A 223836-nucleotide genomic window follows, 5' to 3' on the forward strand; every position below is an offset into this window, starting at 1 on the left:
CCCCGATGAGCTACACCAGCGGTTACACCGGCGGCGATCCCGCGGCAGCTGCGGGTGCCGGCAGCGCGGCGGCGACCGCCGCGAATACCGGCGTGCCCACCGCCGGCGTCGCCGGTTTCGGCATGATGCCGATGGCGCTGGCCGGTCTGGCGCGGGCGGGTCTGCTCGGCGACAGCCCGTCCATCATGAACACCACCAAGCCCGCGCCCAAGGCCGAGGAACACGAGGCCGTCGCGCCGCCTACCGAGGCCGAGGTTGCCGAAGCGACGGAAGTTTCGGAAGCTCCGGAAGCGCAGGTGCCGGCGATGAGCGTGCTGCCCACCGTGGCGCCCGAAGTCGCTGTTGCGGCCGCCCCGGGCGAGGCGATGCCGGCCACGCAGACGTCCGTCTCGGGAATACCGGTGACGGGTCTGCGAGCCCAGGCCAAGGAAACTTCCGAGGCGGACGAAGCGGAGGAAACCGTGGTCTCGCTTCGGCCCAAGATCGCCCCCGGGGAGTTCCGCCCTCAGGAGGAGGCTCAGGAAGAGAGCCCGCAACTGCAAGTGCGGGGCGGCTGAGCTGCTTCCTAGTGCGCGGGTGCGCGCAACAGGTTGAGCACGGTTCGGCCCAGCACGATGGGGTCGAGCGGATGCGGCACGGCGGCCTCGGCGCGTGACCAGCTGGCCAGCCACGCATCGTCGGGACGCCCGGTCAGCACCAGGATCGGCGGGCACGCCGACAGCTCATCCTTCAACTGCTTGGCGATGCCCATGCCGCCGGTCGGCGTCGCCTCCCCGTCGAGGATGGCCAGGTCGATGCCGCCCTCGTCCATGGTGCGCACCACCATCGGCCCGGTAGCTACCTCGACGTAGCTCAGCTCGGGAAGATCCGGGTGCAGCCGCTTGCCCAGGGCCTGCATGACCCGTTCGCGGGTTTGGACGTTGTCGCTGTAGACGAGGATCTTCAGTGGGTTGCTCGACTCGGGCACGGTGCAGATGTTAATTCACGCCGTACGAGTCGATTGCACGAAGACGGTCTCCGCCGACACCGTCACTGTGTCCGACATCACACCGAGTTTGTTCCAGTCCAGGTTGAACCGGGATCGGTTGATCTGGGTTGTCCCCGAGATCCGCACCGAGCCGTCGGCGAGCTCGGTGATCGTCACCGGCATCCGCACCGCTTCGGTGATGCCCTTGATCGTGAAGCCGGTTTGTAGTTCGGCCTCCCGGCCGGTGCCGGGCTGCAGGCCGCTGACGGCGACGGCAATCTGGGGAAAGCGCTCGACGTCGAAGAAGTCCGGAGACCGCAGGTGTTCGTCCCGCTTCTTGATACCGGTGTTCAGCGACGCGGCGTCGATGTCGATCCGGCCCGACACCGCGCCCTTGTCGCCCAGCTTGCCTTCCCCGCTGAATTTGGTGAACCTGCCTTTGACGGGCAACACGCCCCACATGTTCTTGATCTTGAATTCGATCTTGGAGCTGTCGGGTACCAGCGTCCAGGGACCCGTGGTCTCGGGATCGGTGAGCAAAGTTTCCAGCGTCGTCATCGGGTCTCGCCTATTCGGTCGTCGGGGAGTCGAGTAGCGGGGCCAGCTCGGCAGGGTCGAAGTATTCGTCAATCCGGCTGATAAGACCTTCATTGTCCAACTTGATCACGATGCAAACCCGCATCGAGATCGATTGACCCGCGTGGCCGGTGGCGTGCAGGACGTGCTGCTGGACGAATCCGGTCCCGAATTCCTGGCGGTCGAGGATTTCGTAGCTTCGCTCGGTCGTGGTCGAGATGAACCATTCGATGACGCGCAGCGCGCGGGCCTTGTCGTTATCGCGGCGGGCACCAACCCGCCACACCGTGATGTTTGGGCTCCACATCCGATCGACGGCGGTCCGGTCGCCATTCTCGATCGCGGCGAACAGTCGGTCGGCCACGTCGACGACGGTGGGGGACATGGGTGCTCCTAGGGGTTGTCGTATCCGGGGTGAGCGGCCGCCAGCCGATGGCCCACCAGGGTCCGCAGGCAGGCGATGACGTCATCGGCGCGCTCGTCCAATGCGCCGTCGCGGATGGCGGCCGCCAGCGCGGCTTCGTCCGCGAAGCCAAGGTTGGCCAACGCCGCCCGGACGTCGGATTCACCGGGGTTGCGCAGTTCGCGTTCGACCATCCGCAGGGCGTTGGCCGCTACCCGGGAGTGGAAGTTGACCTGGCCGGAAGTCGCTTCGCGCACATCGGTTTCCAGGAATTCGGCGACGGCGGCGACCAGTTCCGCCGCGGTGGGCCGGCCGTGTATCCCCGTCACGACGGACTCCCGGCAATCAGGTCGAGCAGGTCCCATTCGTTCTCGCACACCCGTCGGCCGATCGTCGCCAGTTCCACCGACCGGGTCTGCCCGCTGAGGTGACGCTCCGCCTGATACCGGCAGATCACCCCCCAGCGCAGGGTCGCCAGCACCAGCCACCAGTGAAACGTCACCGGGTCGACGGTAGTCGCGCTGGCCTCCTCGTAAGCGCGTAGGAAGCTCTCAATACTGCCCAGGCCGCCCGCGCGCTGACTGGGCGGTGCCCCGAACCGCCAGGCACGCACGCAGAACCAGGCCAGGTCTTCGTAGGCCTCACCCACGTGCACCAGCTCCCAGTCCAGCACCGCGGCGAGCCCGGAGCCGTCGACGATCAGATTGCCCATCCGAAAGTCGCCGTGCACCAACACTTTCGGCGACGGTGGCGGCATGCGGGCGGCCAGCCAGCGGAAGGCCCACTCGAAGGTTGCGGTGGTGTCGCCCATGTCGTCGAGTCGGTCCCGCCATTGCCCGATGGGGTCCTCGCGGGTCAGTCCCGAGTCGCCGGCGTCGGCGCGGTGGATGGCGGCGATCGCCTGTGCACACTGGCGCAACAGCCGATCCCGCGCCGCCCCGGAATCGCCAAGCTGCCGGTAGATGCGCCGAACAATGGTCTCGCCCTTGATCTCCTCACAGATCAGAAACGGGTTGCCGAGTGTGGCCACCGAGTCGTCGGCGATGAGGACATGCGGGACCGGCGCGCCGGCGGCGGCGGCCGCCGCCTGGACCCGTGCCTCCAATTCCATCCCGGCATGGACGTCGTCCGGTGGTCCGGTGCGCAGGATCAGCGACCGGCGCGCGCCGTCCGTCACCGCGTCGAACGCCCAGGTGGTTCGGCTGGCGCCGCCGGTAAGAGCACGCAGATTTTCGATGTTCACCCGCTCATTGAGGACCGAGCCCAGCAGCGCGCCGAGGTCCGCTGCCAGGGTCATCTCTTGCCGAACTTGAAGAGTCGCTGGGCAACTCGGCGGATCTGAATCTCCTCAGCGCCCTCGGTGATTCGGTAGCGCCGGTGGTGGCGGTAGATGTGTTCGAGCTGCTCGTGACGGCTGTAACCGATGCCGCCGAGCACCTGCATCGCCCGGTCGGCGGCCTCGCATACCAGCCGGTTGGCGCGGTAGTTGGCCATCGAAACCTTGTCGGAGACTTCCATGTGATGGTTGGCGTCCAACTGGGTGGCGGCGTAGTACACCAGCAGCCGCACCATCTGCGCCTCGGTCTGCAATTCCACCAGCGGCCACTGCACCGCCTGGTTCACCGCCAGCGGTTTGCCGAATACCACGCGCTCCCCGGCATAGGCCACCGCACGGTCGATACAGTACTGGGCGGCCCCCAGACTGCTGGCCGCCTGGCGAATTCTGTTCTCGTGCAAGAAGGTTTGGCCCACTTCCAGACCGTGGTCGACTTCGCCGAGCACCGCGTCGTCGGGCACGCGCACATCCTTGAGTTCCACCTCGCCGTGGTCGGTCGGCATGTTGAACGTCCACCAGTAGTACGGCACGGTGAAGCCGGGTGCGTCGGTCGGCACGAGGAACGCGGTGATGCCACGCGCCTGTCCTGGTTCACCCGATGTGCGGGCGAACACCAGATCGTGGGTGGCCCGGTGGACGCCGGTGTTGAATCGCTTGGCGCCGTTGATCACCCACCCGTCACCGTCGCGGACCGCGGAGGTCTCCAGCCAGGTGGCGTCAGACCCGTGGTTGGGTTCGGTCAGTCCGAACGCCATCGACCGCTCGCCGGTGATCAGCGCCTCGGTCCATTCCTGCTTCTGCGTCTCGGTCCCGAACCGGTCCATCATGATGACTTGCGGGAAGTTACCGACTATCGACGACTCGTCCTGCAGGTCGTTGTGTAATCCGAGTCCCTTGTGCGCCAGGTATTCCCGGATGACGGCCATGTCGATATTGCTGCCGTCGCGGCCGCCGAATTGGGCCGGGAGCCCGTACCGCAACCAGCCCGCCTTGTCGGCGCGCTTGCGCATCTCACCGAGCAGGTCTTCCCACTCCCGTCGCGGGATGCCGCCGTTGTCCCAGTCGGTGCGGGCGTTCTCCCGCCGGTGATCGAAGTACTGGATATTCTCGCGTTCGAGGGGTTTGATCTCCCGCTCGATGAACTCGTCCATCTCGGCGAGTAGACCCGGAAGGTGTTCGGGGAGACTGAAATCCACGTTGATCGCTCCTAATTGTCAAGCTCCGTACAAGGTCTTCTGCCAAATTTTGGAAAGTACAGCAATGGCGTCCTCGTCGGTCATCGTCACGCCGAGGTTCGGCCTGCCGACGAACACGGTGGTGAAATTCTCGAACAGCAGCGAGATGGCGGCCGCGGTGTGCTCGGGGTTGAGGTCGGTTCCGTAGCCCTGCTCCTGGGCCCGGCGGACGGAGGCGGCCACGATGTTCATGCCGAAGCGGCGGAATTCGTTCTGGACGACGGCGAAGCGCTCCTGGGTGGCGGCCAATTGGGCCACCGCGATCATGATGCCGATGTTCTGCTTGAACATGCCCCAGTAGCCGGTGACCACGGAGACGAAGAACGCGTCGTCGGCCGGGGAGTCGGGCAGGTGGACACTGAGGCCGGACGGTTCGACGACGTCATGCAGGAATGACTCCGCCAGGGCGGCCAGCAGGTCCTCCTTGTCGGTGAAGTAGCGGTAGAACACCGCCGAGGACTTGCCGGCCGCCGAAGTGATGTCGGCCAGCGTGGTTCCGTGAAAGCCCCGCTCGGCGAACAGTTTTCGCGCGGCCAGTTCGATGGCTTGGCGGGTCTGCCGGCCTTTGGCACTGACCAGTTCGGCGGGCATCAGGTACGGATCCGGTCACCCGCGCGCAGCAGCGCGCTCGGCAAGTCGTGTCCGACAGCTTCCTTCGCGACCTGCGCCGCGGCGATCGCTGCTGGCAACTCCACGTCGACGTCGAATCCGCTGTCGGAAAGCAGATACACCAGATCCTCGGTCGCAATGTTGCCGGTAGCGCCCGGCGCGAACGGGCAGCCGCCAAGCCCGCCGACCGAGGCGTCCAACCGGGTGACGCCCGCCAAGACCGCCGCGTAGGCGCAGGCCAGTCCGGACCCGCGGGTGTTGTGAAAGTGGCCGCCCAGCGGCAGGTCGCCGATGACCGGACGCAACTGGGCGATCAGCGAACTCACCCGGCCCGGGGTGGCGGTACCGATTGTGTCGGCGATAGAGAACCGGTCCACCCCTTGGTTACGGGCGGAAGCTGCGATGCTCAGTACCCGTTCCGGGGGCGTCGGTCCCTCGAACGGGGAGTCCCAGGCCGTGGCGACGATGACCTCGACGGTGGCGGCGTTGTCATGCGCGATGGCGACGATCTCACCGATCTGATTCGTCGCCTCGGCGCTGGTGCGCCCGACGTTCTTGCGGCTGAAGGTGTCGTCGGCCGCCACCACGTACTCGATCGACCGCAGCCCCGCGGCGATGGCCCGTTTGGCGCCGTTGGGGCTGGCCACCAGAGCGGAGAACTCGATGCCGGGGAAGTTGTGCAGTTCGGCGGCCAGTTCGGCCGCGTCGGCCATCGACGGCACTTTGGACGGCGACACGAACGCGGTGGCCTCCACCTCGCGCACCCCGGTGGCGGCGATCGCGGCCAGCATCTCCAGCTTGGCGGCCAACGGTACTGGCGTTTCGATCTGCAAGCCGTCGCGCAGCGCCACCTCACGGATGTCGACGTGCGTGCTCATAGCACCTCCTCGGCGACCAACCGGGCGACCTCGTCGGCGGTCTTGCCCAACAGCCCGGTGTAGACGTCCTCGTTGTGCTGACCCGGACGCGCGGGACCGGCGTAGCGGACGGTGCCGGGGGATTCCGAGAGCACCGGCACGATGCCCGGTCCCAGCACCTCGCGATCCACTCGCTCGTCGTAGTGCGGCACCAGCATGCCGCGGGCGCGCAGCTGCGCGTCGTTTACCACTTCGGCGACGGTGTTGATCGGTCCAGCGATAACGCCTGCGGCGGAGAGCGTTTCGATGATATCGACGGGCTGGCGCTGGGCCGCCCAGGCGCCGATGATCTCGTCCAGCTCGTCCTGATTGCGGCCCCGGGCGCCGTGCGTGGCGAACCGGTCGTCTGTGACCAGTTCCGGCTGGCCCATCGCCTTGCACAGCCGGGCGAACACGGTGTCCTGGTTGGCCGCGATCACCACCCAGGAGCCGTCGGCGCTGCGGTAGATGTTCGACGGCGCGATGCCCTCCAGCCGGGTGCCCGATGGCCCGCGCACGACACCGCCGACGTCATAGTCGGGAATGGTGGATTCCTGTACGGCCAAACATGATTCGGTGAGGGCGACATCGACGACCTGCCCGTGTCCGGTCACGCTGCGGCGGTATAACGCGGCAAGCGCGCCCTGCGCGCCGAACATTCCGGCCAGTGTGTCGCCCAGCGACAGCGCCAACCGCGGCGGCGGTCCGCCGGGGAAGCCATTGAGGTGCCGCAAACCGCTCGCTGCCTCGGCCACCGAGGCGTAGCCGGCCTTATGGGCATCCGGGCCGGTCTGGCCGTAGCCCGACACCCGGACCAGGATGATGCCCGAATTGCGTTTGCTGAGAACGTCGTAGCCCAGGTCCCACTTCTCCAGCGTGCCGGGTCGGAAGTTCTCCACCACGATGTCAGATTTCTCGACCAGTTCAAGGAACAGGTCGCGGCCCTCCGGCTTGCGCAGGTCCAGCGTGATGCCCCGCTTGTTGCGGGCGTGCACGGTCCAGAAGACGCGATGCCCGTTGAGTTCGGCCTGTCCCCAGGTGCGCAGCGGGTCCGGGGCACGGGGTGGTTCCACTTTGATGACGTCGGCGCCCATGTCGCCGAGCAGGCGACCGACGAACGGTCCGGCGATCAGGGTGCCCAGTTCCAGCACCCTGATGCCGTCCAGGGCTCCAACAATGCGCCGCTTCTCAGCATCACTGCGTTCTGCATCGTCGCCGGCGGCAGCAATGCGCCGCTGCTCAGCATCACTGCGTTCTGCGTCGTCGCCGGCGGGGGTCACCCGGTGCTCGCGAAGTCGTGCCTGATCAGCCAGTCGGTGACGATGTCGACAGCCTGGCGCAGCTTGTCGCGCTGGTCAGGTCCCGCGTAATAGTGTGTGGCGCCGGGGATTTCGTGCATCTCCTTGTCCGGGTGCCCGATCGCCTCGTAGAGCCGTCGGGTGTGGCTGGGTGTGCAAGCGTCATCGCCCAGATTACCGATCACCAGCGCCGGGATGGCAAGGTCCTTTCCGCATGCCACGCCGTCGCCGCGGGCGTCGTCGTAACTCCACTGCGACAGCCAGCCGCGCAGCGTCGAGTAGCGCGCCAGGCCGACCGGGCTCATGTTCACCACCTGTGGGTCACCCAGGTAGCAGGTGCCGGGGGTGCGCTCGTTGGGGTCGACCGTCGGATCCAGCCAGCGCGGGTCGGCCATGGTGCCGTGCACCACGAAGCAGAACTCGTCGTCGGGCCGGCCCGCCGCCTTCAGCTCGGCCAGCTTGTCGCGCACCCAGGCGGTGATGCGACGGTTGCGGTCGATCTGTGCCTGCCGGTAGCGCGCCAGAAACTCCTGGCTGTAAGGCGGCTGATTCGGGTTGTCCGGGTTGTAGAGGTCCAGTTCGGGATCGCGCTCGGTCGGGTCGGCCTCATCCAGGATCGACGCGTCCAGCCATTCGGTCAGGGTGCCATGCCGGCTGATGTGCGCCGCCAGCAACATGATGCCGTCGGCCGCCGGCAGGTCCAGCTGGGTCAGGTCGGGGCCGTCGCCCGACGGGCTGGCGGTGATGGTGGCGTGCTGGGCCTGCTGTTGATAGAACACCGACAACGAACCGCCGCCGCTCCATCCGGCCAGCACCACCTTGCGATAGCCGAGCCTGTTCTTGGCGTCCTTGATGCACTCGCCGAGATCCTCGACCACCTTTTCCATCAGCAGGGTCGAGTCGGTGCCGCGGAATCGGCTGTTGCAGTAGATGACGTGGTGGCCGGCCCTGGCCAGCGCATTGATCATCGGCAGATACGCGCCGCCGCCGATCGGATGCATGAACACCAGCACGGTGTCCGACGGGCGGTCTTTGGGCTTGAGCAGGTAGCTTTCCAGCACGGTGATCTCGGCCAGGCCGCCGTACACGTCGCGCACACCGGAATTGTTCTGGAAGGCAACGAGATACGGGATGCGTTCGTAGTCGTGTTTGACGGCTTGTGTCATGAGTGCTGTCCCAGGTCGTGTGCCAGTACTTCGGGTGATGGCGTCAGGCGGTGCCGGGTGTCGATCGCGATCACCTGCCAGTCCACCCGCTGATAGTCCTCGAATTTGCGGCGTGCCCGTTCGCGTGCCTTCTCCGGTGCGCCGTGGTGGATGCCCTGTGGCGCATGGGAGATCAGTCCCGGCGGCATCGGGATTCCGTACAGCGAACCGCCGTGGAAGAACGCGATTTCGTCGTAGTCGACGTTGCGGTGATACCACGGTGTGCGCTCGGTGCCGGCCACCCCCTCGGCGGGCTTCGGCAGAAAGTTCATCACGTAGACACCGGTCGCCTGCATGAACATGTGCACCGTCGGTGGCAGGTGCACGCTGTCGGAGGTCACGACGTTGTAGTCCTCGATGTTGAAGGTGAAGGCGAAGTTGTCCCCACGCCAGCCTTCGACGTCGATCGGATTGTGTTGGTAGTACAGGGTTGTCGGGCCGCCGTCCTGGACATCTCGGTGGACGAGCCGCACCTCGTACTCGTCGCGTCCGTCGTCCTCGATCGGGACCGGTTCGGGGATGGTGGCCTGCGCGGGGTCGAAGGGGAAGTGCCTGCCCAGTGTGCCCGGCGGGGGCACCCGGAACTCGTCAGTCGCCTCGATCATCAGCAGCGTGGTCTCGCTGTCGGGGAGCTGGCGCCAGGTGCAGGCTTTGGGAAGGTAGATCCAGTCGCCTTGCCGGTAGCGCAGCGGCCCGAACTCGGTCTCCAGCAGGCCGGCCCCCTGGTGGACGAAACAGAGCAGGTCGCCGTCGATGTGGCGGGTGTGGAACGGCATCTCCTCGTGCCGCCGGCTCAGCAACACCCGGCAGTCGGCGTTGCTGAACATCAGCAGTGGGCCGCCGGCCGCATCGGTAGCGTCGCCGGGCTTGAGCTGGTCCGCCAAGACGTCGATCGGGCGCAGCGGACCGACCGCGCGGAACGCGGTGGGGTCATGGCGGCGGTAGATGTTGGCCGTGCGCCCGGTGAAGCCGCCGCGCCCCAGTTCGTCGTCCTTGAGGCCGTCCAGGTCGGCGTGGACGCGCCGCGGCGTCCGGCCCTTGCGCAGGTGGATGAAGGATTCCATAACTGTCTCCGGGGGTCCGCCGCTACAAAACTAAAAGTAACATTACTTTTTCTTTTGCTCGGGCACAAGGCCGGCTGACCCGGACGGAGCCGCATCAGCGTACGCGCAGCACGACCTTGCCTTTGGCGCTGCGGTTCTCCAGCGACGCGACGGCGGCCGCCGCCTCGTCCAACGGGAAGACCTCCGGCTCGGGAGGGGCCAACTTGCCGGACGTGAACAACTCTTCGAGTGCCGCCCATTGCTCCTCGAGCGCACCGGGATGCCTGCCCGCCCAAGCGCCCCAGCCGACACCGACCACGTCAATGTTGTTGAGCAGCAACCGGTTTACCTTCACGGTCGGTATTTCGCCACCAGTGAAGCCGATCACCAGCAGCCGTCCGGCGGGGGCCAGGGAGCGCAGCGAATCGGTGAAGCGGTCACCGCCGACCGGGTCCACCACGATGTCGACGCCGCGCCCACTCGTCAACTCCTTGACCGCATCCTTGAACCCGTCGGCCAGCACCACATCGGTGGCGCCTGCCGCAGTGGCGATTTGGCCCTTCTCTTCGGAGCTGACCACCGCGATGACGCGGGATGCCCCCAACGCGGGCGCCAACCGCAGCGCCGACGTGCCGATGCCGCCGGCCGCGCCGTGCACCAACACCGTCTCGCCCTGCTGCAGTCGGCCGCGCATGGCCAGCGCGAAGTACACCGTCAGGTCGTTGAACAACACACCGGCGCCGGCCTCGAAGCTGACGTTGTCCGGCAGCTTGAACAACCGGTCGGGTGCGAGCACGGCGACCTCGGCCATGCCGCCGGTGAGCATGGTCAGGCCCAGCACCCGGTCGCCGGGCTGTACGTGGGCCCCGTCCGGAGCCGACCGCACCACGCCGGCGATCTCCGCGCCGAGCACGAACGGCGGGTCCGGCCGGTACTGATAGAGGCCGCGGGTGAGCAACGCGTCCGGGAAGGCCACGCCGGCGGCGTGCACATCGACAACCACACCGTCACCGGTGGGTTCGTCGATCTCGGCCAACTCGATCGAGTCCGGACCATCCAGCTGAATCACCCGTGCTGCGCGCATGGGCACACCCTACTTCCGGCTCAGAAGCCACCCGCAACCCGCACGACGGCCCGGCCGGTGAATGTTCCGGCGCGCAGTTGGTCGAGCACGCCGACCACGTCTTTGACGTCGACTTCGGTGGTGATCGCGTCCAGATGGCGGGGTCGCAACTGCTCACCCAGCCGCGCCCAGATCTCCCGTCGGGGACCGATCGGCAGCTGCACCGAATCCATGCCCAGCAGGGCCACGCCCCGCAGGATGAACGGCATCACGGTGGTGTTCAGCGCCGCGCCGCCGGTCAGTCCACTGGCCGCAACCGCACCGCGGTAGTCGACGGCGCTGAGCACGTCGGCCAGAGTGGCCCCGCCCACGCAATCCACGCCGCCGGCCCAGCGCGTCTTGGCCAGCGGCCGCGGCTTGGCATCCGGATCCGCCGGCAGCCGGCCGATAACTTCAGCGGCGCCAAGCGATTTCAGGAGCTCTTCGGCGTCGGGCTTGCCGCTCGAGGCCACCACCCGGTACCCGGCCGTCGCCAGCAGATCGACACTGACGGTGCCGACGCCGCCGGATGCGCCGGTGACGACGACCGGTCCGGCGTCGGGCCTGATACCCCAGTCGATCAGGGCCTGCACGCTCATGGCCGCCGTGAAGCCCGCCGTGCCGATCGCCGCCGCCTCGCGTGGACTCAACGGGCCCAGCGGCACGACCTGATCGGCGGGCAGCCGCGCGTATTCCGCGTAGCCGCCATGCTGACCGGTGCCAATCTGGTAACCGTGGGCGACGACGGCGTCTCCGACGGCGAATTCCGGCGAACTCGAGGCGACGACTTCACCGGCCAGGTCGATGCCGGGAACTACCGGATAACTGCGCACCACGCCGGCGCCGGGCGTTACCGCCAGCGCGTCCTTGAAGTTGACGCTCGAATACAACACCCGCACGGTGACCTCGCCGGGCGGCAGGTCGGATTCCTCGAGTGTCTCGATAGACGTGGTGATGTCGTCGCCGTCTTGCCGCGCCAGCAGCGCGTGGAAGGTTTGCATGGTTCGACGCTAATCTCACCTCATGAACCCATTCCCACTCGGTCGCTATTCGGTTGCCCGGATAGGCTTCGGCGCAATGCAACTGCCCGGCCCGAACGTGATGGGCCCGCCGCGTGACCATGACGAGGCGATCGCGGTGTTGCGGCGGGCGGTGGAACTCGGTGTCAACCACATCGATACCGCGCAGTTCTACGGGCCGAACGTGGCCAACGAGCTCATTCGCGAGGCGCTGTATCCGTACCCGGAGAACTTGGCTCTGGTGAGCAAGGTGGGTGGACGTCGCGACGACGAGGGCGCCTGGCTGCCGCTGTCCGACCCGGCCGATCTGCGCCGCGACCTGGAAGCCAACCTGCGCACGCTCGGAGTGGATCAGCTGGCCGCGGTAAACCTGCGGCTATTCGAAAGCAAGGCGCCGGACCAGCTTTTCGACGACCAGTTGGCGGCCCTGATCGCCGCTCGCGACGACGGGCTGATCGGGGGCATCGGGCTCAGCGAGATCACCGTCGAGCATCTCCGGCACGCCCTGGAAGGCACCGAAATAGTCTGTGTGCAAAACGCTTTCAACCTGGTACACCGGGCGTCGGCGCCGGTGCTGGACGAATGTGTAGCGCGCGGAATAGCTTTCGTGCCATTCTTCCCGCTGGGGGCGGCGTTCACCGGCCCGAACAATCCGGTGCTCGGCAACGAGTTCGTGCGCAGCACCGCCGAACGGCTCGGTCGCACTCCGGCGCAGGTCGCGCTGGCGTGGACACTCAGCGTGGCGCCCAACGTCTTGCTGATCCCGGGCACGTCGTCGGTGCGCCACCTGGAGGAAAACCTGGCCGTCGCGGATATCGATCTCGACGAACAGACCCGCCAACAGCTCGACGCCGTCGCCGGGTGAGGCTGGTCCGCGCGGGGGTCGCCGCCGATGCGGCCGCGTGTGCCCAGATCTACCGCCCGTATGTGCTGGACACCGCGATCACCTTCGAGACCGAAGTCCCGTCCGCCGAACAGATGGCGAACCGCATTGCCGCCGCCCGCGAGAATTTCGAGTGGCTCGTGCTCGAGGTCGACGGTTCGGTGGCGGGTTATGCCTATGCGCAGCATTTCAATCCGCGCGCAGCGTATCGATGGTCCATCGAGTCCAGTGTGTATCTCCACCCGGATCGATTACGCTCGGGCGGCGGACGGCTGCTGTATACGGAATTGCTGAGCCGTCTCGCGCGTCGCGGCTACCGGCGCGCGTTCGCCGGCATCACCCAGCCCAACGAAGCCAGCAACGCGTTACACGCAGCGTTCGGTTTTCAGCCGGCAGGTCTCTACCGGCGGGTCGGCTGGAAAGCGGGTGCATGGCACGACGTGCAGTGGTGGCAGCTGGATCTGCTTTCGCCCGACGAAGAGACAGATCCGCCCCCGGAGCTCAGCTGAACCGTGGGAACAATTCGAGCGCATTGCCGCGCTCGATGGCTCTGCGGGCGGCGTCGTCCAAAGCAGCATGGCTTGTCAGCCCGCCCGCGAACAACTTCGCCACCTCGATGGGGGCGAAGGGAAAGTCCGATCCGAAGGTCACATGCCCGGGCTTGGCGAAGGCGAGCAAGGTAGGAAGTGCGGCCGGGCTCGACGACAACGCGGTGTCGAAGTAAAAACCGGCGAATTCGTCGAGTACCTGGAACGGGTCACGGCCGGTGTCTGCCGTCACGCCCATCGCCAACCGGTAGCTGGCGTATGGCACGAAACCACCGGCATGGCCGAGGATAAACCTGATGTTCGGATAGCGCTGCCGTATCCCATTGCGCACCAGCAGGTATGCCGCACGGGTGGTGTCGAGAAGGAAGTCGGTAACGAAGGGCGCGATCCCGGGCACCGTCGGTCCCGGCAGCTCAGCCGGATGAATAAAGGCGGCCGCCGACCGCGCGTCGAGTGCTGCAAAGAGCTCGTCCTGGCCGTCTTCGCCCAGGTAGACGCCCGCATGGTTGGCTAGCAGGATCACGCCGTCGGCGTGCAGGTCGTCCAATGCCCGTACCGCTTCCGCGATGCTTTGCTCGACGTGCGGCATCGGCAAGGTCGCGAAGAACCCGAACTTGCCCGGATGAGCCACGACAACCTCAGCGGAATTGTCGTTGAGGTCACGCGCCAGCGCGGCGGCATCGCCGACCGAGGAGAGGAAGGTCGTTGCCGGGGCCGATACGGAGAGTATGGCGGTAACGATGTCCAGTTCCGCCATCGCCGCCAGTGACTCCTCCGGGCTCCAATCCGGCAGGGCCCGCCCTCCCGCAGCGTCGATTCCAGCCTCGCGCAACAATTTTGCGTAGCGCCGCGGGATCATGTGGTGGTGGGTATCGATGCGAGGCATCACTGGCTCCTTAACGAGTGACCCGCCGCGGCCGCGAATCGGCCTGAGCTGGTGCCGTGGTGGTCACCAACTTAGCCCGCGAAGAGACGCGAAGGCGCCCCAAAATGGCCATTTGGGGCGCCTTCGCGTCTGCTCGCGCGGGCTACTTGAGCTCGGCGGACGACAGGCCCAGCAGCCTTCGGGCGACCACCAGCTGCTGAATCTGCTGGGTGCCTTCGAAGATGTCCAGGATCTTGGAGTCCCGTCCCCACTTCTCCAGCAGCGTCTGCTCGGAATAGCCGGTGGTTCCGGCCAATTCGACCGCCTTCAGTGTGACGTCGCTGGCCATCCGCCCGGCCTTCGCCTTGCTCATCGACGCTTCTTTGGAGTTCGGAATGTTGTTGTCGGCCTGCCAGGCGGCTCGCAACGACAGCAGGTAGGCGGCCTCCCAGTCGGCTTCCATCCGCAGGAACTCAGCGGCCGCCGCGCTCTGCACCTGCGCGGGCCGGTCGTAGTTGATCTCGACTCCGGCCTCGGCAAGGATCTTGCGGATCTCCTCCAGTGCGGCCCGCCCGATGCCGACCGCCATCGCCGCCACGATCGGCCGCGTGTTGTCGAAGGTTTCCATCACGCCGGAAAAGCCTTTGCCGACTTCGATTTCGGGGTTGCCGAGCAGGTTGTCCTTCGGAATGCGGGCATTGTCGAATCGGATCACCGCGGTGTCGGATCCTTTGATGCCGAGCTTGTGCTCGAGACGTTCCACCGTGACGCCCGGGTGCTCGCGTGGCACGATGAACGACTTGATCGCCGCGCGGCCCTGTGACTTGTCCAGCGTTGCCCAGACCACAATGTGGGTGGCCCGCGAACCCGCTGTGACAAAGATCTTCTCGCCGTTGATCACGTACTCGTCGCCGTCCAGCTTGGCGGTGGTCGTCACCGCCGCCGAGTCGGAGCCGAATCCCGGTTCGGTGATGGCCATGGCGGCCCATACCTTGCCCAAACGCTCCAGTTGCTCCTCGGTGGCCACGGCGGAGATCGCCGCGTTGCCCAAGCCCTGGTAGGGGATGGACAGCATCATCGCGACGTCACCCCAGCTGGCCTCCAAGGTCTGCACCAGCGCAGCCATGTTGGCGCCGTTGTGATTGTCTTCCTTGTTCTCGGCACCGCGCAGCTCGCCGGCACCGGCGAAGCTGTAGGACTCCGACGCGCCCTCGAACAGGCTGATCAGGGTGTCGAGTTCGACCGGATAGGCGTGTTCGCGCAGGTCGTACTTGCGGGCGATGGGCCGCACCAGCTCCGCAACGCCTTGGTGTGTCTTGGTGACGACGGCTTGCAGTTTGCGGGGGAGCTCCAGATTGATTGCCATGACTGTTCTTTCCTTCGCTCGAAACCTAGATGACCACTACGCCCTCGGCGACGCCGATGGCCCGCAAATCGCGGTACCAGCGTTCGACCGGGTGCTCCTTGGTGAAACCGTGGCCGCCGAGCAGTTGCACACCGTCCAGGCCGATCTGCATGCCTTTGTCGGAACCGAGCCGCTTGGCCAGCGCCGCCTCGCGGGCGAACGGCAGGCCCTGCTCGGCGCGGGAGGCGCCGCGCCAGGTGATCAACCGCAGCCCGTCCAACTCGATGGCGATGTTGGCGCACATGAAGGCGACGGCCTGTCGCCGGGCGATCGGCTCGCCGAAGGCTTGGCGTTCTTTTACGTACGGGACGACGTAGTCGAGCACCGCGTGCGAGGTGCCGACCGCGAGCGCGGCCCAGCCCAGGCGCGAGAGCGCGATCGCTTCGGAGTAGTCGTCGTCGGTGGCCCCGTCCTCGCCTAACCGGGCGTGCAGTGGCACCGTTACGCCGTTCAGTTCGACCTGTCCCAGAGCCGCCGCGCGGATACCCATGCTGGGGTCGGGCTTGACGGTGAGGCCCTGGCTGGACGATTCCACGATGAACAGCGCGGGCTTGCCGTTGAGCTGTGCGCCGATGATGAAGAGCTCGGCGTCGGCCGCGGCCGGTACCAGCGACTTCACCCCGTCCAGCCGGTAGCCCGACGGGGTCCGCACCGCGGTGGTGCGCAGCCGCGTCGGATCGAAGAGGGGCTGGGGCTCGGCGATGGCGACACAGGCCTGCGGCACGTTCTCGCCGGCGAACTCTTTGAGGTAGGTGTCCTGCTGGTCGGCGCTGCCCCAGTGGACCAGCGCGGACGCGACGCCACCGGGCGCCAGGATCGGCAGCGCCTGCCCCATGTCGCCGTACGCAAGCGCCTCGGCCACCAGCACGTTGGTCACCGCCGAGCGGTGCTCGGCGATGCCCTCGAACTCCTCGGGAATGTTGATCGCGGTGATGCCGAGTTCGGCCGCCTTGGCGAGTAGGCCGGAGGGACCCGCGGGATAAGTGGCGGCTTCGTCGGCGTCGTGGGCGGCGGGCCGCAGGATCTCGGCGGCGAATTCCTCGACGGTCTCGACGATCATCTGCTGGTCGTCGTCGGGTGACAGATCGAAATAGTCCTTGCCGCTGGACTTGAGTCGGGTCGGCGCGCCGCGCAGGCTCTGCACCTTCTTGAACTGCCGACTGGCGGCTCCCATGGTGGAGAACAGCGTCTTGGTGCCGTATTGCAGGCTGCGGTTGAGCGGACCGCGCAGGTTGTATTTGTCCAGGAATTCCTGGCCGACGATTGGGGTGATCAGGGCGATGGCGACGTCGACGCCGGTTCGCTTGTGTGGCTGCATCCCGATCGCGGTCTGTTCGCCACGGCCTTTGCGGCGCTTGCGGGTGGGTTTTGGGGCGGTGTCGGTCATATCGGCAGCCTCGGTCGTTGGGGCGTTGCGTGTACAACCGTATCTTACTCCGGAGTAAGATAGATAGGGTCGTGTTGCCTAATTCACACCGAACCCAAGGCGCTCAATACCTGTTCATGCAGCAGGCCGTTCGTCGCCACGGCACTCCCGCCGTGCGGCCCGGGGGCGCCGTCGAGGGCGGTGAACTTCCCGCCCGCTTCGCGGACCAGGATGTCAAGGGCGGCGAGGTCCCACACCGATACCTCGGGTTCGGCGGCGATATCCACGGCACCCTCGGCTAGCAGGCAGTAGGACAGGAAGTCGCCGTACGCGCGCACCCGCCAGACCGTATCGGTCAGATCGATGAAGCGCTCGCGCAGACCGAGCTGAGCCCAGCCGGACAAGCTGGAAAACGATAAGCTCGCCGAATCAACCTGTGCCACAGCAGAAACCGACAGTGAACGGCCCGGCCCGCCATCGACCGATGCGTAGGCGCCCTGGCCGCTGGACGCCCACCACCGCCGGTGCAGCGCCGGGGCGCTCACCACGCCGACGGTTGGGACGCCGTCCTGCAGCAGCGCGATCAGGCTGGCCCACACCGGCACGCCTCGGACGAAGTTCTTGGTGCCGTCGATGGGATCGATGATCCACTGCCGCCCGGCGAATGTTGCGGTGCCGCCGAACTCCTCGCCGAGCACGCTGTCGCCGGGCCGCTCGGTGGCGATCGCGTCGCGCAATTCGGTCTCCACGGCGCGGTCAGCGTCGGTTACCGGGGTCAAGTCGGGCTTGGTCTCGACGCGCAGGTCGATCGCACCGAACCGGGCGCGAGTCAGCGCGTCCGCCCGGTCGGCCAGGGCCAGCGCAAAGCGCAAATCCGTCGAATCCGGGTGACTCATGCCAGCAGTCCTACCATGGACATGTGTGGGAATTCATGGTGCTGCTTCTCCTGGTCGCGGTACTCGTCGTCTTTCTGGCGCCGCGGTTCATCAAGCCCGGGCCGCGCGGCGCCCTGGCCAGCGGCACGCTCCTCGTGACGGGTGTCACCTCGGGTCCCCCAGACGCCTCCGGGCAGCAGTTCGTCACCATCTCGGGTGTGATCAATGGGCCCACCGTCAATGAGCACGCCGTGTACGGACGCTTGGTGGTCGGTGACGATGCGCCGCGGCCGGCCACCGGCCAGCAGTTGCCCGTCGTTTACTCACCGAAAAACCCGGACAATTGGCGATTCGCTCCGTCCGAGCCGCCGCCGGCGGCGCCGCAGCCGTTCGATGACTAGCGGCGCCATGGGGGTTCTTGGCCGCCCGCAGTCCGTATAGCGATCGAGGTTGCATCCGCACCCGACTCCGGAAGTGTTTGCAGATAACGCAACTGCTGCGAGGACGGACGCTTGGGCAGCGTCTAGGCGGTCTCACGCAGCTCCTCGCAGCCCTGCTGCGCGTGCGTTGATCATCTTCGCGCCTCGCTCGCGCTCGGCTTGGGCTTTGCGGGCCATCGTTCGTTGCATCGACTCGGAAATCTCGACGTCCCGCACCGGATGGGCCGCAACGTTATTCACAACACCATTTGTCACTGGGGACTTATGGCCCTGATTTCGGGACCATCGCCCCTGGGCGGCGGTTTGCCCGGCCCATAGCGTGGTGGTTGCAGCAGGGATCGAAAGAGGGAGGCCGAGATGAGCCACCGCGAGTCACGTCCAGCAATCGTCGTCGGCATCGACGGGTCGAAATCGGCCCTGGATGCAGCACTGTGGGCCATCGACGAGGCCGCCGAGCGCGAGGTCCCGTTGCGACTGGTCCATGTGATCGATGCGGCGCATATAGGCGAGGCCGGCGGCATCGAAGCTCGCCAGGCCGCCGCGCGCTCGGCCCTCTATGACGCCTACCGTGCGGTCGAGGCGGTGGGCCGGCACGTCCAGATCGAAACCGAGGTCCTGTGGGGCAAGCCGCTGGCCAAGCTGTTGCAGGAATCCAGATCCGCGCTGATGATCTGCGTCGGCTCGATGGGGCTCAACCACGCGCGCTGCGGCCAGGGCTCCGTCGCGGGCTCCTTGGCCGGATCGTCGCTGTGCCCCGTCGCGGTCATCCACCGCGCACCTGATGGCGCGGCCGAACCTCGGGTGCGTAGCGTCGTCGCGGAAGTGGACAATGGGGCGGTGCTGCGGCACGCATTCGACGAGGCCCGGCTGCGCAAGGTTCCGCTGCGCGCGATCTCCGTGCAAGGGCACGCTGGCGATCAAAGTGGCGGTGCGCAAGCACAATTGGATCGACGCCTGGCGCGGTGGACGCGGTTGTACCCGGACGTCCGAGTGGAGCCTGCCACCGTACGCGGGCAAGCCGTCCGATACATGGCCGATCAAGGGTCGCCGGGACAGCTGTTCGTCACCGACTCGTACGCGGCGCAGGTCTGCAGCGTCTACAACGCGGGATCGTCGGTACTTACCGTACGGTGCGCCAACTTGTAGGGTGCTGGTCAGGAGAGATGCCTTGGTTAAAGTCTTTTTGGTCGACGACCACGAGGTGGTGCGGCGCGGCCTGATCGATTTGCTCGGCGCCGACCCGGAACTCGACGTCGTCGGTGAGGCCGGCTCGGTAGCCGAAGCGATGTCCCGGATCCCGGCGGCGAACCCCGATGTGGCAGTCCTGGACGTTCGGCTGCCAGACGGCAACGGCATCGAATTGTGCCGAGATCTGCTGTCACGGATGCCCGAACTGCGCTGTTTGATCCTGACGTCCTACACCTCGGACGAAGCCATGCTCGATGCGATCCTCGCCGGTGCCAGCGGGTACGTCGTCAAGGACATCAAGGGGATGGAGCTGGCCCGTGCCGTCAAGGACGTGGGCGCCGGCCGGTCGTTGCTCGACAATCGCGCTGCGGCAGCCCTGATGTCGAAGCTGCGCGACACCACCGAGAAACCGGACCCGTTGTCGGGCCTCACCGAGCAAGAGCGCACCCTGCTCGGTTTACTCAGCGAGGGCCTGACCAACAAACAGATTGCCGATCGGATGTTCCTCGCGGAAAAGACCGTGAAGAACTACGTGTCCCGGCTGCTGGCGAAGCTGGGCATGGAGCGCCGGACTCAAGCAGCCGTATTCGCAACGGAGTTGAAGCGAACACGGCCTTCCGGTGAGTGGCGATGACAACAGACGACCCGGGCCTGGGACCGTTGCGCCACACGCTCTCGCAACTGCGGCTGCGCGAACTGCTGGTCGAGGTGCAGGACCGGGTGGAGCAGATCGTCGAGGGTCGCGACCGCCTGGACGGTCTGCTGGAAGCGATGCTTGTGGTCACGTCGGGACTCGAACTCGACGAAACACTGCGCACCATCGTGCATTCGGCCACGATCCTGGTCGACGCGCGCTACGGCGCCCTGGAGGTGCACGACCGCGACAACCGCGTGCTGCAATTCATCCACGAGGGCATCGATCAGGAAACCGTCGGCCGCATCGGGCATCTCCCCGAGGGTCTGGGCGTCATCGGAGTGGTGATCGACGAGCCCAAAGCGCTTCGCCTCAACGATATTTCGCTGCACCCGGCCTCGGTGGGCTTCCCGCCCCACCATCCGCCGATGCGCACGTTCCTCGGGGTGCCGGTTCGGGTCCGTGACGAAGCGTTCGGCACCCTGTACCTCACGGACAAGCTCAACGGGCAACCGTTCAGCGACGACGACGAAGTGTTGGTGCAGGCGTTGGCGGCGGCCGCGGGCATCGCCATCGCCAATGCCCGGCTGTACGAACAGGCCAGGGCGCGGCAATCCTGGATCGAGGCGACTCGCGACATCGCCACCGAACTGCTTTCCGGCACCGAGCCGACGACGGTGTTCCGGCTGGTCGGAGAGCAGGCGGTCAAACTGACCGCCGCCGACGCCGCCCTGGTGGCCGTTCCACTCGACCAGAGCACGCCGGCGGCCGAGGTGGCCGAGTTGCTGGTCATCGAAACCGTCGGTGCTGCAACGAAACCGGTTGCCGGCCAGATTATCCCGGTAACCGGGACCGCGCTGGGCGAAGTATTCGCCAACAGCATGCCGCGCCAGATCGATCAGTTGGATTTGCCCGGCATCGAGGGACCGGCTGACGGCGCGCCGGTGCTGGTGCTGCCGCTGCGGACCGCCGAGACCGTGGCCGGGGTCGTCGTGGTGCTGCGCGCCGGCAGTCCTGGAATGTTCACCGACGAACAACTCGAGATGATGGCCGGGTTCGCCGACCAGGCCGCGCTGGCCCTGCAGTTGGCGACCTCACAACGCCAGATGCGCGAACTCGACGTCATGACCGATCGCGACCGCATCGCGCGGGACCTGCATGACCATGTGATCCAGCGGTTGTTCGCGGTGGGTCTGTCGCTGCAGGGCGCGGTGGCCCGCGCCCGCGAACCAGAAGTGCAGCAACGGCTTTCAGAGGCGGTGGACGACCTTCAGGCGGTGATTCAGGAAATCCGGACCACCATCTTCGATCTGCACGGTGCTGCCCAAGGCATCACCCGGCTGCGGCAGCGCATCGACGCGGCAGTGGGCCAGTTCGCCGGATCCGGATTGCGGACCACCGTCCAGTACATCGGGCCGCTGTCGGTGGTCGACAGTGCCTTGGCCGACCACGCCGAGGCGGTGGTGCGGGAAGCGGTCAGCAATGCCGCCCGACACGCCCACGCGAGTACGTTGACGGTGCGGATTCGGGTCGAGGATGACCTGTGCATCGAGGTCAGCGACAACGGGTGCGGGATGCCGGAGGAATTCACCGGCAGCGGTCTGACGAATCTGCGGCGCCGCGCCGAAGAGGTGGGCGGTGAGTTTGCGATCGATAAGGCGGCCGGCGGTGGAACATTGCTGCGCTGGTCAGCGCCGCTTCTCCAATAGCGGTGCAGGCCATGCGACGACCTGATCCAGCGCTCGCCGGGGCGTCGCCGGCAGCGGATCGGCGTTGATCGGAGCCCAGCCCACCCGCAGCAGCATCTGCGGGAAGCCGCTGCCCCCGAACACATCCGCCCGTATAGCGTCACGCGTCGAGAGAATCTCGAGGGGCTCGGTGATCGGACAGCACGAAAGCCCCATCGCGGTGGCGGTCAGCAGGACGATGCTGGTTGCCTCGCCCGCGCGCAGCCGGGACAACCGGTCGTCCCGGTCGGTGCCCAGTGCCAGGATGGCGGCGCTGTCGTCGGCCGGGGAGATGCCGGACGGTTGGGCCAGGCCGGGTCCGGCGAACAACCGGCCGGGGATCGGGGCAGTCGGTTCTGACGATGGCGCGCTGCGCGCCGGAACGCCCGCCACCGCGCCATAACGCCCACTCCATGTGGTGAGTTCGCGCATGTAGGCCTCGTCGGAGGCATGGCTGAGGACGGCGCGCGCCACGATCTCTCGCATCCGGTCCACGGCTTCGACCTGACGCAGCATGACCCCGGCGCGGGCCGCTCGGGCCGCCATCTGGGCGACGTCACCCCCTGGCACCGGCCACGAGCTGTAGGCACGCCGGTCGGTGCGCCGGCGCGGGATGGCCGCGGCCAGGGCGATGTCGGCCGGATCCGGGTCTTGCGGCACGGTTTCGATGACGGCCAGGTGGCGCACGTCGGTCTCGTCGGGAAAGCGACTTATCTTGGCGTGCCAACCCATTGAGGCCAGCGCGACGACGCAATGGTGCAGCGCCACTCCACAGCTGATGATCAGGTCGCGGCCATCCGGGTCAGTGCTGTGCAGCTGCATGTCCGGTTCGGAGAACAGGTCCAGGCGCGCGGTGCCGACCCGCCAGCGCCAGGGTTGGGTGTTATGGATGGAGGGCGCGCGGGTGGCCAGTGTCAGGACCGTCCGCAGTGTGCCGGCATCCGGGAATTGGGCGCTCATCGGTGCCGGGCCCTTTCTGTCGATGACGGTGGTCATGACTTCCAGGATCGTTCAACTTCAGCCGCTACGGCAGGGCAGGAAGCCCTGGCAGCGTGGGACCTTTGGCCCTGCTCCGGCTCGCGCCGCCGGCGGATAGTGGCACTCATGGACCACCTGACCACGCTGGACGCCGGATTCCTCAAAGCCGAAGACGCCAATCCACGGGTCAGCCTTGCCATCGGCGGGCTCGCGGTCATCGAAGGGCCGGTGCCCGAGCAGAAGACGCTGATGTCCACCTTCGCCCAACGGATCCGCAGCTGCCCCCGATTGGCGCAGCGTTTGCGGCAGCACCCGTTGGACTTTGGTGCGCCGGACTGGGTGGACGACCCGGATTTCGATCTGCAACGGCACGTGCACCGCGTCGCCCTCCCGCAGCCCGGCGGCGATCGGGAACTGTTCGGGCTGATCGCAGATGTGATGGCACGCCGCCTGGACCGTGATCGACCGTTGTGGGAGGTGTGGGTCATCGAGGGGCTCGCCAACGACCGCTGGGCGATGCTGACCAAAGTGCACCACTGCATGGCCGATGGAATCGCGGCCGCCCACATGCTGATCGGGTTGTGTGACGACGGTGGGGCAAGTTTCACCGAGCACTTGCTAGCGGCCCATGAACCCAAAAAGCTTGCACCCGAGCGCACATCACTGCTCGGTGGGCTAATGAATGCGTCGGCCGCGGTGACGGCCGGAATCGTCCGGGCCGCCCAGGGTGCCGGCGAGCTCGCCGCCGGCCTACTCAGCCCGGCTCCATCTCCGCTGACTGGTCCGCTCAGTGACCTGCGCCGGTTCAGCGGCACGCGGGTCGCGATGGCCGATATCGACTTGGTCGCCAAGACCTTTCAGGTCACCGTCAATGACGTTGCGCTGGCGGCCATTACCGAGAGCTACCGCAATGTCATGATCGACCGTGGCCAGCAGCCGCTGGCGGATTCGCTGCGGACACTGGTGCCCGTTTCGGTGCGCTCCGCCGACGCATCCGACAAGACCGACAACCGCGTGTCGCTGATGCTGCCCAGCCTTCCGGTGGACGAGGAGAACCCGGTGCAGCGGTTGCGCACCGTGCATGCCCGGCTGCGGCGGGCGAAGTCCAGCGGCCAACGACAGGCGGGAAATGTGCTGCTTTCCCTAAGCAGTCGAATCCCATTCGTGCTGACGGCCTGGACGGTTGGCTTGCTCATGCGGTTGCCGCAGCGCAGCGTGGTGACGGTGGCGACCAATGTGCCCGGGCCACGGCGGCGGCTGCGGTTCATGAACAGGGAAGTGGTGTGGGTGTACCCGGTGCCGCCGCTGGCGTTGGATTTGCGGACCGGTGTGGCGATGATCAGCTATGCCGACCACTTGTATTTCGGCATTCTCGCCGACTACGAAGTGGCGGCCGATGTGAACCAACTGACCCGGGGAATCGAAAACGCGGTGGCCCGCCTGGTACGAATCAGCAAGCGACGCGGGAACCCGCCGACGCGGGGACCGCTGTCGCTGGTGGTGTGACGATGAGCGAGGCAACCGGAGCCGAGCTGGCCGACCGCGCCGACGTCGCGGCGCTGCTGGACCGCTTCTACGGCCGGGCGCTGCACGACGACGTCCTGTACGCGCCGTTCGAGCAGCTACGCGCAGCCGGACTCGACGATCACCTGCCCACCATGTGCGACTTCTGGGAGACCGTGCTGTTCCGCGCCGGCCGCTATCGGAGCAGCGCGCTGGCGGCACATCGAGACATCCACCACCGAACACCGTTGTCCGCCAGCCACTTCGTTCGCTGGTTGACCCTATGGCGGGCGACCGTTGACGAGATGTACACCGGCCCGGCCGCCGAACGGGCCAAGGTACAGGCCGGACGCATTGCCTGGGCGATGCATCGACGGCTCACCGGCACCGATGCTCGCGAACTCGACGTGTTTCTCACCGGGTGAACAATTTAAGAGACCGTCTCGTTGCGGTCCGGCTCGGGGCCGAATACGAAGCGGCGGCCGGTGATTTCGGTCGGGGTGACGCGCACGTAGTTGGATTTGTGCGTCGACGTCCACGGGTAGAGACCGGCGCGGTCTGCTTCCTCGATCTCGGCGTCGATTTTCAGCAATCGCGCGCGGCCGCGCACAATCACGCTCCAGCCTTCGGCGACATTGTGGTCGTCGGCCTCGAAGAGCACGGTATGGTTACTCACCGCTGAGAACAACTTGGTGCCCTCGGCGGTCCGGAACAGGATGGTGCGGTTCTGGGCAACGTAGTTGACCGGGAAGATTTCCGGTTCGCCGGCGAAGGTGGTCACCAGCCGGCCGAGCGCGGCGGTGCCAAGCAGATCCCAACTCTCGCTCTCGGATAGGACGGTGATCGGCTCGTCGGTCATCGGGTCACCTTTCTCGGGACGGTTCGCGGAATTTCAGGACGGTGTCCAGGGGTCGGCGTGGCGTCGGCGGCTCGACCGTTTCCATCACCGGCGTGATTCCCACGCGGATCAGTACTTGGGGTTCGCCCCGCCCGCCGATCAGGTCACGCACGATATTGCGGCTTGCACTCGCTTCGATCAGGTGAGTCAAGGTGCAGGTTGCCATTCCGGCCATCGTGCATTCCAGCAACACCTCGGAAAGCGTTTCGCCGCATCTCAGGATGTCGGGCCGAGTGTCTTCCGGCGTCGACAGCACCAGGATCTTCGACCAGTCCGTCGCTACCTCGGGGCGTCGGTCCTGGTGACCGCGGACCGGAAACTCTCGGGCCACATCCACCCGCAACCGCTCGGTGTCCGACACCAGCGCGGACGGCGGCATGCCGTCCGACAACACGAACGGCGAAGTCCACCAGTCGAGTTCGGCATGATAGGACACGTCGTCGCGACGCAGCGCCTCGCTGAGCTGTGACGCCTCGACCAGGCGCGGTCGTTTCTCGTCGTCGAGGACGTCCAGCGTGACGGCGTCATTGTCCAGCGTGCTGCGCAGCACCGTTTCGAATTGGTTCCAATAGACGGGTCGGTCGAACGGCAACCGATCGGTGCGGCGCTGCAGGATGGCGCCCGCGCGATCACGCTGGGCGGCCGTGACTTGGTCGGTCGCGCTGAATTCGAGCGTGGCGAGATGATCGCGATTGTTGGGGTTGGGGAAGCGGACGGTGTCGGCGCCCCAGCCCGCGGCGGTCATGGCGACGCGGAGGTGATCCAGCGCCGCGCCGCAACTGACCAGCGCTTCGCGGCCGGAACCGTCTGTGGCGGGCACGGTTCGGTTGCGGTCGACGAACAAATGGACGGCGTTGCCCTCGGCCACCCACCGCCACGGCTGGCTGTTGTGCACCGACGGTGCCCGGCAAGCCAACAGCACCGCGTTTCGCAGCACGTCTTTGTCCACGACTACGACGTTACGGAGGTCCGTCGCGGACCGATAGGGACTTCGGTCCTCACCGACCGCGAGATGCTCGGTCAATTCCGACGGGCCTGGCGGAAGGGAATGTCGCGGTCGGCTTCGGGCTCCTTGGGCAGCCCAAGAACCCGTTCCCCGATGATGTTGCGCTGGATCTGGTCGGTGCCGCCACCGATCGAGGTGAAAAACGCGTTCAAGGCAAGAAAATTGACGTCGTCGGACTCCGGGTTGTCCCGGCCGGCCAGCAGCGTCGCGGCGCCGATCAGCTCGGACTTCAGCCGCGCCTCGGCGTGCAGGATCCGTGACATCGCCAGCTTGCCCAACGACATGATCGAACTGGACGTCCCCTGCTCGGTGCTGGCCTTGGCCCGGGCGTTGTTGAGCGCGTTGAGTTCTCGCAGCGCCAGCACCTCGGCCAGCGAACGCCGCACCGCGGCATCATCGAGCCGGCCGTGCGCACGCGCCAGTGCGATCAGGTCGTCCGCCCGTGATCGATTGCGCGAGGCGCGGCCAGTGTCACCCATGATGGATCGTTCATAGGCCAGGGCGGTCTGCAGTGCGCGCCAGCCGTCGCCCTCGGCTCCGAGCAGATGGTCGTCGGGCACGAGCGCATCGGTGATGAACACCTCGTTGAAGTGTGACTCGCCGGTGATCTGCACCAGCGGCCGGACGTCGATGCCGGGCTGCTTCATCGGCAGCAGGAAAAAGCTGAGCCCCTTGTGTTTTGGTGCGTCCCAGTCGGTGCGGGCGATCAGCAGCGCATAGTCCGCGGTCTGCGCGCCGGACGTCCATACCTTCTGCCCGTTGACCACCCAGTGGTCGCCATCGCGCACCGCGGTGGTGCGCACACCCGCAAGATCGGAACCCGCACCGGGCTCGCTGTACAACAGACAGGTGCGAACCCGCTCGGTCAGGAAATCCCGCAGCAGTTGGTGTTTCAACGTGGCTGAGCCAAGCTTCAAAATGGTGTTGGCCGCAATGTTGTATTTGTCCTGCCCGGCCCCGGGCGCTTTGACGGCGGTGAACTCCCGCCGGATATGGGTGGCGAGATCGTTGGGGTACCCGCGGCCGAACCATTCAGCGGGATAGGCGGGTACCGCGTATCCCGCGTCCAGGACCCGCTCCAGCCAGGCGATGCGTTCCGGTGAACTGCTCCACGGGTCGTCATGTTTGGGTAGTCCCGTCCAGTTCTGCTGCAGCCAATTTCGGACTTCCGAACGCAGTTCGTCGACAGTAGGCAAAGACATGTCAGGCGCCTTTCGAAACGAGGTAGCGTTCCCGGTACGCCGCTGCGGGACCGAACAATTGCATGCCGGTGCGGGCGCGGCGCAGAAACAGGTGCGCCGGGTGTTCCCAGGTGAAGCCGATGCCGCCGTGCATCTGGATGGCCTGCATGGCGGTCAACTCGTAGGTTTCGGCGCACACGAATCCGGCCAATGCCAGCGCACCTTCGGCTTGGTCGCTCCGCGCCGCCATCATCGCGGCCGCATGGTGAGCGGCCGACATCGCCGACTCGTTTTCCAGCAGCAGGTCAGCGGCCATGTGTTTGAGCGCTTGGAAGCTGCCGATCGCTCGGCCGAATTGGATGCGCGTCTTGAGGTATTCGACGGTGATATCAAAGATCCGGCGGGATCCGCCGACCTGTTCACCAGCGAGCGCAAGCACCGCCAAGTCCAGCGCTTCCTGGACGGCCTCCCATCCCGCGGTGCCCAGCCGTCGCGCGGGAGTGTTTTCGAAGATGAACGTCGACAGTCGCACGGTCGGATCGAAAACCGTTTCAGGGCAATGGTTTAATCCCACCGCATCCGGAGTCACTTCGAATACCCCGATGCCGTCGCCCGTGTCGGCTGCCACCAGCATGACATCGGCGACGTGCCCCCAGGTGACGTAGTGGGCGCTGCCCGTCAGCGCGCCGGCGGTATCGGCATGAACGGCAACGTCATTCGCGGTCCAGGTGCCACGCGGACCGGTGATGGCGACCGTCCCGATCTTCGTGCCGTCCGCCAGGCTGGGGAGCAGCCGGCGCTTGTCGTCCTCGGAGCCGGCCGCCTGAATCAGTGCGACGGTCAGCACCGAACTGGACAGCCACGGCGAGGGAAGCAGCGCCGCGCCGATCTCCTCGGCGATCGCTTCGACCTCGAGTGGGCCCAAGCCGACGCCTCCGGACGCGCTGTCGACCAGTACGCCGGTGACGCCTTGGCCGGCGAGCAGTCCCCATAATTCGCGATCGAATCCCTCGTCGGTGCCCATCATCCGCCGCACGTCGGCCTCCGTGCAGCGGTCGTGCAACAGACTTCGAACCGCCGTCTGGAGCTCGGCGCGCTCGTCGGTAGTGATGGTCATTTGGTGCCACCCCTCTCGGCTTGTCACATTCATCCTCGCCGATCGGCTTGACCGGCTTGCATTGTGCCGCTCACCTGGCATTCTGAACGAATGGCAGGCAAGGAAATCGACCCGATCCGGGCCAAGAGCGCGCTGGCAGTGATCAGGCAGAACCCGGGAATAGCGCTTTTCGCGGCGTCCCCATTTCTGGCCCTGATCGCCGTCACATGGATATTCGCCGGTGCCGGCTGGGGCATCATGCTGGCGCTGGCGCTGCTGGTCGCCTTCGGGGCCTTCGTCGTTCTCAAGCGCTGACTCACCGGCATGCGTTCGTGGTGGGGGTGGGGCACGCTGGAACAGGCCCTCACGCAGCAGGAGACAAACGAGCTGGTGAACCGCGTGGCGGCGATGCTGCCCGGCCACGATCTCACCGACCACCGGCCTCCGGATCCCGCTGCGCTGGGGCTGCCCGGCCCGCGAATCACGCCGCCCGCGGCATTGGCGGCGTTGTGCTCCAGCCAGGTCATCGATAGGGCGGGTCACGCGCGCGGCAAAGCATTTCGAGATGTCGCCCGCAATCTGCAGGGCAAACTCGACCATGTTCCCGACCTGATCGTGCGGCCGCGCCGTGAACAGGATGTCGTCGATGTGCTGGATTGGTGTACCCGCGAACGGATTTCGGTCATTCCGTACGGCGGGGGCAGCTCCGTAGTGGGCGGGGTGGAACCCCGCTTCGAGGCGCCGGCGATCACGCTGGACGTCAGCGCCATGAGCGCGGTGATCGAGGTCGACCAGGTCAGCCGGGCGGCCCGGATCCAGGCCGGGGCGCTGGGGCCATGGATCGAGGATCAACTGCGCCGGCACAACCTGACGCTGCGGCACTTCCCGCAGTCCTTCGCCTTCTCCAGCCTCGGCGGTTGGCTCGCCACCCGCGCCGGCGGGCACTTCGCCACCCTCTACACCCATATCGACGACCTGACCGAATCGGTGCGGGTGGTCACTCCCACCGGAGTCAGCGAATCCCGTCGACTGCCGGGTTCGGGTGCCGGGCCGTCCCCGGACCGGCTCTTCGTCGGCTCCGAGGGCACTCTGGGCGTCATCACCGAAGCCTGGATGCGGCTGCAGAACCGTCCCCGCTGGCAGGTGACCGCGTCAGTGGCGTTTCAGGACTGGACTGCCGCAGTCACCGCCACCCGCATCATCGCCCAAGCCGGGCTGTTCCCGGCGAACTGCCGACTGCTCGATCCCGCCGAGGCTTTCCTCAACGCGGGCACCGCGGTCGGCGGCGGATTATTGGTGCTCGCATTCGAATCCGCGGACCACCCGATAGATCCGTGGCTCAACCGGGCCATCGAGATCGCCGCCGAACACGGCGGCACCGTCATCGCCCGTCGTAGCCGCGACTCCCACGGCGCCGAACCGGGTTCCGCCGACGCTTCGGAGAGCTGGCGTTCGGCGTTCCTCCGGATGCCCTATCAAAGGGACGCCCTGGCGCGTCGCGGCGTCATCGCCGAGACCTTCGAAACCGCTTGTACCTGGAACGGATTCGAGACCTTGCATGCCGCGGTGACCGGCGCCGCCCGGGCTGCGATCGAGCGGGTCTGCGGCGCCGGTGTGGTGACCTGCCGGTTCACCCATGTCTATCCCGATGGCCCAGCCCCGTACTACGGAATCTATGCCGCCGGACGGTGGGGATCGCTGGACGCACAGTGGGACGAGATGAAAGCCGCTGTCTCTGAAGCGATCAGCGCAACCGGTGGGACCATCACTCACCACCATGCGGTCGGTCGCGACCACCGGCCCTGGTACGACCGGCAACGTCCCGGTCCGTTTGCCGCGGCGCTGCGCGCGGTGAAGCACACGCTGGACCCGGCCGGAATCCTGAACCCCGGTGTGTTGTTCGACCCGTGATCAGCCGTGTCCGACGTGCAGCAGCTTGGCAAGGTTGGGCAGCTTGACACGGGGCCGCCCGTGCGGCTCGCCGGCCGCCCGCTCGAACTGGTCGATGGCCTCCCAGTGCGCCGACGTGACCACTTTGGGCTGCCGTTCGACTAGCCAGTCGGCGAGCCGGTCGGCGTGGTCGGCAGGGAAGTCCGACAGCGTGGCATCGGCGAGGTCCGCGAGCAACGTGTCAACGGTGTCCTGCGAGTCCTTCTTGTTGGTGCCGATCACCCCAGTGGGGCCGCGCTTGATCCAGCCGACGACGTATTCGTTGCGGCTGCCGTCCACGCGGCCGTCCGTGTTCGGGATGGTGCCTCGCTTCTCGTCGAACGGCAGGCCCGCGGTGGGCACGCCGCGGTACCCGACGGATCGGACGACGAGCTGCACCGGTAGTTCCTCGCGTTCGCCGGTGTCCTTGGCCGACACCCATCCGCTCTCGTCGGTGACCAGCTCGTTGCGGCCCAGCACGATGCTTTCGACCTGATCCTCACCCTTGATCTCGATCGGGGAGGTCAAGAACCGGAACACAATTCGGCGGTGGTTGGGGCGCGGCGCACGTTCGGCGTAGCCCCGCAGCACCTTGATGTTCTGTTTGGTGGTTTTGCCGGCCGCCTCGGCGTCCTCGTCGGTGATGTTCGCCAGCTGGGCCGGGTCGACGATCACGTCGACACCCTCGAGCTCCCCGAGTTCACGCAACTCCAGCGTGGTGAACGCCGTTTGCAGCGGACCGCGGCGGCCGATGATCACCACCTCGTCGACCCCGCACGGCCGCAGCGACTCCAGCGCATGGTCGGCGATGTCGGTGAGTGCCAGAACGTCGGGATCGGTGACCAGAATGCGGGCGACGTCGATGGCGACGTTGCCGTTGCCGACCACGACCGCGCGGGCGCCGGACAGATTCGGTGTCTTGTCCTCGAAATGGGGGTGCGCGTTGTACCAGCCGACGAAGTCGACCGCGGAGATGCTGCCGGGCAGGTCCTCACCGGGAATGTTGAGCGTTTTGTCCGACTGCGCGCCGACGGCGTAGATCACCGCGTCGTACCGCTCGGCGAGTTCGGCGGCCTCGATGTGTTCACCGACGACGACGTTGCCGAAAAAGCGGAACCGCGAGTCCGCGGCGGTTTTCTCGAATTGTTTGCTGATCGACTTGATCTTGGGGTGGTCGGGCGCCACGCCGGAACGCACCAACCCCCACGGGGTGGGCAGCATTTCGAGCATGTCGACGGCCACGTCCAGCTCGTCGGCCGCGTCGGCGGCCTTGAGCAGGGAAGCGGCGGCGAAGAACCCCGACGGACCGGAGCCGACGATGGCGACGTGGTAAGGACGCATACCGACCTTCTGTTCGTGCCGGATGCGACGCGCTGGGCTGGGCGTCGTAGCCGGGGGCGAGACTGATGGTTTCTGATGCTAGACGGTGCTGACGGTAACGTGGTCGCCTGTGGAACTTGACCGTCAAGCAGATATCGCCGCCCTTGACGCGACCCTGACCACGGTGGAACGGGTATTGGACGTCGACGGTCTGAAGAGTCGAATCGAAAAGCTCGAACAGGAAGCCTCGGACCCCAAGCTGTGGGACGACCAGAACCGCGCCCAGCGGGTCACCAGCGAACTGTCCCATGCGCAAGGGGAGTTGCGCCGCATCGAGGAATTGCGCCGCCGTCTCGATGACCTGCCGGTGCTCTACGAGCTGGCCGACGAGGAAGAGGGCGCCGCCGGCGACGACGCGCTGGCCGAAGCCGACGCCGAACTGAAGTTACTGCGGGCCGACATCGAGGCCACCGAAGTGCGTACTTTGCTGTCCGGCGAGTACGACGAACGTGAGGCGTTGCTCACAATCCGCTCCGGTGCGGGCGGTGTGGACGCCGCCGACTGGGCCGAGATGCTGATGCGGATGTACATCCGGTGGGCTGAACAGCACAAGTACCCGGTCGAGGTGTTCGACACGTCGTATGCGGAAGAGGCGGGGATCAAGAGCGCCACTTTCGCCGTGCATGCGCCGTTCGCCTACGGCACGCTGTCGGTGGAACAGGGCACCCACCGGCTGGTGCGGATCAGCCCGTTCGACAACCAAAGCCGACGTCAGACCTCCTTTGCGGAGGTCGAGGTGCTGCCGGTGGTGGAGACCACCGACCACATCGACATCCCGGAAGGCGACATCCGCGTCGACGTCTACCGATCGAGTGGGCCGGGCGGCCAGTCGGTCAACACCACCGACTCGGCGGTTCGACTCACCCACATCCCAACCGGTATCGTCGTCACTTGCCAGAACGAGAAGTCGCAATTGCAGAATAAGGTTTCGGCGTTGCGGGTACTTCAGGCAAAGTTGTTGGAGCGTAAGCGTTCTGAAGAACGCGCCGAGCTCGACGCCTTGAAGGGCGACGGCGGCAGCTCCTGGGGAAACCAGATGCGGTCATACGTGCTGCACCCCTACCAGATGGTCAAGGATTTGCGGACCGAGTACGAGGTGGGCAATCCTGCGGCCGTCCTGGATGGAGACATCGACGGGTTCCTGGAAGCGGGGATCCGGTGGCGCAACAGGAAAGATGACGACTAACACTGTGCTTTTATCAGGCCCTGCCTTAAGTTTCGCCTCTGCGGCGCAGCGGTGGCATGACTTCTGGCGTGGCCAGATCGGCGAGTGGATCATCACTCGGGGTCTGCGGATCGCGATGCTGGTGATCGCCGCGGTGCTGGCCGCCAGGTTCGTCAACTGGGTGGCCCAGCGGGTGACCCGCTCACTCGACGAGGGCTTCACCGAGAGCGACGCGCTGGTGCGCTCGGAGGCCACCAAGCACCGCCAGGCGGTGGCGTCGGTGATCTCGTGGGTGTCCATCGTGCTGATCTCGATCGTGGTGATCATGCAGATCAGCAACGTGCTGCAGTTCTCGGTGGGCGGGCTCGTCGCGCCGGCGACCGTCGTGGGCGCCGCCCTGGGTTTTGGTGCTCAGCAGCTGGTCAAGGATCTGCTGTCGGGGTTCTTCATCATCGTCGAGCGGCAGTACGGCTTTGGTGATCTGGTGTCGCTGACGGTCTCGGGGATCGCGGCCGAGGCGCGCGGCACCGTGGAGAACGTGACGCTGCGGGTCACCCGACTGCGATCGTCGGACGGTGAGCTGTACACGATTCCGAACGGCTCGATCGTCAAGACCATCAATCTCTCGAAGGACTGGGCGCGCGCGGTGGTCGACATCCCGGTCTCGACCAGCGCCGACCTGAACCGCGTCAATGAGGTTCTGCACCAAGAGTGTGAGCGCGCCATGGACAACGCGGTGCTGGGCGAGTTGCTGCTTGATGCGCCCACCGTGATGGGTGTGGAGAGCATCGAACTCAACACCGTCACCCTGCGTCTGGTGGCGCGCACGCTACCGGGCAAGCAGTTCGAGGCCGGGCGACAGTTGCGGGTGTTGGTCATTCGTGCTCTGGCCCGCGCCGGCATCGTCACCGCGGCCGATGCGACGGTCGGCGTCGTCGATGACGGCGGCGTTCCCGACGCCGAGCGCAGTGAGGAGACGGGTGCGGACAAGGGTTCGGTGGCGCAGCGATGAAGTTGGACCTGAACCTGCTGCACAAGCGCCGCAGCAAAGAAGAGCGGCGCGCCCCGAGCCACCTGTTCGGCGGCCGTGTCCGCACGTCAACCCTGGTGCTGATCATCGCGTTCCTTGCGCTGTGGTGGACCTATGAGACCTATAGCCCGCGCGAGGAGCCACGCAGCAATACGCCGCCGTCTCAGGTGGTGCCGCCCGGCTTCGTGCCCGACCCCAACTACACCTGGGTGCCGCGCACCCGGGTGCAACAGCCCAACAACGTGACGCCCACGCCCACGCCGACCCCCACCACGACGCCACCTCCGCCGACGACCACGACGACGACGACAACCACGCCGTTGATCCAGTTGCCCTGCATCCCGCCGTTCTGCACGCCGACGTCAACGCCCAGTCCGAACCCGCCACCGCCGCCGCCGCTGCCCGGTTTGCCGGCTCCCGGCCGCTGACTTTCGCGGCTGCGCGAAACACCCCGCTACACTGGCGTGCCGTGATGATCACCCTGGAACATGTCACCAAGCAGTACAAATCGTCGGCCCGTCCGGCCTTGGATGACATCAACGTCAAGATCGACAAGGGTGAGTTCGTTTTCCTCATCGGTCCGTCGGGTTCGGGCAAGTCGACATTCATGCGGCTGCTGCTGGCTGCGGACACACCGACATCCGGCGACATCCGGGTGTCGAAGTTCCACGTCAACAAGCTGCGCGGGCGCAACGTGCCGAAGCTGCGTCAGGTGATCGGGTGCGTCTTCCAGGACTTCCGGCTGCTGCAGCAGAAGACGGTGTACGACAACGTTGCCTTCGCGCTGGAGGTCATCGGGCGGCGCACCGACGCGATCAACCGGGTGGTGCCCGAAGTGCTTGAGACGGTCGGTCTGTCCGGCAAAGCGAACCGGCTGCCGCACGAACTCTCCGGTGGCGAGCAACAGCGGGTGGCAATCGCCCGCGCGTACGTCAACCGGCCCCTGGTGCTGCTGGCCGACGAGCCCACCGGCAACCTCGACCCGGATACCAGTAAGGACATCATGGATCTGTTGGAGCGGATCAACCGCACCGGGACCACCGTGCTGATGGCGACGCACGACCATCACATTGTGGACGCGATGCGTCAGCGTGTGGTCGAGTTGTCACTGGGCAGGCTGGTTCGCGACGAACAGCGTGGCGTCTACGGGATGGATCGCTAAGTGCGCTTCGGATTCCTACTCAACGAGGTCCTGACTGGATTTCGTCGCAACGTCACCATGACGATCGCGATGATCCTGACGACGGCGATCTCAATCGGTCTGTTCGGCGGTGGGTTGCTGGTGGTGCGGCTGGCCGAGAACTCGCGGGCCATTTACCTCGACCGGGTCGAGACGCAGGTGTTCCTCACCGACGATGTCTCCGCCAACGACCCGACATGCAGCGACAATCCGTGCAAGGCGCTGCGGGAGAGGATCGAGAAGCGACAAGACGTCAAGTCAGTGCGGTTCCTCAACCGTCAGCAGGCTTACGACGACGCGATCCGCAAGTTCCCGCAGTACAAGGACGTGGCGGGCAAGGACTCCTTCCCGGCGTCGTTCATCGTCAAGCTCAACAACCCCGAGCAGCACAAGGACTTCGACGCCGAGATGATGGGGCCGCCGCCCCAGCCCGGTGTGCAGTCGGTGCTGAACCAGAAGGAGCTGATCGACCGGCTGTTCGCCGTGCTGAACGGGCTGAGCAACGCGGCATTCGCCGTCGCTCTGGTCCAGGCCGTCGGCGCAATCTTGTTGATCGCCAACATGGTTCAAGTCGCGGCCTACACCCGTCGCACCGAGATCGGCATCATGCGGCTGGTCGGCGCGAGTCGCTGGTACACCCAGCTGCCGTTCCTGGTGGAGGCGACGCTCGCGGCAACCATAGGTGTTGGCATCGCAATCGCCGGCCTGATCCTGGTACGTGCACTGTTCTTGGACGATGCGCTGAACGAGTTCTATCAAGCCAACCTGATCGCCAGGGTCGACTATGCAGACATCCTCTATATCTCGCCGATCCTGCTGCTGCTCGGCGTGGCGATGTCGGGGTTGACTGCGTACGCGACGCTGCGTATCTACATACGGCGGTAGCGATGGCGACCAAGTCGCGCGGCGACGGCCGGAAAATCATCGCCAGCAACCGCAAGGCGCGGCACAACTACTCGATACTCGAGGTCTTCGAGGCCGGTGTTGCGTTGCAGGGCACCGAGGTCAAGAGCCTGCGCGAGGGCCATGCCTCGTTGGTCGACGCGTTCGCCACCGTCGACGACGGCGAAATCTGGTTGCGCAATGTGCACATTCCGGAGTACCGGCACGGCAGCTGGACGAACCACGAACCGCGACGTAACCGCAAGCTGCTGTTACACCGGCGCCAGATCGACACGCTGATCGGCAAGATCCGCGAGGGCAACTACGCGCTGGTGCCGTTGTCGATGTACTTCTACGACGGCAAGGTCAAGGTAGAGCTGGCCTTGGCCCGCGGTAAGCAAGCGCACGACAAACGCCAGGACCTGGCCCGCCGCGATGCCCAACGTGAAGTGATTCGGGAACTCGGGCGCCGAGCCAAGGGTATGGGCTGATCCCGGCTAATCCAGGGCCTAGTATCCGAGCATGGCTGAGCGTCCGGTAACGCTGCTCGATAAGTCTGAAGTCCTGACGGGCCTGTTCACGGTGTGGGATGACCTCGATGAGCTGCTCGGCGGGTTGTCCGAGGCCGACTGGCGGGCACCCAGCGCGCTGGCCGGGTGGGACGTGCAAGCAGTCGTGTCGCACATCATCGGTACCGAGTCCTTCCTGCAGGGCATCGGCCCGCCCGCACCCGATATCGACGTGTCGGCGCTTGAGCATGTGCGTAACGACATCGGCGTGATGAACGAGTGCTGGGTACGGCATCTCAGCAACGAGCCCGGTGCTGCCGTGCTCGAACGTTTCCGCGACGTCACCGGGACGCGGCGCAAAGTGCTTGAAGAGATGTCCCTCGACGAGTGGAACGCGGTGGGCGTCACTCCAGCGGGCCCCGACAGCTACGGGCGGTTCATGCGGATCCGGGTGTTCGATTGCTGGATGCACGAACAGGACATCCGCATCGGCCTGCAGCGGCCGTCGGCCGACGAGGATCTGATCGGACCGGCGGCGCGCCTGTCCCTCGCGGAGATCGCGACATCCATGGGGTTCGTCGTGGGCAAACGCGCGGGCGCCCCGGACGGGTCGCGGGTCCTCATCGACCTGACCGGACCGTTGGCCCAGCAGATGCGTGTGGCTGTAGATGGGCGCGCGCAGGTGGTGGAGGACTTCGGCGGACAGGAGCCGACCACAACGATTCGGGTCGATGCGCTGCAGTTCACCAGGCTTGCCGGCGGGCGGCCATTGTGCCCGCAGCGCAGCCAAGACATCGCGTTCGAAGGTGATCAGGACGTGGCCGATCGAATAGTTAAACACCTGAATTTCGTGATCTGACGGCCTAATTCGTTTGCTCGCAACCCGCAAAGCGATCTAGGTCACAAGATTGCGGCAGATGTTGATGTGGCCATGGGGATGGGTAGCCGACGTAGTACAGGCGCGTCGCGCGCCACTACCGACGGAAGCCTTAGGAGGCCAAACAATAATGACTGCACCGGATACGACCAGATTGCTCGCGCAGCTTCGCACTCTGCTCGATCTGACCAACACCGAAATTCAGATCGCCGAAACCCGTGTGGCTCAGGCTCGCACCGAGGCGGTGCGCCGGGAGCTCACGCAGAACGCTGAAAATGGCCGCGAGCGAGCCGAAGCCATCCAGTCGGCGATTCGGGAGCTGGGCGGCTACCCGGACGTGATCGGTCCGTTCCTGGGTCGCGCCGCAGCTGCGGTCAAGGCGCTGACCGAACAGGCCGAGCCGTTCGACGAGGCGTTGCTGGGTGACCTGGCGCTCGAGGACCAGCTGCTGGACCGCGCCCGCTACACCAAGGCGCTGGCCGTTGCCGCGAAGAACAAGGACGTCGAGGCGTTGGCGACCCGGCTGATCACCGCGCACTCGGCGACGGTCGACTGGTTGACCACCGTGCTGGCTGAGGACGCGCTGGGTGGTCCGGCCGCCCTGCGTCGCACCCCGGTACAGATGGCTGCCGGCACCGCGGTGAAGCTGGTGAACCTGCCGGTCACCTGGTCGGCTCGCGGAATCGACCGTGCGGTCGAGACACTGCGCAATGCGGGTCCGGCGTTCAAGGACCTGGTCGAGCGTGGCGGCAACGCCGGCGAGATCGCGGCGAAGGCCGTCTCTGCGTCGCAGAACGCCGCTTTGCGTGCCGCGGAGCGCGTCACCCGCAACGAGGGCGCCGACAAGGCAGCCGACGCGCTGCACTCGGGTCGCGAGTCGGTGGGTGTCCTGGACGCCAGCGAACTGCCGATCAAGAACTACGACGACCTCAACGTCAACGACGCCGTGGCCGCGATCAAGGATCTGGACACGCCGCATGACGTCCGCGTCATCATCGCCTACGAGGAGGCGCATAAGGAGCGGCAGCGCATTATCTCCGCCGCGCAGACCCGCGTCGCCGCGATTGCCAAGGAGGCCGTCGGCATCAGCTAGCCTGCGGCTCGCCGAGCGTGCGGCTTAGGTAGAGAAATCGCCCTCGATGCCGCCACCAGGCCCACGCTCGACGGCTTGTTGAATGCCCCCGGTCACCAGGCCGGGGGCATTCGGCTTAGCTGGATACATGCTGGAACATTAATGCGTTGCCCGGCGTTAGCAAGGGCGTACCATGGGTTGTCCTGCCGAGAAGTTCGGCGGGGATGCGAGGGGCTGAACGGTTTCGACTTCGCGCATCGAATCAAGGGAAGCGTGCCGGTGCAGGCAAGAGACCACCGTAAGCGTCGTTGCAACCAATTAAGCGCCGAGAACACTCAGCGCGACTTCGCTCTCGCTGCCTAAGCGACAGCAAGTCCGTCAGACCGGGAAAGCCCTCGACCCGGACCCTGGCGTCATCTAGAGGGATCCACCGATGAGTTCGGTCGCGGAACTCATCGGGACACCAACAGCGACTGGGATCGTCATCCTGGCTTGTTCGCGTGACCAGGAGATCCGAGCAGAGGCATAGCGAACTGCGCACGGAGAAGCCTTGAGGGAATGCCGTAGGACCCGGGTTCGATTCCCGGCAGCTCCACCAGAGTAAAGCGGTTCGGGAGGACCGCCGGCAGCGCCACCGGCGAGCATCTGCCAATGTGGTGAGCATGACTGCACAGAAACCCGAGATCGATTTCCCCGGCGGGGAGCCGCCCACCGACCTGGTCATCACCGACGTGGTCGAGGGCGACGGCGCGGAGGCCACCTCCGGTAACACGGTGGTTGTGCACTACGTCGGGGTGGCCCACTCCACCGGCGAGGAGTTCGACGCTTCCTACAACCGCGGTGAGCCGTTGACGTTCCGACTCGGCGTCGGCCAGGTCATTCAGGGCTGGGACCAGGGCGTGCAGGGCATGAAGGTTGGAGGTCGCCGTCAGCTGCTCATCCCCGCCCAGCTCGCCTACGGTGAGCGTGGTGCCGGTGGCGTCATCAAGCCCGGCGAGTCCCTGATCTTCGTGGTGGACTTGCTTGAGGTCAGGTAGCCACGACCAGGGCCGGGCCCCTGACTCTGTCAAATTGACGGCCGACAAGCGCGCATGTGCAGCGTTGTCAAACGCGGAATCCCCCGCCACTCGATAGGAGTCCTGGCGGCGGGCAATTGCTTCGACCTGTTTAAATCAGCCCGGGTATCAACGCTTTTCGCTCGGGTGGATAATCGGGAAACTTGTCTTGATACCACTTGTGAGTGGCGAACGCCCGCGGCACCAAGTTGCCTGCCGTGATCAGCAAAATGATTACCCCGGCGAGTGACCAGGTCAGCAGGGCGAACCCTGCCCACGCGATCAGCTCGCCCAGATATGCCGGGCTGGTGACGAAGCGGAACCCCGCGCCGTATGGGATCTTGTACTCGGTTGCGCCGGGGTTCGCCTTTTCGCGCAAGTTGCGCACGATCGACTCCGACCGGACCAGGAGGATGAATCCGCCGAGGTACACGACCAGCCCGGCAAGAAACCGTGGATCGGTCAACCACCCGACGGTGTACTGACGTTTGTAGTCATGGCTGAAGAACGCGCCGTTGAGGTAGCCGTGCATCGTGGTGATCACCATCCCGAAGGCGAGCACGACGATATTGAAGCTGCCGCGTTTGCCTGGAACCTGTCTGATCGACAACGGAAAGAACCAGCCTCGGTTGCCGTAATGCATCAGCCAGATGGCCGCGAGCACCAGCGGCGTGGCGTCGAATCGGCACGGCCCAATGAGGTAGAAAATGCCGAACACCACGGTTGCGGGTATTTCCATGAGCCACCAGCCGAGCTTCGGATTGAGATTCACTCCGCGCGCCGTGGCCCCGAATCGGCCGTAGGGACTCTGCCGGAACAAGCCGCCGATGATCACCAAGGCCGCGATAGCCAGACCTATCGTCACAATCGTGTCGTAAGTGGCGTTGCCGGTGTACCAGTTCATCGAGCTCCCTTCGAGAGCTGACATCGTCGAGCGTGTCGGGCGATCATGCTCGCCGCAGTAGAACAACTTTTATCAGTACGCGATCGGCAGGGCAGGGAGGCGTCGGCGGGCGGAGTCTCCCAAAAAGACCTCACGCAGACCAGGCGCATATCTTGGTCGTAAAGTCGCACGACATCCGAAGGAGCCATCGGTGGCTGTGAAGTTCCGTTGAACACGGACCGACCCAACTGGGGCTGGGGGGAGAAGGAGCCCGTGCCGATGTTCACCGAGGCCGAGATCCGCTCGGCCTGCGGAGAGTTCGGGCTCCCCGATAGCGACGCCGACAGCGTCATTGGGCAACTCCTGGAGAATCGTCGGAGCGAGCGAGCTGCCGGGCGAGATCCGGGCGAAGGTGGTTCATCCGAACGAGACGCCGGGACATAGCGGCTCTGCAGGATGGGGCGGCCTAGATCGCAGGCACGGCAGGCGCTCGCGACGGGCTCACCGCGTTCCATCGCGTCGAAGCTCGTGTACCGCTGACCAAAGATGAATCGTCGCGTTTGCGCATCGCTCGCCTCCGCGGTGGGTAACTGCTTATTACACAGCGGTCCACTAGACGAAGGCGAGTACGCGATGAGCAGAGCTACTGTCAGTGCACAAAGCCGTGCGGGCGACGTCAGATCCAAAGTGGCGCGGGTCGGTCTGATAGGCAAGGGAGCGCTGTACGTGCTCCTGGGTTTCCTTGCGATCAAGGTAGCTATCGGCGATGGCTCCTCGGAGGGCGCTAGTAAGGCTGGGGCGATCCAAACGGTCGCGCAGGCGCCCTTCGGCAAGTTCCTGCTGATCGCCTTGACGGTGGCTCTGATCGCATTGGTGGTGTGGAAATTCAGCCAGGCCGTCTCGGGTGATCCGATCGAAGGGTCGGACGGCAGCGATCGGGCCAAGTACGCGGGCAAGGGCGTTCTTTATAGCGGTGCGGCGCTGGCGTCGCTGTCTGTTCTCATCGGGAACTGGGGCGGCGATGCCGGCGCGGTCCCCAGTGGTGGCGGTGGTGGCGACGGCCAGCAGCATGCCGCAGGGGTGGTCATGGGCCTGCCCGGCGGACGGTGGATCGTGCTGATCGTCGGCCTCGCCGCAATCGGCTTCGGTGGTTATGAAATCTACAAGCACGCCATCAACCGCGGCTTCATGAAGCGCACCGGAGCGCTGAGTCAGGACAAGCGAAAGGTCATCGAAGCGCTGGGGCGGGCCGGGTACGTGGGCAGTGGACTGGTGGCCATCGGTGTCGGGTTCTTCTTCGTCATCGCCGCCCTGACTTTCGACCCGACGAACGCCAAGGGATTGTCCGGGCTGTTGGCCGAACTCGCCGGCCACGGCTGGGGGCAGGTGGTCCTTTGGCTGATCGCCGTCGGATTGTTCGCCTACGGTTTGTTCTCGTTCGCCGAGGCGCGCTACCGCCCCGCCACCTAGTGCTGAGTGCAGACAAACACCGCGTTACACGGGCTTTCAGAGTCGGTGCCAGTCACGGGTTACCCCGTAATCAGGTACGCAATTCATCCGCTCAGCGCCCCCCGGGCCGGCGCCGGACCACACCGTCATCAAGCATCTGCTGGAAGTGTTCGTTGACCGTCTGCTCGATGGGCCGATACGTCAGTCCCAGCTCGTCGCGGCTGCGGCTGTTGTCGAACTTCAGCGGGTAGCCCACGTTGCGGTCGATGAACTTCCGCGTTAGCCCGACGAGCGGTGCCACGGCCTTCACCATCACCTTGGGAGTCGTAGTCCTCGGGAACGGGTAAAGGGGCCCGTACTGGCGGCGCAGGATCTTGCCGATCTGCAACAGCGTCACCGAATCCGCGTTGACGATGTAGCGCCCGTGCGCCTCGGGGGTGAAGCCGGCACGCAGGTGAGCATCGGCCACATCGCGGACGTCCACCACGCCCATGGTCAGTGCGGGAGCTCCGGTGAGCAGGGTGCCGTCGGTGAATTGCTTCATCGTGCTCAGGCTGGCCGAGTCGCTGGCACTGGTCAGGGCGGGACCAAGCACCATGCCGGGGTGGATGGTGACCATGTCCCAGCGGTCCTGCTCCTGGACGTAGCGCCACGCCTCCCGCTCGGCGACCGTCTTGGAATACGGATACGGCTGGTGGTCAACGCTGCTGGTGGTGTTCCAGTGTTCGGGGGTGAAGACGCCGCCGGGAACATCGCGTGACTCACAGGCGTCGCCGTAGATCGCCACCACGCTGCTGGTCAGCACTACGCGCTTGACCGATTGCGTGCGGTTGACCGAGTCCAGCACGTTGCGGGTGCCCTCCAGCGCCGGGCGCACCAGCGCCTCCTGCGCATCCTTGTACCCGGAGAGCAGGAAAGGCGATGCGGTGTGCATGACGAGTTCGCAGCCGGCCATGGCCTCGTCGAAGCTGCCGGCATCGAGCAGGTCCGCCTTGAACAGTTGGAGCCGGCCGGGATGATCATCCGAGAGCTTGTGCAGATGCTCCAAACCCGACGGCTTCTGCGGGTTGCGCACCGTGCCGTGCACTGTGCGTCCCGCTTCGAGAAGCAATCGGACGATCCAGCTGCCGATGTAGCCGCTGGCACCGGTGACGAGGACCGGCGCGTCTGGGTCGATCGACGTCGATGCTGCGCTCATTTGGTGTTCCTCTCTGGCGGGTCCGGCGACTACCTTCTACGTGCCGCCCCATAGCGTATGACCCGCTGAGGTTCTCATGTTGACCTCTGGCTACCCCGCCCTGTCTCCTGACTCCAGCCCCGGCGGCTTAGCAATGGGTACTGCAGCCTGAAATCCATTGCTTACCAACAGAAGTCGCACGAATCCTGTTTAACAGGCGGCGGATTGTCGCCGTCCCACACATCGCTCGGCAGCTCACCCTTGTATGGAACGTTGCCGGCCGAGTTCTGCACCCAGTACCACGTGTGGCAGATGTTCATGTCCCATTGGTAGGCAACACCTGGTCCCGACGACAGGTCGTAGCGGGAATACACCATGGAATTGCCTGGGCACCAGGTGTGCGGCGGTAGGGGGCCGGCCTGAGCGGGAGCCGCCAGGCCCACACCACAGCCAGCCAGGGCAGCGGATGCCAACGCTGCGATTCGTCCGTTCATGGTTCTGATCTCTCTAGTGGTCGGTAACCACAGCGTGCGCCTGATGGCTTGCGCAACTCTTGCGTCGGTGCGTCGCCGCTGCCGCGATAGATTGCTACCCGTGAGCGAAGACAGAGTCCGGGTGCGGATTGCCGACAACGGCGTGGCGACGGTGACGATGGTGCGAGCCGACAAGCACAATGCGCTCGACCAAGCGATGTTCGAAGGCTTGGTGGATGCCGCAGCGCAGCTGGCTGGTGATCCATCGATCCGCGCGGTCGTGCTGCACGGCGAGGGCAAGAGCTTCTGCTCTGGCTTGGACGTGGCAAGTTTCATGGGCGGCGAACGCGGCACGGGCGTCCTGCTGTCCCGAGATGGGGACCACCCGGCCAACCTCGCTCAGCGCGTGAGCTATGACTGGTCGTTGGTCCCGGCGCCGGTCATCGCCGCGATCCACGGCAACTGCTTCGGCGGCGGGCTACAGATCGCGCTCGGCGCAGACATCCGGATCGCCGCGCCAGAGGCGAAGCTGAGCATCCTGGAGATCAAGTGGGGACTGGTCCCCGACATGGGCATCACCCAGACGCTGCCGAGGCTGCTGCCGATCGACGTCGCGAAAGAGTTGACGTTCACTGGCCGCATCGTTTCCGGCAGCGAGGGTTCCGAACTCGGCTTGGTGACCCGGACGGCCGCGGACCCACTGTCGGCGGCACTCGAGCTCGCGGGCGAGATCGCATCGAAGTCACCGGATGCAATCCGCGCCGCCAAGCGCCTCTACGACGAGACCTGGACGGGTAACGACGCCGCGGCCGCGCTGAAGCTCGAATCAGTTCTGCAGACCGGGCTGATCGGCGCACCTAACCAGATCGCCGCCGTAGTCGCTGGAATGTCCGGGGAGCAACCGGTTTTCACCGATCCCGCCTAGCGGGAGCCGGCGGCGCTGGTTGGGATCGGTAGCCGACACCGCACTCTATGAAGTGTTGGAGACACCAAGCCAACACAAGCAGAGAGGACGACGGCAGCTATGTCGTTTGTCAACGTCGTGCCCGGCATCATCGCCAGCGCGGTCGAAGGATTGGATCACCTTGGCTCGTCAATCAGCGCGGCCAACGCCGCGGTGGCTAGCGCGACGGTCGGCATGGCGGCCCCGGCCGCTGACGAGGTATCGGCGGCGATCGCTTCCTTCCTGAACGCGCAAGCGCAGGAATATCAATCCGTCAGTGCGCGGGTGGCGGCGTATCACAGCCAGTTCGTCAACTTGCTGAACATCGGCGCGAATTCGTATCTGGGCACCGAGATGGTCAATACGCATGCCGCCGCCTCCAGCGAAATCACTCAGTTCTACGGCGACGGCTTGCTGGGCACGCTGCTCGGCGCCGAAGCGGAGTTCATCGAGCTTCCCCTCGATGCCATCGGCCCGCTGATCACGTCAGCGGGTGCGCTCGGACAAAGCGGGACAACACTTTTCAATGCGGTGCTGGCGGGGAACTCGGACGCGGCCGTTTCCGCGCTCCGCGACGTCGGCCCTAACCTCGGGAGCGCGTTCCTCTATGGCCAGAACCTTGTTTCCGTACCCCTGCCGTCGAATATCCCAGGGGTGTCGCTGGCGCTGAACATCCCATTCGGCGGTGTGTTGGCCCCGATCCAACCCATGACTGCAACGGTGACTTTCGGCGGGGAATTCGCGGGCCAGGCACCGGTGACCGTTCCGATGCCATTCGAGGTCGGCGGCCTACTTACCGAGGTGCAGGCCGATGCAGGGTCGGTGGCTCTTGCACTGCTCCTTTCCCCCTTGTTCTTCTTGTAGGTCTCAAGGTTGATTGCGCAGAGGGGACGGCCATGGGGGTTGGGCGACCAGCTGCGCAAAGACTGCTGGGCGCAGATCGACGCGTTGGTTCGAGAGTTCCTCACCGAAGCCGTCGCGCGTGGGATCAAGCCCTTGGCCTAACCTGCACGGGCACACGGACTCTCGACGGACACCGTTACCACGGCGAGTTTGACGAGATGGAGCACCAGCTAACACCGGGCGCCCTGCTGGAGGTGCGGGCAAGCAATGTCCGTGCCTATGCGACGCCATACCCGCCGTCGTCATGGGATGGACGCCCGCCTTCATCGCGGCGGGGCCTGATTGCCATTACCGTCGTCTTGTTCGTCATCTCGGAAGCGCGGATCCGGGCTGACGAACGCTCAACCGGCCGCGCCGAAGATTCGCGCTGAACGTCCACGATTGCAGACCAAGCGGTCGCGCCGAAACCTATGCTGCCCCACATGAGCGAGTTTCACGTGTCCGCGCCGCCGGATCTGCCCGGCATCCCGTCGGCGGAAGGGCCCCTGCCCGACCCCGACAAATTGGTCGGTCGCCCCCGCGCGCTGGCCGTGGACCTGCTCGGTGAATTACATGGTCCGCTGTTCTACGCGGACTTCAACGGCGGCATCAGAAAGCTCTACGCCTGCTCGCTGGACCTCGTCACCGAACTGTGCGACGAAAACCGCTTCGCCAAGAACCTCACGGCAACTCTCGCCCGGGTCAGGCCTTTGGCCGGTGACGGCCTATTCACGGCCTACCATGGCGAACCCAATTGGCAACGGGCCCATGATGTCCTGCTACCGGGTTTCAGCTACGCGGGCTTGCGCGCATATCACGGCGCGATGCTGGACATCAACTGCAAACTGATCGACCGGTGGGACGCGTGCGCCGGAGCCGTACCAGTGGATGTGTCGAACGACCTGCAGAAGTTGGCCATGGATACCGTGGCGCTCGCGGGATTCGGCTCGCAATTCGACTCCTTCGACTGCCCAGGCCTGGCGCCGATCCCGCAGAGCTTCACAAGGGCGCTGGGAGAACTAGCATTCGAAGCGCCGACGCCGGTGTTCAACGAAGAAATGGCCACGCTGCACGAGTTCATAGACCGGCTGATAACCGAGCACAGATTCGGTGTTAATGAGTCGCAGGACCTGCTGGCGCTGATGCTGCAACAGGATCCCGACGGCAATCCCGTGCTCGAAACCGACAACATCCGCAATCAGATTTTGACCTTCCTGATCGCCGGTCAGCTCACCACGTCGGAATTGATGCCGAACGCGCTCTACAACATCGTCAACGATCCGGCCGTGCTGCACCGGGTGCAGGCCGAGGTGGACACCGTGTTCGGACGCGAAGACGAGTACCTGCCCACCTACGACGACATTGGCAAGCTGACCTACCTCCGGCAAATAATCGAGGAAACCCTGCGGCTGTCTCCGCCGGTGCTGAACTTCGATCGAATGGCGCTCGAAGACACCGTGATCGGTGGCAAGTACCCGATCAAGCGCGGTGAGGCGGTCACGGTACTCACCGGCGCACTGCACCGCCAGCCGCAGTGGGGCGACAATGTCGAGCTGTTCGATCCCGACCGCTTCACTCCCGAACGCTCGGCCGCCAGGCCGAGCGCATTGTTCAAACCCTTCGGAACCGGAGCAAGATCATGCATCGGAAGGCAATTCGCGCTGCACGAGGCGGCCATGGCGCTGGCCCGGGTCGTCCATCGTTACCGCCTCATCGATGCCTATCACTATGTGCCGCAGTGGGAGACTCCGAACAGCCGCCGACCGGTCGGGTTCCGGCTCGATGTCCTGCGGCGCACCCCACAGGACCGTAGGACCGGCACACCTGGCGTGGCGGCGGAAAGTACGCAGACCACAGGTCAACAACCAACGGCGATCACCGCCGGCACCAGGCTTGCCATTTTTCACGGCTCCAACCTCGGCACCTGCCGCGCCCTGGCCCGTCAATTCGACGGCGATGCAACGGCATTGGGATGCAGCGTCACGGTGGCACCCCTCGACGACGCTGTCGGTGGCTTCCCGGACGCCGAGGCCATCCTGATCATCGCGTCGTCCTACAACGGGCAGCCGACCGACGATGCGCGGGCCTTCCTCACCTGGCTGCTCGACGCCGATACCGCGCTGAACCCGACACCCAACGTCGCGGTTCTCGGTGTGGGTGACCACAACTGGGCGGACACTTACCAGGCGGTTCCGCGGCGTATCGACGAGCGGCTCGGGGAGCTGCATGCCCACCGACTGGTTCCGCTCGCTGCGGCCGATACCTCGGGGGACATGGTCGGCGCCATCGAAGAGTTCGCCGCCGCGCTGTGGTCGGCGTTGGCCGAACGTTTTGGTGACCCCGACGCCGCGCCGGTCACGGACGCGGCCGAACCGCTCTACGAGTTGCGCCGGATCGTCGGACCGGTCACGGCGGCGATGGACGCGCGGTCGGCGGTGATCCCGATGACCGTCGTGGAGCGAACCGAACTGGTCAGCCCCGGGCTGGGTCAAGCCAAAACCAATGTCCGCGTGGAACTTCCGGACGGCATCGACTACCAGACGGGTGACCACCTCACGGTGATGGCCGACAACCCACCCGAGGTGGTCGACACGGTTCTGACCCAACTCGGCCTCGACCCCGGGCTGCGGCTGGCGATCAATCCTCGGCGCAGCTCGAGACGACTCATTGCGCTGGACCGAGAGGTCAGCGTCCGCGAACTGCTCACCCACTTCGTCGAATTGCAGAAGCCGGCGACCAGCAGTCAATTGCACAAACTCGCGGCGGCCAACAGCAATCCTGCGGAGCGCCAGCGGCTCACCGAGCTTGCGGGAGCGCCCGAGGGCTGTCCGCTCAGCGTGCTGGAATGCCTCGTGGATTGCCCGGACTGCGATCTCACGGGTGCTCAACTTCTCGAACTGCTCGACCCCATGGTGCCGAGGCACTATTCGATCGCATCGTCATCGCTGCTGTCACCGCGTACGGTCGGACTGGTCGTCAGCGTGCTCGACGCGCCGGCCCGTTCCGGGCGCGGCTCGTTCAAAGGGGTCGCGTCCAACTACCTCGCAACAGTCCAACCCGGACAAACGATCCGGGCGCGCGTCGACCCTGCCCGCCAGGCGTTTCGCGCCGGCGCGGATCCGGCCAAGAACGTCATCCTGGTCAGTGCCGGCACCGGCGTCGCACCGTTTCTCGGTTTTCTCGGTGACCGGCTCGCCGCACAGCGCGCCGGAGCCCCGGTGGCGCCCGCGCTGTGCTTCTTCGGGGTGCGTGACCCGGAGGTCGATTACATCTTCCGTGACCGGTTCGAGCAGGCCGAAGAAATCGGCATTGTGCAGATGCGCCCGGCGTTCTCCCGGGCGCCGCAGGACGGGGTTCGCTACGTGCAGGACCGGATCGCGGCGGACGCCGATGACGTATGGAACCTGTTGGGCGACCCGGCCAAGGACGCCCACGTCTATGTCTGCGGTGATGGCGCGCGGATGGCGCCGGCCGTGCGCGGTGCGTTCCTCGACATCTATCGAGCGCGGACGGGCGCTGACGAGGGTCAGGCTCGCGCCTGGCTGAACGGCCTCATCGAATCCGACCACTATGTCGAGGACGTGTGGGCCGGGTGAAAGCCGTTCGGCCCTTTACCAGTTCCACTAGAGTTGATTCATGGCCGGTGAGTTTGTCGAGATCCGGATCACCTACCCTCGGGCATATATCGAGCCGACACCCGAGGCCATCCGCCCGCGGTTGCTGGATTGGCAGGTTGATGCCAAGGGCAGGCACATCGCTTGGCGCTACCGGATAACCCGCTACGAGCAGGACGGCCAACCGAGATGGTGGTTGGACGGGACGGGCCAGCACCCGTGGACCAGTGACGATGTCGAGTACCTGAAGGACGTGGCCGAACACCACGCCGGTCGGCTGATGCATAGACAGCGATGGCGGCCCAACAGCATGTACAACGACCAGGAACCGCCGCTGTGGCTCGGTGGCCGAGGGTGGTCCTGAAGACTGCTGGGAATTGTCACCCCGCCGGAAATTTCGAATAAGGCACCGCAACGGGTGGCGCGGCTTCGTAGAGTCAGCAGTGCAGACGAACATCTCGTTCGGGCCGCGTCAGGAGGTGCACCGATGACGACCGATGCGGTCCACCAACTCAAAGCTGACCTCGCTCGCTTCGGCTACCTCGCAGACGACGGTCTGGCCACTGCCATCCATCTCGCCGTGCGGCTACGTCGTCCATTGCTGCTCGAGGGTGAGGCTGGGGCGGGAAAGACCGAGGTTGCCAAGACCCTGGCGCGCTTGTCCGGTGCAAAGCTGTTGCGCCTGCAGTGTTACGAAGGCATCGACGTGTCACAGGCGGTCTATGAGTGGGATTATGCCCGCCAGCTGCTGCATCTGAAGGCCGCGGAAACCGGCGGTGCACAGGCCGTCGCCGCCGCTGAGGATGAACTCTTCTCCGAGCGATTCCTCGTTCGGCGACCACTCTTGCAAGCCCTCGACGACGGCGACGGCCCCCCGCCGGTGCTGCTCATCGACGAGATCGACCGTGCCGATGACGAGTTCGAGGCGTTCCTGTTGGAGATCCTGTCTGATTTCGCGGTGACGGTGCCGGAGCTCGGTACATTCGCGGCAGAGGCGCCGCCGACGGTGATACTGACTTCCAATCGCACGCGAGACCTGCACGACGCCCTCAAGCGACGCTGCCTCTATCACTGGGTCGACCATCCCAGCATCGAACGGGAAGTGGCCATCGTGCGGCTGCGCGTGCCCGAGGCGAGCGAACGGCTGGCGCGGCGAGTCGCGGCAGCCGTCGAGGAGCTACGGGGCCTCGACCTCTACAAGCCCCCGGGAGTGGCTGAAACGATCGACTGGGCGCGAGCGCTGGCTGCGCTCGGTGAGCCGGAACTGGCGCGCGCCGAAGTCGGGCACACCCTCGGTTGGGTGTTGAAATACCGCGAAGACATCGAAAAGGCAAGGGCGGCAGGGCTCGACGCCTTGGCGCGGATCGCCGACGGCGATGTATGACAGTGCGGACCGGCTTGCGGTGATCTTTGCGCGCCGGTTGCGCGCCGAGGGATTGCCCGTTCCCACCGGCTCGGTCACGTTGTTCGTATCGGCGCTGAGCGAGATCGACCCGACCGATCGCGACGGTCTGTACTGGGCGGGGTGTGCCGTCCTGGTCAAGCGGGCCGAGGACATCGATGTGTTCGACCGGGTATTCCGTTCGTTCTGGCTCGACCAAGCGCCGGTTGCCCACGACGACCTCGACTCGGCGACCACCGACGAGCAGGCGACCCCGCCGCCCACCACGGAAGTTCGCTATAGCCCGGTAGAGATATTGCGCAGCAGGGACTTTGGCGAATACACCGCGGAAGACTTTGCCGATGCGCAGCGGTTGATGGCCGATTTTCGCGCGACGGCCGCGATGCGACGCAGCCGGCGGCGCCGGCCCGGCAAGCGGCGGCGGCATTCGCAGCCCGACATCCGCGCCACGGTGCGCCTTGCGTTGCGCACCGGTGGGGAACCGATCCGCCGAGCCTGGAACGCACCGACCCGGCAACCGCGCAGGCTTGTATTGCTATGTGACATCAGCGGTTCGATGGACCCCTACTCGCGGGCGCTGTTGCGGTTCATGCACGCCGCGGTCACCGGCCGCCGTCGCGTGGAGGCGTTCGCGTTGGGTACACGCCTGACCCGGCTGACGCGGGAGTTGTTGACCCGCGACCCGGATCAGGCGCTGCGTCGCGCGGGCGCGGCAGTGCCCGACTGGTCTGGTGGCACTCGACTTGGGGACACGCTGCGCGACTACAACCATGGTTGGGGGATGCCGGGCATGTCCCGTGGCGCCGTGGTGGTCATCCTCTCCGACGGCTGGGAGCGGGGCGACCCGACCGTGATCGGCGAACAGATGGCCTGGCTGTCGCGCGTGGCGTACAAGGTGGTGTGGGTCAACCCGCTGAAGGCGTCGCCGGGTTATGCGCCCCTGGCGCGCGGTATGGCCGCAGCACTGCCGCACATCGATGAATTCATCGACGGTCACAACCTGAATGCACTCGAGGAGCTGATTACGATCATCGGCTAGTCCGTACGTTCAGCGATGACGCCCGCGAGCTCGAGAATCCTGGTCGGCGGCAGGTGCTGTTCGGTGATCCGGACACCGAGGTCGGCCAAGGCATCCTCCACCGCGTTGGTTATCGCCGCCGGCGCGCCAATCATCCCCCCTTCACCGACGCCTCGGTAGTTGTAGGCGATGTCCGACGGCGTCTCGATGTGGTGGATCTCGATCTCCGGGATCTCCATCGTGGTTGGGATCAGGTAATCCATGAACGTCCCTGAACGCGGCTGGCCGTCCTCACCGTACGTGGTCTTCTCGTAGAACACGGCGCCCACGCCCTGGGCGACACCACCGCGGATCTGGCCTTCGACGATGGCCGGGTTGATCATTTCACCGCAGTCCTCCACGACCGCGTAGCGCGGAATCCGCACCTGGCCGGTTTCGAGGTCGACCTCGACCCAGCACACGTGGGTGGACTGCGCCCAGCCGCCTTCACCGCCGTTGTAGTCCCGGTGCACCCGGATGGCCTCATTACGGCCCAGTCGGTCGGTGTTGCCAACTGTTCCGCCCTTTGAGGCACGCCGCATCGCCTCGTCGGCGACCTCGCGGAAGGTGCGCGACATCGCCGGCACGCCCGCGACGTGAATTCCTCCGTCTTCGATGACGATGTCTGCCGGCGATGCCTCCAACAGGTCCGCGGCGATGTCCACAATGTGCTCACGCAACGTATGCGCAGCCACGCCGACCGCGCCTCCCGCCATCGCAGCTGACCGGCTTCCGCCGGTGCCCATGATCCCGAACGGCGTGAAATTCGTGTCGCCGTATCGAACGCGGACACAGTCCACCGGAACGCCGAGCTCGTCGGCGGCCACCTGCGCGAGCGTCGTCTCGTGGCCTTGGCCATGGGGTATCTGCCGGGTGTGGACCGTGACGTTGCCGTCGGCTTCCAGGACCGCCTGAATCGGCTCGCCTCCGGCAAACATCGAGAAGCCCGGCATGATGAATTCCATGTACCCGGGCGGGCCCGGGGCCGCTTCTATGTAGGTTGCGATCCCGAGGCCGAGGCGCCGACCCTGCGCCCGAGCCGCGGCCTGTTGCTCCGCCCAGTGTTCGAAATCAGCGATTTCCAAGGCCTTTTCGAGGGTGGCCCTGGCCGACATGCGCACATCGAGGGTTGGGCCGGTGACCATCGTGGTTGGCAGCAGGTCGGGTCCGACTATGTTGCGCAGCCGGACCTCGGCGCGGCTGAGGCCCAGCTCGCGGGCTATCACGTCGAATAGCCGTTCGCGGACCCAGGTTTCGACCGCCCACGGGCCCCGGTAGGCGACGTATGTCGGTTTGTTGGACGAGACGAGTTCGATATCGAACTGCATTGCGTCGAACCGGTACGGGCCGGGGAGCATCGTTTGGATGATGCGGCAGAACATCGGTGCGCCGAAGGGGAATCCCGGATAGGCACCCCCGTCCATCGTGAGTTTGGCCCGTAGGCCCCGCACCGTCCCGTCGTTGAGCACCGCAGCCTCTACGCAGACTTGCTCGTCACGAGCCTGGGCGCCGAGCACGAGGTGCTCGTTGCGGTCCTCGATCCACTTGATCGATCGGCCGAGCCGCAAAGCGGCAGCGCCCAAGGCGATGTCCTCGCGCAACACCGTTGTCTTCGCCCCGAAAGCGCCGCCTATGTCGCCAGTCACGACGCGGGGGAGCCGTTCCTTGGGCATTGCCATCAATCCGAGGAATGCCCGGCTGAGGTGGATCGCCCGCATCGGATCCTTGGCGACCTGGCGGAGCATGACCGGCATCGTCTGCCGCATGTCCTGCATCGCTGTCGGGTTGGCGCGAATGAATTCGCGAACCCCGGCGAAGATCGCCTTCGTCTGTTCGCGTTGCCGGAACATGTCACGGACCGACATCCACACCGGCTGGCGCGCCAGACACAGCGCCATGGCCCACTTGAACGCGTGCGCAGCCTGATGGGCCGCGTGCAACGTAAGGTTGCCGTCGGGGTCGATTTCGGCCACCGTCCCCCTGGTCTCCATCGGTTGGTTGGCGTGCCGGTGCTGGCGGAAGGTCTCGGTGATCACTCGATCCGCCCCTACGAACGCGGCTTCGACGTCGCCGAAGGACTGCGACTCCGCGTAGACGACGTTGCCGTTGGCCTTCGGCCAGATCGCCGGCCGGCTGGGATCGTGAGCATGTGCCAACGTCGCGATCGGTTGCAGCTCTTCGTATTCCACGTCGACCAGCTCCACGGCGTCCTCGGCCACCGCGCGGGACATCGCTACCACAATGGCAACCGGATCCCCGACCAGACGAACGCGGTCGACGGCCAGGGCCCAGTGCCAGGGGTCGTAGAGACCCGGGAAGGCGAACATGCCCAGCAGCGGGTTGGTGATCGCGGCGATGTCGGGACCGGTGAGGACCGCGTACACCCCGGGCAGGGCTGCGGCGCGCGTGGTGTCGATGCTGCGGATCAGGGCGTGGGGCCACGGGCTCCGGACAAATGCCGCGTGCGCCATGTCCGGGACGACGACATCGTCGACATACCTTCCGCGCCCGCGCAGCAGGCGGAGATCCTCAACCCTGCGGACCCGGGCGCCGACGAATCGCCCCATGGTTTGTTCACGCATCGTTTGCACCTTCCGGGCTGGAAGTCAATTTGGCCAGCTTGTCCACGGCTTCGGCCACACCGTCGAGGATCGACGCGTATCCCGTGCAACGACAGAGGTTTCCGGAGAGCTCCTGCTTGATCTGCGCCATCGTCGGCGACGGATTGTCGGCCAGCAGGCACCGCACTGTCATGAGGAATCCCGGTGCGCAGAACGCGCACTGGAAAGCGTGCCGCTCCCGCATAGCCTGCTGGATAAGCCCTAAATCGTCTCCGTCGCTAAGCGATTCGACCGTCTCGACGGTCGCTCCCTCGGCTTGAATGGCCAGCATCAGACAGGAACGGACCGGCTGACCGTCGACCGCGACCGTGCACGCCCCGCAGACTCCGTGCTCGCACGCGAGATGCGTGCCGGTGAGCCCGAGGTTGTCGCGAAGCAATCCGGCCAGGGTCGTGCGACCCTCGACCACCGCGCGCTCGTCCCGACCGTTGACCCGCAGGGTGATCTCCCGCATCAGACACCCGCCCCTTCCGTGGCTCGCGCCGTGGCCCGGGCCACGGCCTCGGCGATCCCGCGCCGGGTGAGCACCCCAGCAACGTGCGCCCGGTACTCGGACGACGCGTGGTCGTCGGCGCGTGGTTCCAATCCGGCCGACACCACGTGCGCCGCCTCCGCATACAGCGCCGGGCTGGGGGTGTTGCCGTCGAGCAACCGCTCGGCCTCGGCGACGCGTACCGGCGTGCCGGCTATCCCGAAGAAAGACAACGCCGGTCGCCGCACCAATCCGGCTTCATCGGTCTCGAGCGTCGTCACCAGCCCCACCAACGCGAAATCACCGTGCCGCCTGCTGATTTCCAGCACCGACCATCCCGCGCGTGGTGCCCATGCGGGGAAGCGCACGCCGATGAGCAGCTCATCCTCGGCTAGCGCGGACGACAGATATCCCTCAAAGAAGTCACTCGCATCGACCGTCCGCGCTCCCGCGGGGCCTCGCACGATCATCTGCGCGCCGACCGCCAGGGCAACAGCCGGCAGTTCGGCCGACGGATCGGCATGGGCCAGACTCCCGCACACCGTCCCCCGACTCCGGATCGCCCGATGACCGATGTACGGCATGGCCCCAACTACCGCCGGCGCCGCCGCGGTCATGGCATCGGATCTCTCGACGCATGCATGGGTGACTGTCGCGCCGACCGAGACAGTGCCGCCGTCGTCGATTTCGATCGACTGCAGGCCCTGCACCCTGCCGATGTCGATGAGATGGTCCAGGCGGGTCAACCGCAGGGCGAGGATCGGGAGAAGGCTCTGCCCACCGGCGAGCACTTTGCCGTCCCCACTGTAGGTTTCGAGCAGTGCGACCGCCTCGTCGACCGTGTCCGGTCGGTGGTAATCGAATGGCGACATCTTCACGGCAGGTCTCCCTCCGGCGGACCTGGATTTTACCGCGATTTGAACGGCAAGTCTCTTGTGTAGCAAATTGCGCGGCGCCGCCTCGAGAAGACGAGTGACAGTCCGGGCCGCAACCGATAGATTCGATCACCAAGACATTGCCTTGATCAGCCGCGTTGTCTAGTGGATCAGTGCTACCGGAGAGCGTTAAGTGAAGAAACTCAAATTTTCCTTGATCGCCGTTGCAGCAATCCTGCTGATCGCGTTCGTTGTGTGGCCGGTAAAGAGGCAATGTCCTAACGGTCCCTGTACGACAGCCCCGGACGCCCAGGGTCTGGTCCGCACCTATTACGAGGTGCAACCTCTCGGCGCCGTCGTATTAGAGGATGTCACTGGTCAACACGTCGCGGTGGCATACAGCTCGGGGTACGACAACAAGAAGTATCGGGGTTAGCATTCGGCGGTTTTCCTACTGCCGGACAGCCATCACAGCCAAGTAAGGTCACGGGGTGCCAGAGACGACGCCCGAGGGCCACTACATCGTCGTCGATGGCCGTAGGTGGCGTGCCACCGATCCGATGATCCCCGAGGAGCGACGGACGGAGCTGGTCAGGATTCTGATGGCGTGGCGTCGAGAAGTGCGCCGCACCAACGGAACACCGGAGGAACCGACGGCCCGGGCGGGCGTGCATGCAGCAAAGGTCGCCTTGGGTGAACGCGGTGAACCCCCATGGTGGGAGCAGACCGAAGAGGAGCGCCGTAACCGGTGGCTTACTGAGGTGCCCGAGCCGAGCTAGGGTCTGCGCTTGGCCGGGGCCCATTGGCGATCCCACTGAGTTCTGTTAGCGCGTTTTGATATTGGCCGGTACGGGGATAACCACTGTGGGTTTGAATTTCGTAGAGATAGCCGACTTTGACCACCCGCTCGGCCACTTGATCGATTGGGTTCTCCTCTTCGGCGTAGCTCCAGACGGGGAAGCCGAGGTAATCGGTGCGGCGCCAGAGGCTGCGCCACCGCGGCCCAGGCCCCAAGCTCCCGTAGACCGAACGACGATGCGGCACCGGCGCGGGCTCGCGCTCCGCGGACCGTTCCCTGGCCCACGGGTCGCGTGTTCGCAAGTCGGCAGCAAGGCAAGGCGGGCAGCCAAGTACCTTCGGCCCCAAGAGTTCTGGGAAAATCCGGCCGAAGTATGTGCGGAGTTGGCTGCCGTATGACAGGAAGGCCACGCGATCGCGGTGACCGTCCAGTCGCGGCGACAGGATCACCGCGACCGCGAGCACAGAGCCCAGGCTATGCGCGGAAAGGACTGCTCTCTCACCCCGCTCCTTCGTGAACCAGTCCGCACAGCGGGCGGCAAGTTCGGGGACAACTCGTTCCGCGTAGCAGGGGGGCGCGAGGGGATGCCCTGTGCGGGGCAGAAAGCAAATCAAGTCCCAGACGAGGCCCAGCGGTCGGCCGCCCACCGCGGTACCACCGACGGCAAGACCGATCACCAAGACGCCCGTCCCCGCGAGTGCCCACATGCCGATCGATAGCAACCGGTCAAGGACCACGGCCAACCATGACGATCCCAAGCCCCTAGGAGTGAACGCCCGAACCGACGCGACAAGAGTCACTGTCATCGCGATCGCACTCAGAACGGCCAGGGCTGCGACGAACTTCTCCGCGCGCTGCGCGAACGCCGCAAACCCCGCCGCGTTGGCGGTCATCGGTTGCCTGTCCTCGAGCGCTTTGCGCCCCCGCCATGATTTGGCGAATGCGTATGTGCCGACGGCGAACATCCCAACAATCACCGGTATCACCGATGCGCCCGCCCACACGTAGGGCAGGGGCACCTGAAGGTCAGGGGCCGAACCCGACACACCGTCCGCCAAGCGGCTCGCGGAATTCTTGCCGTTGAGCCAGTCGCCGGTGGCCGTCACCACCGCGCTCGACAACAGCATCGCGAAGGCCGCTGCCGTCAACAGCAGCACGCCCGGCCCGCCGCCGTTCCATGCCTCATGCTTGCATTTCTGGGCCACCATGCGTCGCACCGCCAGCAGGACACCTAGCGCGACAGCGGCCGCCCCGAGCCACACCGGGAACCACCATCGAATGCCGTTGGCATATCCCGAGATCACAACCAGGGCGACGAAGCAGAGTCCCAAACCTGAGGGCAGCCCGTGCCAGGCCGCCTTGACGCTCGGACGCCAAAGCAGAGCAGCCAGAGCCAAACCCAGCAGGGCAGCGAGCAATAAAGTCGGAGTGAACGCGACGCCCAGCAGCTGCCGCGGCTTGGGGTCGGGCTGGTCACGCCATAGCAATGCCGCCTGCACGACGAACAAGACGGCGCCCGCCACGACAGGGCCCCAGTCCAGCAGCAAGCGTCGCGATGATTGCCTCGGAACATCCACCGCGTAATCGGATCTGAAGCCGACGCTGGTAAACGTGAACACCAGGATCGCGATGCCTATCGCTACGACCACAAGTTCGGCGATGACGGTGCCGTCGCCGTGCAGAACTTCTTGTCGGCAGGCGGCACTAAAGAACCTGTCTCGGCTGCCGCATGACTCACCACGACCGAAGGCGACGTGAAAAGCCGTGCCCGTGGCGATCAAGGTGGCCGTCGCGGCGACATGCATCCGCGACGTTACCTTGGTGCTCTCCCGGTGCGCCCAGAAACCTTGCGTGGAGAGGATGGGCCATTGCGGCTCCGTAACTTCCGACGCCTCGGGTTTCTTGAGCGAATCTTCCGGTGTTGAGGGGTCAGGCTGTTCGTAGCGCACCCGCGTGACCGTCGAGAGCATCGCCAACCCGAGGATCAATAAGACCGGCACCATGCTCAACACCGCCAGGCGGCGGCTCTGTGTCAGGTCGCCCAGGAAGTCGAGTTGCGACGGCAGGTTCGTGCACAGCCTGGTGGAGTTGCCGTCGTAGCACTGCACTCCGATGAGGTCGAGTGCGATGGTTGTTGCCGACACCGCCAGCAGCAGTGTCAGCATCAGTCCGGCTATGCGCAGTGAGGCTGCGCCGCGGCCGTGCCGCCAGCCGTCGCGCCCCGGACGTTGGTCGGGCTCGGGTCCGTCGTCGAATTTCCTCGACCAGTACGCGACATTCACTAGGCCGAACGGGATGAGCAGGGCCCAACCAATTCTCGCGATTGCTCCCACAATCCGGCCGATCCCCATGGCCCCACCGACCGAACTGCGAGCCATACCGCCCCAGCTGTAGGCCTCCAGTTGCGTCGGTGGGTTCGCCTCAGGTGATTTCGGGCGCCAGAAGCTGCCTAGTGCGTCGCCGGCGAACTTCTCGACGTCTTCGCCGGGCAGGTCGAGCATGCTCTCGGGAGTGGTGTTGTTTATGCCGTGTATGCGGAGTTCGAGTACCGCACGATCTGCCATCGGACCCCCAGCGCATTGGGTTGATCTGTGCCGATGCTAATCGCTATCGCTTTAGACGATAAGGAGCAGCGCCGAAGTCACGAGCATTACGGCCGCGGTTGACCCGTGAACTGTCCAGGCGACCGCTTTTGAACCACCGTGGCTTAGCACGATGGCCGTGTCGGCAACCGGAATGACGGTGGCTGCCAATATGATCCAGCCGAGCAACTGGGTCGCGCCGGCAACTAGCAGGATGACGACGAAGAGCCCCGATGCGATGTCACGGACCCCCTTGACGCTCAGATAGGCGCGGACGCCGGGTTGGTCGAGGTCCGGTAGGACTCCGTAGCCGGCGGCGGCGACACGCGGCGCGACGATGAATCGGGCGCCGATGAAGACGATTGCCGTCGCTATCACGCCGGCGAGCGTGTAGGCGGTGATGGTCATGGCGTGCACTCCTGATGTCGTCAGCGGATCGGTGCGGAGAATGTCGGGTCGAGCGGACCGGACTGGACATCAGCGATCTGGTCGGGATCGAAACCGGCCATCGCCGTAGCGAATTCGGGGTTGCTGCTTATGTACTTGCGCGTTACTTGCTCAGCTGGTCAGTGCCATGCAGAGAGCAGCTAGTGCCAGGCCTTGCAGCGTTGCGCGGGCACCGATGATGCGGTCCCACTTCGCTTGCAGCGCACGACCATTCGCCAGCTGTTGGCCGTTGTCGGCGGCGGCCGTGAGTTCTCGATTGATCGGTGCGCTCACCCGCATGTAGAGCACAAGCCAAGCCAGCAGGAGGAGCAACGCGGCGCCGGCCGCGATCGCCGGTGCCCATTGTGCAGAGACGATGGCCAGCACGACGGTAGTGGCGGCACCGAGGATTCCGAGCACTCCGGGCACCGGCATCCGCCGGTCTCCGTATCGGTGCACGCTGCCCATGACCCTGACGAGGGCGCCGTCGTCGACCGCCGCCAGGGCGGGTCGCAACACGATCGCGCAGAACACGTCTGTTCCGTAGACCACGGCGGTGCCGAGTGCCGCGGCAAGCGCGGCGGCTTGTGTGACTTCTAGGTTCATCGCTCCATTCCTCTCCATCGACTGCTAGCAACGCTAACCCCCAGGATGGTCGCCGTCCATAGCGATGCTATTTTTCCTATCGGTGCTAAAGTTCAGCCATGGCCATCAGTGATCGCGTCGAGCGGGAGCGGGCCGCCCGTCGACAGCTCATCGTCTCGACGGCCCGCAAACTGGCCGAAGCCGAAGGCTGGGACGCGGTGACCACGCGTCGACTGTCAACCGAGATCGAGTACAGCCAGCCGGTGCTGTACAAGCACTTTGCGGGCATGGAGAAGATTGCTGAGGCCGTCGCCGTCGACGGGTTTGGCGAGCTCGCCGACGCGATGCGGGCCGCTCGCCCCGACGCCGGCGCCGGCCCCGACGTCCTGACCCGCGTCGCGCATGCCTATCTCGATTTCGCCCGGGAAAACCCGGCGGTCTACGACGCGATGTTCACCCGCGCGACCGCTTTACGCTTCGGCGCCGAGGACACACCTGACCAGCTGACGGCGGCCTTCGTCGAGTTACGCGACGCGGTCGCCCTGGTCGCCGACGAGAAAGATGCCGACACGCTCACCGAGGTGTTGTGGGCCGCGCTGCATGGACTGGTCACCCTTGGCCGCTCTGGCCGACTACGGCCAGATCACTTTCGTGAACGACTCGAAATACTCATCGATCAATTCAGCCCCAAAAGGCGTTGAGCAATTCGTTGAAGCTGCCACGCGACACCTTTTCGTCGGCATATGCTCCGGTACCGGCGATCGGTTAACCGGGCAGTGCGAATTGCCCTGAGTTCGGGAGCGGTTCGTTGTCATATGTTCTTGCGTTGCCTGAAGTAATGTCCACAGCGGCTACGGACGTAGCCTCGATTGGTTCGGCAATAGCCACCGCGAACCAGGGTGTTGCGAGTGCCACCACCGAGATATTGGCCGCGGCCGAGGACGAGGTGTCGGCGGCGATCGCCTCATTGTTCTCCGGTCACGGCCGGGGTTACCAGGCTCTCAGCGCGCAAGCGGCGGCCTTCAACGAGCGGTTTGCGCAGGCATTGACCACCGCGACCAGCGCGTATGCCTCCGCCGAGGCGGCCAGTGCCGCGCCGTTGGCGGCTTTGGAGAACTTGGTCTTCGGGGTTCAGCAGCTGCCCAGGACACTGGCCACCGGATTCGAATCGCTGCTGTCCTCGCCACAGTCTCCGTTCTTGGCGCTGGTTGCCAGTGACATTCCACCGCTGTCGTGGCTCGCCGGCAACTCGCCGCCGCCGTTGTTGAATCTGCTTCTCGGACAGACGGTTCAGTACACGACGTACGACGGGATGAGCGTCGTTCGGATCATTCCCGCGAATCCCACCGGCGAACACGTGGTCGCCATCCACGGCGGCGCATTCATATTCCCGCCGTCGATCTTCCACTGGCTCAATTACTCCGTGACGTCCTACATGACCGGCGCGACATTCGAAGTGCCCATCTACCCGCTGCTGCAGGAAGGCGGCACCGCTCCGACTGTTGTTCCGAAGATCGCCGGGCTTATCTCGCAGCAGATCGCGCAATACGGATCTGCCAACGTCAGCGTGACCGGGGACTCGGCGGGCGGCAACCTCGCTTTGGCGGCGGTGCAGCACATGCTGCAGCTGAATCCCGCCGCTACCGTCCCGTCCTCCATCGTGTTGATTTCCCCGTGGCTGGACGTCGGGACCCGGGGGATCGGCAGCGTTTGGGCGGGTGGTCTTCCGATAACCAACTATCAGGTCAGTCCGCTGTATGGATCGTTGACCGGACTGCCGCCGACATATGTCTACTCCGGGTCGTTCGATCCCCTCGCGGCTCAGGCCGCGATCCTGCAGCAGGCAGCGGCCGTGACCACCGACGCCAAGTTCAACTTCGTCCTGTTCCCCGGCGGGATTCACGACTGGGTGCTGCTGACTCCGTTCGGGCTACCGTACTGGCCGCAGATCAACCGGGAACTCGGCATCGCTGCCTGATCATGGAGCCGAACAGCTGCACTGCCCAGTAGGCCGCAGTGCGTGGGCCCATATACGAAGGTCCCAAACCCGGCGTGACCGGCCGGCTTATCCAGCCGCCTGCACCGTGATATCCGAGATTTTCGTGCGGCTTTCACCATTGGTGGTGCCCAGCTTCGAAATCCACACCAGCACATTGGACGTCTTGGTCCGGTCGCTTATCGTGATGCGGTTCTTACCCGCCTCCAAGGAAGCGGTCGGAGCCAACTCGGTGGTGTCGGACAATTTTGCTGGGTTATCCGTGGACGACGAGCGGATCTGCACCTCAGTGCCGGTGCTGGACACGTTGAGCGTCACCACGCTCAGCGCGGTTGGTTCGGGCAGGTGCAGTAGCAGGCCCATGCCCTGGATGAATCTGGGGAAGGGCTCGGCGTCGCGGTAGGTGACGGTGGACCACCCGGAGCCGGGGTCGCCGTCGATGGCCAACTTGGCGTCCTGCGGATTGTCGGGGGCGCCGTCCGGGGAAAACACGGTCGCGCTTACCGGCTTGACGATCGGTCCGGGGCGTGTCGGGTTGCCCGCGCCTTTGGTGAAGTACAGGACCGCGGCGGCGGTCAGCACGATCACCGCTATGACCGCGGCGGCCACCGCGGCGATGCGCGCGGCCCTGCGTTTCGGTGCGGGTGCAGGTGCAGGTGCAGGTGCGGGTGCAGGTGCGGCGGCCGGTGCGGGTGCAGGTACAGGCGCGGGTGCAGGCGCCACGGCTGGCGGCGGTTCTGCTGGGGCCGGTGCGCGGCGCTGCTTCGGACGAGCACCGAGTGACAGATTGACTACCTTGTCGGCATCGAGGGTGTCACCGTCCCAGAATCCGCTGACCTCGACCTCATCGCCGTCCTCGAGCTGACCGGTGACGAGGTCAGTCTGAATCTGGACCGGGACATGCGCGGGCCGGTTGTCCAATTCGTCATACGGAACCAGGTGGAAGGACAGCGTTCCGACCTGCTGATCGGCGGTGATCGCGTCGCGCTGGACGCCGCGCGCGCTTCCATGGATTACCACCCGCTCGAGACGCTGCGTCGCGGGACGTTGCCCCGCGCCAGCGGCCGGCTTGGGGGCCTGTTGCGTCAAAGAGCGAGCGAAATCCGCGCAGGTCGGGTACCGCTGGCTGGGATCTTTTGCCAGCGCCTTGATCAGAACGGCGTCCAAATGGGCGAGCTCTGGTCGGCGCTCCGATATCCGTGGGGGCGGCGAATTCAGGTGGTGAGTGAGTACGACCGCGCGATTGGAATCCTGGAACGGCGGTGCGCCGGTGAGCAGGAAGTACGTGGTGGCGGCGAGCGCGTACTGGTCGGCTCGGCCATCCAGCGATTTGCCGAGAAGTTGCTCGGGCGCCACATAGCTGATGGTCCCGACGGCGACGTTGGCCTCAGTGAGGTTGCTGACATCGTCGATCTTGCGAGCGATGCCGAAATCGGTCAGCAATACCCGGCGCCGGTGGCCATCGGCCGCGGTCACCAGGATGTTTTCGGGCTTGACGTCTCGGTGCAGCAGCCGGCGATCATGACCGAAGTCGAGCGCGTCGGCCACGGCGGTCACGATCTCGAAGACATCTGGTTCCGCTAGGCCGCGTGGGTGCCGCTCGCGCACCAGCCGCCCCGCGTCGGCGCCGTCCACGTATTCCATCGAGATCCACAGCCGGCCGTTGAACTCGCCACGGTCGAGAACGCCGACGATATGGGGATGCCACAGCGTCGCAGCCAGCTCGGCTTCGCGAATGAACCGTGCGCGAAACTCCTGATCCTCCGCCGAGGCCAGGGAAAGTATCTTCAACGCGTCCTGGCGAGGCAGACGCGGATGCTCGGCGAGATAGACCTCGCTCATACCGCCAGTGCCGAGTAAGCGCTGAATCACGTAGCCAGCGAAGACCTCACCGTTGTTCAACGGCATGCCCGAAAGCCTACAAACCGGCAGGGCCTGGTAGCGAATCCGCCGGTGAGGGGGAGGACGGCCGCGGTTTCTGTAATTCCGCTCACGGCTGAACGGGCACAGCGATAGATTTCGTTAGGGTCTGCGACCTCGGCATCCGCTGGGGACGGCATACGGGGAAACGTGATTGAGGGGAGATTTCCTATGTCGTTGATGGTGGTGCCGGAATGGGTTAGCGCGGTGGCCGCTGACGCGGCGGACGTCGCTGCGGCGATCGGTGCCGCCAACTCCGCGGCGGCGGCCCCTACGACCGGCTTGCTCGCTGCAGCCGAAGACGAGGTGTCCGCTGCCATCGCGGCGCTGTTCTCCGCCCACGGCGAGGGCTACCAGGCGCTGAGCGCGCAGGTCGCGTCTTTCAATCAGCGCTTCGTCCAGGCTCTGACCAATGCGAGCGGGGCATATGCCGCCGCCGAGGCGGCCAGCGCGGCGCCGCTGCAGACCTTCGAGGAGACCGTCGCCCTCTTCGAACAAGAGCTTGCGCAGGTTCCCAGTGAATTGGCCACCGGCTTCAACCGGATCGCCAACGAGATCTTCACCACCATCTTCGGCGCACCGGCCGCACCGCCCATTCCGGCGGGCCAGCCGGGGACTTTCACCGGCACGCCGTCGCTGATCACACGGTTCGAAGAGGCTTTGCTCTACCCGGTCAAGCCGCTGTTGAGTCTGTCGGGACTAGACACCTACATCGCGACTCCGGGTAACCCGCTTTTGCAACTACTGGCCAGTGACATTCCGCCGCTGTCCTGGTTTATCGGCAATTCCCCGCCGCCGTTATTGAATCTGCTTCTTGGCGAGACCGTTTCCTACAGCACATACAGCAGTCCCACCGGCGGAACGATGAGCGTTGTGCACATCACGCCGATGAATGCCACCGGTGAGCAGGTTGTTGCCATACACGGCGGCGCCTTCATCTTCCCGCCGTCCTTCCTGCACTGGATTCACTATTCGGTGATGGCCTACCAAACCGGCGCAACGATCCAGGTACCGATTTATCCGTTGCTGCAACAGGGGGGCACGGCCGGGCTGGTGGTGCCCATGATGTCGGAATTCATCGCCTCGCAGACCGCGCTGTACGGGACACCGAATGTCAGCGTGATCGGTGACTCTGCGGGGGGTAATTTGGCGCTGGCCGCCGTTCAGCAGATGGTGATCGACGGTGCGCAAATGCCATCGCGCATGGTCCTGCTGTCGCCGTGGCTCGACTTGTCCATGACCAACCCGAATATCGCGTTCGTGCAGGATCCGTTGCTGCCCGTTGGGCTGGCGAAAGTATTCGGTCAACAGTGGGCGGGCGGCTTGGCCATCAACAACCCCTGGGTAAGCCCGATAAATGGATCGCTCGACGGAATGCCGCCGACAACGGTCTACACCGGAAACCTGGACATACTCTCGCCCGACGCCATACGCCTCAAGGAACTGGCCGTAGGCGCGACAACCCCGTTCAGCTTCGTATTGGCCAACGGCCAGATCCACGACTGGCTCATCCTCACCTTGGACGGTCCCGCATATTGGCACCAGATCAACCAGGAACTAGGTATCGCGGCCTGATCGCGCCGAGACTGCAATTCTGCAGCGGAAGTGCGAGTAGGGGCCTGCAGGATTTCAGTCTCGGCGAACGGCTCGTGAAACCATGGGTGCGGTGATTCTCTCCATCGACCTCGGGAAGAGCGCGTGTCGCGTTGCGGCCGGCGACCGCAGGGCCCAGGGTCCCGGAGCGCCGGGTCTCGCGACGCCGGGTGGAGTCCGGGCAGCACAAGCGGCAATCTTGGCTGCAGCCAACGACTTTGGTCCAGTGGAGGAGGTGATCGTGGGGGCGGCCGGAGCCTTGGCCGCACCGGACGCGGCGCGCGCACTGGGCGAGGCGCTGCTCGGGTCACTGCGGGCGCAGCGCGCCACCGTGACCAGTGACGCCGTCATCGCGCACGCCGGCGCGCTGGACGGGAAACAGGGTGCCGTGTTGATCGTGGGCACCGGTGTCGTCGCGCTCGCGATCGACGCGGACGGCGCCCTGCGTACCGCCGACGGTTGGGGGCCCTGGCTGGGCGACGACGGCGGCGGCTCGTGGATCGGCGCGGCCGGGCTGCGCGCGGCGCTACGAGCCCATGACGGTCGCGGACCGTCCACCGCGTTACTCGATGCGGCGTGCGCCCGGTTCGGCCCGCCGCAGACCTGGCCGGGCCAGTTCGCCGACGCGGCCGACCTCGCCTCATTCGCGCCGGATGTGCTTGCCGCGCAGGATGATTCCGTGGCTTCGGAGATTGTCCGCACCGCCGCGGAGTCCCTCGGTGCGACCGCCCGCGCGGTCGGCGATGGCCCCGTGGCGTTGCTCGGCGGACTCGCCGGCGCGCCGGCGTTGCGCGCGCACATCGATGCCATGGCGCCCGTCGGCGATGCGCTCGAGGGCACCCTGCGGCTGGGGGTGATCCACGAGCCCCACCTCATCCGGTTACAGGCGACGGTTACCGGGCACCGCCTTGACGCACTGCCCACCGAGGCCGTGCGGCCAGGACTGCACGACCTCGACACCCGCCCGATCGGCGAAGTGGTCGCGTTACTCGTCGCGGCCGAGGGGGAGGCGCATGGCGCGGTGCTGGCGGCACTGCCCCGGATCACGGCGGCGGCTGAGGCGATCGCCGCGCGGCTGAAGCGAGGCGGCCGCCTGATCTATGCCGGCGCCGGCACACCCGGCCGGCTTGGCGTGCTCGACGCGGCCGAATGCGGGCCGACGTTCAACACCGACATCGTGCGCGGCGTCATCGCCGGTGGGCCCTCGGCGCTGACCCAGGCAATCGACGGTGCCGAAGACGTGTTCGATCCCGCCGATCTGGCCGACCTGACCGAAGCCGACGCGCTGGTCGGTATTACCGCGTCCGGACGCACACCGTACGTGCTGGGGGCACTCGACCACGCGCGCGCGGCGGGTGCGCTGACCGTCGCGATCGTGAACAACCCGGGTAGCGAGGCGGCGGCCGACGTGGTGATCGAGCTGCTGACCGGGCCGGAGGTGCTGGCCGGGTCCACCCGGTTGACCGCGGGAACCGTGCAAAAGATTGTGCTCAACGCGATCTCGACAAGCGTCATGGTCGCCCTAGGCAAGGTCTACGGCCCGCGGATGGTCGACGTGCGCGCGACCAACGTCAAGCTGCGCCGCCGTACGATGCGGATTGTCCGCGATGCGGCCGACGTCGATGAGCAGACCGCGGCCGCCGCGCTCGCCGCCGCGGACGGTCACGCCAAGACCGCGATCGTCGCGCTGCTCGCCGGTATCGACGCCGAGCAGGCCGCGCTACGGCTGGACGAGACCAACGGTCGGGTTCGCGAAGCCGTCATGGAGCGTTCGTGATGATGCGAAAGGGCGCTGCCGTTGTGACGGTGCTGCTCACCTTGGTTTCGGCCTGCGGCCACGGCGATCAAGCACCGCCGCCGGTGAGTCAGACGACCCAGCCGCCGCCCGCCGTAACCCCCAGCACCGCAACGATTTCCAAGCTGCCGGAAGCGCCGACCCCACCCGCATTCGCGCCGGTCGGCAAACTGATCACCGATGCGATCGCGGCGAACAAGCTGCCGGGTGCCGTGCTGCTGGTCGGGCACGGCGGCGAGATCGCGTTCCACCACGCCTATGGCGTGCGCAGGCTGGCCAGTGAACCGGGATTGGACGGTTCGCCTGCGCCGGCAGACCCGATGACCGAAGACACCATCTTCGACATGGCTTCCCTGACAAAGATTCTCGGCACCGCGACCGCCGTCATGCAGCTTTACGAACAGGGCATGGTGCAGTTCGACGAATCGGTGCAGCAGTATCTCCCCGACTTCAACCCGGCCAACGATCCGCGTCGAGCCAAGGTCACGGTTCGCATGCTGCTCACCCACACCTCCGGTGAGACGGGCGACGTCGAACTGAAGGATCCGTGGGGCCTGGAGCGGCCCGACAAGGCCGAAGGCATTCACCGGGCGCTCACCACGCCGTTGGAGTCGGGCCCGGGCGAGGTTTTCCGATACTCCGACATCAATTTCATCCTGCTGGGCGCGCTGGTCGAGAAGCTCACCGGCGTGGCCGAAGACGTCTACGTCGCCGAACACGTCTTTGCGCCGCTCGGCATGACCGAGACCCGATATCTTCCCGTGGCGAAAGCGTGTGGGCCGCACACGGTTAGAGGAGCCGCGGTCGGGTGGGCGCCGGCATCGAACGGCGGCTCACCATCCGCTTGTCCCGCCGGCAGCTGGAACACCGACCTGTTGCCGCGCATCGCCCCGACGGCACGTGACGAAGAGGGCAGAGCCGATCCGGACAAGAACCCCGACCTCGATCATCTGCTGTGGGGCACCGTCCATGACACGACGGCGCGACGGATGGGCGGCGTGGCCGGGCATGCGGGCGTGTTCTCGACGGCACAGGATGTTGGCATCTTCGCGCAAGCGCTGCTCGATCGGCTGGCCGGACGTCCGAGCCAATTCCCCTTGCTGCAAACGACGTTGGAACTGATGACCACCCCGCAGCAGCCGGGACACACTGCCACCCAGGTTGAGGCGGCGAACAACGCGACCAGGGAAGCCGTCGCGAAGAGACCGAACACCAGGGATCCGCTACTCGCTCCGCGCTATCCGGCGATCCCCGGCCAGAACCTGCGCGGCTTCGGCTGGGACATCGACACTCCGCTCTCGGGGCTACGAGGTGCGGTCTTTCCCGTCGGCGGTTTCGGTCACACCGGCTTCACCGGAACCTCGATCTGGATCGACCCGGCCTCGGATACCTATATCGTCTTGTTGGCCAACTCGATTCACACACGCGGCAGCCCGCCTATGTCGGATCTGCGGGGCGAGGTGGCAACCGCGACGGCGCGGGCCCTGGGGCTCTAGCAGGCTCACATCCGCTCGAAATGCTGGTAATCCGGGGTCTTCCAGTCCCCACCCCATTGCCAGCTCCGGTCGGAGAAGGCGCGCTGAATCGGGTCGCCACTGTGGATGAGCCCGGGATCCGTGCGGCTGCGGTCGAGGTAGGCCTCGGCGTTACGCGGCTCGAAATATCCGGTGACGTACAGGCACGGATTGATCAAGGGGTTGATATCGATCGCGCGGCCGTAAGCGTGTGGTGACCACTCGGTGGTTCCGGGAATCTGTCGACAGTTGAACGCCGAAGTGTTGTCGTCCTCCATGGACAACTCGTCGTCCGCGCCCGAGTAGTGGTCGACCGTCTGCATCTTGTCAACGGGATAGCCGAGCCGATGTAGTTGCTCGAAGATCGCGATGACGTCCGCGACCAGGTCCTGGTGCACGACCAGTTGGCCGCGATGCGTCTGGCCGTCGAAGCCGACGTAATCGATCTCCACACGCCGCAGCTGATCGGGTTCGACGGGGCAGCCCGGTTGCCAGGTCGTTCCGAGCTCGGCGGCGGTGACGGGTTGCACGGTTGCCGGCGGCGGCGTCGCGGTGGTCGACGAGGGCGGCTTCGGCGACGGAGCCGTGCTCGACGACGGAGTTTTGCTCGACGACGACGGCGGCAGCGAGCTCACCGCGTGCGGCGGTGTCGCGGGCGAGCACTGCACCAGGACGACGGCCAGTGCCAGCCCGACCGCCAACTTGGCACCACGCCACCTCACAAGCGTCCAACGTACCGTCAGGGTGCCCCGTCGTGCCCGCGTCCTAGCGACAAGCCTGACCTGGGCCGTAACCGGCGATTGTCGCTTAGCCGGTAACGAAGACCGTGCGCCTGACCTGCGGCAACGACAGTGTCGCTACGAAGCGGGCACCGCACTACCCGACCCGGCGCGCACGGCGAGCCTGGCCAGGTTGCGCAGCGAGTTATCCAGATGCTCGCGCTCAAAGGGCGGGAACTCGATGTCGCGGTATTCCGGCGGCACTGCCGACCAGTCATAGGTCAACAGAACCTCGGTCACGGACGGCCCGACCGGCCGCAGGTCGTAGCGCCAGATCCAGCCTCCGAACGTGAGGCGCGAGCCGCTTGCCGACTTCAACAATGTTCCGGGCGTGGCGGCGTCTTGTCCCGGCTCCCAGGCGATGGCGCTGGGCGGATCGAAGACGACAATCCTGTTGACCATCTCGTAGTGCTTGTCCGGGTGGTCGTCGTGGTACATCGCCATCCGGAAGATCTGCCCGGGCGCCGTCAAGAGCTGCGCATCGAGGGGCTCGCGTACCCAGCCGGTGCCGTCGATCGCGGCGTGGGTGCCGGGGTCCGCGAGCACACCGAAGATCACCTCGGACGGGGCGTTGATGTTGGTCGTTGCGGCAATTCGTTCTTCAGTCATGGCTTTACTGACCGTCCGGGTGGACCTAACTCATCGGTGCTGACACGCGGGCTCGATCAGCAGGGTCGGTACGCCACACGTCCCATTCTTGACACTGAGCACGCGCGTGCCGGGCTTGCGCCCGGGCCGAACCTCGGAGACCTCGAGTCCGGCGGCGACGAGCCGGGTGCGGGCGGCGTCGGCGTCCGAAACGCGCCACGACAACCCCCAGAGCAGATCGGTGTGCGTGGCAAGGCCGGGGTTGGCTAGGGGCTGGGCAAGCTCGACGGTCACGCGGCCAACCCGCAGGAAGACCAGTCGCATGCCCCAGTCCGGAAAGCTCCGGTCGAGCGCGAGACGCAGGCCGAGCCCGTCGCGGTACAGGGCGATCGCGGCATCAGCATCGGCGGTCTGTACGACCGCGTGGTCGATGCCGGTGACGCCCGCATCCGCCGGTCCGACAGGCTTGGCATCGGGCAGGGCCTCCGGGTCCTCATGCTGGATGGCGATGATCAGCACGCCGCGGGTGTGCGTGTCCGGCAGCAGCACGCTGCGCCACCGCCGCTCCTGCCCGGTATCCGCGTCGCGGCCCAAACCAGACGAGACCGGAGGTGGCGCAAGGCCATTGGCCTGAAGATGTGCGTGCGCCGAATCGAGGTCTGACGTGGCGAACGCCAGCCCGATCAGGCCCTCGCCGCGCTCGTCCAATCGCTCCGCGACCGTGCGACCGAGCGGTCCGTCGCCGTGTGGGCTGATCAGCTCGAGGTAGGTGTTGGACAGCCGGAACAAAGTATTCGCCGTGCCCCAGCCCGGATGCGCGCCGCGCCACGAAGGGTTGCGGGACAACAGCATGCTGTAGCGGTGTGTGGCGTCCTCAAGATCACCCACGGCGAGAATGACGTGGTCGAGCGCATCGAATACGGAATCAGCCACGCTAATGGTCGGTGTCGAGCAACCGCAGCGGATGCAGTCCGTCGACCGCACCGACAAACGGCGGATGAATGCTGTAGCCGAGCATGCGGCGAATGTCGTCGGAAACCGATCGGGCGATGTCACGTGACACCGACAGGCTGAAGGCCTCCATCGGGCGCAGCCACGGCTCGCAGTATTGCGCTGTGACGGCCAAACGATCACTCACCGAAGTGTTCGCCCCGCCGCCATGCCACAGGGTGCCCACGAAGAAGACACATGATCCGGCGGGCATCACCACGGGCACCGCCTCGTCGTCTGGTCCCGGTCGGCGCTTGCCCCAGCGGTGACTGCCCGGATACAGGACCGTCGCGCCGTTATCGCCGGTGAAGTCGTCAATGGCCCAGATCGTGGCCGCCGCCAGGGGTTCCCGCGGTCGCGGCACCGGGTAGAACCCGTCGTCGTGGTGCGGCAGCTGGGCGGTCTCGCCGGGCTGAATGTTGATCGCTTGCAATGCCGAGAGGAGGTAGTTGGGCATCAGCAAGCGATCCAGCACCGCCAGCACCCGGGGATTGTCGACCAGCCGGTCGCACACCCTGGTTCTGCTGAGCACACTGTAGATGCGCTGGGTGCGCCGGCCCTCGAACGAGTTCCGTCCGGTATGCCCCAGCCACGGCCGGACCTCGTCGCGGATTTGCCGGCACTGCTCGGTGCTGAGCAGGTTCTCCCAGATGACGTATCCGTCGCGGTCGAGCGCCGCCATGTCAGCCTCGACGACCGCGCTGTCGACCGAACTACCGCTGGTCGGCGTCCACCGGTAGCGCTGCGCAAGGTCACCCCGAAGGTCCTCGAGCGTGGTGACGGACTCGTCGTCGATGGTCATGGGTCAGTCCTACGTTGAGCGCGGGTTCGTCTTAGCGACCACACTAAGCCCGTAGCCTGAATCCATGGCTGACAATTCGTGGAGCGTCCAGATCGGCGAGGCGGAAGACCCCACCAATCCAGGCATCCCTCCGGTGCCCACTACTGTCTACGAGGGCGACGAGGAAGGTGCGCGCGCCGCTTATGCGCGGTCGACGGCGAAGGCGACCGAGCAGGACTACCGCTACGTGATGCTTCGTCACCTCGGTGAGGTCGTCGAAACGTGGGGAACCCCGCCGGCCGTCGGATAGCCACGAAAGGATCGAGATGAAGTTCGGGATCGCCACATTCGTCAACGACGACAGCATCGACACGGTATCGCTGGCCCGTGCGATCGAGGAACGGGGCTTTGCCTCACTGGTCGTCGCCGAACACACCCACATCCCGGCGAGTCGGGAATCCGCATACCCAGCAGGTGGCGAGCTCCCGTCCATCTACTATCGGACCCTCGATCCCTTCGTCACGCTGGCGGCGGCCGCGGCGGTGACTTCCTCCATCGAATTGTTCACCGGGATCGCGCTACTGATTCAACGCGATCCGATCATCACCGCCAAGGAAGCCGCCAGCATCGACCTGATCTCCAACGGACGATTCGTCTTCGGCGTCGGCGCCGGCTGGAACATCGAAGAGTTGCGTCACCATGGCACCGACCCGAAGACGCGCGGCAAACTGCTCGACGAACGCATCGAGGCCATCAAGGCGCTGTGGACCACCGAACCTGCCGAGTATCACGGCAAGTACGTGAACTTCGACGCCTCCTACAGTCGTCCCAAGCCGGTGCAACAGCCACACCCGCCAATCTTCATCGGGGGCGACTCTGACGCCACCGTCAAGCGGGTGGTCCGGCACGACGCCGGCTGGATCTCCAACCCGTTGCCCACCGAGCGGCTGCGCCAACGTGTCGACCAACTGCGCCAGACCAGCGGACGCGATGTCCCGCTGGCGATGTTCGGCACACCGGCGAAACCCCACTATTGGGATGCGGCAAAGGAGTTGGGATTCGGCCAGTTGGCGCTGCGACTTTCCACCGAACCGCGCGACGAATCGCTACGAATACTCGACGAGTTGGCCGCCCAGGTCGAGGCCTACCAGGGCAGGTGATCAATCGAAGGCGATGACACCACGGATGTTGTTGCCCGCGCGGAGATCACCCATCGCCTCGTTGATGTCGTCGAGCTTGTATGTCTGCGTGACGAGTTCGTCGAGTTTGAGCAGCCCGGCTTCATACATCGAAAGCAGCTTCGGCATGGCCTCGCGAGGGTTCATCTCGCCGTAGAGCGCGCCCTTGAAGGTTTTGCACGAGCTGACCATGTCGCTGAGGACCATCGGCACCATCAAGTCGGTGATTTTGGGCATCCCGGTCAACACGCAGGTGCCCCCTTTGCGCAGCATCATCATGGCAATCATCACCATGTCCACGGGTACGACACCCGGGGTGAGGACGACCCGGTCGGCCATCACGCCCCAGGTGATCTCTTTGACCAGTTCCAGAGCGACGCCGGTGTCGACAGCGGTGTGCGTGGCGCCGAAGGTGGGTGCCATCTGGCGTTTGAATTCGCTGGGATCGACCGCGACGATGTGTTTAGCGCCAGCGATTTTCGCGCCTTGGACGGCGTTCATGCCGATGCCTCCGACGCCGATCACCACCACGGTGTCGCCCGCCTCGGTGCCGGCCGCGATCGAACCCGAGCCGAATCCTGTCGTCACGCCGCAGGACACCAGGGAAGCGGCCTCCAACGGAATCCAGTCGTGGACCCGGACGAGTGAGCGTTCGGAGGCCACCACGTATTCGGAGAAGGTGCCGACCTGCATCATCGCCATCAGGTCTTCACCGTCGAGGTGGCGCCGCCGAGTACCGTCCGTCGTCATCGCCTTGTCGTAGATGTCGGCGCCGACATCGCACAAATAGGTGTGGCCGGTTGTACACCACCGGCAGTTGCCGCAGGCGGGAAAGAACGAGACAGCAACGTGGTCACCGGGTTTCAAGGTCTTCACCTCAGGCCCGACGGACTCGACGATGCCGGAGCCTTCGTGGCCACCCAGCATCGGGAACCACTCGGGCACCGAAACGCCGGCGGCCCGCATCATCTGCTCCATGTCCGGCGTCGGCACACTGTCGCCGCTGTGAAAGTGCTCGTCGGAATGGCAGATTCCCGCGTAAGCCATCTTCACCAGGACCTCGCCGGCATGCGGCGGATCGAGATCGATCTCGGTTACCTCCCAGTCGACACCGACTCCCCGCAGCACCGCTGCCCTCGACTTCATCACCGACTCCTTTGGCGGATGGGACTCACCAGTTCCGTAGTTCCTTCACTGCGCTGGAGGCCCGCGGAACGAATGTCAGGTAGGGAATGAAGCCACTATTCCCGCAACGGATCACGTTATGGACCACGTCGGTCAGATGTTCGGCGTCGATCAGCCCGCCGAGCATGTACTTGTGCTCCATCCAGAACCTGATGGCCTTTTCCAAGACATCCGGATCCCAGTTCTTGTTGAACTCGGTCTGCGAGTCACCGGCTCCGCCGAGACTGTCGCCCACGGCGAGCCGGGTAAAGCCGATCTCCGGGTGCTCGATACGCCACGCCTCGACGAGCTTGTCCAACGCACCCTTGGTAACCGCGTATGACCCCAGCATCGGCCAGGGTGTCGTATACGAGGCGCTCAGCGACGACAGATACACGGCCGAGCCACTCGCTGCGGCCAACTGCGGCGCTGCAGCGGCGGTGATCAGCGAGGCGCCAATGACGTTGGTGGCGAACAATGTTGACCATTGCTCGGCCGTCACCTCCGCCAGTGGTGCCAGCACCCCCATGCCGGTCGTGTATACCAGGGCGTCCAAGCCGCCCAGCGCATCAACCACCTCATCCATTGCCTGCCGGCAGGTATCGGCAACGGTGACGTCACAGGCGACGGCGACCGCGCCGTTACCCGCTTCTTTCGCGGCCTCGACCAGTCGTTCGTAGCGACGGGCTAACAGCGCGACGTGTGCACCCCGCTTGGCCAAGCCGGTGCCGATGCAGCGGCCCAGGCCGGCCGAAGCGCCGACGACCGCGACCCGCAACCGTCGTTCCTCGTCAGGCATTGGTTCTCGTAGACATGGGCCTCCTAGTGCTGAAGTCGAGGCGGAGCTGATTCCGGAGGATCTGTAGGTGATTTATGGAAATTAGCATTTCCGCCGGGACGAGGGAAATGTTGCGACTCGAACACCAGATCACCGACGCAGTACTTTTCGCGGCTCGACCGCAAAGCTCAGTAGCAGGCGGTCGAGGATCTTGGCGGCTCTACGACGGGCCTGGGCGGGGTTGGCGGCATGCGCTACCAACCTGGAAGCCTCCTCGAGAGCCGCGACGATCATGTGCGTGAGCTCCCCGACCGGTTGGTCGTCGATGATCCCCTCTGCGATCGCCTCGCGGACCTTCTCATTGATGAGTGCGATGCTGTTGTCTTCCTGGATGGCACGCAGCGTTTGCCAGCCCAGGACCACCGGCCCGTCGACCAGCATCACGCGCTGTACTTCGGGTTCGAGTGCAGCTTCGAGGAATCCGTGCATACCTCGGGTAAGGCGCTCCCACGGGTCCGCACCGCGGGGCGGCGCGGCCAGGGACCGCAGCGTGAGATCGTTCTCCACCTCCTCGAAGACGGCCCGGAACAGCTCGGCTTTGTCCTTGAAGTGGTGGTAGAAGGCACCGCGCGTGCCTACGCCCGATTTCATCACCAGGTCACCGACGCTGGTGTTGAAGTATCCCCGCTCCACGAACAGTTTCCGCCCGGCATCCACGAGGTCGCGGCGGGTTCGGTCGCCACGGGCGCGGCGATCGTCGGTGGACCCGCCCCGCTGCGCCATGACGACGATCCTAGCAACATTCGTACTGTAGGTTGCCGTTATGGCAGACGACGAGGTGCGGGCATACGGCTCGGTTGCACCGCTGAAGGTGGGATTGCTGAACGACTATCCGACGAGTGGCGACACCGACACCGACACCGTTGCCGCACTGCGGTTGGTGCTGGAGGAGGCGCATGTCTCGGGGCTGATCGATCGGCCGGTCGAGCTGATTCAACGCAATGTCGTCGGCCTGCCGAACGGGACCTACCAGGCGGTGGAGCGGGCCTTCGATGAGCTGGTCGACGCGGGATGTTTGGCCATCTTCGGGCCGTGGGTCTCTGACAACGTGGCGCCGCTGCGTCCGCATGTCGATGCGACGGCCAAGGTCCCGATCATTACGCTGTCGGGATCCGAAGGCGCACTGGGAGAATGGTGTTTCGCGCTGAACAACGGCTCGATGGCCGAAGAGCCGGTGATGCTCGCCGCGGTGCTGATCGGCGACGGCCGATCGAGGATCGCTATTGCCTACGAAGCGTCACTGATCGGTAAGGAGTATCTCTCCTTTGCCGAAAAGGCTTACGCCACAGCAGGTTTGAATGTTGTGGCCACAGTCGCCATCCCCCAGGTCGAAGCCGACAAGGCTATAGCGGTGGCGGCGCTGCGCGCCGGCGACCCTGATGCCCTCGTCCACGTCGGGTTCGGCCATGGATTGTGGGGCTTCACCGACGCGCTGCGGGCCGCCGGCTGGGACCCGCCTCGGTACACCACGACCGCGTTCGAGATGGCCCATATCAACGCCGAGTGGATGCGTCACCTTTCGGGGTGGATCGGCTTGGACAGCTACGACGAGCGAAACGAGGTGGGGCAGGCGTTCCTGGATCGATTCGAAAGGCGCCACAGCCGTCGTCCGGGACACTCGATGCCGGGCTTGGCGCACGACGCCGCAACCGTCATCGCTCGGGGGCTGGCGTTGGCGCGTCCGCTGACCGGTGCAGGGGTCAAGCGCGGCATCGAACAGGTCAAGCTGATCCCCGCGGCGAGCGGAGCGCCGGGCACGTTCATGAGATTTGGGCGATACATTCGGCAAGGCTGGTTGGGTTCGGATTATCTGATAGCTCGCCGGGTGCTGCCGGACGGCTCCGCCCACGTCTTCCACGCCGCGCCGAGTGAGAACATCTCACGGGCGGTCGGCGTGTCCGGTTAACTGAATCGCGCCGAACACCGGCGCTGTCACGACTCCCGGCGGTTGGGCCAGGACGTAGGGAATGGCGCGGATCGCACCCATCGCGATCATCAGGTGCCCCGGCATGGCGTGTTGCCCAGTTGGTAGTTGCCCGTCCCAGCCGACGTCCAGCTGTAGCTCGAAGCTCGGCACACCCTTGATTACCGCGCGAATCAGCGGTGCTTTCTCCCCGGGCCGCAGTGGTGTAAGGCCCCATTGGGGTAGGTCGCGGGTCAGTACCCATTCCTCGTGGATGGCCAGCAGGGGACGGTCCGACCAGTGGCCGACCCAGGAGAATCGCTGTCCCACAACAGTTCCTGCCGCTATCCGGCCAGCGGTGACCTCGATGTCGTGGGGCAGTGTGGTGGCGTCCACCATGATGTCGATATGCGACAGGGTGATCCCCAGAACGTCGGCGGTGGCGTTGAGCGCCTGACGGTAGGCCATGTCGAGCTTCTTGATGATCGGTGAATCGACGCTGACGTCTCCAGGTGGCCGTCCCATGCCCATCAGGTCGACCAGCATCGGCCGGCTGGGAACGGCCGAGACGTCGGTTGCCTCGTAGAGGTCGATCCGGTCGATCGTCTTGCTCAACCCGGTCACGGTCGCGACGAGCCGCTCGAACATGAAGCCGGGATTCTCACCGGCGGCGTGGAATCGCGAACCGCCCTGCTGACACGCCTGCACGAACGCCGTCTCGGTATCGGCGCCGTAGGTGGGCAGGTGGTTGTACGACGTGGTTGTAACGACATTAGTGCCTGCGGCGAGCAGTCGGCAGATGTCTTCGGCGTTGGTCTCGACGGCGTGGGCCTTGCTCGCCGCGTGCACGACGACGTCCGCTCCCAAAGCGACGATTTCGTCTTTGTCAGTCGTGGCCAGCACCCCGGTGGTAGGGGGCAAACCGCACAGTGCTCCTGCATCGATGCCCGCCTTGGCGGGGTCGTACACCAATACACCGGCCAGTTGGAAATCCGGATTCTCGATCAGCTCCTGCAGCGCAGCGCGGCCGACCGCGCCGGTTGCCCACTGCACGGCTCGGATTGCCAATCGAACACTCCAGGTTGCTGTTTCGAATGTCGGCTAGCTCTGGTTGGTCCAACATACATCATGTAGGTTTGCAACCGACGGGCTGTAGGTTGAACCTCGGGTGGGAGGCATGACGTGGTGGAACCGGCGGTCACCGACGACATCGATCAACGCATCCGCGAGGCGCAGGAAAAGTTCAACGCCGGCATGGGAGCCGATGGAGACGCCACGCCCTACCCGTTGCTGCGTGAATTGCGCACAAAGGGGGCGGTTCACCCAGGGTGGCCGGAAATGGGGGTCCCCGAGGATCTGGGAAACGGAAAAAAGACTTACACCGCGTACTCCTTCGATGCCGTCAAGGCGGTATTCACTGACAACATCACCTTCAGCACCCGTTGCTACGAAGACGTGGTGCGGCCGTTACAGGGGCCGACGATCCTGGAAATGCAGGAGCCTGAGCACGCAATCTATCGCAGGCTGCACGAGTTCGCCTTCGCGCGTTCATCAATGAAACGTTGGGACGCCGAGCTCGTTGGTCCACTGGTGGAACGCACCATCGCGAAGTTGCGCGGCAACAAGCGCGCCGATCTGGTGGACACCGTGTTCATGCCGATTCCGGTGCGGGTGATCGCCGCCCTTCTCGGGTTACCCCAAGCCGATATCGGTGAATTCCACCGGTTGGCAATCGACCTGCTGGGATTCCGCGGCGATATGGCGAGGGCGATGAAGGCCTCCGCCGAGATGAAGGAGTACTTCATCGGAGTGCTTGCGGACCGGCGCAAGTCGCCCAAGGACGACATGGTGACGATCCTGTCCCAGGCCGAGATTGACGGCGTCAAGATGTCGGACGAGCAGATCTACGGATTTATGCGTAACCTGTTGCCCGCCGGAGCGGAAACCACGTCACGGTCTACGGCGAGCCTGGCGATGGCGCTGCTGACGCACCCGGACCAACTCGATGCCGTTCGCAATGACCGAAGCCTGCTCCCGCAGGCCATTGAAGAAGGCATCAGGTGGGAGACTCCGCTGCTGAACTTCATGCGCGAAGTGACCAGCGACGTCGAGTTCTACGGGGTACGCATCCCCAAGGGCGCTACGATGATGTTGAGCCTCGGCAGCGCTAACCACGATGAAACCCGCTGGAAAGACGCCGAATTGTTCGACATCTTCCGGGACCGTAAGCCGCACATCGGTTTTGGTCACGGTGCGCATGTGTGTCTCGGCATGCATTTGGCCAGGTTGGAAAGCAGCAAGATCTTCAACGCTTTATTTGACGAACTGCCCGGCCTGCGGCTCGATCCCGATGCGCCGCCCCCGTATGTCACCGGCACGATGTTCCGTTCGCCGCCGCGCCTCGACGTGCTGTGGTCATGACGCGCGCAATACGTGTCATTCAGTGGGCAACCGGCGTTACCGGGATGATGTCGCTGAGACACGTGCTGAGCCGGCCGGACCTGGAGCTGGTCGCTGTGCGGGTGTACGACGTCGACAAGGCGGGCGTTGATGTCGGCACCCTGTGTGGGCTTCCCGAAGTCGGAATCCTCGCCACCACGGATCGGGACGCCATCATCGGTACCGAGGCCGACGTCGTGCTCTACATGGGCAAGGTCGAGACCGACACGCCTGGGTGCTTTGCCGACGTGGGTGACCTGTTGGCGTCGGGCAAGAACGTCGTGGCTACCGGGAGCCGGTTCATTCACCCCGGCTCGCTGCATGCTTCTTTGGCGGACGGTATCGAAAAGGCATGCCGCGCAGGTGGATCGTCGTTCCTGGGCTTGGGGCTTTATCCCGGCTTCGTGGGGGAATCGCTGGTGCCCATCTTGTCGCGGCTTACCCAGCGGACGGGACACATCAATATCCGCGAGGTGCTGAACTACTCCACCTACGCCAGCCACGACTTGATCTTCAACGCGATGGGCTTTGGGCACGCACCCGACGACACCACACCGTTGTTGACGAACACGGAGTACGCCGCCAGCGCCTGGATCGGTAGCGCCACGGTGGTTGCGCAGGCACTGGGGCTGGAAATTCGAGGTGTGCAGGGATATCGTCACGTCGCGCTGACCCCACGGGCGCTCTCGGTGGCCGCTGGTGAAATTCCTGCGGGCACGGTGGGTGCCATGCGCTTCGGCGTCGTAGTCGATTGTGGCGAAACCACCTTGACCGTTGAACATCTCACCAGGATGGCTGACGACCTGGCTCCCGACTGGCCCACCGAGATCGGTTATTCGGTGACTTTCGAGGGTGAACCCAACATGCGGATTCATCTCGTGATCGGCTCGCACGACCAGGATCATGCGGAGCAGGGCTGTCTGGCCACCGCTATGCATGCCATCAACGCGATCCCCACGGTGGTGGCGGCGGAACCGGGGCCCTACGACCTATCGACGATCGCGTTGACATGACGAAAATCTCCTTCAAGAACCGCGTCGTACTTGTTACCGGTGGCGGCAGAGGCCTCGGTGAGGCGTACTGTCACGAATTTGCTCGCCGTGGTGGTTCGGTTGTGGTGCACGACAACGGCGCGGGCGTCGACGGGCGTGATCCGGATCGTGCCGTCGCCAATCAAGTAGCGGAAGCGATCGTCACGGCAGGGGGACAGGCTGTCGCGTGTACTACCGACGCCAGCACGGAGGACGGGGGTCGAAGCGCAGTCGACCTGGCTTTGAACCGATTCGGCAGGCTAGACGCCATAGTGGCTAATGCGGGGATCATCCACAGCGATCCTATCGACGAGTGGCCGACAGACCGCTTCGAGGCCCTACTGCGCCATCATCTTCTCGCGGCGTTTCACGTTGTGCGCCCGGGTATCTCGGTAATGAAGCAGGCGGGTTACGGCAGGCTTGTCTTCGTATCGTCAGCAGCAGGCGTCTTTGGACAGCCCGGGTTGACGGGCTACGCCGTGGCCAAGACCGGCATGCTCGGATTGATGAACGTTGCGGCACTGGAAGGTTCGGCGTCAGGTATCACGGCGAATGCGATCATGCCCATGGGTGACACCCGCATGGCTGACACGCTACTGGGTGAGGCCGGCCGCACCCCCGACCGCGCGGGCATTCCTTCAGACGCTGCGACTCGACCAGGTAGCGCCCGTCGTCGCCTATCTCGCCAGTGAGCAATGTAGGCAATCTCGTCTGGTGCTCAGCGCCTTTCGCGGACGAGTGGCTGCGCTGCAAATTGGTGTCACGCGTGGTTGGTGCAGCCCGGGCGGGGCTTTCAGCGCCGAGGACGTGGGAAGCAATTTGAATGAGATTTTGGATTCGGCGGGATTATTGTTGCCGGGCAGCATTTTCGACGAAATAGCCCACGCTGTCGGTTAGTCGCTCACTTACTGCGCCGGTCGCCGAATCCGGTGTAGCTGCGGATCAACGGAAGATCCGCCATGGTCGCGAATCCGGGCGGCGCAGCGCACACGGCAGCAATAGCGTTGACGACCTGCAGTGCCACGGCGATCAACCCGGCGCGAACGTGCTCCTCGATAGATGCCGGCCGTGAATAACTGGCCAAGCAAAAGTAGTGCACACGCATGGATGGATCGCCTTCGAGCGTGAGGGTCCAACCGTCCTGTGGCTTCGGCCAATGTTCTGGATACTCACCGCCCACCGTCCACAGCGTCTCGAACTCGATCACTGCGTCGCCGTTGCGGTGTCCGACGAATTGCCAGCGTTGCCCTGCTGTGGTGCCGGCTTGAACCGCATGATCGAAGATCTGAAAGTCTTTGCTTGCCGGAACCGCATCGACGGTGACCCTGACGTCGTCAATCGCGGCGTGCAGGGTGTCAGCGATAAACCAGGTCTGCTGGGTGAACAGGGCGGTGTTGAACGTCAGGAAGTCATTGGCTGTCGGGGTGATGTCTTCGATGGGACGTCCGAACCACATTCCGTCGAAGGTGATGTCCGTGCTCTCCCATAACGACCAATCCGCGCGTTCCTGAAGCGTGAACCGATCGATGGTACGGCTCATGCCGGAGAGCGCGAGCGGCAACACACCCGACAGGTTGCCGGGATTCAACCCGCTCGCGTGGATGGTGCTATTGCCTTTCTGACAAGCGGCCAAAAGTCGCGCACGGTCGGCATCGGGAAGGCGATTCGGGTGAAAGAGGAACGAGACGGCGGCGACGTTCTTCCCGCTCGCCAGCAGCGCGCAGACGTCGTCGAGGTTGCTGAACGACGGCGCGTAGAGCACTAGGTCGGCGTCTAGTGCAAGTATTTGCCCAACATCTGTCGTCGCGGTCACGCCGATCGGCTCGCGGCCTACCAAGGTTCCGATGTCAACGCCGCATTTATCGTTGGAATAGACCCGCGCACCGACCAATTCGATGTCGGGACGATGGTCGAGGATCGTGGTGACCATCTCGGTTCCCACCGCGCCAGTTGCCCACTGGATCACTCGAAGCCGGGGTTCGGTATCCATCCCGATAACGTTAGTTCTCGCGGTGGACAATCGCTACGGTTCAGTGTCGAGGCGCAAGGTGGACGATGTCGCTCACGACGGTGGGGTTGGCACGGGAGATCGCGATCAAAGAAAGCAATGTGTTGGCTACATCCTCGAGCGCAGACATACGGGAGGGAATCTGGCCTTCCTGTACCCAGGCCCGATAGAGATCCGCCAAGAGGTCACGGTCGGCACCACGCAGGATTTCGGTGTCTTCGGTGGGGCCCACGCTGACGCGAATGATCGCGAGATCTGGGTGCTCGGCTCGCCAGGAGCGCAGAATCTCATCGAGTGCGGCCTTGCTCGCGTGGTAAGCCGCCACACCGGCGCGCGGGCGTCCCACATCGTGGCTTGATGCGACGAGCGCGACCGCATTCTCGGACAGGTGCGGCAGCGCGGCCCGCAGCACGTGTGAGGCGCCGACGGCGTTGACGGCGTAGGTGTGCATCCAGGTCGCTACGTCAGTGTCCTCGATCAAGGAGAACGGCACTGCGGCACTGGTGAACACGACCGCGTCGAGTTCACCGAATGCTGTGGCCACTTCCCGGACGACGGATTCGATTGCGCGCGGGTCGGATACATCGAGCTCGTGTGCGGACCCGTCGAGTCGGTCGGCCACTGTCGACAGCAGGTCCACTCGCCGAGCGGCGAGGGCGACGGTGGCACCCCTGGCGTGTGCTGCCTCGGCCAATGCCCGCCCAATGCCGGAGGATGCCCCGACGACGAGCATCTTTGTGCCTGCAATGTCCGAATGCCGATCCGTCATAGTCTGGCTTTCCTGTCTGTCGCAGTCGTCGATTGCACGGTATCGCGCCGAAGTCCAGTCGCGGCATTGTGACCGTGATTCTGTCCTGTGAGAACATCTATTCTCGGAGGGCAGGAGGCAATGTGATCCACTTCAGCGCGGATTCCGAACTCACCACAACCGCGAGCCGGGCTGGATCGCCGTGGCCGGCCAGAGTGGGATGGGGAATTTTCGCCGCCGCCTACCTGCTCTTCGCGGTCGTTACCGTCGCGACAATCGAATCCGGCAATCATGGCGATGTCCGCACCGCCAACCCAAATCCAGGCCCGGCGCCGTACCCGCCGTTTCTTGGCTTCGACAACTGGCCGCTGGTCATCGCATTCAGTTCCATCCCAATGGCGATCGGTTTGGTCGCCGCATTGGTGTGGCTTTCGGTACGCCAGCGCAAGGTCCATTGGGCGGTCGTGATCGCTTTCGCCGGCCTGATCACCGGCGCGCTTGATCCGCTCGCCAACTGGGCGACGTTCGCGATCTTCGATCCGCGGATGTTGCACTTCCCGTTTTCCTGGCCGTATGTGAATATTTCGCCGAATCTCGAGCCGGCGTTGGCATTCCTCGGTGGTTACGCGGCCTACTATCTGCTCAACGGCTTGGGCATGCTTCATCTGCACGAAAAGTTGACCGCCCCGCTTTTCAATCGGTCGAATTGGCTTGTGCGGCACCCACTTGTCGCCGCCTTCATCGGCGCGTTCCTCATCGCCATACCGCTCAACGGGTTGGTTCAGTTCACCTGGATGCGGTTCGGCATCTTCTTCTACACCGAGGCCGTCGGGCCTGTGTTGCGGGTCGGGCACATCTATTTCCCGCTCATCATGGCGGTCTACGACTCGTTGATTTTTGCGATGGTCGCGGTGATGTGTGTCCGCGATGAAGACGGTGATCTGGTGCTGATCAACCGGATTGCTCACCGCCTTCCGGCTCGGCCAGGCCGCAACAAGGTGACGCTGATCCGCCAACTTCTGATCTCAGTTTCGGTGGGTCTGGTTTCTTTCGCTGCGCCGTTGGCGGTGCTGGCGGGGCTGCGCGCCGGCGGGTTGTCGCAGCCGGCCTACGATCAAAATCCCTATCCCGGCGTCAAGGTGTACGACCCGTATGGTCATCTCGAGCAGGCTGGTAAGCCGGGGCCGTTCTACCGGTGAGTGAGCTCATGACGCCATGTTGCCGATCGACCGCTGGCCGGACACGCCGTCGACCTACATCGTCATGCGCGGCGACCGAGCGGTAGGGGGAACGTGGGCCCCGCGCCAGGCCGCCAGGGTGGGCGCGGAAGTGGTCGAAATCGACGGCGGCCACTCGCCCTTCTGCTCGCGACCGGACCAGTTGGCCACGGCGTTAGTCGCCGCCTACTAAGCCTGCGATACCCCCACATCCACCGAAATCGCGGTTGCGGTGACATATTTCGATTGGTCAGACGCCAACCACGCGACCGCGTCCGCGACGTCTTCTGGCATGGTGACCACATCGGGAAGTAGCTGCTTCCCGAACCCGAATTGGAGGTGCGGATAGGAAGCTGCGGCCTGCTGCATTGCGTCAATCATCCGGCCGCTCCCCATCGGGGTCGCCACCGAACCTGGGTGCAGGCTGTTGACGCGGATGTGGTAGCGGCCCAGCTCGGCGGCGAACGAGCGGGTGAGCCCGGTTATCGCGTGCTTGCTCGCGGTGTACGCCACCATGAAGGGTTCCCATTTCACGCCCGCCGCCGAGCCGATGAGAATGATCGACCCGCCGCGTTCACCCGCGATGATGTGCTTGGCGCCGGCCATGATCGTGTTCCACGTGCCGACCAGGTTTATGTCGATAGTGTCCTGAAAAGCGCGGTGCGAGACCTGGTCCCAGGGCGCCGGGCAACAGATGCCAGCGTTCGCGACGATCACGTCCAGCCGCCCCAACTCGGCCACCCCGCTGTCGACGGCTGCGCAGAGACCGTCGTGGTCGCGCGTGTCGACGATCGCCGTGACGGCACGCCGGTCGTTCGCGATGACTAGATCCGCAGTCTCTGCCAGATCTTCGGGAGTGGCCGAATCATAGGGAACACTGGGCGGCAACGGACCGGCGATATCGACGAGGATGGTGTCGGCGCCGTCGGCGCTCAATCTTGCGGCGTGCGCGCGGCCTTGGCCGCGGGCGGCCCCCGTTATGAGTGCAACCTTGCCGGTCAGATCTGACACATGCGTACGCTACATGATCTAACAGCGGTTGAGAATGTAACTTTCCTTTATAAGAGAACTAGGGTTTCTCCGGTGGTAGCGTCTTTGCGCATGGGCGTTCTTGACGGGCAAACCGCGTTCATCCTGGGAGCATCGGCCGGTATTGCTCAGGCGAGCGCACGGCTGTTGGCGGCCGACGGCGCTTCGCTCTACCTGCTCGGCCGATCAATGCAGCGACTCGAGGCGACGCGCGATGGAATCCTGGCTGTCGCTCCGGATGCCGAAATCGTCCTTCAGAAGGGCGATCCGGAGGACGAAGCGACCGTCGCGAGTGCTGCGGAAGCGGCTTATGACGTCAACCAGCGGCTCAACATTGTCGTGGGCACTGTCGCCGCCGGAGGCACCGGCCCACTAATCCAACAGGACCTCGCGACATTCACCGATTTCGTCATGGGAAATCTGCGATCGAATTTTCTGGCCCTGCGCTACTCGGCGCCGCTGATGAAAGACGGAGGCGCAATCGTATTCATCTCGTCGACCTCCTCGAAGATTCCGATGGAGGGCTTGGGGCATTACTCAGCAGGCAAGGCGGCGCTCGAGATGTTCATCCGTGTGGCGGCGTCTGAACTCGGCTCGCGCGGCATCCGCGTCAACGCGGTCCGCCCGGGTCTCACCGCAGCGGCGACCACGCAGGGCTACATTCACCTGGAGGAACTGACAAGTAGCTTCTTGGAGCGGGTGCCACTAGGGCGGCTCGGCGTGCCGGACGACATCGCTCCCGGAGTGCGGTATCTGGCCGGCCCAGAATCAAGCTGGGTCACCGGGCAAAGCTTCGCGATCGACGGGGGCAACGAGGTCCGGGGTGCTCCCCGTGGGCCGATGTTCACCGTTTAGTCGAACGCAATGGCGTTGCGGGGCGCGGTAATCGGCAAGTCCAGCGATGTGGCGATGCCTGGCGCCGCATCTACCACGTAAGGGATGGCGTTCACCACCCTCATCGCCGTCGCCTCCATCGCGTTGTCATTGGCCGACGCTGCGGTGTCATCGGTACCGAGGCGCAGGTCGCACGCAATATGCGGCGTTCCCTCAATGACGATGCGATAGGTCCCGTTCGGTGCCGACGCCCACTGCGGCGCCAAGTCGGGAGCCATGCGATTGATGTGTTCGATGGTGATCACCGGGTGGCCGTTGACCACTCCCGTCGTTTCGGCGCGCACCGCTCCGCAAGTACCCGCCGGGATCAGTCCACAAGCGACGTGCAGGTCGCGCGGGGTGACCATGCGTTCATAGCTTTCGGTGACCTTCTCCAGCTCGACGCCGAGTGCGCGGGCAACGAGTCCGATGGGTGGACCCCATGCGAACTGTTGCGCACCTTCTAATTCCAGCAGCGGTGTGAAATCGAGGGGACGGCCGAAGCCCATCGCGTCGAACATCAGGTACTCATTCGGATACGCCGAGTAGTCGAAGATCTCCTGAGCGCGGACCGAGCGAATGGTGTTGGACAACGTGGACAGCAGCACGGCGAACTGGTCACCGGCGAAGCCCGGCTCGATGCCCGAGGTGTAAATGGTGACGTCGCCACCCAATGCCGCGGCGCGCACCTGGTCAGCCAGCGGGGGTATCCACCTGTCGGGGAACATCATTCCCGGCGTGTTGGTGGTGACGACGTTGATACCGGCTTCCAGCAGGCGGACATAGTCGCGGACCGCGGCGGCATCCATCTCCTCACTTGCCGCGGCGTACACCACGCAGTCGGGCCTGAGCGTGATGATGTCGTTCAGATCGGCGGTGGTCGTTACACCAACGTGGCCGAGCCCCACGATCTCACCAACGTCCCGGCCCGTCTTCTCGGCACTGTGCACCCACACCCCGACGAGCTTTAGGTGCCGACGTCGGACTATGGCACGCAGCGCGAGGCTACCCACACCGCCGGTGGAAATCACCGCCACTCGCAGTACTCTGCCTCCCATCGTGTTTTCTCCTAACGTTGTGCCAGCAATCGACTCAGCTGTTGTGCCAGTTCTGACTTCTTGACCTTCCCGCTCGCCGTGAACGGAAGATCTTGCTTTGCCGTGACCCAGATGAATTTCGGCACCTTGTACGCGGACAGGCGAGCGCGCAATTGCGATCGCAGCGCTTCCCCGTCGAGCGAAGCGTCGCCCCGGGGCACCACCGCCGCGGCAACCACCGTTCCGTTGGCGGCGTCCTCGGTGCCGACGACGTATGCCTCCAACACGCCGGCGCAGTCGGCCAATGCGAGTTCGACTTCGCCGGGTGTGACGTTGGCGCCGCCCCCGGTCTTGATCAGATCCCCTAGCCGGCCGGTGAAGGTTATCCAGCCATCGTCATGGCGCACACCGCAATCGCCCGTGCGGTAATAACCGTCAGGAGTGAAAACTTCTTCACGTTCTCGCTTATGCAGGCGCTGCATCAACGAAAAGCCCCGGACCCAGATCTCGCCTGGCGTGCCGTTAGGCACCTGCTGCCCGGTAACGGGATCAACGAGAATGTGGCTGAGCCCTTCGACGGAAAACCCGCCGGTCTCCGACCGGCCGGGCGGCTGCGGCGGGTACGAATCCACACCAATGTGGTTGCCGCACAGCTCACTCATGCCCAGCGCGTTGGGTCCCTGCGGGCGTCGCTCCGGGGGAACCATTGCCGGCATGCTGGTCCGGCGTACCGATGTCAGGTCGCGCCGGGCGAACTCGGGGTGCTCGGCGAGTGTCTTCCCTTGTTGTGGCCAACCCAGCGTGATGCTGGCGCGATAGCGCTCGATCAGTTGCAGTGCCTCGGCTGCGTCAAATGCCGGTTGGGTAACCAGGGTCGCTCCGTGGTGAATCACCGCATGCAGTCCGGTAATCAAGCCGCCCACCCAAAAGAACGGCATGGCGGTGAACATCACGTCGTCGCGGGTGACATCGTAAGTGAAAGTGAGGTTGTAGGTATGGCGGACCAATGTTCCATGGGTGTGGACCGGACCCTTCGGATCCCCGGTACTGCCTGAGGTGTAGATGATCGCCACCTCATCCGCCGGTGTCACACAGGACTCGACGTCGACAATGAAGCTCGCTTCGCTATCCGACAGTGTGCCGTCTGTCGCCAGTGTCGTCGTCCATGCCCGGTCGGACGGTCCGCACACCGCGACGGTGCGCAGGAAAGGCGCTGCCGACACCGCGATACGGCCCGGATGGTGCTGTCCGGCCAAACCCGGCAGCGCCTCTTCGAGCCTGGACAGGAAGTCGTGGTTGCGAAACTTCGACCACGCCAGGACGGCTCGCAGGTCGGCATGCCGGACCGTCCAGGCCAACTCGGGCGCTTGGTGAAAGGTGTTGAGCGGCACGGCGACCGCTCCGATGCGGGTGGTGGCAAACCAGGCCAGCGCCCAGTCGACGCTGTTGGGCATCAGGATCCCGACATGGTCGCCTTTACCGATGCCCTCGTTCAGCAGTGCGGTCGCCAATCGGGCGGACCGCCGGTCCAGATCGGTGTAGGTCAACTCCTGCCCGCCCGCGATGAGGAAGAGCCGGTCCCCGAAGCTTGCCGCGCAGGACCTCACCAACGCGGGAACGGTGGGCATAATCTGCGGGAAGGGCATATGCGCAGGATAGTAGCATTATCCAATTACGAGAACTACGGTTCTCCCGTTGCGTCGTCGGGCTACACTGACCCCGGTGTCGACCGAATCAGGGAATCCCGCGGCCGTCGACCGTATCGACCGGGTGGAGTCAAGCCTGGCTATCAGTCAGCTGCCCAGCCGATACGCGATGGCTTTGGACGCCCGTGATCTGGATGCCTTGGTGGCATTGTTCGTCGATGATGTCAAGGCGGGCGCGGAAGGACGTGGCAGGGATGCGCTGAAACGCTGGTACGACGGCGTGCTGAGGCGCTTCTATCGCAGCATCCACCTGGTCTGCGGCCATCAATTCGATTTCGACGGTGCCGATCGCGCAACCGGCTCGGTCTACTGCCGGGCCGAACACGAGGACGGTGACGGATGGTATGTCATCACGATGCGCTACGACGATGTCTACGAACGGCGCAACGACCAGTGGTGTTTCGTTAAGCGGCGGGAGCATCCCTGGTATTCGGTCGACGTCACCGAGCGCCCTGGGCCGGAGTTCATCCGCTGGCCGGCCGATGTTCAGCTACGCGCAGCCATGCCCGGCTGGATGCCAACCTGGCGCGCTTTCTGGGCCGCCGGAGACCCCACCCAGCCGCAGCGACTATCACGGCGGCCCTAGCGGGACACCCGCTACGATTAGCTAGAATCATCATTCTCATAATTGGAGGTCTACATTTCCGGCGACAAAGTACTCAGTGGAGTCCGGGTCTTGGAAGTTGCCGCTTGGACATTCGTGCCCTCGGCCGGTGCGGTGCTGGCGGAATGGGGCGCCGAGGTCATCAAGGTAGAGCCGCGCGTCGGCGGTGATCCGCAGCGTGGTCTGGTGACCATGGGCATCGTCGACGAGGGCGGCGGCACCGTCAACTACATGATCGAGATACCGAACCGAGGCAAGAAATCCATCGGGGTCGATCTGGGTACGCCTGGTGGCCAAGAAGTCATTCGGAAACTGGTCGCGAGTTGCGACGTGTTTCTGACCAGCTATCTGCCCGGCCGTCGCAAGAAGTTGGGCATCGATATCGACGACATTCGGTCTGCCAACCCCAATATCGTCTACGTGCGGGGCTCCGGCCACGGTCCAAAGGGGCCCGATGCCAATAAGCCCGGCTATGACGGCGTCTCGTACTGGGCGCGCGGCGGCATTGCGACTGTTCTCACCGAAGACGCCGAGGAGCTGGTGCGTTCGCGGCCTGCGTTTGGCGATCTGTTGGGCGGAATGGCCATCGCCGGTGGAATTGCCGCTGCGTTGTACAAGAGGGCTACTACCGGAGAAGGTTCGATCGTCGACGTCTCGCTGTTAGGGCTGGCAGCCTGGAACCTGAGCCCCGACGTTGCGGTGAGCCAAATACATGGTGGCAGCGTGATTCCGAAGTACGGGCATGCGGACGCGCCGAACCCGTTGGTGGGGACCTACCGCACGAAGGATGACCGTTACGTACAGCTGATGATGTTGCAACTGGACAAATTCTATCCCGAAGCGATGAACGCTATCGGCCTGCCCGAGTTAGTCAACGACGACCGCTTCGCGAGCCCCGCAGCACGTTTCGAGAACCGCACTGAGCTGATTTCGCTGATGGATCGCGCGTTCTCGCAACGCACCCTGGCGCAGTGGCGTGAACAGTTGGCCGGCCTGTCCGGGGCTTGGGGGATCGTGCAGACCCCGGGGGAGCTGTGCCAGGACCCGGCGGTGACTGCCAACGGCTACGTCGCACGGACCACCACGATGAACGGTGCACCGTTCGCGCTCCCCACCAATCCGGTCCAGTTCGACGAACAGCCCGTGGTACCACCTGGAGCGCCCGAACATGGCCAGCACACCGAGGAGGTGCTGATGGACGCGGGCCTGGATTGGGACACCATCATGGCATATAAGGAGACTGGAGCAATCTTGTGAGTGTGGCGGTCCTCGAGTTTGATCCATTCTCAGAAGACTTCTTCAACGGAGCGTTCGAAACCTACCGCCGCCTCCGGGACGAGGCGCCCGTCTACTACAACGAAAAGTGGGATTTCTGGGCCCTGACGCGGTACGACGACGTGGCACCGGCCACCAAGGATCACGGAACCTTTTCCTCGGCCAAGGGCGCCACGCTGGACATGGTGAAGGCGCACGACAGTGCAATCCCGGTGCCCAAGGTGATCATCTCGATGGATCCGCCTGAGCATCAGAAGATGCGCCGGTTGGTCAGCAACGTATTCACCCCACGTGCCATCGCGTCGCTGGAAGATATGGTGCGCGAGAAGATCTACGAACGCATCGATGCGCTCGATCCTCGGTCCTTCGACGTGGTTGCGGACTTTTCGGCACTGTTTCCGAACGAGGTCATCACGACCATGCTGGGGGTGCCGAAACCGGACCGCGAGCAGATCCGGCTCTGGCTTGATCTCCTTCTGGAACGGCATCCTGGTGAAATTGCCACGACTGCAGCAGGTTACGAGGCATCGGTGAATACCGGGATCTATTACTACAAACTGGTCCAGCAGCGCCGTGCTGAACCGCAAGACGACATGATCAGTCGGCTCATCGAGACAGAGATAGAACGCGATGGTCAGGTTGAGAAGCTCACCGATGTGGACATCACCGGATTCGCCACCATGTTGGGCGGAGCCGGGGCCGAAACGGTGACGAAACTGGTCGGCAACGCCATGGTCGCGTTCGCCGACTTTCCCGATCAGTGGCAGAAGTTGCGCGACGACCGTAGCAAGATCCCTGCAGCGATCGAAGAGTTGCTACGCTACGAGGCGCCGTCCCAGTACCAGATCCGCACTGCCACGCGCGATGTGACCTTGCACGGGATCACGATCCCCGAAGGGAGCGCGGTCCTCCTGGTGACCGGCTCAGCCACCCGCGACGAGCGGATGTTTCCCGATCCCGACCGGTTGGACATCGACCGAGAGCGGAAAATGGGTTTCAATCTCGCTTTCGGGTACGGCGTGCACAGCTGTCTGGGTGCCGCCCTCGCGCGAATGGAGAGCCGCATCGCGCTGAATGCGTTATTGGACCTCATCCCCGAATACGAAGTCGATCGCAGCGGTTTGCGACGCGTGGCGATGTCCAATGTCTGTGGTTGGTCCAACGTCCCGGTGCGAAAGGTCAGCGGCTAACGCCGTCGGGTGCGATAGTCATCGGCAAAACCACGGACCACATAGGGACGGACGAATTCGGCCACCGTCTTGTCGTCGCGCAGATCCAGCAACGGTGATGGAGTCGTGAAGAGCGAGAACAACATGCGGGCGAACCACTCTGCGGCCCAATGAATGTCGAGGTCGCTGCGGACCTCGCCGGTCAGCTTCGCCGCGGAGACATATGGCGCGAAAAAGTCGCTGCACTCCTGGAGGAGGGTGGCAGCGTTCTTGGTCAGCATGAGGTCGACCATTTCCTGGTCGAAGTACGACTCCGTTTCAACGACCCGACGCGCCTGCGAAACGAAAACGCTGGCGCGGACCAGCTTGTCCTCCAGCGTGCCGCCGCCGTCGCGGTCGATCGCCGCGGCCAGCTTGCGATAGAACCTCTGAGACGCTACTTCGGCGCACGCTTCGACGATCCTGGCCTTGTCCCGAAAGTATTCGTAGACGGTGCTCCGGGACACCTCGGCCGCACGCGCGATGTCGACCATTGTCGTCCTGCGCAGGCCCTGGCTGCGAAAGCACGCGAAAGCGGCGGAGATGATGGCATCCCGCGTGTCGAGCACCGCCGCGTAGGTCACCGCCGCACGCTCTCAGTTGTCGGGCGCGAGAATGAGACCGCTCGTCGGGACCCCCGTGCCGGAGGTGACCAGCACATGTTCGACGTTCTCCACCTGGTTGTGAGAGGTACCGCGGACCTGACGGACGCCCTCGGTGATTCCGTTCATGCCGTGGATGTATGCCTCGCCGAGTAGTCCGCCATTGGTGTTGATCGGCATCCGGCCGCCGAGTGACAAATCGTCGACTGAGACGAAATCCTTGGCCTCGCCGCGACCGCAGAACCCCAATTCCTCGAGCTGGGTGAAGACGAACGGCGTGAAATGGTCGTAGAGAAACGCTGTCGAGATGTCTTGCGGTTTCAGCCCGGAATCGCGCCACAGTTTGCTGCCGACGACACCCATCTCCGGCAGTCCGGTGATGTCATCCCGGTAGTAACTCGTCATGACCTCGCCGTCGTAAGCTGCGCCTTGGGCTGCCGCGGTGATGACGGCGGGTGGCTTGGCCAGGTCTCGTGCCCGTTCGAGGCTGGTGACGACCATGGCGACCCCGCCGTCACTTTCCTGGCAGCAGTCCAGCAGTCTGAGCACCGGATCGATGATCCAGCGCGAATCTTGGTGTTGTTCAATGGTTATCGGTTTGCCGTAGAACCACGCATCGGGGTTGTTGGCCGCGTGCTTGCGGTCGATGACAGCGATCTTGCCGAAATCCGCGTTGGTCACACCGTAGGCCGTCATATAGCGCTGTGCGTGCAGGGCAACCCAAGCGGCGGGCGTCATAAACCCGAATGGCGCATAAGGTGCCATCCACAGCGGTGTCACGCCCGGTTGGCGACCCGCGCCGCCGAACCGGAACCCGGAACGCTCGTTGAACGCCCGGTAGCAGACCACCGCCTCGGCGACTCCCGTGGCGACTGCCATCGCGGCCTGCATGACCGTGCCCGCGGCAGCCCCGCCGCCGTGTGGGACTCGCGTGAAGAACGTCAGGTCCTGAATGCCGACATTGCGGGCGACTTCGATTTCCTCGTTGTCATCGACGGAAAAGGTGACCATGCCGTCAATGTCGGCAGGCCGCAATCCAGCGTCGTCGATGGCGGCCTTGACCGCTTCACAGGCTAGCTGCATCTCGCTGCGGCCCGACTCCTTGGAGAACTCCGTCTGACCGATCCCGGCGAGGGCGGCCTTCCCGCCGATCCCATCACTCATGCGTCGTTCCCTCGGCCACACCCTCGAGCAGGCTGAGCACTGCGGTGCCGGTGGCGTGATCCCCGAGGCTGTTGGCGGCCTTGAAGGTAACCTCAATCAGCCCTTCACCCTCACCCGTCCACTTCTCGCTGACACTTCCGGTGAAGCGCAGTGGATCGTTCGGATAGGCAGGGACGCCGAGACGAATGGAGAGCTTCTTGATCATGGCCTCCGGCCCGGCCCAGTCGTGCAGGAACTTCACGCACAGCCCGTTGGTGGTCAGGATGTTCAGGAAGATATCTTTGGAGCCTTGTGATTTGGCGAAGTCGCGGTCGTGGTGGACCGGCATGTAATCGCGCGACGCAATGGCGCCCGCGACGATCAGCGTCGTTGTGACAGGGACTTCTAGCGGAGTGACTTCATCGCCCACATTGATTGAGTTCCAAGCGAGCGTAGTGGTGCGGTCAATGGTGGAGGTCATTTGCTTCCTTCCGGGTATCCGGCGCCAAGGCGGGCGAGCTGTTGTGAGGCAGATCCGAGTGCGAGCTCAATCTGTTTGGCCCACAGGAAATATCGATGCAAGGGGTAGGTGACATCGATACCCATGCCGCCGTGTACCTGCTGCGCCGAGGCTACGACGCGTGCGCCGGCCTCAGCGGACCAGAACTTTGCGATGGCGGCTTCGCGCGCCGCGGGTCTGCCCTCGGCGATCAGCCAGGCGGCATGCCATGCGGTCCAACGGATCGACTCGACATCGATGAATGCGTCGGCCAGCCTCTGTTGAACGGCCTGGAACGAGCCGATCGGTCGGCCGAACTGCTCGCGTTCGCTGGTGTAGGACGCGGCGAGCTTGAGCGCTCGTTCGACCACGCCGATCTGAATGGTGCAGAGCCCGACAAGGGCCCTGGTATACAGCGATTCGATGGCCTCGGAGCCGCGAGGTGTTCCGAGGCGCTGTCCTAACGCTCCGGTGAATTCCAGGTCGGCGTACGGTTCGCCGTTGGTGGTGCGCACCGGGGTGACGTTCACGCCCTCGGTTGCGGTGTCAACGATGAACAGGCCTGGACCGTCGTCGGCCTGAGCCGAGACGACGACCGCGGTCGCGAGCTGTGCCGCGGGTACCAGCTCCTTGGTGCCCTCAATTCGCCAGCGGCCGGCCTCGGCGTGGGCCGATGTTCGGGGTGCGGTCGGATTGGAACTGCCCGGTTCGATGAGCGCGCCGGTCAAGATGGTGCTGCCGTCGGCCACCCCGGGCAGATATCGCTGCTGCAGCGCTGAGTCGCCATGCCGCGCAATCGTGTCCGCGCCTAAGACCAATGTCGGGTAGAGGGGGACAGGGGCGACACTCCAGCCGACCTCGGCGAGCAGTACGCCGAGTTCGAGAAAGCTGCCACCGCTGCCGCCAACAGACTCGGGCAGGGCGATCCCCAACAGGTCCGAGGATGCTAGCTCGGCCCACAGTGCCGGGTCGTACCGAACCTGGCCGGCTTCCAGGCCGGACAGGTGCTCCGGGGTGGCGCGATGCTCGAACAACTGGCGTGCGACCTTGCCAACTGTCTCTTGTTCTTCGGTGAAGGAGAAGTCCATGTCTTCCTCAGTGGGCGGGCCGGAACTGATGCAGCACGAGTTTGTCGCCGCTCGGGATGGCGTCGAAGGTCTGGTAGAAGACCTCGACGGGCATGCCGACCTCGATCGCTTCGGGTTCGATGTCGCACAGGTTCGACACGATGCGCACTCCCTCGTCGAGTTCGATCAGTGCGACGACATAGGGGTATTCGAGGAAGGGCAGCGGCGGATACTTCGGCATCACGAAGCTGTAGACCGTGCCACGGCCGGTCGATTCGATGGAATCCCATTTCAGCGATTGACAATTGCCGCACATCGGGCGCGGCGGCACGCGCAGGGTGCTGCAGTCCGCGCACCGCTGGATGAGCAGCTTGTGTTCGGTGAGACCCGACCAGAAGAACTCGGTGTCCGGGCTGATCGAGGGGGCGAGTCTGGTGGCCATCAATTTCCCGTCTTGAATCGCAGGGTGCGAAATCGTTGGCGACCGATGACGTCACCGTTCTGATCGCGGTAGGTGGTAATCCAGGTGACGAAGAAGCCGTTGCCCATGGCCGTCTTCTTTTCATCCGAGATCGTCTCGAACACGGTTTCCGCGGTGATCTCGTCGCCGACGCTCGGGTACCGCTCGATCTCGAACTCCGAGTTGGTCGCGACGGTGCCCGTGTATCCGGCGTCCGCGAGAAATTGGAGCGGATTGTTCTTGATTTCCACCGGAACTCCGCCGCGCTCGTGGATACCCGCGAGCTTGGGTGGCGCCATCGTCCAGGACTGCAGCATCACCGGCGACGAGACCAGGCCACCGTAGCGGGACGAAGCGGCGAACTCCGGGTCCAGGTATGCGGGGTTCATGTCATCGAGTGCGTACGCCCAGTGCCGAATCATCGCCGGATTCACTGGATCTGGCGCCTTGGCGGGCTGTCCAGAACTGATCGGCTTTCCGATCAACGCGTCGAGGCGCTGCCGCAGTTCATCTTTGGTTGCTTCGGTCACCGTTCGGTCTTCCCTTCTGAAGTTTTCTACGATGCGCTGGCCCGCATGTCCCGGGGTGCGCGCGGCATCCCGAGGCCGGCCATGGCGATGATGTCGCGTTGCAGTTCGTTGGCGCCCCCGCCGAAAGTGTTGATCACGGCGAGGCGGTAGGCGCTCTCCAGCTCACCTTTGAGGGGAGCTGTCACGTCTTTGCGAACACCGGCCTGGCCCACCACGTCGAGCAATTCGCGCGCCACCTGCTGTGTAAGTTCGGTGCCGAAAACCTTTGCGGCAGAGGCCTGCCCCATGCCCAGCGCACCGGAGCTCATGGTGGCGTTCACCCGCAGGTTCAGCAGCCGGTATGCGGCGACCTGAGCCTCGACGCGGGCAAGGGCATGTTGCACCCACGGCTGATCGATGACCATGCCGTCATCGAGCGACGTGGTTTGGGCCCATTTGAGGGTTTTGCGGAACAAGGGTTCCAAGGCGCCGAGGTTGCCCAGTGCCGCCCGCTCCAAGTTGAGCTGGTTCGTCACCAGCTTCCATCCCTCGTTTTCACCCAGCACGATGGCGCTCTCGGGGACCCGGACGTCGTCGTAAAACGTGTAGTACGTCGAGACGCCCGGCATGGTGTGCAGCGGCTTCCAGGAAAACCCGGGAGAATCGGTGGGGACGATGAACAGGGTGATGCCCTTGTGTTTCTTGGCATTTGGATCGGTGCGGGCGGCCAGCCAGATGTAGTCGGCGAACTCGGCGCCGCTGGTGAACATCTTTGACCCATTGATGACCCATCCCGCCTCTGGCTCGTTGCCGTCGCGCACCGCGCTGGTGCGCAGCGAAGCAAGGTCGCTGCCAGCACCGGGTTCGGAATAGCCGATCGCGAACTCGACGGTGCCTTTCAGGATCGCGGGCAAGAACTTGTTCTTTTGCTCCTCGGTGCCGAACTGGATGAGGGTGGGTCCCACCGTGTTGAGGGTGATCATCGGCAATGGCGCGTTCACTCGTCGTGCTTCTTCGGCGAAGATGTATTGCTCGAGTGCGGTCAAGCCGCCACCACCGTATTCGACGGGCCACGCGACACCGAGCAGCCCGGCCTCGCCGAGTGCTCGCCGGCACTCGGTTATGGCTGCGCCTCCCTCCATCAGGCCAGCCACGGCGGCTCGTCGCTCAGGGGTCATGACGGCTTCGAGTCGTTCCCGATAGTCTTTGCGGAGCTGTTCCTGTTCGGGCGTGTAATCGAAATCCATCAGCGGTTGCCTCCCAATCGGACAGGCATGCGCTTTACACCGGGAACCATGGTGGCGCGAAGCCGCGTCACGTCCCCGGTCAGCTCGATGGATGGATAGGCGCCCAGTAGCACTTCGAACATCACCCGCGCCTCGAGCCGTGCGAGCTGTGCCCCTAGACAAGCGTGTTCCCCGGCGCCGAAGGCGATGTGCGGGTTCGGGTTACGCGTGATATCGAACTCTTCGCTGGTGGGGCCGAAAATCTCTTCGTCGCGGTTGGCTGCTCCGTAAAGCATCACGACGGTGTCACCCGCCTTGATCTGTTGGCCTCGTATCTCAACGTCCTCGGTTGCGCAGCGCGCCATGTGGGTGACCGGGCTGGTGAACCGCAGCATCTCCTCGACCGCACAGGGCAGCAACGACGGGTCCGAACGCAGCAGGGCGAACTGGTCGGGGTGATCGATCAGGGCCAGGGTGCCGAGGGCAATCAGGTTGCGGGTGGTCTCGTTACCCGCCACCAGCAACAGAAAGGAGAAATTGAGGAGATCCTCGTCGGACAGGCGCTCACCGTCGACCTGCGCCGCCGCCAAGATGCTCAGTAAGTCGTCCTGTCCGCTGACCTCCCCGGAACGTCGCGCGGCGATCAGCTGGGTGAAGTATTCGTAGAGCTGGCCCAGCGCCACCAGGTGATCCAGCTCGATGTCGGGGTCGGCGGTGCCGACGGCAGCATCCGACCAGGTCCGAAACTGTTCCCAATCCTCTGGTGGAGCGCCGAGCATCTCGGCGATCATCCGCGTCGGAAGAGGGGCGGCGATCTCCTCGGCGAACTCATAGTCTCGCGACGGGTCAATACCATCAAGGATGCCCTTCACGATCTCGCGCACTTTGGGTTCCAGCAGCGTCACCTGGCGGCGGGTGAAGCCGGAATTGATGAGTTTCCGCAATTGCCGATGGCGTGGCGGATCGGTGAAGATCAGATTGCCTTCTTGAACCGGCGAGGGCTGAGCCGGATCTGGGATCGATATGCCCTTGGTCGAGGTAAACGTCAAGGGATGACCCGAAACGAAGCGCACATCCTCGTATTTCAACAGCGCCCAGAAGTTGGTGACGTCGTTCCATACCACCGGGGTGGTGTTACGAAGCTCTCGGTAGGTCGGGTACGGATCGCCGGCGTAGAAGTCCGGCGAATGCAGAGGGGCTGTTGTCGTGGGCACCGCACGCCTTCCTGGAGGGCCTTCCGTAAGGTTTGTGCTGTTCGGACAGATGGAACGAAAATGTCCGTTTGCAAGTTGTCTACCCGACATTCGGGAGCGCTGTCAATCGTGGGATATGACGCCCCCTCGTAGTGCCGTTATCGTTGACGATGGCCTCGTTGCAGGTGTACATACAGTTTGGATATGTCTGTTCTCAGCATTCGGAAGGCGGGCGTGTGATGCCTGGCGTGCGTGCCATGGTCGAGACGTATGGCCACTACATCGACGGACAGTGGATCGATGGGGACAGTGGCCGCTACGACGTCGTCAATCCCGCGACGGAACAGGTGGTATCCACCGCGCCGGACGCGAGCGTGGCGCAGGTCGAGCGAGCGATTGCCGCCGCCCGGGCGGCTTTCGACCATGGCCCGTGGCGCTTCGCCGAGCCGGCGCAGCGGGCCCGCTGCCTGCAACAGCTCAGCGATGCCTTGATGGCCAACGGCGAGGAGACTTATGCCCTGGCGCAAGCTGAGTGGGGTTGTTCGGCCAATGAACGGCTGATTCACGTCGAAGGTCCGGCCTTCATGGTCGGACATGCCGCCGAGCTGGCGATGGAGCCGGCTGAGGCGCCGATGGACGCATGGGGGGCGGCGGGGACCACGCTGTTGCGCTACGAACCGCTCGGTGTGGTCGCTGCCATGACGCCGTGGAACTTTCCGCACACCCTCAATGTGATGAAGTTGGGGGCTGCGCTGGCGGCCGGCAACACCCTCGTGCTCAAGCCGTCACCGTTGACTCCGCTGGCTGGGCTTGCCTTGGCGCGCCTCATCCATGAAAACACTGATATACCAGCGGGGGTCGTGAATGTGGTCACCCCGACGAGTGTCGAGGCCAGCAGGATCTTGACCCTTGACCCGCGGGTCGACATGGTCAGCTTCACCGGTAGCTCTACCGTGGGCCGCGATGTCATGGCTGGTGCGGCCAGCACGATGAAGCGCGTCCTGCTCGAGTGCGGCGGCAAGTCGGCGACGATCCTGCTACCCGACGTGGACGTCACCGACGAGCTGTTGGCTCGGTTGTTGTTCGAGGGCTGCACCATGCATGCCGGCCAGGCGTGCATCCTGAACAGTCGGCTATTGCTGCCCGACTCGCTTCACGACGATGTGGTCGCTCGACTGTCCGAACTGGCCCGGGCTGTGGTGATCGGCGACCCAGCCGATCCCGCGGTCACCATGGGTCCGCTGATCAGCCGTGAACACCTGGACCGGGTGGAGGGTTTCGTCCGGCGGGCGGAAGCAGACGGGGCCACCGTGGTGGCCGGCGGAGCACGTCCGAAAGACCTGAGCAGCGGCTTCTACTTCGAGCCGACCATACTGACCGATGTGTCGGCCGATTCGTACATCGCTCAGGAGGAGGTGTTCGGCCCGGTGTTGACCGTGTTGCGCTACCGCGACGACGACGATGCGGTGGCAATTGCCAACAATTCGGCATATGGGCTGGGCGGTGCGGTGTGGGGCGCTGACGTTGAGCGCGCGTTGGCGGTTGCACGCCGGATCCGCACCGGCCAGGTGTCAATCAACGGGACCATTCCGGGAGATGCCCCCTTTGGGGGCTTCAAGCAGAGCGGTATCGGCCGCGAGGGCGGCGTGCTTGGGCTGCGGGCGTACATGGAGCCCAAGGCAATTGGAGTGCCCGCGTGAATCGGCCGCTGGCAGGCCTGCGCGTAGTCGAGCTGGCGACCGAGATCGCCGGGCCGTACTGCACGAAGTTGCTGGTCGATCTCGGCGCTGATGTGTGCAAGGTCGAAACTCAAAGTGGTGATCCGCTGCGGGGCTGGGGGCCGTTTCCGGCTGACCGGCCAGATCCGGAGCGCAGTGGATTGTTCGAGTACCTCAACGCCGGGAAACGCGGCACGACAATGGACCTGGCGCTGCCTGACAACCTTTCGAGCTTGCACGAACTCATCGCCGCTGCCGACATCCTGGTGGAAAGCCTGCCTGCTGGGGCGCCCGAACGTGCAGAGTACGGACTGGATCGAGAAGCGCTGTCGCGGCTCAATCCCGGCCTGGTCGTAGTCCGGGTCTCAAGCTTCGGCCAGGACGGACCGCTTCGAGACCAGGTGACGACGTCGCTGACCTTGCAGGCGGCGTCGGGTTGGGTCAACCTGCGCGAGCCGGGTCGCCCGCCGGTACAGGCCGGTGCCCGCATCCCCGAGTACGTTGCCGGCGCCTACGCGGCGCTCGGGGGCCTGACGGCGCTGCGTTGCGCAGCCGCGGCTAACCAGGTCATCGAGGTGGACGTCTCGATGTTCGAATCGCTCCTGTCGACCCTGCCTTATCCGATGCTGATGGCTGAACGGCTGAAAAGCCTTGGCTTGCCCACCAATTCCAAGGCGGCACCGATGCTGGGTATCGTCCGCGCCGCTGACGGCTGGATCGGGATCAACTGCCTCACCGGCCAGCACTGGCTCGACGTCTGTGCCATGGTCGGGTTGCCGGAGTTCGGCGAGTTGCAACTGGCGATCATGCTCGGCGGCCCCGAGCGCGACGAGTTCTTTGCCAAGGCTCAGCCGTTTTTCGATGCGATGACGGTCGCGGAGCTGGTGGAGCTCAGCCAGGCGATGCGGATCCCCGCGGCGCCGGTGTGTGCTGGGGACACCATCATGGATTGTCCGCAGTATGACGACCGCGGATTCTTCATCGAGGCCGGCGGTGATGAATGGCGATTCACCCGGCCCGGACCGCCGTTTCGTCTGTCGAAAACGCCTGTTGCACCATCGCTTCCGGCGCCCGCCCGGACCTCCGGCAAGCCGCAAGGCTGGCCGCAGCGGGATGGCTGGCCGGAGGTCGCCGTCGACGCCGACGAATCGGGGCCGTTTCCGGGTCTGAAAGTCTTCGACCTGAGCACGTTCTGGGCTGGCGCATACCTGACGTGCTACCTGGGCGCATTCGGGGCAGATGTCATCAAGGTCGAGTCCATACAGCGTCCCGACGGGCACCGCTTCTCGGGCGCGTTACTACGGCAAGGGGATGACTGGTACGAACGGGGGCCACTCTGGCAGGGCACCAACCTCAATAAGCGTGATATCACCCTGGACCTCGGCTCGGCCACCGGTCGCGAATTAGCGTTGCGCCTGGCGGCCGAAGCCGATGTGGTGGTGGAGAACTTCTCGCCGCGCGTGGTGGAGCAGTTCGGGCTGGACTACGCCTCGCTCACGCAGGTCAATCCAAACGTCATCATGGTGCGCATGCCCGGATTCGGACTGGCCGGGCCGTGGCGCGATTACGTGGGCTGGGCGCTCAACATCGAACAGGTCTCAGGCATGTCGGCCGCGACCGGGTATCCAGACGGTCCGCCATGCAACCTACAGGGCCCCGCCGATCCCATCGCAGGCGTGCATGCCGCAATCGCGTTGCTCGCCGCACTAGCGCACCGGAGACGCACCGGCGAGGGTCAGCTCATCGAGGTCGCACAGGTGGAAACCGGTGCGGCGGTGACCGCCGAGCCCGTCATCGAGTACTCGCTGACTGGGAAAGTGCGCCCGCGTGAGGGAAATCGGCACCGGAGCTACGCACAAGGTGTCTATCCGACCAGCGTCGAGGACGAGTGGGTCGCCCTGTCGGTACGCGACGACACCGATTGGTTCGCAGTCCTGGATGCCATGGGGCAAGGTGCACTGCGGGATGACTCGCGCTTCACCACCCCAGCAGCCCGGCTGCTCAACCATGACGCGTTTGACGAGACGCTGGCGGAGTGGACTGGCACCCAGCCCCCCGACGCGTTGGTGGCGGCGCTGTCGCGGCGCGGTGTGCCGGCGGCGCGACTGCTGACCTCCGACCGGATGTACGACGTAGACCAGCTCGATGCGCGTGGTTATTACCAGGAGCTGGAGCATTCGATCACCGGGCGACATCGATTCCCAGGCTGGCCATTCCGGATTTCACCCGGCACCGGCCGGCATCACCGGTCGGCGGCGCCCACCCTCGGCCAGCACAACGGGCAGGTACTGGCGGCGCTGGGGCTTTCCGCTGAGGAAATCGCGGTGTTGTACCAGCAACAGGTAATCGGTGAGCGGGTTTTGAATGCCTAGGCGATCATTGCGGCGATGGTGTCGACGACGCACGCCGGACGGTCGGAACCTTCTACTTCGACGGTGACCCGGACGGTGGCCCGTCCACCTCTGTCGTTGCGCTCTATCCGGAGGAGTTCGGCTCCTGCCCTGATCCTGGAGTCCACCGGGACCGGGGCAGGGAAGCGTAGTTTGTCGGATCCATAGTTCACCTGCATCGACAGTCCCGTGACCCGATAGATCTGTTGCACCAGAATCGGCACCAACGACAAGGTCAGGTAGCCGTGGGCGATTGTCTTGCCGTACGGGCCGGTTGCCGCCTTCTCCGGATCGACATGGATCCACTGATGGTCACCCGTCGCTTCGGCGAACAGGTCGATTTCCTGCTGAGTCACGCGACGCCAGTCGCTGTAGCCCAGGTGCTGGCCGACCTGCGCTTCGAAGGCGTCGATCCCGTCGTAAACCTTGGCGACGGCGGCTGTCATACCGCGACCTTCAGACCCAACTGCTCGATTGCGTTGCCTCCCATGATCTTCGCCTTGACGGCATCGGGAACACCGGCAAGCCTGTCCACGAAGCTCAGCGGGTCACCGATGCCCTCCGGATGAGGGAAGTCCGAACCGAACATCACGTGATCCTCACCCATGATGTCGATGATTCCGTTGATGTCGTCTTCCAGGAACGGGTGAATGTAGATGTTGCGCTTGAATACTTCGACGGGATGCTCGTCGAACTCTTTGGGCATGATCCGGTAAGCGGTGTTGAGCTGTTCGAGCAGATTGCGCACCCAGCCACTACCGTTCTCGACGCACAGGATCTTCAGATCCGGGAAACGTGAGAGCGCACCGTGACAGATCATCGCAGCCAAAGTGTCCTCAATCGCGCGGTGCCCCATCACCACTTCGCGCAGTGCGCTGGGCTTGAACGACAGGTACTCGTCGCCGCCCTCCCATTCCATGAGGTGCTTCTGGTAGCCGCTGTCGGAGGCGTGCATGGTCACCGGCATGCCTGCCTTGACGACCTCCTCCCAGAACGGATCGAATTCGGGCAAACCCATCGAACGCGAGCCACCGAAGCGACTCGGTACCGGTGCGGGACGGACCAGGAACGTCTTCATGCCCCGTTCTAGACACCAGTGGAATTCCCGGATGGCTTCGTCTACCAGGGGTAGGCAGATGACCGGGGTTGCGAAGATTCGGTTCTGATAGTTGAACGTCCAGTGCTCATGCATCCACTCGTTGAGCGCGTGGATGATGGCGTGGGTGAGGATGACGTCGTCGGTGGTGCGCTCTTCGATGAGACTGGCGAGCGTGGGATACATCACACACTGGTCGATGCCCAGCTCGTCCATCAACTCGAGCCGGGGAGCCGGGAACTGGTATGCGGGAATGACATCCATTGCTTCACCGATGAATTCACGGAATGTGAGGCCTTCGGGATTGTTACCCAGGAAGTAATCTTCGGCGCTGCCCGGCCTGGCGACGCGTGCGAAGGTTGGGTTGGGGATCATGTGGCTGATGTGGTCCTTCACGACCAGCTTCGGCCGACCGTTCACCTCGACATAGCCGACCTTGCCGCGGTGCTCCCTCGGCAGATATTTGGTCAGCGCGTCCGTCGTCTCGTACATGTGGTTGTCGATGTCGAAAACCGGGTACGGCAGGGAACGGGCAGGCATGTCACTTCCTCCTGAGCAGCGGATATGGCCATTTACGCTCGGTGAAAATGACGTTATCATCTTCGGATCCAAGCGTCGACCACGGCATCGGCAGTGGTGACCGTGGCCAGCAACGCGAGACTGTTGTCGATGATCGACTGCGCGTATTCGCGTGGATACCCGCTGACCGCGTCGCGCGGCAACACGAACTGATATCCGCGGTTGACGGCATCCATCACCAGATTGGGGATGGCAATATTGACTGAAACGCCAACGCCCACAATGGTCTTGATATTCAGGTTGCGCAGCACCGAATCAAGGTCGGTGCCGCACATGGGTCCGACGCCGTGGGTGCGGGTAAGGACCAGGTCGCTGGGCTCCGGACCCAACTCCGGTAGCAACGACGCGCCCGCGCTGCCCGGGGTGAGGTCGACGGCGAACGATTTGCCGGCAGCGAACAGTCGGGCATTGGTGTTGGAACCTCGCCCGTCGGCGCGCCGCTGGACGAGGCAGTGCACCACCGCTACCTCGGCCGACCTCGCGGCGGAAACCAGCTTGGCGATATTCGGAATAGCCTCGCGGCGAGCTTCTTCCGCGAGCAGGGGCAGACCGGCCTGGGGGCCGATGACACCGCCCTGGCATTCCTGGGTCACCAGCGCGGTGGTGGCGGGATCCAGTAGTTCGTGCAGGCTCGGCTGAGGCATGAGAACAGAGGTTATCGTGTAGCGATAAAACTCTTTGGCGAAGGCCTGCGCTCGTTCGATGACCTCCGCGCGGTCGGATCCCGGCGGCGCGATGGTCAGCCAGGTGACCCCAGCCCGGGTCAGTTTGTCGATGGTGTCGTGACGTTCGTCATTCGACCTGGTGTCGTCCAACAGATTTCCTGCCGAGAAGCAGATGTCGAGCGCAGCGGTGCGGCCGATCTGGACCGCGTATTGCCGCGCCCAGCCGATTGCGGCTTCCAGCTCCTCGATGGTCGAGATCTCCGCGGTCCGGGACGCCGTGGCGTAGCCGAATGTGTTGAACGGGGCCCACCCTTGCGCACGTGAGACGGCGCGCCGGATGGCCGGCTTGCTGTTACCGCCCACCCATACCGGTGGAAGGGTTTGTGGCAGTGGGCGCAAGCGGACACCTCGGGAGGTGAACGACGTGCCCTGGTAGGCGATGTCCTCGCCGGTGAGAACTTTCGACAGCACGTCCAGTGCCTCGTCGAGCAGAGCGCCGCGATTGTCGAAATCGACGCCCAACGCTCGGAACTCCGGCTTCAGGTAGCCCGCGGCGGTTCCGAGGATGAGCCGCCCGTTCGACAGCACCGCAAGGCTTTGAATCGATTTCGCGCCGAGGAAGGGGTTGCGATAGGCCGCGATGTAGACGTTGGTCAGTAGTTTGACATTGGTGGTGGCCGCGGCGGCGAATGCCAGCGCGACGAAAGGGTCCAGGGCGTGGTGGCCCCCGTGGTCGAGCCACTTGGCGTCCGGTGCCGGATGGTCGGTGACGTGTACTGCGGCGAATCCGCTTGCCTCCGCCGCCTTTGCGATGTCGCTGATCGCTTCCGCGGAGACGAACTCCCCAACCGCCTCGACTCGCTGGGTGGGCAATTCGAGGGAGTATGAAATGGTCACTGCTGTCCTTTCATCAACAAGAGCGTGGCCAGGCGCTCCGCGTGGTAATCCGGTGTCCCGAAGATCAACTGGCTGGCCTTAGCCCGGCGAACGTAGAGATGGGCATCGTGTTCCCAGGTGAAGCCGATGCCGCCGTGAATTCGCATGTTGTCCAGGCTCAGCTGTAGGAACGCCTCGGAACACACCATCTTCGCGACCGACGCGGCGATCGCCAGTTCGTCGGCCTCTGCCACCTCAGCGGCGTGCATCGCGGCCGAACGGGCCCCCTCGACCAACACCAGCATGTCCGCGCAGCGGTGCTTGACGGCTTGGAAGCTGCCAATCGCCCGGCCGAACTGAATTCGGCGTTTGGCGTAGTCGACGGCCATGTCGAGGCAGCGTTGCGCCGCGCCGACCTGTTCTGCGGCCAGCGCGACGACGGCTTCATCCGCGGTGCGACCCAGATATGCCGCGGCATCACCGTCGGTTCCGATCAGTTCGGCCGGGACGCCGTCGAACTCCACGCGAGCGACCTTGCGGGTGCGGTCAAGTGTGGTCAGTTCGGTACGGCGCAAGCCCTCCGACCGACCCTGGGCTGCGAACAGCGAGATGCCGGCCCCGGTTCGCGCGGCCACCAGCACGACATCGGCCGTGTGGCCGTCGAGGACGAGCGGTGCCTGTCCATGAATCCGGTGAACTGCGCCATCCGGCTCCGCTCTGATTGTGACGGCGGCCGGATCCCATGCGTCGAGTCGGCCATCGAGGATCAGCGTGCCAGTGCTTGACCCGTCCAGGAATTGCGGGATGAACCGCTCTATCGCGGACCGATCACCACTGGCCACGATCGCCTGTGTGGCCAGCACGACGGTGGCGAAATACGGGGAGCACAGCAGCGCGGCACCCATCTCTTCTAAAACCACCGCGAGTTCGGCCATGCCGGCGCCGGCCCCGCCCCACTTCTCGGGCACGGCGATGCCGGTCAGGCCGAGCTCGCGGGCGATTTGCCGCCAAGCTGTCGCGTCGAAACCGCTGTCGGTCACCATCAGCCGGCGCACGGTCTCGCTGGACGACGTCTCGGACAAGTAGTCGCGAACGACGCGGCGGAGGTCGTCGACCTCGGTTGCCGGCACAGGTGACCTCCTGCCCACCGATCACGTTGTCTTCCAGCGGGGTTGCCGAAGCACGTGTTCCGGGGCATTGCGTTAGGACAGGCCCGGGATAAGCGTTGCCGCATCAGGATAGTATGTTTTCTGAAATTAGAGAATATTCATTCTCGTAAGAAGGGGACACGCGGTGAGGAAACTCGACTACGGGATCTTTGATTGCGACACGCACTGCTACGAGACGCGCGACGCGTTCACCCGCTACCTGCCCAAAGCATTTCACGACCGCGCCATCGCACCCGTCGTCACCGCCGACGGAAAGGAAGTCATCCTCGCCGGACATCGCGTCGCGACCTTCAATAGTGAAGCCGGCTTGGGTTTCGACCTGGCCTACCGGCCCGGCTCGCTCAAGGAGATGCTCAAACAGATGGGCTCAGGGAACCCGGACGAGACCTACGAGCCGCAGCCGATGCAGCCCGAATACCTCGAGCGCCAGCCGAGGCTCAACGTGATGGCCCAGCAGAACGTCGAACGCGCAGTGATCTTCCCGGCGGGCATGGCGCTGGCCGCCGAGCACTACGTCGACGACACCGAAGCCCTGTATGCCAACCTGCGGTCGTTCAACCGGTGGTTCAACGAGACTTGGGGCTTCAACTATCAGGACCGCCTCTATGCGACCGCATTGCTTTCGCTACGTGACCTCGAGTCAGCGATCAAAGAGACCGAAGCGATCATCGAGCAGGGCGCCCGACTGGTGCTGTTGCCGACGGGGCCCGCCTACGGGCGCTCCCCGGGCGACCCGTATTTCGACCCGGTCTACGCCCGGCTGCAGGAAGCCGGATGCACTCTCGTCTTCCACATCCAGCCGTACTGGTACTTCGACACCATCTCGCCGGCCTGGGGACACAACCCCGATCCCGCTGCATGGCACATGTCCGCCTGGCAGTGGATGAACATCTACGGACAGCGCCCAATCGAGGACACTCTGTCCGCGCTCATCTTCGACAATCTGTTCGGGCGTTTTCCGGGCCTGAACGTTCTCGTCGCCGAACACGGCGCGGAGTGGGTGCCCCAGTTCGTCGTCCACATGGACAAGAGCCGGGGGATGGGACGCAACGGCCCATGGATTGGTGGAAAGCTCACCGAACGCCCGTCGCAGATCTTCCGTCGCCATGTGGGCGTGGTCCCATACCCCGAGGACGACATCCCGGCCATCGTCGAGCGCCTGGGCTACGACGAATGCCTGCTGATGGGTTCGGACTACCCACACGCCGAGGGCTTGGCCGAACCGGCCGACTTCATCAAACTGCTCGACCCGCTCGACGAATCCGCTAAAAAGCGGATCATGCGCGACAACGCCGACCAGCTGCTCAGTCGGAGCTGACAGCGGAATGGGCCACGAGGACTCGGCCGACATCGACCTCGAATTACTGCGGGCGTCGGCACGGGGCTTCCTTGCCGAACGTGGAGAAAAAGACTCCATCGACGACCTCGCGGCGATGGACTGGACCGGGCTGCTTGTCGAGGAAACGATGGGCGGTGCGGGCTGGCGGCCGATCGAGTCGTGCGTCGTTGCCGAGGAGCTCGGTCGAGCTCAGGACCGGTCCGCGTGGTTGGGGACCGTCGTGGCCGCCGCGGCGGTCGCCTCGGCGCCCGACGAGATCAGGCAGCGCTGGCTACCCGACCTGCTGAGCGGCGCCGCCGCGGCGGGGCTGGTCGCCGATGAGTCCGCGCTGGTCGTTCGTCCGGACGTGTTGAACGTGCTGGTTACTTTGAGCCGCAAAGGAATTCATCTGATCGACGGTTCGGCGGTACGCAATTCTCCCGACCCCGATCTGCTTGACGTCAGCCGCCCGGTTGGGCGAGTCGACATCGCCGGGGTACCGACGGTGCCGATCGGATCACCCGAGCGGGCCGAGGAGTTGACGGCCGTCGCGCGACTGCTCGTCGCAGCCGACTCCATCGGTGCAATGTCCATGACGCTCGCCAGGCTGATCTCCTATCTCAAGGATCGACAGGCCTTCGGCGCACCGATCGCGAGCTTTCAGGCGATCCAACACCGACTGGTGGAATTGTTCGTATTCGAGGTCAAAGGTCGCGCGGTCGTCATGAAGGCGGCACGCGCTCTTGCCGCCGGTGACGATCGTGGGTCCGTGTTGGCGACCGTGGCACACGCATTTGTTACCGCCGGAGCCACCGCGGCAGTGGACGAGTGCATGCAACTATCCGGTGGGATCGGCTTCACGTGGGAGTATCCGCTGCACCATGAGCTGCGTCGGGTCTTCACCAATGGCCAACTGATCGGCACGGCGAGGTCAAGCCGTGCCCGGCTCGCCGAGGTATCCGGCTGGTGAGTGATTTCGGTGGCAGGCCGAGCGCAGAAGAACTGGCGGCCTTCAGGAATCGGGTCAGGCGACACATCGCGGCGCACGCGCCGCCCAGCGAAGCACGGGAAGGGCATCGGGCGCCGGAGACCGCCGAGCAGGAGGCCCGGCTGCGCGCCTGGTTCGCCGCGCTGTTCGACGCCGGCTTCGTCGGCGCGGACTGGCCCGCCGAGCACGGCGGTCGCCCCGACCACCATCCGCTTCATGACCGCATCGTCAGCGAGGAGATCCTGCGGGCCCGGGCGCCACGCCCGGTCGAGCAGGTCAATCTAGCCGCTCATGTACTACTGCACTTCGGCTCCGAGGAGCAGAAGCGCACGCTGCTGCCGCGGATCAGACGGGGCGAGCACGTGTGGTGTCAGTTGCTGAGCGAACCCGATGCCGGCAGCGACATCGCCGGAGTCCGCAGTCGCGGGGTCCGCCGGGATGACGGCAGCTGGGTCCTGGACGGACAGAAGACGTGGATCACCGATGGACATTGGGCCGACATGGGACTGGCGCTCATCCGAACGGATCCGACTTCGTCGCGTCACCACGGCCTGTCCGTATTCACCGTGCCGCTGTCCACGCCCGGCGTGGAGGTCCGGCCGATCCGCACCATCGGCGACGCGATCGAGGTCAACGAGGTCTTTCTGACCGGCGTGGTGCTTGACGCGGACAGCCTCATCGGTGAAGTCGGGCAGGGCTGGTCGATAATCATGGCCGGTCTGGATTTCGAGCGATTCGGCATTGGCGGCAACGTCATCCTGCTCGAACTGTTGATCGAGGACCTCGTGACGGTGGCGCGCAATTCGCAGATCGACGGTATCCCCGCGCTGCGGCACACCGATATCCAGCAAGCCGTCGCCGGACTGGTTGTCGAGGTCGAGGTGGCCAAGGCGTTCATCGACGACCATGTGGAACGGCTCATCGTGGGTGCGGATCAGCCCGGTGACGGCTCGATCGCCAAACTGAGCTTCGCCGAGACGTACCATCGGGTCGCGGCGTACGGTGCTGGACTGGCGGCCACGGCAAGGAATTCGGGCTCGAACGACGCGCATGTCCTTCGGGCCAAAGAGCGTCTGCGAGAATGCTGGCTGTGGTCACGGGCCTATACGATCTCCGGCGGAAGCTCGGAGATGATGCGTAATATCCTCGCGAAGCGTCGGCTGCTGTTACCGAGCCGGTGAACACGCCAGAAGCCGCCGCGACCTATTGGGGTCTCGTCGACGCGGTAGCCGAGACACACCCACACCAAGTGGTGCTCACCGACGACTACGGTCGCAGTCTCACCTGCGCCCAACTGCGCGACGAGGCGCTGCGGACCGCAGCGGGGCTGGCGCAGTGCGGGGTAAGGGCGGGCACCCTGGTCTCCTGGCAACTACCGACGACCCTGGAAACCATGGTGGTGATGGTGGCTCTCACCCGATTGGGTGCGGTGCAGAACCCCATCCTCCCGATCTGGCGTGAGAGCGAAGTCCGGTTCGTCACCGAACAACTCGCGACCGAGGTGTTGATCGTCCCAGGCCGCTGGCGCGGGTTCGACCACACTGCGCTCGCGGATGCCGTGGCGAGCGAACGCGGGATGTCGGTGGTGGTCATCGACCACGATGCACCGGTCACCGACCGGCTTCGGTTGCCTGCCGGTGACCCCGCCGCGCTCGGTGACCCTCCGTCCTCCGGGGAAGACCCACGCTGGATCTATTACTCCTCGGGTACTACGGCCGCGCCGAAAGGTGCTCGCCACTGCGATCGTTCGGTGATCGCCGGTTCTGCCGGGGTGGTCGGCATCGTGGGGGCCTCCAGCAGCGACGTCAACCCGATTCCCTTTCCCATTTCTCATATCGGCGGTGCCGCCATGCTGGCGGCCAGCCTGCGCACCGGAATGCGGTTGGTGCTGTTCGACTTCTTCGACCCCGCGACCACGCCGCGGGCCGTGGCTGCGCACCGCCCCACGCTGCTGGGTACGGCGACACCATTCTTCGTCGCCTTCATGGCGGCGCAACGGGCACACGGCAGCGAACCGCTCTATCCCGAGCTGCGCGGCTGCGTAGGCGGGGGCGCGCCGATCACCGCGGAACTGGGCAGGCAGGTGCGTGAAACGTTCTCCGTGAACGGCGTCGCCAACTCCTGGGGTCTGACCGAGTTCCCGGTCGCGACCTCGCAGACACCTGAGGCGTCCCCTGACCTGCTCGACCGGACGGTCGGGCGCCCCGTTGCCGGCGTTTCGGTACGGGTGGTCGACGACAACGAGAGCGAGGTCGCCGTTGGCGCAGAGGGTGAGCTGCGCCTGAAGGGACCCCAGTGTTTCCTCGGATATGTCGACGGCTCGCTGGACGCCGCGGCATTCGACGCCGACGGGTGGTTCCGCAGCGGAGACCGGGGATGTATCGACGCCGACGGCAATGTCATCATCACCGGCCGGATCAAGGACGCGATAATCCGCAATGCGGAGAACATTTCGGCCCTCGAGATCGAGGGTGTGTTGGCCGCGCATCCCGCGGTCGCCGACGTCGCGGTGGTCGGGGTACCGGATCCTCGTACCGGAGAACGGGTTTGTGCCGTCGTGGTCGCTTCGCCCGGAAGCGACGTCACGCTCGGCGCGCTGGTGCAACATTGTGCGGATCGAGGTTTGAGTCGCCACAAATTCCCGGAACGACTCGAGCTCGTGCCGGCGTTGCCGCGCAACCTCACCGGTAAGGTGCTGAAGAACGAATTGCGTTCGCGTTACTCCTAATCAGCGAGGCCCGTCAAACGCCGATCAATTCCTTCAGGTTGCCGCCCATGACCCGTGCGGTGATGTCGGGAGAAAGGTCGTCGAGTTCGGAAACAAACTCTGCCGGCTCGGCGAGGCCTTCGGGGTGGGGATAGTCGGACCCGAACATCACCCGCTGCGCGCCGAGTATGTCGATGAGGTGTGACATGTCCTCTTCGTGGAACGGGTTGACCCAGACATGCCTGCGAAAGACATCGCACGGATGCTCGCTGAAATCACGGGGTTTCTTGCGGTACACCCGATCGAAAACCTCCATCAGCCGCTGAGCCCAGGAACCCCCGTTCTCGACGACGCCGATACGCAATCCGGGAAAGCGCTCGAACACACCGTGCGCGATGAACGCAGCGAGCGTATCGAAGATGTGGCGGCTCTCTTCGTAGATGAAGCCGCGGAACTTGGTCAATTGAAAGCCTTGGAATTCGTCACCGCCTTCCCAGTCGTTGAGGTAACGGTCGTAACCGGCGTCGGAATTGTGCATCTGCACCGCGATGCCGGCGGACTCGACCAGACGCCAGAAGTCGTCGAATTCGGGCAGTGCGGGCGAGCGTGAGGTGCCGTCTTCACGGGGTACCGGCGCCGGCCTGATCAACACGGTCTTGGCGCCGTTGTCCAGACACCACTTGAGCTCCTCAACTCCCTTGGCCGGATCGTTGAGAGAGATTGCGGGAACGGCAAAGATGCGGTTCTGGTAGTTGAATGTCCAGTCATCGAGCAGCCAGCGGTTGAAGGCGTGGGTTATGGCGTGAGTGAGTTCGGTGTCCGACTTCGTCCGTTCCTCGAGCATGCCTGCGGTCGTTGGGAACATCACCGCACCGTCGACGCCCTGGCGGTCCATCAGCGCCAGACGGAGGTCAGGACGCCGGAACTCGTCGGGGCAACGGATCGGGTTGGCGAGTTCGCGCAACGTCTTGCCTTCCGGGTTGATCCCCCGGTAGTAGTCGGCCCATGCGCCCGGCGTGGGAATGACTTCGTAGGTCGGGTTCGGAATGCACTCGGTGACCACACCGAGGATTTGTAGCTTCGTGCGCCCATTGACCTCAACGAACTTCAGCGCTTCGGAGTACTTCTCCGGCAGGTAGCGGGTGTAGGCATCGATGGTCTCGTACATGTGGTTGTCGGCATCCCAGACCTCGAGTGCTTGTTCATCCGCCACGGTCGACTCCTCCGGTGAGTAACGCAACGGAGATAACTATATCCGAATACGAGAACCAGCATTTCCAGGCGTCCAGATGAGAGGCTTGTGTAGTGACCGCCGTCGACACTCAGGGTCTGACCAGTTATATACCGTGCTGCGGGGCCAACCAGAAAGGCGACCGCCGATCCGATGTCATGTTCCGGGTCCCCGATGCGCCCCAGCGGGATCCGGCGCGAAAGTCGTTCTTCCATGGCAGGTTCGGCTTTGATCGCCGCGGTCATCGCAGGCGAGTATGCCATCGGGGAGACAGCGTTCACGGTGATGAGGTGCGCAGCCCATTCCCGGGCGAGACTTTTTGCGAAGCCGCGCAGTGCACCCTTCATCGTGGCGTACAGCGGAAGCGTCGCGCTGCCCTCGACGCCCGCCGGCGAGGTCATGACCAGGAAGGTGCCGCCTTGCTTTCGGAGGGCCTCGAACGCGGCTGTGGCGCAATGCCGCGCGCCGCGGAGCGACACCGCGAAGTGCTGCTCCCAGAGTCCCCGGTCGACTGCTTGCAGTTCATGCGGCTGGCTGGACAAATTGCTCGTGGCGTTGTGCACCACTGCATCGAGGCGGCCGGTTGTTGTGACCGCGACGTCTACCGCATCCGCCACCGCCGCAGCATCGGTTACGTCGCAACAAGCCCACGTGGCAATGTGTCCACGGGACGTAATCTCCTCAACCGTTGCCAGTCCCGTCTGCGACCGGGTCGCGACGATCACGTGCGCCCCTTCCGAGGCCAAAGCCAGCGCGATGCCGCGGCCGACACCTGCGCCCGCTCCGGTCACCAGGGCCGTCAGACCGGAGAGCGTCACGGCAGCATCATCGATCCGCCATCGACGATGATTGTGTCGCCGACGAGGTGGCCGAGGTGTGGCTGCAGTAGGAATTTCACGGCCTCTACAACTGATCGCACAATTGACGGGTCGTCTGGGAGGGCGGGAGCGGACAAGTGGTTCGCGGCAGCCGCGAGTTGTGGAGCGAATAGTTGCAGGGGGGCCGCCACGGCGTTGACGACGACACCTTGTGAGGCCCATTGGCGCGAGGCCGATTTCGCCATCGCGCGGATGCCCTCGATGGCGGTGGTGTAAGCCACCAGTCCGGCGGCGCCGGCCATGCCGATCGTCGGCAGCACCAAGACGATCCGTCCCTGGGCATGCCGCACCGACAGCCGGGCGTGTTGCAGCGCAGTGAGCGTGTCCCACATAGTGGCATCGACGATCCGGTCCCAGTCATCGGTGTCGAGTGTGTTGAGCGGCTCAGCCGCGGGATCCACGCCGACGACTATGACGACTCCGTCGGCCTGGGGCAGCTCGGGTTCGGTGGGGTCTATGACGCCCGCGTCCAAGCCGGCGGCCAGCGCCGCCGACAGTTCTCCGGCCGGTGCTATGACGACCGTTGCGGTGGACATGTCAGCGACGAGGAACGGCTGACTGCCTGGCCACACGTTCGTCGTGGATTCTCACCAACTCCCGGAAGCCGATGCGCTGATACCGGGGTTTGGGCTGGATGCCCCATTCGTCTTGCGCCGTGCGTTGGCCGGCGGCTTCCGGTGGGCCGCCGAACGGGGGGCCGCCCATCGGATAGGGATGGTGGCATTCGAGTGAGTCATCGGAGAAGCGCACCTTCAGCAACTCACTGCATATCTCGGTCAGGGACAGCGTCGGCCAGCCGTACCAGACTGCCATCACCGGAACCGTCATCGAGCCTTCGATGACCAATCCGAAGAGACAGACATACAACCCTCGTTTGAGCCATCGGTGCATCCGTGCCCAGGTAGACGTCGTGCCGATCGGTAGTGCTGCGGCCGGAGCCGTTGCTTGCGAGCTGGTTTCAGACACCGCGACCCTTCCTTGTCAGTGCAGGCTAGTCGGAGAAGATTTCCCGGTTGACGGTGTGCAGGTAAGGGATGGCCAGAAAGGGTGTGATGTAGAAGATGTTGAACGCCCACCAGCCGAGTACCGGCAGCCCGACGCCGGCATATCTGACGTCCGCGTACATCGTCATGTTGAAGATGTAGCCGGTCCACACGACGATCCCGAACCAGCATGTGACGATGAGCCACTGATGCCCCCAGCGCTTCATCTGCAGGAAAGCGATGGCCGCGGCAATCCGCATCGGGAATGCGATCAGGACGCAGACCATGACCCAGGCCTTTTCGCCGGGCGCGCCGGCGCCGCCGATCCAAAGTTCGTTGTAGTGCCAGAAATAACCGGCGTCGATCAGGTTGCCCCAAGCGGTGAATACGGTGCGGGTGATCAGGGCGTGGTTGGCGAACAGGTCGAGCGCCCAACCGACGCTGTTGAGGGCGGCGTCCAGGATGACGACGTATCCGATGAGGGTGACCATCGTCGGACGGACGGAAAGTCCGTCGCGCTGCGCCTTCCTCAGCAAGTAGAGTCCACGGCAGAACACAACCAGGCCGACAATGCCCAGAACCAGGGTGCCCATCAGTGCGGTGCCCGCGATCAACCATCGGTCGGCCCGTCGCTGTGTCTGGTGAGTCTGATCCTCGTGTTGGTCGATGGCGCGTGACTGGCTCAGCGTCATAGTCGACTACCAGTCCCTGGTCAGGTACATCTGGAGCTGGATAGCGAACATCGCAATCAGCATGCCGTAGATGAAGATCTGGAAAGCGATGAGCCCGCGTCGGCGCCGTCGGTCTTGATCATCCATGTTCCTGGCCTCAGTGTCGGTGAAAGAGTCTGTGCCACAGATAAATCAAAACGTTCCTATGTTCGCCAGCATCCAGTAGAAGAATGCGACCAGGCCGCACATGACTGCCCATGTCACCGCCATGCGGACCAGTTCCTGCCACACGATCGACACCTCCCGCTCCGAAAGTCCTATCGTCCCGTGAGAGTAACATCACTCTCGATAATGAGAGTAATTGTTCTCAACCGACAGGGCGGGGTGGGTGAGTGGTGAAGGTTCTGGTAACCGGCGCGTTCGGTTTGGTGGGCACCCAGACGGTAGTCCAACTGCATCAGCGGGGTGCCGCAGTGGTGGCCACCGACCTGTGTACGCCGGGCAATCAGAAGGCCGCGCGTCGCCTGCCGGGGTCCGTCGACGTGCGCTGGGCGGATCTCACCGACCGCGCGCAGGTTGAGGGCCTGCTCGCAGCGGTAGCTCCGCAAGTGATCGTTCACCTTGCCGCCGTCATTCCCACCGCGAGCTATCTGAATTCCGCGCTGGCCCAGCGCGTCAACGTCGACGCCACCCGGTCAATGCTGGCGGCTGCCGAACACCTGCCCGACCGCCCGCGCTTCGTCTACGCATCAAGTGTCGCGGTCCATGGTTCGCGCAATCCGCACCGGAACGAATTGCTTCGCGCTGACTCGCCGCTTCAGCCGGTCGAGTCCTACGGAGGCCAGAAGCTGGAGGCGGAGCGTTTGGTGCGTGTCTCGCAATTGGACTGGGTGGTACTGCGGCTCGGCGCGGTGGTCAGTACCAGGCTGCGGTCCCTGCCTATCAGCGCCGACGTGCTGTTCCTGGAGTGGTCGGCGCCCTCGGACGGCCGTATCAATACGGTCGACGCGCGTGACGCCGGCAGCGCCTTCGCGGCTGCCGCAACCTCCGACATCAGCGGCGAGATTTTCATGATCGGTGGCGATGAAAGCCATCGCCAGTTGCAAGGCGAGATGGGGCCGGCAATGGCCGCGGCCATGGGACTGGTCGACTGCTATCCGGTGGGCCGGCTCGGTAATCCGAACGACGACAGCGCGTGGTTTGTCTGTGACTGGATGGACACCGCGCGGGCGCAGGAGGCACTCGGGTTTCAGAACCATTCCTGGCCGAGCGTGCTTGCCGAGATCCGCGCGCGCGTCGGCAGATGGCGGTTTCTATTGGCCGCGCTACGGCCGATTGTCCGGCTAATACTCAAGCGGCGGATGCCTTACCGGGGTCTGCCTGGTGTCTATGCCGACCCGTGGACGCTGGCCAGCCGGCGGTGGCCTGGCGTGCAACTCGAGATCACGACATGACTGATTCAGCAAGCGCCGCCAACTCGCGCTTGACAACCTTCCCAACATCGTTGCGCGGCAAGCGATCCAGAAAGACAAACCGCACTGGCACGCGATAGGGCGTCAATCGGTCGCGGCACCAGGACATCAGATCGGATTCGGTGAGTGCCGGGTCGGTACGTACCACGAATGCCCAGGGCACCTCGCCGAGCCGTTCATCAGGAACCCCGACCACCGCGGCTTCGCGCACCCCGTCGGCGCCGGCCAGCACATCCTCGACCGCGCCGGGAAACACTTTCAGCCCACCGCGATTGATCATGTCCGAGACCCGGCCGTCAAGCCACAGGAAGCCGTCGTCGTCGAACCAGCCGAGGTCTCCGGTGTGGAACCAACCGTCGTCGGTCAGCCTGTCGAGAAAAGCGGGATCGACCCTGCGTGCCGCGGTGGTCGGGGTGCGCACCAGCACCTCGTCGTCGGCAATGGTCACGTCGATGCCGGGCAGCGGACGCCCGGCGGAACCCAGCTTGATCTCGCCCCACTCGCGCGCGTCCGCTGCCGACCAACCGACCACTTCACCGCCCAGTTCGGTTTGGCCGTACGAGTTGAGCACGGCAACGCCGAATTTGGCCCGGAAGCGGCGAGCCTGTGCCGGTGACAGTGGGGCGGTGATCGACCGGACGATCTTCAGTGGCGACAGGTCGGTGACTTCGTCGTCATGAAGCACCATCGTCAATGCTGCCGGCGGTAACACGGTGGAGCGCAACTGATAGCGCTTGACCATCGCGGCGAAATCCGTTGCGGCGAAACGCTCCATCAGGACCACACCCGAACCCGCCCGGAATGCGAACAGCACCTGGTAGATGCCGGCCCACAGGGACAGCGATAGCGGAACCAGGTTCGGCATCGGCGGCCGGTTCCCCTGTCTCTCGGTAGATCTGGGGCCGCGAAGTTTCTCCAGCAGGCGGTCGATCAGGTCGAGCACGGTGCCGTGACGCAGCGGCACCGGCTTGGGCGCTCCGGTCGTCCCGGAGGTGAACTGCAGCAGAGCGACATCGGCGTCGTACCGGCGCGGATCGGTCGGTTGCCGGGTGCCGGAGTCCACCGACCAGTGCAGGTCCGTACCGGTGAGCAGGGTCAGTCCGAATCGTGAGAAGCGTTGCTTGAGTTCGGGAGTCGTGATGACGGCGTGCGGCCGTAGAGTGTGCAGCTGCGAGGCCAGTTCCTGATCGGCGGCCCGCGGGTTGAGTGGTGTGTAGACCCCGTCGGCTCGCCAGACGCCGAACAGTGCGGCAACGGTGATCGCATCGTTGGGCAGCATGGCGGCGACCACCTGGCCGGGTGACAAGCCGGACTCGGCGAGCAGCGTGCCAAGTTCGGTTGCGCTCGCGGCCAAGTTGGCACTGGAAAAGTCTTTGGTCAGCGTGTGCACGGCTATGTCAGGCAGGCCGTCCAGCAACTCCACCAGGCTCACGAATCACTCACCAGTGGTTGCCAGTTCGGCGGCCTCTTGTCCGCGAATGCCTGCGGGCCCTCGTTTTGGTCCGGGTGCCCCCACATCGACGTCAGATGCTTGGCGCCGGCTCGGCATGCATCCGTCAGTCCGTACTCCAGCGCACCCCACAACGCCCGCTTGGTGGCCCGCATCGCCGCCGGGGAATTCCGGGCGATCTTCTCGGCGAGCTCCTGCGCCACATCGCGTAACTTCTCGGGCGGATCGACCACCTCGCTGATCATGCCGAGTTGGTAGGCGCGCTGAGCGGTCAACCGTTCATGACTGCCGACCAGCGCCATCCGCAGCACGGCCTCGGCGGGCACCTTGCGCATCAGGGCAATCGTTTCCAGTGCGGAGACCTGGCCGATGGACACGTGTGGGTCGACGAATGTCGCATCCGATGCGGCGATCACTACATCGGCGTCGGCCACCCAATGCAGACCACCGCCCGCACAGACGCCGTTGACTGCGGTGATAACGGGTTTCCCGACGTCGCAGTGCCAGGCGGTGAGCTTGAGATCGAGGGTGCGCATGGTCTCCTGGAACTGCAGTACCGCCTCGCCGTCGAGCTCGTCGACGTCGGCGCCCACCTGGAAGGCACGACCGTTCCCGGTGTGGACGATGACGCGGACATCGGGGTCAGAGTCCAATTGCCGCCATGCTCTCGGGAATTCGTTTCGCATCGCGGCGTCGTACGCGTTGAGCCGGTCCGGTCGGTTGTTGATGATCCACCCGACGGGTCCGCGCCGCTCGACGATCAGCCGCTGAAATGTCATTGGACCTCCAGTGCGTCGGCGGGTGGTTGCCACTGCGGGATTCGTTTGGCGTGCCAGGCCCGGACGCCTTCGGCGTGATCGGGGTGGTTGCGCAACCGCCAAATCTCCTCCGCTGCTTCACTGCGGGCCTGGGTGAGTCCGACTTCCAGAGACCGCCACAGCGCCTTCTTGGTGGCACGCACCGCCGTGGGTGAGTTGAGGGCGATGGCCGCAGCCAGCCGGGCTGCCGCTTCCCGAAGCTGATCGCCGGGTACGACTTCGGAGACAATCCCCAACTCGTAGGCGCGTTGGGGCGAGATGCGCTCACCGTTGCCGCTGAGCGCCATTCGCGTAATTGCCTCCATCGGAGACTTCCGCAACAGGGTGATCGCCTCGTATGCCACCGCCTGACCCACCGATACATGGGGATCAACGAAAGATGCTGACCGAGCGGCGATCACGATATCGGCGTCAGCCACGAGATGTAGTCCGCCGCCCGCACACACGCCGTTGATCGCCGCGATCACCGGCTTCGACACCTGACAGTGCCACGACGAGATCTTCAGCGCGGCGTCTCTGGTCCGCCGCGAATGCCGGCGCATGGCTGCTTTGTCCCGTGCCACCTGTACGACGTCCATACCGGTGCAGAACGCCTTGCCGTTGGCGGTATTGACGATTACCCGCACCTCGGGATCGCCGTCGAGATCGGCCCATGCCGCCTCGAGCTCGTCAAGCATCAGTGCATCGAAGGCATTGCCTGCCTCCGGACGATTCAGAATGAGCCATCCAATGCCTTGTGACTTTTCCACGATCAGCCGCTGGTAGGTGCTCACGAGCGCGGAACATCCTTCCACGGCTTGCCCTTCCAGGGGTCGGGCTCCCTGGGTAGGCCGAGCACACGCTCACCGAGGATGTTCTTGTTGATGTCGGTCGTACCGCCCTCGGTTGCGTTGGCGAGGCTGCGCAGCATGCCGTGAACTTCGGGCGGCAATGCATCCGGATCATCGGTGGCCGGCCAGGCGACGGCCGCGGTCCCGAGCAAGTCGACCATCAAATCCTGAATCTGCTGGTTGAGACTGGCTTGGTGCACCTTGCCAATCGAGGACGCCGCACCGGGGGACTGCCCGGCCGAGAGTGCGGAACGCACGCGGGCGTTGGTCCACCCGCGGACCCGCTCTTGGGCCCACAGGCGCATGATCTTGCCCCGAATGACAGGGTCCGGCCACCGCCCCGTCTCCTGAGCCAGCGTGATCAGGCGTTCGGCGCTGAAGCCGCCGAGGCGTCCCATTCCGCCGGACCCCGAGCCCGACACCATCTGGCGCTCGCTGGAAAGCGTTGACGCACTGACCCGCCAGCCATCGTTGAGTTCACCCACGCGGTGCGCGTCCGGGACCCGGGCACCGTCCAGGAACACCTCGTTGAACTCGCATTCACCGGTGATCTGGCGCAACGGGCGCACCTGCACGCCGGCCTGGTGCATATCGAGCAGAAAGTAGGTGAGGCCCTTGTGCTTTGGCTGCTGCGGGTCGGTACGCGCGAGCAGCATCGCGAAGTCGGCCTCATCGGCCCAGGTGGTCCACACCTTTTGCCCGGTGATCACCCAATCATCCCCGTCCGGCACGGCTCGGGTGGCCAGCGAGGCGAGATCGGAGCCGGCGCCGGGTTCACTGAACAGCTGGCACCACTTCTCCTCGTTGTGCACTATCGGCGGCAGGAATCGAAGCCGCTGCTGCTCGGTGCCGTGGCTGAACAGCGCAGCAGCGGCGTTGTTGAGGCCCAATGGGTTGAGCCGGTTGAGGCGCAACGGTCGCAAGACCTCTTCGATTGCCCGAGCGGCAGCGTCGCTGATGCCCAGTCCACCGTATTCGGGCGGCCAGGTGGGCACGACCAATCCCGATCGGGCGAAAGCCGGGTACCAGTGCCGGTAGTCGGTAACGCTGCGGACCGCCCGTAGGGCACCGGGCCCTGCGGCGGCTGCTGTGCGCCAAGCCTGCGGTACCTCGGCGGCGACCCACTGCTCCACGGCCGCGACGACCTCGGCGACGCTGTCGCCGTCGGTGACCGATACCCGCATCATCGTCCTTGGAACTTTGCGTCGCGTTTGTCTCGGAAGGCGGCCATGCCCTCGCGGAAGTCCTCGCTGCGACTGGACAATTCGAGCGCCATCGCTTCGTTCTGCAGGTGGCGATCGAGGTCGAGTCCATTGCCGCTCTGCAAGAGCCACTTGGTCAATCCCAGTGCGACGGTCGGGGCCTCGCTCAGCCGGGCAACAAGTTCGTCGGCAGCGCATCCCAATTGGTCATCCGGGACCGCCTGGTGGATGATGCCCCAGTCGGTTGCGGTCTCGCCCGAGATCTCCTGCCCCAGCAAGAGCAGTTGGCGGGTGCGGACCATGCCGATCAGTCGTGGCAACAGCCAGGCTGCACCGCTGTCCGGCGTAAAGCCCCGCGCCATGAACGGTTCCCAAAAGCGGGCACCGCTGGCGGCGACGCAGAAGTCGGCGGCCAGGGCGATGTGGAATCCGAGGCCGGCGGCCCAGCCGCGGACCACAGCAACAATCGGTACCTGGGTTTCCAGCATGAGCGGAATCAGCCGGTTGGCTTTGTTGGGCAGTCGGCGCTGGGTGCTCCCGACCCGCGGTTTGCGGTCGGATTTGGCGTTGCGGGCGATCAGATCGGAGCCGGCGCAGAAGTCAGGACCCTCGGCATCGACGCGGATGACTCGTACCGACTCGTCGGTCCCGGCTCTGGCGATGTGGTCGATCATCGCGTCGAGCATCACGTCGTCGACCGCGTTCCGGCGATCGGCACGATCCAGTGTCAATCGCAGTTGCGGCCCATGCTGGGCGGCTTGTAGTCCCGGGACGCTCTGGTACCTCATGCGATCATCGCCTGGCGAATTGTGCTGATACCGCGGTCAACAGATCCGCCAAATCGCAGGCGCCGCCGGGTGGCTCGGGCAGCCGGACAGGTCCGTGCTGGCGACTCGGCAGCAGGATGGTGGCGTGTCCGGGCGCGGTGACCTGACCGCGCTGATTGGTCGCGGCGAGATCGACATCGACAGCGGGACGGTCACCTTCGGCGAGATATTTGCGCACGACCGTGCCGGTGATGCTGTGTACGTCTCCCACGTAGTTGAACAGGCGGAACTCACAATCGAGTTTCCATAGCCACGCGTCGTCGCCCATCCAATCGGTGCACAGGTGGATCAGCCAGGTCTCGCGCATGCGTCCGTAGTCAAAGGTGTTGGGATTGCCCGCGTTTCGTGCCGCTGTTGGATCCCAGTGCACTCGTTGCTGGACGTCGGGCACGCCGTGTTCGTCGAGGGTGTAGAAGCGGGGGATTCGCTGGCGGTTGAGCCATGCCAGGCGCAGTGGCCGAACGCCATACATGCCCATGCCCATGCCGACGTGCCAGCAGACCATATCGGTCACCGTGAGTGGACCCTTGGTCAGCGGGCCCACCCCGTCTCCCTCCGCAACGTCCTCCCACCAGCGCGGGTCGGCGCCGCGCACCGCCTCGCGCGCATACCGTTCATCGAGCTCGGCGATCTCTTCTGGGGTCCAGGTCTTGGGCTCGACGGCGTCATATTTCTTGCGACCGCGTGCTTTGCGACGTTCGGTGCGGATCATATTGCGGTATTGACCGCCCAAGATGATGCCCTCGTCGTCGCGGAACACCTGAGCCGACCACTCGTGGATGGCCCGGTCGGCGAAATCGCTGGTCTTGTCCAGGGCTGCTACCAACGCGTTGCGCCGAAACACCCGGCGGTTGGCGCGCAACGGGGCCCACCACTCCCGTGCCGATGACGCATAGAACGCGTGCACACCGCGCAAGGGGTCCCCTTTGGTCAGGGCGCGGTCTTCGTCGGACAGGGAAGTGACCTCGTCTTCCCCGATCAGCGTGTCGCCGCCGATCAGGGCAGGTGGCGCAACGGGCTCGCCCCACACGGATTTGGCTGCGTACTCCGGATCACCCCACAGCGGGTTGTCGTCGCCATAGCTTTCGGCGACATGGCGAAACGCGTCCTCGTTGGGACGAAAGTAGTGGGGCGGCTGCGGGTGTGGGACGGCGATACCGATGGTGGCCCGCAATCTGGCCAATCCCTCATCGGTGATCCGGCCGGTCTCGGCCATCGGATTGCCTCCTCTTGGCGGCCATGTATCAGCCGGACTCGCAACCAGACAGAGTGGAAATTAAGATACCCGAAAAACGGAAATGCCGTTAACGCAGGGGTTGAGGCAGATGGCTGAAGAAGGCTCCGGCATCGTAGTGACGATTGGTGACGATGCTGTCGCACGGGTCAAGATTGACCGCGCCGAGGTGGCAAACTCGTTGTCGCCGTTGGCACGCGATGCTCTCACCGATGCGTTCCTGCGAGCCAACAACGACCCGGCGGTGCGTGCCGTGTTGCTCACCGCCGCCGGTACCCGGCATTTCTGTGCCGGCGCGGGACTGGCGTCACCCGCTTCCCCGTCGCCCCCACCCGAGAAACGTCCCGGCGACGTGGCCCGGATGTTGAAAGGCGGCTGGCAACGCCTGGTTTCCTCGGTACTGGACTGTGACAAGCCGGTCGTTGCGGCGGTCAAGGGTACGGCGGCCGGCGCGGGCGCCAGCCTGCTGCTGGCCTGCGACCTGGTTGTCATGTCCACGGAAGCAACACTCGTCGCGGCATTCGTCCATCGCGGCATACTGCCGGATTCCGGAGCCGTACACCTGCTGACCAGAATAGTGGGTCTACGCAAGGCGACCGAACTGTTGATGCTGGGCGAGCCCGTGGACGCGGTGACCTGCGAGCGGCTCGGCCTGGTCAACCGCGTGGTCGACCTCAACCAAACCGATGCGGCCGCCGAAGAATTGGCGTTGCGCTTAGCGGCCGGCCCCACCGTGATGCTGGGCCTGACCAAGCGGCTGTTGGCCGTTTCATCGGAGTCGGGCCGCGACTGTGCCTTCGAGCAGGAGGCTTGGGCCCAGGAAGTGGTGTCCCACACCGCCGACCTGCAGGAGGGCCTCTCGTCGTTCGCCGAGCGCCGCAAGCCCCGGTTCAGCGGTCATTGAGCCGCGGGACGTCATCCCGCGGCGGGACCGCCGCGGATTGTGAAAACGGCGCTGTCGTCGATGTCGTCGATCGACGCTGCCACCTTTTCCGCGGATAGCGCGGTGTCCTCGATTCCCTTGGTCACGCCGATGAACACCCGCGACACTTTTCCCGCACCTACCGAGTAGATGTGTGCGGTACGGTCGCAACGTTGGTGTGACAGGTAGATGACCACCGGCGTGACAAGCTCGGGATCCATTACCTTGCCCGCCTCGCCCATGATGTTCTCCGTCATGCGGGTTCGTGCTATAGGCGCGATGGCATTGATCGCGATGCCGCTGCGGGCGCCCTCGATGGCGAGCACGTGCATCATGCCAACCAGGCCCATCTTGGCGGCACCGTAGTTCGCCTGTCCGAAATTCCCGAAAAGGCCGGTACCGGAGGTGGTTTGCACGATTCGGCCGTAGTTCTGCTCGCGCATGATCGGCCAGACCGCCCTGGTCACGTTGAAGGCTCCAATGAGGTGAACCGCGACCACGGCGTCGACCTGCTCGGCGGTCATGTTTTTGAAGGCCGCGTCGCGCAGGATCCCGGCGTTGTTCACCAGCACATCGACTCGGCCGAACGCATCCATCGCCGCTTCGACAATTGCGGCGCCGCCGTCCTCGGTAGCCACCGAGTCACCGTTGGCGATCGCGGTGCCACCGGCGGCGGTGATCTCGTCCACCACCGATTGTGCCGCCGAAGTCGACGCACCGGTGCCGTCCACCGCGCTGCCGAGGTCGTTGACCACGACGCGAGCGCCGCGGCGCGCCAGTTCCAGGGCGTGGCAACGACCCAGCCCACCCCCGGCGCCGGTGACGATGGCAACCTGATTATCGAAAGTCATTGACGGCATGGATGAGAGGTTACATTTACTCAATCGAGAACCGACATTTGCATCGGAGGGCCTTATGAGCGGCGCGGCGGAACTCCTGCGGCAGGCCCGTCGGCGTGCCGAGTCGCTGCGCTCCCGTTACCGGGCAGCGGGGTACTGGTCGGCGGAGCCCTTCGACCAAGTGCGTTGCGCCGCGGAGCGGGATCCCACCCGGATTGCCGTGACGATTCGCGGCGCCGATCTCACCTATGCCGAGCTCGACGCGCGTGTTGACGCGGCCGCCCAGGCGATGCTCGACGCGGGCGTCGTCCCGGACAGCCCGATCGTGCTGGTGGTCGGCAATGACGTGGAATCGGTCGTGGCGGTGCACGCGGCGTTGCGGATCGATGCGGTGGTACTGCTGGTGTCGCGCAGCGCGGGCCCGGCTCAACTTGCGGAAATCGTCTCGCACGACGACATTCGGTACGCCGTGGCGCCGAAGTGGGCGGCGAACACCGCGCAGGAGCTCCCCGGACGTTGCCGGTGGATCGAGGTAGACAATGGCGAACGCGTGCCCGGCGTGGCACGGTCGCGGCCGGCGCGCTCGGCTGACGAGCCGTGTTTCGTTTTGTACACCTCGGGCACGACCTCACGGCCCAAAGGGGTCGTTCACTCAATCAGCACATTGGCGAAGGCATCTGCCAACTATGTTGCGGCCGCCGGACTTACCAGCGAGGACCGAATCTTTCTGATCAGCCCGCTGGCTTCGGTCACCGGAGTCGTGCAGGCGCTGTTCATCGCGCCCATGCTCGCATTACCCGTCGTCCTGGAGGATCGCTGGAACCCGGGGGCGACGTGCGACCTACTCCTGGCTTCGGGGGCGACCTGGTACGGCGGACCGGACCGGCTACTGGACCGGGTGCTCGACGAAGTGGTGGCGCGCGGCGCCGCCGTACCACTACGTGCGGTCTACCTCGGCGGCACCATGCTGGACCGGCGAATCGTGAAACGCATCGAAGACAGCTTCGGCGTAGTGGTCATGCGCGCCTATGGCTCGTCTGAGGTGCCGGTGAGCACCTCTGGCCTGCGCGATGAGCCCAAAGAGGTGCGACATGCCGATGACGGGGTGCCGCTCGATGGTGTCGAGGTCCGTATCGGGTCGGCGGCCGAACCGACCGAGTGTTGTATCCGGGGCCCGCATGCTTTTCTGGGCTACACCGACGGCGACGACGATGCCCTGGGCCTGGACGGGGAGTGGTTCCGTACCGGCGACGTCGCCGAACTCGTCGCCGGTCGCGTGCGGATCGTCGGGCGGATCAAAGACATTGTGATCCGTAACGGGATGAAGATCCCCGCCGCCGAAGTGGAGGATGCGGTGTCGCGGATCGGCGGGGTGCGCCAGTGTGCCGCCTACTCGGTTGCCGATGCCACCACCGGTGAGCGACTGGCGGTGGCGGTAGTGTCCGAGCCTGACCTCGAGTTATCGCTGGCTGACGTTACCGCAGCACTGGTCTCACAAGGATTGCCGAAGTACAAACTGCCCGAGGAGTTGGTGCTCTGGGACGAGCCGCTGCCGGTCAACGCCAACGGCAAGGTCGAGCGCAACAAACTGCACGGGCTCTCGGGTGGCCGGATCCGGCTGGTGGCAGAGCGGGTGGCCGCTACGCCGTGACGGGATGAAAAACAGGCACGATGAATCCGTCATCGCCGGTACGGAACGCAACCGCCAGTGGCAGGTCGGCGCGCAGGTCTTCGACGCGACAATTCTCTACGACGCTCATCACGCGGGGCCCTTCCTCGAGGTCCACCATCGCCAGCACATAGGGCGTGCGCGCGTCGAACGGTGCCGCGTTCTGGTGGACCACACTCCAGGTGTAGAGCCGCGCGCGGCCGCTGGCCGGCGCCAGGTTGACCTCCTCACTCCAGCAATGCGGACAGAACGGCCGTGAGTACAGCGACGCCTGGCCGCAGGATCGGCAGGTGTTGACCATCAGCTCGCGGTCCTGCACCGCCGACCACCAAGCCTGGCTGTCGAGGTCGATGGTCGGGTGATCGGCCGCCGTCATCACTGTCTCCCAAGAATCATCGTGGCGCTGTGCGTGAAGAAACCACCCATCGCATGAACGCATGCCAGCCTGGCTCCTGGGACCTGGCGTGCCGCGCACTCGCCCCGCAACTGCCGGACCGCTTCCACCATCAGGAACATGCCCCGCATACCGGGGTGACAGCTTGCCAGACCTCCGCCGTCGGTGTTGGTGGGCAGCGACCCACCGGGGCGCAGTGCGCCTGAGGCGATGAAGGGTCCTCCCTCGCCCTTCGAGCAGAAGCCAAGGTCCTCCACGGTCAGCAGCACGGTGGAGGTGAATGAGTCGTAAAGCTGGCACACATCGATCTCGGCCGGGCTGACGCCGGCTTGCGCGAACGCTCGCGGCCCCGACCGCGCGGCCGGCGATGTGGTGAAGTCAGGCCATTGGCTCATGCTGACGTGCGACGTGGCATCGGCGGCGCCCAGGATCCAGATCGGTTCGCGGGCCGAGTCTTTCGCGACCCGCTCGCTGGCCAGCACCACCGCGCCGCCACCGTCGGTGCGTAGGCAGACATGTTTGGTGGTGAAGGGATCGGCCAGCATCGGTGCGGCCGCGACGTCGTCGACGGTGATGCGATCGCGGTCGAACGCGTCCGCATTCATCGCTGCCCACTCGTGAGCCGCGACGGCGACTTCGGCCAGTTGGTCCGTGGTGGTACCGAATTCGATCATGTGACGGCGGGCCGCCATCGCATACTTGGCGATCAGCGTCGCACCGTAAGGTGCCTCGTACTGCATGGCGCCGCCGGTGCCCAAGGTGGCCGCCGACGCGCGGACTTGACGCTTGACGTCAGAGCGTGCGGTCGACCCGTAGGTCAACAGGGCAGTATCGATCTCGCCGCTCGCGATCGCCGCTGCCGCGTGCCGCGCCATCACTTCCCATGAAGATCCGCCTACGTTGGTCGCGTCGACCCAGCTGGGCCGAAGTCCGAGATACTCGCTCACTTCCACCGGCGGCAGCAGTGTCCCGTGTGCGCCGAAACCATCGATCTCGTCCTTGCTGAGTCCTGCGTCGGCGACCGCCCGGCGAGCGGACTGGGCCATCAGGGCCATCGCGGTTTTGTCTGGCACCCGGCCGCAATCGGAAAGCCCGACACCCACAATGGCGACACGGTTGGACGACATAGCTAATGGTTATCACACCGGCGTCGGCCTGATAACGGACGTTAACCGGTTTCTGGAAGCGATATTCTCGGTGGACTACGGTGAGCCTATGACGGGAGCGTTGCGGGCCGCGCTGCGCGGCGAGGCGCTGGTGCTGTGTCTGGCTCTGCAGAACTCGCGCACACCCGACGTCCCTGCGGTCGCCGCGGCGTGCGGATACGACGCGGTCTACGTCGACCTCGAGCACACATCGACGTCCTTGGAGACCGCACAGTTGCTCTGTGTCAGCGCGCTGGGCGCAGGTATCTCCGGTCTGGTCCGGGTACCGTCGGCCGATGCCAGCCAAATTGCCCGTGCACTCGATATCGGTGCAGTGGGAGTCATTGTGCCCCACATTAATTCAAGTGACGAAGCGCAGGCCGTTGTGCACGCCGCACGATTCCCACCGCTCGGTCGTCGATCGATTTCGGGACCCAATGCGGTCAGCGGCTACACGTCGAGAACGGCTCCGCGCCTGGTCGAGGTGCTTGAAGAGCATACGGTCGTAGCCGTGATGATCGAGACGCCCGAGGGTGTGGCGGCTTGTGACTCGATCGCCGCAGTCGATGGCATCGACATGATCCTGATCGGACCCAGTGATCTGACCGCCGAGATGGGCATTCACGGGCAGTATGAGAATGAGCATTTCCACAGTGCAGTAGAATCGATCGCGGCGGCTTGTCGTAAGCACGGCGTGGCGCTCGGAGTGGCTGGAATCAAGTCCCTTGACCTGCTGGAACGCTTTGTAGGACTGGGGCTGCGCTTCATCTCGGCGGGGACCGATGTCGGGATGATGGCCGAAGCGGCCGCGGCCCGTGCGCTGGCGCTTCGCGCACTCGAGCGGCCGCGAGAGCCATGAACGTCAACAGGAGGACCGGATGCCGACAGCCATCTACACCGAACAAGTCACCGACCCGATGGCTTGGACCGGCGCCGACGTGAGCAAGGAGGACTTGACCTTTGACCTGTCGGCCCGCAATGTGGCTGCGCTGGAATCGATCCTGGCCAAGACGGCGGCAAAGGACCGCGATGACATCACTCCGGACGACGCACGGCATCCGGACCTCGACGACGACCTTGCCCGGCTGTACCGGGAATTGATGTTCGGCAGGGGTCTGGCTTGTGTTCGCGGCTTCCCCGTCGAACAACACTCGATCGAAGATCTCGAGCGAATCTATTGGGCGTTTTGTACGCATCTGGGATATCTGGTGTCCAACAACTCCTTCGGGCACCGCATGGTGCGGGTGCAGGAGGAGGTGCTGCCCGGCGGAGTGCAGCCGGCGCGTGGGACCAAGTCGCGCGCCGAACTGGCCATGCACAACGACGCCGCCGACATTTTGTCGCTGTTGTGTGTATATCCCGCCGCCGAGGGTGGGGAAAGCCAGTTCGCCAGTGGCCCGGCCGCGCACAATCGGATACTCGCGGAGCGTCCGGACCTGTTGGGGGTGCTCTACCAAGGCTTTCCGCATCACCGCCGCAGCGAACAACCCGACGATCAGCCAGACGTGACCCCCTATGACGTGCCCGTGTTTTCGCAGATCGACGGCAGGATCTGTATCAACTTCACCTACAGCAGCATCCTGCCGGCCATGAAGACGCTCGGTCGAGAATTCACCCCGGAACAAGCCGAGGCGGTGGACTTGCTGCGCAACGTCCTGGTCGAACAGCAGGTCGAGTTCCGACTCGAATCCGGTGAAGCGGCCGTGGCCAACAACTTCGCGATGTGCCATTCCAGGTCCGACTTCGTCAGCAGTACCGACCCGACGAAGACCCGGTGCTTCCTGCGCGCTTGGATGGAGGTGCCCCGCAAGGACCGCCGGCTGCCGATGGGTCGCGAGTACTTCCATATGGAGAACAAAGATCTGCGGCTGGGTTATGACGTGGTCGCGGGACGGGACGGCGCGATCGCGCGTAACGACTATAAGAACGTCGACGCTGCCCTGGCTGACATGTTCAAAGCCGCGCAGGCTAAACCCAACGTCAAGCGATGACCGTCCGTCCGCGACTGGTCTTCGAACGCTGGACCGATCCCGTCGCCGGCGACATTCTCGACCTGGCGGACATCGATCTCGTCGAGCTGGACCTTGCGGCCCCGGATGAGCAAGGCTGGGCCGCACTGGAATCCGCGCATGGATACCAGGTGGCCACCCGTTCCGACGTGACGCCCTACCCTCGGGGTACGCAGTGGATGGCAGGGCCGAAGCTGGTCGGCCGGTGCGCACAGCTGGTAGCGGTATGCTCTGCCGGCGCCGGTTACGACGTGATTGACGTCGAGGCGTGCACTCGCGCCGGGATCGCGGTGTGCAACAACTCCGGCCCGGGTGCGGAGGCGGTCGCGGAACATGCGCTGGGCTTCATGCTCGACTTGGCCAAGCGGATCACGGTTGCCGATCGCACGCTGCGTGCCGGCCCGCTCGTGAACCGGATGACTTTGCGGGGTACACAGCTCCTAGGTAAGACGCTCGGCGTGGTCGGCCTCGGTGCCATCGGCGGTCGCCTGGTGGAGCTGTGTGCGCCCTTCGGCATGGATGTTCTGGTGTTCGACCCGTACGTCGACGAAGTGACCGCCCGAAGTCGCGGGACGCGGCTTGTCGGCCTCACCGAATTGCTGACGCGGTCCGATTTCGTTCAAGTGACCTGCCCGCTGACCGCGGAGACGAGGGGACTGTTCGGTGCAGAGCAGTTTGCCGCGATGAAGCCAACGGCGTTCTTCATAACCACCGCGCGCGGTCCCGTGCATGACGAAGCGGCGCTGCTGCGAGCACTCACCGAGGGCGAGATCGCCGGGGCGGGTCTGGACGTGTTCCACGACGAGCCGCCCGCGCCGGACAACCCGCTGCTGCACCTCGACAACGTGATCGCAACACCGCATACCGCAGGTATCACCGTAGAGGCCGCCCGCGACCTGGCCGTGGCCACGGCTACGCAGTGGCAGACCATCTTCGGCGGTGGCGTCCCGCCGCGCCTGCTGAATCCCGATGTGTGGCCGCGGTACTGCGAGCGGTTCCAAGACATATTCGGTTTCCGTCCCGATGCCACAACGGCTTTGAAGAACAGGGGTCACGCCGGGTGACGCACTACGACACCATCGAGGTCGAGGTCAGGGGTCATACAGCTTGTGTGACCCTCAACCGTCCCGCCGTTCTCAATGCGATCAATGACGAAATGATCGCCGAGCTTACGGTGGCCTACGCGGAAATCGAACTTTCGCAGGATATCTGGACCATGATCATCACCGGTGCCGGCCGGGCATTGTGTGTGGGCGCCGACGTGAACAAGGCCGCCGACCACGACATGGAGAACGCACCGGGCATCGACAATCAGGGCGATGCGATCTTGAGCTCTATGCGGCAGTGGGATGCACCCCAGGAGGCGACGCCGCCATGGCTGCAGATGACCAAACCGATAATCTGCGCGGTGAACGGGATCGCTTGTGGGGCCGGCATGGATCTGGTGACGACGGCCGACATCACGGTTGCGTCCGAGCGTGCGACGTTGATGGACCCGCACGTCAGCATCGGCGTGACATCCGGGCGGGAAGGGGTCAGGCTCGCCAGGCTGTTGCCACTGCCCGTGGCGATGCGACTGATCTTGATGGGCCGTCACGAGCAACTCGACGCCCAGCGCGCATACGACCTGGGTGTCTTCACCGAGGTGGTGGCGCACGATCGGCTCATGGATCGCGCTTGGGAGATCGCTGATGTGGTCAATTCGAATGCCCCGCTGGCCGTGCGAGGATCGCGCATGGCGGTTCGTAAGGGCCTGACATTGCCCATCTACGAGGCGGAATTGCTGGCTGAGAACTATCGCATGAAGGTGGCCTTGACCAAGGACGCCATCGAGGGACCGCGTGCCTTCCTGGAGAAGCGCAAGCCGGACTGGCAGGCCCGCTAAGCGTTAACGCGGGTTACAGCAGGCCGAAGAAGCGCTTCGCGTTGGTGGACAACACCTTACGTTTGGTCTCTTCGTCCAGGCCTTCGGTCGCCTTGTTGGCGACTTCCATGCTTCTCGGCCAGTTGGTGTCGTTGTGTGGGTAATCGGTCTCGAACATCAGCTGGTCCGGTCCGACCAGGTCGAGGATCCGGAACGCAACCGGGTCGCCGAAAGTGGAGAAGTAGACGCGGCCTGGCACCTGGCTGCTCGGCGGCTCGGTGAGCAGGGGATGAATGCCACCCCAGGCCCGGCGGTCCTCCCAGACCTCGTCGACACGTTGCAGGTAGTAAGGGATCCAGCCCGCTTGCGCTTCGGCGAACGCGAGCTTGAGGTCGGGGAATTGCATGAGCTTGCCGGAAAACAGCCAATCGACGAGCGCGATGGTGCAGTTGACCGCCATCAGCGCGCTTGTGACAACGTGCGGCGAGTCGGGTGAGGATTTCGTGAGCGATGAACTCGAACCGATGTGCAGCATGATGCCGACCTGATTGCGTTCACAGGCGGCGAAGAACGGGTCCCAGTAACCACTGTGAATCGACGGCAGTTCGAGGCGCGACGGCAGCTCCGAGAAGCACACCGCATGCATGCCTTTGGCGGCCACCCGTTCCACCTCCCGGCTCGCCAGTTCGACATCCCAGAGCGGAATGATGCCGAGCGGGATCAACCGACCGTTCGAGCCAGCGGCCCACTCGTCGATCTGGAAGTCGTTGTAGGCCTCGACGCAAAGCTTCGCGAGTTCCTTGTCCTTACCGTAAAGAAAGCGTTGGCCGCAGAATCGGACCAAGGTGTTCGGGAAGCACGCCGAGGCCTCGATCCCCGCGACGTCCATGTCGGCAAGCCGGTCGGCTGGACGGAAGCAACCCGGACGCATCTCGTCGTAGGTGATCGGGTCGGTGGAGAGCTCGTCGAGGTCGTATCCGGCGGCCGCGCTGATCAACGGAATTGGGATTCTCTTGTCCTCGTAGTGCCAGATGTCCGCCGCCCGGCCCTGTTCATCCTCTACGAACGCGACATCGGAAGTGACACTTGGATCCATGCGTCCGCGAGTACGAACGATGCGCGGCCCGACGTCTCGATAGCGCTCGGGCAACCGGGAGGTCCACAAATCAGCCGGCTCCACCAAATGGTCGTCGGGCGAAACGATGAGGATGTCTGCGCTCAACGCCGCACTCCTTCATTTCCACAAAACGAGAATGATCGTTTTCACCGTACCGTATGAACCGGGGCGCGACGCCCGGAGTCAACATGCGCGTGCAGGTAGCGCGCGGTTGCGGGCGTCTTGTGGGTATTCTTAACTGCATCATGGCTGCAAAGAAGAGCGCCGGCGCTGATACCAAAGCCGGCATAGAAGTTGTCGATACCGACGTCGAACCAACCACCACGTGGCAAGAGCGCACCATCGAGCGGCGCCTCAGTTCGGCGAGAGCCCGTGCTCTCGCTCGCAGTTCGCGGTTCCTTGCGACCGCGCTGGAGTTGGTTGAAGAGTCGGGCAAGGCCGACTTCACGATCCAGACACTGATCGACCGGTCCAACCTCAGCCTGCGTGCGTTTTACCAGCACTTCGCCGGCAAGGAAGAATTGATGCTGGCGTTGTACGAGAACGTCACCAGCCAGTTCACCGAGAACATCCGGCAAGAGGTAGCGGCGGCGGACGGGCCGATGGAGCAGCTGGAAGCGTTTTGCCGCGGCGTCCTGTATCGGGCCGAGTCCTCGGAAGCGGTTGGCGGACGGGTCATGACGATCTACAACCTGAGCTTGGAGATCAACCGGCCGGCCGACTTCGCCAAGGTGTGGGAGCCGCATCTGAAGTTGCTTACCAAGATCATCACTTCGTGCGCACGAGCTGGGTTGGTGCGCAACGATCTCACGCCCCAGCAGCTGACCACGCTGCTGAACACGACGCTGACCGCACTGGCTCAGATCGGTGTATTCCATTTGGGCGGTAAGGGATCGAAGCTGACCGAGGATCAGCTGTGGGCCTGGTGCAAGCAGGCGGTCAGCCCACCCGCCCCGGATTCCGCCGCCAAGGTGCCGCGCAAGTCGACCGCGCGAGCAGCTGCGCCCCGCCGGGTGCGCAAGCTAACGGGGTAGACCGAGTCCGCGCTGGGCGATGATGCTGCGCTGGATCTCGCTGGTCCCCGCGTAGATCGTGGTGCCCAGGGCAAAGCGGAGCAGGTGCTCGAACCGGCCTTCTTGAGGTGCCGTGGGTTCGAAATAGCTGCGCAGTCCGTCGGGGCCGACCAGCTCGACGATGTCCTGGCTGGCCCGTTCGAGAGCCTCGGTGCTGAACAATTTCGACATCGACCCCTCAGCCACCGGTATCCGGCCCTGCTCGGTCATCCAGACGCAGCGACGTTGTAGCAGCATCGCGACTTCGTTCTCCATCGCCACCCTCGCAAGGCGGCGCCGGACGTCTGAATCATCGATCGGCGGCGAGCCGTCCTCGGCCGAGCAGCGGGCCCAATCCTCCGCGTGCTGCAGAAGCCGGGTCAGGTGCGGACCCCAGCCCGAAGCGTGCTCATCCTGCAGAGACAGGCCCATAACTCGCCAGCCATCGTCGACTTCGCCGATCCGCCACTCGTCACCGAGGCGGACATCAGAGTAAAAGGTGATGTTGGTCCGCTCGCCGGAAAGCGTCCAGACGGCTTGTACGTCAAAGCCTTTGCTCTCGCGGGGGACGAGGAACATGGTGAGCCCCTGGTGCTTGGGCCGTTGAGTATCGGTGCGGGTCAGCAGGAAGATGTAGTCGGCGATATGGCCGTTTGTGGTGAACATCTTGCTGCCGTTGATAATCCAGTCGTCACCGTCGCGTACCGCCCTCGTCGTCGCGGCCGCCACGTCCGATCCGCATTCGGGTTCGGTGAAGCCCAACGCGATCGTGATGTCACCCTTCATGGCGGCATCGAGCACGAGCTCCTTCATCGCGGGAGAGCCGACCGCGCGGATGATCGATGCCACCATCCGGGTCGTCTCGGCGAGGTACATGGGCGCGTCAAACCGCATCAGTTCCTCGTTGACCACCTGCGCGTCCCATGCGTTGCGGTTCTGGCCACCGAACTCGACGGGCCAGTCCGGAGCGAAATAGCCCTTTTCGACGAGTCCTTTCGTGAAGTCGTCATCGTGCGCAACGCCGCCTCGATAGATGCGTTCGGTAAATTCTGGCGTCAACATCGCACGAAGGTGGGCGCGTACCGCGTCGCGGTACGCCTCGGTATCGGGGTCGAGCTGGAAATGCATTGCAGCGAGCGTAGCAATGCCACGCCCGGGGCAAGCGAGGTGTCAACCGCTGCGAGAAGGGTTATTCTCGGAACGCTATGAAGCGGCTCAGTGGCGTGGATGCAATGTTGCTGTACAGCGAAACAGCCGAGATCCACATGCACACGATCAAGGTGGCCGTGGTCGATCTGTCCGCTCTGCCCGCCGGACTGCCTTTCCCCGAGCTGAAGAAAGCCGCCTATCGGGTGCTGCTCGGACTCGAGCCGCTTCGCTACCGGCTCGTAAGCACACCCGGTCACTATCACCATCCGATGTGGCAGGAGAACGTTCCGATTGACCCCGACTATCACATCAGGAGGGCTGTGGTCGCGCCGCCCGGCGGGCGCCGGGAACTGGATCGACTGATCGGTGCCCTTGCGGCTGTTCCACTGGAGCGGGACCGCCCGCTGTGGGAACTGCATATCGCCGAAGGGCTCGCCGACAACCGCATCGCCGTCATCCTCAAGCTCCACCACGCGCTCGCAGATGGGGTGGCTTCGGCCAACCTGATTGCGAAGGCACTACGCGAATACGAATCCCTGTTGCTTGCCGACACTGCAGACAGGCCAGAATCGATCCCGCCCGTTGGCCGACTCGTGGAAGGTGCCACTCGCGAGCACCTGCGCCAGCTGGCAAACCTGCCATCACTGATCTGGCGGACCGGGGCGGGTGTGGGACGTGTCTGGCGCCGATCGCGTCAGCGCAGGAGAAGTCATGCGCCAAGGCGCCCGGCCCTCCCACCGCCCAGCTTCGCCAACCATGTCGTCTCACCCGGGCGACGGTTCGCCACCGCTTCATTGCCGCTGAGCGAGGCGGTGATGGTCAGCAGGAAGTTGGGCGTGACCATCAACGACGTGGTCCTTGCGATAGCGGCCGGAGCGCTGCGAACCCTGCAGCTGCGTTACGGCGGCAGCGTTGACAAGCCACTGCTCGCCGGGGTGCCGGCGAGTTTCAACAAATCACCGACGCGTCTGAGCGGCAATGAGTTTGGCTACATGATCCCGCCGCTGCCGATTCACATTGCCGACCCCATCGAACGGGTGCGCCTCACCTCAGCCGCCGCCGTTGTCGCCAAAGAGAATTTCGCGCTGCGCGGTCCCACCCTGATGGCCGAATGGCTGGCTTACCTGCCGCCCCGGTTCTCCCCAGCGATGTTTCGCTGGCAATCACGACGACTGAGCTCGGGCTCGGTGATGAATTTGACGATCTCCAACGTTCCCGGGCCTCGGACCGCCCACACCCTCGGTGGCGCGCGGATCAGTGAGATCCACTCGGTGGGTCCGCTGGCCGCGGGCAGCGCGCTGAACATCACCGTCTGGAGTTACGTGGACCAGTTGAATGTCTCCGTGCTCACCGACGACCTCACGATGGACGACCCGCATGAAGCGACGCAGGCAATGACGGATTCGTTCAATGAGATTCGAACGGCCGTATTGGCGTCGGGTAACTCGCCAGGTGCGCACCTGTCACCGGCGGCCGGCGACTGAGCCGCTGAATGGGCTGTGGATAATGCTACTCTCATCTTTGAGAGTGAGCATATCCGCTCGAGGAATGGACACCGGTGGATCTGAGCCTGTCCGGCGAACAGCGGCAGTTGGTGGATTCCTTCGCCGCGCTCTTCGCGCGCGAGTCGACCTCCGATCGCGTGCGCGCGGTTGAGCCGCTGGGTTTCGATCCGGCCCTATGGAATGCATTGGTAGACACTGGTTCCGTCGAGATGGCCGTCGCGCAGGAGCGCGGCGGTTCGGGCGCATCGGTACTGGACCTGGCTCTCATCGCCGAGCAGTACGGTCGGGCGGTGGCGTCGGCTCCGCTTGTCGAAGCGCAGGTGGCGGCCCGATTGCTGGCCGATTGCGGGGGGGCCGGTGCCGAACTGCTCGGTCATGTGCTCGCCGGTGATTCGCTCGTCACGTTCACTCCGCGGGCCGGGCGGAATATGCGGCTGGAGCTGGTTCCGGCCGGTGCGGTTGCGGACTGGGTGATCGCAATGGTGGACGGGCGCCTGCTGGCGGTGCCGCTGGGGGACAACCGGACCGGCGTTCAGAATCTTGGCTCGCTGCCGCTGGCGGACATTGCGGTTGACGCTGACTTCGTCGTGCTGGCCGACGCCGTGACGGCGCTCGAGCTCTTCGATGTGGCGCTGGATCTGTGGTTGACCCTGACGGCGGTTGCGGTGACCGGTGCGGCCGACAGGGCCCTCGAGTTGGCGGTCGAGTACGCCAAGCAGCGTCAGGCATTCGGCGCCGCTATCGGCTCGTTCCAGGCGGTTTCACATCCACTGGCCGACAGTGCGACCGCCGTCGCGGGGTCCCGGCTCCTCGCGCTACGGGCGGCATGCGCCGCCACCGATGAGTCCGACCGCGTGCGTCAACTTGCGGCCATGGCGTTCGCGTTCGCCTACGAAACTGCGCGTGATGCCACCCGACGTAGCCTGCACATCCATGGCGGCTACGGATTCAGCATGGAATGCGATGTCCAGTTGTACTACCGCCGAGTCCGCGGCTGGGCACTGACTTACGGTGAACCGGCTGTCGCGCTGGATCGCGTCGCCGATGCCCGCTACGGAAAGGGCGTGTATGGCCGTCGGACATCGTAAACCGCGAGTGATTCTGTGGGGTCCCGGGCAGGTCGGGGTCGGGGCACTGCGCGCCCTCATCGCGCACCCAGGCCTAGAGCTTGCCGCTGTGGTCGTGCATTCCGAGGTCAAGGAAGGCAAGGACGCCGGCGAGTTGTGCGGACTGCCGACGACCGGTGTCGTCGCCACCCGTGATATCGGAGCCGTGCTGGCCGGTGACGCTGACGTCGTGGCCTACTTTGCGTCCGGTGACTATCGCTATCCCGAAGCGGCACAGGACATTGCACGCTGCCTGCGCGCCGGCAAGCACGTGGTGTGCACCTCGCTGGTGCCGATGTGTTACCCGCCCGCTGCCGACCGCGAAACCGTCGACCTGTTGGCAGCGGCGTGCCGGGAAGGCAACACCAGCTTCTTCAACAGCGGGGTGGACCCCGGTTGGGCAAACGATGTCATCGCGCTGACAATGAGCGGCTTCAGCAGCCGTGTCGACAAGATCACCATGCTGGAGATACTCGACTACGGCCCGATCGACCAGCCCGACATCATGTTCGACTTCATGGGATTCGCCCACCCACCTGACCATCCGGCGCCGCTCTTCGACACCGAGCGGCTCACCGCCCTATGGGGCCCGATTGTGCACCTGGTCGCCGACGGCCTCGGACTGGCGCTCGACCGCATCGAGACCACCATCGACAAATGGCTGTCCACAGAGCGTTACGAAGTCGCATCCGGCTGGATCGAGCCGGGAACGATGGGCGGGATGCGGTTCAAACTTGCGGGCGTCGTCGACGGCGAGGAGCGCGTTGTGCTCGAACACATCACTCGCATGGGCGAAAGGTCAGCTCCGCACTGGCCCCGGCATCCCTCCCCGCACGGGGGATACCGCGTCATTGTGGACGGCTTGCCCACCTACACGGTCGACATCGAAATGCATGGCCGCGGAAACAATATGCGCGGCCTGACCTACGCAACCGTCATGCGTGAACTGAACGCCATTCCCGCCGTCATCGCCGCGCCACCGGGACTGCTGTCCACACTGGACCTGCCACTGGTCACCGGCCCCATGCGGGGGGCGCAGTGGCGGGGCGTCGTGCCGGGAGTGCGACAAGCATGACGGCGTCGGGGCGGCGACCAGCTGTCGACCTGTGGGACATCATGCGCACCGCCTCTGCCGTCCGGCGGTATCGCGACGAGCCCGTTGCTGACGACGTGCTGGAGCGGTGTCTGCTGGCGGCAACCTGGGCTCCCTCCGGCGGCAACCAACAGCCGTGGAAGTTTGTCGTGCTCAAATCGGCGGCGGCCCGCGGGATCGTGACCGCGGGGGCAGCCCGGACGTGGCAGGCGATGACCGACTTCTACCACCTTTCGGTGCCCGAGGATGGGGCCGACGATCCGAGGTCACGCGCACTGCGCACCATGGCCGAGCACACCCGCACCGGTGGAGCGGCGCCCGCGCTGGTGCTGTTCTGCATCCGTCCCCAGCCGGGGGCCTCCCAACTCCAACAGGGAGGTTCGATCTTTCCGGCAGTGCAAAACTTCCTGCTCGCCGCCCGCGCGCAAGGACTGGGTGCGGCGATAACCCTGTGGCACTCCTCGTGCGAAAACGAATTGCGAACGGTCGCGGGCATTCCCGACGGTTGGCAGATCGCCGCGCTGCTCACCGCGGGCTGGCCGAAAGGCGGACACCGCCCGGTCCGGCGCAAGCCGGTGTCGGAGGTGGCGGTGACCGACCGGTGGGACAACCCCTGGCCCGGTAGTCCGTCCGGGGACGGATCAGCTTGAGGTCAGCAACAGTGCGGTGGCGGCAATGATTTCGACGAAGAAGTAGAACCAGTTGGGATAGAACGGGGTTCGGCCTTCGATGACGGCCGAAACCAGCCGACCGACGGCCATGCCACCCAAGGCCAGTCCGACGGTCAGCATAATCCCACTGCGTGAGCTTGAGTCGACGGCGGCAAAGGCAAGCGCACCCGCGATCGCGCAACCGAAGCCGCCGTAGACGGCTCGCACCTCGGAGCGCGACGTGGGTTCCGGCAGGGCGATGCCGAACACCCCGATCATCCGGGCCGGCGCGGCGAGCGCGTAGACGCCCATGCCGAGAAAAAACGCCGCGGCCACGACCAGCACGGTCAGCGTCACGACATCCTCCTACAGCACCACGATGGTGCCGGTCGTCGGGTCCACCTTCCCCTCGAGCAGCTCGAGGTAGGCCCGCTGGATCTCGGCTTGACTCGAGATCCGCTCCACCCGTAGCCATTTCGATGCCCAGTCGGCGAACGGGACCCAGGCGTCGGCAACCTGCTCGTCGAGTTTGGCGGTGCCCCAGTCGGCGCCGCGCTTCTTGATGCGATCGGGGGCGAAGAAGAACACGGGCTTGGGTCCCGCGAGCTCACCGCTGTCGTGGGCCATCTGCGTCCAGTGGGTCATGCCGACCGCGGAGCTGTGCGCAAGACGGTCGCCGTATTGGGAATGCACCGCGGTGCGGACCGCGCCGTCACCGGAGATGTCGATGTAGACGGCACGGTCACCCGGCAACGAAGAGATGTCGTCATAGCTGGCCACCGAGTCATAGATTTCGAGTCCCTCGACGAAACCACCGTTGCCCGCCGACGTCAGACCGACGACCTGGATACCCGGACGCTTGGCGAGCAGGTAAGCCGCGATGATCGCGGTTTTGGACGAAGCGCTGGAGATGACGATGGTGTCCGCCCCGAAAAAGCCTTCGTCCGAGACGAAGTCGTCGATGAGGAACGAGGTGAAAAAGAGCGGAAAGAACAAGATGTGCTCCGCCTCGCGGTCAGCCGAATAGACCGGATCGGTTCGGACGTCTCGGTAACCCTGATAGGCCGAGGGCAACGCGGCGCGATGCGGGGCGGCGTCGACGAAGCCCTTTTCGTTGATGCGGTCCGGGACCACCATCAGGTGGCTGGCACACGGCAGATAACCATAGACGCGCATGCCTTCGGCCAGCTCGGGATGCCGCGACTGCTCAACGTGGGCGTAACCCCAGACGTTGAGCTTGCCCCAATTTGGGTCCGAAGCGGGGAAGAAGTCCCAGTACCGCATCGCCTCGCCGAACACGGCGTAGGTGATGTTGTTGGCGGTCAGCCCGAAGGACTCCACGCGAAGCAGCGCCTGGCCGTCCTGCGGCGATGGCGTGGCGCCGGAAAGGAAGCGGGTCTGATGCAGATCGGTGCGGCTCAACTCGAAATCCATGGCCGTCAGCCTAGCCGCCGGCCCCCTTAATCATGTACCATCCGGTACATGATTACGAAGAGCAGCGTGGAGATCGACGCTCCCGCAACCTTGGTGTGGGACGTATTCACCGATGTCGAACGCTGGCCGGAGTGGACCGCCTCGGTCACCCGCCTGGTCGGCCTGGACGGACCTCAGCTCGCGGTAGGCAGACGTTTCGAGATCAAGCAGCCCCGGATGCCCAAACTCGTCTGGGAGGTAGGCGAATTGGTGCCGGGCATCTCGTGGACCTGGGTGCAGCGTTCCCCGGGCGGCACCACATCGGCAAGTCATACGGTGACACCGCTCGACGAGGGACGAACGCTGGTAAGTCAAGAGCTCGACCAGCGCGGGCCGGTGGGCGCCCTAATCGGCCGACTCATGCTGCGCACCACTCGGCGCTACCTGGAGCTGGAGGCTCAAGGCCTCAAGGCCCGCAGCGAGCGGTCCCGGCAATCCCTTGGCCCGCACTCCTGACCTCAAGCGGCGCCAGGAGCTGCTCGATGCGCTGGTCACGGACTTCGCCGCGGGCGGCATCGGGGACCGGTCGTTGCGCGATGTGGCGGCCGCCGTCGGCACCAGTCACCGCATGTTGCTGCACCACTTCAGCTCCCGTGACGATCTGCTGCTCGCGATCGTGGAGGAAGTCGAACGTCGACAGATGGCCATCCTGTCCGACCTACCGAGTGAGCCGGCCGACGCTTTCACCGCTATGTGGGCCGTCCTGTGCCGTCCTGAGTTGAGACCGTTCGAGCGGCTGTTTTTCGAGTGTTACTCCCGCGGCGCCCAGGGGGAGGAGCCTTTCGTCCGCATGGTGCCGGGTGCGGTGGATGCCTGGCTGGCCGAGGCGGAAACGGCGGCCGGCGGGACGGAGAACCCGGCGCTGGTGCGCCTGGGCCTGGCGGTCACGCGCGGCTTGCTGCTCGACCTGGTCGCCACCGACGACGACAGCGGGGTGGGCGCCGCGGCGCGAGTATTCGCCGATCTCCTGCGGCGACCGGGACGCAAATAGCCGCCTCCTTGCGTTGGATAGTTTCGCAGCCACACGTAAGGAGATGCGCGTGAAGATTCGATTCGGGATCGGACTGGGTGCGGACACCGCTCCGGGGCACCTCGCCGAGATCGTCGACCGGTTGGAATCCAGCGGTGTGGACTCGTTGTGGTTCTCCGAGCTTGTCTACTCCCCGGCGGTGGATCCCATGGTGGGTATGGCCTACGCGCTGGCGCGCACGACCCGCCTGAAAGTCGGCACCTCGGTCGCGGTGTTGCCGGGTCGCCATCCCGTGCTGGTCGCCAAAGGGCTGGCATCGTTGGCGGCGCTGGCGCCCAAGCGGGTGCTTCCGGCGTTCGGGTTGCGGTCGGCGATTCCGGCCGAACGTGAGGTGTTCGTGGTGCCGGCCGGCCAGCGGGCGGAGGTCTTCGACGAGTCACTGAAGGTGTTGCGCGCAGCGCTGATTGAGGATTCGGCCAGCTACGCCGGCAGGTTCTTCACGGTGCGGGGGGTGGCGGTCGCGCCGCGGCCGGTGCCGCCGCTGGATATTTGGCTGGGCGGGTCGTCGGCGGCAGCGTTCCGCCGCATCGGCACCTTGGCCGACGGTTGGCTGGGCAGCTTCCTCACCCCCGAAGAAGCGCGGCAGGGGCGTGCGGCGATCGAACGCGCCGCGGCGGACGCGGGCCGGTGCATCGACGCGGATCACTTCGGCATCTCGTTGGCGGTAGCCGACGGGGAGTTACCCGAGGAAGTGGCCGCGGCGGTGCGTCGGCGTCGCCCGGATGTGGAACCCGGGCAGCTGGTGGCGGCCGGGTGGGATGCGTTGCATCGGCAGCTCGACGCCTACCTCGATGCCGGATTGACGAAGTTCGTCATCCGGCCGGTCGGCAAGGCGCCGCTGGACGGGTTCATCGACCGGTTCGTCGAAGAGTTGGTCAGTCGACAGAATTGAGTAGCGCGAAGAACCGATAAGACGGGTCATTGTCATCGAGCGCACCCTTGAGCGTGTCCTTGGTGATCGGGTGGCTGGAGTCCATCGCGGATGGATCGCTCACCCGCGCCCAGTCCGTCACGATCGTCCGCTCGATGAATTTCCATGCGCCACCGCGCTTCTCGTACTTATCAAGGTAGCGGCCACCGATGATGAGATCGACGTCCCGGCTACGCCCGGCAAGGGTGTGCACCGCGAGTGAGTAGATCTCACCTTCGGCCCGGTGTCCGGCGAGCGCGAAGTTCATCGTGGTTACATGGTGCTGCATCATCCGGATGTGGGGACGCGAGGCGCTGAGATGTTGCAGGAATTGGTCCGCGGTGCCTGTTGAGAATGCCCCGTGGCTGTCGACCGCGTCGTGGTGATAAAGACTCCGAAGTCTGTCGATGTCGCCGCGGTCGACTGCGCGGCAATAGGCATGGACGAGCTTTCGGAGGTGATACTCGTCGATCATCTCCTGCGGTACCGGATCGGGCGTCGTCATCGCTTTAGAATTTCGCGACGGCACCGGCGTCGACGGGCAGTGCCGCACCGGTGATGTACTGCGCCTCATCCGAGGCCAAAAACAGCACGGCATTGCTCACGGCGCGTGCCTCGATCAGCGGCTTGGGCAGCAGGTGAAATTGGCCGATGATCTCGGCCGCATCATGCACAGTCGGATCGGGTAGGTCGGGCCGCATGGTGCGGCAGAACCACTCGTTGTCCAGCATCGGTGTCAGAATGTTGCCCGGGTGGATGGAGTTCACCCGGATCCACTGCGGCGCAAGTTCATTGGCTAAGGAATTCATCAGACCGACGACAGCGTGTTTCGCCGACGCATAGTGGGCCATGTAGCCGCCGCCGCGAATACCGAGCATCGAGCTGACCAGGATGATCGATCCGCCCCCGTTGGTCATGTGGGGCAAGGCCGCCTTCACGGTCTGCCAGACGCCGGTCAAGTTGATGTCGAGCATCGTCTGCCACGCAGATTTCTCGATCAGGGCCGCCGGTGCCGGGGTGCCGCTGATTCCGGCGTTGGCCACGACGATGTCGACCGCGCCCACTACGGCCACCCCCCGTTCGAGCGCTACGCGGAGACCGTCGACGTCACGCACATCGGCCTTGGCGGTGACGACGCGCCGACCCGCCTTTTCGACCAAGGTGGCGGTGTCGGCGAGGTCGTCCTCGGTGGCTCCCGGATAGGCCACGCCGTCAATGTCTTCGCAGACATCCACCGCAATGATGTCCGCGCCCTCCTCGGCCAGCCGGACCGCGTGTTCGCGACCCTGGCCGCGTGCCGCGCCGGTGATGAATGCGACCTTGCCGGCGACTCTGCCGACCGAATTGCCTGCCATCGCTACCTTCCGCCGGGGTGATCCGCACCAAGTCAAACACGGGCGCGCCCGGATCGTTGCGCGGCCACCGGCAGCGGGGTAGACACACCGGTATGTGCTCCCTGATCCGCCGGACTGGTTGAGCGCCGGCGTGGGCGACGACCGACTGCTGATCCCCGGCCAGACGTGCTGGCGGGTGGCACGAGCCGATCAGTTCGCTGGCATCATCGACGCGGCCGACTATTTCCGTCATGTCAAGGCGGCGATGCTGCGGGCTCGACACCGAATCATGTTGATAGCGTGGGATTTAGACGCCAGGATGGCTTTCGAGCGCGGGGCAAAAACACTGCCCGGGCCCAATCAGCTGGGCGCTTTCCTGTACTGGATGCTTTGGAAGCGGCCAACTCTGGAGGTTTACCTACTCAAATCAAATCTGCGCCTGCTGCCGGCCTTCGACGGCATCTGGTACGGGCTGACCCCGGTGACGCTGGTGAATCGGCTCAGCAGCAAGCGAATACGGTTTGCCGTCGACGGCGCCCACCCGATCGGCGCGGTCCATCACCAGAAGATCGCCGTCATCGACGAAGCGGTGGCATTCTGCGGCGGTCTCGACCTCACCATCGAACGATGGGACACCCGCGAGCATGCGCACACCAACCGGGGCAGGCGGACGTTGGGCCGCAGCTATGGACCCCGCCACGAAGTGGCTTTGGCGGTCGACGGCGCCGCCGCGGTCGCGCTCGCTGAGCAGGCGCGTGAGCGGTGGCGGACAGCGACCGGTCAGACGCTGGCGCCCGTCGAAGCCAGGCACGTCGCCTGGCCAAGCGGGCTGGAGCCGTCACTACGCAACGTCGACGTCGGAATCGCGCGCACCCTGCCCGAGCTGGAGGATCGCCGCGAGGTCCGCGAAGTGGAGGCGCTCAACTTCGCTGCGATCGCGGCCGCGCGCGACGTGATCTATCTGGAGAACCAGTATCTGGCGTCTCGCGACCTCGTCGATGCGCTCGCCGGTCGTCTTCGCGAAGACGACGGTCCCGAGATTGTGATAGTGCTGCCCCGGAGTTCGGAAAGTCCGCTCGAGCAGCAAGCCATGGACAGTGCCCGGCATCTGCTGATCCAGGAGCTGTGGGCCGCCGATGATCATGATCGTCTTGGCATCTATTACCCCGTCACCGACGGCGGGGCGCCGATCTATGTCCATTCCAAAGTACTGGTCGTCGACGATCGGTTGTTGCGCATCGGGTCGTCGAATCTCAACAACCGGTCGATGGGGTTCGACAGCGAGTGCGATGTGGCCATAGAAGCGATCGAAAGTACAGCCGGCGCGCAGGGGATCCGTCAGGAAATCACCAACATGCGGCACGAATTGATCGCCGAGCACCTGGGCGTGTCGGTGGGGCAGTTCGAGGACACGCTGGGCCGGTGCCGGTCCTTCCGGAAGACGGTCGAAGAACTACGCGGGCACGGTAAAACGTTGCAGCCCTTCACCAAAGAGACGATCGCCGACGAAGCGAGCCCGTTGGCGGAGAACGAGCTGATGGATCCCGACCATGTCCCGCGATCAATCGGGCGGAGCCTGCAGCGACTCATCCTGCGTTTGAGGCGCTGACCCCGCTCGCCCGGCCAGCCGAGCTGCCGCACGCGTTCCTTGGCGTGAAACTCCTGGTTCTCTCCCCAGCCCCGCACACCGTTCCACCAGGCGGTGCAGTCGTCGGGGGTCTCCCGGGTCGGGTCCCACAGTGCCGGGCCACCTGCGGAGATACCCGAGCGCACGTCCTGAAAGAAGTACAGGAAGCCGTTCAAGTCACGTTCGGGCACCCAAAGCGCAACGCAACCCACTTCTCGGCCCAGTCCGGGTCGTTGGTGGCGGCATGGAATGCGCGTCGTGCGGGCCGGCATCGCAGGTCACGCGGCGAGGCAACCCCCTCGGCGGCGACCGGACAAGCCCGGCGGGATTGACGCCGGGTTGATTGTGGGTACAGCATCCGCAAATCGGCTTGCGACCGCCTAGGAGTGTGGACATGCAGCGTCCCGACACGATGATCGAAATACATCGCGAACGTGTCCAGGATCAGACGGTCGAGATGTTCGGCGGCGAGAAGCGCACCGAGTCGGTCGACGGAACCGGCTACTCCGCGACGGCCACCATCGACCTGACGCTGGATCGGGTGTGGTTCATCTTCGATTCGCACGAACGGTTGTGGCAGGAGGAAGTTGACGGTGAATCCCGGGACCCGTTACGGCATTTCGCCATCGACCTGGTGATCTTCGACTCGAAGATAGTCATCGATTCGGTGACCTGCATCCCGCTGGTAGAACTGCCGCCGATGACCGTCACGATCCCGGACGGTCCGCGCGCCGGGGAGTCCCGGGAGATCCCCTACAACGAGATTCCGGTGTTTGGCAGGCTCACGGTTCACGATCAGCTCGAACCACACGAAATCGAGCCCGGCAAGCAGACGATCGCACTGAATTTCACGGCGCAGGACGCTCCGGTGCTGCTGGCCACGCCGCTGGCCGACGAATACGGCCCCCGACTATTCGGCGCCGATGTCGAACGGCGTCCGGACGGCGTGACCGTGCTGGTGGGGCAGGACCCGCGGATCAGCTGGGAACTGGACTACGCCGAGGCCTACTGGATCACCCACAGCATCGCGGGGGAGCTGCTGGTCAACATGGAGAAGCTGCAGAACCTGGGCATCTCGGATGACGAAGCCCGGATCCGGGTGCTCGACTCGCTGGCCACGCAGATCGCCGATGCGGTCCGGCCACAGCTCGCCGAGAAGGGCGACAACGGCATCGAGAGTCTGCTGCCCTCGCCCGTCGACGTCGATCCCGAGGCGCAGGACGACACCACCTTCAAGGCCATCGACGCGATCGTGCAGCGCTGGGACGTCGGCGACGTCACCCACGAATCCCTGGTGGTGCAGGTGCAAACATTGCGCGAACTGCCACACGGCGAGGAGTTGCCCGCATCGGTCCTTGCCGAAAACCCGCACGAGAAAACGGGATTGGCGGTCACCGGATGGAGCATTCTGCGGCAGGTCCGCGACACGGTGATGAACACCTTCAACCTCGACGCGAGCGACTTCGACCCCGATGTGCCGTGTCTGTTGCAGGAGCCGAAGACGATCAACATCGGCGGCGAGGAGCGCAGCCTCGACGCCATCGAGGCCGATATCCTGCCGCGCACCGCGGACGGCCGGTTGGTGGTCGACGGTGCCGTCAGCGCCGAGACGAAGCTCTACGACTTCAAGGCCAACTTCAAGGTCACTTATGAGATGGGCCTCGACGACATCCCGCGCGACCCGAAAGAGGAGGAGACCCGCCGGGTCAACCTCAAGACGATCGAGAGCCTGGAGGGCAGGCTGCGGACAGCGCGTGAGAACAAGCGCGCGGGGGAGGCCACCGATCACGACTACGAGGCGGAAGTCAAGCAGGTCAACGAGTGGTTCGACGAACTCCCCAGGACCGTCGGCGTGCGCCCGACGCAGAACCCTCCCGAGCCGGACGTCAGCGCGGACTTCAGCCTGTCCGCGGCGGGCAAGGTCGCGACGGCCGCAGGTGCGGCGGCTGTTGCCGGACTGATTGCGTTGCCGGTGACGGCGGTGGCGAGCGCCGGCGTGGGGGCCGCGGGGGCGGGCGGCTTGCTGACACTGGCCATCGCCCAGTATTTCTCGACGGTGCTCACGATCGACTGGTTCGGCAGTGGCATCGGTTCACGTCAGGTAAAGAAATCGCTGAACGACAATCCGGAGGGCACGTCGCTGCCACCGATCGGCATCCCGATCGCCGCGAACCTCAACCGTCAGCGCCTCGCCGTGTACTTCCGTCCGCTGCCGGCCAAGTTATGGGTCAGTTGCGTTTCTTCCGACACACCAGAGGATGCGGAGGGCTACCGCGGCGACATTCGCCTCATCGGGGGCCGCTGGCCCACTGACGGCCATCGGTGGAAACTCTCCGCGGACGACGCGGTACTGTTCGTTGGCTCCGGCGAACTCGAGCTTTATGTGGAACCCGACTGCGCGGGCGGCGCCGAGATCCCAATCGTGGTCGCCACCGCCGAAGACGGCCGCCCGTACCTGCAGGCCGCCGGGCCGGATCCCGACGCACTGCATAAGCTTCCCTCGTGTTCGCCGGAAGATCGCGACGACCCAGCAGACGACCAGCAATAGGGATCGCGTCGGGCGCGGGGCCATGACGCTGCCTGGCACGCCCACCGACCAGGCCGCCGACGTCCTTGCCGCCGGCGATGGCGACGTCAGCACCTTGTTCGTGTCCATGGCGACCCGTCATCCGGACGGCGCTGACGCGGACTATCTGCGGTGGCACTCGCTGGATCACCGTCCCGAGCAGTACCGCCTGCCGAGCCTGCGTGCTTCACTGCGACTGGTGTCCACACCCGAATGCCGGTCGGCTCGAGTGGCGAGCCGAGACCCGCTCGATCCGGTCGACCATGTAATGACGTACTTCTTCACCGAACCTGGCGGGCTCGAGGCATTCACCGAGCTAGGCAGGGCGTTGCGGGATGCCGGCCGGATGATGCCGTTACTGCCCCCGGTGCAGCGGGGTGTGTACGAAGTAGAGCGCAAAATCGCCGCCCCGCGGGTCAAGGTCGGCGCTGACGTGCTGCCGTGGTTACCGCTGCGGGGAGTCTTCCTGCTGATCGAACGGGGCGCCGCACCGAGCGACGAGCTGGCCGATGTCGAGGGGGTGGCGGGCGTCTGGTCCGCGGCGACGGTGCAACGACCCGGCCAGTGGATCAGCTATTGCTTCCTGGACAGCGACCCGGTGGCCACTGCCGAGCGCCTGCGTCCGGCGCTCGAGGCCGGCTGGCGTGCATCGGGCACCGAAGTGCTGTTGGCCGCACCGTTTCACGTTGTCGTGCCTTACGAGTGGGATCGCTATGTGCCGTAACCGGTGGTGCTTGTGCGCGTTGGTGTGATGGTCGGCTCCGACAAGGAGCGCTCCCGGTCGGATCGGCTGGCCGGGCTGATCGACGATGCGACCCGGGCCGAAGGCGCCGGTTTCCACTCGTTTTGGATGCCACAGGTGCCGGGTTATCTGGACGCGATGACCGCCCTCACCGTGCTGGGCCAGGCGACCACCCGCATCGAATTGGCGACGGCAGTCGTGCCGATCCAGACGCGCCACCCGATGATCATGGCCCAGCAGGCGCTCACCACCCAGGTAGCGTGCGGCGGCAGGTTCACCCTCGGCATCGGTCCGTCCCATCACTGGATCGTCACGGGACAATTGGGATTGCCCTACGACCGGCCCGCGCAGTTGGTCAGTGACTATCTCGAAATACTGCAGGCGGCGTTCGCCGGAGTCGGTTCGGTCCATGCGGAGAATGAAAGCTACCGCGTTCACTCCACCATCGATGTCACCGACGCCCACGAGATGCCGGTCCTATTGGCGGCTTTGGGGCCGAGGATGCTGCGCATCGCCGGCGAGCGCACGGCCGGCACCATCCTATGGATGGCCGACGAGCGAGCCATCCAGGACCATGTGGTGCCACGCATCGTCGCCGCAGCCGCCGGGGGTCCCGAGCCGCGGATCGTGGCCGGGGTTCCCGTGGCCCTCTGCGCCAACCGCGAGGCGGAAAAGGCGCGCGGCTACGCCAGCGAGGTCCTCGGTCACGCGGACTTTTCGCCGAATTACGTTCGCCTGCTTGAACATGGCGATGCCAGAGATGTCGGCGACACCATGGCCGCCGGGGACGAGGCGGCGATCCTCGGCCGGTTACGCCGCTACCAGCAGGCCGGTGTTACCGACCTGGCGGCTCGCATAGTCCCGCTCGGTGACGACGTGTCGGCGCGCGCCCGGTCGCGGCGACGGACGCAGGAGTTTCTCGCCTCGATCATTCCGGAGCTCTAGTGGGTCAGGCCCGCGCGGAGTTCTCGGTGATGATGTCGCGCGCCGTCTCGTAGAACGCGCTGATCAACGTCGAGAAGGACAGCTGGAATGGATGGATCATGTACACGTCCATTCGGGTCAGGCTCCAGTCCGCAAGCACCGGGACGATGCTTCCGTCGCGCAGCTCGGCCGTGACGATGATCTGGTTGGGCATCGCGCCGACGCCCAGGTCCTGCAGGATGTACTGTTTGCCGACCTGAAAGTTGTTGGCGCGGGCCCGAACCAGCGGGGTCAGCTCATAGCGCCGCTTGTGCTTGGCCAGCGTGAGTTTGCCGGACCCTTCGCAGACACCGCAGTCGATGAAGGGCACGGATTTCAGCTGCGCGGGAGCGGTGAGGGGTTCGGAGAGCTCCCGGACAAAATTGGCCGATGCACACAGAAATAGCTGCAGGCTGAACACCTTTCGGGCGATCAGGGTCGAATCCGGCAACGGACCGGTGCCGAAGACGACGTCGAACCCGTCGTGCACGGGGTGAACGACGTTGTCCACCAAGCGGATATCCAAACGCGAATTCGGATAACGCCGCAGGAAGGCGGCGCCGACCCGCGAGGCATAGTCGATGCCGACGAACACCGGTATCGCCACGCGCAGCTCACCGTGCGGCTCTTGCTTGCTTTCCTCCACCAGTGCGCGCACCCCGTTGGCCTCGGCAAGGATGTTGACGCCGTGGCTGTAGATCTTCTCGCCGAGATCGGTGACCGAGAGCTGATGGGTGTTCTTCCGGAGCAGCTTGATACCGAGGTCGGCCTCCAGCTTGCTGAGCTTGCGGCTAACGGTCGACTTGGGCATGCCCAACAGCGTCGCAGCTCTGGACAGGCTCCGGCACTCGACCACCTTGCCGAATACCAGCAGGGCGTCGAGGTCGAACGGCAGGTTTTGTTCCATGGTGGCGTTCCAAAAATGCAACAGGGTGTTGCAAGTGAAGACCTATTTGCGCACCTGGTCAAGTGCTAACTTCGGCCGGGAGTGGGGATCGGGGCCGAGAGGAGGCGGGCCTCATGGGTCGCGATGTATTGAGCAAACCGGCGAGCGGGCACTGGACCGACGCCTACCCGGAGCTGGGCCGTGGCCAAGTGTCGCTGGAAGACTGCGTGTCGCGGGAGTTCTACGACAAGGAACGCGAGCATGTGTTCAAGAAGACCTGGCTCTACGTCGGACGCGTGGAACGGGTGCCGCGCGCCGGCAGTTATTTCACCCGCGAACTCAGGTTCCTCAATACCTCGGTCATCATCGTGCGCGGCAAGGATGACGTCATCCGCGCTTTGCACAACATCTGTCCGCACCGCGGCAACAAGTTGCTGTGGCGAGACGATCCGTTCCAGGAAGTGCAGGGCCGAGCGCCCTTGCTGTACTGCCGTTTTCACGGCTGGCGGTACAACCTGGACGGCTCACTGCATGCCGCCACCCGCAAGGACCTGCTGCTGGACTTCGATGCGGACAGCTGCCGGGTGCCCGGCATCCAATGCGAGGTATGGGAAGGCTTCATTTTCATCAACCTCGACCCGCACAACACCGAGTCGCTGCGCTCCTACCTCGGCGAGTTGGCCCACGGCATCGAGGGTTACCCCTTCGCCGGTCCGCACCAGGTATACCGGTTCACGGTGGAGTTGCAGTGCAACTGGAAAATCTTCCTCGACGGCTTCGCCGAGAGCTACCACGGCCCGTACCTGCATGCCGCCTCATTCGGCGCTCTCACCGCCGAGGCCAGAGAGGCGTTCGATCAGCCGAACCCATTCACCGATGCGTTGGCCTATCAGCTGAAGGGTCCGCACCGGATGTTCTCGTTCTCGGGGGAGCCGTCGCAGAAAACGCCGTATTCCAAGCCAATCGAATGCGTGATGGAAGCAAGCGCCGCGGGCCCGTGGACCAAGCGAACCGATCGTGGCCCGATGCCGGCGGGCCTGAACCCGACCCGCTCGGAGAAGTACGGCTTTGACTCGTTCCAGTTCTTCCCGAACTTCGTGCTGATCTTCGGCTCGTCCGGCTTCAGCACGCACACCCACTGGCCGACCGGTCCGCACTCGCACATCTTCGAGGCCGAGATGTTCTACCCGCCACCCAAGACGCATAAGGAGCGGCTGGGTCAGGAGCTGACGGTGACCTATCTCAACGACATCATCCTGGAAGACGCCAGCCCGTCGGAAGGCCTGCAGGCGATGCTCAATAGCGGCGTGCTCACGCACTTCACGATGAACGACGAGGAGATCCTGTTGCGCCACCTGCACAAGGTGGTCAGCGATCACGTGGCGGCCGGCGAGCGGGCCCTGGCAGAGGTGAACCAATGAACGCCGCGCTGCCACAGGACTTTTCCGCTCTCGAACACCTGGTCGCGGAGTGGGCCATCGAGGACGGGCACCAGCGCTACGTGAAACGCGTCAACAGTTCGATGGCCGAGATCCAGGCGTTTTACGACGAGGTATTCCCACACGCCGAAGAGGCGGTCGCCTATATCGACAAATTCGACTATGCCGAACCGTTGCCCGAGGACGTGGCGAACCTACGCAACTTGTTGTACTCCCTGATCACCGTGTCGTTGGCGGTCGAGTTGTGGCGCCAACCGCGGGTCAAGCATTCGGCGAACACCATCCTCACCAGGCTGTGCTGATCATGGGACTGTCCACCACCCGGCTGGAAATCATTGATCGCACACCGCTGATCGGCAGCGAGATCAAGACAGACCTGCAGACGTTGCTCAGTGGCAGCGAGGCTGAGGCCATCCGGGCCACGTTGGGGCAGCGCGGAGTGATCTTCTTCCGCGGTCTGCAGATCAGCGATGAGCAGCAGGTAGCCATTGCCAAATCCCTTGGCAGCATTGTGCAGAATGAGGGCCAGGAGGGGATCTATAAGATCTCACTCGACCAGCGGGTGAACCAGCGCGCCGAGTACCTCAAGGGTTCGATGTTCTGGCATTTCGACGGCTCACTGCAGCCCTACCCCAATCTCGCCACCGTGCTTCGCGCGATCCAGCTGTCCGATTCCGGCGGACAAACTGAATTCTGCAACACCTACGCCGCATACGAGGATCTGCCCGATGCCGACAAGGCGGTCATCGCCGACCTTCGGGTGGTCCATAGCGCCGAGCGGTCACAGTATTACGTACGTCCCGAAATGAGCTATGAGGAGATTTGTTTCTGGCAGAAGTCTCCGACGAAGTCGTGCCCTTTGGTCTGGACGCACCGGTCCGGCCGCAAATCGCTGCTGCTCGGCGCGACCGCGGATTACGTGCTCGGCCTCTCGGTAGAGGAGAGTCGCGCACTGCTTGCGCGCCTTCGTGATTGGGCCACCCAACCGCGCTATGTCTACCGGCACGAGTGGCAGGTCGGCGACCTGCTCGTGTGGGACAACACCGGGACGATGCACCGGGCGCTGCCGTATGCCGCGGACAGTGGCCGCCTCATGCATCGCACGGTAATCGCTGGCGAAGAACCGTTGCACTGAGCCGGGACTCGCTATTGGCGATGCAGGAATCCGTGCAGAGTCGCTTGCACCAGTTCGTCGACGATCACGTCGCGCGAAGGCGGTTGCTCGCCGAAGAACGTCGAGCGCAGCGCCACCATGCCCACGATGGTGGCGACAGTGGAGTGCGCGGGCAGGTCCGGTTGGCTCGAGCGTAATCCGCGCAATTGCATGCCCTCGGCGCTGATTCGGCCGAGCACCCCGATGGCACGCCGGATGTCGGCGATGCCGGCGTCGGTCATCTCCGCCTCGCTGAACGATTCGGCGGCCGCAAGTGTCAGCAGCAGGCCGCGGTGTTCGACCATCACGTCGTAAAGCCGACCGACGAACTGCCGGGCCAGTTCTTCTTCGTCGGTCTCCTCCGGGACGACCGACTGCCAGGTCCGCCCGAACTCGTCGACGAAGTTCGTGAACGGAAGGACGAGGGCTTCCCGGAACAGTCCGGCCTTCGAGCCGAAGTTCCGAAACAGCAGGTATTCGGAAACCCCGGCCGCCTCGGCGATTTCGCGAGTCGTCGTGGTGCGGTAGTCCTGGCGGGCGAACAGCGAACGTGCCGCGTCGAGCAGCAGCCTGCGCGGTTCACCGCGGGGCCGGCGGGACGGCTGGCGCACGGCATTCACGATAGCCATCTTGACCCGTCAGTTTGAATAGTGTGCACTATTCAAAGTTGGTGTCGCTGTCGAAGGGAATCGTCGTGGGCGCGGTCATCATGCTCGGCACCCTGTTCGGGTTAATCGCCCTGATCTTCGGCACGGTCCTGTATTTCGACCCCGAAGCGCGCGGCGGCGCGGCCGAAGAGCGGGACCGATGAACACCGAGCTGACGCCGCTGCTGACGGCGGCGGTCATCTTCGGCTGGGGCAGCGGCATCGTGTTCACCGCGCTCGGTCTGTACCTGAGTATCCGCGGCCGCCGGCTGCACCCGCTGCTTCTGCTGTGTATCTCGGCGATCTCGTTCTCGTGGATCGAGGCGCCGTACGACTGGGCCATGTACGCCCAATTTCCACCCGCGCTACCCCGGATGCCGTCCTGGTGGCCGTTGAACATGACCTGGGGCGGGCTACCGTCGTCCGTCCCCCTCGGCTACATCGGCTATTTCGTCCTGCCCGCGGTGATCGGGGCCGCGCTCGGACGACGGCTGAGCGCGAGGTTCGGGTGGCGGCGGCCGATCACGCTGCTCAGCGCCGGCTTCATTGTGGGATTCTGCTGGGCCTTCCTGTTCAACGCATTCATCGGCGCCCGGCTCGGCGTCTTCTACTACGGCTACGTGATCCCCGGACTTGCGGTCTTCGAGGGAACCAAGCACCAATACCCGATCTATGACTCGATCGCGCTGGGCGTGCAGATGATGGTCTTCACCTACCTGCTCGGCCGAACCGACGCCCAGGGCCGCAATGTCATCAAGATGTGGGCCGACAAGCTGTCGAAGACCCCCGCCCAATCGGCCGCGCTGTCCATCCTGGCCGTCATCCTGATCGGAAATCTGCTGTACGGCGCGGTCTTCGCGCCGCATCTGGTCACAAAGCTGGGCGGCTGGGTGACGTCGGGCTCGACCGAGCAGTTGTTCCCTGGCGTCCCGAACCAGCCCAAGCACGGCGGACACTAAGCCGCGGGCCGTCCAAGCGCACCGCACAGGTCACTTCTTCGACACAACTTCGCAGCATTCCTTCTAGCGGGGATGACACCGCGCCACGATGGATGCAGCCAACCAGGAGGCAGTGTTCGATGCGAGTAGTTGTCTTATCCGCGCTCATCGCCGTCCTCTGCGCGTTGAGTCCGTTGGCCGCGCCCGCGCAGGCCGAACCCACGACTTGTGGAGTGAACCTCACGGCGCCGGAAATCGGAGCAGCGATCAAACAAATACCCGTGCTACCAGGCAACGGGGCGTGGGACCTGAACACCCACAGCTTCGATCCGAGCAGCAACTACAACCCGTGCGCCACGCTGTCGACCGTCATCATCACTGTGGTCGGTGCCACCGGAAGTTCGCCGGATCTCGCGCTGCTGTTCCACAAGGGCAGCTTCGTCGGGGTCGCGACCTCGAAGGCCTACCCGTTCACCACGCTGAACAAGGCAAAGACCACCGACGAAATCGTCGCCCTCGACTACAAGGACGGCCGGGAGGTGTGCACGGCATGCCCGGGACCCGTCACCACCGTCCGTTACCAATGGCAGGGCAGCCAGCCCGCGATGCTGGACCCGCAACCCGCGTGGTGACACGCTCCCCCTCGTAGGCCGCTAGGCCGGCGGCTTGGCCAATCACTCGCGAGCGGACAAGATGTAGGGCTAACACCCACATACCAGCCTCGAGGTCGACGCCATGGACGTTCTCAAGATCCGTTCGCGCATGCTGCGTTGCGGTGCAGCGCTGTTCGCCGCGGTGGTCATGTCGGCCCTGGTGGGCTACGGAGAATCGGCCGCACAACCGGCGCTGTCGGCCGACCCCGCGCAGCTGGCCCGCGACCTGGTGGCCGACGAGCAGGCATTACGGGATCCGTCGTCATCGGAGGCGGTGCTGCAGGCCGCCGCGCTCCGCGAGCAGGCGGCGTACCGCGCCATCGGCCGCCACCCCGAGTGGGAGCCGACCGTGCGGCCGATCATTCCGGCGTCTCTCGTGGGCATCTATGACCTCAACGTCGATGCGCGCCATCACCTGATGGCGTTGAACGGGCCGGAGGCGAGGTCGACCCTGCCGGCCTGGCGAATCGACCCGCCGGCACCGCTCAACGAATTGCTCGGCTACTACCGCGAGGCCGAAGCGGCCACCGGAGTCGGCTGGAACTACCTGGCGGCAATCAACATGGTCGAGACCGACTTCGGACGCATCTCCGGGGTGAGCAATGCCGGCGCGCAGGGACCCATGCAATTCCTGCCGTCGACGTTTGCCAGCTACGGCGGGGGCGGCGACATCCACTCCCCGCGGGACAGCATCATGGCGGCCGGTCGCATGCTCGCGGCCAACGGCTTCGCGGGCAATCGCGATGGCGCCATCTACAGCTACAACCACTCGAGCCACTACGTCGGCGCGGTCAATGACTACGCCGCCGCGATCGGCGCCGACCCGGCCGCCTTCGCCGGCTATCACCGGTGGGATGTCTACTACCTCACCACGTCGGGGGACGTGCTGCTGCCGGTCGGATACGCCGCGTCCGAGCGAATTCCCGTCGCCGAGTATTTGGCGGGCCATCCGCAGTGAGCTGTTGACAGGCAAGTGGCTGCTTGCATAACGTCGACTGGGTGGGGGACGTCTTCAAGGCCTTGGCCGACCCCACGCGTCGCACCATCCTGGACGAACTGACCGACCGAACCGGGCAGACGCTGTTCGAGATCTGCGCGCGCCTGACGACGAAGCACGGCATGAGCTCATCTCGGCAGGCAATCTCGCAGCATCTGGACGTTCTTGAGGACGCCGGCCTGGTCGAGGTGCGCCGCGAAGGCCGATACAAGTTCCACTACATCAACACCGCGCCGCTCGAGCCGATCGTTGCCCGGTGGCTGAACGGGGAAGGGAACACCATGAGAATCCATCTCACCAGTGTGCTGGTCGACGACCAGGACAAAGCGCTGCGGTTCTACACCGAAATCCTCGGTTTCAAGCAGAAGCACGACGTGCCGATGGGCGAACATCGATGGATCACCGTGGTGTCCCCAGAGGATCCGGACGGCACCGAATTGGTCCTCGAGCCCGACCAGCATCCGGCGGCCAAGCCGTTCAAGGAGGCGTTGATCGCCGACGGCATCCCGTTCACATCCTTCGAAGTCGACGATGTGCACGCGGAGTATCAGCGGCTGAGCGGGCTCGGAGTGCTATTCACCCAGCCGCCCGCCGACATGGGACCGGTGACCACGGCCGTGCTCGACGACACCTGCGGCAACCTCATCCAGATCACGCACCTGCGCGGCTGACGGCGCGCCTCAGGTCATGCAGACATTCGAAAACAGCAGGACCGGCCAGGACACGATCGAACCCAGGAAGGACACCACCAGGTCGGCGCCGTGCAGGCGTTGCAAGTGCTCGGTGTGCGTCGACGACCACACCAGTCCCACCAGGAAATACGGGATGCCGAGGATGACGGCCAGCCCCAGCCACTCGGCAATGGTCATCTTGTAATCGAGCAGGTCGCGCAGCCTGGTAAGCATCTTCGGCCCTCGTGGAGAGTGCGTCCGGGATGAAATCGAGTACCAATATGTTAACCGATATTCCAGAAAATCTATGTTCCTTTGTCGTCAGATACGACCCACACACTGCCTGATAGGGTTACATTTCAGGCATGGCATGGCGCTTGGGACTGCGGGCTCTGTGAATGTCTGTTCCAGATAGTCCGTCTGTCGTGCGCGCCACGCTGTCCCTCGAGGACGCCCGCATCCGCGTCACCCGGCGGACGGCCCGCTGGACCGATGCCCCGGTCGATATTCGCGAGGCGATGGATTTCTGGGCGTTCGCTGCCGGCGCGGCAAATGTGATCATGCAGTTGTCCCGGCCGGGTGTGGGCTATGGGGTGGTGGAGTCGAAGGTCGACTCCGGCAATCTGTTGAAGCATCCCTGGAAGCGGGCGCGGACCACGTTTCAGTATCTGGCCGTAGCGGTCTTCGGGTCGCCGAAGGATCGCACCGCCTTCCGGGCGGCCGTCGACGGGGCGCACCGGCACGTGAAGTCGACGCCGGAAAGTCCGGTCCGCTACAACGCATTCGATCGAGACCTGCAGATGTGGGTGGCCGCTTGCCTGTTCGTCGGGTTGGAAGACACCTATCAGCTATTGCGCGGGCCGATGAACGACGAGCAGGCCGAACAGTTCTACCGCTCCGCCTGGACACTGGGCACCACCCTGCAAGTCCGGGAAGACCAGTGGCCGCCGACCCGAAAAGCCTTCGACGACTACTGGATCGAGGCATGCCGACAGGTCGAGGTGGGCGAGGTCGTCGGAAACTATCTGATGGAGCTGATCGACCTCCGCATGATCAATCCACTGCTGCGGCTGCCGTTCCATCGATTGCTGAAGTTCTTGACCGTCGGCTTCCTGGCGCCGGTCTTTCGGGACGCACTCGGCGTCTCCTGGAGCAAGGCGAAGCAACGCCGCTTCGAATACCTGTTCCTGCTAGTAGCTTTCGTCAACCGCTTCCTGCCGCCCTTCGTTCGCCAGGGCGGCAGCCACGTCCTGCTCGCGGATGTGCGCAGCCGGGTGCGGCGGGGCCGTCCGCTGATCTGACTTATGACCGCGATGGATCGGCTGCGCCGAGTACTGGGCCACCAGCTCAGTGTCGCAGCCCTGATCGAGCTGGCGCTGTGGCTGGCGGTTCCCTACCTGACCATTGGTTTCGTCTGGGCCGTTTTACACACCGCGCAGGTGGAGCGGATCGAGGCGCGGCTGTCGGTGGTGATGCCCACGGGCGCCGACATCGCGGCATTCGGGCTGACGACAGCCTTCTGGCCGGCTTCGATCCCGATCGCGGACGCCTGCCCGGCGCCTTGACCGGCACTACTCCCGAAGACCCGGCCCTGCCTCGGGCGTCACGTTGCGCGCGGTGATCTCCTGCTCGCAGTGGGCGCAAACCAGGCGCGGGTCAGCGATCTCGCCGCAATGATTGTGGCGCAACACAATTGGTGGCCCACCCGGCAGGGGTAGATGCCGGTCTCCCCAGTGCATCAGCACGACGATCGCCCCGAAGAGCTCGCGGCCCGCGTCGGTGAGGCGGTATTCGTAACGCTCGGGATCCTGCGAATAGGGCACCCGGTCCAAGAGGCCTACGTCCACCAGCATCCGCAGCCGTGTCGACAGCGTGGGCCGCGGGATATTGAGATTGCGCGCCAGCTGGCCAAAACGCTGCACACCGAAGAACGCCTCACGCAGGATCAGCAGCGTCCAGCGCTCGCCGACCAACTCCAAAGCGCGGCCAACGGATTCGCCCTGGAAGCGGTGGGACAGATCGGCGGCCGACATAGTTCACTAACTGTACCGGTTTCAATACTGAACCGCACGTGGTAACGTAATTGAACCGTCACCGCTACCGGGAGCCGCTGATGAGCCACCCTGATTTCGAAGTTGTCGCCGAGAAAATCGCACTCTCGGCTCGGGAGGTGTCGGCGCAGACCGAACGCGAACGCAGGCTCGCGCCGGACCTCGTCGATCGCCTCAACGACGCCGGTCTGCTGCGCGCGACCATGCCGCGCGAGGTCGACGCACTCGAGCTGGAGCCACCGATCGCACTGCGGTGCGCGGAAGCGATCGCCCGCGGTGATGCCGCGGCGGGTTGGTGCGTGTCGATCGCGATCACCAGCGCCCTGCTGGTCGCGTATTTGCCACCCGCCGTCCGCGACGAGATGTTCGGCGGCGGAAGGGGCGTCGCCGCCGGGGTGTGGGCACCGCGGGGCAAGGCGCGATCCGTTGACGGCGGCGTGGTCGTCTCCGGGCGGTGGCCGTTCTGTAGCGGAATCACGCACGCGGACGTACTTTTCGCCGGCTGTTTCGTCGACGACGGGCGCGTCCCGTCGGTCGTCGCGCTGCCCAAGGACCAGCTGCGGGTACTCGACAACTGGCACACGTTGGGTTTGCGCGGCACCGGCAGCCACGACACCGTCGCCGATGAGCTTTTCGTCCCGTCCGATCGGGTGTTCTCGTTGTTCGACGGTCCTGTACTGGACCGGCCGCTGTACCGGTTCCCGGTGTTCGGGTTCTTCGCGCTGTCGATCGGTGCGGCCACGCTGGGCAATGCCCGCGCGGCTATCGACGACTTCACCGAATTGGCCGCCGGCAAAAAGGGACTCGGGTCCACGCGGACCTTGGCCGAACGCCCGGCCACGCAGGCGGCGGCGGCGACGGCTGAGTCGTCGTTGAGCGCGGCGCGCGCGCTGTATTACGAGGCGATCGACACCGCCTGGCAGGCCAGTCACGAATCCGAGCCGGTGCCAGTGGATTTGCGCAACCGCCTCCGGCTGGCCGCGACCCATGCGGCGCGTACATCGGCCGACGTGGTGCGCACCCTGTATGACCTTGCGGGCAGTAGTGCTATCTACGACGATTCCCCGCTGCAGCGCCGATTCCGCGACGCGTTCACCGCCACCGCCCACTTCCAAGTCAACGAGGCATCGCGTGAGCTGCCCGGTCGGGTCCTGCTCGGCCAGCCCGCCGACGTCACGATGCTGTGACAGCGATCGAAGTCGTCCTCCCGTTTTGGCTCGACCGGCCCGATGAGGAGGCTGTACAGATCGCGCTCACGGCGGCGCGGACTGGGTTCGATGCGCTCTGGATCGGCGAGATGGCGACCTACGACGCGTTCGCGCTGGCGACCGCGATCGGGCTGCAGGCCCCTGGGCTGGCGCTCAAGATCGGACCGTTGGCCGTCGGGGTGCGCGGCCCGGTAACGCTTGCGCTGGGGGTCAGTACCGTCGCCTCGCTGACCGGCAGCCGGGTCGACATCGCGTTGGGCGCCTCGAGTCCGGTGATTGTGGCCGGCTGGCACCACCGTCCCTGGGCTCACCACGTCACCGTCATGCGTGAAACGATCGAATGCCTACGGCCGATGCTGGATGGCGTGCGGGTCGACTACTCCGGTCGGCACGTCGAAAGCCACGGCTTCCGGTTGCGCAGGCCGAGTCCACAAACCCGGATTGCTCTGGGCGCCTTCGGTTCCGGGATGCTCCGGCTGGCGGCCCGGCATGCCGACGAGGTGGTGCTCAACCTCGCTTCACCCGCCCGGGTGGCCGAGGTGCGTAGCCTGCTCGACGATGCCGCGACCGACCGCCCGCCGCCTCGGCTGACGGTATGGGTGCCGGTGGCCGTCGATCCGGGCGCCGCCGCGCACGCTCAACTGGCCGGTCAGGTGGCCGTGTACCTCGCCCCACCCGGGTATGGGGAGATGTTCGCCGCGCTCGGCTTCGGTCATTTGGTGGCCAGGGCGCGAGCCGGCGCCCCGCGGCGTGCGCTGGCGGCCGAGATCCCCGTCGAACTGCTCGACAGCGTGGGCGCGTTGGGTTCCGCGGAGCGCATCGGCGCGCGCTTGCGTGCCTACCGGGAAGCGGGCGCCGACTGCCTCGCCGTGGTGCCCTCTACCGCCGAAGACCCGGGTGGCCGGGCGACCCTTGCCGCACTCGCCGAAGGAGACCGATCGTGACACGCACCAACACCGTATGCCGGCTGGCCAGCCGCCCCGTCGGACTGCCCAAGGTCTCCGATTGGCAGATCGATGAAGAACCGGTCGGGACCGTTTCCGATGGCCAGTTCCTGGTGCGGGTCGAATACCTTTCTGTCGACCCGGCGATGCGTACCTGGATGAACGCCGGACGGTCCTACGTGCCGCCGGTCGAGATCGGCGAGGTGATGCGCGCGGGCGCCATTGGACGCGTAATCGATTCGCGACACCCGCAGTTCGCCGTCGGCGACGAGGTGTACGGCACATTCGGAGTCCAGCGTTACGCGATCTCCGACGGCCGGGATGTGACGCCGGTGGACACTACGCTGGCGCCCGCGCCGGTGCATCTCGGTGCACTGGGAATCAGCGGCCTGACGGCCTATTTCGGACTCCTTGATGTCGGCCGGCCGCAGCCGGGACAAACGGTCGTGGTCTCGGGGGCTGCCGGTTCGGTCGGCAGCATCGCGGGACAGATAGCGCGGATCCACGGTTGCCGGGTGGTCGGCATCGCCGGCGGTCCGGACAAGTGCCGCTGGCTGGTCGAAGAACTCGGGTTCGACGCTGCGATCGACTACCGGGCGGGTGATCTGCGCCGGCAACTGAAGGTGCACGCGCCCAACGGTATTGATGTTTTCTTCGACAATGTCGGGGGAGCGACGCTGGAAGCCGCCCTGGCGCGCCTGGCGCGCGGGGCCCGCGTCGTCGTCTGCGGGGCCATTTCGCAATACAACGCCACCGACGAGTTGCGCGGCCCCGCCAACTACATGCAGTTGCTGGTTGCTCGGGCGTCCATGACCGGTTTCGTCATCTTCGATTACGCCGATCGCTACGGCGAAGCCGTTGTGCGGCTGGCGGATTGGCTGCGCAGCGGGGAACTGCGTTCGCACGAGCAGGTCGTCCACGGCGATGTCGGTGACTTCCCTGACGCATTGCTCGCGCTTTTTCGTGGCGACAACACCGGCAAACTGATCCTGGCCCTGGACGGTTCGTAGTTTCAAAAGCGTGGCCAGCGGTTAGTCAATCCTGGACACCTCGGGAGGTTCAGATGGGCAAATACCAGGTCGTGGTGGTGGGCACCGACGGATCGGACACGTCGTTCCGCGCGGTCGACCGCGCGGCGGCGATCGCTGCCGAATCGGGTGCCAAGCTGATCGTCGCGTCGGCGTTCACCGACTCCGACCATGGACGCGCCGGGCCCGATCCCGACCAGCATCGCAACGAGAAATACCGGAATGAGGGCAACGCCCCGGTGTATGAGATGCTGCGCAAGGCCGCCTCGCGGGCGCGCGACGCCGGTGCCACCGAGGTGGAGGAGCGTGCCGTTGAAGGTTCGCCGGTCGACGCCCTGCTGCAACTCGCGGAAGACGTCGACGCCGACCTGCTGGTGGTGGGCGACGTCGGAAACAAGTCGCTGGTCGGGCGGGTCGTCGGGTCCGTGCCCCGCACGGTGTCACGCCGAGCCAACACCGAGGTACTGGTCGTCGAGACCCAGGACTGACCGTTCCCTAGATCTTGAAGCGGCCGGCGAATCCGCGCAGCGGCAGGTCCGCACTGGTGATCAGTCCCGGGGGAGCGGCGAGGACCGACTTGATCGAGTTCAGCGCGGGCAGCCCGGTGACCGTCATGCCGATCGAGGCGAAGTTGTCGGGATTTGACAGGTCGACGCCGGGCTTGGGGAAAATCATGTGCTTGTTATAGATGCACGGGTCGCCCTTGATCTGAGTGATGTAGCAGCCCTTGATATCCCAGTGCGGGTCGGTGTGCGGCGTCATCTGCCATTCCAGATGCGTCTCCACCCGCGGCACGCCTGCCACCATGCCCTGATATTTGATGTAGTTGCCGCCCAGCGAACCCTTGGGCAGCGTGTACCAGCCAAGGTCGACATCCTTGGTGCAGGCGCCCAATTCGTAGTCGAACTTCACCTCGTCGAGTTTGATGTCGAAGCAATCGGCCATCATCAAAACGCTGTCGGCGAAGACACGGGTGTACTTCTCCAATTTGCCCGGTATGTCGGGGTGGTCGACGGGAAGCCCGTAACCGACCTCGATCCAGGTGTCCTTGGAGTGGTGGCACGACACATCGACCGACTCGATGGTGGTGACGTTCTCGATCTCGGCGACGTCGGCCGAACACACCACGCCCAGAATCTGATTGACCCCGGGGTTCATGCCGGTGCCGTAGAACGTGGACCCGCCCTTCGCGCACGCTTCGGCCAGCAGTTGGGTGACCGGCTTGCCGGAATGGTGTGGGTGGTTGCGGTCACGGTGCCAGCCGGTGATCCAGTCGGCGGTAGTGACAATGTTGATCCCGGCTTCGAGGACTTTGACGTACAGATCCTCGTCGGGGAACACGCCGTGAAAAGTCAGTACATCAGGCCGCGCATCGATGATCTCATCAATGCTGCCGGTTGCGGTGACGCCGTTGGGCGGCAGGCCGACTAACTCACCGACGTCCTTTCCGATCTTCTCCGGCGAATAGCAATGCACGCCAATCAGTTCCAGGTCGGGATGATCGGCGATGCGCTTGATCATCTCCGTGCCGACATTGCCGGTGGCAACCTGAAAGACTTTGATCGTCATGTGGTGGCCCTTTCCAGGGGTCGAGTCGAGTGCTTGCCGTCGGGATAGAACTGCTTGGCCCAGTTGCGAATTGCGGTGAATCCCTCGTATTCCGCCGTTGCGAGCGCGGGTGGATCGGAGTAGCGCTGGTGTGACCAGATGTGCACATCCTGGACGAACTGCCGGATCACCTCGTCCCCGAACATGCGCGCCTTGGCTTCAGCGCGCTCGTCGTCGCGGCCGGGGACGCGGCCGATGTAGACCATGAATCGGACGTCGGACGTGGCTTCGTCGACGGGAGTGACCGCCGAAATGGTGCGGTTGTCCACCATCCCCCAGCTCTTGGTCACGGCGACGCCAAGGCCGCCGTTGATGGCTTCTACACCGCTCTTGACGTCTTCGATGCGCTGCCGATCATCGCCCTCGAAGGTGATGGTGAAATCCACATAGGAGACCGGCTCGCCGAAGTCGTGCCGGGTGAATATCGGCACGATCGGCGTGCTGTGCACGTATTTGAAGTGGGCGAAGTCGACCCCGTTTTCCAGCACGTACTGCGGGTGTAGCTCCAGGTCCTGCCGGAACAGTCGCTGTTGCGGGTAGTAGTCCGCGGGACCGCTGCCGTCGGCGAAGCTGGCAAACACATCGGGGGCATCGAAAAACGGTGCGCGGCCTTCAATGTCATGCCAGATGTAGACCGACTCGTTGCGTTCCACCACCGGGTAGGTGCGGACCCGCCGGCCACGATTCGGCCGGTCCTGGTAGGGGATGCAGACGTTGCGTCCCTCCTGACTCCATTGCCAGCCGTGGAAAGGGCATTGCAGAGCCTCGCCCACCACTGTCCCGCCGTAGCCCAGGTGCGCACCCAGATGCTCGCAGTAGGCATTCATTACGGTGAGCTGACCCGAGGCGGCCCGCCAAGCGACCATCTCCTGATCGAAATACTTCATGGTGTGGACTTCGCCGATGCCGATCTCGTCGGACCATGCCACCTGGAACCACCCGGTTGGCTTCATCGACAAAGGGGGCTTGGCCATCCGCCGGTCCTCTCTGTCTGATCATCAAGCACTCTATGAAAGATTCATAAAGGAGTCAACGAAACGTGGATTTTCGCGCTACGATGCGCCAATGGCGGTGGCTGACAGCGCGGGACGTAGGGCCAACCGGCGTGGCCTGGCCACCCGCGAGGCCATGCTGCAAGCGGCGGTGACGGCGCTTGCCTCCGGGGACCCGGGCGCCGTGTCGGCCAACCGCATCGCCAAACAGATCGGCGTGACCTGGGGGACTGTGCAGTACCAGTTCGGCGATGCCGACGGGTTCTGGGCGGCCGTACTGCACCACACCGCGCAGCGTCGGGCCAACCTGTTCGCCAACCCCGACACCGGAGCGTCGCTGCGCGCCAGGGTGTCGGAAATCATCGACACGCTCTACGACGGTCTGACCGCCCCCGATTCGCGGGCGATCGAGAACCTACGGGCGGCATTGCCGCGCGAGCCCAGCGAACTCGACCGGTTGTACCCGCGCACCGCGGCCGAGCTGCGGTCGTGGGGGCAGGGCTGGCACGCCACCTGTCAGAATGCGTTCGCCGACCTGCGGGTCGACCCGCAGCGGGTGCACGAGGTCGCCACCCTCATCCCGGGTGCGATGCGCGGCCTGGTCTCGGAACGCCAGTTGGGTAGTTACGCCGATCTCGACGAGGCGCGTCGTGGGCTGACCAATGCCATCGTCGCCTACCTCGCCGAATCGGCGGCCAGCGGCGAGTGAGTGAGCGCACGGGTTCATCCCCGGAGGCGGCGGGTACCAAATGAGGTGTGAAGGTCGTCGGTTCGGTGGCAAATGCCGGGGTCATCCCGAAGCTGGTCTCGTTGTATCGGCGCAGCGGCGCCGACGTCCCGTTCGGGGATCCCGTCCCGTCCCATGGCACCGAGATGGAGGGCTGGTTCTGGCGGCTCTCTGATCCAGCCGAGGGACGTGTGGTGGTCGCCCTGTGCAGCGCTAATCGGCACCCCGCCGGGGACTGGTCGACCGCGGCGATCGCATTGCACCCCGGTGGGGTGGTGCAGTCGGCGGTGGTCGACGGCGTGCGGGCCGACCGACGGCAGTTCTCGGTGCAAGCCGACTCGGGCGGAGACTTCATCGACGCGAGCCGGGAGCGGCTGAAGATCATCCTCGGTGACACCGGAGTCGACCTGACCTTCCACGAGCCGTACGAGTGGCCGAAACCCTTCGGCGGTGGCGGCGTGTTCTCTTCCGTGCCCTTCTTGAACCAGTACTGGCATCCGTACCGACTGGGCGGTAAAGCGTCCGGGACGGTGACGCACCGAAATCAAGAGTGGGCCTTCACCGATGCCACGCTGTATTGCGAACGCAACTGGGGAGCCGGCTTTCCGTTGCGCTGGTGGTGGGGACAGGCCCACGATTTCGGTGATGCCGATGTATCAGTGGCCTTCTCCGGCGGCCAGCTCGAGTTGGGGCCGTTGAAACGCGATGTGACGGGAGTCGTTGTGCGGCTTGGCGATCGAGTGCTGCGACTTACTCCGCCGGCTCTGGTGGCGTCCAGCTGCGACTTGCAGCGATGGCACATCGTCGCACGCACCGCGCGTTATCGCGTAGAACTCGACGGGCGGGGCACGTCAGCCGGACCGCATGTGCTGCCGGTGCCGTTGCCGGCCGAGCGCCGCAACATCGACACCGATTACGAACACCTGGCCGGGACCCTGCACCTGCAGGTCCGGGAATGGGGCCGCACCATCTTCGAAGGCACCTCTACGCTGGCCGGTCTGGAAATCGGCAGCAGGCCGGCGTGATGGGCCGATCGGTGGTAATCCCGGTAATCTTCAGCGCCATGGAGCAGACGCGATGAGTGCGGGTCTGTTCGCACTCCTCGACGATGTCGCGCTGTTCGCGCGGCTGACCGCGGCGTCGCTGGACGACATCGGCGGTGCGGCCGGACGGGCGACGGCGAAGGCCGCCGGGGTGGTCATCGACGACACCGCGGTGACGCCCCAATTCGTCGAAGGGATCTCCGCCGAGCGCGAATTGCCGATCATCAAGCGCATCGGCCTCGGATCCTTGCGCAACAAGCTGCTGTTCATCCTGCCCGGCGCGATGCTGCTCAGTCAGTTCGCGCCCTGGCTGCTCAGTCCGATCCTGATGCTCGGGGCGACGTACCTGTGTTACGAAGGGGCCGAGAAGGTTTGGAGCAGCCTGACCGGTCACGAGCATGACGACGCCGGACCGGAGAGCGAGAATCACATGGTGAGCGGGGCGATCCGGACGGACTTCATCCTGTCTGCCGAGATCATGGTGATCGCGCTCAACGAGGTTGCCAAACTGGGTTTCGTGCCGCGGCTGGTAATCCTGATCATCGTCGCGCTGGTGATCACGGTCGCGGTCTATGGCGTGGTCGGCGCAATCGTCAAGATGGACGACGTCGGGCTGCGCCTCACCCAGACATCTTCCCGATGGGCCAGGACGATCGGACGCGGCCTGGTGGCCGGGATGCCCAAACTGCTCTCCGTGCTCTCGGTGGTCGGGACCGCCGCAATGCTCTGGGTGGGCGGTCACATCCTGCTCACGGGAAGCGAACACGTCGGGTGGCACACCCCCTATGGCTGGGTGCATCATGCCGAGCTGTGGGTGCATCACGCCGGCGGTGCGGTCGGCGGCGTGCTGGGCTGGCTGGTCAACACCGGCCTGTCGGCGGTCGTCGGGTCGATTGTCGGCGCCGTGGTGGTAACCATCGTGCACCTGGTGCAATCTCTGCGGCGCCGCCATTCCTCGTCGGCAAGCTGAAACCGAAGGAGCGGCCGTGCTACTGAACGGGATCAACCACATCGCGCTTATCGCCAAGGACATCGACCGGTTACGGGTGTTTTACACCGAGGTTTTCGAGGCTGAGGTCGGCCCGACCAAGCCGCACGGCGAGAAGGGCGACGAGACGATGACAATGATCCGCATCGGGCCCCACACGGAGCTCAATGTGGTGACCATCGAAGGCAATCACGAGCCCGACCGTCAGACACCGATGTGGGGACGGGGACGGCTCGACCACTTCGGTCTGCAGGCGGCGTCGGCCCAGAGTTTCGAGACGATACGGCGAAGGCTGGTCGAGCAGGGCGCCAGTGACGGCACCGTGAACGATTTCGGCACCGTGCGCAGCGTGTTCTTCCGTGATCCTGATGGACTCGAGGGTGAGGTCCTGGTCGAGAAGTAGGTGGGGGCCGAACCGATGCGAACGCTGCAGGGCAAGGTCGCGGTCATTACCGGCGCCGCCAGCGGGATCGGACTGGCCACCGCTCGTGCGCTGTCCCGGAGAGGGGTCTCGGTGGTTGCTGTCGACCGCGACGCGAACGCGGATGTCGCCGCCGACATCACCGGCAACGGGATGACGGCGGTCTGCTATGCGGCCGACGTAGCCGTCCCCGATACCTTCGAAGCGTTGCGCGACTGGACAATCGAGACATTCGGCCGGGTGGACATCGTGATGAACAACGTCGGTGTGCTCACCAACGGTCTGCCCGAGGATATTCCGATGGCGGAGTGGCAGCGGATCATCGACATCAACCTCATGTCCGTCATCCGCAGCAACAGCGCGTTCCTGCCGGTGCTGCTGGGCCAGGCCGAGGGGCACATCGTCAACACGTCCTCATTGGCCGGCCTGTACACCTATTCCTACGACCGGATGCCCTACGCGGCGACCAAGGCTGCCATTGTGCAGATCAGCGAGGCCCTCGCGATCTATCTGCGGCCCAAGAACATCGGGGTCACCTTGTTGTGTCCGGGCCCGGTGCTGACAAACATCGCCCGCGACGTCCCCAGTTTCGGCTCGGGTGCGCCCATGCGACTGCCCGGCGATTTCGAGTTGCTCGATGCCGCGACGGTCGGCGAGCTTGTGGTTGAGGCGATCCTGGCGAATCGCTTCTTCGTGACCTCGCATCCAAGCGTGCGTGAGCTGTTGCGCCGCCGCGTCGACGACTGGGATGCGTTCATCGACTACCAGATCTCCCGCGAACCCAACGCATAGAAAGGCACTACCTTGTCCGACCTGAGAACACAGGGGCTCAACGTCTTTCGCGAAATGTTGCCGGGCCTGATGCCGGACGACCTGACATCGACCCGGGGCGGTGGTTTCGCTGACGAACTGGGTGACCTCGCGCTCGACCACGTCTTCGGCGCGCTGTGGACCCGACCGGGCCTGGACCGGCGATCCCGCAGCCTGGTCACCTTGGGCGTGCTGATCGCCCTGCGCGCCGGCGAGGAACTCAAGGTTCATTTCCCGATCGCGCTGCGCAACGGCCTCACCGCCGAAGAGGTCGAAGAGGTGATTTACCACGCCGCCGGCTACGCCGGCTACCCCGCGGCCGCCAGCGCCCGCAACATTGCGAGCACCGTCTTGAGAACTACCGATCCGACCGAGTAGCGTCCCAGATTCGTTGTGTCTGTTGACTGACCGACGGGTGATGGGTCTGCTGGAAGTTGCGGCCGCCGCGGCCGTAGGTGGCGACGACCGCGGCGGGCACCTCTGGTTCCAGCAGCGGCTCGGGCAGCCAGTCGCACCGCCGCACGTGCACCAGGTCGACCGCGGCCGCGCGATCGTCGTCGTCATAGAAATATGGGCCGACGATACGGCCGAGCCAATACAACCCATCCGGGTCGCGGGTCCACACGAACGAGAAGTCTGGCACCTCGGCGAAGCGACCCACGCGGCGTTCGAGACGGTCCCGTTCGGCGGGCGTGCGCACCCGTTGCCCAAAGCCGCACAAGCCTTTCCGGCGGGCGTGCTCCAGGGTGGCACGCGGATCCACGTCGTCGCTGCGGGAACGCAGCGGTGCGCGGTACACGCCGACCATTTTGACTAGGTGCCGCAGAAGGTCCGGTAGATGCCGAAATCCACCGGCGCCGGTGCCGCGTAGCGCTCGAGCCCCGGCCGCGGGGTGTACGGGGCGGTGACGGCGTCGAGCAGCCGATTCAGCGGCTCGAGGTCGTCCGCCGTCGCGGCGGCCAGCGCTTCCTCGACGAGATGATTGCGTGGAATGTAGATCGGATTGACCCGATCCATCAACGCGGCATCGGGACCCAGCGCCATCCAGCGCTTCGCCCAGTCGTCGAAGCGTGCCGGGTCGACGAAGCGTCCGCGCGCCGCTTCGGTGTCACCACGTGCCGCGTCGCCGAGGTGACGGAAGAACGAGGTGTAGTCGACGTGGCTCTCCTGCAGGAGGGTGAGCAGGTCGTCGATCAGCGGCGTGGCATCCTCGGTGGCCAGGCCCAGCTTGGCGGCCATCCCCGACTGCCACGCGGTGTGATAGTGCTGGAAGCCGCCGAACGCGTTCTCCGCCAACATAACTCCCTCATTGGGGTCCTCGGAGAGCAACGGGAGCAACGCCTCGGCGAAACGAGCCAGGTTCCATTGGGCGATGGTGGGCTGGTTGCCGTAGGCGTAACGCCCCCAGTGGTCGATCGAACTGAAGACGGTGTCGGGGTCGTAGGCCTCCATGAACGCGCACGGTCCGTAGTCGATGCTCTCGCCGGAGATCGTCACGTTGTCGGTGTTCATCACACCGTGCACGAACCCGATGAGCATCCATTTCGCCACCAGCGACGCCTGGGCTGCCACGACACTTTCGAACAGTGCGACGTAAGGACGTTCGGCATCGGCGGCGTGCGGGTGGTGGCGTGCGATGGCATGGTCGGCGAGCCGCCGCAGCAACTCGACATCCCTTGTCGCGGAAGCATATTGGAAGCTACCGACGCGCAGGTGACTGCTCGCGACGCGGACCAGCAACGCACCCGGCAGGACCGTGTCCCGCTCGACCGGTTGTCCGGTGGCGACCACCGCAAGGGATCGCGTGGTGGGCACTCCCAGCGCGTGCATCGCCTCGCTGATGATGTACTCGCGCAGCATCGGTCCCACCGCGGCCAGGCCGTCGCCGGCGCGGGCGAACGGCGTACGGCCCGAACCCTTCAGGTGGATGTCGCGCAGCCGTCCGTGAGTATCTGCCACCTCACCGAGCAGCAGGGCTCGCCCGTCTCCGAGTCGTGGCACGTAACCGCCGAACTGGTGACCGGCGTAAGCCTGCGCCACCGGCGCGGCCCCGTCGGGCACCAGGTTGCCCACCAGGAAGCGCAATCCGTCGCCGCTGCGCAACCATTCGGGGTTCAAGCCGAGTTCGGCGGCTAAGGGCTCGTTGAGCACCAGCAGGCGCGGATCCGGCGGTACCTCGGCTTTCCACGGCACCGCCATCTCCGGCAGCTCACGCGAAAAACGATCCTGCAGGGCGACGGCAATATCGGGTGTGACGCTCACTTGATCCAGGGTATCCAGGTTTGCTCAGCCGTCTTCGTTCCCCGCAAGCCCCTCCGGCGGAGGGACGGAGTACGCGGGGTATGCCGGCGGCGAGACGACGCTGTCATCGTCGGCGGTTTCGGCTGCCTGTGCGGCCGGGTCCTGGTCTTCGCGCGGTTCGGGAGAACTCATCAATGCTCCTAGCCGATTGCTTGCTTGATCAGGTCACGGGCGCGGTCGAGCATCGAGGCGAACGGCCCGACGGCGAGGTTGAGCTTCGCCGATTCCACACCCGGGTGCGGTCGGGTCGGCGCGATGGCCTCGGCGGCTTTGACCGCGGCCGCCATGCGCTTGAGGTCGTCGGTGTTCACTTCCTTCTGCAACTTGGGGAACTCTTCGAGCTCCTCATGTTCGGCGTGGGCCAGCACGGCGTCGCGCAGCTTGGCCAGCTCGGTGATGAACTCCTGGGACGTGACGTCCAAGTTCTCGATGTTCGACAACAACGCCTTGGCTTCGTGCTCTTCGTGCAGCAGCGCCTCGACGATCGCATCGCCGTCGTCGGCTTCCCGGCGCAGCCTCGGGTGCACCACCATTTCCTCGGCCGTCTCGTGCACGGCGAGCAGTTGGCGCAATTCGATGAACGGTTTCTCGCGGGCTTGCGGGTCGGAGGCGTGCAACACCTCGTCGAACATGTCCTCGATCAGGTCATGCTGGGCTTTGAGGAAGCTGACAACTTCATCGGGGGTCTCAACGATCATTTCGGACATGCCGAATACACCTCCATAAGTGGCGGAGTCTGAAGGGCGCGCGGGGCTGTGCGCCGCTGGCAATCGCATACCCCTGCTAACCGGGGCTAAACGCCGCGGGCCGCCGCCAGGCGCTCCACCGGCTGCAGGTCGTAGGGCGCCCGCAGGCCCAGGATCAGGTGGTCGGCTCCCGCTGCAGCCAGGGATTCGACGAGTTCTGGGTCAACCCGCTCAATCCAGACCGTCCGTTCGATCTCGCCGGGGTCCCTGCCGATCTCCGCACACCACCGGTCGATGACCCGATTCTTGGCGCGGATGGTCTCGGCGTCGCCGTAGCCGTTCCACATATCGGCATGCTCGGCCACCAGCCGAAGGGTGCGCCGTTCACCGTTGCCGCCGATCAGGATCGGCAGTGGTCCGATGGGGCCCGGCTGCAGTAAGCCGATGCGGCGCCGAATGCGCGGCAGCGCCTCGGCCAGGGCGTCGAGTCGTTGCGCGGGGCTGCGCACCGGGTAGCCGTATTCGGCTTCGTCCTTGTCCATCCACCCCGATCCGATGCCCAACACGGCTCGTCCTCCCGAGAGGTGATCGAGGGTACGGGCCATGTCGGCCAACAAGTCCGGATTGCGGTAGCCGCAACCGGTCACCAGCATGCCGATCTGGTTGACCTTGGCGGTGGTGACGGCCATCGCGGCGAGGATCTGCCAGCCCTCGTAGTGCGCCTCATCAGGGGATCCGTACAACGGCGGAAAGAAGTGATCCCAGGTCCACAGGCTGTCGACGCCGATGTCGTCAACGCCCTGCCACGCCGTGCGCAGCGCGGCCATCGTGGTGTTCTGCGGATGGATCTGAACACCGATCTTCAGCATGCACGAGGTTAACCGGCCGTCCGGCCCGGACTATAGATTCTTGCCCGTCGTTTAGATACTCACTGGTATATTCGCGTGATTGCCATGCGTACAGAGGGGACGTTAGCCATGAGTGGGCCGGTCGAGAGCGCAACCACCGTCACCGAATCGCTCAGCGCGGTCCCCGAGCGTGGTCGGGCTCAGTCCTCGGTCAAAGCGGTCCGGATCTGGGCCATGGTCGGTGGCGCGGTGCTGACCCTCCAGGTGTATGTGTGGCTCCGCTGGATCACCGGGCCCTACTTCCAGCAAGTCCCCGCCGGGCCGAGCGATCCGCCGCTGTACATGAAGGTGCCACTGCTGACCAACGCGATCATCCTCTGGGTCGGTCTGCCGTTCGCCGTGTGGTGGTTCTTCGTCCGGCCGTGGCGACGCGAGCGACGGATAACGCTGGACGGGATGTTGGTCCTTTCAATGGGCTTGATGTTTTTCCAGGACCCGCTGTTGAACTACCTCAACACCTGGTGTACCTACAACACCTGGTTGTTCAACCGCGGTTCGTGGTCCTCGCACATCCCGGGTTGGGTCTCGCCGGAGGAGCCCGGCCGGCAGGTTGCCGAGCCGTTGTTGACCAATGCCCCGGGTTATGCCTACGGCGTGCTGCTGATCACGATCGTCGGGTGCTGGGTAATGCGCAGGATCAAGGCGCGGTGGCCCGGCGTCAGCAATCTTCGGTTGATCGCGGTGACCTACGCCTGCACCTTTTTGCTGGACCTGGTGATGGAGGGTTGCATCCTGCTGCCGATCGGGTTCTACACGTATCCCGGTGCTATCCGGGCGGTTTCGCTCAACGCCGGCCATTACTACCAGTGGCCGGTCTACGAAGGGTTGATGTGGGGAGGCGTTCAGGCGGCGCTGTGTTGCCTGCGCTATTTCACCGATGACCGCGGCCGCACGGTCGTCGAGCGGGGACTGGACAGTGCTCCTGGCGGGGTGGTGCGCCAGCAGTTCGTCCGCTTCCTGGCAATCTTTGGCGGCGTCAGCGCCTGCTTCTTCATCTTCTACAACGTTCCCGCGCAATGGATGGGCATGCATGCCGACCCGTGGCCCGAGGATGTGCAGCGGCGTTCCTACTTCATCGGCGGCACCTGCGGCGACGGGACCGATCGGCCCTGCCCGAATCCCGTTGTGCCGATGCCGACCAAGCGGTCCGGCTACATCGACACGGACGGAAAGCTGGTCCTGCCGCCGGGCGCGACGCTGCCCAGAACGATTCCCTTTGACCCGGGGCGCTGAGCCGGCGAGGCCGTCAACGCTTTGAAGCGGACGGCAGTTTGATGACCGACATATACAGTTCCAGGATCGGCCGGTACAGGTCGGCATCATCGAGTTGGCTTACCAGTTCGATGGAATTGGTGGTCGCGACGAGTATGTGAGCGAAGGTCAGCGGCGGGATCAGTAGGCCCCCGCCCAGTCGCTCGAGCCCCTTGATGATGAATGTTGCAAGCGCGTCAACGACTTCCGTGCGCTTTGCGGCCACCCGTTCCCGAGCGTCGGGGTTGCGCAGCAGATAGAGCGTGAATTCGTGGCCCAGGGCGGCGTGCGCAGCGCCTCGGTCGCGGCCTAATTGCCGCCAGCGGTCGGCGATCTCGTCCAACTCCCGCGCCCCGATCTGTGTCGCCGTCGACATCACCTCGGCGAAGTTGTCGAAGTAACGGCGCCAGTACCGGTCGTTGACGGCCAGGAACAGGTCTTCCTTGGTGGCGAAGTGCTTGTAGATGGCACCTTTGGTGTAGCCGGCGGCGTGGGCGATGTCATCGAGAGAGGCTGCCATGAAACCCTTTTCGGCGAAGACCTCTTCGGCGGCGTCAAGCAGCAGCGACCGGGTGTGCTCAAGGCGCCGTTCCCGCGTCCACCGCTCTACCATGTGCGAAATTCTGCCACAGAATCCTGGCGAACAGTTGGTTACTGAGATACCGATTGGTATATTAGCAGCCGTCGCGGCTACTGGCCCGGAGCCGGCGCGGTACCGCGACCATCGGGAGGGAGACGCGTGATGAGTAGCTTGTCGAGCATCGATGCGCTGTCCAGCGGGCAGGTGCAGCCGTCACCGAAGCCCGTCCGGATATGGGCGATCATCGGTGGTGCCATTCTGGCCTTCCAGCTCTATGTGTGGATCCGGTGGATCACCGGGCCCAACTTCGAGCGAGTGCCCACTGGGCCCAGCGATCCGCCCATGTACATGAAAGCGATCCTGGTCACATGGACCGGGGTGATCATCGTCGGGCTACCACTTAGCCTGTGGCACTTCATCATTCGACCGTGGCGCCGGGAGCGGCGAATCACGCTGGACGGCATGCTGCTGGTGGCCTGCGGCCTGCTGTTCTTCCAGGACCCCCTGCTGAATTACTTCAACACCTGGAGCACCTACAACACCTGGATGTGGAACCGCGGTTCCTGGGTGCAGGACATTCCCGGTTGGGTCTCCTTCGGCGAGCCGGGCCGCATGATGGCCGAACCCATCCTCATGAATGCGCCGGGTTACTCATTCGGGGTGCTGCTCTGCACGATGCTCGGCTGCTGGGTCATGCGGCGGGCCAAGGTGCGTTGGCCGAACATCAGCAATGTCAAGCTGATTGGCGTCCTGATCGTCTGGACCTTCTTCTTTGACTTTGTCATCGAGGGCTTGTTCCTGATGCCGATGGGACTCTTCACTTATCCCGGTGCCATCAAGGCACTCTCGATCAACGCCGGCACCTACTACCAGTGGCCGGTCTATGAAGGACTCATGTGGGGAGGCGTGCAGGCGGGTCTGTGCGCGCTGCGCTACTTCACTGACGATCGTGGTCGCACCTTCGTCGAGCGGGGAGCCGAACACATCCAGGGCGGGTTCGCCAAACAGCAAATCACCCGGTTCCTCGCCATTTTCGCGGCGTGCAGCATGTTCTTCTTCGTCTGTTACAACATCCCCGCGCAATGGTTCGCACTGCACGCTGAGTCCTGGCCGAAGGATTTGTTGGAGCGCTCCTACTTCACGATGGGCATCTGTGGGGACGGGACCGACCGGCTCTGTCCCGACCCGGCGCTGCCGATCCCGGGCAGGAACTCCGGCCACATCGATCCACAGGGCCGCTTCGTCCTTCCACCGGGCGTCACCCTGCCGACCATCGTTCCGTTCAAGCGGGGGAACTGAAGTGCTGACCGAGAGCCGACCGCAGACGCTGCACTCGGCATCGGAGTCCCCGTTCTACCGGTCGGTCGGTGACGAGGTGGAGGTGTTCCGCGCTGCCGCACGCCGGGGCTTGCCGGTGTTGTTGAAGGGTCCCACCGGATGTGGGAAAACTCGCTTCGTTGAGGCGATGGCCCACCGCCTCGGGCGCGATTTGATCACCGTTGCCGGACACGAGGACATGACGTCGGCGGACCTCGTAGGGCGGTTTCTGCTCAAGGGTGGCGAGACGGTCTGGGTGGACGGGCCGTTGACCCGTGCGGTCCGGACGGGCGCGATCTTCTATTTGGACGAGGTGGTGGAGGCGCGGCAGGACACGACCGTCGTGATCCATCCCTTGGCCGATCACCGTCGCGAGCTCCCGGTGGATCGGCTCGGCACCACACTGTCCGCGGCCCCCGGATTCCAATTGGTGATCTCCTATAACCCTGGCTATCAGAGTGTCCTGAAGAACCTCAAGGAGTCGACCCGCCAGCGCTTCATCGCGATCGAGCTGGAATTTCCTCCGGCCGAGACCGAGACCGAAGTCGTTGCCCATGAAGCCGGAATCGACCGGGAGACAGCGCGTCTGCTGGTCAACCTGGGCAACGCGATCAGAAATCTCGATGGTTCACCGCTGCGGGAAGTGGCGTCCACCCGGATGTTGATCCTGGCCGGCGGCCTCGTCGCCGAAGGTCTGAGCCTGCGCAGTGCGGTCCACGCGGCGATCGTTCAGGTCCTCTCCGACGACCGGGATGTGGTGCATGCACTCGGTGAACTCGTGGATGCCGCACTGCCGCAACCGTGACAGCCCTCGACCCCAACATCTTTCGGCTATTGGCCAGCCACGTCGCGGGCAGAGCGGTCGAGGTTGCAGAGTCACCGACCGGCCAGGCCGCGCACACGGACGGGCAGGTCATCTTTGTCTCGGCTGGCGGCGGCGTAGCGCAACAGCGCCGCGAGATGCTGTTGCAGAGTGCACTGCTGGGTGCGGGAAGTCTGGACCACAGCCTGGTCAAGTCATTGCGGACCCGTCCGTTGGTCGCGCGGCGTTATCTTGCCGTCGAAGGCCAACGGGTGATCGACCAACTCGCTCAACGTCTTCCACTCGCCGCCGGGCTGATATCGGTTGTCGGTCCACGCACGGCAACGGCGGCCGAATCGCTGCAAGTCGCGCGGGGACGAGCCGAGGTCGCCGATCCACCTCCGTGGTTCGGTGTGATCAAACCCGCGCGTCTGCTCGCGTCGGCCCCGACGTCCGGAGGTAGAGCGACCGACCAAGAACTGCAATTACAGTTCCGGCCAACCGATATGCCAGAGGTCGACGACTCTGGTGACGGGGATCGGTCGGGCTCGAGCAGGATCCTGAGATTGTTCGAGAACCCGCTTTCCGGCTCACAGGCGCTGTCGGATTACTTTCGCAAGCTGTTCGGCAGTTCGCGCTCCGCCGGGCAGGGTGCCGCTGGTGCGGAATTGCGAGCGCGGGCCGTGCGGCGGGCCGACACGGCCGGTCCCGAGGCCCGGCCATTGCCCACCCGTATCCACTTCACCGACGACGGCAGACCCGGTGCTGCAGTCGGCGTGGGCGGGGCCTGGCATCCGGAATGGGACGCGCACCGCCGGCGCTACCGGGACCATTGGTGCCGGGTCATCGCGTTCCCGCTGACGGCGGCGGCCGACGTTACGGCCGCCGGAATCACGCACGACGACGTGCTCCGTCGGCGCTTGTCCCGGATCGGCCTTGGCCCCAAGCTATTGCGCGCCCGACCCGATGGCGACGAGCTCGACGTCGAGGCGCTGACGGACCTCTTCGTGGATCTGCGCTCCGGCTATTCACCGCCCGAAAACGTGTATCTAGACCGCCGCAAGCTCGAGCGCAATCTCGGCGTCCTGATCCTGCTCGATGCTTCGGGGTCGGCCACCGACACCGATTCGGAAGGTCTGGCCGTCCACGACCACCAACGCGCGGCGGCCGCTACGCTGGCCGCGACGCTAGAAGAACTCGGGGATCGCGTGGCGGTCTACGCCTTCCGCTCCCATGGCAGGCACGCCGTTCACCTGCCGGCAATCAAGACCTTCGGACAACGATTCGGCGCTCTGGGACGAGCCCGGCTCAATCAGCTTCAGCCGTCCGGCTATACCCGGCTCGGGGCCGGGATCCGGGGTGCGGGCGAGATTCTCAAGACCGAGGCCGGCACCCCGAACAGGCTGCTCGTCGTGCTCACGGATGGTTACCCGTACGACGACGGTTACGAAGGCCGCTACGCCGAAGCCGACACCGCCACGGCACTGTCGGAGCTGCGCGGCGATGGCATCGCCTGCCTGTGTCTTTCCATCGGCCCTACTGCCGACACCCGCGCGCTGCAACGGGTTTTCGGCTCGGCCGGCTACGCCGGCGCCCCGACCCTGTCCGATCTGAGTCCGCGAATGGATGAGCTATTCCTGGGTTCGCTGCGCGAACTCGCCGCACCGAAACCGATCCGAGGGTGAAGCATGAGAGTGTTGTTGACGGGTGCGCTTGGCAATATCGGCCTTTCGACGCTCGAGGCGCTGCTGCTCGAAGGCCACGACGTGGTCGCGTTCGATCTTCCGTCACGGCGAGCCCGAAAACTGGCCTCCTCCTTCGGGCCCCGGGTGCGCTTCGTGTGGGGCGATATCACGTCTGACGAATCGGTTGGGCAAGCGTTGCAGGACGTGGATGCAGTGATCCACCTGGCGGCCATCATTCCGCCCGCCTCGGAACGATCGCCCGCGCTGGCCCAGAAGGTGAACCTCGACGCGACCCGGAACCTGATCGCGCGCATGGAAGAGTCGCTCACCGCCAAACGTCTCGTCTTCGCGTCGTCCGTTGGTGTGTGCGGCGACATCCAGGACCGTGAACCGCCGCTGCGGGTGGATATGCCGGTCTCACCGACTGACGAGTACGGCCGGCACAAGGTGGCCAGCGAGCAGGCAATCCGGCAGTCGGGGCTACAGTGGAGCATCCTGCGGCTCGCGGCTGCCTCGCCCATCCACCTGCAGAGCCAGGATCCGAGCATCATGTTCGAATTCAGTCCCGACGCGCGATTCGAGTTTCTCCATCCCGCCGACGCGGGTACGGCGTTCGCCCGCGCGGTGGGCTGTGCGGAAGCGATCGGCAAGACCTTGTACATCGCCGGCGGAAAGAATTGCCGGACCACATATTACGAATTCACCAATACGCTGATGGGTGCGATCGGAATCGGCCCCGTGCCAGCCGATGCATATGTTCAGACAACGCCGCCTCGGTTCTTCGGCGACTGGGTGGACACCGAAGAAAGTCAACGGCTGCTGCAGTACCAGTCGCGCGGCCTTGAGGACCAACTGCGGGATATGCGGCGGGAATTCGGCATGCTGGTGCCGCTGATCCGTCTCGTGCGCCCGCTGGCCACCTGGTTCGTGGTCCGGAGCTCGGCCTACCGCAAGGAGAACAGGGCGGCCGTTGGACGCGGCTAGAAAAAGCTAGATGAAGTCGGAACCGCCGTCGACGTTCACGGTCGCGCCGGTCACATACCCGTTGCGACGGGAGGCCAGATACGTTGTCACCGAAGCGATCTCCTCCGGAAGTCCGGCCCGGCCGAGGTCGCAGGGGTGATGGAAGGTCTTCTCCACCCAGCGCATGACGTCGTGCGGGTCGGACGAGTCCAGGCCGTCGACCGCCAGCGTATCCTTGAGCACCTCGGTGAAGCTGGCCGTCACGATTGTCCCGGGACATACGCAGTTCACCAGAATGCCTTCGGGGCCAAGGCTTTTGGAAAGGTTCTTGGTGACGCTGGACAGTGCGGACTTGGCCGCGGTGTAGGCCACCAGGTGCGGACTCTGCCGCTGGATGGAATGGGCGGACAGCGTCACGATGCGCGCCCAATTCGCCGCCCGCAGTTGGGGGAGGGCGGCCCGAATCGACCGCACCGCCGACATCGTGCCCAGCTCGAACGCCGCATGCCAACCCGCGTCGTCGAGATCGTCGAACGACCCGGCGCTCGGCCCGACGGTGTGGATCAGCGCATTGAGAGAAGGCCACCGGTCGGCCACCGCGCCGAAGCCGGCGATGATCGATTGCGGGTCGGACACGTCCACTTCGACCGGCAGCACCTCGGGAGCGCCGGCCGAGCGAATCTTGGCGGCGGCGGCCTCGAGTGCGGCTCGGCCGCGGGCCATAACGGCCACCGAAGCGCCCTCAGCGCCCAAGCTCTCGGCGATGGCCAGTCCCATCCCTTTACTGCCTCCCGTGACGACCGCTGTCGCACCGGCAAAACCAAGATCCATCGCCATACCTGCCTCGACCCGGGGGTGCAGCACGTCGCCGCTCCTTGCACGATAGCGGTAAGTCCGTTGAGGACCGATACGCTCGACGCATGACGGATCGTCCGAAACTCTCGCTGTACCTGCGCACTTTCAGCGACGGCCCAGAGCTGGACTGGCAAGGGACCCTTGACACCGCGCGCGCCATGGACGCAGCCGGCGTCGACCGGGTGGTGGTGTCCGACCACGTGGCGTTCGGTGAGAACCTGGCCGCCTACAGCGACCCGGCATTGGGTGGAACCGCGGGAGGACGCCAGCCGACCGGCCCGGACGGGCACTGGATGGAACCAGTCGTGCTCCTGACTGCGGTGGCCGCCACCACGCAGCGCATCCGGCTGGGTACCGGGGTGTTGCTGGCCGCGCTACGACGTCCGGTGGTGCTGGCCAAGCAACTGGCCACCTTGGATGCCCTGTCGGGCGGCCGGGTGGACCTGGGTGTGGGTATCGGCTGGCAACGCGAGGAGTACGAGGCGGCAGGTTTGGCGTTCGAGCGGCGCGGGCGCCTGCTCGACCACACCCTCGAGGTATGCGAGGCGTTGTGGACCCAACAGCGCGCGGCCTACCACTCGCCGGAATTGTCCTTCGACGGTATTCACCAGATGCCAAAACCGGTGCAGGCCGGAGGTATCCCGATCTGGGTCAGTGGAACGGTCAATCCGGCGGTGGCAAGACGACTGAGCAGGTTCGGAAAACGTTGGATTCCTTGGGGACCCGCCATCAGCGACCTCAAAGGCGCCGTGCCGGCCATGAAAAAGGCGATCGCTGACGCCGGCGGCGACCCGAGTGATCTGCAGGTGCAGGGGTCCGCGGCGCTGGCGAGATCATCCGACCGCTCGATTGACGTCGCCGCCTGCATCGACGCTGTGACACAGCTCGTGGCTGACGGAGCGACCGACATCCGGTTCAGCGGCGGGCTGCCGCGGGACCCCGCACACGCGGCCGAGGCTCTTGCTGAACTGGTCAGTGCCTTCCGGCGGGCCACCGACTGATCAGAAGCCGGCGACCAGCTTGCTGTACTGCGTGCAATAGGCGCGAACGGACACGGCGACGAAATCGTTGGCGTGGGCGGCGAAATCGGGACTGTCCTGCTGAAACTGCGCCGTTATCTGCTGGACGGTCATGCCGGCATCGAGGTTCTGGCACACCGTTTTCCCATTGTGTACGGCCACGTCGGGATTGGCGAACTCGATGCCTTTCTCGTTGAGTGCCGCGATGTAGCGGCTGTCTTGGTCGGGCGTCGAAGAGACGGTGGTGGTCGTGGTTGCCGAGGCACGGCTTGACGCGGCGGTGGTGCCGGGGGGCTGCGCGGCGTTGCTCGATTTGTTGTCGGTCGCCATCACCCAGCCGACCACCACGATCACGATCGCGAGCGCCAGGCACGTCAACAGCAGCGCGGCGGCGCGGCTCCAAGCGGTGAGCCAGCTCTGGTCGATGTCCGCAGGCGCGCCGGCGGACTGCTGGCGGTCATTGCCCTCGGCCGGCATATTCGTGACGGCCGGTACGTCGTTACCGCGCGACCACGCCAGGTTCCCCGATTCCTCCGGGTCGGACATGTGGGTCATCGTAGTCTGCGGGCGCCAGGTCAGGTCAGGCGACGGTCGCGCCAGCGGGCGAAGCGGCCGCTTGGCGCCTGGATCGCGGCCATCACCGAACTCATCGACGACGCCACCGACTTCGCGCGTTCCTGGGGCTCTGTGCTGGGTGCCGCGGGGGCGTCGCCTTCCCACCACGTCGGCTGCAACAGTGCCGATGTCACCGGGATGGCCTTGTCGACGCTGTTTCGTCCCCAGCGGCACGCGCGGTCGATCGCGGCGGCCGACGGTGCCAGGTTGATCGGCGACAGGGTCCGTTCGAATCGGACCAGATGGTCGGCGTAGGGCAGGTTTCGCAGCATCTGTAGCTGAATCGCCTGCAGGATCGGCGCCAGCCACAGGTGTCGCGAATCCCATTGTGGGTGAAAGCAATCGAACGCCAGGTAGCAGGCATTGCGGGTACCGAGCTTGCCGTCGCGGACCCGCTTCCAGGCCAGTTCGACCGGGACATTGCTGGCCGCACCGCCATCGACAAGCGCGGCAATGTCCCGCTGGGCGCACAGTTCGTCGAGCAGCGGCAGCATGCGCGGGTCGCGGGTCTCGTGGTGCAGTACGCCGGGGATCGCCGACGAGAACGATGCCGCGTCCAGGACGTCGAAGTCGAGCGCGGGATCGTCACCGGTGACGACGACCGGCTTGACCACGCGCAGGTCGATGAACGCCGACACCTGCCACATGCGCGCCGCGACCAGCGGCCCAATCCCGATGGGACGGAACGGAACTGACCGGCCCTGCAACGCCGCCAGTTCGGGACGGCGGAACCGGGAGGGCAGCGCCGCGTACGGTTGCCGGCGCACGCCGGCGATGACGACGTCGAACGGGATCGCCAGGTCCGACATCCGCAACCGTTCGCCGTCCTCGCGGCTGAGCAGCGCGTGGGCGAACTCGTCGAAGCGCAACGCGAACAACCCGGCCATGCCGTGGCGGCGGCGCAGCCGCTCCGGACCCAGAATGGCCCGATAGGACACCGTTTTGGCCCAATCGACGTACTCCTCGATGGGTACCGGCAGTTCCCGGGCCACCAGACTGCCCAGGATCGAACCGAACGACGAGCCGATCAGGTAGTCGGGTAGCTGGCCCGCCTCCAACAGGCGTTGCATGCCGCCGATATAGACGAAACCGGCGCCGCCGCCCCCGCCCAGGATCGTCACCAGCTTCTTGTAGCCGACCTCGGCGTCGAGTTCGGCGGCGCTGAAATCGTTGCGGTGGCGCTCGATTAGGACCGATCGTTGATCGTCCTGCTCGTCGCTCAGCCCCGTCAGCACCTCACGCGCCGCCGTCAGCGCCTTGACCGGATCCGATTCCTCACGCAGCGGCGCGTACAGCGCGTCGATGACCCGGGACCGCCACGGCCCGACTTCTGCGCCCACCGAGATGTCCCCGCGGCCGCGGCGGCCGCCGGGACCCGCCGCCCCGGGTTCGAAGTCGGCGAGCCGGGCGAAGTTGAGGATGTAGCGCAATCTGCGCAGTTCCTCGGAGGCCAGCACGTCCGGATGGGCCAGCTGATTGCGGACGAGCCGGTTCTCCATCTTCTGCAGCAGCACCGCCGGATCGGCGGCCGGTAGGTCGACGGTGTCCAGGGCCGCTTCGGTCGCTTCGGTTTCGAGGTCCTCGGCCTCCTCGAGCAGATCCAGCTGGGGCCTGCGGCCGCCCCAGCGGCCGCGCAGCGCGTCGGCGAACGGGAGCTGCATGCCTAACGCCCGGCCACCGGCACAGTCGGCACCGCCGCGGTGCCCGGCCAGCAGCCCAATGGGCTGATCCCCTTGTTGATCGCGGCGGTGATGCAGTTCTGCACCACCACATTGGGGTCGTTGCTGATCGAGCGGGACAGGATCTCGTTCGCCTTGGCCTGCGCCTCCGCGGTGCGCTGGGACTCGACCGCGATCGAGGTCTGGGCGCGCTGCTGGTTGAGCTGGTTGATCTTGTCCTCGGTGCCTTGGTCGTACTGGATGGTCGGCACGTTGACGTCGAAGATGTCAACCTGACCACCGACGTCCTGGCGCAGGATATCGGCGGCCCGCTTGGCCAGCGCCGGCAACGGCGACACCTCCAAGTTGCGTGGGTCGAGCGGGTTGAAGGCGGCGAACACCTCGTTCAGCGCCACCGACAGGTTGCGCTCGATCAGGTTGACTCGCACGTTGTCGAAAGTCTTGTAGCTCTGGAAGAGCTCGGGAGCGGCGTGCTGCTTGAGCTGCCAGCGGATGCTGACGTCGGCCCATGCGGTGGACTGATTGCCCAACCGCACCATGATGCGTTCATCGTGGCTGCCGTTCTTGACGTACTTGTCGATCTGGACCGCCCCGTCCATCTGGTGCGCCATTTGCCAGGGCCACTTGCCGTGGAAACCGTTGTTCAGGCTCACGCCGGTCGGCCGGCCGAAGGTGGTGAGGATCGCGATCTGGCGGGTGCCCACGATCGTGAAGCAGCCGAAGAGGAAGAACAGCACCGCGGCGGCCAGCGCGCCCAGTGCCACCCGCCTGCCGCGGGCGCGGCCCTTGTCACTGCCGGCGAACCGCCACGACACCGCCGCGACCCCGGCAACGATCAAACCCAGAACAAACAGCACGATCTGCCACGTCATCCCTGGACTCCTTTTGCTCCTGTATCGCGGGAATCCTATCGACCGGCCGCTCAACGGGGAGACCGATAAATCGCCGTCGTAACAAGCCCATTGAGATCGGGGTGCTCGGTACTAAGCTGCCGACCATGTCGATCGATCGTGCGGCGCTCATTGCCGGCAGCATCCGGCTTGCCTCCGGTATTTCCTTCCTCGTGGACCCCATCAAGGCAAACAAGCTCTGGGGCGATCCCGACGATCAGACCGCGACCGCGCAATTGCTTTTGCGCTCAATGGGTTACCGCGACGCGCTGATCGGCGGCCTGCTCGCCGTCTCGGCCCTGCGGGGCAAGAACACCCGCGGCTGGTTCCTGGCTTCCGGCGGCGCCGACGCGGCCGACCTACTGGGCGGGCTCAGCGTGCATGACCAGTTGAAGCCCGCGCAGCGTGCCATCGGGTTGGGCGGCGCCGCGGTGGGCATCGGTGTCGGACTGTGGGGCGCCGCCCGCCGCCGGCCGGCAGCGGTCGAGCCGACCGACGCCTGAGTTCGTCGCTAGGACGCGGCTAGGACCAAGGCCCGATGCCGCCGACCTTGTCGATGCGGATGCGGGTGAGAAATCCGGGCGGCGCGCCGGCCGGAGGAAAAACGTTCGGGTCCGACAGCGTCTGAGCGAGTTCCTTGAGCAGCTCGGGCGCTCCGCCCTCGACGATTCGGGCGGTGCCGTTGATGGCCAGGTAGGGGCGCATCGCCCCGCCGGGGTCTTCCGTGGACACGATCGTCACCGCCACCCGCGGATCGTTGCGCACGTTGCGCACCTTCTTGTGTTCGGCCAGATGCGCGGTGACGAGTTCGTCGCCGTCCGGCGTCGACTGCAGCGCGACCCAAACCAGGCTCACCTGGGGACTGCCGTCGGGATTGAGGGTGACCAGGGTGGCGTCGGCACCGGCACCGATGAGCTGACGCGCGGCATCGTTGAGTTTCATGCGTTCTTATACCGTCGCGGTGGCTGATTAATTCCCGTCCCGGTCACACGGTCACACCACGATTCGCAGCCGCTCCCAGCCACGGACCGTCGAGGTGGGCGCCAGCTTGAGGCTCTCATAGTCGATTTCCCACTCGGGCCACCGGTTGAGCAGCTCGTCGAGTGCCACCCTGCCTTCCAACCGGGCCAAATTCGCACCCAGGCAATAGTGCACCCCTTTGCCGAAGGTGAGGTGCGAGATGTTGTCTCGATGGATGTTGAACGTGTCAGGGTCCTTGTAACGCAACGGATCCCGGTTCGCTGCGCCGAAGAGCAGCAGCACGGCACTGCCGGCCGGCACCGTGGTGCCGTAGGCCGCGAAGTCGCGGATCGTGTAGCGCCCGACGTGCGGACCCGTCGGCTCGAAGCGCAGCGTTTCGTCGACCGCGCGCGTCAGCAGCGACCGGTCCTGCACGATTTCCCGGCGCTGATCGGGGTGCTCGGCCAGCACCTTGGCCAGCCAGCCGATCAGCCGTCCCGTCGTCTCGTTGCCCGCCCCGGCGACCACCTGCGTGTAGTGCAGCACCTCCTTGCGGGTGAGCTTGCGCGTCACTCCGTCGGCGTCCTCGAACTCGACGTTGAGCAGCGAGGTCATCAGGTCGTCGGAGGGGTTCTTGGCCCGCCAGTCGACGTACTCGGCGTAGATGCGGCCATCGGCGATGGCTTCCGGGTCGGCCACTTTCATCGGTGTGCCGGGCCGGGTGCGCAGGTTGGCGTCATTGGCGTCGCGCACGCCGATCTGCTCTTCCTCCGGGATGCCCAGCAGCATGCCGATCACGCGCATCGGCATCATCGAGGCGAGTTCGGCGATGATGTCGAATCCGTCCGAGCCGACGAGCGGATCCAGACAACGCACGCAGTAGGCGCGGATCTGATCCTCGATGGCCGCCATCCGCCGCGGGGTGAAGACGCGCGACATGACACCGCGCAGCATGGTGTGGGTCGGCGGGTCCTCGAACATCAGCACGCCGGGCGGCATCGGGAACTTGGATTGGATGAGCTCGAGAATGTCACTTCGGCTGTTGGAGAACGTCTCCCAGTCGGAGAGCGCCTTTTCCACATCAGCGTGCCGGGAGATCGCCCAGAAGTTGTAGCGCTCGTTGAAATAGAGCGGGGCCTCGTCGCGCAGCCGGGCATAGGTGGGGTAGGGGTCGGCGGTGATCTTGACGTCGTAGGGATCGTAGTAGACGTCTGTCTCGGGGGCGATGGTCATGCGGGGACGTTTCCTTACTTCAGGCAGCTGCCCGCGTCCACGGGAAGCGTGACTCCGGTGATGTAGCGCGCCTCGTCGGAGGCCAGGAACAACACGGCGTTGCTGATGTCTTCGGCGTTCACCCAGGGGATCGGCAACGTGTGGAAGGTCTGACAGATCGGTGCCAGGTCGTCTGGTCCGGGATTCTCCAGGTCAGGGCGGAACAGCCGAAAAGTCATGTCGTTGATCAACAGTGGTGTGTTCACGTGGGTGGGGTGCACGGAGTTGACCCGGATGTTTTTGGGGCCCAGCTCGACGGCGAACGACCGCATCAAACCCACCACGCCGTGCTTGGCGGCGTTGTAGTGCCCCGTATGGGTGTAGGCCTTCAGCCCGGCCACCGAGCTGGTCAGCACGATGGAACCGCCACCACCCGAAAGCAGATGGGGGACAGCGGTTTTCACCGTCTTCCACACCCCGCTCAAGTTGACGTCGATCATCTCCTGCCACAGGTCTTCGTCCATCCGGTCCAGGCGTGGAGCGATGGTGCCGATGCCGGCATTGGCCACGACGATGTCGAGCCGGCCGAGTTGCTCGACGCCGCTGTCGACCGCAGCCTTGAGCGCCTCGTAGTCACGGACGTCGACCTCGGCGGTGACCACGCGGCGATCCAGACCCTTGACGAGGTCGGCGGTCTCGGCAAGGTCTTCGGGCGAGGCCGCCGGCGCGGGGGAGTTGTCGAAGCCCCGGCAGATATCGACGGCGATGATGTCGGCGCCCTCTTGCGCCAGTCGCACCGCATGACTGCGGCCCTGCCCGCGCGCCGCGCCCGTGACGAATGCGACCTTGCCTGCAACCCGGCCTGCCATGGCCCTCCTCATTGAGTAACCTCGTTACAGAAGGTACGGTAACCGGGTTACTCGACGAGGGCAAGGGGTTCGTCACGTGGTCGGCACCGAAGCGACGATCGGCGATCAGGATCGCCGCGTCGGTGACCCCATCCTCGATGTCGTGGTGGGCATTCTAGAGTCCGACGGCTACGACGCTGTGCAGTTGCGTGAGGTGGCCAAGCGCTCACGGACGTCGTTGGCCACCATCTACAAGCGCTTTCCAACCCGGGACACGCTGATTCTCGCCGCGTTGGAGAGCTGGATGGACGCGAACCGGTACGCCGGTTTGGCAACACAGACACACGATCCCGACGAATCCGTCTACGACGGCCTCATGCGCGTTTTCCGCACCATTTTCGAGCCGTGGGAACGTCACCCGGACATGCTTCGCGCTTACTTCCGGGCGCGGTCGGCTCCCGGAGGCCAGCGGCTGGTCGACCGTGGCCTCGACGTTGTCATCCCGGCCACCATGGCGGTGCTGCGCGACGCCGACGCCGACCTGGTAGAGGATCTGCCGCCGATCGTGTCGAATCTCGCCTATGGCCTGGTGGCGCGGTTCGCCGCCGGCGAGATCGCCATCACCGAGATCCTGCCGACCCTGCAGCGCGCGCTGTTCCGGTTGACGGTCAACGTGGGGAAAGAATGACCACCGGGATCTCGCGTTCGGTCCAGCTTTGATACTTGGCGAAGTCGGCGTAGAGGTCGACCAAGCGCGGCCACATCTCGGCGCGCTCATCGGGTGTGGCGACGCGGGCCGAGACCTCGATATTGCGTCGGCCTTTCACGTGGATCCGGGTGTCTGGGTTGGCGACCAGGTTGTGGTACCACTGCGGGTTCTTGGGCATACCGCCTTGCGACGCGACGATGACGAAGTCGTCGCCGTTGGCGAGATACAGCAGCGGCGTGGTGAATTCGCGGCCCGACTTACGACCCCGATGTTCGAGCAGCAGCGTGGGCACGGGCTTGCGGAGGCCGGCGCCGATGCGCCATTTGTTGCCGATGCGCCCATTGGTGAGCTTGAAGACCGCAACGTGCCCCTTGGACGCGTACTTCATGACTTTGGCGGTCACCGGGGATGTCAGCCCCGATGGCGCGTCGTCGGGCAGCGAGAATTTCGGCATCGTGTCGGCGCCTACCCCGTCAGGATGCTTTGGCGAACCTACGCACCAGATCGTTCTCGCCGAATGTGCTCGCATAGTCCTGTCCCCGGTCGTCGCGACCAAAGAACGTCCAGCGCTTGCGGCCCGATTGGGGGCCGCTGATCATTTTCACGATGTAGCGGGAATGCTCGGCGTCCACCGTACCGATGGCGTCACCTACCCGAATCTCCGACGGATGGATCTCGGGAGCGTCCCGCCAGTCCTGTATGGCCATGCCACCTATCCTCGCTCATGTTGCGGGTTCGCGCGCCGAACCGGCATTAATTCCACAGTACGCATAGTGCGATGCCATCGAGCCACGACCACCTCGCCGTTCCGGCCGGGTGACCGGTGGCGTAGCTTTGCCGGTGAGCCGTTTGGTTGTCAGCGGTGGGAAGGAACGATCCTGATGAGCCCCACCCGTCCGACCGCGCCGTGACCTATCCGCTGGTGGCCCGCCGACGGGCCGCCCCCATCCGACTCAGCCTGGCATCTGACCTGGGTCAGGACATAGACGGTGCGTGGTGGCCGCGCACCGATCGGATCGGTGGTGAGCTTCCGGACCTGGTACTGGCGCTCAGCAACCGGCTGGGCGAGATCACCGGGATCGACGTCAACTGGCCGTCGCTGCAGCGCCCACCCGATCTGAACTGGCGAGGGTGGCAGCTCAAGCATCAGCACGTCATCAGCGCCAAGAGCTGCGACGCGTGCGCGAACGTGCTGATCATTCCTTATGCCACCAACAGCACGCTGGCGACGATGATGTTGCGGCGCGCGGCCAATCTGCCGATCGATCCCGCGTATTGCGACACGACGTCCTTCCACACGGCCGGCTCTATTCTTTATGCCGCCAAGCAGCAATTCGCGTCGAGTCGCGCGGAGGAGTAAGGGATGGATTTCGGTGTTCTGACGTTCATCACTGACGAGAGCATCGGGCCGGCGGAACTGGGACGAGCCCTCGAGGAGCGCGGGTTCGAGTCACTGTTCGTGGCCGAACACACTCATATCCCAGTCAATCACGACAGCCCCTACCCCGGTGGCGGTGAGATGCCGAGGAAGTACTACCGGCCGCTGGATCCCTTTGTGGCGTTGACCGCGGCGGCGGTGGCCACCCAGCGGCTGGTGCTGGGCACCGGGATCGCGCTGGTTCCCGAACGCGATCCCATTATCACGGCCAAAGAGGTCGCGTCGCTGGATCTGGTGTCCCACGGTCGTTTCCGCTTTGGAGTGGGGGTGGGTTGGCTGCGCGAGGAAGTCGCCAACCACGGTGTCGATCCCGCGGTGCGTGGCCGTGTGGCCGAGGAGCGGTTGCTCGCCATGATCGAGATCTGGACCAAGGAGCAAGCCGAATTCCACGGCGAGCACGTCGATTTCGATCCGATTTATTGCTGGCCCAAGCCAGTCACCAAGCCGTATCCGCCCCTGTATGTCGGTGGCGGTCCGGCCAGTTTCAAGCGGATCGCCCGCCTGCGAGCCGGCTGGATCGCGATCTGCCCGTCCCCTGAGTTGTTGTCGTGGCCACTCGACGAGTTGCGCAAGACGGCCGGCGCCGATGTCCCGGTGACGGTGTGTCAGTGGGGCGAGGCGAGCACCGATGTCCTGGCCGGTTATGTGCCGCTGGGCGTCGAGCGTCTCCTGGTGGAGTTGCCGAGCGAGCCACGCGATGAGACGCTGCGCAGGCTCGACGAGCTGGCGGCCCAGCTGGCGCCGCTGGCCTGACGCGTGCGGGCTAACCGAAGCGCCCGAACACCCGCTGCAGCACCCCTTGCGACTTACCCTCGGGCGGTTGCCGGGTGGCGTAGGGCCACGGCCGGTTGCGTTCGGGCACCGACGACGCCCGGGCCTGCTTGAGCTGCATCCGCAAATACGTTCGCAATTCCTGCAGTTCGGGGTCGGACCACCTGTTGTCCGCCTCGACGGGATCAGTGGTGAGGTCATACAGTTCCCACTGGTCGTCGATGGGATCGGTGCGGTAGGCCTCGCCACCGATGCCGTTCGCGGCCAGATGCCGCACGCCGGGCTCCGTCCAGGTTGCCGGGTCGTCGAACGTGCGCACCAGCTTCCACAGGTGGCCGGCGCCGCCATCGCTCTCGTCGACGCGCACCACCAGTCCCTCAAAGTTGGAGGCTACGTGTGCCGGTAGCTTGATACGAAGCGGCGCAGGAGGATTCACGTCACGGCCGAGTTGGCGCGACAACGCCGAGGCCCCGGTGTCACCCTCGAGTACGTTGTCGCGAGTCATCAGATACACGGCGCGGGTCTCGTCGGCGGGGGCACCGTCCACCACTGTCATCAGGTCGCGCCCGGGAAGCGGATGCACCTCGGAGAACGACTCGGCGAGGTCGGCAGCCGCGGCCTCTACGTCGATGCCGGCGGCACTGAGCAGGGTCGGCACCAGATCGACATGCGAAGTCGGCGCGGTCACGGCGCGTGCCTGGGTGGCCTGCCGGCCGATGCGGGCAATGACGAACGGCACCCGGGTGGCCTCGTCGTACATGTTGAACCACTTTTGGTGCAGGCCGCCGTGTGCCCCGAGCAGCTCACCGTGGTCGGAGGTGCGCACCAGGACAGCGTTGTCCGATCCGCCTTCGGTGACGGCGCGCCGCACCCGGTCGATCGGAGTATCGACTTCGGCGTGTAAGCGGTAGTACAGGTCTCGATAGCGCTGCGCGTTCCGCTTGTAGGTGCGGCTGATCGCCGGTGTCGGACCGTATCCCGAGTAATAGGCCTCGCGGAAGGCGATCTGCGCGGCGGGTTTCGTGGACAGGTCCTCTTCGGCGGTGGGGGCCGGCGGCACCGGCGGCGGGTCGAGCGGCGACGGCTGCACCGGGCTGCGCCGCACCCAGGCCGGGAACAGCACGATGTCGTGCGGGTTGACGAAGCTGGCCACCAGCAGGAACGGGCGCATCGCGGCGGCGTCCCCGGCGCGGCGCCGCGCGTAGCGGTCCTCGAGCCACGCCACCACGCGGTCGGCGATCAGCGGGTCGCGTCGGTAGCCGCTGTTGGCGTTCCCGGCGCCATGAGGTTCGGGGCCCACCCAGCCGGAGAAGCCGTACGGCCCAAGGCGGTCGGCGTCGAGATAGCGCTGCACCGCCGCCGGGTCGACGACACCGTCGTCGTCGTTGGTGGCCAGTGCGCCACCCGTTGCCGGATCCTCGAGATCGGCGTGCGAGATGTGCCACTTGCCGTCGTAATGGGTGTCGTACCCGGCCACTCGGAACCAGTTGCCCAGCGTGGGTACCTCCCCGGCGCGCAGCCAGCGCAACCGGGAGTCGTCGTAGCGCTTGCCGATGCCGTCGGTCTGAGTGACGCCGTGCAGGTCGGGGTAGTGGCCGGTGAAGATGGTGGGCCGGCTTGGCACGCAGGCCAGCGAACCGGTGTAGTGCCGGGTGAATCTCACGCCGTGTTCGTCGAACCACCGGCGGCCGGGGAGGGCCTGCTGCCGCCAGGCGAGGACATCGGCCGATTCGTAGGGCGGCACCGCACGCTCCTCGTCGGTCATCAGGATGACGATGTCGGGGCGGTCAGACATGCGTGGTCTCCAATCGATGAGCGAGTCCGGCCAGCAGCGCGTCGGATTGCCTGGCTACAAAGCGCAGTAGCACCCGCTCGGCCAGGCGGGCCGGCGGGCGGTTGCCGATCTTGAGCGTGCTGGTCAGCGTCACCAGGGTTGCCGCTCCCGCGGGTTGCAGCGTCCAGCGATTGGCAATTTTCCCGAGCCGGGTCGGTAACCCCTCGATGTCGTAGGCCAGCGTGGTGGGCGGCTCGAATTCGGTGATGATTTCCACCAGCACGTTGCCCCCCATCTGCACGCGTCTTATGGTGCCGACCGGCAGGCCGTCGGGACCGGCGCGCAACACGCATGAATGGTCGACGCTGTCCATCCAGGAACAGAGGCCGCCGAAGTCGGCCAGAATGTCCCAGATTGCTTGCTGTGGGGCCGTCACCGTCCGACTGCGGGTGATGTTTGCCACCCGGTCATCCAACCACCTTCGGCGACCCCATCGAGGCCGATTCAGGACATTCGTCATACAGTTTGTATTGTCAACTATTTCTATTGGTAAGATACGGCATGCCCTTGCATCTACCAGCCGACTTGAACGCCCGTTACCAGCGCTTTGTGGCCCGCGTCCGTGCCGAAAACGAGTTGTGGCTGCTGGTCGACCCCGACCTACGTGGCGCATGGGTGGAGTCGAATGACTACGTGGCGCACGATGGTGAACCGGTCGTCGTGCACCTGATCTTCTCGGCCGCAGCCTATGCGCGACGGCATGCCACCGGGCCGTGGGAGGACATGACGCCCGTGTCGATGGATCTCGCTACGTTCACCAGCGGACCACTACTCCAGATGCATGAGGCCGGTCACCTGCTGGGGCCGGACTTCAATGCGGATCTGGCGGGGGTCGAGGTGGAACCGCTGGATCTGGCCGGTGCCCTGGTCGCTTGACCTGCCGCTACGGTTAGTGACGACACGCTCGACACGACCGGAATGCAGAGGCGGCCGACCACGCAATGTATGACCACGCCAACTACGACGCGACGGATCCCGCCGACATCGGCTCGCGCCTCGATCCGGTCCTGGCCCGAAGCTGGCTGCTGGTCAACGGCGCCCATGCCGATCGGTTCGAGGCCGCGGCCCGCTCCCGTGCCGACATCGTCGTCTTGGACATTGAGGACGCGGTGGCGCCGAAAGACAAAGTCAGCGCCCGCGACAACGTCGTGCGGTGGCTGTCCGCCGATAACAACGACTGGGTGCGAATCAACGGCTTCGGGACGCCGTGGTGGGCCGAGGACCTCGCGAAGCTGGCCGACACCCCGGTGGGCGGGGTCATGTTGGCGATGGTCGAATCGGTGGACCACGTCACCGAGACCGCCAAGCGGTTACCCAACGTGCCGATCGTGGCGCTCGTCGAAACCGCCCGCGGGCTGGAGCGCATCACCGAGATCGCGGCGGCCAAGGGCACCTTCCGGCTGGCGTTCGGTATCGGCGACTTCCGCCGCGACACCGGATTCGGTGAAGACCCGACCACGTTGGCATATGCGCGGTCCCGGTTCACCATCGCCGCCAAGGCCGCGGGACTGGCCAGTGCCATCGACGGGCCGACCATCGGTTCGAACCCGCTGAAGCTCATCGAGGCGACGGCGGTGTCCGTCGAGTTCGGCATGACTGGCAAGATCTGCCTTTCCCCGGACCAGTGCGCGGTGGTCAACGAGGGCCTGTCGCCGTCCCAGGAAGAAATCGGTTGGGCCAAAGAGTTTTTCGCCGAGTTCGAGCGTGACGGGGGAGAGATCCGCAACGGGTCGGACCTGCCGCGCATCGCCCGCGCCACCAAGATCCTGGATCTGGCTCGCTCGTACGGCATCGAGGCCTCGGAGTTCGAAGACGAGCAGGTGCACTCGCCGGCTCCGTCGGACACCTACCACTACTGATAAACCCGGCGTAACGTCTTCTCCGCAGCAGTGTCGTCGAGGAGGCGGACGATGAAGCCCAGGGCAGCTTTCGTAGGTTCACTCGCCGGACCGATAGTGATGATGTGCTCTGTGGCTCAAGCGGATCCGATGACTCTGCAGGACCACAACTACACCAAGTGGCTCTCCGAGTCGGGCGTGAACTATCAGGGTCGGGTGAGCACTCAGTGGATGATCGACCAGGCGCACACCACCTGCTCGATGCTTGATCAGGACCCGACGCCCTCGACCTACCAGTCGACGATCGGCCGACTCGTCGGCGGACCCGGCAACTTCAGCCAGCAAGAAGCCAAATTGACGGTGTACTCGGCGATTCAGACTTATTGCCACGACCACATCAATTTGGTCTTTGGGTGAATTAGACTGCGGTGGAATGAGTTCGGAGTCTGAAGTTCGGGTGGCTCGGATCTACGACGAGCCGGATCCCGGTGAGGGCCAGCGGGTGCTGGTCGATCGCATCTGGCCACGGGGCATCCGTAAAGACGATCCACGAGTTGGTATTTGGTGCAAGGACGTCGCGCCGTCGAAGGAGCTGCGGGAGTGGTACCACCACCAACCGGAGCTGTTCGAGGAGTTCGCGACGCGTTACGAGGCGGAGCTGGCCGGCAGTACGGCGCTGGATGAACTGCGTGACATGGCCAATCGTGGGTCGGTCACTTTGGTCACTTCGACCCGTCAGGTCGACATCAGTCACGCGGCCGTGCTGGCGAAGCTGCTCCGGCGTCGCTGACTTCCCTATTCAGTAATCGTATTCGGCGAGCGGTGTTTCGGTGGTGCGTTGCGACCCGTCGAGTGATATTGCGGCCGGGACCATTTCGCTGGTAACCAATCCGTGGTGGGCGGTCAGCTCGTCGACAACGGTGAAGCTGCGGGCGATGGCCTGTGGTGTGTCGACGATGATGGTGGCCAGCGGTACCTTGCGGGTGAGCTGAAAGAGCTTGTCTCCGTGCGGTTCATGGTCGCCGTGGAAACCCCAGATGCCGCGCAGCACGGTGGCGCCGCGAGCCGTCTGAGATTGCATCAGCCGGTGCACGATCGCGCGGTGGATCGGTTGGGTCTCGTCGCGACCGACCTCGGCGGTGTGCACCATCAGCTTCTGCCACAGCGTGCGGCCCTCGCGGTCGGTCGCAGGCAATTCCTGGGGGCGGGCGAACAGCTCGCCGTCACGTTTGCACAGCCGCACCCGTTCGACGGTCAGCAACGGGTTGGGCAGCAATCGGGCCAGTTCGGTGGCCGCGGCCGAGACCTGCGCAGGCAACCCTACGGCGATGATCATTTGCGGGACATTGACGTTGCGGCCGAAGAAGCGGGCCCGTTGGCGCCGACCGTATGCGGTGCCGTCGACCCCGAGAAGCACTGTGGCGCCGGCGAATGAGTGTTGATGCAACAGTTCGCAGATGGCGTAATGGGCGGCTTTACCGTCGACTCGCACCTGGCGGCCGACATAGATGGTCAGCTTGGCGGCGTCTCCGGTCCTGCTGTCGATTTCGCTGAGGGCGTCGGTGCCGCTGTCGCCGGTGATCAATCGCGCTCGTTCCAGTGTCATCATCCCGCGACCGGTCATCGCTGCGACCTCGTCGACGAGGGGACGGATCTTTGATTCGACGTCGACCGCCGCGATAGTGACCGGTGGGTCTTCGGAGAGGCTCAGCGATTGATCGGTGCGCAGATCGCCTTTGGGGCCGAAGCTGGCGATGCCCCGCAGCATCACACTGGTGGCCACCCCGCGGGCACCGAAGAGGTCCAGCATCCCATCGGCCAGAAAACGCCTGGGTTCGCCGACGGCGCGCTGCCGCTCGCCGAAGTATGCGGTCAGCTTCAGGCTCTGTTCGCTCATATCAGCCCCGCGACTCGTTGGCCCACTACCGCCGCCGCCAGCCCGAGGACGACGCTGACTGCGATATTGGCGAACGCCGCGAGCAACTGCCGTTCCTCGCTGAGGCGCTGGGTTTCCAGCATCCAGGTCGAGAAGGTCGTGTACGCGCCGACGAATGCGGTGCCGGCCAGCAAGGCCACGTCCTTCGGCAGACTCAAGCTGGTGAGGAAGCCGAGCAGGGCGGCGCCGGTGATGTTGACCGTCAGCGTGCCGAATGGAAAGCCGCGGCCGACCCGGCGGGCGACGGACCGGTCCACCAGAAACCGCGCAACCGACCCGACGCCGCCGATGACCATGACGCCCAGCCAGACCAGAACGGTCGTCATCGGATGCGCACCCGGCGAACCAGGGCGGTGGCCAGGTAGACCGCGAGCAGGCCGAGCACGATGCTGACGAGCGTGTAGCTGGCGGCCAGCACCCAGTGGCCGTGCTCGATCATCCTGACCGTCTCGACCTGCATGGTGGAGAAAGTGGTCAGCCCGCCGCACAATCCGGTGCCCAGCAGGGGACGGCGGTAACTGGACAGTGGCAGTCGTTCCAGCAGCCGGGTGGTGAAGTACCCGACCAAAAAGGCACCCACGATGTTGACGACGAACGTAGGCCAGGGCCAACGTGCCGGATCGGGAACAGCGAGGGTGGCCAGGCCGGCCCTGGCCAACGAGCCCAGCGCGCCGCCGGCGAAAATTGCTGCAAGCTCTCGATAGTCGGGCCGCGCCACTGGTGTTTACCTCTCGTGTGCCAACCGTGCGCCTAGCAGCCTAAGACCGGGTCGGGGGATGTGGGCAGAATTGGTAACCATGGCCAACCCGCGCGCCGGTCAGCCGGCCCAGCCCGAAGACCTTGTCGACCTGCCGCATCTGGTGACGGCGTACTACACCGTGGAGCCAGATCCCGACGATGTGGCGCAGCAGGTGGTGTTCGGCACGTCGGGGCATCGGGGCTCGGCGCTGAACGGGGCATTCAACGAGGCGCACATTCTGGCGATTACACAGGCGATCGTGGAATACCGGGCCGCACAGGGCACTACGGGTCCGTTATTCATCGGCCGCGACACCCACGGGCTTTCCGAGCCCGCTTGGGTGTCGGCGCTGGAGGTGCTGGCCGCTAACGACGTCGTTGCCTTCATCGACGCGGCCGACCGGTACACGCCAACGCCGGCAATCAGCCATGCCATCCTCACCTACAACCGCGGCCGCACCGAGGGACTCGCCGACGGGATCGTGGTCACGCCGTCGCACAACCCGCCGCCTGACGGCGGTTTCAAGTACAACCCGCCGCACGGCGGCCCGGCGGACAGTGACGCGACTGGTGCAATCGCCAAGCGCGCCAACGAGATTCTGCATGACATGTCCGCGGTACGACGGGTGCCATGGGCACGTGCACTGGGTTCCGTGCAGCGCCACGACTATCTGGGCGCCTACGTCGACGACCTGCCGAATGTGGTGGACATCGACGCGATCCGCGAAGCCGGGGTGCGCATCGGCGCCGATCCGCTCGGCGGGGCCAGCGTGGATTACTGGGGTGAAATCGCCTCGCGGCACCGGCTGGATCTGACGGTGGTCAACCCCTTGGTGGACGCGACCTGGCGGTTCATGACGCTGGATCACGACGGCAAGATCCGGATGGACTGCAGCTCGCCGGATGCGATGGCCTCCCTAATTGCGAACCGGAACCACTACCAAATTGCCACCGGCAACGACGCCGACTCCGACCGGCACGGGATCGTGACGCCCGATGAGGGGCTGCTGAACCCCAACCACTATCTGGCGGTGGCCATCGACTACCTCTACACCCACCGGCCCGCGTGGCCCGACGGCATTGCCGTCGGCAAGACCGCCGTGAGTTCGTCGATCATCGACCGGGTGGTGGCCGGCATCGGCCGTCAGCTGGTCGAAGTGCCGGTCGGATTCAAGTGGTTCGTCGACGGGCTGATCGGGGGGAGCATCGGTTTCGGCGGCGAGGAGTCCGCGGGCGCGTCGTTCCTGCGGCGGGACGGGTCGGTGTGGACCACCGACAAGGACGGCATCATCCTGGCGCTGCTGGCTTCGGAGATCCTTGCGGTGACGGGGCGGACGCCGTCGCAGCGGTACGCGGAATTGGCGGCCGAATACGGCGCCCCGGTGTATGCCCGGGTGGATGCGCCGGCCGACCGGGAGCAAAAGGCCCGGTTGTCTCGGTTGTCGGCCGAGCAGGTGACGGCCACCGAGCTGGCGGGGGAGCCGATCACGGCGAAGCTGACCAACGCGCCGGGCAACGGCGCGCCGCTGGGCGGGCTCAAGGTGACCACGGCCAATGCGTGGTTCGCGGCCCGGCCCTCGGGCACCGAGGACGTGTACAAGATCTACGCCGAATCCTTCCTTGGGCCCGAGCATTTGACGGAGGTGCAGGAAACCGCTCGAGAGGTGGTCAATAAAGTCATTGGGTGACCGTTTCCCTGCGACTCCCGTGCGCCAGGGGTCGTGGGCCCGCCCGGTTGCCGCGCGAAGCCTGGATCCTCAGTTGGGCGAACGTCATTGTCGCGCTGGGCTACGGCGTCATCTCGCCGGTGATGCCTTCCCTTGCGCGAACTTTCGGAGTGAGCATTGACGCGGTGACGTTTCTGGTCACCGCGGTCTCACTGAGCCGGATGTGTTTCGCCCCGCCCAGCGGTGTATTGGTGCAGCGGCTGGGGGAGCGGCGGATCTACATCGCCGGCGTGCTGATTGTGGCGCTCTCCACCGCCGCGTGCCCGTTCTCCCACACCTACTGGCAATTGCTGGTGTTCCGGTTGATCAGCGGTATCGGCTCGACGATGTTCTTCATTTCGGCATTTGGATTGTTGATCCACATCAGCCCGCCCGACGCGCGGGGACGGGTCGCGGGTCTGTTCACCACTTCCTTCATGGTGGGCGCGGTCGGTGGGCCCGCGGTGGGCGGCCTGGTTGCGCGATGGGGAGTGGCTGCCCCCTTCGTGGTTTACGGCGGCGCGCTGCTCGGGGTCGCGGTGGCGCTCATCTACAGCTTGCGGAATTCGCGGCTGACGGCATCCGGACCGCCGACGCGATCGACGGTGACCATGCGCCAGGCGTTGCGGGTCCGCGCCTACTGGGCGGCATTGTTAGCGAACCTGGCGACAGGTTGGACGGCATTCGGCCTCCGTGTCGCGCTCGTCCCGCTGTTCGTCACCGACGTCATGGGCCGAAGCGTCGGCACCATCGGTCTCGTGCTGGGGATGTTCGCGGCGGGCAATGCGCTGGCCGTCATCCCCAGTGGCAACCTGTCCGATCGGATGGGGCGGCGCACCTTGCTGATCGTCGGCCTCGCTGCCTCCGGTGTGGCGACAATCTGGCTCGGCTTCGCCACGTCGCTGCCGTGGTTTCTGGCGGCGGCCTTTGTCGGCGGGGCAACGGCCGGCGTCTACATGTCGCCGATGCAGGCCGCGGTCGCCGACATCCTGGGCAGCGAAGCTCGTGCAGGTGCCCCGGTGGCGATGGTGCAGATGGTGCACGATCTGGGTGCGATCGTCGGTGCCACTACGGTGGGGTGGGTCGCCGGGCACCTCAGTTACGGGTGGAGCTTTGTGATCAGCGGGATTGTGCTGCTGGTCGCCGCCTTCGGCTGGGTCCTGGGGCCGGAAACCCGGGTCGTCGATGCTTCCGGCGCCGGCTTGTCGGACTCTTTGGCCGCCGACGAGGACGACTGACCTGCGGTTTTGAAGGACGGTTGCAGGTGGTGTAGCTTCGATTGGCACGACTTGGGGCTATGGCGCAGCTGGTAGCGCACCACACTGGCAGTGTGGGGGTCAGGGGTTCGAGTCCCCTTAGCTCCACTCAATAACCGCAGCTCAGAGGGCTATTCAACCGGCCGAGCTCGCGTGTCATCCAATTTGTCACCCCTGATGGCAACGTTCCGGTCAGCAACAACGCAGACGGGCATCAGCATTCCCTTGGCTCGCTCAGGCGTGCCCCGGTTCTTCGGCCAGCAGCTGCCGGCACATCGAAGTGCATGGTTACTCGTGTGCCGTGATCCGTGCCGTCGATGGCGAGGCGGTCAGCGAGTCCTTCCATGAGGAACAAGCCCCGGCCTCGGTGCTGGGTCGGCGTTAGCGGAGCATTCGTTGATTCGATCCAGCGGCCACCGTCACTGACCACGACTGTCACGGTTTCCCGGTGCAGTGCCGCTTCCACCGAAACCGATTGGGTTGCGTCGGAGCGACTTCCGTGCTCAATTGCGTTTGTCACGGCCTCGCCGGCGGCCAGCAATATGTCGTGCATTTGGGCAGGCTTAAGAGTCAAGCCTTGAAGCCAGTGCCTCAACTCGTGGCGGAAGGTCGCGATGTGTTCCGGCGCAGCAGCAAGGTGGACGGCAAAGGAGCTGCCGCCAACCCGATCAACCGGTGGCACCTCGCGGGACATCGCAGCGAGCATAGCCATTTGTCAGGTCGCTTAATCCTGCGCGGACTCGGGCGGGCCACCCCAAATATGGCGAAGGATGTCTGCCTCGTCGCCGGTGGTTGCACACGTTAAGCTCGCTAGGTTCGCACAGGGTAAGAAGCGCCCTCCCGGACGACCCGAAACGAGGGCCAATGTCGCCTGAGGATCTAATCGCCACGTCGGTCGAGCGTCGGGCTGGTGTGGTCGTGCTGAGGGTTACGGGTGAAGTAGATCTGAGCTCCGCCCCACACCTGGCTGGCGCAATTGACGACGTTCTAGCCGAAGAGCCGACGGCGCTCATCATCGATCTGTCGGCGGTAGACTTTCTCGCCTCGGTGGGCCTGCAGGTACTCGGCGAGACAGGCGAAAGGCTCAAAGGGCAGCGGCACTTCGCGGTGGTAGCTAGCGGGCCGACCACCCTTCGGCCCATCCGCTTGACTGGAATGGACTCTAAATTCGAGCTCCACACGACCGTCGATGACGCGCTACGAGAAATACCGCCCCTTCTTGATTAACGCCCGATTGCGGCGCGCCTCAAGGCAGCGCCGCTTTGATGTGCTCCGCAAGCTCTATAGCGTCGACGTCGCCCAGAGTGGTGTTTTCGCGTCCTTCGCGGTACGCCTCGAACGCCACTCGGATGGGTTCGGCGCTGTCTTCAAATTTGTCGCCTCGGACATTAATGTCTGGCGGTGTCACGTTGTATCCCATGGCTTAGCTCCCTATCGGTCAGATACCTAGCGCAGTGTCCGGGCATTGATCTGCGAGCGGCGGTGACCATCGCCTGACGTCACTGCCGACACACCAGTCCCACGCTCACGACCTCTTATGCCGAGACGCGCGCTGATCGTGAAATACCACGGCTGCACGACTTCAATCCGACGGCGGTGGTGCGAACAGTTTCGAATCGCTCAACGCGTCGGCATCGGGTGGCAGCTCATCGAGGAAGGCTGCACACCACTCGGGATCCAGGTAATCATCGGCGCCAACCGCGCGAGCCAGCCTCACCAAACCGCCGGCACACCGCCAAATGCCGTTCACCAACCTCAGCGCTCACACAGCAATAATGAAGCCCTTTTGGCGCCGTGCTACTGCTCGGCCCAGGCGATCCGTAGGCTACCGCTGTGGCATCGGTCGATCCGGACGACGACAGCATCAGGCGTTATGTCGTGTGGCACTACCGTTATGACCCTGACCGGAACGAGCGCAGGAACGTCGTCGTGGCGGCCTTCGACAATCCGGACGAGTGGCAAGCTGAGGTGCGAAATCGGGCTGCGGATCTTCGCGCTCGCAGGGGTCGCGGCGAAGAGGTGGATCCCGCGGAGAAGATATCCGGGATATGTCATGAACAGGGACATCGGAAACGCTGGGCGAATGGTCACATGGTCGACCGCGCGATGAAGCGGGGCGTTGCGCCCCTTAACGTCATGGAACTCGACTTGCCGTTCCCCGTGCTGCAGGCCAGACACAATCCTTCCCGATAGGTCCGCCACTCACTGGTCGGAGCTGTCCCAGACCCCGTTGGTGGAATCGTGCTTGGTCTCGTTGAAACGGTCCATCGCTGAAGGCGACGCGGAGATCGTGAGCGCAGCGCAAAGTGGTCGACTCTCAAGCCGCGAGGAGCGCTTTGGCCACCTCGTCAGGATGTGTCAGCATCCCGCTGTGCGTCCCCGGAACGACGACGGGTTCAACACCGAGCCGCGCGGCAAATGCCGTCTGCGGTGCCGGCAACGCGCAGTCACTGTCACTGGCGATGTAGGCAGCAGGAATGGCAAGACTTGCGGCGTCGATGTCGAGAGCGCCAAGGAAGTACCCGCCGGGCTGCGGGTTCATGAGATCGGCCACCAACCGCTGCAGCTCCGGAGCAACGCCTTGCATCAACAGCTGCTCGACGTATTCCAGGCTCGGTGCAATGGCGCCGAAGGGCGATCCGTCGATCAACTGCATCATCGATTCGCGCGTGTCTGGTGCGGTTTCATCGACCAGTGACCTGCCGCGGATCGGCACGAATGCGTTGTAGTAGGCAATCTTGGTGACCCGGTCGCCGAGGAGGTGAGCGGCGCCAGTGGCGGGGTAGCCGCCCCAGCTGTGCGCGACCAGGATCACGTTGTCCAGCTTCTGCCGGCACACCTCGTCGACGACGTAGTCGACCGCGTCACTAAGCCTGTAACCCGACGGATCCTCACCGTCGCCCAAGCCCGGCAGTGTCAGGGTGATTGCCCGATGGGTCGCGGCGCGAAGACGCTTGGCAACCGGTCGCCAAGCCCAGGCCCCGTGCCAGGCGCCCGGAATCAGCACGTACGTCAACCCTTGTACGCCCGGGGTCTGGCGTGACGCCGCCGCCGTAACCATGGGCGCATCTGTCACGCCTCCGTCGAGAGTCATTTGGCGCGCGCCTCGATCAGGCTGAAGTCTGTTTCGGTGTCGACGATTTGGGTCATCTCGAAGCCGGCTTGATCGAGGAGTTGCTGGTACTCCTTCGCGGTGCGTTCACGCCCACCGTTGAACACCAACATTTCGATGTCAGCAATCTTGCCGGTGGATTCACTGCTGTCGTCGGGGATTACCGTCTCGACGAGCAGTAAGGCAGCGCCAATGGGCGCAGCCCTTCTCACATTCCGCAGGATTTGCAGCGCGGCGTCATCGGACCAGTCGTGCACAATGTGTTTGAGCACATATGCGTCAGCTTGAGACGGGACAACTTCGAAGAAGGAACCTTTAACCAGCCGAACCCGTTGCGCCACACCCAATTCCTGTAGCAGCGGCGCTGCTTGGGCCACCACATCGGGGAGGTCGAACAGCACACCCTGTGTGTTTGGGGCTGAGGCCAGAATGGCAGCGAGCAAGCGGCCATGACCGCCGGCTACGTCGACGATAACCTGGTACGGCGTGAAGTCGTACGCCGCTACCAGCGGTCCATCTACATACGCCGACAAGCCCGTCATCGCGTCATTGAAGATCGCACTGTATTCGGGTTCGTCGCGCAGGTAGTCGAAGAAGGGCTTACCTCGCAACGCCTCGACCGGCGATGTCCCGCTTCGAATAGTCTGTGTGAGCAGGCTCCAGTGTTCGCGCTCTCGTGGTGAGCCGACCAGACGCGCCAGGGCCGCCATAGACACCGGGGCGTCCGTGCGCAGCAGGTCTGCTCGCCGAGTCAGCTCGTAGCGACCATCGTCACCCTGAGCGAATATGCCCTTGCAGATCAGTGCGCGCAGAGTCCTGCGCAACGCATCGGACTCGGCTCCGACTTTGCACGCGAGTTCGTCGAGTTGCAGCGGTCCGTCGGCGAGCGCATCGGCCACTCCCAAGTCGGCGACTGCCGTAATTACTTGCGCTACCCACGCGCCAAGTATCAACCCCTGCATGGCTTCTGCCGCGGAGTATGCCTGTTGGTCCAACGGCGTTGTCGCCAAATTGCTCATCTAGCTTCCTCTGTTCTGGTTGACGAAAATGTGGATTCGCGCCGAAATCATTTCAGCGAGTAGCGGATCGGCAGGTGTTTTAGGCCGCCGACGAAGGTAGTCGCGGCCATTTCGGGCTCGCCCGTAAGCTCGATCGATTCCAACCGGGGGAGCAGTTCACGGTAGAGACTGCCGATCTCCATCCGCGCCAGCGCGGCGCCCAGGCAGAAGTGCACGCCGTGTCCGAATGCCAGGTGCCTGTTGGGATCTCGACCGGCGTCGAACCGGAAGGGATCGTCGAAAACCTCCTCGTCACGGTTTCCGGACACATACGCCAGATACACCGACTCTCCTTCGGCGATGTCGACTCCTCGAACCGTGGTGTCGGCCGTGGCGGTTCGCATGAATTCCTTGACCGGCGTGGTCCACCGGATCATTTCCTCGACCGCCGTCGGCATCAGCGCGATGTCCTGCTTCAATCTCTCCAATTCATTTGGGTTTTCAATGAGAGCGTGCAGCCCACCGGAGATGGCGTCCTTGGTGGTGTCATGGCCGGCGGCGGCGATGATCACGTAGTAGGACGCGGTGTCGATGTCGGAGAGCGGTTCGCCGTCGATCCGCCCGTTGGCGATGGCCGATGCGAGGTCGCCGGTGGGCTTTCGGCGGCGCGACGCGGTCAGTGTGGCGAAGTAGTTAAGGAACTCCTGCATCACCGCGAGCACGGTCTCGGGTTCTTGCCCCCGCCGGTACTCGGCGTCATCGCGGCCGAACATCTCCTGTGTCAGCATGCGCATCCGAGGAAAGTCCGATTGAGGAAGACCCAACAAGGACAAGATGACGTAGAGCGGAAAGTCGACTGCAATGTCGGTGACGAAGTCGCATTCAGGTCCGATTTCACGCATCTTGTCGACATAGCGCTTGGCCAGGTGGTCCACGTGGACCTTCAGGTTGCGCATCGCCGCGGGGCGGAACCAGTTCGCGCCGATCGCGCGCACCTTGCGATGGTGCGGGTCATCCATCTGGACCAGGGTGCGCATGCCGGTCCCGGCCTCTTCCTGTGCCCGGCGCAGATCGTCGGCCTCGGCGGGCGTGAGTAGTGGTCGGGGCGCGCTGATGAACAGGTCGTTGTCGCGCTCGATCGCCATGATGTCCGCGTGCTTGGTGATCGCCCAGAACGGGCGATACGGCCAATGGTCCACCCACGCAACCGGATTGCTTGCCCGGAGCTGCCGCAGCGCCGTGTGCAGCCGTTTGTTGTCAGCGTACGCAGTCGGGTCGGCCAGGACCTTGGCGGCATCCACCGTTGCCGATGTGCTCATATCCATTCCTCAGAGCCTGATCGACTCGAGGCTGGCGAGGATCTCCTCGCGCCGTGCCTCGAACTGGTCCGGCAACTGGAATCGCTTGCCCAGCTCCTGCGGCGACTCGTCACAGTCCCAGCCGCCCTCGCTGTGAGTCACTGCCAGTTCGAAAAGAGCACCGCCGGGCGAGCGGACGTAGACCGACTTGAAGTACTTGCGGTCTCGGATTTCAGAGATATCCGTGTAGCCCGCAGCTTCGATCTCGAATTTCAGGTTGTCCTGATTTTCGAGAGTGTCTGCGTTCCAAGCGAAGTGGTGAATGGTTCCGGCGCCGTAGGTCCACGTGCCCGGGTCGTCGGTGCGATTGACAACAAGCTCGACCGCCCCACCGAGGCCTGACTTGCCGGCCCGCAGCGCAAACCGGTTGCCTTCCGTCAGATCTTCGTGGGCGCCAAGATGGTTGGTGGCGAACTCGACGGCGGTATCGGGCCCCGTCACGTGGACGCCGACGCCGTAGATGCCGTGGATGGCAAACTCCTCGGGCACGCCACCGCCGCCATAGCCCCGACGGGGGTCGTCGTAGACCTCTACCAGCTGGTACTCGATGCCGCACGGATGCCGAAACAGTAGGCGCCGGCGATCGAACACGGTCGCGTCGTGAACGTCGATGGCCCGACGCTGTAACCGGACGGCCCAGTAGTTCAGCGAACCCGCAGGCACGGCGAGCAACACCTCACGTGCCTGGTTGGTGCCGCGGCGGCCGTAGACCCCGGCCTGGGCGAAAGGGAAGGTGGTGAGCACCGCGCTCGGGTCCCCGTCGGCGTTGCTGTAGTAGAGATGATAGATCGGGATAGTCCCGTCGAACAGCACCGTGCGCTTGATCAGCCGCAGCCCGAGCACCTTGAGGTGAAAGTCGACGTCTTCTTGGGCTCCGTTCACCGACATGGTGATGTGGTGACTGTCAATGATGTACGACATTTCGAGCTGTCCTTTCAGCTGACGCTGGGAAGTGGGATGGCGGTGAACACCGCATCGGGGTCGTAGCGATTCTTGGCGGCGACGAGTCGTGGGACGTTGTCGCCGTACGCATTTGCGATTTGATCGTGGTCGTCGGGGCCGAGCAGATTGGCGTATCCGCCAGGAAGCGCGTACGGCGCAAGCGCGTCCGACAACGCCTGTGCCCAGGCGCGGTGAGTGGCGCCGTCCCCGGCCTCCCAGCAGGCGACGATCTCGACAACGAAGTGCGCGCGGCGGTTCGCGAACGCGGTTTCCTCTGTGCCCACGCGCGTCGATGCGCCGTGAAAGTGGTGGATGGAGATGAGGCTGCGCGGCGAGGTCACGGTCCGCGCGGCCTCGACCAGCGCATCGATAACGCCGGGCGTGTACCCCGCGACCGTGCGAGTGCGAATCGCCCAGCACAGGCCACGGACACACCCCACGTCAAAGAGGCGCAGTATCTCCCCATAGGCCACGGGTGCGACTAGTGCAGTCATTGGCGTTCCGAGCATTTCGAGCAGATCGACGGCGGCTAGGCCGCAACGAAGATCGCCGCTCCAGGCCGGCTGCAGATACACTGCCGGCTTGCCGTCCGGGCCGGACATCAATCCGCTCTGGACGGTCAGCGCGTCAGGCGCCGTCGACAACAGCTCACCCAGTCCACGCCATACCGTCGCGGCTTGCGACCAGGGGAACATGATCATCCCGCCGATCAACCGGTGCAGAGGATGCAACCGAACGCGCATCGAGGTGACCACGCCGAAGTTGCCGCCACCACCGCGCAGCGCCCAGAACAGCTCCGGCTCGTGAGTCGCGTCGGCTGTGACGATTCGGCCATCGGCCAGGACGACCTCGGCGCTGAGGAGGTTGTCCGATGCAAGGCCGAACCGTCCGTTGAGCGGTCCGTAGCCGCCGCCGAGTGTCAGGCCGGTCATGCCAACAGCACCGCAGTTGCCGGTGGCGGCAACCAGCCCGTAGGGCGCGACCGCGTCGATCAACTCGGTCGCTGTGGCACCCCCACCGACTGTTGCCACCTGCGCCCTGGAATCAACTGCGACACTTCGCATCCCGGACATGTCGATCACCAGACCACCGTCGTAGGCGGCGCGGCCGGCCCAGTCGTGCCCGCCGCCGAGAACCGAGAGTCGCATCCCACGGTCGCGCGCCACACGGATTGCTTCCTGCGCGTCGCGTGGTGAGTCGGCCCGCACAATCAATGCCGGACGATGTTGCACCGCCGCGTTCCAGATCAACGGCGCACCGTCGGGGACCTGCACCCGGGCGCGGCTAGTCCGGCTAGCCAGGTCGTTGGCCGCAGCGGTTATCTCATCGGTTCTACTCATTTGTCTCCTAGGGAATTACGGCAGCGTCGAGCAGTTCTGCCACGAAGAGCATTTCGTGCGCCACGCCGTTATCGGGTGGTACTTGAGGAGATCCCGGGCTTGGGATACCTACTGCCGGTTGTTGCACCACACGATGAGCAGCGAAAAACCCTGTTCCAGAACGGATCCCAGGGCGACTGGTTGAAATTGTAACGCCGGGCCTCGTCGGTGAGGATGCAGACGACCGACTGACCCGGGCACGCGACTGTGACGACGAGGTCGGTGTCCAGCCCACCCGCTCTTCCCGCGGTATGGATGGAAGACGTTGCGAGCACGAGGGTTTGATACGTCTGCGGCACGCAGGATGCGCTCTCGTAAACACATTTGTATGCTATGAAGCGACCGGGCCGGCGGCGAGTCCGCGCCCACTGATTGGGCTTTCCGGCCGATACTGATTCACGGTTGATTTTGACCGTTGAGTCCGGAGTCGTTCATCACGAAATCGGGAATCGATTGTCGCCTCGCGTAGCCGCTTTGACTACGAATTCGGAATCGGTCGGCGCGGTGTCGCTGAAGGAGTAGTGGTGTGTGCTTCTAGTTCGGTTTGCGCCAGGTGATGGCGTATCGCCATAGCGGGAGCCGACGCCACGCCATGCCGGGCAGCGCCGTCGTTGCGATCTGTTTGACCTCGGTGTAGGTGTGCGGAAACTGCATTTGCACCGGGGCGTTGTGTTGCCAGAAGCCGCGAGTGCGTGACAGAACCTGGTGCTGCACGGCACCCATCAGTTCATAGACATAGTCGTGCACGGTCGAGCTGCGGGCACAGCCGATCACGACCAGCGTGCCACCGGGAGCGGTGAGGCCAGCGAGGCGCTTCAAGCCGGCCGCCAGATCGGGGAAGTGATGGACGGTGGCGACTGCGGCAACCAGGTCGTAGTGCGCCTCGGTCAAGGCGAAGGTGAGGGCGTCGCCGGTGATCCAGGTGACGTTAGTCGAGGTGCTGGATTGTGCGAGGTTGATGACGTTGGCGTCGGAGTCGATGGCGGTGACCTCGGAGATCTTCTCAGCGAGACGCACGGCCAGCAGGCCGTCACCGGTACCGACGTCAAGAGCGGTGCGTGCGGTGGGCGGCGCGGAGTCAAGCACGATGTCGTAGTAGTGGGTGTTGTGGTTCCACCGATTTCGTTCGTTGCGCACCTGACCACTGTGGCATGCCCCAACGGGCCTGGCGTGGCTCGGTGAGGCCCACCCCATTCAGCGGTCAAAGTCACACGGTGGATGAAGGAAACGACCCGAGGGCCGAGGTCACTATCGCGCCACACGGCGGCGGTATCGGCCGATCCTGCACCTACCGCGACATAATCCGCGAACCCACGCGCGAAAGCCATTGGAGCTTAAACGCCGGCCGGTTCGAGTGATTGCTGTTGACGATTTGCCGTCGCCGCGCCACAACGCGTCGGCACCGATCCTGCGTGCGCTCACCATCAATACCCTTGAGCCGATGTAAATTTCGCACTCCATCCGGTTGCGTAAGGTGTGGTGCCGGCCCGGGTGCTTTTCGTTACCGCCGCAGGATGCGACGGCCCGGTACGAGTCACCACTCTTCGCGTAGGTCGTTGTATTGCCGCGCTGTCGGATGGTCCTTTCGCCAGTGATGCGGGAGAGGAATTGGGGCGGCATCCCGGGCATCTGGCGCCCCATCCGGCCGTTGGTATCCCGATAGACCATCTCGTGAAGGCGCAGTAGCGGGAGGAGCACCCGTTACTCCACCGGAGTCAGTCGCGCACGATGCGCCCGGGTAGCTGCCAGACCCGGGGGCCGTCTGCGCCTTGAGGTTTCAACTGCTCTCGCAGTACTTGCTTCCGCGCGATTGTTCTTCGCCGCATTCGTGGCTGTCACGGTGATGACGTTAAGAAGCAGCGGGACGAGTGGCTACACCGTGCCCACTAAGTGGGTGGATCGCTGACCACCGATTCACGGTGTATGAAGGAGTCCGGCGATACGGGCCCCGGTGGCTCTCGTGGCAGCGAGCAGTGCGAGCGGCGGTCGCGGTCCCGCGACGATGGTCGACAGGGCCGCCGCAGCGCCGTTGCCCAGCGGAATCGCCACAGCGACACAGCTCATATTCGCTCGCACCTCGCCTGCGTCCACTATCGGTGCGGTATAGCCCAGTTCGGTGTGGGCCCGCGCAGCCGCGCATCTGCGTGGCACCGGGGTCCCGGGCTGGGCGATCACTCCCAACGGGACCCGAGCCTCCACGGACTCGAGGTACACCGCCTCACCGCCGATGACTGCGGACAACTGCACTGCGGCGCCGGTGGCGGAGGCCAGTTCGGCGATCGGCCGGCGGGCGGCCGCCCGCAATCGCCGCTCGGAGCTCACCCGCGAACCCAATCCCAGCAGGCTCGCGCCGAGCCGATAGCGGGTACCTTCGCGACTGACCGCTCCGACTGCGATTAACTGCTGCAGCAGTCGACGGACCGTCTCCCGGGGGATCCCGCTCACATTCGCCAAGTCAAGCAGCCGCACCGGTTCCAACGCACCCACGTGCTCTAGGAGCTCAAATGCGCTCTCGATGACCCCGCGACCGTCATTGTGAAACGAGCCGCCCGTCACGCCCGCTCGTCTACCGCTGGCAATATCGTTGGTCAGTCGGTCCAACTCAGACTGGTCCACCATCGACCCCTTTATGCTCTGATGCCCACGCAAAGCACGACATCGCAGGGTTCAACGCGCCAGCGCAGCAAACTATGCCGGACATCGAGAACCAACCACTTTTATTTGAAGTCTGCGGGTCACCGGCATAAGCGGCATCACCGCCGCCTGACATGCGCCGCTCGACGCGGACGCGACGATCGAGAGCATCACCTTGCTTTATGCGCCGTCAGCAGGTAATTCGCCGGCCACTTCATCCGCCCGTGCTTGTCGCGGTCGCCGCGGAACTTGCCGTGGCTATCAGCGCCGCCATCTCGGGTTGTGGCTCACCGATGTTCCACGGCGGCCGGCCCTCAAATTCGCCCTGCTCGCGGGTCGCACTATCCCAGTCGATGATTTCGGATGACATGTTTCCCCTCATGTGGCGTTAACGAAGCTATCCCGTCCCCCGGCGGCATCTCAGCCAATGCCGCGGCCCGGCTCAAGCAGTACGGCGGCGGAGAGTCTTGCGAGATGCGCTTGGCTAGTTTTCGTGATTGTTTAGCCAGGTAACCAATGAGAGCGGGACGGCTCAGCAGACCATGAAAATACAGGCCATCGGCGGCAGGCAGCGGCGACAGCCTCCGTGGCACGCCATCAGGTGTGAGCACTCCCAAGTGTCCGACCAGCGGATGGAGGCCGGGCCGGTACCCCGTTGCGCAGATCATCACGTCGGGCTGGATCCGAGCGCCGTCAGCCAGCGCCACCTTGGCGCCCTCGAGCGCGACGACCGCACCAACCACCTCGACAGATCCGTCACGCACCACGTCGATCACCGCGCGGTCAACGACTGTTGGCGCGACACGCAGCCGGTGGGCTTTAGTGAAGGGGCCCTCCGTAGGAAGGGGCAGACCGAATTCCTTGAGATCGCCGAACGCGCGGTGGCGCGCGGCAGCAGAAATCCGATCGGCTATCCGCGCGGGCAGGTGAAACAATGGGACGGATACTACGTCGTTGGGCATTCCCGCGGGTCCTTTGCGCGGCATGATGTTTGGTGGAGTTCGCACCGAGAGCCACACCTTGGTCACTGCGCCAGTGGTCAGATCGTGCGCGATTTCCATGCCGGAGGATCCCGAGCCGACAACCAGCACGCGCTTGTGAGCATAGGGTGTCGCGTTTCGGTAACGGTTCGAATGCAGCAGCTCACCGCTGAAGATCCCCGGCCAGTTCGGGATGAAGGGCGTGTGCTCGTAACCCGTTGCGACCACGACTATTCGCGCGTCAAGATTGCCGTTCGATGTTGTCAACCTCCATCCCGGGCGATGTCGGTCGATGCGTTCAACCGTAGTGCTGAGCCATAGTTCGATGCCATCGTCGCGCGCATGCCGGTCCAGATGCGCGACGACTTGGTCCCGAGTCGGATAGGTCGGAGTGCCTTTCGGGTACCGCCGCCCCGGCAGGTGGGAAAACTGTCGACCGGTGTTGAGCCTGAGACGGTCATACCGATCGCGCCACGACGCCGCTACTGCATCGGATCGATCGATGAGCAAGGATCGAATTCCCTTGTCTTTCAGGCTCAGCGCGGCAGAGATCCCCGCTGGGCCGGCGCCGACAATCACAACGTCGCGGTCAGGCATGTGATGTCACTTCCCGCTTGATCGGCATTCGTCGATGATGTTGGATGGTGAGGTCGTCGTTCTTCGCCGAACTTGTGCTGTCCACCCTTGCGACATTAGGAAGGCCCGGACAAGCAGCGAAACCCGCGCCCACTGAGTGAGCATTTCTCGCTGACCCCTGGTCCGAGTCCATGCAGGTCAAACTGCACCGGGGGCAAAACTCATCCCGTGGCCGTTGACTCGAGCGATCCGAGCGACGAACGGCACCAGTACTGGACCTTCGAACGCGAGACTGCCCTGTCGTTCTATGGCCGGTGGCTCTGAAGCTATCAGTGCCATGGAGGCCTAAGGTAACCGGGATTTCGGGTCGGTTGCGGCCTGGGACGTCGGCGTGTTCGCAATACCAGGCTTCCCTTACCGAGGCTGCCGGAGTTCAATGCTCACAGCTGTGGTCATTCGGACAAGCAAGGGCCCGAATGGTGTACACGCACCTAGAAAGGACCTCGGTGTACCTGCAATTCCGGGAAGAGTTCCACCTTCCGGCGCATCGGATCTTCCCCTACTTCGCTACTCCCGCGGATTGGGCCAGTCTCTACGGCGCGGCGGGTAATACCAAGTCCAAAGCCGATGGCTGGTACGCCGTTCCGTTGAAGCGCTTCCCGTTTCCGCTCGTGGCCCGAAACGTGCAGGCCCAGCCCGATCGGCTCGTGCGGTGGATCTTTGGTGGATTCTGGCGCGGGGTGGGCGAGGTGCAGCTGATCGAGTCCGGCGGGGTCACCGTTGTTGAGGGGTTCGAGTACATCACTGCGCACGGATTCTGGCTGCTGGCAACATCTTTCGAAGAGAGGTTCATGACCGCAGAGTTCGAGCGGATCTGGGCGCTCGGTTGGGACCGAATCCGCCGGAACGAGCAGCAGGATCGCGGCTGACCGGCCTGCGCACCGGTCACGAAATCAGTGGTGGGCTCAAGGATGAAGGTTCCACTGACCGCAATCCGCCGCAAGGACGTCGTTGACGTCGACTTCCTGGCCCCCAACCTTCGGTCCCGGATTCGACGCCGTACTCACCACGCGTTGGTAGAGCACCGCGCCCGGGTAGATCTGCCCCTCGGACCAGGCCTTGGTCTGCCACGCCCACCGGCGGCCGGGGGTGCGCGAGTTTCCGATGACACCGTCGTCGGCCGCCCACTTGCACACATCGATACCGCCGTAGACGCCGGTGCGCTGCACCCCCAATACGGAATTGATACCGCGGAACCACTTCAATGCCACGTTGTTCCAGGCGTCGTGGTTGATGTCCTCGTCGATGGTGAAGAAGATCGGGGCGCTCTGACCACCGCCCGCCGCGGTATGCAATTTCCAGGCCGTCCGCGCATCGGCCACGCCGCCGTCGAACCCGCGCTTGAAGTCTGACGGCGCCGAACCGCCTGGCTTGCCGTACTGGTAGTTGCTGACGATCATCAGCCCCGCCGCGGTCAGCTGCTCGGCGTAGGGCCGCGTAATCGGCTTGGCGCCGAACGACGAGCCGGGCCGCGACAGCGAGACATAGTTGATGACGCCGTGGTACCCGGCCGCCCGAATTTGGTCCGCTGGAATTTGGTGCATCGCGAAGTCGATCAGCTTGGGTGTGGCCGCAGCTGAGGCAGGGGTGACGGCATTTGCCGACGCGGCATACAATCCTGCAGAGACAGCCGCGGCATAACGGAATACGTCACGTCGGGTAATCGGGCGCGATCGCCGGAGGCACGTATCGCACAACAACTCCTGCATCGCGCGATGTTAACTATGTGATTTCAGTTAACAGAAGTGGCGTGTCGTAGCTGATATCAAATCGGTCTGTGTGGTTGACCGCCCAACGTTAAAAGGCGTTACCAGCCTGATTACCAGCCAGCCGGGCACCGAGCTGGCAGCTGTCATGTCGGCGCAGCTGGTAAGCGCGATAGTCCTTTCATTGTCGAGTGGCGGACTGCAGCGGCAACGACCTTGACGCACACCCCGGATGGGGGGTCCGTGCTCACCCGGCTAGCAACGGATGGGTTCGCCGAACAGACCTGTGCCGCACTCGAATGCGGATCCCGGCGGCGGGTTCGGGCCATCAAAGACATTGCTGGCACCATTGTCGATGCTGCCGTCGAAGTTTCGGGACGCGACGTTGCCCATCCCCATGCGCACGTACTGCCAGGTGTGGCACACATTCATGTCCCATACATAGACGGCGCCAGGGCCGGCCGGGGGATACATGGAATCCCCCGGACACCATTGATGAGGCACCGATGGGGCGGCCGACGCGGTGCCTGTTCCCAGGCCGAGGCCTGCGGCTGCGATACCGACAGAAGTCAGTGCTGCGATCAGCATCCGTTTGGTGTGCATCCATGCCCCCTTGTCTGTGAGCCGTCTTTCGGCTGCGGTGTCGTCCCGGGGATTACACCTGCGCGCTAGCGCTACCGATCCCAAGTTCAGGTCTGTTTCGGCTCCGCGATGGCGGTGTTCTCGATCTCGCCTATCCCAGAAACTGACACTCGGACCCGATCACCGGGGACGAGGTAGCGGCCGAATGGCGCCCCGATGCCCGCCGGGGTGCCGGTGGCGATGAGGTCCCCGGGCTCGAGCGTGCAGACCTGCGACACTGCGGCCACGATCTGTGCGGGAGACAGGGTTTGCTCGGCGATACGTCCTTCCTGGCGCAGCTCGTCATTCACCCAGGTGCGAATCACCGCCTCCTCCACGTCGAAGTCGTCGACCGTGACGATCCACGGGCCGGTCGGGCCGTGAGTATCGAAACTCTTGCCCAGCCAGGTCTGGGGGGTGTTCCACTGCCAGTCCCGCACGGTGACGTCGTTGGTGACTGTCCAGCCCGCGATCGCGGCGGCCGCTTCTCCCTCGTCGGCGCGACGTAGGCGCCGGCCGATGACCAGTGCGGCCTCCCCTTCATAGTCGACCTTCTCCGAATCACGTGGAATCCAGATCGGCCCGCGGGGCCCGGCGACGGAGTTGGTCTGTTTGTTGAACACCGCGGGGAACCGCGGTGCGGGGAAGGCCTTTTGGAGGTGCTCGTAGGAGCGCCGCAGTTCCGTCATTTCCGGCGTCGCGGGAGCATTGAGTGCTTCATCGACGTGGTCTTTCGAATTGAAACCGATTGCAAGGAATTTGGGTGGTCGGGGGATCGGCGCGAGGAGCTCGACATTAGCCAGCGGCGTACCGTCGCGATCTTCGCACTGCTGCTGCAGCGCCCGCCACCGCTCGGGGCCCGCCTCGAGAATCGAGACAATGGCGGTGGCCCCGTCGATACGCACGACCCGGTCGTCTATGACCACCCCGATCGCCTCGCGTCCGGATGATGTGTATCTGCAAATCCGCATTGGTCGTCCGTTCTTCGAGGGCAGACAGTGCTGCGACCGGGGCAATTTATGTAGTGAACACTACAAAAGCTGGTTATGGAATGTCAACTCCAAAGTTGGGGCTAGACTTCTGGCATGGCAAGCAACGCTGTCACCCCGAACAAGCGCGGGGCGCGCTCGCGCCAGATCGTGCTCGACGCCGCAGAGCGGGTGATCGCGGCCCAGGGCTATGCGACGGCCAGCCTCGCCAGCATCGTGGAGGAGGCGGGCATCCCGATGAGCTCGATCTACCACTACTTCGGATCGAAGGAGGGCGTGTTGCTCGCGGTGGCCGAGCGGGGCGCCGAGCGCTTGTACGCCAGTCTGCCCGAGGTGGCTGAGCGCGTTGGCACCCCAGAGGAGCATCTGAAAACGGTGCTGGATATCGCGATTAAGGCGCTCGAAAAGAATTCTGACTTCTTGCGTTTCGTACTCGTCATGGAAGTCCAGCCGCCGCCTGACACGGCTCGCGAGGTGCAAACGGTGGTGCGGCGGATGCGAGACGAGGTGCTGAGCCGGCTGCGCAACCAGGTGGCAATCGCCTTCGACATCTCGCCCCGCAGTACGGTCGCCAAGCGCCTTGCCCAGTTCGCACTGGCGGTCGTCGATGGCGCCTTCATCGCAACTCAGGGCGACCGACGGATTACCCTTTCGCAACTCCTTCGCCACTTGCCCACGGCATTGGTCGCGATGCGTGATGCTATGGACAGAAATTGTAGTTGACACTACAAGGCCATTTTTGTAACGTTGAATCCATAACGCGGGACGCTGCTTAGCTACTCGAGCCGTGGAGGGGTCAGTCGATGTCAAATCTCGATAGCGATGCGCGAACCAAAGCGCCTGCCTATCTGGCTCATTGGGTCGTCAAGACAGCTCGGGCCGGTGAGATGAAGGAGTGGTACTGGCATGTCTTCGGTGCGCGCGTCGTCCACGAAGACGCCCAAATCGCCTTCCTGACCTGGGATGAAGAGAGCCATCGACTCGCCCTGGTCAAGATGCCACGCGTTCTGCGGCTGCTATTTCCCCTCGCTAGATGGCGGCGGAAGCTGTACGGCCTCGACCACCTCGCGTTCACCTTCGACTCCCTGGCCGAACTGTTGAACAAATGGGAACAGTTGAAGGTGGTGGGGATCGCGCCCGTCTGGGCGATCAACCACGGTCCCACGACCTCGCTGTACTACGAGGATCCCGACGGGATCCGGTTGGAGTTCCAGGTAGAGAACTTCTCGACCGCCCAGGACACCACCGACTACTTCAGCACAGAGCAGTTTGCCCACAACCCCTTTGGCGTCAATTTTGACCCCCGCTATCTGCTTGAGCGCCTGCGCGCCGGCGTCCCGGAAGCCGAATTGCTGAAGGCAGGCGCGGGTACCCGCCCAGGGAGTCGGCAAGTCGCAGGTCGAAAAACGATCAACCTGCGGACCCTGTGAGGTCGAGCGGCTCGGTTACGATGACCAGCCCGTTGAAGTGCGGGTACGCGACGTGGCCGTGGCGAGCGCGACCGCTTCGCGCATTCCCCTCAGTGCCAGTTGGTCGGCGAGTTCGTTGTCGGCCACACCGGCGTGCCCCTTCACCCAGAACCACTCGACGCGATGGCGCGCGCAGGCCGCTTGGAGCCGCTGCCAAAGGTCGACATTCTTCACCGGCTGCTTCGCGGCGGTCATCCAGCCGTTGCGCTCCCAGCCGAGAACCCACTTGGTGATGCCGTTTCGGACGTACGTGCTGTCGGTGAACAGGTGCACGTCCACCGCACGGGTGAGGGCCTCCAGCGCCATGATCGGCGCCGTCAACTCCATCCGGTTGTTGCTGGTCTGGCCGGACTCGCCACCGCACATCTCGCGGACGTGCTGACGTTGACGCAGGACCGCCCCCCAGCCGCCGGGCCCTGGGTTGGGTCTGCACCCGCCGTCGGTGTGGATGACTACGACATCCGCCGCTAAGGGAGCGCTGAGCATGAGCAGAGAATAGGCACTCCGTCGCAAGATTGGTTGCCCGACTCGCGAGCGATACCCGGTGATCGTGACGATCCGAGGTGAGATCCGCCAGACTAGCCGGCTCCGAAAAGGAACCTGTCAGCGATCGCGTGTTCGTTGCGAATCGACATCTCCTGGGCGGTGTTCAGCCAGAGCCCCTCGAATCCCGCCGAATGCATGCCCGCGTGGATGGCGCCGATGTTCTGCAGGTCCTGCGTCGGCAGCTCGCCCCAGCCGTCGTGATCCTGCCAGCGCTCAAAGACCTGCCAAGCTGTCTCCGGCACGTCCCCAGGGGCGAAGTGCTCCAGCGAGAACATCTCGAAGGTACAGCGATTCGGATCCTCGGCGTGGGGCAGCATCCGGTAGCCCAGCAAGCACGACTTCTCGACCAGGATCACCATGGTGGGAAACACATGCCAGTCACCGTTGCCGCCGAAGTACTGCTCCATCGACATCCGGGGGAAGTCGACCCCCTCGGCGACCGCCAACTCTTCGCACATCTGGTGGTAGCGCACGAATGGCGGAACTTCACTAGGTTCTAGAGTGGCCAGCTTCTGAGCGGCCCGATAGTCACGTTCGGTGACCAGTGACCCGACCTCGAGGTACTGATACTGCATCGAGTTGGCGAATATCTCAGGCCGCGCGGCCAATTCCTGACGCCCCTTGTCGCGGTTGGCGTGCTCGGGCCGCTGGGTGTACACGAAGCGCGAGTGGTTCTTGTAGGTGATGGTCGGGGTATAGGGAGCGTAGACGTACTCCTGTGGTGTGGCCGGCGCCGCCGAGGGTCGCGGTCCGTCGGCCGATCGCATGGTCTGCGGGTGCGTACCCGGGGTGTGGTATCCCTCGATGAACGCGTCGATCACCGTCTTCCAGTTCGCCGGCAGATACGTGCGCTTGCGCCAGCGAAAGCGCATGTCCTGCAGCCGAAAAGGAGCCAGAGCCGTGGGTAGCGGATCGAGCCATTCCAGCAGGTCCGGTGGATCGGGCGCCATGCTGATGAATACCCAACCGCCCCAGGTGCCTACGGAAACCGATCGCAGTCCCCATTCGGCGCGCGGACGCGGCGCGAACTCTTCCCGGCACGGCACGAACGACGACCGCCCGTCCAGCCCATACCGCCAGCCGTGGAACTCACACCGAAACTCGTTGTCCGGCAATGGTCCAACGCCGCGGACCAATTTCATCCCGCGGTGTGCGCAGGCGTTGTGGAAAGCCTTGATGGTGCCGTCCTTCTGGCGCACCGCCACAATAGACTGACGACCCAGGGTGTATTCGTAAAAGTCGCCGGCGGAGGGAATTTCCTCTTCCCGGCAGGCGGGCTGCCACACCTGGGTGAACAGTCGGTCCAACTCGAGGTGTAGGAATTCTGGGTCTGTGTAGCGACTTTTCGGCACGAAGGTCTCGCCGCAAGCGAAGCGCGCGGGAATCTGATCGGTGGCGAACTCGGACGTGGTCACCCTGCACCTCCGTCAGCCGGCAGGCGGTTTGTCGAAGATATTCGGATACAGGACGGCTTCCTTGAACGACGTCTCGATTTCGGCGAACGCGGTCGGAATGTCCCAAACGCCGGTGGCCGAGACGATTTCGCGTTCGACGACGGGGTTCGACATCAAGCTGATCCTGCCATTGCCTGCGAAAATGACGCGCCGATTCAGCCAGTCGGACGCCGTGCTGGCCAGGTAAACCACGGGTGGCACACAGTTCTTCGGGGACAGCCGCACATTGCTGTCCGAGTAGTCCATGCTTCCACCACCTTTGATGCCCTGAGTCATGCGGGTTCCGGCGATGGGTGCGATGGCATTGGAACGCACGCCGTAATTGCGTAGCGCGTTGGCGCAGGAGAAAGTGAGCCCGACGATACCCATCTTGGCCGCCGCGTAGTTGGGCTGGCTCGGAGCGCCCTGCAAGCCCGACATCGAGGAGAAGTTGATCAGCCGGTACTGCCCGCCGCGGTTCTCCCGCCACCACGCCGCGGCGTGGCGCGTGACGTTGAAGGTGCCCTTGAGGTGCACCGAGATCACCGCGTCCCAGTCGGCCTCGCTCATCTTGAACACCATGCCGTCGCGCAGGATGCCTGCGGCGTTCACCACGACATCCAGGCCGCCGAGGGTTTCAGCTGCCCGGCCGACCAGCTCGCCACAGGCGGTGAAGTCGGTGATGTCGGTGGTGTCGGCGAATGCCTTGCCGCCACCTGCCGTGATGGCGGCGGCGACGCTCTGCGCGGGACCGGCGTCGTGGCCGGTGCCATCCACGCTCACCCCGGCGTCGGACACCAGGACCGTCGCGCCCTCGGCCGCAAGACCTTCGGCGACCGCTGCCCCGATACCGCGTCCGGCACCGGTCACGAGCGCGGTACGTCCGTCAAGCACACCCATTGTCATCCAGCTCCTCGAAGGCGGGGGATCCGCTCCAGCATACAGAACAAAAGTACACAAACTGTATTGATGTCCACTTCGAAGCGCTAGTCGAATCCCCACTGCTGGTAGCGGCGCTCCAGCTCGGCCATGGCCTCTCTCGCGCCGCGTTCACCGCGCTCCTTCATGAAGTTGAATTCGTCCTCACGCCAGGACAGGTTGCTGAATACCGTGTGCCCCATCGGAACCCAGTCGCCGAACTGCGCCATGCCGACCGCGTGCCAGAACGTGATCAGCGCGTGTTTGCCTACCATCAACCCGTCGGCCGAGTGGTGGGCAATGGCGCGGGCGTAGCGCATGGCCTCGTCGCGCAAAGAATCGGCTGGTACCACCGACGCGGCGACCCCCGCATCGCGCAGTTCGGAGGCCGGCACTTTGCGCCCGGTGATCATTGCCTCGTAGCCGCGGTTCGGGCCGAGCTTGAGCAGCGCCAGCGGCATCGCAGTGGAGAACCCGGCGAAGCCGATCCGTGCCTGCGGGCGAGCGAGGTACATGTCCTCGGCTACCACCAAAATATCGGCGGCGAGCGCCAGGTTCATGCCCGCGCCCAGCGTTGCGCCCTGGCAGGCAGCTATCACGGTCTTGGGAAACTCCAGCCAATTCGTCAGGTGGTGGTGCAGACGACGCGCATTGGCCAGTCGAACGGTCTGTGGCAGCCGTTTTCCTTTCTGCAGACCGGCTTTCTCCGCCGGCAGCCGGCGCACATCATCGCCACTGCAGAAGTCCTTACCCTCGGCGACCAGAACCACAACTTTGACGCTGTCGTCCTCTTCGGCGAGGTTCAGGCGGTCCCTGAACAAGCCGTGCATATCGGGGGAGAGGATGGCGTTGCGCCGGTCCGGCCGGTTGATCACTATCTGCGCAATGTGTGGTTCGACCACCTCATAGCGCACCCAGTCGGGATCTACCTCGAACTCGGCATTGGTGGGGGCCTCCGTGCTCATTGGTGAACTCCTTCGGCGAGACAGTACACAAAGACACTAGTCGACTAACTGTCACACTGGTACGGTCGGCAAATGCCAACGATGAGCGTCCGTAAACGGCTCGAGGCGCCGGCTGGCACCGTCTGGGCGATCCTGGCCGACTTTGGAAAGGTCGAGTGGATCCCGGGCGTGGGCGAGGTTGAGGTCGACGGTGATGGCCCGGGCATGTGTCGGCGCATCGGGGGGAGCGGTGCAACGCCCGTCGTGGAGACGCTCCTGTGGGTGAAGCCCGAGTCGCGGTCGCTGGCCTATGAGATCACCGATAACCCGCTGCCGGTGCGCAAATTCGTAGCCGTCGCGACGGTCTCGGAGGCGGTCGAAGATGTGTCGCAGCGATCAACGGTCGCCTGGGAAATCGACTACGAGCCCGACGGGGACGACACCGCCGCGCGGGAGGCGATCGACGCCGTCTACGGCATGATGGCCGACTGGATCGACGACTACGCCAGGAGTCATCCCGCGCAGGCATAGAACACTTAGACACATTCTGTTAAGTAGCCTAATATGTAGGACGTGATTGACCCTCTCAACCTCGTGCTGATCAGCGTCGACGATCACACAGTCGAGCCACCGGACATGTTCGTCGGCCGGGTACCGAGCAAATTCGCCGACGACGCGCCGCGCATCGTCGAGGACGCCAACGGAATCTGCTTCTGGGTGTACGACGGCGTGCAGCTGCCCAATATCGGTCTCAATGCGGTCGCGGGCCGACCAAACGACGAGTGGGGATTCGAGCCGTCGAGTTTTGCCGACATGCGCACCGGATGCTACGACGTGGACGCCCGCGTCGACGACATGAACGCGTCGGGCGTGCTTGCTTCGCTGTGCTTTCCGTCCTTCCCGACTATTTCGGGAGCGCTATTCACCTACCGCGGCGACCGGGAGGTGTCCGAGGTGATGGTGCGTGCCTACAACGATTGGCACGTTGAGGACTGGTGGGGCCGCCATCCCGACCGGTTCATTCCGATGGGCATCCTGCCGCTCTGGGACCCGAAACTGGCTGCTGCCGAAGTGCATCGGCTGGCCGGCTTGGGCTGCCACGCTGTCACCGCACCACAACACATCGGCAACTACGGTCAACCGCCCTGGCAGGATCCGCAATGGGATCCGTTGTGGGAGGCAATCTGTGCCGAGAACACGGTGGTCAATATCCACATCGGCACCGGCGGCGGGCTACCTGTGCCGTCGGACCAGACCACCTACCTCGCCTACAATTCGATGTTGCCGTTGGACACCCAGCGATTTACCGCCGATCTATTGTTCTCGCCGATCCTGCGAAAATTTCCCACCATCAAGTTTTCCCTGTCCGAGGGCGGGATCGGTTGGATCCCGTTCCTGCTCGAACGATTCGAGGACATCTACTCGCGCCAGCGGGCGTGGACCGGCGACGACCTAGGTGACGGTCTGAGTCCAACCGACGTCTACCGCCGCAACTTCATGTCCTGCTTCATTCGCGACCGCGTCGGCATCGAGATGCGGGACCGCATCGGTGTGGAAACCATTTGCTGGGAAATGGATTACCCGCACTCTGACAGCAGTTGGCCCGATGCGCCCGAGCAGTTGGCGGCCCAGCTCGAGGGGTGCACCCCGGACGAGGTGGAAGCCATCACGTGGAAAAACGCTGCGCGGGTCTTTGGTTACACCGGCGTCGACCGGCGCGGCAGGTCGAACTGCACCGTCTCGGCGTTGCGAAACGAGATCGTCGACCTGGACCTTTCGGCGCCCAAGGTCGACGCCGGACGCGCTCCAAAAGCCGGCGCCAGCGCGATCACCTATGGGGAGATGAAGGTTCGAATGGCCTCGATATTGCAGGGTGGGGCGTGACGGAGTTGGACCGCCGCGTCGTGCTCGGCGATGCGGATCGCAGCTTTCGCGACGAGATTCGCGCTTTTCTGGCGACCGCGTTGACACCGGACGTCCGCGGCCCGGGGCGCGACGAGACGGACCGGCTGAACCGGATGCGGCTCTGGCAGCGTCGACTGCACGACGCGGGCCTGGCCGCAATCTCCTGGCCGGTGCGCTATGGCGGCCGCGGGGCGACCCCGGTGCAGCAGTTGGTGTTCAGTGCTGAGATGGCTGCCGCCCACGCGCCGGAACCGATCAATCGCAGCGCCATCAACCAATTGGGGCCCACCATCATCCAGTGGGGCACCGACGAGCAGCGCAATCACTATCTTCCCGCAATCCTTTCGGGGGAACGGGTGTGGTGCCAGGGATTCAGCGAACCCGAGGCGGGTAGCGATCTGGCCGCCCTGAAGACCCGGGCCGAACCTGACGGCGACGAATTGGTGATCACCGGACAGAAGATCTGGACCTCCAAGGCCCACTACGCCGAC

Annotated in this window: 234 protein-coding genes, 1 tRNA gene, 1 other RNA gene and 8 pseudogenes (1 of these 244 cut by a window edge); 119 read left to right on the plus strand and 125 right to left on the minus strand. The window is 64.8% G+C overall.

The features are described 5' to 3' along the window. Window positions 1-557: pseudogene (locus tag BN972_RS30160) on the plus strand (hypothetical protein); the annotation flags it as partial. Window positions 558-565: 8 nt separating this feature from the next. Here the strand turns inward: BN972_RS30160 and BN972_RS04960 are convergent. The 13 genes from BN972_RS04960 to BN972_RS05020 form a co-directional block, all read right to left on the minus strand. Next, window positions 566-967, minus strand: a complete 402-nt coding sequence (locus tag BN972_RS04960; RefSeq protein WP_051545057.1) for an Rv3143 family two-component system response regulator — start codon at window positions 965-967, stop codon at window positions 566-568. Between the two features lie 15 nt (window positions 968-982). After that, window positions 983-1525, minus strand: a complete 543-nt coding sequence (locus BN972_RS04965; RefSeq protein WP_036353564.1) for a YceI family protein — start codon at window positions 1523-1525, stop codon at window positions 983-985. 10 nt (window positions 1526-1535) lie between these two features. After that, window positions 1536-1928, minus strand: a complete 393-nt coding sequence (locus BN972_RS04970) for a nuclear transport factor 2 family protein (protein ID WP_036353567.1) — start codon at window positions 1926-1928, stop codon at window positions 1536-1538. A gap of 8 nt (window positions 1929-1936) precedes the next feature. Then, complete coding sequence (locus BN972_RS04975) at window positions 1937-2275, minus strand: DUF6285 domain-containing protein (protein WP_036353570.1); 339 nt, start codon at window positions 2273-2275, stop codon at window positions 1937-1939. Beyond that, window positions 2272-3243 (minus strand): phosphotransferase family protein, encoded by a 972-nt coding sequence (locus BN972_RS04980; protein ID WP_036353573.1) that lies wholly within the window; start codon window positions 3241-3243, stop codon window positions 2272-2274. Before BN972_RS04980 ends, BN972_RS04975 begins: the two co-directional genes overlap by 4 nt. Further along, entirely contained in the window at window positions 3240-4478 is a 1239-nt protein-coding gene (locus BN972_RS04985) for an acyl-CoA dehydrogenase family protein (protein ID WP_036353575.1), read from the minus strand. Before BN972_RS04985 ends, BN972_RS04980 begins: the two co-directional genes overlap by 4 nt. 18 nt (window positions 4479-4496) lie before the next feature. Further along, window positions 4497-5108, minus strand: coding sequence for a TetR/AcrR family transcriptional regulator (locus BN972_RS04990; protein ID WP_036353578.1), 612 nt, complete (start codon window positions 5106-5108; stop codon window positions 4497-4499). Then, the gene (locus BN972_RS04995; RefSeq protein WP_036353582.1) at window positions 5108-6004 is read right to left on the minus strand and encodes a hydroxymethylglutaryl-CoA lyase; all 897 of its coding nucleotides are present in this window, start codon (window positions 6002-6004) and stop codon (window positions 5108-5110) included. Before BN972_RS04995 ends, BN972_RS04990 begins: the two co-directional genes overlap by 1 nt. Then, on the minus strand, window positions 6001-7200 hold the full coding sequence (locus BN972_RS05000) for a CaiB/BaiF CoA transferase family protein (protein ID WP_036356564.1): 1200 nt from the start codon (window positions 7198-7200) through the stop codon (window positions 6001-6003). Before BN972_RS05000 ends, BN972_RS04995 begins: the two co-directional genes overlap by 4 nt. A 98-nt stretch (window positions 7201-7298) precedes the next feature. Continuing rightward, complete coding sequence (locus BN972_RS05005; protein ID WP_036353585.1) at window positions 7299-8486, minus strand: alpha/beta fold hydrolase; 1188 nt, start codon at window positions 8484-8486, stop codon at window positions 7299-7301. Further along, window positions 8483-9589, minus strand: coding sequence for a homogentisate 1,2-dioxygenase (locus BN972_RS05010; RefSeq protein WP_036353588.1), 1107 nt, complete (start codon window positions 9587-9589; stop codon window positions 8483-8485). Before BN972_RS05010 ends, BN972_RS05005 begins: the two co-directional genes overlap by 4 nt. A 94-nt stretch (window positions 9590-9683) precedes the next feature. After that, window positions 9684-10652 (minus strand): NADPH:quinone oxidoreductase family protein, encoded by a 969-nt coding sequence (locus BN972_RS05015; RefSeq protein WP_036353590.1) that lies wholly within the window; start codon window positions 10650-10652, stop codon window positions 9684-9686. Between the two features lie 20 nt (window positions 10653-10672). After that, window positions 10673-11671, minus strand: coding sequence for an oxidoreductase (locus tag BN972_RS05020; RefSeq protein ID WP_036353593.1), 999 nt, complete (start codon window positions 11669-11671; stop codon window positions 10673-10675). Window positions 11672-11693: 22 nt separating this feature from the next. Here BN972_RS05020 and BN972_RS05025 point away from each other — a divergent pair, with 22 nt between their 5' ends. Together BN972_RS05025 and BN972_RS05030 are read left to right on the plus strand one after the other, a co-directional pair. Then, on the plus strand, window positions 11694-12554 hold the full coding sequence (locus BN972_RS05025) for an oxidoreductase (protein ID WP_036353596.1): 861 nt from the start codon (window positions 11694-11696) through the stop codon (window positions 12552-12554). Continuing rightward, a complete protein-coding gene (locus BN972_RS05030) occupies window positions 12551-13081 on the plus strand; it encodes a GNAT family N-acetyltransferase (protein WP_390176180.1) in 531 nt (176 codons plus the stop codon). Before BN972_RS05025 ends, BN972_RS05030 begins: the two co-directional genes overlap by 4 nt. Here the strand turns inward: BN972_RS05030 and BN972_RS05035 are convergent. From BN972_RS05035 to hisN, 4 genes are all read right to left on the minus strand, one after another. Further along, the gene (locus tag BN972_RS05035; protein ID WP_036353598.1) at window positions 13074-14006 is read right to left on the minus strand and encodes an amidohydrolase family protein; all 933 of its coding nucleotides are present in this window, start codon (window positions 14004-14006) and stop codon (window positions 13074-13076) included. The genes BN972_RS05030 and BN972_RS05035 overlap by 8 nt on opposite strands. 142 nt (window positions 14007-14148) lie before the next feature. Beyond that, the gene (locus BN972_RS05040) at window positions 14149-15351 is read right to left on the minus strand and encodes an acyl-CoA dehydrogenase family protein (RefSeq protein ID WP_036353601.1); all 1203 of its coding nucleotides are present in this window, start codon (window positions 15349-15351) and stop codon (window positions 14149-14151) included. Between the two features lie 25 nt (window positions 15352-15376). Then, window positions 15377-16777 (minus strand): acyl-CoA dehydrogenase family protein, encoded by a 1401-nt coding sequence (locus tag BN972_RS05045; protein WP_036353604.1) that lies wholly within the window; start codon window positions 16775-16777, stop codon window positions 15377-15379. Between the two features lie 83 nt (window positions 16778-16860). Beyond that, the gene (gene hisN / locus BN972_RS05050; protein WP_036353607.1) at window positions 16861-17652 is read right to left on the minus strand and encodes a histidinol-phosphatase; all 792 of its coding nucleotides are present in this window, start codon (window positions 17650-17652) and stop codon (window positions 16861-16863) included. Between the two features lie 23 nt (window positions 17653-17675). On the opposite strand from hisN, the gene BN972_RS05055 reads away from it, so the two are divergent. After that, window positions 17676-18032, plus strand: coding sequence for a hypothetical protein (locus tag BN972_RS05055; RefSeq protein ID WP_036353610.1), 357 nt, complete (start codon window positions 17676-17678; stop codon window positions 18030-18032). Here the strand turns inward: BN972_RS05055 and BN972_RS30165 are convergent. Continuing rightward, window positions 18029-18287: pseudogene (locus BN972_RS30165) on the minus strand (hypothetical protein); the annotation flags it as partial. The gene BN972_RS05055 and the pseudogene BN972_RS30165 sit on opposite strands and share 4 nt — an antisense overlap. A 141-nt stretch (window positions 18288-18428) precedes the next feature. On the opposite strand from BN972_RS30165, the gene BN972_RS05060 reads away from it, so the two are divergent. The 3 genes from BN972_RS05060 to BN972_RS05070 are packed head-to-tail and all read left to right on the plus strand — an operon-like array spanning window position 18429 to window position 21602. Next, on the plus strand, window positions 18429-19217 hold the full coding sequence (locus BN972_RS05060) for a universal stress protein (protein ID WP_036353611.1): 789 nt from the start codon (window positions 18429-18431) through the stop codon (window positions 19215-19217). Between the two features lie 22 nt (window positions 19218-19239). After that, entirely contained in the window at window positions 19240-19893 is a 654-nt protein-coding gene (gene dosR / locus BN972_RS05065; protein WP_036356570.1) for a hypoxia response regulator transcription factor DosR/DevR, read from the plus strand. Then, window positions 19890-21602: a GAF domain-containing sensor histidine kinase gene (locus BN972_RS05070; RefSeq protein WP_036356573.1), complete on the plus strand. Its 1713-nt coding sequence runs from the start codon at window positions 19890-19892 to the stop codon at window positions 21600-21602. The genes dosR and BN972_RS05070 overlap by 4 nt, the downstream gene beginning before the upstream one ends. Here the strand turns inward: BN972_RS05070 and BN972_RS05075 are convergent. Then, complete coding sequence (locus BN972_RS05075; protein WP_036356575.1) at window positions 21582-22580, minus strand: Acg family FMN-binding oxidoreductase; 999 nt, start codon at window positions 22578-22580, stop codon at window positions 21582-21584. The two genes, BN972_RS05070 and BN972_RS05075, sit on opposite strands and share 21 nt — an antisense overlap. Window positions 22581-22724: 144 nt before the next feature. On the opposite strand from BN972_RS05075, the gene BN972_RS05080 reads away from it, so the two are divergent. After that, window positions 22725-24104 carry a WS/DGAT/MGAT family O-acyltransferase gene (locus BN972_RS05080; protein ID WP_036353614.1) on the plus strand — a complete coding sequence of 460 codons (1380 nt, stop codon included), beginning with the start codon at window positions 22725-22727 and terminating at the stop codon, window positions 24102-24104. 2 nt (window positions 24105-24106) lie between these two features. Further along, a complete protein-coding gene (locus tag BN972_RS05085) occupies window positions 24107-24526 on the plus strand; it encodes a group III truncated hemoglobin (RefSeq protein WP_036353616.1) in 420 nt (139 codons plus the stop codon). Window positions 24527-24531: 5 nt separating this feature from the next. Here the strand turns inward: BN972_RS05085 and BN972_RS05090 are convergent, their stop codons facing one another. The 4 genes and pseudogenes from BN972_RS05090 to BN972_RS05105 all read right to left on the minus strand — a co-directional run bounded on the left by BN972_RS05090 (window position 24532) and on the right by BN972_RS05105 (window position 28303). Beyond that, window positions 24532-24960 carry a pyridoxamine 5'-phosphate oxidase family protein gene (locus tag BN972_RS05090; protein WP_036353618.1) on the minus strand — a complete coding sequence of 143 codons (429 nt, stop codon included), beginning with the start codon at window positions 24958-24960 and terminating at the stop codon, window positions 24532-24534. Next, window positions 24952-25936 (minus strand): annotated as a pseudogene (locus BN972_RS05095) (Acg family FMN-binding oxidoreductase); the annotation flags it as partial. The pseudogene BN972_RS05095 and the gene BN972_RS05090, both read right to left, overlap by 9 nt. An 83-nt stretch (window positions 25937-26019) precedes the next feature. Then, window positions 26020-27207: an acyl-CoA dehydrogenase family protein gene (locus BN972_RS05100; protein WP_036353621.1), complete on the minus strand. Its 1188-nt coding sequence runs from the start codon at window positions 27205-27207 to the stop codon at window positions 26020-26022. A gap of 1 nt (window position 27208) precedes the next feature. Continuing rightward, entirely contained in the window at window positions 27209-28303 is a 1095-nt protein-coding gene (locus BN972_RS05105) for an acyl-CoA dehydrogenase family protein (protein ID WP_036353623.1), read from the minus strand. 90 nt (window positions 28304-28393) lie between these two features. Here BN972_RS05105 and BN972_RS05110 point away from each other — a divergent pair, with 90 nt between their 5' ends. After that, on the plus strand, window positions 28394-28597 hold the full coding sequence (locus BN972_RS05110; protein ID WP_036353626.1) for a hypothetical protein: 204 nt from the start codon (window positions 28394-28396) through the stop codon (window positions 28595-28597). 9 nt (window positions 28598-28606) lie between these two features. Next, on the plus strand, window positions 28607-30193 hold the full coding sequence (locus tag BN972_RS05115) for an FAD-binding oxidoreductase (protein WP_036353629.1): 1587 nt from the start codon (window positions 28607-28609) through the stop codon (window positions 30191-30193). Here the strand turns inward: BN972_RS05115 and BN972_RS05120 are convergent, their stop codons facing one another. Beyond that, complete coding sequence (locus tag BN972_RS05120) at window positions 30194-31552, minus strand: FAD-dependent oxidoreductase (protein ID WP_036353631.1); 1359 nt, start codon at window positions 31550-31552, stop codon at window positions 30194-30196. It lies immediately after the preceding gene. A 109-nt stretch (window positions 31553-31661) separates the two neighbouring features. On the opposite strand from BN972_RS05120, the gene prfB reads away from it, so the two are divergent. The 10 genes from prfB to BN972_RS05165 all read left to right on the plus strand — a co-directional run bounded on the left by prfB (window position 31662) and on the right by BN972_RS05165 (window position 39343). Beyond that, a complete protein-coding gene (prfB, locus tag BN972_RS05125) occupies window positions 31662-32777 on the plus strand; it encodes a peptide chain release factor 2 (RefSeq protein ID WP_036353634.1) in 1116 nt (371 codons plus the stop codon). After that, the gene (locus BN972_RS05130; protein ID WP_036353636.1) at window positions 32767-33768 is read left to right on the plus strand and encodes a mechanosensitive ion channel family protein; all 1002 of its coding nucleotides are present in this window, start codon (window positions 32767-32769) and stop codon (window positions 33766-33768) included. The genes prfB and BN972_RS05130 overlap by 11 nt, the downstream gene beginning before the upstream one ends. After that, entirely contained in the window at window positions 33765-34214 is a 450-nt protein-coding gene (locus BN972_RS05135) for a hypothetical protein (protein ID WP_036353639.1), read from the plus strand. The genes BN972_RS05130 and BN972_RS05135 overlap by 4 nt, the downstream gene beginning before the upstream one ends. Window positions 34215-34258: 44 nt before the next feature. Then, window positions 34259-34948, plus strand: coding sequence for a cell division ATP-binding protein FtsE (gene ftsE / locus BN972_RS05140; RefSeq protein ID WP_036356582.1), 690 nt, complete (start codon window positions 34259-34261; stop codon window positions 34946-34948). After that, window positions 34949-35851 (plus strand): permease-like cell division protein FtsX, encoded by a 903-nt coding sequence (ftsX, locus tag BN972_RS05145; RefSeq protein WP_036353642.1) that lies wholly within the window; start codon window positions 34949-34951, stop codon window positions 35849-35851. It begins immediately after the preceding gene. A 2-nt stretch (window positions 35852-35853) separates the two neighbouring features. Continuing rightward, the gene (smpB, locus tag BN972_RS05150) at window positions 35854-36339 is read left to right on the plus strand and encodes an SsrA-binding protein SmpB (RefSeq protein WP_036353645.1); all 486 of its coding nucleotides are present in this window, start codon (window positions 35854-35856) and stop codon (window positions 36337-36339) included. A 31-nt stretch (window positions 36340-36370) separates the two neighbouring features. Further along, the gene (locus BN972_RS05155; RefSeq protein WP_036353648.1) at window positions 36371-37216 is read left to right on the plus strand and encodes a maleylpyruvate isomerase family mycothiol-dependent enzyme; all 846 of its coding nucleotides are present in this window, start codon (window positions 36371-36373) and stop codon (window positions 37214-37216) included. Between the two features lie 148 nt (window positions 37217-37364). After that, window positions 37365-38327 carry a hypothetical protein gene (locus BN972_RS05160; protein WP_036353651.1) on the plus strand — a complete coding sequence of 321 codons (963 nt, stop codon included), beginning with the start codon at window positions 37365-37367 and terminating at the stop codon, window positions 38325-38327. Window positions 38328-38536: 209 nt separating this feature from the next. Continuing rightward, window positions 38537-38904, plus strand: a transfer-messenger RNA (tmRNA) gene (gene ssrA / locus BN972_RS28070). Window positions 38905-38968: 64 nt separating this feature from the next. Further along, complete coding sequence (locus tag BN972_RS05165; RefSeq protein WP_036353654.1) at window positions 38969-39343, plus strand: FKBP-type peptidyl-prolyl cis-trans isomerase; 375 nt, start codon at window positions 38969-38971, stop codon at window positions 39341-39343. Between the two features lie 130 nt (window positions 39344-39473). Here the strand turns inward: BN972_RS05165 and BN972_RS05170 are convergent, their stop codons facing one another. Then, window positions 39474-40265 (minus strand): phosphatidylethanolamine N-methyltransferase family domain-containing protein, encoded by a 792-nt coding sequence (locus BN972_RS05170; protein ID WP_036353656.1) that lies wholly within the window; start codon window positions 40263-40265, stop codon window positions 39474-39476. A gap of 612 nt (window positions 40266-40877) precedes the next feature. Here BN972_RS05170 and BN972_RS05175 point away from each other — a divergent pair. Continuing rightward, window positions 40878-41714: a DUF1206 domain-containing protein gene (locus BN972_RS05175; RefSeq protein ID WP_158086286.1), complete on the plus strand. Its 837-nt coding sequence runs from the start codon at window positions 40878-40880 to the stop codon at window positions 41712-41714. A 91-nt stretch (window positions 41715-41805) separates the two neighbouring features. Here BN972_RS05175 and BN972_RS05180 read toward each other — a convergent pair whose 3' ends face one another. Next, complete coding sequence (locus tag BN972_RS05180; protein ID WP_200869697.1) at window positions 41806-42891, minus strand: SDR family oxidoreductase; 1086 nt, start codon at window positions 42889-42891, stop codon at window positions 41806-41808. 161 nt (window positions 42892-43052) lie between these two features. Then, window positions 43053-43364 (minus strand): hypothetical protein, encoded by a 312-nt coding sequence (locus BN972_RS29095; protein WP_142277018.1) that lies wholly within the window; start codon window positions 43362-43364, stop codon window positions 43053-43055. A gap of 100 nt (window positions 43365-43464) precedes the next feature. On the opposite strand from BN972_RS29095, the gene BN972_RS05190 reads away from it, so the two are divergent. From BN972_RS05190 to BN972_RS05220, 6 genes are all read left to right on the plus strand, one after another. After that, window positions 43465-44268, plus strand: coding sequence for a crotonase/enoyl-CoA hydratase family protein (locus tag BN972_RS05190; protein WP_036353659.1), 804 nt, complete (start codon window positions 43465-43467; stop codon window positions 44266-44268). 99 nt (window positions 44269-44367) lie between these two features. Beyond that, complete coding sequence (locus tag BN972_RS27580; protein ID WP_051545064.1) at window positions 44368-45150, plus strand: PE family protein; 783 nt, start codon at window positions 44368-44370, stop codon at window positions 45148-45150. 461 nt (window positions 45151-45611) lie between these two features. After that, window positions 45612-48764, plus strand: coding sequence for a bifunctional cytochrome P450/NADPH--P450 reductase (locus BN972_RS05205; protein WP_036356598.1), 3153 nt, complete (start codon window positions 45612-45614; stop codon window positions 48762-48764). A 40-nt stretch (window positions 48765-48804) separates the two neighbouring features. Further along, window positions 48805-49146 (plus strand): hypothetical protein, encoded by a 342-nt coding sequence (locus BN972_RS05210; protein WP_036353666.1) that lies wholly within the window; start codon window positions 48805-48807, stop codon window positions 49144-49146. A gap of 123 nt (window positions 49147-49269) precedes the next feature. Beyond that, on the plus strand, window positions 49270-50166 hold the full coding sequence (locus tag BN972_RS05215; protein WP_036353669.1) for an AAA family ATPase: 897 nt from the start codon (window positions 49270-49272) through the stop codon (window positions 50164-50166). Then, entirely contained in the window at window positions 50159-51223 is a 1065-nt protein-coding gene (locus BN972_RS05220; RefSeq protein WP_036353672.1) for a vWA domain-containing protein, read from the plus strand. Before BN972_RS05215 ends, BN972_RS05220 begins: the two co-directional genes overlap by 8 nt. On the opposite strand, the gene BN972_RS05225 is transcribed toward BN972_RS05220, so the two are convergent. The 3 genes from BN972_RS05225 to BN972_RS05235 are packed head-to-tail and all read right to left on the minus strand — an operon-like array spanning window position 51220 to window position 55206. After that, on the minus strand, window positions 51220-53823 hold the full coding sequence (locus BN972_RS05225) for a xanthine dehydrogenase family protein molybdopterin-binding subunit (protein ID WP_036353676.1): 2604 nt from the start codon (window positions 53821-53823) through the stop codon (window positions 51220-51222). The genes BN972_RS05220 and BN972_RS05225 overlap by 4 nt on opposite strands. Next, window positions 53816-54316: a (2Fe-2S)-binding protein gene (locus BN972_RS05230; RefSeq protein ID WP_036353678.1), complete on the minus strand. Its 501-nt coding sequence runs from the start codon at window positions 54314-54316 to the stop codon at window positions 53816-53818. The genes BN972_RS05225 and BN972_RS05230 overlap by 8 nt, the downstream gene beginning before the upstream one ends. Continuing rightward, window positions 54316-55206: an FAD binding domain-containing protein gene (locus tag BN972_RS05235; RefSeq protein WP_036356600.1), complete on the minus strand. Its 891-nt coding sequence runs from the start codon at window positions 55204-55206 to the stop codon at window positions 54316-54318. The genes BN972_RS05230 and BN972_RS05235 overlap by 1 nt, the downstream gene beginning before the upstream one ends. Before the next feature lie 494 nt (window positions 55207-55700). Here BN972_RS05235 and BN972_RS28085 point away from each other — a divergent pair, with 494 nt between their 5' ends. After that, entirely contained in the window at window positions 55701-55988 is a 288-nt protein-coding gene (locus tag BN972_RS28085; RefSeq protein ID WP_080696695.1) for a hypothetical protein, read from the plus strand. On the opposite strand, the gene BN972_RS05240 is transcribed toward BN972_RS28085, so the two are convergent. The 3 genes from BN972_RS05240 to BN972_RS05250 all read right to left on the minus strand — a co-directional run bounded on the left by BN972_RS05240 (window position 55963) and on the right by BN972_RS05250 (window position 59622). Then, window positions 55963-58572: a hypothetical protein gene (locus BN972_RS05240; RefSeq protein WP_036353681.1), complete on the minus strand. Its 2610-nt coding sequence runs from the start codon at window positions 58570-58572 to the stop codon at window positions 55963-55965. The genes BN972_RS28085 and BN972_RS05240 overlap by 26 nt on opposite strands. Window positions 58573-58623: 51 nt before the next feature. After that, window positions 58624-58998, minus strand: a complete 375-nt coding sequence (locus BN972_RS05245) for a DUF4267 domain-containing protein (RefSeq protein WP_036353684.1) — start codon at window positions 58996-58998, stop codon at window positions 58624-58626. Between the two features lie 150 nt (window positions 58999-59148). Then, window positions 59149-59622, minus strand: a complete 474-nt coding sequence (locus BN972_RS05250; protein WP_036353687.1) for a DUF1772 domain-containing protein — start codon at window positions 59620-59622, stop codon at window positions 59149-59151. 98 nt (window positions 59623-59720) lie between these two features. Between BN972_RS05250 and BN972_RS05255 the strand changes: the two genes are divergently transcribed. Further along, a complete protein-coding gene (locus BN972_RS05255) occupies window positions 59721-60302 on the plus strand; it encodes a TetR/AcrR family transcriptional regulator (RefSeq protein WP_036353691.1) in 582 nt (193 codons plus the stop codon). 107 nt (window positions 60303-60409) lie between these two features. Further along, window positions 60410-61579 carry a triacylglycerol lipase LipY gene (lipY, locus tag BN972_RS05260; RefSeq protein WP_080696696.1) on the plus strand — a complete coding sequence of 390 codons (1170 nt, stop codon included), beginning with the start codon at window positions 60410-60412 and terminating at the stop codon, window positions 61577-61579. Between the two features lie 87 nt (window positions 61580-61666). Here lipY (BN972_RS05260) and BN972_RS05265 read toward each other — a convergent pair whose 3' ends face one another. Next, window positions 61667-63505 carry a serine/threonine-protein kinase gene (locus BN972_RS05265; protein WP_036353697.1) on the minus strand — a complete coding sequence of 613 codons (1839 nt, stop codon included), beginning with the start codon at window positions 63503-63505 and terminating at the stop codon, window positions 61667-61669. Window positions 63506-63688: 183 nt separating this feature from the next. Between BN972_RS05265 and lipY (BN972_RS05270) the strand changes: the two genes are divergently transcribed. The 4 genes and pseudogenes from lipY (BN972_RS05270) (at window position 63689) to BN972_RS05280 (ending at window position 68401) form a co-directional block, all read left to right on the plus strand. Next, a complete protein-coding gene (lipY, locus tag BN972_RS05270) occupies window positions 63689-65092 on the plus strand; it encodes a triacylglycerol lipase LipY (RefSeq protein WP_036353699.1) in 1404 nt (467 codons plus the stop codon). A gap of 82 nt (window positions 65093-65174) precedes the next feature. After that, window positions 65175-65891: pseudogene (locus BN972_RS31110) on the plus strand (BadF/BadG/BcrA/BcrD ATPase family protein); the annotation flags it as partial. 93 nt (window positions 65892-65984) lie between these two features. Further along, the gene (gene murQ / locus BN972_RS31115) at window positions 65985-66887 is read left to right on the plus strand and encodes an N-acetylmuramic acid 6-phosphate etherase (protein ID WP_390176200.1); all 903 of its coding nucleotides are present in this window, start codon (window positions 65985-65987) and stop codon (window positions 66885-66887) included. A 2-nt stretch (window positions 66888-66889) separates the two neighbouring features. Further along, window positions 66890-68401 carry a serine hydrolase domain-containing protein gene (locus tag BN972_RS05280; protein WP_080696791.1) on the plus strand — a complete coding sequence of 504 codons (1512 nt, stop codon included), beginning with the start codon at window positions 66890-66892 and terminating at the stop codon, window positions 68399-68401. 5 nt (window positions 68402-68406) lie between these two features. On the opposite strand, the gene BN972_RS05285 is transcribed toward BN972_RS05280, so the two are convergent. The 4 genes from BN972_RS05285 to BN972_RS05300 all read right to left on the minus strand — a co-directional run bounded on the left by BN972_RS05285 (window position 68407) and on the right by BN972_RS05300 (window position 71578). Beyond that, window positions 68407-69141, minus strand: coding sequence for a M15 family metallopeptidase (locus BN972_RS05285; protein WP_080696698.1), 735 nt, complete (start codon window positions 69139-69141; stop codon window positions 68407-68409). A 135-nt stretch (window positions 69142-69276) separates the two neighbouring features. Next, window positions 69277-69807, minus strand: coding sequence for an SRPBCC family protein (locus BN972_RS05290; protein WP_036353701.1), 531 nt, complete (start codon window positions 69805-69807; stop codon window positions 69277-69279). 30 nt (window positions 69808-69837) lie between these two features. Continuing rightward, the gene (locus tag BN972_RS05295) at window positions 69838-70719 is read right to left on the minus strand and encodes a VOC family protein (protein ID WP_036353703.1); all 882 of its coding nucleotides are present in this window, start codon (window positions 70717-70719) and stop codon (window positions 69838-69840) included. A gap of 1 nt (window position 70720) precedes the next feature. Further along, window positions 70721-71578 carry a phytanoyl-CoA dioxygenase family protein gene (locus BN972_RS05300; RefSeq protein WP_036353705.1) on the minus strand — a complete coding sequence of 286 codons (858 nt, stop codon included), beginning with the start codon at window positions 71576-71578 and terminating at the stop codon, window positions 70721-70723. 64 nt (window positions 71579-71642) lie between these two features. Here BN972_RS05300 and BN972_RS05305 point away from each other — a divergent pair, with 64 nt between their 5' ends. Together BN972_RS05305 and BN972_RS05310 are read left to right on the plus strand one after the other, a co-directional pair. Further along, complete coding sequence (locus BN972_RS05305) at window positions 71643-71867, plus strand: hypothetical protein (RefSeq protein WP_036353707.1); 225 nt, start codon at window positions 71643-71645, stop codon at window positions 71865-71867. A gap of 16 nt (window positions 71868-71883) precedes the next feature. Further along, window positions 71884-72717: an LLM class F420-dependent oxidoreductase gene (locus BN972_RS05310; protein ID WP_036353709.1), complete on the plus strand. Its 834-nt coding sequence runs from the start codon at window positions 71884-71886 to the stop codon at window positions 72715-72717. Here BN972_RS05310 and BN972_RS05315 read toward each other — a convergent pair whose 3' ends face one another. From BN972_RS05315 to BN972_RS05325, 3 genes are all read right to left on the minus strand, one after another. Continuing rightward, entirely contained in the window at window positions 72718-73881 is a 1164-nt protein-coding gene (locus BN972_RS05315; protein WP_036353711.1) for an NDMA-dependent alcohol dehydrogenase, read from the minus strand. Between the two features lie 25 nt (window positions 73882-73906). Next, on the minus strand, window positions 73907-74698 hold the full coding sequence (locus BN972_RS05320) for an SDR family oxidoreductase (RefSeq protein ID WP_036353713.1): 792 nt from the start codon (window positions 74696-74698) through the stop codon (window positions 73907-73909). A 129-nt stretch (window positions 74699-74827) separates the two neighbouring features. Then, complete coding sequence (locus BN972_RS05325) at window positions 74828-75460, minus strand: TetR/AcrR family transcriptional regulator (protein ID WP_036353715.1); 633 nt, start codon at window positions 75458-75460, stop codon at window positions 74828-74830. Window positions 75461-75500: 40 nt separating this feature from the next. On the opposite strand from BN972_RS05325, the gene BN972_RS05330 reads away from it, so the two are divergent. Beyond that, the gene (locus BN972_RS05330) at window positions 75501-76643 is read left to right on the plus strand and encodes an ABC transporter substrate-binding protein (RefSeq protein ID WP_036353717.1); all 1143 of its coding nucleotides are present in this window, start codon (window positions 75501-75503) and stop codon (window positions 76641-76643) included. On the opposite strand, the gene BN972_RS05335 is transcribed toward BN972_RS05330, so the two are convergent. Beyond that, window positions 76617-77693, minus strand: coding sequence for a dihydrodipicolinate synthase (locus BN972_RS05335; RefSeq protein WP_036353720.1), 1077 nt, complete (start codon window positions 77691-77693; stop codon window positions 76617-76619). The genes BN972_RS05330 and BN972_RS05335 overlap by 27 nt on opposite strands. Window positions 77694-77822: 129 nt before the next feature. On the opposite strand from BN972_RS05335, the gene BN972_RS05340 reads away from it, so the two are divergent. The 3 genes from BN972_RS05340 to BN972_RS05350 are packed head-to-tail and all read left to right on the plus strand — an operon-like array spanning window position 77823 to window position 80802. After that, window positions 77823-79061, plus strand: a complete 1239-nt coding sequence (locus tag BN972_RS05340) for a cytochrome P450 (protein WP_036353723.1) — start codon at window positions 77823-77825, stop codon at window positions 79059-79061. Beyond that, the gene (locus tag BN972_RS05345; RefSeq protein ID WP_036353726.1) at window positions 79058-80092 is read left to right on the plus strand and encodes an NAD(P)H-dependent amine dehydrogenase family protein; all 1035 of its coding nucleotides are present in this window, start codon (window positions 79058-79060) and stop codon (window positions 80090-80092) included. Before BN972_RS05340 ends, BN972_RS05345 begins: the two co-directional genes overlap by 4 nt. Continuing rightward, window positions 80089-80802 (plus strand): SDR family NAD(P)-dependent oxidoreductase, encoded by a 714-nt coding sequence (locus BN972_RS05350; RefSeq protein ID WP_051545066.1) that lies wholly within the window; start codon window positions 80089-80091, stop codon window positions 80800-80802. Before BN972_RS05345 ends, BN972_RS05350 begins: the two co-directional genes overlap by 4 nt. 209 nt (window positions 80803-81011) lie before the next feature. On the opposite strand, the gene BN972_RS05355 is transcribed toward BN972_RS05350, so the two are convergent. Both BN972_RS05355 and BN972_RS05360 read right to left on the minus strand, forming a co-directional pair. Continuing rightward, entirely contained in the window at window positions 81012-82100 is a 1089-nt protein-coding gene (locus BN972_RS05355) for an NAD(P)H-dependent amine dehydrogenase family protein (RefSeq protein WP_036353728.1), read from the minus strand. Between the two features lie 40 nt (window positions 82101-82140). After that, window positions 82141-82887 carry an SDR family oxidoreductase gene (locus tag BN972_RS05360; RefSeq protein ID WP_036353731.1) on the minus strand — a complete coding sequence of 249 codons (747 nt, stop codon included), beginning with the start codon at window positions 82885-82887 and terminating at the stop codon, window positions 82141-82143. A gap of 122 nt (window positions 82888-83009) precedes the next feature. Between BN972_RS05360 and BN972_RS05365 the strand changes: the two genes are divergently transcribed. Both BN972_RS05365 and BN972_RS05370 read left to right on the plus strand, forming a co-directional pair. After that, the gene (locus tag BN972_RS05365; protein WP_080696699.1) at window positions 83010-84065 is read left to right on the plus strand and encodes a spirocyclase AveC family protein; all 1056 of its coding nucleotides are present in this window, start codon (window positions 83010-83012) and stop codon (window positions 84063-84065) included. A 16-nt stretch (window positions 84066-84081) separates the two neighbouring features. After that, the gene (locus BN972_RS05370; protein WP_036353734.1) at window positions 84082-84276 is read left to right on the plus strand and encodes an alpha/beta hydrolase; all 195 of its coding nucleotides are present in this window, start codon (window positions 84082-84084) and stop codon (window positions 84274-84276) included. On the opposite strand, the gene BN972_RS05375 is transcribed toward BN972_RS05370, so the two are convergent. Further along, window positions 84273-85094, minus strand: coding sequence for a mycofactocin-coupled SDR family oxidoreductase (locus tag BN972_RS05375; protein ID WP_036353737.1), 822 nt, complete (start codon window positions 85092-85094; stop codon window positions 84273-84275). The genes BN972_RS05370 and BN972_RS05375 overlap by 4 nt on opposite strands. On the opposite strand from BN972_RS05375, the gene BN972_RS05380 reads away from it, so the two are divergent. Continuing rightward, entirely contained in the window at window positions 85095-85967 is an 873-nt protein-coding gene (locus BN972_RS05380; RefSeq protein ID WP_080696700.1) for an SDR family NAD(P)-dependent oxidoreductase, read from the plus strand. Here the strand turns inward: BN972_RS05380 and BN972_RS05385 are convergent. Further along, window positions 85964-87043: an NAD(P)H-dependent amine dehydrogenase family protein gene (locus tag BN972_RS05385; protein WP_036353742.1), complete on the minus strand. Its 1080-nt coding sequence runs from the start codon at window positions 87041-87043 to the stop codon at window positions 85964-85966. The genes BN972_RS05380 and BN972_RS05385 overlap by 4 nt on opposite strands. An 11-nt stretch (window positions 87044-87054) precedes the next feature. Next, window positions 87055-88668, minus strand: a complete 1614-nt coding sequence (locus BN972_RS05390) for a class I adenylate-forming enzyme family protein (protein ID WP_036353745.1) — start codon at window positions 88666-88668, stop codon at window positions 87055-87057. Between the two features lie 115 nt (window positions 88669-88783). On the opposite strand from BN972_RS05390, the gene BN972_RS05395 reads away from it, so the two are divergent. From BN972_RS05395 to BN972_RS05405, 3 genes are read left to right on the plus strand one after another with little or no spacing between them, the layout of a single operon-like run. Further along, on the plus strand, window positions 88784-89314 hold the full coding sequence (locus BN972_RS05395) for a nuclear transport factor 2 family protein (protein ID WP_036356614.1): 531 nt from the start codon (window positions 88784-88786) through the stop codon (window positions 89312-89314). A 42-nt stretch (window positions 89315-89356) separates the two neighbouring features. Continuing rightward, entirely contained in the window at window positions 89357-90589 is a 1233-nt protein-coding gene (locus BN972_RS05400; RefSeq protein ID WP_036353748.1) for a CaiB/BaiF CoA transferase family protein, read from the plus strand. Next, window positions 90586-91797 (plus strand): cytochrome P450, encoded by a 1212-nt coding sequence (locus tag BN972_RS05405; protein ID WP_036353752.1) that lies wholly within the window; start codon window positions 90586-90588, stop codon window positions 91795-91797. The genes BN972_RS05400 and BN972_RS05405 overlap by 4 nt, the downstream gene beginning before the upstream one ends. Here BN972_RS05405 and BN972_RS05410 read toward each other — a convergent pair. From BN972_RS05410 to BN972_RS05445, 8 genes are read right to left on the minus strand one after another with little or no spacing between them, the layout of a single operon-like run. Further along, window positions 91794-92399: a TetR/AcrR family transcriptional regulator gene (locus BN972_RS05410; protein WP_036353754.1), complete on the minus strand. Its 606-nt coding sequence runs from the start codon at window positions 92397-92399 to the stop codon at window positions 91794-91796. The two genes, BN972_RS05405 and BN972_RS05410, sit on opposite strands and share 4 nt — an antisense overlap. A gap of 12 nt (window positions 92400-92411) precedes the next feature. Next, window positions 92412-93581, minus strand: a complete 1170-nt coding sequence (locus BN972_RS05415) for a lipid-transfer protein (protein WP_036353757.1) — start codon at window positions 93579-93581, stop codon at window positions 92412-92414. Then, window positions 93574-94041 carry a MaoC family dehydratase gene (locus BN972_RS05420; RefSeq protein ID WP_036353760.1) on the minus strand — a complete coding sequence of 156 codons (468 nt, stop codon included), beginning with the start codon at window positions 94039-94041 and terminating at the stop codon, window positions 93574-93576. Before BN972_RS05420 ends, BN972_RS05415 begins: the two co-directional genes overlap by 8 nt. Next, window positions 94038-95147 carry an acyl-CoA dehydrogenase family protein gene (locus tag BN972_RS05425; protein WP_036353762.1) on the minus strand — a complete coding sequence of 370 codons (1110 nt, stop codon included), beginning with the start codon at window positions 95145-95147 and terminating at the stop codon, window positions 94038-94040. Before BN972_RS05425 ends, BN972_RS05420 begins: the two co-directional genes overlap by 4 nt. A gap of 7 nt (window positions 95148-95154) precedes the next feature. Further along, window positions 95155-95568: a Zn-ribbon domain-containing OB-fold protein gene (locus tag BN972_RS05430; RefSeq protein ID WP_036353765.1), complete on the minus strand. Its 414-nt coding sequence runs from the start codon at window positions 95566-95568 to the stop codon at window positions 95155-95157. After that, entirely contained in the window at window positions 95568-96116 is a 549-nt protein-coding gene (locus BN972_RS05435; protein ID WP_036353768.1) for a MaoC family dehydratase, read from the minus strand. Before BN972_RS05435 ends, BN972_RS05430 begins: the two co-directional genes overlap by 1 nt. 26 nt (window positions 96117-96142) lie before the next feature. Then, window positions 96143-97342: an acyl-CoA dehydrogenase family protein gene (locus tag BN972_RS05440; protein ID WP_036353771.1), complete on the minus strand. Its 1200-nt coding sequence runs from the start codon at window positions 97340-97342 to the stop codon at window positions 96143-96145. Then, on the minus strand, window positions 97342-98514 hold the full coding sequence (locus BN972_RS05445; RefSeq protein ID WP_036356617.1) for a cytochrome P450: 1173 nt from the start codon (window positions 98512-98514) through the stop codon (window positions 97342-97344). The genes BN972_RS05440 and BN972_RS05445 overlap by 1 nt, the downstream gene beginning before the upstream one ends. A 239-nt stretch (window positions 98515-98753) precedes the next feature. Here BN972_RS05445 and BN972_RS05450 point away from each other — a divergent pair, with 239 nt between their 5' ends. Together BN972_RS05450 and BN972_RS05455 are read left to right on the plus strand one after the other, a co-directional pair. Then, entirely contained in the window at window positions 98754-100214 is a 1461-nt protein-coding gene (locus tag BN972_RS05450; RefSeq protein ID WP_036353772.1) for an aldehyde dehydrogenase family protein, read from the plus strand. Then, window positions 100211-102604, plus strand: a complete 2394-nt coding sequence (locus tag BN972_RS05455) for a CaiB/BaiF CoA transferase family protein (RefSeq protein ID WP_036353775.1) — start codon at window positions 100211-100213, stop codon at window positions 102602-102604. The genes BN972_RS05450 and BN972_RS05455 overlap by 4 nt, the downstream gene beginning before the upstream one ends. On the opposite strand, the gene BN972_RS05460 is transcribed toward BN972_RS05455, so the two are convergent. The 5 genes and pseudogenes from BN972_RS05460 to BN972_RS05480 form a co-directional block, all read right to left on the minus strand. Beyond that, the gene (locus BN972_RS05460) at window positions 102601-103068 is read right to left on the minus strand and encodes a MaoC family dehydratase (RefSeq protein ID WP_036353777.1); all 468 of its coding nucleotides are present in this window, start codon (window positions 103066-103068) and stop codon (window positions 102601-102603) included. The genes BN972_RS05455 and BN972_RS05460 overlap by 4 nt on opposite strands. After that, window positions 103065-104258: an amidohydrolase family protein gene (locus tag BN972_RS05465; protein WP_036353780.1), complete on the minus strand. Its 1194-nt coding sequence runs from the start codon at window positions 104256-104258 to the stop codon at window positions 103065-103067. Before BN972_RS05465 ends, BN972_RS05460 begins: the two co-directional genes overlap by 4 nt. 56 nt (window positions 104259-104314) lie before the next feature. After that, window positions 104315-104941 (minus strand): cysteine hydrolase, encoded by a 627-nt coding sequence (locus tag BN972_RS05470; protein WP_036356619.1) that lies wholly within the window; start codon window positions 104939-104941, stop codon window positions 104315-104317. A gap of 27 nt (window positions 104942-104968) precedes the next feature. Next, window positions 104969-105859 (minus strand): annotated as a pseudogene (locus BN972_RS05475) (TIGR03619 family F420-dependent LLM class oxidoreductase); the annotation flags it as partial. Then, window positions 105856-106968 (minus strand): acyl-CoA dehydrogenase family protein, encoded by a 1113-nt coding sequence (locus BN972_RS05480; RefSeq protein WP_036353783.1) that lies wholly within the window; start codon window positions 106966-106968, stop codon window positions 105856-105858. The pseudogene BN972_RS05475 and the gene BN972_RS05480, both read right to left, overlap by 4 nt. Window positions 106969-107131: 163 nt before the next feature. Between BN972_RS05480 and BN972_RS05485 the strand changes: the two genes are divergently transcribed. The 4 genes from BN972_RS05485 to BN972_RS05500 are packed head-to-tail and all read left to right on the plus strand — an operon-like array spanning window position 107132 to window position 112041. Beyond that, on the plus strand, window positions 107132-108325 hold the full coding sequence (locus BN972_RS05485) for an amidohydrolase family protein (protein ID WP_036353786.1): 1194 nt from the start codon (window positions 107132-107134) through the stop codon (window positions 108323-108325). 7 nt (window positions 108326-108332) lie between these two features. Beyond that, a complete protein-coding gene (locus BN972_RS05490; RefSeq protein ID WP_036353788.1) occupies window positions 108333-109295 on the plus strand; it encodes an acyl-CoA dehydrogenase family protein in 963 nt (320 codons plus the stop codon). Next, on the plus strand, window positions 109292-110494 hold the full coding sequence (locus BN972_RS05495) for an acyl-CoA dehydrogenase family protein (RefSeq protein WP_036353790.1): 1203 nt from the start codon (window positions 109292-109294) through the stop codon (window positions 110492-110494). The genes BN972_RS05490 and BN972_RS05495 overlap by 4 nt, the downstream gene beginning before the upstream one ends. Then, window positions 110491-112041: a class I adenylate-forming enzyme family protein gene (locus BN972_RS05500; RefSeq protein WP_036353793.1), complete on the plus strand. Its 1551-nt coding sequence runs from the start codon at window positions 110491-110493 to the stop codon at window positions 112039-112041. Before BN972_RS05495 ends, BN972_RS05500 begins: the two co-directional genes overlap by 4 nt. 13 nt (window positions 112042-112054) lie before the next feature. On the opposite strand, the gene BN972_RS05505 is transcribed toward BN972_RS05500, so the two are convergent. From BN972_RS05505 to BN972_RS05520, 5 genes are all read right to left on the minus strand, one after another. Continuing rightward, a complete protein-coding gene (locus BN972_RS05505) occupies window positions 112055-113188 on the minus strand; it encodes an amidohydrolase family protein (RefSeq protein WP_051545284.1) in 1134 nt (377 codons plus the stop codon). Further along, a complete protein-coding gene (locus tag BN972_RS28095; protein ID WP_142277019.1) occupies window positions 113128-114069 on the minus strand; it encodes an SDR family NAD(P)-dependent oxidoreductase in 942 nt (313 codons plus the stop codon). Before BN972_RS28095 ends, BN972_RS05505 begins: the two co-directional genes overlap by 61 nt. Beyond that, on the minus strand, window positions 114066-114665 hold the full coding sequence (locus BN972_RS05510) for an SDR family oxidoreductase (protein ID WP_036353798.1): 600 nt from the start codon (window positions 114663-114665) through the stop codon (window positions 114066-114068). The genes BN972_RS28095 and BN972_RS05510 overlap by 4 nt, the downstream gene beginning before the upstream one ends. A 1-nt stretch (window position 114666) precedes the next feature. Then, window positions 114667-115020, minus strand: coding sequence for a hypothetical protein (locus BN972_RS05515; RefSeq protein ID WP_080696701.1), 354 nt, complete (start codon window positions 115018-115020; stop codon window positions 114667-114669). 100 nt (window positions 115021-115120) lie between these two features. After that, entirely contained in the window at window positions 115121-115804 is a 684-nt protein-coding gene (locus tag BN972_RS05520) for a hypothetical protein (RefSeq protein WP_172831239.1), read from the minus strand. A gap of 374 nt (window positions 115805-116178) precedes the next feature. On the opposite strand from BN972_RS05520, the gene BN972_RS05530 reads away from it, so the two are divergent. Further along, on the plus strand, window positions 116179-117237 hold the full coding sequence (locus tag BN972_RS05530) for an NAD-dependent epimerase/dehydratase family protein (protein WP_235192368.1): 1059 nt from the start codon (window positions 116179-116181) through the stop codon (window positions 117235-117237). Here the strand turns inward: BN972_RS05530 and BN972_RS05535 are convergent. Genes BN972_RS05535 through BN972_RS05560 form a run of 6 tightly spaced genes read right to left on the minus strand, consistent with a single transcriptional unit; the run spans window position 117227 to window position 123598 of the window. Next, window positions 117227-118687, minus strand: coding sequence for a class I adenylate-forming enzyme family protein (locus BN972_RS05535; RefSeq protein ID WP_036353807.1), 1461 nt, complete (start codon window positions 118685-118687; stop codon window positions 117227-117229). The genes BN972_RS05530 and BN972_RS05535 overlap by 11 nt on opposite strands. Beyond that, a complete protein-coding gene (locus tag BN972_RS05540; RefSeq protein ID WP_036353810.1) occupies window positions 118684-119484 on the minus strand; it encodes an enoyl-CoA hydratase/isomerase family protein in 801 nt (266 codons plus the stop codon). Before BN972_RS05540 ends, BN972_RS05535 begins: the two co-directional genes overlap by 4 nt. After that, a complete protein-coding gene (locus BN972_RS05545; RefSeq protein WP_036353812.1) occupies window positions 119481-120296 on the minus strand; it encodes an enoyl-CoA hydratase/isomerase family protein in 816 nt (271 codons plus the stop codon). The genes BN972_RS05540 and BN972_RS05545 overlap by 4 nt, the downstream gene beginning before the upstream one ends. Beyond that, window positions 120293-121540 carry an acyl-CoA dehydrogenase family protein gene (locus tag BN972_RS05550; RefSeq protein ID WP_036353815.1) on the minus strand — a complete coding sequence of 416 codons (1248 nt, stop codon included), beginning with the start codon at window positions 121538-121540 and terminating at the stop codon, window positions 120293-120295. Before BN972_RS05550 ends, BN972_RS05545 begins: the two co-directional genes overlap by 4 nt. Beyond that, on the minus strand, window positions 121537-122343 hold the full coding sequence (locus tag BN972_RS05555) for an enoyl-CoA hydratase/isomerase family protein (RefSeq protein ID WP_036353818.1): 807 nt from the start codon (window positions 122341-122343) through the stop codon (window positions 121537-121539). Before BN972_RS05555 ends, BN972_RS05550 begins: the two co-directional genes overlap by 4 nt. A gap of 4 nt (window positions 122344-122347) precedes the next feature. Beyond that, window positions 122348-123598 (minus strand): hotdog family protein, encoded by a 1251-nt coding sequence (locus BN972_RS05560; protein WP_036353821.1) that lies wholly within the window; start codon window positions 123596-123598, stop codon window positions 122348-122350. A gap of 109 nt (window positions 123599-123707) precedes the next feature. On the opposite strand from BN972_RS05560, the gene BN972_RS05565 reads away from it, so the two are divergent. Then, on the plus strand, window positions 123708-124520 hold the full coding sequence (locus BN972_RS05565) for an enoyl-CoA hydratase/isomerase family protein (protein WP_235192369.1): 813 nt from the start codon (window positions 123708-123710) through the stop codon (window positions 124518-124520). Between the two features lie 11 nt (window positions 124521-124531). Here BN972_RS05565 and BN972_RS05570 read toward each other — a convergent pair whose 3' ends face one another. Next, window positions 124532-125398: an SDR family NAD(P)-dependent oxidoreductase gene (locus BN972_RS05570; RefSeq protein WP_036353827.1), complete on the minus strand. Its 867-nt coding sequence runs from the start codon at window positions 125396-125398 to the stop codon at window positions 124532-124534. Window positions 125399-125453: 55 nt separating this feature from the next. On the opposite strand from BN972_RS05570, the gene BN972_RS05575 reads away from it, so the two are divergent. Then, window positions 125454-127028, plus strand: coding sequence for a class I adenylate-forming enzyme family protein (locus BN972_RS05575; protein WP_036353830.1), 1575 nt, complete (start codon window positions 125454-125456; stop codon window positions 127026-127028). On the opposite strand, the gene BN972_RS05580 is transcribed toward BN972_RS05575, so the two are convergent. Further along, window positions 127018-127422: a Zn-ribbon domain-containing OB-fold protein gene (locus BN972_RS05580; RefSeq protein ID WP_036353834.1), complete on the minus strand. Its 405-nt coding sequence runs from the start codon at window positions 127420-127422 to the stop codon at window positions 127018-127020. The genes BN972_RS05575 and BN972_RS05580 overlap by 11 nt on opposite strands. Further along, the gene (locus BN972_RS05585) at window positions 127422-128567 is read right to left on the minus strand and encodes an acetyl-CoA acetyltransferase (protein WP_036353837.1); all 1146 of its coding nucleotides are present in this window, start codon (window positions 128565-128567) and stop codon (window positions 127422-127424) included. Before BN972_RS05585 ends, BN972_RS05580 begins: the two co-directional genes overlap by 1 nt. A gap of 88 nt (window positions 128568-128655) precedes the next feature. Between BN972_RS05585 and BN972_RS05590 the strand changes: the two genes are divergently transcribed. The 4 genes from BN972_RS05590 to BN972_RS05605 are packed head-to-tail and all read left to right on the plus strand — an operon-like array spanning window position 128656 to window position 132479. Beyond that, on the plus strand, window positions 128656-129444 hold the full coding sequence (locus BN972_RS05590; protein ID WP_172831418.1) for an HpcH/HpaI aldolase family protein: 789 nt from the start codon (window positions 128656-128658) through the stop codon (window positions 129442-129444). A 19-nt stretch (window positions 129445-129463) separates the two neighbouring features. Beyond that, complete coding sequence (locus tag BN972_RS05595) at window positions 129464-130576, plus strand: TauD/TfdA family dioxygenase (RefSeq protein WP_036356632.1); 1113 nt, start codon at window positions 129464-129466, stop codon at window positions 130574-130576. Beyond that, the gene (locus tag BN972_RS05600) at window positions 130573-131658 is read left to right on the plus strand and encodes a hydroxyacid dehydrogenase (protein WP_036353840.1); all 1086 of its coding nucleotides are present in this window, start codon (window positions 130573-130575) and stop codon (window positions 131656-131658) included. The genes BN972_RS05595 and BN972_RS05600 overlap by 4 nt, the downstream gene beginning before the upstream one ends. Continuing rightward, a complete protein-coding gene (locus tag BN972_RS05605) occupies window positions 131655-132479 on the plus strand; it encodes an enoyl-CoA hydratase/isomerase family protein (protein ID WP_036353843.1) in 825 nt (274 codons plus the stop codon). The genes BN972_RS05600 and BN972_RS05605 overlap by 4 nt, the downstream gene beginning before the upstream one ends. A 13-nt stretch (window positions 132480-132492) precedes the next feature. On the opposite strand, the gene BN972_RS05610 is transcribed toward BN972_RS05605, so the two are convergent. Then, window positions 132493-133680, minus strand: a complete 1188-nt coding sequence (locus BN972_RS05610) for an amidohydrolase family protein (RefSeq protein WP_036353846.1) — start codon at window positions 133678-133680, stop codon at window positions 132493-132495. 140 nt (window positions 133681-133820) lie between these two features. On the opposite strand from BN972_RS05610, the gene BN972_RS05615 reads away from it, so the two are divergent. Further along, complete coding sequence (locus BN972_RS05615; protein WP_036356635.1) at window positions 133821-134609, plus strand: TetR/AcrR family transcriptional regulator; 789 nt, start codon at window positions 133821-133823, stop codon at window positions 134607-134609. Here the strand turns inward: BN972_RS05615 and BN972_RS05620 are convergent. Then, window positions 134598-135755, minus strand: a complete 1158-nt coding sequence (locus BN972_RS05620; RefSeq protein ID WP_036353849.1) for an acyl-CoA dehydrogenase family protein — start codon at window positions 135753-135755, stop codon at window positions 134598-134600. The two genes, BN972_RS05615 and BN972_RS05620, sit on opposite strands and share 12 nt — an antisense overlap. A gap of 77 nt (window positions 135756-135832) precedes the next feature. On the opposite strand from BN972_RS05620, the gene BN972_RS05625 reads away from it, so the two are divergent. The 4 genes from BN972_RS05625 to BN972_RS05640 all read left to right on the plus strand — a co-directional run bounded on the left by BN972_RS05625 (window position 135833) and on the right by BN972_RS05640 (window position 140130). Then, window positions 135833-137260 carry a wax ester/triacylglycerol synthase family O-acyltransferase gene (locus tag BN972_RS05625; RefSeq protein ID WP_036353852.1) on the plus strand — a complete coding sequence of 476 codons (1428 nt, stop codon included), beginning with the start codon at window positions 135833-135835 and terminating at the stop codon, window positions 137258-137260. A gap of 74 nt (window positions 137261-137334) precedes the next feature. Next, window positions 137335-138369 carry an acyl-CoA dehydrogenase family protein gene (locus tag BN972_RS05630; protein ID WP_036353855.1) on the plus strand — a complete coding sequence of 345 codons (1035 nt, stop codon included), beginning with the start codon at window positions 137335-137337 and terminating at the stop codon, window positions 138367-138369. 7 nt (window positions 138370-138376) lie between these two features. Continuing rightward, window positions 138377-139462 (plus strand): NAD(P)H-dependent amine dehydrogenase family protein, encoded by a 1086-nt coding sequence (locus BN972_RS05635; protein ID WP_036353857.1) that lies wholly within the window; start codon window positions 138377-138379, stop codon window positions 139460-139462. 41 nt (window positions 139463-139503) lie between these two features. Beyond that, window positions 139504-140130, plus strand: a complete 627-nt coding sequence (locus BN972_RS05640; RefSeq protein ID WP_036356637.1) for a nitroreductase family protein — start codon at window positions 139504-139506, stop codon at window positions 140128-140130. On the opposite strand, the gene BN972_RS05645 is transcribed toward BN972_RS05640, so the two are convergent. Both BN972_RS05645 and BN972_RS05650 read right to left on the minus strand, forming a co-directional pair. Next, window positions 140122-140487, minus strand: coding sequence for a DUF4345 domain-containing protein (locus BN972_RS05645; RefSeq protein ID WP_099050998.1), 366 nt, complete (start codon window positions 140485-140487; stop codon window positions 140122-140124). The two genes, BN972_RS05640 and BN972_RS05645, sit on opposite strands and share 9 nt — an antisense overlap. Window positions 140488-140496: 9 nt before the next feature. Next, window positions 140497-141564 carry a DUF2855 family protein gene (locus BN972_RS05650; protein WP_036353860.1) on the minus strand — a complete coding sequence of 356 codons (1068 nt, stop codon included), beginning with the start codon at window positions 141562-141564 and terminating at the stop codon, window positions 140497-140499. A 48-nt stretch (window positions 141565-141612) separates the two neighbouring features. Here BN972_RS05650 and BN972_RS05655 point away from each other — a divergent pair, with 48 nt between their 5' ends. From BN972_RS05655 to BN972_RS05665, 3 genes are read left to right on the plus strand one after another with little or no spacing between them, the layout of a single operon-like run. Continuing rightward, the gene (locus tag BN972_RS05655; protein ID WP_036353863.1) at window positions 141613-142059 is read left to right on the plus strand and encodes an SRPBCC family protein; all 447 of its coding nucleotides are present in this window, start codon (window positions 141613-141615) and stop codon (window positions 142057-142059) included. Further along, window positions 142043-142594 (plus strand): TetR/AcrR family transcriptional regulator, encoded by a 552-nt coding sequence (locus BN972_RS05660; RefSeq protein ID WP_036353865.1) that lies wholly within the window; start codon window positions 142043-142045, stop codon window positions 142592-142594. The genes BN972_RS05655 and BN972_RS05660 overlap by 17 nt, the downstream gene beginning before the upstream one ends. A gap of 49 nt (window positions 142595-142643) precedes the next feature. Then, window positions 142644-143525, plus strand: coding sequence for a TIGR03854 family LLM class F420-dependent oxidoreductase (locus tag BN972_RS05665; protein WP_036356643.1), 882 nt, complete (start codon window positions 142644-142646; stop codon window positions 143523-143525). Here the strand turns inward: BN972_RS05665 and BN972_RS05670 are convergent. Continuing rightward, the gene (locus tag BN972_RS05670) at window positions 143509-144048 is read right to left on the minus strand and encodes a nuclear transport factor 2 family protein (protein ID WP_036353868.1); all 540 of its coding nucleotides are present in this window, start codon (window positions 144046-144048) and stop codon (window positions 143509-143511) included. The two genes, BN972_RS05665 and BN972_RS05670, sit on opposite strands and share 17 nt — an antisense overlap. A 4-nt stretch (window positions 144049-144052) precedes the next feature. Beyond that, the gene (locus BN972_RS05675; RefSeq protein ID WP_036353871.1) at window positions 144053-144898 is read right to left on the minus strand and encodes a mycofactocin-coupled SDR family oxidoreductase; all 846 of its coding nucleotides are present in this window, start codon (window positions 144896-144898) and stop codon (window positions 144053-144055) included. Window positions 144899-145028: 130 nt separating this feature from the next. Between BN972_RS05675 and BN972_RS05680 the strand changes: the two genes are divergently transcribed. The 4 genes from BN972_RS05680 to BN972_RS05695 all read left to right on the plus strand — a co-directional run bounded on the left by BN972_RS05680 (window position 145029) and on the right by BN972_RS05695 (window position 150757). Beyond that, window positions 145029-146486: a phospholipase D-like domain-containing protein gene (locus BN972_RS05680; protein ID WP_036356647.1), complete on the plus strand. Its 1458-nt coding sequence runs from the start codon at window positions 145029-145031 to the stop codon at window positions 146484-146486. Window positions 146487-146898: 412 nt separating this feature from the next. Then, window positions 146899-149052, plus strand: a complete 2154-nt coding sequence (locus tag BN972_RS05685) for a hypothetical protein (protein WP_036353873.1) — start codon at window positions 146899-146901, stop codon at window positions 149050-149052. A 22-nt stretch (window positions 149053-149074) separates the two neighbouring features. Further along, the gene (locus BN972_RS05690) at window positions 149075-149794 is read left to right on the plus strand and encodes a hypothetical protein (protein WP_036353875.1); all 720 of its coding nucleotides are present in this window, start codon (window positions 149075-149077) and stop codon (window positions 149792-149794) included. A 12-nt stretch (window positions 149795-149806) separates the two neighbouring features. After that, window positions 149807-150757 carry a TIGR03564 family F420-dependent LLM class oxidoreductase gene (locus BN972_RS05695; protein WP_036356648.1) on the plus strand — a complete coding sequence of 317 codons (951 nt, stop codon included), beginning with the start codon at window positions 149807-149809 and terminating at the stop codon, window positions 150755-150757. 4 nt (window positions 150758-150761) lie between these two features. Here BN972_RS05695 and BN972_RS05700 read toward each other — a convergent pair whose 3' ends face one another. Next, the gene (locus BN972_RS05700) at window positions 150762-151682 is read right to left on the minus strand and encodes a LysR family transcriptional regulator (protein WP_036353877.1); all 921 of its coding nucleotides are present in this window, start codon (window positions 151680-151682) and stop codon (window positions 150762-150764) included. Window positions 151683-151795: 113 nt separating this feature from the next. Between BN972_RS05700 and BN972_RS05705 the strand changes: the two genes are divergently transcribed. Genes BN972_RS05705 through BN972_RS05715 form a run of 3 tightly spaced genes read left to right on the plus strand, consistent with a single transcriptional unit; the run spans window position 151796 to window position 154235 of the window. Next, window positions 151796-153082, plus strand: a complete 1287-nt coding sequence (locus BN972_RS05705; RefSeq protein WP_036353880.1) for an aromatic ring-hydroxylating oxygenase subunit alpha — start codon at window positions 151796-151798, stop codon at window positions 153080-153082. After that, window positions 153079-153402, plus strand: a complete 324-nt coding sequence (locus BN972_RS05710; RefSeq protein WP_036353883.1) for a hypothetical protein — start codon at window positions 153079-153081, stop codon at window positions 153400-153402. Before BN972_RS05705 ends, BN972_RS05710 begins: the two co-directional genes overlap by 4 nt. 2 nt (window positions 153403-153404) lie before the next feature. Beyond that, complete coding sequence (locus tag BN972_RS05715; protein ID WP_036356651.1) at window positions 153405-154235, plus strand: TauD/TfdA dioxygenase family protein; 831 nt, start codon at window positions 153405-153407, stop codon at window positions 154233-154235. 11 nt (window positions 154236-154246) lie between these two features. Here BN972_RS05715 and BN972_RS05720 read toward each other — a convergent pair whose 3' ends face one another. Then, window positions 154247-154864, minus strand: a complete 618-nt coding sequence (locus tag BN972_RS05720) for a TetR/AcrR family transcriptional regulator (RefSeq protein WP_390176181.1) — start codon at window positions 154862-154864, stop codon at window positions 154247-154249. A 59-nt stretch (window positions 154865-154923) separates the two neighbouring features. On the opposite strand from BN972_RS05720, the gene BN972_RS29460 reads away from it, so the two are divergent. The 6 genes and pseudogenes from BN972_RS29460 to BN972_RS29725 all read left to right on the plus strand — a co-directional run bounded on the left by BN972_RS29460 (window position 154924) and on the right by BN972_RS29725 (window position 158158). Then, window positions 154924-155064: a hypothetical protein gene (locus tag BN972_RS29460; protein ID WP_158086288.1), complete on the plus strand. Its 141-nt coding sequence runs from the start codon at window positions 154924-154926 to the stop codon at window positions 155062-155064. After that, the gene (locus tag BN972_RS05725) at window positions 155061-155858 is read left to right on the plus strand and encodes a spirocyclase AveC family protein (RefSeq protein ID WP_036353889.1); all 798 of its coding nucleotides are present in this window, start codon (window positions 155061-155063) and stop codon (window positions 155856-155858) included. Before BN972_RS29460 ends, BN972_RS05725 begins: the two co-directional genes overlap by 4 nt. Before the next feature lie 119 nt (window positions 155859-155977). Further along, window positions 155978-156469, plus strand: coding sequence for an LppP/LprE family lipoprotein (locus tag BN972_RS05730; RefSeq protein ID WP_036353892.1), 492 nt, complete (start codon window positions 155978-155980; stop codon window positions 156467-156469). 169 nt (window positions 156470-156638) lie between these two features. Beyond that, a complete protein-coding gene (locus BN972_RS05735; RefSeq protein WP_235192418.1) occupies window positions 156639-157448 on the plus strand; it encodes a lytic transglycosylase domain-containing protein in 810 nt (269 codons plus the stop codon). A gap of 41 nt (window positions 157449-157489) precedes the next feature. After that, window positions 157490-157750 (plus strand): annotated as a pseudogene (locus BN972_RS29720) (ArsR/SmtB family transcription factor); the annotation flags it as partial. A gap of 18 nt (window positions 157751-157768) precedes the next feature. Beyond that, window positions 157769-158158 carry a VOC family protein gene (locus tag BN972_RS29725; RefSeq protein ID WP_036356658.1) on the plus strand — a complete coding sequence of 130 codons (390 nt, stop codon included), beginning with the start codon at window positions 157769-157771 and terminating at the stop codon, window positions 158156-158158. A 9-nt stretch (window positions 158159-158167) separates the two neighbouring features. Here BN972_RS29725 and BN972_RS05745 read toward each other — a convergent pair whose 3' ends face one another. Next, window positions 158168-158392, minus strand: coding sequence for a hypothetical protein (locus BN972_RS05745; protein WP_036353896.1), 225 nt, complete (start codon window positions 158390-158392; stop codon window positions 158168-158170). Window positions 158393-158583: 191 nt separating this feature from the next. Here BN972_RS05745 and BN972_RS05750 point away from each other — a divergent pair, with 191 nt between their 5' ends. Together BN972_RS05750 and BN972_RS05755 are read left to right on the plus strand one after the other, a co-directional pair. After that, window positions 158584-159459: an oxygenase MpaB family protein gene (locus tag BN972_RS05750; RefSeq protein ID WP_235192370.1), complete on the plus strand. Its 876-nt coding sequence runs from the start codon at window positions 158584-158586 to the stop codon at window positions 159457-159459. A 3-nt stretch (window positions 159460-159462) separates the two neighbouring features. Beyond that, on the plus strand, window positions 159463-159723 hold the full coding sequence (locus tag BN972_RS05755; protein WP_036353899.1) for a hypothetical protein: 261 nt from the start codon (window positions 159463-159465) through the stop codon (window positions 159721-159723). Between the two features lie 6 nt (window positions 159724-159729). On the opposite strand, the gene BN972_RS05760 is transcribed toward BN972_RS05755, so the two are convergent. Beyond that, on the minus strand, window positions 159730-160191 hold the full coding sequence (locus BN972_RS05760; protein ID WP_036353901.1) for a winged helix-turn-helix transcriptional regulator: 462 nt from the start codon (window positions 160189-160191) through the stop codon (window positions 159730-159732). Between the two features lie 80 nt (window positions 160192-160271). Between BN972_RS05760 and BN972_RS05765 the strand changes: the two genes are divergently transcribed. The 4 genes from BN972_RS05765 to BN972_RS05780 are packed head-to-tail and all read left to right on the plus strand — an operon-like array spanning window position 160272 to window position 163877. Further along, the gene (locus tag BN972_RS05765) at window positions 160272-161396 is read left to right on the plus strand and encodes an acyl-CoA dehydrogenase family protein (protein ID WP_036353904.1); all 1125 of its coding nucleotides are present in this window, start codon (window positions 160272-160274) and stop codon (window positions 161394-161396) included. Continuing rightward, a complete protein-coding gene (locus tag BN972_RS05770; protein WP_036353907.1) occupies window positions 161393-162361 on the plus strand; it encodes an LLM class F420-dependent oxidoreductase in 969 nt (322 codons plus the stop codon). The genes BN972_RS05765 and BN972_RS05770 overlap by 4 nt, the downstream gene beginning before the upstream one ends. Further along, complete coding sequence (locus BN972_RS05775) at window positions 162358-163371, plus strand: NADP-dependent oxidoreductase (RefSeq protein ID WP_036353910.1); 1014 nt, start codon at window positions 162358-162360, stop codon at window positions 163369-163371. Before BN972_RS05770 ends, BN972_RS05775 begins: the two co-directional genes overlap by 4 nt. Window positions 163372-163424: 53 nt before the next feature. After that, complete coding sequence (locus BN972_RS05780; RefSeq protein WP_036353912.1) at window positions 163425-163877, plus strand: universal stress protein; 453 nt, start codon at window positions 163425-163427, stop codon at window positions 163875-163877. 7 nt (window positions 163878-163884) lie between these two features. On the opposite strand, the gene BN972_RS05785 is transcribed toward BN972_RS05780, so the two are convergent. Both BN972_RS05785 and BN972_RS05790 read right to left on the minus strand, forming a co-directional pair. Then, window positions 163885-164958: an NAD(P)H-dependent amine dehydrogenase family protein gene (locus BN972_RS05785; RefSeq protein WP_036353916.1), complete on the minus strand. Its 1074-nt coding sequence runs from the start codon at window positions 164956-164958 to the stop codon at window positions 163885-163887. Continuing rightward, the gene (locus BN972_RS05790; RefSeq protein ID WP_036353918.1) at window positions 164955-165971 is read right to left on the minus strand and encodes a Rieske 2Fe-2S domain-containing protein; all 1017 of its coding nucleotides are present in this window, start codon (window positions 165969-165971) and stop codon (window positions 164955-164957) included. Before BN972_RS05790 ends, BN972_RS05785 begins: the two co-directional genes overlap by 4 nt. Before the next feature lie 91 nt (window positions 165972-166062). Between BN972_RS05790 and BN972_RS05795 the strand changes: the two genes are divergently transcribed. From BN972_RS05795 to BN972_RS05820, 6 genes are read left to right on the plus strand one after another with little or no spacing between them, the layout of a single operon-like run. Continuing rightward, window positions 166063-166698, plus strand: coding sequence for a TetR/AcrR family transcriptional regulator (locus tag BN972_RS05795; protein ID WP_036353921.1), 636 nt, complete (start codon window positions 166063-166065; stop codon window positions 166696-166698). A 47-nt stretch (window positions 166699-166745) separates the two neighbouring features. After that, on the plus strand, window positions 166746-167741 hold the full coding sequence (locus BN972_RS05800; RefSeq protein WP_036353924.1) for a tocopherol cyclase family protein: 996 nt from the start codon (window positions 166746-166748) through the stop codon (window positions 167739-167741). A gap of 52 nt (window positions 167742-167793) precedes the next feature. Continuing rightward, entirely contained in the window at window positions 167794-168729 is a 936-nt protein-coding gene (locus BN972_RS05805) for a DUF808 domain-containing protein (protein ID WP_036353927.1), read from the plus strand. Between the two features lie 16 nt (window positions 168730-168745). Next, a complete protein-coding gene (locus tag BN972_RS05810) occupies window positions 168746-169150 on the plus strand; it encodes a VOC family protein (protein ID WP_036353929.1) in 405 nt (134 codons plus the stop codon). Next, a complete protein-coding gene (locus BN972_RS05815; protein ID WP_235192371.1) occupies window positions 169151-169960 on the plus strand; it encodes an SDR family oxidoreductase in 810 nt (269 codons plus the stop codon). It abuts the gene before it with no gap. A 12-nt stretch (window positions 169961-169972) separates the two neighbouring features. Continuing rightward, window positions 169973-170356 (plus strand): carboxymuconolactone decarboxylase family protein, encoded by a 384-nt coding sequence (locus BN972_RS05820; RefSeq protein ID WP_036353932.1) that lies wholly within the window; start codon window positions 169973-169975, stop codon window positions 170354-170356. Here BN972_RS05820 and BN972_RS05825 read toward each other — a convergent pair. The 5 genes from BN972_RS05825 to BN972_RS05840 all read right to left on the minus strand — a co-directional run bounded on the left by BN972_RS05825 (window position 170337) and on the right by BN972_RS05840 (window position 173834). Then, entirely contained in the window at window positions 170337-170786 is a 450-nt protein-coding gene (locus BN972_RS05825; protein WP_036353936.1) for a hypothetical protein, read from the minus strand. The two genes, BN972_RS05820 and BN972_RS05825, sit on opposite strands and share 20 nt — an antisense overlap. A gap of 5 nt (window positions 170787-170791) precedes the next feature. Then, window positions 170792-172177, minus strand: a complete 1386-nt coding sequence (locus BN972_RS05830) for a protein adenylyltransferase SelO (protein ID WP_390176201.1) — start codon at window positions 172175-172177, stop codon at window positions 170792-170794. 87 nt (window positions 172178-172264) lie between these two features. After that, window positions 172265-172411 carry a hypothetical protein gene (locus BN972_RS29465; RefSeq protein ID WP_155768900.1) on the minus strand — a complete coding sequence of 49 codons (147 nt, stop codon included), beginning with the start codon at window positions 172409-172411 and terminating at the stop codon, window positions 172265-172267. Window positions 172412-172419: 8 nt separating this feature from the next. After that, window positions 172420-172986: a hemerythrin domain-containing protein gene (locus tag BN972_RS05835; RefSeq protein ID WP_036353942.1), complete on the minus strand. Its 567-nt coding sequence runs from the start codon at window positions 172984-172986 to the stop codon at window positions 172420-172422. Between the two features lie 86 nt (window positions 172987-173072). Further along, complete coding sequence (locus BN972_RS05840) at window positions 173073-173834, minus strand: LLM class F420-dependent oxidoreductase (RefSeq protein ID WP_036353944.1); 762 nt, start codon at window positions 173832-173834, stop codon at window positions 173073-173075. A gap of 108 nt (window positions 173835-173942) precedes the next feature. On the opposite strand from BN972_RS05840, the gene BN972_RS05845 reads away from it, so the two are divergent. Beyond that, a complete protein-coding gene (locus tag BN972_RS05845) occupies window positions 173943-175106 on the plus strand; it encodes a spirocyclase AveC family protein (protein ID WP_099051000.1) in 1164 nt (387 codons plus the stop codon). Window positions 175107-175119: 13 nt separating this feature from the next. Here the strand turns inward: BN972_RS05845 and BN972_RS05850 are convergent, their stop codons facing one another. Next, the gene (locus BN972_RS05850) at window positions 175120-175737 is read right to left on the minus strand and encodes a TetR/AcrR family transcriptional regulator (protein ID WP_036353950.1); all 618 of its coding nucleotides are present in this window, start codon (window positions 175735-175737) and stop codon (window positions 175120-175122) included. 129 nt (window positions 175738-175866) lie between these two features. On the opposite strand from BN972_RS05850, the gene BN972_RS05855 reads away from it, so the two are divergent. From BN972_RS05855 to BN972_RS05870, 4 genes are read left to right on the plus strand one after another with little or no spacing between them, the layout of a single operon-like run. Continuing rightward, entirely contained in the window at window positions 175867-177003 is a 1137-nt protein-coding gene (locus BN972_RS05855) for a spirocyclase AveC family protein (protein WP_036353953.1), read from the plus strand. 1 nt (window position 177004) lies between these two features. Then, window positions 177005-177826 (plus strand): CbbQ/NirQ/NorQ/GpvN family protein, encoded by an 822-nt coding sequence (locus BN972_RS05860; RefSeq protein ID WP_036353955.1) that lies wholly within the window; start codon window positions 177005-177007, stop codon window positions 177824-177826. After that, window positions 177823-179508: a nitric oxide reductase activation protein NorD gene (locus BN972_RS05865; RefSeq protein ID WP_036353965.1), complete on the plus strand. Its 1686-nt coding sequence runs from the start codon at window positions 177823-177825 to the stop codon at window positions 179506-179508. The genes BN972_RS05860 and BN972_RS05865 overlap by 4 nt, the downstream gene beginning before the upstream one ends. A gap of 3 nt (window positions 179509-179511) precedes the next feature. Beyond that, window positions 179512-180492, plus strand: coding sequence for an NAD-dependent epimerase/dehydratase family protein (locus BN972_RS05870; RefSeq protein ID WP_065154722.1), 981 nt, complete (start codon window positions 179512-179514; stop codon window positions 180490-180492). Window positions 180493-180498: 6 nt separating this feature from the next. On the opposite strand, the gene BN972_RS05875 is transcribed toward BN972_RS05870, so the two are convergent. Further along, window positions 180499-181302 carry an SDR family NAD(P)-dependent oxidoreductase gene (locus BN972_RS05875; RefSeq protein ID WP_036356671.1) on the minus strand — a complete coding sequence of 268 codons (804 nt, stop codon included), beginning with the start codon at window positions 181300-181302 and terminating at the stop codon, window positions 180499-180501. Between the two features lie 89 nt (window positions 181303-181391). Here BN972_RS05875 and BN972_RS05880 point away from each other — a divergent pair, with 89 nt between their 5' ends. Next, on the plus strand, window positions 181392-182327 hold the full coding sequence (locus BN972_RS05880; protein WP_036353968.1) for a TIGR03619 family F420-dependent LLM class oxidoreductase: 936 nt from the start codon (window positions 181392-181394) through the stop codon (window positions 182325-182327). Here the strand turns inward: BN972_RS05880 and BN972_RS27585 are convergent, their stop codons facing one another. The 3 genes from BN972_RS27585 to BN972_RS05895 all read right to left on the minus strand — a co-directional run bounded on the left by BN972_RS27585 (window position 182328) and on the right by BN972_RS05895 (window position 185511). Beyond that, on the minus strand, window positions 182328-182822 hold the full coding sequence (locus tag BN972_RS27585; protein ID WP_158497690.1) for a DUF732 domain-containing protein: 495 nt from the start codon (window positions 182820-182822) through the stop codon (window positions 182328-182330). A gap of 98 nt (window positions 182823-182920) precedes the next feature. Then, a complete protein-coding gene (locus BN972_RS05890; RefSeq protein ID WP_036353971.1) occupies window positions 182921-184621 on the minus strand; it encodes a patatin-like phospholipase family protein in 1701 nt (566 codons plus the stop codon). Between the two features lie 2 nt (window positions 184622-184623). Beyond that, window positions 184624-185511 (minus strand): SPFH domain-containing protein, encoded by an 888-nt coding sequence (locus BN972_RS05895; RefSeq protein ID WP_036353973.1) that lies wholly within the window; start codon window positions 185509-185511, stop codon window positions 184624-184626. 125 nt (window positions 185512-185636) lie between these two features. Between BN972_RS05895 and BN972_RS05900 the strand changes: the two genes are divergently transcribed. Then, window positions 185637-186032 (plus strand): DUF4267 domain-containing protein, encoded by a 396-nt coding sequence (locus BN972_RS05900; RefSeq protein ID WP_036356676.1) that lies wholly within the window; start codon window positions 185637-185639, stop codon window positions 186030-186032. Window positions 186033-186051: 19 nt separating this feature from the next. On the opposite strand, the gene BN972_RS05905 is transcribed toward BN972_RS05900, so the two are convergent. Genes BN972_RS05905 through BN972_RS05915 form a run of 3 tightly spaced genes read right to left on the minus strand, consistent with a single transcriptional unit; the run spans window position 186052 to window position 188570 of the window. Next, entirely contained in the window at window positions 186052-186471 is a 420-nt protein-coding gene (locus tag BN972_RS05905; RefSeq protein WP_036353975.1) for a PPOX class F420-dependent oxidoreductase, read from the minus strand. 51 nt (window positions 186472-186522) lie between these two features. Further along, a complete protein-coding gene (locus BN972_RS05910; protein WP_036353979.1) occupies window positions 186523-187722 on the minus strand; it encodes a cytochrome P450 in 1200 nt (399 codons plus the stop codon). Between the two features lie 14 nt (window positions 187723-187736). After that, window positions 187737-188570 (minus strand): mycofactocin-coupled SDR family oxidoreductase, encoded by an 834-nt coding sequence (locus BN972_RS05915; RefSeq protein ID WP_036353982.1) that lies wholly within the window; start codon window positions 188568-188570, stop codon window positions 187737-187739. A gap of 76 nt (window positions 188571-188646) precedes the next feature. On the opposite strand from BN972_RS05915, the gene BN972_RS05920 reads away from it, so the two are divergent. Next, window positions 188647-189237, plus strand: coding sequence for a TetR family transcriptional regulator (locus BN972_RS05920; protein WP_235192372.1), 591 nt, complete (start codon window positions 188647-188649; stop codon window positions 189235-189237). Here BN972_RS05920 and BN972_RS05925 read toward each other — a convergent pair. After that, the gene (locus tag BN972_RS05925; protein WP_036353985.1) at window positions 189218-189712 is read right to left on the minus strand and encodes a nitroreductase family deazaflavin-dependent oxidoreductase; all 495 of its coding nucleotides are present in this window, start codon (window positions 189710-189712) and stop codon (window positions 189218-189220) included. The genes BN972_RS05920 and BN972_RS05925 overlap by 20 nt on opposite strands. Window positions 189713-189731: 19 nt before the next feature. Continuing rightward, window positions 189732-189965: a hypothetical protein gene (locus tag BN972_RS05930; protein ID WP_036353988.1), complete on the minus strand. Its 234-nt coding sequence runs from the start codon at window positions 189963-189965 to the stop codon at window positions 189732-189734. Window positions 189966-190165: 200 nt separating this feature from the next. Between BN972_RS05930 and BN972_RS05935 the strand changes: the two genes are divergently transcribed. Both BN972_RS05935 and BN972_RS05940 read left to right on the plus strand, forming a co-directional pair. Further along, complete coding sequence (locus BN972_RS05935; RefSeq protein ID WP_172831187.1) at window positions 190166-190618, plus strand: DUF5994 family protein; 453 nt, start codon at window positions 190166-190168, stop codon at window positions 190616-190618. A gap of 3 nt (window positions 190619-190621) precedes the next feature. Beyond that, window positions 190622-191449 carry an LLM class F420-dependent oxidoreductase gene (locus tag BN972_RS05940; RefSeq protein WP_036353991.1) on the plus strand — a complete coding sequence of 276 codons (828 nt, stop codon included), beginning with the start codon at window positions 190622-190624 and terminating at the stop codon, window positions 191447-191449. A gap of 10 nt (window positions 191450-191459) precedes the next feature. Here BN972_RS05940 and BN972_RS05945 read toward each other — a convergent pair whose 3' ends face one another. Beyond that, the gene (locus tag BN972_RS05945) at window positions 191460-193262 is read right to left on the minus strand and encodes a sulfatase-like hydrolase/transferase (protein WP_036353994.1); all 1803 of its coding nucleotides are present in this window, start codon (window positions 193260-193262) and stop codon (window positions 191460-191462) included. Beyond that, a complete protein-coding gene (locus BN972_RS05950; protein WP_080696703.1) occupies window positions 193255-193761 on the minus strand; it encodes an SRPBCC family protein in 507 nt (168 codons plus the stop codon). The genes BN972_RS05945 and BN972_RS05950 overlap by 8 nt, the downstream gene beginning before the upstream one ends. A gap of 41 nt (window positions 193762-193802) precedes the next feature. On the opposite strand from BN972_RS05950, the gene BN972_RS05955 reads away from it, so the two are divergent. From BN972_RS05955 to BN972_RS05970, 4 genes are all read left to right on the plus strand, one after another. Further along, complete coding sequence (locus BN972_RS05955; protein WP_036353997.1) at window positions 193803-194177, plus strand: DUF2750 domain-containing protein; 375 nt, start codon at window positions 193803-193805, stop codon at window positions 194175-194177. 65 nt (window positions 194178-194242) lie between these two features. Next, window positions 194243-195160, plus strand: coding sequence for an HpcH/HpaI aldolase/citrate lyase family protein (locus BN972_RS05960; RefSeq protein ID WP_036354000.1), 918 nt, complete (start codon window positions 194243-194245; stop codon window positions 195158-195160). A 129-nt stretch (window positions 195161-195289) separates the two neighbouring features. After that, complete coding sequence (locus tag BN972_RS05965) at window positions 195290-195556, plus strand: DUF732 domain-containing protein (protein WP_036354003.1); 267 nt, start codon at window positions 195290-195292, stop codon at window positions 195554-195556. Window positions 195557-195572: 16 nt separating this feature from the next. Beyond that, window positions 195573-195929, plus strand: coding sequence for a DUF488 domain-containing protein (locus tag BN972_RS05970; RefSeq protein ID WP_036354005.1), 357 nt, complete (start codon window positions 195573-195575; stop codon window positions 195927-195929). A 9-nt stretch (window positions 195930-195938) separates the two neighbouring features. Here the strand turns inward: BN972_RS05970 and BN972_RS05975 are convergent, their stop codons facing one another. From BN972_RS05975 to crcB (BN972_RS05985), 3 genes are read right to left on the minus strand one after another with little or no spacing between them, the layout of a single operon-like run. Then, window positions 195939-197036 (minus strand): DUF190 domain-containing protein, encoded by a 1098-nt coding sequence (locus BN972_RS05975; RefSeq protein ID WP_036354007.1) that lies wholly within the window; start codon window positions 197034-197036, stop codon window positions 195939-195941. Further along, a complete protein-coding gene (gene crcB, locus BN972_RS05980) occupies window positions 197033-197401 on the minus strand; it encodes a fluoride efflux transporter CrcB (RefSeq protein WP_036354009.1) in 369 nt (122 codons plus the stop codon). The genes BN972_RS05975 and crcB (BN972_RS05980) overlap by 4 nt, the downstream gene beginning before the upstream one ends. Next, window positions 197398-197793 (minus strand): fluoride efflux transporter CrcB, encoded by a 396-nt coding sequence (gene crcB, locus BN972_RS05985; protein ID WP_036354011.1) that lies wholly within the window; start codon window positions 197791-197793, stop codon window positions 197398-197400. The genes crcB (BN972_RS05980) and crcB (BN972_RS05985) overlap by 4 nt, the downstream gene beginning before the upstream one ends. Before the next feature lie 79 nt (window positions 197794-197872). Between crcB (BN972_RS05985) and pgm the strand changes: the two genes are divergently transcribed. From pgm to BN972_RS06000, 3 genes are all read left to right on the plus strand, one after another. Then, window positions 197873-199501 carry a phosphoglucomutase (alpha-D-glucose-1,6-bisphosphate-dependent) gene (pgm, locus tag BN972_RS05990; RefSeq protein WP_036354013.1) on the plus strand — a complete coding sequence of 543 codons (1629 nt, stop codon included), beginning with the start codon at window positions 197873-197875 and terminating at the stop codon, window positions 199499-199501. A 65-nt stretch (window positions 199502-199566) separates the two neighbouring features. Then, window positions 199567-200757, plus strand: coding sequence for an MFS transporter (locus BN972_RS05995; protein WP_342351921.1), 1191 nt, complete (start codon window positions 199567-199569; stop codon window positions 200755-200757). A gap of 53 nt (window positions 200758-200810) precedes the next feature. Further along, window positions 200811-200883, plus strand: a tRNA-Ala gene (locus BN972_RS06000). A gap of 106 nt (window positions 200884-200989) precedes the next feature. On the opposite strand, the gene BN972_RS06005 is transcribed toward BN972_RS06000, so the two are convergent. Continuing rightward, entirely contained in the window at window positions 200990-201469 is a 480-nt protein-coding gene (locus tag BN972_RS06005) for an ATP-binding protein (protein ID WP_158086291.1), read from the minus strand. Window positions 201470-201639: 170 nt separating this feature from the next. Here BN972_RS06005 and BN972_RS06010 point away from each other — a divergent pair, with 170 nt between their 5' ends. Beyond that, window positions 201640-202002, plus strand: a complete 363-nt coding sequence (locus tag BN972_RS06010) for an STAS domain-containing protein (RefSeq protein ID WP_036354017.1) — start codon at window positions 201640-201642, stop codon at window positions 202000-202002. Between the two features lie 19 nt (window positions 202003-202021). Here the strand turns inward: BN972_RS06010 and BN972_RS29470 are convergent, their stop codons facing one another. Beyond that, a complete protein-coding gene (locus tag BN972_RS29470; RefSeq protein ID WP_155771377.1) occupies window positions 202022-202195 on the minus strand; it encodes a hypothetical protein in 174 nt (57 codons plus the stop codon). A 413-nt stretch (window positions 202196-202608) separates the two neighbouring features. Here BN972_RS29470 and BN972_RS29100 point away from each other — a divergent pair, with 413 nt between their 5' ends. Then, on the plus strand, window positions 202609-202968 hold the full coding sequence (locus BN972_RS29100; protein ID WP_142277020.1) for a hypothetical protein: 360 nt from the start codon (window positions 202609-202611) through the stop codon (window positions 202966-202968). A gap of 124 nt (window positions 202969-203092) precedes the next feature. Here BN972_RS29100 and BN972_RS06020 read toward each other — a convergent pair whose 3' ends face one another. The 10 genes and pseudogenes from BN972_RS06020 to BN972_RS06055 all read right to left on the minus strand — a co-directional run bounded on the left by BN972_RS06020 (window position 203093) and on the right by BN972_RS06055 (window position 212775). Then, the gene (locus tag BN972_RS06020; protein ID WP_235192373.1) at window positions 203093-203869 is read right to left on the minus strand and encodes an alpha/beta fold hydrolase; all 777 of its coding nucleotides are present in this window, start codon (window positions 203867-203869) and stop codon (window positions 203093-203095) included. After that, window positions 203866-204906: a methyltransferase gene (locus BN972_RS06025; protein ID WP_099051001.1), complete on the minus strand. Its 1041-nt coding sequence runs from the start codon at window positions 204904-204906 to the stop codon at window positions 203866-203868. The genes BN972_RS06020 and BN972_RS06025 overlap by 4 nt, the downstream gene beginning before the upstream one ends. Window positions 204907-204953: 47 nt before the next feature. Next, window positions 204954-206204, minus strand: coding sequence for a cytochrome P450 (locus BN972_RS06030; protein ID WP_036354025.1), 1251 nt, complete (start codon window positions 206202-206204; stop codon window positions 204954-204956). 9 nt (window positions 206205-206213) lie between these two features. Next, window positions 206214-207164, minus strand: a complete 951-nt coding sequence (locus BN972_RS06035) for a VOC family protein (protein WP_036354028.1) — start codon at window positions 207162-207164, stop codon at window positions 206214-206216. Window positions 207165-207178: 14 nt separating this feature from the next. Continuing rightward, window positions 207179-208525, minus strand: coding sequence for an FAD-binding oxidoreductase (locus tag BN972_RS06040; protein WP_080696705.1), 1347 nt, complete (start codon window positions 208523-208525; stop codon window positions 207179-207181). Window positions 208526-209098: 573 nt separating this feature from the next. After that, the gene (locus BN972_RS06045) at window positions 209099-209701 is read right to left on the minus strand and encodes a class I SAM-dependent methyltransferase (protein WP_036354031.1); all 603 of its coding nucleotides are present in this window, start codon (window positions 209699-209701) and stop codon (window positions 209099-209101) included. A gap of 111 nt (window positions 209702-209812) precedes the next feature. Continuing rightward, window positions 209813-210262 (minus strand): nitroreductase/quinone reductase family protein, encoded by a 450-nt coding sequence (locus BN972_RS31120; RefSeq protein ID WP_080696707.1) that lies wholly within the window; start codon window positions 210260-210262, stop codon window positions 209813-209815. A 216-nt stretch (window positions 210263-210478) separates the two neighbouring features. Next, a complete protein-coding gene (locus BN972_RS27590; protein WP_080696708.1) occupies window positions 210479-211183 on the minus strand; it encodes a helix-turn-helix domain-containing protein in 705 nt (234 codons plus the stop codon). 251 nt (window positions 211184-211434) lie between these two features. After that, a pseudogene (locus BN972_RS30930) lies at window positions 211435-211568 on the minus strand (SAM-dependent methyltransferase); the annotation flags it as partial. Further along, complete coding sequence (locus tag BN972_RS06055) at window positions 211540-212775, minus strand: flavin-containing monooxygenase (protein ID WP_080696709.1); 1236 nt, start codon at window positions 212773-212775, stop codon at window positions 211540-211542. The gene BN972_RS06055 and the pseudogene BN972_RS30930, both read right to left, overlap by 29 nt. Window positions 212776-213000: 225 nt before the next feature. On the opposite strand from BN972_RS06055, the pseudogene BN972_RS29105 reads away from it, so the two are divergent. Together BN972_RS29105 and BN972_RS06060 are read left to right on the plus strand one after the other, a co-directional pair. Beyond that, a pseudogene (locus BN972_RS29105) lies at window positions 213001-213075 on the plus strand (dihydrofolate reductase family protein); the annotation flags it as partial. A gap of 185 nt (window positions 213076-213260) precedes the next feature. After that, on the plus strand, window positions 213261-213683 hold the full coding sequence (locus BN972_RS06060; protein ID WP_142277022.1) for a hypothetical protein: 423 nt from the start codon (window positions 213261-213263) through the stop codon (window positions 213681-213683). A 36-nt stretch (window positions 213684-213719) separates the two neighbouring features. On the opposite strand, the gene BN972_RS06065 is transcribed toward BN972_RS06060, so the two are convergent. The 3 genes from BN972_RS06065 to BN972_RS06075 form a co-directional block, all read right to left on the minus strand. Next, entirely contained in the window at window positions 213720-214523 is an 804-nt protein-coding gene (locus tag BN972_RS06065; protein ID WP_051545079.1) for a DUF1906 domain-containing protein, read from the minus strand. A 252-nt stretch (window positions 214524-214775) separates the two neighbouring features. Then, entirely contained in the window at window positions 214776-215123 is a 348-nt protein-coding gene (locus BN972_RS06070; protein ID WP_235192374.1) for a hypothetical protein, read from the minus strand. A gap of 86 nt (window positions 215124-215209) precedes the next feature. After that, window positions 215210-216112, minus strand: a complete 903-nt coding sequence (locus BN972_RS06075; RefSeq protein ID WP_036354037.1) for a fumarylacetoacetate hydrolase family protein — start codon at window positions 216110-216112, stop codon at window positions 215210-215212. A 114-nt stretch (window positions 216113-216226) separates the two neighbouring features. On the opposite strand from BN972_RS06075, the gene BN972_RS06080 reads away from it, so the two are divergent. Continuing rightward, the gene (locus BN972_RS06080) at window positions 216227-216853 is read left to right on the plus strand and encodes a TetR/AcrR family transcriptional regulator (protein ID WP_036354038.1); all 627 of its coding nucleotides are present in this window, start codon (window positions 216227-216229) and stop codon (window positions 216851-216853) included. An 80-nt stretch (window positions 216854-216933) separates the two neighbouring features. Continuing rightward, entirely contained in the window at window positions 216934-217560 is a 627-nt protein-coding gene (locus BN972_RS06085; protein ID WP_036354041.1) for a VOC family protein, read from the plus strand. 15 nt (window positions 217561-217575) lie between these two features. Here the strand turns inward: BN972_RS06085 and rnhA are convergent, their stop codons facing one another. The 4 genes from rnhA to BN972_RS06105 all read right to left on the minus strand — a co-directional run bounded on the left by rnhA (window position 217576) and on the right by BN972_RS06105 (window position 221461). Then, window positions 217576-218085, minus strand: a complete 510-nt coding sequence (gene rnhA, locus BN972_RS06090) for a ribonuclease HI (protein WP_036354044.1) — start codon at window positions 218083-218085, stop codon at window positions 217576-217578. A gap of 92 nt (window positions 218086-218177) precedes the next feature. Continuing rightward, window positions 218178-219560 carry an aromatic ring-hydroxylating oxygenase subunit alpha gene (locus BN972_RS06095; RefSeq protein WP_036354047.1) on the minus strand — a complete coding sequence of 461 codons (1383 nt, stop codon included), beginning with the start codon at window positions 219558-219560 and terminating at the stop codon, window positions 218178-218180. A gap of 12 nt (window positions 219561-219572) precedes the next feature. Then, window positions 219573-220484 carry an SDR family NAD(P)-dependent oxidoreductase gene (locus tag BN972_RS06100; RefSeq protein ID WP_235192375.1) on the minus strand — a complete coding sequence of 304 codons (912 nt, stop codon included), beginning with the start codon at window positions 220482-220484 and terminating at the stop codon, window positions 219573-219575. Between the two features lie 80 nt (window positions 220485-220564). Next, window positions 220565-221461 (minus strand): enoyl-CoA hydratase/isomerase family protein, encoded by an 897-nt coding sequence (locus tag BN972_RS06105; RefSeq protein ID WP_036354051.1) that lies wholly within the window; start codon window positions 221459-221461, stop codon window positions 220565-220567. Window positions 221462-221533: 72 nt separating this feature from the next. On the opposite strand from BN972_RS06105, the gene BN972_RS06110 reads away from it, so the two are divergent. The 3 genes in view from BN972_RS06110 to BN972_RS06120 are tightly spaced (at most 42 nt apart) and all read left to right on the plus strand, a layout consistent with a single transcriptional unit that may run on beyond the window. After that, window positions 221534-221971 (plus strand): SRPBCC family protein, encoded by a 438-nt coding sequence (locus BN972_RS06110; protein ID WP_036354054.1) that lies wholly within the window; start codon window positions 221534-221536, stop codon window positions 221969-221971. Window positions 221972-222013: 42 nt separating this feature from the next. Beyond that, the gene (locus BN972_RS06115) at window positions 222014-223324 is read left to right on the plus strand and encodes an amidohydrolase family protein (RefSeq protein WP_051545082.1); all 1311 of its coding nucleotides are present in this window, start codon (window positions 222014-222016) and stop codon (window positions 223322-223324) included. Beyond that, window positions 223321-223836: the 5' portion of an acyl-CoA dehydrogenase family protein gene (locus BN972_RS06120; protein ID WP_036354057.1), read on the plus strand. Its footprint extends 678 nt past the window's final position; the window shows 516 of its 1194 coding nt (coding positions 1-516); the start codon lies at window positions 223321-223323; the stop codon falls past the right edge of the window. The genes BN972_RS06115 and BN972_RS06120 overlap by 4 nt, the downstream gene beginning before the upstream one ends.

Origin of the sequence: Mycobacterium asiaticum DSM 44297, assembly GCF_000613245.1 — a bacterium.
GTDB classification, from domain to species: domain Bacteria; phylum Actinomycetota; class Actinomycetes; order Mycobacteriales; family Mycobacteriaceae; genus Mycobacterium; species Mycobacterium asiaticum.

Excerpts from the sequence above, each read along its gene's own strand:
- BN972_RS04965 (WP_036353564.1), bottom strand. The coding sequence starts at position 1,525 with ATGACGACGCTGGAAACTTTGCTCACCGATCCCGAGACCACGGGTCCC.
- BN972_RS04970 (WP_036353567.1), bottom strand. The coding sequence starts at position 1,928 with ATGTCCCCCACCGTCGTCGACGTGGCCGACCGACTGTTCGCCGCGATC.
- BN972_RS04980 (WP_036353573.1), bottom strand. The coding sequence starts at position 3,243 with ATGACCCTGGCAGCGGACCTCGGCGCGCTGCTGGGCTCGGTCCTCAAT.
- BN972_RS04990 (WP_036353578.1), bottom strand. The coding sequence starts at position 5,108 with ATGCCCGCCGAACTGGTCAGTGCCAAAGGCCGGCAGACCCGCCAAGCC.
- BN972_RS04995 (WP_036353582.1), bottom strand. The coding sequence starts at position 6,004 with ATGAGCACGCACGTCGACATCCGTGAGGTGGCGCTGCGCGACGGCTTG.
- BN972_RS05005 (WP_036353585.1), bottom strand. The coding sequence starts at position 8,486 with ATGACACAAGCCGTCAAACACGACTACGAACGCATCCCGTATCTCGTT.
- BN972_RS05010 (WP_036353588.1), bottom strand. The coding sequence starts at position 9,589 with ATGGAATCCTTCATCCACCTGCGCAAGGGCCGGACGCCGCGGCGCGTC.
- BN972_RS05015 (WP_036353590.1), bottom strand. The coding sequence starts at position 10,652 with ATGCGCGCAGCACGGGTGATTCAGCTGGATGGTCCGGACTCGATCGAG.
- BN972_RS05020 (WP_036353593.1), bottom strand. The coding sequence starts at position 11,671 with ATGCAAACCTTCCACGCGCTGCTGGCGCGGCAAGACGGCGACGACATC.
- BN972_RS05025 (WP_036353596.1), top strand. The coding sequence starts at position 11,694 with ATGAACCCATTCCCACTCGGTCGCTATTCGGTTGCCCGGATAGGCTTC.
- BN972_RS05035 (WP_036353598.1), bottom strand. The coding sequence starts at position 14,006 with ATGCCTCGCATCGATACCCACCACCACATGATCCCGCGGCGCTACGCA.
- BN972_RS05040 (WP_036353601.1), bottom strand. The coding sequence starts at position 15,351 with ATGGCAATCAATCTGGAGCTCCCCCGCAAACTGCAAGCCGTCGTCACC.
- BN972_RS05045 (WP_036353604.1), bottom strand. The coding sequence starts at position 16,777 with ATGACCGACACCGCCCCAAAACCCACCCGCAAGCGCCGCAAAGGCCGT.
- hisN (WP_036353607.1), bottom strand. The coding sequence starts at position 17,652 with ATGAGTCACCCGGATTCGACGGATTTGCGCTTTGCGCTGGCCCTGGCC.
- BN972_RS05060 (WP_036353611.1), top strand. The coding sequence starts at position 18,429 with ATGAGCCACCGCGAGTCACGTCCAGCAATCGTCGTCGGCATCGACGGG.
- BN972_RS05070 (WP_036356573.1), top strand. The coding sequence starts at position 19,890 with ATGACAACAGACGACCCGGGCCTGGGACCGTTGCGCCACACGCTCTCG.
- BN972_RS05075 (WP_036356575.1), bottom strand. The coding sequence starts at position 22,580 with ATGAGCGCCCAATTCCCGGATGCCGGCACACTGCGGACGGTCCTGACA.
- BN972_RS05080 (WP_036353614.1), top strand. The coding sequence starts at position 22,725 with ATGGACCACCTGACCACGCTGGACGCCGGATTCCTCAAAGCCGAAGAC.
- BN972_RS05085 (WP_036353616.1), top strand. The coding sequence starts at position 24,107 with ATGAGCGAGGCAACCGGAGCCGAGCTGGCCGACCGCGCCGACGTCGCG.
- BN972_RS05090 (WP_036353618.1), bottom strand. The coding sequence starts at position 24,960 with ATGACCGACGAGCCGATCACCGTCCTATCCGAGAGCGAGAGTTGGGAT.
- BN972_RS05100 (WP_036353621.1), bottom strand. The coding sequence starts at position 27,207 with ATGTCTTTGCCTACTGTCGACGAACTGCGTTCGGAAGTCCGAAATTGG.
- BN972_RS05105 (WP_036353623.1), bottom strand. The coding sequence starts at position 28,303 with ATGACCATCACTACCGACGAGCGCGCCGAGCTCCAGACGGCGGTTCGA.
- BN972_RS05110 (WP_036353626.1), top strand. The coding sequence starts at position 28,394 with ATGGCAGGCAAGGAAATCGACCCGATCCGGGCCAAGAGCGCGCTGGCA.
- BN972_RS05115 (WP_036353629.1), top strand. The coding sequence starts at position 28,607 with ATGCGTTCGTGGTGGGGGTGGGGCACGCTGGAACAGGCCCTCACGCAG.
- BN972_RS05120 (WP_036353631.1), bottom strand. The coding sequence starts at position 31,552 with ATGCGTCCTTACCACGTCGCCATCGTCGGCTCCGGTCCGTCGGGGTTC.
- BN972_RS05130 (WP_036353636.1), top strand. The coding sequence starts at position 32,767 with ATGACGACTAACACTGTGCTTTTATCAGGCCCTGCCTTAAGTTTCGCC.
- BN972_RS05135 (WP_036353639.1), top strand. The coding sequence starts at position 33,765 with ATGAAGTTGGACCTGAACCTGCTGCACAAGCGCCGCAGCAAAGAAGAG.
- ftsE (WP_036356582.1), top strand. The coding sequence starts at position 34,259 with ATGATCACCCTGGAACATGTCACCAAGCAGTACAAATCGTCGGCCCGT.
- smpB (WP_036353645.1), top strand. The coding sequence starts at position 35,854 with ATGGCGACCAAGTCGCGCGGCGACGGCCGGAAAATCATCGCCAGCAAC.
- BN972_RS05155 (WP_036353648.1), top strand. The coding sequence starts at position 36,371 with ATGGCTGAGCGTCCGGTAACGCTGCTCGATAAGTCTGAAGTCCTGACG.
- BN972_RS05160 (WP_036353651.1), top strand. The coding sequence starts at position 37,365 with ATGACTGCACCGGATACGACCAGATTGCTCGCGCAGCTTCGCACTCTG.
- BN972_RS05165 (WP_036353654.1), top strand. The coding sequence starts at position 38,969 with ATGACTGCACAGAAACCCGAGATCGATTTCCCCGGCGGGGAGCCGCCC.
- BN972_RS05170 (WP_036353656.1), bottom strand. The coding sequence starts at position 40,265 with ATGAACTGGTACACCGGCAACGCCACTTACGACACGATTGTGACGATA.
- BN972_RS05175 (WP_158086286.1), top strand. The coding sequence starts at position 40,878 with ATGAGCAGAGCTACTGTCAGTGCACAAAGCCGTGCGGGCGACGTCAGA.
- BN972_RS05180 (WP_200869697.1), bottom strand. The coding sequence starts at position 42,891 with ATGAGCGCAGCATCGACGTCGATCGACCCAGACGCGCCGGTCCTCGTC.
- BN972_RS29095 (WP_142277018.1), bottom strand. The coding sequence starts at position 43,364 with ATGAACGGACGAATCGCAGCGTTGGCATCCGCTGCCCTGGCTGGCTGT.
- BN972_RS27580 (WP_051545064.1), top strand. The coding sequence starts at position 44,368 with ATGTCGTTTGTCAACGTCGTGCCCGGCATCATCGCCAGCGCGGTCGAA.
- BN972_RS05205 (WP_036356598.1), top strand. The coding sequence starts at position 45,612 with ATGAGCGAGTTTCACGTGTCCGCGCCGCCGGATCTGCCCGGCATCCCG.
- BN972_RS05210 (WP_036353666.1), top strand. The coding sequence starts at position 48,805 with ATGGCCGGTGAGTTTGTCGAGATCCGGATCACCTACCCTCGGGCATAT.
- BN972_RS05215 (WP_036353669.1), top strand. The coding sequence starts at position 49,270 with ATGACGACCGATGCGGTCCACCAACTCAAAGCTGACCTCGCTCGCTTC.
- BN972_RS05220 (WP_036353672.1), top strand. The coding sequence starts at position 50,159 with ATGTATGACAGTGCGGACCGGCTTGCGGTGATCTTTGCGCGCCGGTTG.
- BN972_RS05225 (WP_036353676.1), bottom strand. The coding sequence starts at position 53,823 with ATGCGTGAACAAACCATGGGGCGATTCGTCGGCGCCCGGGTCCGCAGG.
- BN972_RS05230 (WP_036353678.1), bottom strand. The coding sequence starts at position 54,316 with ATGCGGGAGATCACCCTGCGGGTCAACGGTCGGGACGAGCGCGCGGTG.
- BN972_RS05235 (WP_036356600.1), bottom strand. The coding sequence starts at position 55,206 with ATGTCGCCATTCGATTACCACCGACCGGACACGGTCGACGAGGCGGTC.
- BN972_RS05240 (WP_036353681.1), bottom strand. The coding sequence starts at position 58,572 with ATGGCAGATCGTGCGGTACTCGAACTCCGCATACACGGCATAAACAAC.
- BN972_RS05245 (WP_036353684.1), bottom strand. The coding sequence starts at position 58,998 with ATGACCATCACCGCCTACACGCTCGCCGGCGTGATAGCGACGGCAATC.
- BN972_RS05250 (WP_036353687.1), bottom strand. The coding sequence starts at position 59,622 with ATGAACCTAGAAGTCACACAAGCCGCCGCGCTTGCCGCGGCACTCGGC.
- BN972_RS05255 (WP_036353691.1), top strand. The coding sequence starts at position 59,721 with ATGGCCATCAGTGATCGCGTCGAGCGGGAGCGGGCCGCCCGTCGACAG.
- BN972_RS05265 (WP_036353697.1), bottom strand. The coding sequence starts at position 63,505 with ATGCCGTTGAACAACGGTGAGGTCTTCGCTGGCTACGTGATTCAGCGC.
- lipY (WP_036353699.1), top strand. The coding sequence starts at position 63,689 with ATGTCGTTGATGGTGGTGCCGGAATGGGTTAGCGCGGTGGCCGCTGAC.
- BN972_RS05280 (WP_080696791.1), top strand. The coding sequence starts at position 66,890 with ATGCGAAAGGGCGCTGCCGTTGTGACGGTGCTGCTCACCTTGGTTTCG.
- BN972_RS05290 (WP_036353701.1), bottom strand. The coding sequence starts at position 69,807 with ATGACTGAAGAACGAATTGCCGCAACGACCAACATCAACGCCCCGTCC.
- BN972_RS05300 (WP_036353705.1), bottom strand. The coding sequence starts at position 71,578 with ATGACCATCGACGACGAGTCCGTCACCACGCTCGAGGACCTTCGGGGT.
- BN972_RS05305 (WP_036353707.1), top strand. The coding sequence starts at position 71,643 with ATGGCTGACAATTCGTGGAGCGTCCAGATCGGCGAGGCGGAAGACCCC.
- BN972_RS05310 (WP_036353709.1), top strand. The coding sequence starts at position 71,884 with ATGAAGTTCGGGATCGCCACATTCGTCAACGACGACAGCATCGACACG.
- BN972_RS05315 (WP_036353711.1), bottom strand. The coding sequence starts at position 73,881 with ATGAAGTCGAGGGCAGCGGTGCTGCGGGGAGTCGGTGTCGACTGGGAG.
- BN972_RS05320 (WP_036353713.1), bottom strand. The coding sequence starts at position 74,698 with ATGCCTGACGAGGAACGACGGTTGCGGGTCGCGGTCGTCGGCGCTTCG.
- BN972_RS05325 (WP_036353715.1), bottom strand. The coding sequence starts at position 75,460 with ATGGCGCAGCGGGGCGGGTCCACCGACGATCGCCGCGCCCGTGGCGAC.
- BN972_RS05330 (WP_036353717.1), top strand. The coding sequence starts at position 75,501 with ATGGCAGACGACGAGGTGCGGGCATACGGCTCGGTTGCACCGCTGAAG.
- BN972_RS05345 (WP_036353726.1), top strand. The coding sequence starts at position 79,058 with ATGACGCGCGCAATACGTGTCATTCAGTGGGCAACCGGCGTTACCGGG.
- BN972_RS05350 (WP_051545066.1), top strand. The coding sequence starts at position 80,089 with ATGACGAAAATCTCCTTCAAGAACCGCGTCGTACTTGTTACCGGTGGC.
- BN972_RS05355 (WP_036353728.1), bottom strand. The coding sequence starts at position 82,100 with ATGGATACCGAACCCCGGCTTCGAGTGATCCAGTGGGCAACTGGCGCG.
- BN972_RS05360 (WP_036353731.1), bottom strand. The coding sequence starts at position 82,887 with ATGACGGATCGGCATTCGGACATTGCAGGCACAAAGATGCTCGTCGTC.
- BN972_RS05370 (WP_036353734.1), top strand. The coding sequence starts at position 84,082 with ATGTTGCCGATCGACCGCTGGCCGGACACGCCGTCGACCTACATCGTC.
- BN972_RS05380 (WP_080696700.1), top strand. The coding sequence starts at position 85,095 with ATGCGTACGCTACATGATCTAACAGCGGTTGAGAATGTAACTTTCCTT.
- BN972_RS05385 (WP_036353742.1), bottom strand. The coding sequence starts at position 87,043 with ATGGGAGGCAGAGTACTGCGAGTGGCGGTGATTTCCACCGGCGGTGTG.
- BN972_RS05390 (WP_036353745.1), bottom strand. The coding sequence starts at position 88,668 with ATGCCCTTCCCGCAGATTATGCCCACCGTTCCCGCGTTGGTGAGGTCC.
- BN972_RS05415 (WP_036353757.1), bottom strand. The coding sequence starts at position 93,581 with ATGAGTGATGGGATCGGCGGGAAGGCCGCCCTCGCCGGGATCGGTCAG.
- BN972_RS05420 (WP_036353760.1), bottom strand. The coding sequence starts at position 94,041 with ATGACCTCCACCATTGACCGCACCACTACGCTCGCTTGGAACTCAATC.
- BN972_RS05425 (WP_036353762.1), bottom strand. The coding sequence starts at position 95,147 with ATGGACTTCTCCTTCACCGAAGAACAAGAGACAGTTGGCAAGGTCGCA.
- BN972_RS05430 (WP_036353765.1), bottom strand. The coding sequence starts at position 95,568 with ATGGCCACCAGACTCGCCCCCTCGATCAGCCCGGACACCGAGTTCTTC.
- BN972_RS05440 (WP_036353771.1), bottom strand. The coding sequence starts at position 97,342 with ATGGATTTCGATTACACGCCCGAACAGGAACAGCTCCGCAAAGACTAT.
- BN972_RS05450 (WP_036353772.1), top strand. The coding sequence starts at position 98,754 with ATGCCTGGCGTGCGTGCCATGGTCGAGACGTATGGCCACTACATCGAC.
- BN972_RS05460 (WP_036353777.1), bottom strand. The coding sequence starts at position 103,068 with ATGACAGCCGCCGTCGCCAAGGTTTACGACGGGATCGACGCCTTCGAA.
- BN972_RS05465 (WP_036353780.1), bottom strand. The coding sequence starts at position 104,258 with ATGCCTGCCCGTTCCCTGCCGTACCCGGTTTTCGACATCGACAACCAC.
- BN972_RS05470 (WP_036356619.1), bottom strand. The coding sequence starts at position 104,941 with ATGCCTCAGCCGAGCCTGCACGAACTACTGGATCCCGCCACCACCGCG.
- BN972_RS05490 (WP_036353788.1), top strand. The coding sequence starts at position 108,333 with ATGGGCCACGAGGACTCGGCCGACATCGACCTCGAATTACTGCGGGCG.
- BN972_RS05505 (WP_051545284.1), bottom strand. The coding sequence starts at position 113,188 with ATGTACGAGACCATCGATGCCTACACCCGCTACCTGCCGGAGAAGTAC.
- BN972_RS05510 (WP_036353798.1), bottom strand. The coding sequence starts at position 114,665 with ATGTCCACCGCAACGGTCGTCATAGCACCGGCCGGAGAACTGTCGGCG.
- BN972_RS05515 (WP_080696701.1), bottom strand. The coding sequence starts at position 115,020 with ATGCACCGATGGCTCAAACGAGGGTTGTATGTCTGTCTCTTCGGATTG.
- BN972_RS05520 (WP_172831239.1), bottom strand. The coding sequence starts at position 115,804 with ATGACGCTGAGCCAGTCACGCGCCATCGACCAACACGAGGATCAGACT.
- BN972_RS05540 (WP_036353810.1), bottom strand. The coding sequence starts at position 119,484 with ATGACATTTCAGCGGCTGATCGTCGAGCGGCGCGGACCCGTCGGGTGG.
- BN972_RS05550 (WP_036353815.1), bottom strand. The coding sequence starts at position 121,540 with ATGATGCGGGTATCGGTCACCGACGGCGACAGCGTCGCCGAGGTCGTC.
- BN972_RS05555 (WP_036353818.1), bottom strand. The coding sequence starts at position 122,343 with ATGAGGTACCAGAGCGTCCCGGGACTACAAGCCGCCCAGCATGGGCCG.
- BN972_RS05560 (WP_036353821.1), bottom strand. The coding sequence starts at position 123,598 with ATGGCCGAGACCGGCCGGATCACCGATGAGGGATTGGCCAGATTGCGG.
- BN972_RS05565 (WP_235192369.1), top strand. The coding sequence starts at position 123,708 with ATGGCTGAAGAAGGCTCCGGCATCGTAGTGACGATTGGTGACGATGCT.
- BN972_RS05570 (WP_036353827.1), bottom strand. The coding sequence starts at position 125,398 with ATGCCGTCAATGACTTTCGATAATCAGGTTGCCATCGTCACCGGCGCC.
- BN972_RS05575 (WP_036353830.1), top strand. The coding sequence starts at position 125,454 with ATGAGCGGCGCGGCGGAACTCCTGCGGCAGGCCCGTCGGCGTGCCGAG.
- BN972_RS05580 (WP_036353834.1), bottom strand. The coding sequence starts at position 127,422 with ATGACGGCGGCCGATCACCCGACCATCGACCTCGACAGCCAGGCTTGG.
- BN972_RS05585 (WP_036353837.1), bottom strand. The coding sequence starts at position 128,567 with ATGTCGTCCAACCGTGTCGCCATTGTGGGTGTCGGGCTTTCCGATTGC.
- BN972_RS05590 (WP_172831418.1), top strand. The coding sequence starts at position 128,656 with ATGACGGGAGCGTTGCGGGCCGCGCTGCGCGGCGAGGCGCTGGTGCTG.
- BN972_RS05595 (WP_036356632.1), top strand. The coding sequence starts at position 129,464 with ATGCCGACAGCCATCTACACCGAACAAGTCACCGACCCGATGGCTTGG.
- BN972_RS05600 (WP_036353840.1), top strand. The coding sequence starts at position 130,573 with ATGACCGTCCGTCCGCGACTGGTCTTCGAACGCTGGACCGATCCCGTC.
- BN972_RS05615 (WP_036356635.1), top strand. The coding sequence starts at position 133,821 with ATGGCTGCAAAGAAGAGCGCCGGCGCTGATACCAAAGCCGGCATAGAA.
- BN972_RS05620 (WP_036353849.1), bottom strand. The coding sequence starts at position 135,755 with ATGCATTTCCAGCTCGACCCCGATACCGAGGCGTACCGCGACGCGGTA.
- BN972_RS05625 (WP_036353852.1), top strand. The coding sequence starts at position 135,833 with ATGAAGCGGCTCAGTGGCGTGGATGCAATGTTGCTGTACAGCGAAACA.
- BN972_RS05640 (WP_036356637.1), top strand. The coding sequence starts at position 139,504 with ATGCGCACCGCCTCTGCCGTCCGGCGGTATCGCGACGAGCCCGTTGCT.
- BN972_RS05650 (WP_036353860.1), bottom strand. The coding sequence starts at position 141,564 with ATGGATTTCGAGTTGAGCCGCACCGATCTGCATCAGACCCGCTTCCTT.
- BN972_RS05655 (WP_036353863.1), top strand. The coding sequence starts at position 141,613 with ATGATTACGAAGAGCAGCGTGGAGATCGACGCTCCCGCAACCTTGGTG.
- BN972_RS05670 (WP_036353868.1), bottom strand. The coding sequence starts at position 144,048 with ATGACGACGCCCGATCCGGTACCGCAGGAGATGATCGACGAGTATCAC.
- BN972_RS05675 (WP_036353871.1), bottom strand. The coding sequence starts at position 144,898 with ATGGCAGGCAATTCGGTCGGCAGAGTCGCCGGCAAGGTCGCATTCATC.
- BN972_RS05685 (WP_036353873.1), top strand. The coding sequence starts at position 146,899 with ATGCAGCGTCCCGACACGATGATCGAAATACATCGCGAACGTGTCCAG.
- BN972_RS05690 (WP_036353875.1), top strand. The coding sequence starts at position 149,075 with ATGACGCTGCCTGGCACGCCCACCGACCAGGCCGCCGACGTCCTTGCC.
- BN972_RS05700 (WP_036353877.1), bottom strand. The coding sequence starts at position 151,682 with ATGGAACAAAACCTGCCGTTCGACCTCGACGCCCTGCTGGTATTCGGC.
- BN972_RS05705 (WP_036353880.1), top strand. The coding sequence starts at position 151,796 with ATGGGTCGCGATGTATTGAGCAAACCGGCGAGCGGGCACTGGACCGAC.
- BN972_RS05710 (WP_036353883.1), top strand. The coding sequence starts at position 153,079 with ATGAACGCCGCGCTGCCACAGGACTTTTCCGCTCTCGAACACCTGGTC.
- BN972_RS05715 (WP_036356651.1), top strand. The coding sequence starts at position 153,405 with ATGGGACTGTCCACCACCCGGCTGGAAATCATTGATCGCACACCGCTG.
- BN972_RS05725 (WP_036353889.1), top strand. The coding sequence starts at position 155,061 with ATGAACACCGAGCTGACGCCGCTGCTGACGGCGGCGGTCATCTTCGGC.
- BN972_RS05730 (WP_036353892.1), top strand. The coding sequence starts at position 155,978 with ATGCGAGTAGTTGTCTTATCCGCGCTCATCGCCGTCCTCTGCGCGTTG.
- BN972_RS05735 (WP_235192418.1), top strand. The coding sequence starts at position 156,639 with ATGTCGGCCCTGGTGGGCTACGGAGAATCGGCCGCACAACCGGCGCTG.
- BN972_RS29725 (WP_036356658.1), top strand. The coding sequence starts at position 157,769 with ATGAGAATCCATCTCACCAGTGTGCTGGTCGACGACCAGGACAAAGCG.
- BN972_RS05745 (WP_036353896.1), bottom strand. The coding sequence starts at position 158,392 with ATGCTTACCAGGCTGCGCGACCTGCTCGATTACAAGATGACCATTGCC.
- BN972_RS05755 (WP_036353899.1), top strand. The coding sequence starts at position 159,463 with ATGACCGCGATGGATCGGCTGCGCCGAGTACTGGGCCACCAGCTCAGT.
- BN972_RS05760 (WP_036353901.1), bottom strand. The coding sequence starts at position 160,191 with ATGTCGGCCGCCGATCTGTCCCACCGCTTCCAGGGCGAATCCGTTGGC.
- BN972_RS05765 (WP_036353904.1), top strand. The coding sequence starts at position 160,272 with ATGAGCCACCCTGATTTCGAAGTTGTCGCCGAGAAAATCGCACTCTCG.
- BN972_RS05780 (WP_036353912.1), top strand. The coding sequence starts at position 163,425 with ATGGGCAAATACCAGGTCGTGGTGGTGGGCACCGACGGATCGGACACG.
- BN972_RS05785 (WP_036353916.1), bottom strand. The coding sequence starts at position 164,958 with ATGACGATCAAAGTCTTTCAGGTTGCCACCGGCAATGTCGGCACGGAG.
- BN972_RS05790 (WP_036353918.1), bottom strand. The coding sequence starts at position 165,971 with ATGGCCAAGCCCCCTTTGTCGATGAAGCCAACCGGGTGGTTCCAGGTG.
- BN972_RS05795 (WP_036353921.1), top strand. The coding sequence starts at position 166,063 with ATGGCGGTGGCTGACAGCGCGGGACGTAGGGCCAACCGGCGTGGCCTG.
- BN972_RS05805 (WP_036353927.1), top strand. The coding sequence starts at position 167,794 with ATGAGTGCGGGTCTGTTCGCACTCCTCGACGATGTCGCGCTGTTCGCG.
- BN972_RS05825 (WP_036353936.1), bottom strand. The coding sequence starts at position 170,786 with ATGGTCGGCGTGTACCGCGCACCGCTGCGTTCCCGCAGCGACGACGTG.
- BN972_RS05830 (WP_390176201.1), bottom strand. The coding sequence starts at position 172,177 with ATGGCGGTGCCGTGGAAAGCCGAGGTACCGCCGGATCCGCGCCTGCTG.
- BN972_RS29465 (WP_155768900.1), bottom strand. The coding sequence starts at position 172,411 with ATGAGTTCTCCCGAACCGCGCGAAGACCAGGACCCGGCCGCACAGGCA.
- BN972_RS05835 (WP_036353942.1), bottom strand. The coding sequence starts at position 172,986 with ATGTCCGAAATGATCGTTGAGACCCCCGATGAAGTTGTCAGCTTCCTC.
- BN972_RS05840 (WP_036353944.1), bottom strand. The coding sequence starts at position 173,834 with ATGCTGAAGATCGGTGTTCAGATCCATCCGCAGAACACCACGATGGCC.
- BN972_RS05845 (WP_099051000.1), top strand. The coding sequence starts at position 173,943 with ATGAGTGGGCCGGTCGAGAGCGCAACCACCGTCACCGAATCGCTCAGC.
- BN972_RS05850 (WP_036353950.1), bottom strand. The coding sequence starts at position 175,737 with ATGGTAGAGCGGTGGACGCGGGAACGGCGCCTTGAGCACACCCGGTCG.
- BN972_RS05855 (WP_036353953.1), top strand. The coding sequence starts at position 175,867 with ATGAGTAGCTTGTCGAGCATCGATGCGCTGTCCAGCGGGCAGGTGCAG.
- BN972_RS05870 (WP_065154722.1), top strand. The coding sequence starts at position 179,512 with ATGAGAGTGTTGTTGACGGGTGCGCTTGGCAATATCGGCCTTTCGACG.
- BN972_RS05875 (WP_036356671.1), bottom strand. The coding sequence starts at position 181,302 with ATGGATCTTGGTTTTGCCGGTGCGACAGCGGTCGTCACGGGAGGCAGT.
- BN972_RS05880 (WP_036353968.1), top strand. The coding sequence starts at position 181,392 with ATGACGGATCGTCCGAAACTCTCGCTGTACCTGCGCACTTTCAGCGAC.
- BN972_RS27585 (WP_158497690.1), bottom strand. The coding sequence starts at position 182,822 with ATGCCGGCCGAGGGCAATGACCGCCAGCAGTCCGCCGGCGCGCCTGCG.
- BN972_RS05890 (WP_036353971.1), bottom strand. The coding sequence starts at position 184,621 with ATGCAGCTCCCGTTCGCCGACGCGCTGCGCGGCCGCTGGGGCGGCCGC.
- BN972_RS05895 (WP_036353973.1), bottom strand. The coding sequence starts at position 185,511 with ATGACGTGGCAGATCGTGCTGTTTGTTCTGGGTTTGATCGTTGCCGGG.
- BN972_RS05900 (WP_036356676.1), top strand. The coding sequence starts at position 185,637 with ATGTCGATCGATCGTGCGGCGCTCATTGCCGGCAGCATCCGGCTTGCC.
- BN972_RS05905 (WP_036353975.1), bottom strand. The coding sequence starts at position 186,471 with ATGAAACTCAACGATGCCGCGCGTCAGCTCATCGGTGCCGGTGCCGAC.
- BN972_RS05910 (WP_036353979.1), bottom strand. The coding sequence starts at position 187,722 with ATGACCATCGCCCCCGAGACAGACGTCTACTACGATCCCTACGACGTC.
- BN972_RS05915 (WP_036353982.1), bottom strand. The coding sequence starts at position 188,570 with ATGGCAGGCCGGGTTGCAGGCAAGGTCGCATTCGTCACGGGCGCGGCG.
- BN972_RS05925 (WP_036353985.1), bottom strand. The coding sequence starts at position 189,712 with ATGCCGAAATTCTCGCTGCCCGACGACGCGCCATCGGGGCTGACATCC.
- BN972_RS05930 (WP_036353988.1), bottom strand. The coding sequence starts at position 189,965 with ATGGCCATACAGGACTGGCGGGACGCTCCCGAGATCCATCCGTCGGAG.
- BN972_RS05940 (WP_036353991.1), top strand. The coding sequence starts at position 190,622 with ATGGATTTCGGTGTTCTGACGTTCATCACTGACGAGAGCATCGGGCCG.
- BN972_RS05945 (WP_036353994.1), bottom strand. The coding sequence starts at position 193,262 with ATGTCTGACCGCCCCGACATCGTCATCCTGATGACCGACGAGGAGCGT.
- BN972_RS05950 (WP_080696703.1), bottom strand. The coding sequence starts at position 193,761 with ATGACGAATGTCCTGAATCGGCCTCGATGGGGTCGCCGAAGGTGGTTG.
- BN972_RS05955 (WP_036353997.1), top strand. The coding sequence starts at position 193,803 with ATGCCCTTGCATCTACCAGCCGACTTGAACGCCCGTTACCAGCGCTTT.
- BN972_RS05960 (WP_036354000.1), top strand. The coding sequence starts at position 194,243 with ATGTATGACCACGCCAACTACGACGCGACGGATCCCGCCGACATCGGC.
- BN972_RS05965 (WP_036354003.1), top strand. The coding sequence starts at position 195,290 with ATGACTCTGCAGGACCACAACTACACCAAGTGGCTCTCCGAGTCGGGC.
- BN972_RS05970 (WP_036354005.1), top strand. The coding sequence starts at position 195,573 with ATGAGTTCGGAGTCTGAAGTTCGGGTGGCTCGGATCTACGACGAGCCG.
- BN972_RS05975 (WP_036354007.1), bottom strand. The coding sequence starts at position 197,036 with ATGAGCGAACAGAGCCTGAAGCTGACCGCATACTTCGGCGAGCGGCAG.
- crcB (WP_036354009.1), bottom strand. The coding sequence starts at position 197,401 with ATGACGACCGTTCTGGTCTGGCTGGGCGTCATGGTCATCGGCGGCGTC.
- pgm (WP_036354013.1), top strand. The coding sequence starts at position 197,873 with ATGGCCAACCCGCGCGCCGGTCAGCCGGCCCAGCCCGAAGACCTTGTC.
- BN972_RS06005 (WP_158086291.1), bottom strand. The coding sequence starts at position 201,469 with ATGTCCCGCGAGGTGCCACCGGTTGATCGGGTTGGCGGCAGCTCCTTT.
- BN972_RS06010 (WP_036354017.1), top strand. The coding sequence starts at position 201,640 with ATGTCGCCTGAGGATCTAATCGCCACGTCGGTCGAGCGTCGGGCTGGT.
- BN972_RS29470 (WP_155771377.1), bottom strand. The coding sequence starts at position 202,195 with ATGGGATACAACGTGACACCGCCAGACATTAATGTCCGAGGCGACAAA.
- BN972_RS06020 (WP_235192373.1), bottom strand. The coding sequence starts at position 203,869 with ATGACTCTCGACGGAGGCGTGACAGATGCGCCCATGGTTACGGCGGCG.
- BN972_RS06025 (WP_099051001.1), bottom strand. The coding sequence starts at position 204,906 with ATGAGCAATTTGGCGACAACGCCGTTGGACCAACAGGCATACTCCGCG.
- BN972_RS06030 (WP_036354025.1), bottom strand. The coding sequence starts at position 206,204 with ATGAGCACATCGGCAACGGTGGATGCCGCCAAGGTCCTGGCCGACCCG.
- BN972_RS06035 (WP_036354028.1), bottom strand. The coding sequence starts at position 207,164 with ATGTCGTACATCATTGACAGTCACCACATCACCATGTCGGTGAACGGA.
- BN972_RS06040 (WP_080696705.1), bottom strand. The coding sequence starts at position 208,525 with ATGAGTAGAACCGATGAGATAACCGCTGCGGCCAACGACCTGGCTAGC.
- BN972_RS27590 (WP_080696708.1), bottom strand. The coding sequence starts at position 211,183 with ATGGTGGACCAGTCTGAGTTGGACCGACTGACCAACGATATTGCCAGC.
- BN972_RS06055 (WP_080696709.1), bottom strand. The coding sequence starts at position 212,775 with ATGCCTGACCGCGACGTTGTGATTGTCGGCGCCGGCCCAGCGGGGATC.
- BN972_RS06065 (WP_051545079.1), bottom strand. The coding sequence starts at position 214,523 with ATGCAGGAGTTGTTGTGCGATACGTGCCTCCGGCGATCGCGCCCGATT.
- BN972_RS06070 (WP_235192374.1), bottom strand. The coding sequence starts at position 215,123 with ATGCACACCAAACGGATGCTGATCGCAGCACTGACTTCTGTCGGTATC.
- BN972_RS06075 (WP_036354037.1), bottom strand. The coding sequence starts at position 216,112 with ATGCGGATTTGCAGATACACATCATCCGGACGCGAGGCGATCGGGGTG.
- BN972_RS06080 (WP_036354038.1), top strand. The coding sequence starts at position 216,227 with ATGGCAAGCAACGCTGTCACCCCGAACAAGCGCGGGGCGCGCTCGCGC.
- BN972_RS06085 (WP_036354041.1), top strand. The coding sequence starts at position 216,934 with ATGTCAAATCTCGATAGCGATGCGCGAACCAAAGCGCCTGCCTATCTG.
- rnhA (WP_036354044.1), bottom strand. The coding sequence starts at position 218,085 with ATGCTCAGCGCTCCCTTAGCGGCGGATGTCGTAGTCATCCACACCGAC.
- BN972_RS06100 (WP_235192375.1), bottom strand. The coding sequence starts at position 220,484 with ATGACAATGGGTGTGCTTGACGGACGTACCGCGCTCGTGACCGGTGCC.
- BN972_RS06105 (WP_036354051.1), bottom strand. The coding sequence starts at position 221,461 with ATGAGCACGGAGGCCCCCACCAATGCCGAGTTCGAGGTAGATCCCGAC.
- BN972_RS06110 (WP_036354054.1), top strand. The coding sequence starts at position 221,534 with ATGCCAACGATGAGCGTCCGTAAACGGCTCGAGGCGCCGGCTGGCACC.